A 230686-nucleotide genomic window follows, 5' to 3' on the forward strand; every position below is an offset into this window, starting at 1 on the left:
TGGATCTTGTGCGCTTTCATCAATGCCGGCAGCGCCTGCGGAATATCGTCCAGCACCGAGTGCAGCGCTTTTTCGGCGCGCTCGCCCGCCTTCAGCTGCTCCCAACGCGCCGCGACGGCTTCGCTGTCTCCGCCCTCGGCGTCGCCGAAGATATGCGGATGACGACGCTCCAGCTTATCGCTGATGGCTGTGCACACCTCATCGAAATCGAACAGCCCCTGTTCCTGCCCCATCTGGGCGTAGAACACCACCTGGAACAGCAAATCGCCCAGCTCGTCGCGCAGATCGGCGTAATCTTGCCGCTCAATAGCGTCCAGCACCTCGTAAGTTTCCTCCAGCGTGTAGGGCGCAATGGTAGCGAAGGTTTGCTTGCGGTCCCACGAGCAACCGACCTGTGGGTCGCGCAGCGTTTTCATGATGTTCAACAGACGCTGCAGCGGAGTGGATTGGGTCATAAAAAATCTCTGAGAAAAAAGGGCGTGCTGATATGCCCGCCGGAACTGATGGAGTTCGGGCCGCATCGACATCGGATGCGGCCCGAAAAGTGCCGTGGGCTTAGTTGCCGTGCAGACGCTTGGCGTCTATCACGTCCGGCAGCTGGTTCAGCTTCGCCAACACCCGCCCCAGCACCTGCTGGTTGTAGATTTCGATATCCATGTCGATGGTGGCCAGCTGTTTCTTGGTGTCGCTGCGGCTGGCGACGCCCAGCACGTTGACCTTTTCGTTGGCCAGAATAGTGGTGATATCGCGCAGCAAGCCGCTGCGGTCATTGGCCATCACACGCACCACCAGCGAATAACCGCTGGAGTAGCTTTCGCCCCATACCGCGTCGACAATGCGTTCCGGCGCGTGGGATTGCAAATCGACCAGCTGATCGCAATCCGCACGGTGGATCGAGATGCCGCGCCCCTGGGTGATAAAGCCGACGATGTCGTCGCCCGGGATCGGCTGGCAGCAGCGGGCGATGTGGTGCATCAGATTGCCCACACCCTCCACCACCACTCGGCCGTTGTCCTTGTTGCGGGTCGGCGGCGGCGCTTTTTGCTGCACCAGCTGGCGCAGCGCCTCGCGATCCTGCTCTTCGGCGCTCGGTTTGTTGAACTTGCCCTGCAGGTAATTCACCATCTGGTTCAGGCGAATGTCCCCGCCGCCGATCGCCGCCAACACCTCGTCCAGCGAGTTCATGTTGTAACGCGGGATCAGCAGCTTTTCGGCCTCTTTCAAGCTGATGCCGAGGTGTTCCAGTTCGTTGTCCAGCATCTGGCGGCCGGCAAGAATGTTCTTGTCGCGATCCTGCTTGCGGAACCAGTTGTGGATCTTCGAGCGCCCGCGGCTGGTGGTGACGTAGCCCAGGTTCGGGTTCAGCCAGTCGCGGCTCGGGTTCGGCTGCTTCTGGGTGATGATCTCAATCTGATCGCCCATCTTCAGCTGATAGGTAAACGGCACGATGCGGCCGCCGATCTTGGCACCGATGCAGCGGTGACCGACGTCGCTGTGAATATGGTAGGCGAAGTCGAGCGGCGTGGAGCCGGCCGGCAGATCCACCACGTCGCCTTTCGGGGTAAACACATAGACCCGATCGTCGAACACCTGGCTGCGCACTTCGTCGAGCATCTCGCCGGAGTCCGCCATCTCTTCCTGCCAGGCGATCAGCTTACGCAGCCAGGCGATGCGCTCTTCGTAGCCGGAGCGCACGGTAACCCCCGCACCCTCTTTGTACTTCCAGTGCGCGGCCACGCCCAGCTCGGCGTCTTCGTGCATTTGCCGAGTGCGGATCTGAATCTCGACGGTTTTGCCGCGCGGCCCCAGCACCACAGTATGGATCGACTGGTAGCCGTTGGGTTTCGGGTTGGCGACGTAGTCGTCGAACTCGTCCGGCAGATGGCGGAAGTGGGTATGCACGATGCCCAACGCCGCATAGCAATCCTGCAGACGCTCCGCCACGATGCGCACCGCGCGCACGTCGAACAGTTCGTCGAACGCCAGGTGTTTTTTCTGCATCTTGCGCCAGATGCTGTAGATGTGTTTCGGCCGGCCGTAGATCTCTACCCGAATGCCTTCGCTGGCCATCTCGGCGCGCAACCCGGCGACGAAATCGTCGATGAACTGTTCGCGATCGATGCGGCGCTCGTGCAACAGCTTGGCGATACGCTTGTATTCTTCCGGGTGCAGGTAGCGGAAGCAGAAATCTTCCAGCTCCCATTTCAGCTGACCGATGCCGAGCCGGTTAGCCAGCGGGGCATAGATATTGGAACACTCTTTCGCCGCCAGCACGCGCTCGTCTTCCGGCGCGTCTTTCACCTCGCGCAGATGGGCGATGCGCTCCGCCAGCTTGATGACCACGCAGCGGAAATCCTCCACCATCGCCAACAGCATGCGGCGCACGTTGTCGACCTGTTCGGAGGCCATCGAGTCGTTTTGGGTGGCTTTCAGTTGGCGAATGGCGTCCATGTCGCGCACGCCGTGCACCAGCGCGACGATGCCCTTGCCGAACGCTTCGGTCAGGATCTCTTCCTGCACGATGCCGGCGTCCACCAGCGGGAACAGCAGCGCGGCGCGCATGCTGTCGTTGTCCATGCTCAGCGTCGAGAGGATTTCCACCATCTCCAGGCCGCGCCACAGCAGCAGCGAGGCGTCGGGATGGTTTTGGGTCTGCTGCTCACAATAACGCCAGGTTGCGGCCAATCGCTCACATGACTGCGGGTTAGGTAGCCCCAAGCTGGCGATCCACTCATCGAGAGCGAACTCACCCGCCGTATTCAGATGTGCACTTCTTACCGCAACCATAACCTCTCCCTACTTTGCAGCGACCTCTGGCGCGCGCTCGTTGATAAACAGCGCCATTGATTCAAGATGCCCCGTGTGCGGAAACATATCCAACATCCGCACGCGCGCAAGACGATAACCGGCGCTCAACAGCACTTTGCTGTCGCGAGCCAGCGTGGTGGGGTTACAGGAAACATAAACCACCCGCACCGGCGCCAGTTTTACAATATGTGACATCACCCCGGCCGCACCGGCGCGGGCGGGATCCAGCATCACCTTATCAAACCCTTGTGCTGCCCAAGGTTGCCGCTCAACGTCGTCCTCCAGATTCTCATGGAAAAACGACGCATTATTCAGCTTATTCTTATGTGCATTATATTGCCCATTCGCTACCAGCGTGGCAACACCTTCGATGCCCACTACCGCAGCAGCGCGGCGCGCCAGCGGCAGAGTGAAGTTGCCCATGCCGCAGAACAGGTCCAGCACCCGATCATTGGGTTGAATGTCGAGCCATTCAAGGGCCTGCGCCACCATTTGTTGGTTTACGGCGTCATTGACCTGAATAAAGTCGCGCGGGCTGAAGTCTAAGCGTAGCCCGTCAACCTGATAATACGGCGCGTCACCGCACAGTTTTTCCAACCGATCGCTGTCCGGCGCCAGGTAAACGGCGACGTTTTCCCGCTCGCCAAACGCCAACAGTGCCTGCCGATCCGCGTCCTTCAGCGCATCGAGATGGCGCAGCACCAGCAGCGGGCCGTTATCCGCCAGCACCAGCTCCACATGCCCCAGCCGCCGCACCGCCTGCAGTCCGCTCAGGCAGGCGCGTACCGGCGCCAACAGCTGCTCCAGCTCCGGCCGCAACACCGGGCAGTGCGCCACCGCCACCAGCTCGCTGGAGGCCGCCTGGCGAAAACCCATCATCAGGCGCTGCTGCTTCGGCTGCCACGCCAGGCTCAGGCGGGCGCGGCGGCGATAGCCGTATTCCGGGCCGGCGATCACCGGTTCCTGCTGGGGAGTTACCCCGGTTTCGCGGGCGATCATGCGCACCAGCGCCGCCGCCTTGCTCTGCTGTTGCAGCGCCTCATCCGCGTGCTGCTGCTGGCAGCCGCCGCATACGCCGAAATGCGGACAGCGCGGTTCCACCCGCTGCGGGCTGCGGCTCAGCAGGCGCTTGAGCTTGCCTTTGGCGAACTGGCGCTTGTCTTCGGTCAGCTGAATTTCCGCCTGCTCGCCTGGCAGTACGCCCGGCACGAACACCGCTTTGCCGTCGTGGCGCGCCACGCCCTGGCCGAAAGGATCGAGATCGCTCACCGTCACGGTGAAGATTTGTGAGCTCTGCCGGGTCGTCACGCGGCGTTTGGGAGAGTAGAATTGCGCCATATTTGTCGATTGTGTGCTGGTTCATTAAGCTAGTGTCAGCTGTCAATTCTCCCACATTGGAATCCCATGACCAAATACAGCCTGCGTGCGCGCATGATGATCCTGATTCTGGCCCCGACCTTGCTGATTGGTTTGCTGCTCAGCACCTTCTTCGTGGTGCATCGCTACAACGAGCTGCAGGAGCAATTGGTCGACGCCGGCGCCAGCATCATCGAGCCGCTGGCGGTGGCCAGCGAGTACGGCATGACGTTCCGCAGCCGCGAGTCGGTCAGGCAGTTGGTCAGTCTGTTGCATCGCCGCCATTCGGACATCGTGCGTTCGATCACCGTGTTCGATGCGCAGAACAACCTGTTTGTCACCTCCAATTATCATCACAACTTCGCCCAGCTGCAGCTGCCGAAAGGCGTGCCGTTGCCCACCGATCTGATGCTCACCCGGCGCGGCGATTCGCTGATCCTGCGCACGCCGATCCTGTCGGAAAACCAATATCCGGATGAAAACGCCGACGGCGGCAGCCATCCCGACAACAACCTGGGCTATGTGGCGATCGAGCTGGATCTGCAGTCGGTGCGGCTGCAGCAATATAAAGAGGTCTTTGTCTCTACCCTGCTGTTGTTGCTGTGCATGTGCATCGCCATCCTGTTCGCCTACCGGCTGATGCGCGACGTGACCGGCCCGATCCGCAACATGGTGAACACCGTCGACCGCATCCGCCGCGGCCAGCTCGACAGCCGCGTGGAGGGCTACATGCTCGGCGAGCTGCACATGCTGAAGAACGGCATCAACTCGATGGCGATGTCGCTCACCGCCTACCACGAAGAGATGCAGCAGAATATCGATCAGGCCACCTCCGATCTGCGCGAAACGCTGGAGCAGATGGAGATCCAAAACGTCGAGCTGGATCTGGCGAAAAAGCGCGCGCAGGAAGCGGCGCGCATCAAGTCCGAATTCCTGGCCAACATGTCGCACGAGCTGCGCACCCCGCTCAACGGCGTGATCGGCTTCACCCGCCAGATGCTGAAAACCGATCTGAGCGCGACCCAGACCGATTATTTGCAGACCATCGAACGCTCGGCCAACAACCTGCTGACCATCATCAACGACGTGCTGGATTTCTCCAAGCTGGAAGCCGGCAAGCTGGTGCTGGAACACATTCCGTTCGCCCTGCGTGAAACGCTGGACGAAGTGGTGGTGCTGCTGGCGCCGAGCGCCCACGACAAGGGTCTTGAGCTGACGCTGGATGTGCACAACGACGTGCCGGAGCAGGTGATCGGCGACTCGCTGCGCCTGCAGCAGATCATCACCAACCTGCTGGGCAACGCCATCAAATTCACTGAAACCGGCAATATCGACATTCGCGTCGAGCTACGCAAACAGCTGGAGCGACGGGTAGAAGTGGAAGTGCAGATCCACGACACCGGCATCGGCATTTCCGAACGCCAGCAGTCGCAGCTGTTCCAGGCATTCCGTCAGGCGGACGCCAGCATCTCCCGCCGCCACGGCGGCACCGGGCTGGGGCTGGTGATCACGCAAAAACTGGTGAAGGAGATGGGAGGCGATATCTGCTTCCACAGCCAGCTGAATCGCGGCTCGACCTTCTGGTTCCACATCACGCTGGATCTGAACGAGGGCATGCTGTCGCTGGCACCGAGCCTGCCGGATCTGAACGGCAAAACGCTGGCCTATATCGAGTCCAACCCGACGGCGGCGCAGGCGACGCTCAACATGCTCAGCGTCACGCAGTTGGTGATCACCCACTCGCCGACGCTGGGCCAGTTGCCGCCAGGCCACTATGACTTCCTGCTGGCCGGCGTGCCCATCCCGTTCCGCGACAACATGGCGCAGCACGAAGACAAATTGCTGGCGTCGCTGAAGCTGGCCGATCGGGTGATTCTGGCGCTGCCGTGCCAGGCGCAGATCGACGCCGAGCTGCTTAAACAACAAGGCGCGCTCGGCTGCCTGATCAAGCCGATCACCAGCACCCGACTGTTCCCGCTGCTCCGGATGGAAGCGCCGGCACGCCTCACCGCGCAGCCTGAGCGTAAACGCCTGCCGCTGACGGTGATGGCGGTGGACGACAACCCGGCCAACCTGAAGCTGATCGGTACGCTGCTGGGGGAACAGGTAGAAAAAACCCTGCTGTGCGAAAGCGGTGAGGAAGCGCTGGCGCTGGCGCGCGACAACGTGCTGGATCTGATCCTGATGGACATTCAGATGCCGAAGATGGACGGCATTCACGCCAGCGAACTGATCCGCCAGCTGCCGCATCACAACTCCACGCCGATCGTCGCCGTTACCGCCCATGCCGCCAGCGGCGAGCGCGAGCACCTGCTGCAGGCCGGAATGGACGACTATCTGGCCAAACCGATCGACGAGAAAATGCTGACCCGCGTGCTGTCGCGCTACCACAGCGGCGACGTGGAAAACGCCATCGCCGACGACGCGCCGCTGTCGCTCGACTGGCCGCTGGCGCTGCGTCAGGCGGCCAACAAACCGGACCTGGCGCGCGATCTGCTGCAAATGCTGCTCGATTTCCTGCCGCAGGTGCGCGAACGGGTACAGGCGCTGCTCGACGGCCAGCATGACGACGAGATCCTCGATCTGGTCCATAAGCTGCACGGCAGCTGCAGCTACAGCGGCGTGCCGCGCCTCAAGCAGCTGTGTTTCTACCTCGAGCGGCAGCTGCGTCAGGGCATCACCAACGACGAACTGGAGCCGGAGTGGCTGGAGCTGTTGGATGAGATTGAACTGGTGATCCACGCGGCGCGCGCGCATCTGGCGCAACCCGCCTGAATCCTCAGGCCATAACGCAAAAAGGCACGCCGCAGCGTGCCTTTGTTTTTAACGCCTGACGCCTATCACTGCGCCAGCAGGTACAGCTGGCTCTCGCCGCGCTGAATATTCAACGCCAGTACCGACGGCTTGCTGTCGAGGATTTTACGCAGCTCACCCAGGTTCTGGATCGGCTGCTGGTTCACGCCCAGGATCACGTCGCCCTTTTTCAGGCCGATGCGCGCCGCGGCGCTGCCGGCTTTCACGCTATCGACCTTGACGCCCTTCACGTTGCCGACCTGGGTGTTGCTCAGCTCGGCGCCTTCAATACCGGTGTAGATATTGCCCGAGGCCACCTGGGTCTGCGCGCTTTGTTCCAGCGTAACGTCAATCGTTACCGGCTTGCCGTCGCGAATAATGCCCAGTGACATTTTGCTGCCGACCGGCAGCGTGCCGATCTCCGCCCGGAACGAGGCGAAGCTGGAGATGGCCTTGCCGTTCATGGTGACGATCACGTCGCCGGCCTTGATGCCCGCCTTCGCGGCGGAGGACTTCGGCATCACCTGGCTGACGAAGGCCCCGCGCTGCGCGTCGACCTTCATCGCCTTGGCCAGCTCGGAGTTCAGCTCGGTGCCCATGATGCCCAGCTCGCCGCGTTTCACCTGGCCATACTCAACCATTTGCGCCGTCAGGTTTTTCACCATGTTGCTCGGAATAGCGAAGCCGATGCCGATGTTGCCGCCGTCCGGCGCCAGGATCGCGGTATTGATGCCGATCAGTTCGCCGTTCAGGTTAACCAGCGCGCCGCCGGAGTTGCCGCGGTTGATCGCCGCATCGGTCTGGATGAAGTTCTCGTAGTTTTCGATGTTCAGGCCGCTGCGCCCCAGGGCGGAAACGATGCCCGAGGTGGCGGTCTCACCCAACCCGTACGGGTTGCCGATCGCCACGGTGTAATCGCCGACGCGCAGCTGATCGGAGTCGGCCATCTTGATCGCCGTCAGATTTTTGAAGTCTTTCAGCTGGATCAGCGCGATATCGGAACGCGGATCCTTGCCGATCACCTTGGCGTCGAAACGGCGGCCGTCGCTCAGCTGCACCTGGATCTTGTTGGCGTTGTCCACCACGTGGTTATTGGTCACCACGTAGCCCTTGGCGGCATCGATGACCACCCCGGCGCCCAGCGCCTGGAATTTCTGCTGCGTGCCCTGTGGCTGGCCATCCGGCCCAGGCTGTTCGCCGCCCTGACACATCGGCGAGCCCTGGAACGGCGAGCCGTCCTGGCAGAACGGCGAATCTTCGCCGAAGAACTGTTGGAACTGCTGCGGCATGCGCGGCGTATTGACCGTGGTGCTGCCCTCAACGTTAATGCTCACGACGGAAGGCATTACCTTTTCCAGCATCGGCGCCAGGCTCGGCAACTGCTGGGTGCTGGAAGAGGCGGTTTCAGCGGCGTTGGCCGTGACCGGGCCGATCGCCATACCGATGCTGAATGCCAGTGCGCTCAGAACTAATGCGGTTTTTTTCATCTGTGTGTCTCTTATAAAGTCGTTCAAAAAAGAATGGCCGTCTTGCGTGCTTATTCAGAGTTAATTAATAGCCTGAAGTTCCGGCACAGATGATTGGCAATAGTAAACAAATATTGTCCGTCTTTACAAAACTCGAGACAGCCAACCGGTTGGAATTGCTGACAATTATTCCTCAGCTTAATTATTCCGCCGCCATCAATCGACGATATTCATCATAGGCATACAGGTCGGTCATTCCGCTGATATAGTCCTGCAGTAAACGCGCGCGGAAATAATATTCCCTAATGGTTTGCTGCTCCGGCGATAAATGCTGCAGCCCTTCTACCGCCTCCACATACGCCAGCCGATGCTTGGTGGACAGCTTGTGGAACAGGCGCGTTTCGATCGGGTAAGCGCGATGACTGTCCTCGCGCACCAGTTGGCTGAAGTCCGCCAGCGGCATCGCCAACAGCGGGCTGTAAATGTCCAGCAGGCCGCTGATCACCCGGTAGCCTTGCAGCTCGAGCTGCTCGACCTCGGGGTGGTTGAACACGTGCTTGAACGCCACATTTTTAAATATTTTCAGCAGCCGATAGGCCGGGCTGGAATCCTCCAGCAGCGCCTGGTTGAAACTGCCCTGATAAACCGCGTCCAGATTGTCGATAAAGCGCTGCGCCGCGTGCGGCACCAGCCGCGCCACGGTAAACACCCGCAGATACATGAAGAACTGATCTTCTGCACTGCGCCGCGCGCCGCCGCGATCGATCTTGCGAAACGCGCTGGCGACGGTCTTGTCGAACAGGTCGCCCGGCGTCACCTCGCCCCACTCCTGAATCAGGTGCTGATACAGCTGCTCGACGGTGAAAATGCTCTTCTCCACCGCGTCTTCCAGATCGGCCACGCAGTAAGAGATATCATCGGCGGCCTCCATAATATAGGTCAGCGGGAAACGATCGAACTCGCCCATGTGCAGCTCTCGCCGCAGCCGATCGACAAAGGCCTCTTCCGCCAGATAGTAACCGGGCTTTTTCATCAGATAGCTGTGGCTGGCGGGAATATCGCCCGCCCAATAAGCCGGGCGGGTGTATTTCAAAATGCAGCCGACCTGAGCGTAGGTCAGGTTGAGCTTCAACAGGCTGTACACCATGCGGATCGCCTGGGCGTTACCCTCGAAGTGGCTGAGATCCTGACGGATCCGGCTGCGCAGCCGGTTCAGATCGCTCTCCCCTTCATGCAGGCGCAGCGCCGCCACCTGGCAGCGATCGTGGCTGCCAGGTTCGCTGCCGCAGCTGGCGGGATCGAGGCGCTGGGCAAACCAGTCGTTGATCGCCGACTCGCCGAAGTGACCGAATGGCGGGTTGCCGATATCGTGCATCAGACAGGCCATTTCCACGATGCTTTCAAACGGATCGAGCAGCCGAGCCAGGCCGAGTTCATCGATCTTCCCTGCCTGTTTGAAGCGGTTGAGGATCTCTTTGGCGATGTGGCGCCCGACCTGCTGCACCTCCATCGAGTGCGTCAGGCGGCTGCGTACCGCCGCGTTGCGCTCGAGCGGAAACACCTGGGTTTTTTGCTGCAGACGGCGAATGGCGGCCGAGTTGACGATGCGACCGCGATCGCTCTCGAACTGCCGCACGATGTCGTACTCTTCCTCAGCCTCGATCGGTTTGCTGAAAGGCCGTTGGAAACTGATTTTTTGCTTGAAGTCGATCCCGGACATCTGTTCCTCCGCCGTTGCGCCCTGCCCCGTGATAACAATTCCCGGCGGCGGATGCAACGCATTATCTCTCACACACAGCCATGATAGACTATGCCGCAATTCTCACGGCCAATCAGCGAGTGTTATTTATGAAAGTAGGCATCATCGGCGCAATGGAGCAGGAAGTCACCCTGCTGCGCGATCAAATCGAAAACCGTCAAACCATCCAACGTGCGGGCTGCGAAATCTACACCGGCCAGATCGGCGGCGTTGAAGTGGCCCTGCTGAAATCCGGCATCGGCAAAGTCTCTGCCGCCATGGGCACCACCTTGCTGCTGGAACACTGCAGCCCGGACGTGGTGATCAACACCGGCTCCGCCGGCGGCCTGGCCAGCACGCTGCGCGTGGGGGATATCGTGGTATCGGAAGAAGTGCGCTACCACGACGCCGACGTTACCGCTTTCGGTTACGAGCCGGGCCAGATGGCCGGCTGCCCGGCGGCGTTCGTCGCCGACGACGCGCTGATCGCACTGGCGGAAAGCTGCATCAAACAGCTGGATCTGCACGCGGTGCGCGGCCTGATTTGCAGCGGTGACGCCTTCATCAACGGCGCCGAGCCGCTGGCGCGCATTCGCGCTACCTTCCCGCGCGTCGCCGCGGTGGAAATGGAAGCCGCAGCGATCGCCCACGTCTGCCATCTGTTCGGCACGCCGTTCGTGGTGGTGCGCGCCATTTCCGACGTCGCCGACAGCGAGTCGCACATGAGCTTTGACGAGTTCCTGGTGGTGGCGGCCAAACAGTCTACGCTGATGGTCAACGCCATGCTGCAAACCCTGGCCAAGCGCGGTTGTTGATGTGAGGCTGCGCTTCACCTCGGCGTTCTGGCTGCTGGCGCTCTGGCTGGCCATGCCGGCCGGCGCCGCCCAGCGGGTGATCAGCCTGGCGCCCAACGCCACCGAACTCGCCTATGCCGCCGGCATGGGCGATGTCTTGGTGGCGGCGAGCGCCTATTCCGATTATCCGCCACAGGCCGCCAGGCTGGAGCAGGTGGCCTCCTGGCAGGGCATCAATCTGGAACGGGTGCTGGCGCTGAAGCCGGACCTGATCCTCGCCTGGCGCGGCGGCAATCCGCAGCGCGTGCTCGATCAGCTCGCCGCGTTCGGCATCCCGATCTTCTATGCGGACGCCGACAATCTCGAAGGGCTCTCCGGCCTGTTGGACAAGCTGGCGCGCTACAGTCCGCACCCGGACCAGGCGCATCAGGCGGCGGACGCCCTTCGCCGCCAGTTCACCGCTCTCAAGCAACAGTACGCTGCCAACCCGCCGCGGCGGGTGCTGCTACAGTTCGGCACCCAGCCGCTGTTCACCAGCTCCGGCGCCACACTGCAGAGCCAGGTGCTGGCGCTGTGCGGCGCGCAGAACGTCTTCGCCGACAGCCGCACCCCTTGGCCGCAGATCAGCCGCGAGCAGGTGCTGGCGCGTCAACCGCAGGCCATCGTCATCACCGGCGGCGCAAAAGAGGCCGCCAATGTGAAGGCCTTCTGGGCGCCGCAGCTGCAGGTGCCGGTGATCGCGCTGAACGAAGACTGGTTCAATCGCGGCGGGCCGCGCATCCTGTTGGCAGCGCAGCAGCTGTGCCGCCAGTTGGCGGAGATCCGCTGATGTTGGTGTTCTGGCTGGATATTCTCGGCACCGCGGTGTTCGCCGTCTCCGGCGTACTGCTGGCCGGCAAGCTGCGCATGGATCCGTTCGGCGTGCTGGTATTGGGCGTGGTCACCGCGGTCGGCGGCGGCACCATCCGCGATATGGCACTGGCCAACGGCCCGGTATTCTGGGTCAAGGATCCCACCGACCTGGTGGTGGCGATGATCACCTGCGTCTTGACGCTGCTGCTGGTACGCCAGCCGCGCCGCCTGCCGAAGTGGGTGCTGCCGGTGCTGGACGCCGTCGGGCTGGCGGTGTTCGTCGGCATCGGCGTCAACAAGGCCTTCGCGGCCGGCACCGGCCCGCTGGTGGCGATCTGCATGGGGGTGATCACCGGCGTCGGCGGCGGCATTATCCGCGACGTGCTGGCGCGCGAGATCCCGATGATCCTGCGCACCGAAATTTACGCCACCGCCTGCATCATCGGCGGCATCGTGCACGCCACGGCGTTTTATACCTTCGGTATGCCGCTGCAGCAGGCCATGATGCTGGGCATGCTCATCACCCTGGCCATTCGGCTGGCGGCCATTCGTTGGCATCTCAAACTGCCCGCCTTTATCCTCGAACGCTGAGCCGTCGTCCTTCGGGACGGCGGCCTGGTGATTTATTAGACTAAAAACGGGTTTGGTGGTATTATTTTCGCCCGAAAAATAGCGTAGTGACGATGTAAAATTCTGTAACCCTCAGGTTAATGCTTTCCCCGCGCTGTTAAAACTTTTTAACTTTTTGCCGATAAGTCATCACAAGATTGCTTACGGATGGCTATTCCCGCAATGATGAAAAAACTTCTGCTTGCCTGCTGTGGCGCCCTGCTGAGTGGCGCCGTCTATGCCGATGCCGTCAGCGGCCAGATCGGCGTTACCCTGACCATTGAACCGCAATGCGCCGTGCGCCTCGAAGCCGCTGCGCCACAGGCCGAATGCAGCCATGCGGCGGCGCAGCCCAAGGTCATCCGCACCCCACCGACGCAGGAGAACGACGCGGAAGTGATTCTGGTGGAATGGTAGACATAAAAAAACCCGCCGGCCGGCAGGCGAGCGGGTTGATATTCTGACAGGCGAACTCAGATGCTGAACGAAGAACCGCAACCGCAGGTGGTTTTGGCATTCGGGTTGGTCACCACGAAGCGCGACCCTTCCAGCCCTTCGGTGTAGTCCACCGAACCGCCCACCAGATACTGCAGGCTCATCGGATCGACCACCAGCGCTACGCCCTGCTTCTCGATGGTCATATCGCCATCGTTGACCTTGTCGTCAAAAGTGAAGCCGTACTGGAATCCGCTGCAGCCGCCACCGGTAATGTAAACCCGCAACTTCAGGTTCGGGTTTTCTTCGTCAGCAATCAGGAACTTCACCTTGTTTGCTGCTGCCTCGGTAAATTGCAGGGGCAGTGCCGTTTCATCACTCATAGTCTTTACTCCCAACATTGTTCAGCATCAGATCGCTACTATGGCCGCCTGATTAATATTAACGATTATCCGATACCTGAGTGTTGCGTTCAAGTATTCACCGCATTTGTTGTATTTTCCTTACCTGTTTTCTCCGCCGCTTCTCGCGCCAGCTGCGCCTCCTGTTTTTGCAACGTGCGGGCCAGGATCGACGAATACAGCGGCTTGCCGCCGAGCAGTTGCGCCACCACCGTGGCGCCGAGGCAGGTGATGATCATCGGTAAAATCAGCTGGTAGTTGTCGGTCATTTCCAGCACCAACACGATGCCGGTCAGCGGGGCGCGCACCGTCGCGGCGAACAATGCCCCCATGCCGGCGATGGCGAAGGTGCCCGCCTCGATGCCGTATTGCGGGAACAGGTGCGCCCCCGCCAGCCCGAAGGCGGTGCCGAACAGCGTGCCCAACGCCAGCATCGGCGCGAAGATGCCGCCCGGCGCGCCGGAACCGAAGCACAGCAGTGTGGTGAAGATACGGGTAATAAAGATAAACATCAGCATGCCGACGCTGTAATTGCCCGCCGCGGCGATCGGGATCAGCCCAAAGCCGCCGCCCGCCGCCTCCGGCTGAATCAGCCCCAGAATGCCGCACACGCCGCCGAGTAGCCCGCCCATCAGCAAGACATTGCGCATTCTGCCGCCGTGCAGGCGCGCAAACATGTCCTGGGTGCGGAAGATCAACGCGTTGAACCCCACGCCCACCGCGCCGAAGATCGCCCCCAGCACCAGATAGAGCCACAGGGTATTGATGGGCGCCGAAGAAAGCTTGCCGACTTCGATCACCGATCCCTGGCCGTTAAACAGCTGGAACACCACGCTCGACATGATAACGCCGATGAATACCGCTTTAATCGAGATCAGGTTGTAGCGAAACTGCGGCCGCATCTCTTCGATGATGAACAGAATGCCGGCCAGCGGCGCGTTGAACGCGGCGGACAAGCCGGCGGCGGCCCCGGTCGCCAGCAGCGAATGGCGCGCCTCGGCGCCGCGAATGCGCAGCACGTCCAATACCATGCGCCCGACGTTGCCGCCCATCTGCACCGTGGGCCCTTCGCGCCCCAGCACCATGCCCGCCCCCAGCGTGCCCATGCCGCCTATGAATTTCACCGGGATCACGCGCCACCAGCGCACCGGCCGCAGCTCCTCCAGCGCACCTTCGATCTCCGGAATGCCCGAGCCGCCCGCTTCCGGCGCAAAGCGGCGCACCAGGTAATAACCCAGCGCCGCCAGCGCGGCGGACAGGATAAACGCCAGCGGCCACACCAGGATCCAGGAGTCGGCGACCTGCGCCAGTGAAGCCAGCCGCTGCTGCTGCACCCACTCCACCGCTTTATCGAAGGCCACGCCGAGCAAGCCGGCCAGCGTTCCCACCAGCGCGGCCATCAACAGGATCGCCACCGGCGTTTTATCGCGGCGGATAAACTGGCGCACCGCATCGCTGCGGCTAAGACGCGGGCTCAATGCCCCTGCAGGCTGTGATTGTGATTCAGTCATCGCGAGTGATTCGTTAGGTAATTTGTAATACAAATAGGCAAGGCGGTTATTCTACCCCAACCCGGCGGCGGGCGCTGCCGTTAATGGTATCTGACTGTGATCGTTTCATAACGCGGCGCTCTCCTCTAGAATAGCGCGGTCAAATCATTCAAAAGAGAATCCAGGAGCCGATTTATGAGCCTACACAGCAAGTCCGAAAGTCTGTACGCCCAGGCGCAACAGTTGATCCCCGGCGGGGTGAACTCTCCGGTGCGTGCATTCACCGGCGTGGGCGGTGTGCCGCTGTTTATCGAGCGGGCAGACGGGGCTTACCTGTTCGATGCCGACGGCAAGGCCTATATCGACTATGTCGGTTCCTGGGGGCCGATGGTGTTGGGGCACAACCACCCGGCGATCCGCGACGCGGTAATCGAAGCGGCACAGCGCGGCCTGAGCTTTGGCGCGCCGACCGAGATGGAAGTCAAAATGGCGCAGTTGGTCACCGAACTGGTGCCGACCATGGATATGGTGCGCATGGTGAACTCGGGCACCGAAGCCACCATGAGCGCCATTCGTCTGGCGCGCGGCTACACCAACCGGGATAAAATCATCAAGTTCGAAGGCTGCTACCACGGCCACGCCGATTGCCTGCTGGTGAAAGCCGGTTCCGGCGCACTAACCCTCGGCCAGCCGAACTCACCGGGCGTGCCGGCCGATTTCGCCAAGCACACCCTGACCTGCACCTATAACGATCTGGACTCGGTGCGCGCTGCCTTCGAGCAATACCCATCCGAGATCGCCTGCATCATCGTCGAGCCGGTCGCCGGCAACATGAACTGCGTGCCGCCGCTGCCGGAATTCCTGCCGGGCCTGCGCGCCCTGTGCGACAAATACGGCGCGCTGCTGATCATCGACGAAGTGATGACCGGCTTCCGCGTGGCGCTGGCCGGCGCGCAATCCTATTACGGTGTCGAGCCTGATCTGACCTGCCTCGGCAAAATCATCGGCGGCGGCATGCCGGTGGGCGCCTTCGGCGGCCGTCGCGAGGTAATGGACGCGCTGGCGCCGACCGGCCCGGTCTACCAGGCGGGCACCCTGTCCGGCAACCCGATCGCCATGGCGGCGGGCTACGCTTGCCTGACCGAAGTGTCGCAGGTCGGCGTGCACCAGACGCTGACCGAACTGACCGAAATGCTGGCCGCGGGCCTGCTGCACGCGGCGCAGGAAGAGAACATCCCGTTGGTGGTCAACAACGTCGGCGGCATGTTCGGCCTGTTCTTCACCGACGCGCCGGCGGTCACCTGCTACCAGGACGTCATGCAGTGCGACGTGGAGCGCTTCAAGCGCTTCTTCCACCTGATGCTGGAAGAAGGGGTGTATCTGGCGCCGTCCGCCTTCGAAGCGGGCTTTATGTCCGTGGCGCACAGCAAGGAAGACATCCAGCGCACCATCGACGCCGCGCGTCGCTGTTTCGCCAAGCTGTAATCCCGGCCGAATGGCCAAAAAAACGGGCGCCTCGGCGCCCGTTTTGCTTTTCGCAGCGGCTTAAAGCAGCGTGCCGTAAATAGTCAGCAGCGCCACTACCACCACGATGATCATCGTCACCTTGCGCGCCAGCGTCACCGCCGCCCGTGGCGTTTGCACCGGATCCATATGCGGATCGCGCGCCAGCGAGAACTGCGCCAGCCGCGTTAACACCTGATACGACGACGAGTGCAGATCCCCCAACGAAGCGAACCAGGCCGGCAGCGCGCGCTCGCCGTGGCCGAACAGCGCATAGGCAGCCCCGGCTAAACGCACCGGGATCCAGTCTAGCCAGTTCAGCAGGTGATCGATGCCCGACTGCGAACGCTCCAGCGGTGTATTGTGGCGCGCCAACCAGGTTTGATAGGCGCGCAGGAAAGCATAACCCGCCAGCGCTATCGGCCCATAAGGCCCAAACACCACAAACCAGAACAGCGGTGCCAGGTAATAACGGAAGTTGATCCACAGCAGCGCATTTTGCAGCTCGCGCAGGCGCAGCTCTTCGCTGCAGTCCACCGGCAAGCCGTGGATCAACGCCAGCTCTTCCGCCATCTGATCGCTGGCGTGAGTATCCCCCTGCCGCGCCGCTTTCAGATAAGCCCGGTAGTGTTTACGCTTGATGCCGGCGCCGACGCACAGCAGATCGATAACGATCCACAGCAGCAGCGTCACCACGCCGAAGAATAACCCGTGCGACAACCACAGAATGCCCCAGACGATCACCATCCAGGCGGCCGTCATCGCCAGCGTCTGCGCCAGCGAAACCCGATGCAGCCGCTGAAACACCACTTCGAGACGGTGATCCAGCTGCCAGTGTTCACCCAGCTTAAACAGGCGCTCCCAGGCCAAAACCAGCAACAGCGTAAACAGCGTCATTAGCGATTCCTCTCCCTTTTTCTTGTCTCAAGCATAGCGTCGGCGGGCACGCCGCGTTGTTCCAGAGATGCCAGATAGCGATCCCAATCGAACGCCGGCCCGGGATCGGTCTTGCGGCCGGGGGCGATATCGCAATGCCCGGCGATATTTTCCGCCAGCGGCGGGTAATGTTCGGCCAGCAGCGCGGTGACCGCCTGCAGCGCGCGATATTGCGCCTCGGTGTAGGGCAGCCAATCGGTGCCTTCCAGCTCGATGCCGATGGAGAAATCGTTGCACCGATCGCGCCCCTGATACAGGGACACGCCCGCGTGCCAGGCGCGCTGGTCGAAGGGCACATACTGCACGATCGCCCCGTCGCGGCGGATCAGACAGTGCGCCGACACCCGCAGCTGATGGATTTCAGCGAAATAAGGATGCTGCGCGGGATCGAGCGTGCCGGTGAACAGCTGGTCGATATAGGGGCCGCCGAACTCACCGGGCGGCAGGCTGATATTGTGGATGACCAGCAGCGAGGGGAGCTCATCATCCGGGCGACGATCGCAGTGCGGCGAGACCACTCGCGTCGCCCCGACAATCCAGCCATTTTCCAACTGCATCAGACACCTCTCTGCGGTGGTACTTATTCCTGCAACAGAGTAGCATGTTCCCCTACGATCTAACCGTCCATTTCGGAGTTTTCCATGCCGACACGCCGCTACAGTGCCGACAGTCGCCGCACCGAGCTTCTTGAACGAATTGAAAGTGATATTCCCTATGCCGTCGCCCAGGCGCTGCGCGAAGACCTGGGGGGTGAAGTCGACGCCGGGCGCGATATTACCGCGCAATTGTTACCGGCTGACAAGCAGGCCGAAGCCACCGTCATCACCCGCGAAGCCGGCGTGTTCTGCGGCCGCCGTTGGCTGAATGAGGTCTTTATTCAACTGGGCAATCAGGTGCAGGTGGAGTGGCTGGTGGCGGACGGCGATCGTCTGGCACCGAACCAGCCGCTTTGCCGGCTGCGCGGCCCCGCGCGAGTGATGCTGACCGGCGAGCGCACCGCGCTGAACTTCGTGCAGACGCTCTCCGGCGTGGCGACCGAGGTCAGCCGCTATGTGGCCCTGCTGGAAGGCACCCGGACTCGCCTGCTCGATACCCGCAAGACCCTGCCCGGCCTGCGCACCGCGCTGAAATACGCCGTGCTGTGCGGTGGCGGCAGCAACCACCGGCTCGGGCTCTCCGACGCCTTCCTGATCAAGGAAAATCACATCATCGCCTCCGGTTCTATCAAGAACGCGGTGGAAAAAGCCTTCTGGCTGCACGCCGATGTGCCGGTGGAAGTGGAGGTCGAATCGCTCGATGAACTGCAGCAGGCGCTGGATGCCGGCGCCGACATCATCATGCTGGACAACTTCAGCGTCGAGATGATGCGCCAGGCGGTCGCCCAGACCCAGGGGCGCGCCCAGCTGGAAGTGTCCGGCAACGTCACCAGCGAGACGCTGCGCACCTTCGCCGAAACCGGTGTGGATTACATTTCGGTCGGCGCGCTGACCAAGCACATCACCGCACTCGATCTGTCGATGCGCTTCAAGTGATCCCCCTCGCCCCCGGCCGCTGCCGGGGGCGTTACCGTAAAATTGCGAACCTCCTCTCACCGTTTTTTTCACCGCTGCAAACAACATCATTACTGATGGAAGCGCGCCGAGAAACGCGCAAAAGCCCCTCGCCGCGCCCCCAAGCAAGCCGCTACCGTTGCCTTCCACACCCCAATGGAGGAAACAACGTATGGAAACGCAACGCGGCTTTACCCTGATAGAACTGATGGTGGTGATCGCCATCATCGCCATCCTCAGCGCCATCGGCATTCCCGCCTACCAGCGCTACATTCAGAAAGCGGCGATGACCGACATGTTGCAAACCATGGCGCCGTATAAGCTGGCGGTTGAGCTGTGCGTGCTGGATGAAGGCGCCCCCGCCGGCTGCGAAGCCGGCAGCAAAGGCATTCCCACCGGCGGCGCATCGCGTTACGTCAGCGGGGTGAAGGTCGTCAAAGGCGTGATCACGCTGACCGGCGCTCAGACGCTGCAGGGGCTGGCGGTGGCGTTAACCCCCACAGCGAACGCCGAAGGGCTGACCCGCTGGAGCCGGCTGTGCAGCAGCGAAAACGCCACGCTGGTTGAGGTGTGCCAGGAAGTCTTCCGCTTCGATAATGCAGCGGAGTAACGGCGATGAGCGCACAAATCAGCGAGGAGGTTCACGCCCTGTGCCGGCGCTATCAGGCGCTGGCGCTGAACGAAGACCCGACCACCCTGACGGTCGCGCTCAGCGAAGAAGCGCCGCAAGGATTGCTGGCGGCGCTGCGCTTCGCTACCGGCAAACGCATCCACCTGGAACAATGGCCGGCGGCCAGGCTTGAGCTGGCGCTGAACCAACGCCAGGAGCCGCTCCCGGCACCGCTGGCGGCCGAAGAGGACGCCGCCGACATCGCCTACGCCGACGACGGCGATGCGCCGGTAGTACAGTTCATCAACCAGACGCTGCGCCTGGCCATCCAACGCCGCGCTTCGGACATCCACTTCGAACCCTTTCGGCAGCATTTTCGCCTGCGCCTGCGCATCGACGGCGTGCTGCAAACCTTCGCCTCACCGCCGCCGCAGCTGACCGCGCGCCTTATCGCCCGGCTGAAGATCCTCGGCCAGTTGGATATCGCCGAACGCCGGCAGCCTCAGGACGGGCAGCTCAGCCTGACGCTGGACGGTGCGCGCTATGCCATGCGCATCGCCACCCTGCCGACGTTGCATGGCGAGAAGGTGGTGCTGCGCGTTCAACAGGGCGAGCAACAGGATCTGCCGCTGGATCAACTGGGCATGAGTCGGGCGGATCTGGCGCGCTACGCGGCGGCGTTAGCCTGCCCGCAAGGTTTGATCCTGGTGACCGGCCCAACCGGCAGCGGCAAGACGGTAACGCTGTACAGCGGGCTGCGCCAGTTGAACGATGCGCAAAGCAACCTGTGCAGCGTCGAAGATCCGGTCGAGATCACGCTGTTCGGCGTCAATCAGACCCAGATCAACGCCAAAACGGATCTGAGCTTCGCCAGGGTGCTGCGCGCCCTGCTGCGCCAGGATCCGGATGTCATCATGATCGGAGAGATCCGCGATGCGGAAACTGCCGAGATCGCAGTCAAGGCCGCACAAACCGGCCACCTGGTACTGTCGACGCTGCATACCAACTCCACGGCTGAAACCCTGACGCGGCTGATGCATATGGGGATCCCCGGCTACCTGCTCGCCGGCTGCCTGAAGCTGGTCGTCGCGCAGCGGCTGGTACGCAGGCTGTGTCGCCACTGTCGCTACCCACACAGCCAGCCGGCGCATTTTCCCGCCTCGATCTGGCCGGAACCGCTGACCGCCTGGCGCGCCGATGGCTGTGAGCACTGCTTCGGTGGTTACTATGGTCGCATCGGCGTGTATGAGCTGCTGGCCATTACGCCGGAAATACAGGCGGCCTTGCTGGCGAACGCCACCCCTCTTCTGCTGGCGGATATCGCCCGCGAGCAGGGGCAGCTTTCGCTGCTGCAGGCGGGTCTGGCGCTGGCCACCGAAGGCACGACTTCACTGGAAGAACTGTACCGCGTGATCGACGTCGTCCAGCCCGGCGCAATCGCGCCATGAAAGCGCGCCGGCTGTTCCTTTGGCAGGCTCTCGACGCTCAGGGCGCCTTACGCCGTGGCGAACTGATGAGTGATGAAAAACGCCAGGTGAGCCAGTGGCTGATCGAACAAGGCCTGCAACCCTGGCGGATTGGGCACGGCAAACGCGTCCCGCCCGGCCAGTGGCGCGGAGAGCCCTTAATCCACTTCACCCGCCAGCTCGCCACTCTGCTGCAGGCCGGGTTACCGCTGGTCGATGCGCTGCGGCTGCTGGCGGCAGAACATCCCTCGGCAGTCTGGCGTTGCCTGTTGCGCCAGTTGACGGAACAGGTGCGCGAAGGGCAACCGCTTTCCGAAACCCTCGCCGAACAACCGGGGATTTTTCCCCTGATCTATCGCCAGCTGATCGCCATCGGTGAACTGACCGGTAACCTCGATGGCTGCTGCCTGCAGCTGGCGCAACAACAGGAGGCCCAGCTGTTGCTGCGCCGTAAGGTGACCAAAGCGCTGCGTTATCCCCTGTTCATCTGCGCGGTGGCGCTGCTGGTCAGCGTGCTGATGCTGGTGATGGTGCTGCCGGAATTCGCCAAGGTTTATCAGTCGTTCGATGCGCCGCTGCCCTGGTTTACCCTGGGGCTATTGGCGTTGTCTGCGCAGTTGATCGCCACCGGCCCCTATCTGGTGCTGCTGCTGGGCGCGTTGCTGTTCGGCTATTGTCGCTGGCTGCATCCGCGCCCGCCGTGGCGCCGGCGTGAACAGGCGGCCTTGCTGAAGCTGCCGCTGCTCGCCCGGCTGGTGAGCGGCGGCGCACTGAGCCAAGCCTTTCGCATCCTGACCATGACCCAACGCGCAGGGCTGACGCTGGTAGAAGGCTTGAACGCGGCGGCACTGGCGGCAGACCACCTGCTGTACCGGCAGGCGTTGGAACAGGTGCAGCGCCAGATCGCCGAAGGCGAAGCGTTTCATCATGCCCTGGGCCTGCAACCGCTGTTTCCACCGCTGTGTCGGCAGTTGGTGCGAGTGGGCGAGGAGTCCGGTTCGCTGGACGCCTTGTTGGATAAACTGGCGCAGTGGTATGAACGGCAGACCCACGAGTTGGCCGATACGCTGGCGCAAACGCTGGAGCCGCTGCTGATGCTGGTGGTAGGCGGCATTGTCGGCGCTTTGGTGATCGCCATGTACCTGCCTATCTTTCAACTGGGCAGCGTGTTGGGATAAGGGAAAAAGGATAGCGGGCGCCGCGCTGTGCGACGCCCGAATGCAAGGTGCGGTTTATTTGCTGCCGAAGACGCGGTTTTCCTGCTCCGCCACGCGGATGAAGGTGGTGCGCTTGGTCAGCTCTTTCAGGCGCTCGGCGCCGACGTAGGTGCAGGCGGAACGCAGGCCGCCCAAGATATCGCGCACGGTAAACTCCACCTCGCCGCGCAGCGGCAGCTTGACGGTTTTGCCTTCGGCCGCGCGATACTCCGCGACACCGCCGACGTGGCGCTTCATCGCCGACTCGGAGCTCATGCCGTAGAACAGCATGAACTTCTCGCCGTTCTCTTCCACCACGGTGCCTTCGCACTCGTCGTGGCCGGCCAGCATGCCGCCCAGCATCACGAAGTCCGCGCCGCCGCCGAAGGCTTTGGCGACATCGCCCGGCACCGAGCAGCCGCCGTCGCTGACGATTTGGCCGCCCAGCCCATGGGCCGCGTCGGCGCATTCGATCACCGCCGACAGCTGTGGGTAACCCACGCCGGTTTTCACGCGAGTGGTGCATACTGAACCCGGGCCGATGCCGACCTTAACGATGTCGGCGCCGGAAAGGATAAGCTCCTCCACCATCTCGCCGGTCACCACGTTGCCGGCGCAGATTACGTGATTCGGACAGGCTTCGCGCGCTTTTTGCAGGAAGGCGACAAAATGCTCTGAATAGCCGTTGGCCACGTCGATACAGATGAATTTCAGCGCCGGAGACAGCGCCAGGATTTGCTGCATTTTGGCGAAATCGGCTTCGGAGGTGCCAGTGGACACCATCACGTGGCGCAGCACCGATTCCGGCATGCGCTGCACGAAGTCAGCCCATTGCTCGACGCTGTAATGTTTGTGTACGGCAGTGAGAACGTCGAAAGAAGCCAGGGCCTCGGCCATGCGGAAGGTGCCTACCGTGTCCATGTTGGCGGCGATAATCGGCACGCCGGACCAGCTGCAACCTGAATGCTTGAAGGTAAACTGGCGTTCCAGTTCAACTTCTGAACGGCTTTTCAGCGTGGAACGCTTAGGGCGGATCAGCACGTCTTTAAAGCCTAACTTCAAATCTTCTTCAATACGCATGACTCATGATTTCCTGGTTAATGGCGACGGATCGCAAGGAGGATATTCGCACCTCTGCCCGACGGCTTTCCAGTGGCGCGGAAAGACGGCGGCGAGATTAATGCCAGTTCCAGTGACGTTATAATACGCGCTAATAATCGCCGAACAAGACTGCGAATTCGCCTTTATTTACGCTACAATCCGACAAATTTACCTGCATAACCGCAGTGTGATTGTCCGCTCATTTTTGCTGTGCCGCTGCGCTTTTTCTCGCCGCCCTGGCAGGCCCGCCGCCTGTCGACTTGCACTTCTGCGCGATCGCTTTATGATTCGTCTATTATTTTTTTATGAACATCGGATGCACCTAACACCATGGCCTACATTGTTGCGTTGACCGGGGGCATAGGCAGCGGCAAAACGACCGTCGCAAACGCCTTCGCGCGCCACGGCGCAACCATCGTCGATGCCGACGTGATCGCCCGTCAGGTCGTCGAGCCGGGCACCCCTGCTTTGGCCGCGATCGCCGAACGATTTGGTAATGAAATGTTGCTGCCCGACGGCGCATTGAACCGCGCTGCGCTGCGCCAGCGCATTTTCAGCCACCCCGATGACAAAGCCTGGCTGAACCAACTGCTGCATCCGCTGATACACCGCGAAACCCAGCGCCAGCTGGCGCAGTCCGCCAGCCCTTACGCGCTGTGGGTGGTGCCGCTGCTGGTGGAAAACGGCCTGCAGGATCGCGCCGATCGCGTACTGGTGATCGACGTCGATGCCGAAACCCAGTTGGCTCGCACCATCGCGCGCGACGGCGTCAGCCGTGAGCAAGCGCAAAGCATTCTCGCCGCCCAGGCCACGCGCCAGCAGCGCCTCGCCGTGGCGGATGACATTATTGACAACAGCGGCGCCGCTCAGGGGATAGAGCCACGGGTCGCCGCACTGCATCGTCGCTACCTTGAACTGGCGGCAACAGCGCCCCAACAGGATTAAACTGCATGAGTGATGTTTCCCCAACCGTTCTCTTTGAACACCCGCTGAACGAGAAGATGCGCACCTGGCTGCGCATCGAATTTTTGCTGCAACAGCTGCACGGCCAACGTGCCCTGAGTGAAACCGCTATCGCCCTCACCTTTTTCCGTACCGTCTCCGATTTGCTGGACGTACTGGAGCGTGGCGAGGTGCGCACCGAACTGCTCAAGGAGCTGGAACGTCAGCAGCAGAAACTGTTGGCCTGGGCCGATGTGCCGGGCGTGGATATGGCGCTGATCGATCAGCTGCGCGGCCAGCTGAAGTCGCGTTCATCAGCGCTGATGGCGGCGCCTCGCCTCGGTCAGGCGCTGCGTGAAGATCGGCTGATCGCCCTGGTGCGCCAGCGGCTGAACATCCCTGGCGGCTGCTGCAGCTTCGATCTGCCGACCCTGCACATGTGGATGCACGCGCCGCAGCAGGATCGCGACGCCGACGTCGCCGCCTGGCTGCAATCGCTGGAGCCGCTGAATCAAGCGTTGATCATGGTGTTGGATCTGATCCGTCAATCCGGGCCGTTCCGCAATCAAATCAGCCTGAACGGCTTTTTCCAGGACAACGCCGAAGGGGCGGATCTGCTGCGTCTGCGTCTCCATCTGGCGCCGCAGCTTTATCCGCAGATTTCCGGCCACAAGACGCGTTACGCCATCCGTTTCCTGCCGCTCGACAGTGAAAACGGCGTGGTGCCTGAACGCCTGACGTTCGAACTGGCCTGTTGTTGAACCCGTGAAAGAAAGCCTTCTCAGCACTGTCAGAAGGCGTAAGGAACCGTTATGACGACCGTAGTGAAATGCCCAACCTGTGGCACCGGCGTGGTTTGGGGCGATGTCAGCCCGTTCCGGCCGTTTTGCAGCAAGCGCTGCCAGCTGATCGATCTTGGCGAATGGGCCGATGAAGAGAAGCGTATTCCGAGCAACAGCGATCTGTCGGAAAGCGAAGACTGGAGCGAACTCGACGACCGCTAGTCGCCGGTTGAAGGCCTGGCGCCCGCCAGGCCAATCTTGTTATTGCGCGGCGTTCGCCTGTGCCACCAGCAGTTGGATAATACCGGCGTTGGCTTCCGGGAACTCTTCTTCTTGCAGCTCCGCCTGTTTGACCCAGCGCATCGGTTGCCCCTCGCGGCCAAACGGCTCGCCCGCCCAACGCTCAACCAGATAAAAATTCAGCGTCACGATGCGATCGCTGAAGCGATGCTCCACCACCTCCAGCAGTTCGGCGCGCTCGGCTTCGATACCGGTCTCTTCACGCAGCTCACGGCTCAGCGCCTGTTCAGACGTTTCACCCTGTTCGATCTTGCCGCCGGGAAACTCCCAAAAACCGGCCATGTGCGCATTGGCGGCGCGGCGGGTAATAAAGATCTCCTGTTGAGCATTGCGGATAATGCCCACGGCGATATTCAGATGTTTCATCTCACCCTCCTGATGGGTGCCAAAAAACAGGGGCTCAGCAAGCTGAACCCCTGGGTGTTATCGGTTAACCGCAGCCGGCATTACTGCAGGCGGCCGTGGCACTGCTTGAACTTCTTGCCGGAGCCACATGGGCAAGGATCGTTGCGGCCCACTTTACGCTCGGCGATCGCCGGGGCATTCGGATCTTCGGTCACCAGCGCGTTTTCGTCGTGGTGGCTCAGCTGTTGGTGCTGCGCCAGGCGCTCAGCCTCTTCACGACGCTGCTGTTCCAGCGCCTCCACCTCTTCCGGCATCCGCACCTGTACCTTGCTCAGCACGCTGATCACTTCGTATTTCAGCGATTCCAGCATGGTGGCGAACATGTTGAAGGATTCACGCTTGTACTCCTGCTTCGGATCCTTCTGAGCATAGCCACGCAGGTGGATGCCCTGACGCAGGTAGTCCATCGCCGCCAGATGCTCTTTCCACAGGGAGTCCAGCGTCTGCAGCATCACGCCCTTCTCGAAGTTACGCATCATTTCGCTGCCGACCACTTCTTCCTTACGCTGGTACTGCTCTTTGGCGTTCTCCAGAATGCGTTCGCGCAGCGTTTCTTCGTGCAGCTCCGGCTCTTTGTCGAGCCATTGTGCGATCGGCATCTCCAGATCGAAGTCGTTCTTCAGGCGCTCTTCCAGCCCCTGAATGTCCCACTCTTCTTCCAGCGATTGCGGTGTGATGTAGTTGTCGATGGTGCTCTTGAACACGTCCTCGCGGATGCTGGCGATGGTTTCGCTCACATCGGACACGTCCAGCAATTCGTTACGCTGGCTGTAGATGGCGCGACGCTGATCGTTGGCGACGTCGTCGTACTCCAGCAGTTGCTTACGGATGTCGAAGTTGCGGCTCTCCACCTTGCGCTGGGCGTTGGCGATCGCCTTGGTCACCCACGGGTGCTCAATCGCTTCGCCTTCTTTCATACCCAGTTTACGCATCATGCCGGACACGCGATCCGAGGCGAAGATGCGCATCAGGGCATCTTCCATCGACAGGTAGAAGCGGGATGAACCGGCGTCGCCCTGACGACCGGAACGACCGCGCAGCTGGTTATCGATACGGCGCGATTCATGGCGCTCGGTACCGATGATATGCAGGCCGCCCGCCGCCAGCACCGCGTCATGGCGCACTTTCCAGGCGGCTTTGATGGCTTCGATCTGCTCTTCGGTCGGCGCTTCCAGCAGCGCCACTTCGGCCTGCCAGCTGCCGCCCAGCACGATATCGGTACCACGGCCCGCCATGTTGGTGGCGATGGTCACCGCGCCGCTCTGGCCGGCCTGGGCGACGATGTCCGCTTCCATGGCGTGGAATTTGGCGTTCAGCACCTTGTGCTCGATGCCCGCTTTGGTCAGCTCATGGGAAACCACTTCGGATTTCTCGATTGAGATGGTGCCCACCAGCACCGGCTGGCCTTTGGCGGTGCGCTCGCGGATGTCTTCGATGATGGCGCCGATCTTCTCTTTCTCGGTCATGTACACCAGATCCGGCATGTCCTTACGGATCATCGGACGGTTGGTGGGTACCACGATGGTGTCCAGCTTGTAGATCGAGCTGAATTCGAAGGCTTCGGTATCGGCGGTACCGGTCATGCCGGCCAGCTTCTCGTACAGACGGAAGTAGTTCTGGAAGGTGATCGAAGCCAGCGTCTGGTTCTCGTTCTGGATCTCCACGCCTTCTTTGGCTTCCACCGCCTGGTGCAGACCATCGGACCAACGGCGGCCCTGCATGGTACGGCCGGTGTGTTCGTCAACGATGATCACTTCGCCGTCTTTCACGATGTAATCGACGTCGCGGGTGAACAGCACGTGGGCGCGAAGCGCGGCGGTCACGTGGTGCATCAGCATGATGTTGGTCGGTGAGTACAGCGACTCGCCTTCATCCATGATGCCGGCTTCCACCAGCATCTCTTCGATCAGGATCAGGCCGCGTTCGGTCAGGTGTACCTGACGCGCCTTTTCATCCACCGAGAAGTGCCCTTCACCCTTGAAGGTGTCGGAGTCTTCTTTTTCCTGGCGGATCAGTTTAGGGATCAGCTTGTTGACCTTGATGTACATCTCGGAGCTGTCTTCGGCCGGGCCGGAGATGATCAGCGGCGTACGCGCTTCATCGATCAGGATGGAGTCCACCTCATCCACCAGCGCATAGTGCAGTTTGCGCTGCACGCGCTCTTCCGGGCTGAACGCCATGTTGTCGCGCAGGTAGTCGAAGCCGTATTCGTTGTTGGTGCCGTAGGTGATGTCGGCGGCGTAAGCTTCGCGCTTGGCCGGCGCCGGCATGCCCGGCAGGTTGATGCCGATGCTCAGGCCGAGGAACTCGAACAGCGGACGGTTGTTTTCGGCGTCGCGCTGCGCCAGGTAGTCGTTGACGGTCACGACGTGCACGCCGCGGCCGCTCAGGGCGTTCAGATAAGCCGGCAGCGTCGCGGTCAGGGTTTTACCTTCACCGGTGCGCATCTCGGCGATGCAGCGGTCGTTCAGCACCATGCCGCCCAGCAGCTGCACGTCGAAGTGGCGCATGCCGAACACGCGCTTGCTCGCCTCACGCACCACGGCGAAGGCTTCGGGGATCAGGCTTTCCAGCGACTCGCCCTTTTCCAGGCGCGCGCGGAACTCGTTGGTTTTCGCTTTCAGCTCGTCATCGGACAGTTTTTCCATGTCCGGTTCCATGCGGTTGATCTGCTCAACCACTTTGCGCATGCGGCGCAGGGTACGATCGTTACGGCTACCAAAAACTTTGGTTAATAATTTCACTAACATGATGTTTGATATCTCTGTCATGACGGCCGAATACGGCAGTCAACTTGCTATTATTTATGGTTTTTGTGCCCTAAGGGCGGAGTCAGACGAGCGCGGCAGGCCCGGCACGAATGCCCTGTACCTGCGCCACCCACAGGCCGGTCTGGTGCCGCGCCAGCGTTGGCAGCACCTCAAGGTGTGTGTGACGAATGATGGTCGGCGGCTTCGGCTCGTGCGTCAGCAGCGCGTTGAGAGTAGAAAGCAGCGCCAGTTGCGCCACCTGCAAAGGGGGTTCCGCTTCGGCTTCGCTCTCCTGCACCCGCGCATAAACCGCCTGCGGCGCCAGCGCGAAAGAGAGGTGACGAATGACGGTGCGCAGCGCATGCTGCTGCCAGTAATCTACGCTGAAGGTAGGGCGGCGGTGCGCGTCCTGCAGCAGGGCCAGGCTGTTGAAGGCGCCGTTGGCCGAATTTTGCCGGTTAAGGCTGGACGATGTGCTCGGCAGTGCGGCCTGATCGGGAGCGCCGGACAAATTGGAAGACGCGCCAAGCGTGGCCGCAACCATCCCTAACAGGAGATGGGGCCAGAAATAACGTCTGCCAAATTGTCGCCAACGATTTAGAATACCGATCACGAGTTTATAATCCGCCGGAGCCCATTATGCGCGATAGCCGTCCACAATTATTAGATGTCCTGTTCGACGACGCGTCTGCCGGCAGCAAAGGGCCGCTGCATAACGTCCAGCAACGCGCGGTGGCGCTGCTCAAGCTTAACCGTGCAGTGAAGGGCCTGTTGCCCGCTCCCCTGCATCCCTGGTGCCGCGTCGCGAATTTCCGACAGGGTATTTTAGTGCTCGAAACGGCAAATGCCAGTTGGATGATGCGCTTGCGCTACGAACAACCCGCTTTGCTGTCTGCACTACGAGCGCAAATTCTACCATCATTGTCGTCGATCGACATCAGGATTAATCCGGCCTTGATGGCGAAAGGCAGCAACCAGGTGCAAAGCGCCGAAAAAGCGCCGGAAAAAACCGTGCCGATGCGCCATTTGAGTCTGGAAAGTGCAGAAGAGCTGAGGGGATTGGCGAGCCGTAGCCCGGAGAAACTGCGCAAGATATTGGAACGGCTGGCTGCATTGGCCGGAGAGGGTACCAACACAACCAGTCGTGATAAGTAATCAGCGACACAACTGCAAAACATCGGGCAGCCGACATCACACCCTCGTGAGCCTGAATGCTCAGGCTCTCAGGGGATGCGCCTGCCGTTACTCGCAGGCGAGGAATTCAGACCTTACGCCAATACGGTAGACGGCGCCTTGAATGCCAATGGCATTTCGGCTTCGTCCTGGAAGGTCACGTATTCCCACGCTTCCTGCTTGGCCAGCACGGCCTGCAGCAGTTTGTTGTTCAACGCGTGGCCAGACTTGTACGCGGTGAACGCGCCAATGATGTTGTGGCCGCACATGAACAGGTCGCCGATGGCGTCCAGCATTTTGTGACGTACGAACTCGTCTTCGAAACGCAGACCGTCTTCGTTCAGCACGCGGTAATCATCCACCACGATGGCGCAATCGAAGCTGCCGCCCAGGGCCAGGCCGCGGGACTGCAGGTATTCGATGTCACGCATGAACCCGAAGGTACGCGCGCGGCTGATTTGACGCACGAACGACTCAGCCGAGAAATCGAGACGATAGCGCTGAGAGCTGGCGTCGATAGCCGGGTGGTTGAAGTCGATGGTGAAGTCCAGGCGGAACCCGTTATGCGGGGACAGCTCGGCCCACTTGTCGCCATCTTCAACGCGCACGGTCTCTTTCAGACGCAGGAATTTCTTCGCCGAGTTCAGTTCTTCGATGCCGGCATCCAGCAGCAAGAACACGAACGGACTGGCGCTGCCGTCCATGATTGGGATTTCAGCGGCGTCGACTTCAATGACGATGTTGTCGATGCCCAGCCCAGCCAGCGCGGCGTTGAGGTGCTCAACGGTCGAAATACGCACGTCATGCTCATTCACCAGGCAAGTACAGAGCATGGTATCACGCACGGATTTTGCATCAGCCGGAAAATCAACCGGTGGATTCAAGTCAGTGCGACGATAGATGACCCCGGTATTAGCCGGCGCTGGGCGCATTGTCAGCGTGACTTTCTTGCCGGTATGCAAACCGACACCAGTCGCCTGAACAATACGTTTTAATGTCCTTTGTTTGATCATCGTTTTATCTCGCAATGTTATCCATCCTACCAGCCAAGCATACAGCAAGGCTGGCGGGACAGTTTAGCACAAAGAGCGGAGATTCCAAATTCTCAGGATATTCTTAGTCTGCCTGTTTACGCAGGAAGGCTGGAATATCAAGATAGTCGGGCTCTTTATTCGGCTGCGCAGCTTGGTCGTTGACCACCTTGGCGGCAGGTTTCACTTCCTGCGGCAGAGGCGACATACCGTGCTGCTGGTAACGGTGATCCATCACCGGCTGGCTGGCCTGCTTATTGGTCACCAGGGTGATTTCAGGACGCTTGTCCATGCCGATACCGGTCGCCACCACGGTGACGCGCAGTTCGTCGTTCATTTCCGGATCCAGCGAGGTACCGATAACCACGGTCGCGTTGTCGGAGGCGAACGCGCGGATGGTGTTACCCACGGTTTCGAACTCATCCAGACGCAGGTCGAAGCCGGCGGTGATGTTGACCAGCACGCCGCGCGCGCCAGACAGATCGATGTCTTCCAGCAGCGGGCTGGAGATCGCCATTTCGGCCGCTTCTTCGGCGCGGTCTTCACCGCAAGCGACGCCGGAACCCATCATCGCGTAGCCCATTTCGGACATCACGGTGCGCACGTCGGCAAAGTCGACGTTCATCAGGCCCGGACGGGTGATCAGCTCGGCGATACCCTGCACCGCGCCTTTCAGCACGTCGTTGGCCGCGCCGAACGCGTCCAGCAGAGAGATGCCACGACCCAGAACCTTCAACAGCTTGTCGTTCGGGATGGTGATCAGCGAGTCCACGTGTTTGGACAGTTCAGCGATACCCTGCTCCGCGAATGCCATGCGCTTTTTGCCTTCGAAGTTGAAAGGCTTGGTCACCACGGCCACGGTCAGAATACCCAAATCTTTAGCCACTTCAGCCACCACTGGCGCCGCACCGGTACCGGTACCGCCGCCCATGCCGGCCGCGATGAAGACCATGTCTGCGCCGTCCAGCGCTGCGCGCAGGGCTTCGCGGTCTTCTTCCGCTGAATTGCGACCCACTTCAGGGTTCGCGCCCGCACCCAGACCTTTGGTAATACCGCTACCAATCTGGATGGTTTGGCCAACCGCCGTTTTGCGGAGCGCCTGGGCGTCCGTGTTCACAGCGAAGAATTCAACACCTTCGATGCGCTCGCGCACCATGTGTTCAACGGCGTTGCCACCGCCGCCGCCGACGCCGATGACTTTAATCACCGCGTCATTGGTTAGTTCCATTGGTTCAAACATAGTTTCTCTCCGTTTTGTGCCTGTCGCTGCGAGATCATAAAAAGATTACTCAGCATGATCTCTTTGTTGAAACATTAAAACTCTTTTCTCAGCCAGCTATTGATGCGTTTAAACCAATTGCCCACCGAGGCGCGTTTTTCTACTTCTGTCTCACCGCTCAGGTGAGACTCTTTTCCATAGTGCAGCAGACCTACCGCCGTTGAGTAGTAAGGCTCCTGCGCATAATCCGTCAGACCCGTGATGTTCAAGGGTTGGCCGATGCGTACCTGAGTGTGGAACACCCGTTGCGCACAGGCTGCCAGGCCATCAATCTGGGCGGCACCACCGGTCAGCACGATACCTGCCGCCAGATGATGCTTCACCCCTTGCTGACGCAGTTGCTCCTGCAATTGCAAAATTTCATCGTTAACCAGATTCAACAGTTCGGTGTAGCGTGGCTCAATGACTTCAGCCAGCGTCTGTCTTTGCAGACTGCGCGGAGGACGTCCCCCGACGCTAGGCACCTCTACATTCTCATCCTTGCTAACAATCGACCCAAGCGCACAGCCGTGTCGAACTTTAATCGCTTCCGCGTCGGTCGGCGGCGTGCCGAAGGCGTAAGCGATATCGCTGGTGACCACGTTCCCGGCGTAAGGGATCACTTTGGTGTGGCGCAGCGCACCGCCGGTGTACACCGCCATATCCATGGTGCCGCCGCCGATATCCACCACGCAAACGCCGAGTTCGCGTTCATCTTCGGTCAGCACCGCGTAACTCGCGGCCAGACCGGCAAAAATAAGTTGGTCAACTTTCAGGCCGCAACGTTCCACGGCCTTGACGATGTTCTTCGCCATATCGTTATGGCAGGTAATCAGATGCACCTTGGCCTGCATGCGCACGCCGGACAGCCCAACCGGGTTTTTGATGCCTTCCTGATAATCGATGGCGTATTCCTGAGGAATCACGTGCAGGATACGGTGTTCGTCGCGCACGCGCACCGATTTGGCGGTGTGCACCACGTTCTCCACGTCGTCCTGCGTCACTTCCTCTTCCGAAATAGGCACCATGCCGATTTCGTTCTGGCAGCTGATGTGTTTGCCCGACAGCGCCAGGTACACCGAAGAGATCTGGCAGTCCGCCATCAGCTCGGCCTGATCGATGGCGCGCTGCACGCACTTCACCACCGACTCCAGGTCGTTTACGCCGCCCTTATCCATGCCGCGAGACGGGCAGCTGCCCACCCCGATAATGTTGACCATGCCATCGGGCAGAACTTCCCCTACCAACGCGGAGACTTTTGCAGTACCGATCTCCAGTCCAACTACCAGTTTTCTGTCCGTCGACTTGATCATTGTTGTTTTGCCTGTGCCTGATTCTGTTGCTGATTACTGTTTTGCTGACCGCCAAGCGCCTGCGGATCGACCAACACCGGAGCCCACCCTACCGAAGCGCCGGACTCGTAGCGCAGATCGACATAGCTGACACGCTTGCTCTCCGCCTGGCCCTGCTGCTGCAATACCGGGTAAAGCTCGATAAACCGCTGCAAACGCCCGTTGCGGTCATCGCGCCCCAGCTCAAGCCGGACATCGTTGTCCAGCGCCAGCTGCCAGGAATGGCGCGCGGTCATCGCCGCCATTTTCAGCGTATATTTGCTGGCCGCCAACGTGGCGCTCATCGCCCGATAGCCGTCCAGCACATCCTGCTCGCTCCCTTCCGGCCCGTAGAGCAGCGGCAACTTCTGTTTGCCTGCCCGCTCCGCCGGCACGCTGAACGCTTTGCCCTCGGCGTCCACCATGTGCAAATCGTTCCAGCGCGCCACCGGGACGTACTCCACCAGATGGATCTTCAGCTCATCCGGCCATTGTTTGCGCACGCTGGCCTGCTTGATCCACGGCAGACGTTCGATCTGCTGCTGGATAACGTCCACATCCTGCGTCATGAAGGTGCCGGGCGCGCCCAGCGCCAGGATCGCCTGACGAATATCATCGTTGGTGGTGTAATGGCGTTCGCCGGTCACCACCAGCCTTGAGAGCGGCAGGCGACTGGCGTCTTTCATCCAGCCAAGCACCGCCCAACCGCTCCACACGACCGTTCCCAACACCATCAGCAGGAAAATCATCCCCGCCAACTGGGTTCCATTGCTGCGGCGCGGGCCGTTATCCACCTCGCGATCGCGCGCATTCAGGGCAGCTTGCGACATATCAGTCGGCCAACTCCAAAATTCTCGCCACCAACTGCGAGAAGCTTAATCCAAACTGGCGCGCCGCCATCGGCACCAGGCTATGACTGGTCATGCCCGGAGAGGTGTTCACCTCAAGCAGATAGAAGCGGCCATCGCTGTCTTGCATCACGTCCACGCGGCCCCAGCCGCTGCAGTCCAGACCGCGGTAGGCGCGCAGCGCCAACGCCGCCATCTCGGCTTCCTGCTCGGCGCTCAAACCGCTCGGGCAGAAGTACTGCGTGTCGTCCGATATGTACTTGGCCTGGTAGTCGTAAAACACGCCGGCCGGCTGGATGCGGATCGACGGCAGCACCTGGTCGCCCAGCATCGCTACGGTGTATTCCGGGCCGCTCAGCCACTTCTCCACCAGCACGTCGTCGTCATGGCGGAAGGCCTCTTCCAACGCGGCTTCCAACGCGGCGCTCTCGGTGACCTTGCTCATGCCGACGCTCGAGCCTTCGCGGCTCGGCTTGACGATCAGCGGCAGGCCGAGATCCGCCACGCGCGCCAGCAGCGCCGCTTTATCGGCGTCGAGGTACTGCTGGCGATTCAACGCCACGTAAGGCGCCACCGGTAAGCCCATCGACTGCCACACCATCTTGGTGCGCCATTTGTCCATGGTCAGCGCCGAGGCCATTACGCCGCTGCCGGTATAAGGCAGCTCGAGGAACTCCAGCAGCCCTTGCAGGGTGCCGTCCTCGCCGCCGCGACCGTGCAGCGCGATAAACACTTTGGTGAATTCCTGCTCTTTCAGCTGGGTCACCGGGAAATCGCGGGTATCGACGCCGTGCGCATCGATACCGGCTTCGCGCAACCCGGCTAGCACAGCGGCGCCGGATTGCAGGGAAACGTCACGCTCAGCGGAGGTGCCGCCCAGCAGAACTGCAACTTTATCAGCCATGGTGCTCCTCCTCTTTCTTCGGCGGCTGCAGCTTCAGCTCAGCCAGTTTACGCGCGATTTTGCCCACGTTGCCGGCGCCTTGCACCAGCACCAAATCGTCATCCTGCAGCAGCTGCGCCAGCGTTTCCGGCACGGTGTCAGCATCGGAAACCAGAATCGGATCCAGCTTGCCGCGGCTGCGGATGGTGCGGCACAGCGAACGGCTGTCCGCGCCAGGGATCGGCGCTTCGCCGGCGGCGTACACGTCGAGCATCAGCAGCACATCCACCTGCGACAGCACGTTGGCGAAATCGTCATACAGGTCGCGGGTACGCGTATAACGGTGCGGCTGGAAGATCATCACCAGACGCTTGTCCGGCCAACCGGCGCGCGCCGCTTTCAACGTGGCGTCCACCTCGGTCGGATGGTGGCCGTAATCGTCCACCAGCATCGCGCTGCCCGCTTTGCCGTTGACCGGCTCCAGCGGGAACTCGCCGAGGAAGTCGAAGCGGCGCCCAGTGCCCTGGAACCCCGCCAGCGCGCGCAGAATATCTGCGTCGTCGATGCCTTCTTCGGTCGCTACCGCCACCGCCGCCGCCGCGTTCAACGCATTGTGGCGGCCCGGCGCGTTCAGCGTTACCGTCAGCAACGGCTTGTCCTGACGGCTCAGGGTAAAGTGCCCCTGCGGCCCAATCTGCCGGTAGTCTTCGATGCGCACATCGGCATCTTCACTGAAGCCGTAGGTGGTGATATGGCGACCTACGCGCGGCAACAGCTCACGCACTACCGGATCGTCGATGCACATCACCGCGCGGCCGTAGAACGGCAGGTTGTGCAAGAAATTGATAAACGTCTGTTTCAGGTTCTCGAAGTCGCCCTGGTACGTGTCCATATGGTCGGCTTCGATGTTGGTGACCACGGCCACCATCGGCTGCAGATGCAGGAACGACGCATCGCTCTCATCCGCTTCCGCGATCAGATAACGGCTGGACCCCAGTCGCGCGTGGGTGCCCGCCGCCTTCACCAGCCCGCCGTTGACGAAGGTCGGGTCCAGGCGGGCTTCGGCATAAATGCTCGAGACCATCGCCGTGGTGGTGGTTTTGCCGTGCGTGCCGGCAATAGCGATGCCGTGACGAAAACGCATCAGCTCCGCCAGCATTTCAGCGCGGCGGATCACCGGGATGCGCGCTTCACGAGCGGCGACGATCTCCGGGTTGTCGGCGGAGATGGCGGTAGAAACCACCACCACGCTCGCATCCAGCACGTTTTCCGGGCGGTGATTGAAGTAAATCGTCGCCCCGAGCGCGCTCAGCTGCTGGGTCACCGGATTCGGCGCCAGGTCGGAGCCGCTGATCTGATACCCTTCGTTTGCCAACACTTCGGCGATACCACCCATGCCGGCGCCACCGATGCCGACAAAGTGAATGTGCCGGACGCGACGCATCTCGGGCACGATAGTACGTAGTTTCGCCAGTTGTTGTGTATTCATCACTCTCTCTAATCCGGACCCGGTATCCCGGCCCTACATCACATTGCTTTTATTCAGGTTCGGCGCACCGAACCCCTGCACTCGTTACTTGGCAAGCCGCACCAGCTCCGCCGCCACGCGCTCGGTGGCGTCAGGAATGGCGACCGCGCGCGCTTTCTCGGCCATGGCCAGCAGCGTCTTGCGATCCCAGCTCGCCAGCAGTTCGGCCACCACATCGGCGTTGAACTGCGGCTGTTCGATAATCTTCGCCGCGCCGGCTTGTTCCAGCGGACGCGCGTTCCAGTACTGCTGACGATCTTTATGCATGAACGGCACGAAGATCGCCGGCAGCCCCGCCGCCGCGATTTCGCTGACGGTCAACGCGCCGGAGCGGCAGACCACCACGTCGGCCCAGGCATAGGCGGCGGCCATATCGTCGATGAACTCGGTCACCTTGTGCTGCGTCTGTCCTACCCTTTCGTAGTCACGCTGCACCGTTTCCAGCGCGCCCTTGCCCACCTGATGCCAGAGCGTAATTCTATCGCCCAAACGCGCCGCGACTTCAGGAACTGTCTGATTCAGCACGCGCGCGCCCTGACTTCCGCCAATGACCAGCACGCGGATCGGGCCTTCGCGCCCTTGCAACCGCTCCGCCGGCAACGGCAGCGCCAGCACGTCGGTACGCACCGGGTTGCCCACCACCTCGGCGTTCGGGAACGCGCCGGGGAAGGCCTGCATCACTTTGGCGGCGATGCGCGCCAACCAGCGGTTGGTCAGGCCGGCAATGCCGTTCTGCTCGTGCAATACCACCGGGATACCACACTGCCAGGCCGCCAGGCCGCCGGGGCCGGAAACGTAACCGCCCATCCCCAGCACCACATCCGGCTGATAGCTGCGCATGATGGCTTTCGCCTGGCGCACCGCCTGCCAGATGCGCAATGGCGCAGTCAGCTGGGCCTTCAGGCCTTTGCCGCGCAGGCCGGAGATGCGGATAAAATCAATCTCGATCCCGTGCTTCGGCACCAGATCGGCTTCCATTCGGTCTGCGGTTCCGAGCCAGCGCACCTGCCAGCCCTGCGCCATCAGATGATGCGCGACCGCCAGCCCCGGGAACACGTGCCCGCCGGTACCGCCTGCCATCACCATTAAACGCTTAGGTTTCCCGCTCATCCCTTACCTCTTCACAAACGCCTGAGCCTTGGTCAGGCGCGTTTCATAATCAATTCGCAGCAACAGCACGATGGCCGTCGACATAATCAGCAGGCTCGAACCGCCGTAACTGATCAGCGGCAGCGTCAGACCTTTGGTCGGCAGCATACCCGCGGCGGCGCCGACGTTAACCAGCGCCTGGAAGCTGAACCATACGCCGATCGCACAGGCCAGGAAGCCGGAGAAGCGCTGGTCGATCTCCAACGCGCGGCGCCCGATGGACATCGCGCGAAAAGCGACGAAGAATACCATTAACAGGGCTAAAACCACACCGATATAGCCCAGTTCTTCCCCCAAAATGGAGAAGATGAAGTCGGTGTGCGCTTCCGGCAAATACTCCAGTTTCTGCACCGAGTTGCCGAGCCCCTGTCCCCAGAACTCGCCGCGGCCAAACGCCATCAGCGACTGGGTCAGCTGGTAGCCGCTGCCGAACGGGTCGGCCCACGGGTTCCAGAACGAGGTCACGCGGCGCATACGGTACGGTTCCGCGATGATCAGCAGCACCACGGCGAACACGCCGGAACCGATGATCGCCAGGAACTGCCACATTTTCGCGCCGGCCAGGAACAGCATCGCCAGCGTGGTGATGAACAGCACCACCACGGTGCCGAGATCCGGTTGCGCCAGCAGCAGCACCGCCAACACCACCATCACGCCCATCGGCTTACAGAAGCCCCAGAAGTTGCTGCGCACCTCTTCCACCTTGCGCACCAGGTAGCTTGCCAGGTAGCAGAACAGCGACAGCTTGGACAGCTCCGCCGGCTGAATACGCAACGGACCGAGCGCAATCCAGCGCGATGCCCCGTTCACCGAGCTCCCCACCACCAGTACGATCAGCAGCATCACTATCGACATCAGCAACATAATGTTGCTGTAGCGCTGCCAAACTTCCATCGGGACGCGCAGCGTCACCAGCGACAGGCCGAACGCCAGGCCGAGATACAGCGCATCACGTTTGGCGAACAGGAACGGATCGTCCGCCAGACGTTGGCCGATCGGCATCGACGCCGAGGTCACCATCACGAAGCCGATGATCGCCAACCCGAAGGTCAGCCACAGCAGGGTGCGGTCGTACAGCACCATGTTGACCGCGTCGTTGTCGCGCGCGCCGGTCACCCAGTCTTTCAGCCGTTCAGTCAGCCCGAAGTTCGGCAAGCGTAGTTTCATCCGCCAAGCTCCTGCGCCAGGCGGACGAACTCGTCGCCGCGCACTTCAAAATTACGGAACTGATCGAGGCTGGCGCAGGCCGGCGACAGCAACACCATATCGCCGGGCTGTACGCGGCCGGCGATGGCGCGCATCGCCTGCTCCATAGTCTCGGTCAGCGTCGCCACTTCCGGCCGCAGCTGCGCCAGCTGGGCGCCGTCGCGGCCAAAGCAATACAGACGCACGTTGTCGCCCTGCAGATAACGCGCCAGCGGCGAGAAATCGGCGGACTTGCCGTCGCCGCCCAGCAGCAGATGCAGCGTACCGTCCACCTGCAGGCCGTTCAGCGCCGCTTCGGTGCTGCCGACGTTGGTGGCTTTGGAATCGTTGATCCAACGCACGCCGTTGTGCTCCCAGGCCAGCTGGAAGCGGTGCGCCAGGCCGGTGAAGGTGGTCAGAGCCTTCAGGCTGGACGCGCGCGGAATGTTGACCGCATCCGCCAGCGCCAGCGCCGCCAGAGCGTTGGTGTAATTGTGGCGGCCGGTCAGCTTCATCTCGCGCGTATTCAACACCTTCTCACCGCGCACCCGCAGCCAGGTTTCCCCCTGCTGACGGTTCAGGTGATAGTCGCCCACATCCGCGCCGAAGCTCACGCAGCGCTCGTCGGCGCCGCGCACCGGCATGGTCAGCGCGTCGTCCGCGTTCACCACGCACACTGCGGCGTTTTCATAAACGCGCAGCTTGGCGCCGCGGTACTGCTGCAGGCCGAACGGATAGCGATCCATATGGTCTTCGGTCACGTTCAGAATGGTCGCCGCCGCCGCCCGCAGGCTATACGTCGTTTCCAGCTGGAAGCTGGACAGCTCCAGCACATACAGCTGGCATTCCTGGCGCAACAGGCTCAGCGCCGGCAGGCCGATATTGCCGCCCACGCCTACCGCCCAACCGGCGGCCTTCGCCATCTCGCCCACCAGGGTGGTGACGGTGCTTTTGCCGTTCGAGCCGGTGATCGCCACGATCGGCGCCTGCGCCTCACGGCAGAACAGCTCGACGTCGCCGACGATCTCCACGCCGGCATCCGCCGCAGCGCTCAATGCCGGAGTCGCCAACGCGACGCCCGGGCTGGCGACGATCAGATCCGCCGCCAGCAGCCAGTCCTGATTCAGATCGCCCAGATGGCGCTCCACGCTTTCAGGCAGTTTGTCCAACCCTGGCGGCGCGATACGGGTATCCATCACGCGCGGCGTCACGCCGCGCGCCATGAAGAAATCGACACAGGACAGGCCGGTGAGGCCCAACCCGATGATGACGACTTTTCTACCCTGATAGTCTGCCATGATTAACGCACCTTCAGCGTTGCCAGGCCAATCAGCACCAGCATCAGCGAAATGATCCAGAAGCGCACGATCACGCGCGGTTCCGGCCAGCCTTTCAATTCATAGTGGTGGTGAATCGGCGCCATGCGGAAAATGCGTTGCCCGCGCAGCTTGAACGATCCCACCTGCAGGATCACCGACAGCGTCTCTACCACGAACACGCCGCCCATGATCACCAACAAGAACTCCTGGCGCAGCAGCACCGCAATGGTGCCCAGCGCGCCGCCCAGCGCCAGCGAACCGACGTCGCCCATAAACACCTGGGCCGGGTAAGTGTTGAACCACAGGAACCCGAGGCCGGCGCCGACGATGGCGGTACACACGATCACCAATTCACCGGCATGACGCAGATACGGGATATGCAGGTAGTTGGCGAAGTTCATGTTGCCGGTCGCCCAGGCCACCAGCGCAAAACCGGCCGCCACGAATACCGTCGGCATGATCGCCAGGCCGTCCAGACCGTCGGTCAGGTTGACCGCATTGCTGGTGCCGACGATGACGAAATAGGCCAGCAGGATGTACAGCAGGCCCAGCTGCGGCATCACGTCCTTAAAGAACGGCACAACCAGCTCGGTGGCTGGCGTGTCTTTTCCTACGGCGTACATGGCGAATGCGACGATCAGCGCAATCACCGACTGCCAGAAATACTTCCAACGGGCGATCAGCCCCTTGGTGTCCTTACGTACCACCTTGCGGTAGTCGTCGACGAAACCGACGATACCGTAACCCACCAGCACGAACAGTACGCACCAGACATAGGGGTTGGACGGGTAAGCCCACATCAGCACCGAAATGGTGATGGAGGTCAGGATCATGATGCCGCCCATGGTCGGCGTGCCGCGCTTGCTGAAGTGCGACTCGGGGCCGTCGTTGCGCACCACCTGGCCGAAGGACATTTCTTGCAGACGCTTGATCACCCGCGGGCCCATCCACAGCGACAGGAACAGCGCGGTCAGCAGGCTGACAATGGCTCGGAACGTCAGGTAAGAAAAGACGTTGAAGCCTGAGTAATACTTGACCAAATGCTCGGCCAGCCAAACTAACATGGTGCTTTCTCCTGTAACGCGCGTACTACCTGCTCCATTGCGGCACTACGTGAACCTTTGATTAACACGGTGATGACCGCATGTTCCGACAGTAATTCCGCCACGCGCGCGATCACTGCTGTCTTGTCCTGATAATGTTCGCCGTTGCCGGAGGCTTCGCTCAGTACGCGGCTCAAACCGCCGACGCTGATGACTTTGTCGACTCCGGCCAGACGGGCGGCTTCGCCCACCTGACGGTGGCACTCTTCCGCTTCTGCGCCCAGCTCGGCCATATCGCCTACCACCATCACGCGGTAGCCCGGCATTTCCGCCAGCACCTGCGCCGCCGCGGTCATCGACCCGACGTTGGCGTTATAGCTGTCGTCCAGCAGCAGCTTGCCTTCGGCCAGCGCCACCGGGAACAAACGCCCCGGCACCGCCTGCAATTGTTTTAACCCCTGACGCACCGCTTCCAGAGTGGCGCCTACCGACATCGCCAGCGCCGTGGCCGCCAACGCGTTGGCCACGTTGTGGCGCCCCGGCAGCGGCAGTGCGATCTCGGCGCTGCCGAACGGGCTGTGCAGCGTGAACTGCGTGCCTGCGCCGTTCACCCGCACCTCGTCCGCGAAGAAGTCCACGCCTTCGGCGGCCTGTGGTGAGAAGCGCCAGACGGTTTTGCCGCCCAGCATGCTCTGCCAGTGCGGCCAGTCATTGTTATCGGCGTTGATGATCGCCACGCCGTCGGCCGGCAGGCCGGTAAAGATTTCACCTTTCGCCTGGGCGACGCCGGCCAGCGAGCCGAAGCCTTCCAGGTGCGCAGCCGCCAGGTTGTTCACCAAAGCGGTCTGCGGACGCGTCAATGCGGTGGTGTAAGCAATTTCGCCAATGTGGTTAGCGCCCAGCTCTATCACGGCAAAATCATGCTGCGGCTCCAGACGCAACAGCGTCAGCGGCACGCCGATATCGTTATTGAAGTTGCCGGCGGTATGCAGCACTTCGCCGCATTCACGCAGAATGGCGGCGGTCATTTCTTTCACCGACGTCTTGCCCGAGGAACCGGTCAGCGCTACCACGCGCGCCGGCACCTGCTGACGCACCCAGGCGCCAAGCTGCCCCAGCGCCAGACGGGTGTCTTGCACCACCAGCTGCGGCGCGTCCACTGATAAGCGCTTACTGACCAGCAGCGCCCCGGCGCCTGCGGCTACGGCATCCGCCGCAAAGTCGTGCGCGTCGAAGCGCTCGCCTTTCAGCGCCACAAACAGGCAACCGGCGGTCACCTTGCGGGTGTCTGTCGTCACCTCGACAATTTGGCAATCGGCGCCAATCAGTTCAGCGCTCAATACCTCAGCCAGTGTCTGAAGAGAGACAGGGATCATGCCAGCACCCCCAGCAGTCGGGCGACCGTCGTGCGGTCGGAGTAATCCAGGCGGCGGTTGCCCACCAGCTGATAATCTTCGTGGCCTTTGCCCGCCACCAACACCACATCCTGCTCCTGCGCCTGCATGATGGCGCTGGTCACCGCTTCGGCGCGGCCGTGGATCACCAACGCCTGCCCGGCGTCCAGCAATCCGGTCAGGATGTCGTTGATGATCGCGCGCGGCTCTTCGGTGCGCGGGTTGTCATCGGTGATCACCACGCGATCCGCGAACTGCTCGGCGATGCCGCCCATCAGCGGGCGCTTGCCCTTGTCGCGATCGCCGCCGCAACCGAAGACGCACCACAACTGCCCCTGACAGTGCAGGCGCGCGGCTTCCAACGCTTTCTCCAGCGCATCCGGCGTGTGGGCGTAATCCACCACTACCGTCGGTTTGCCCGGCGCGTTGAACACTTCCATGCGGCCGCAGACCGGCTGCAGACGGTTGCCGGCTTCCACCAGCGCCGCCAGCGAATAGCCCAGCGACAGCAACGTCGCCAGCGCCAACAGCAGGTTGCTGACGTTGAAAGCGCCCATCAGGCGGCTTTCAATCTCGCCGTCGCCCCAGCTGGAGCTGAAACGAATAGTCGCGCCGTTGTCGTGATAGTCGACCGCCGTGGTTTTCAGCCAGCGGCCGTGGCAGCCCGGCTGCAGGTTGTCCTGCATCGTCACCGCTACCGCATCCGGCAATTTGCCGAGCCAGCGCTGACCGACTTCATCGTCGGCGTTGATGATCGCCTGCCCCACGTTGTGGGCGGCGAACAGCGACCATTTGGCCGCTTCGTAATTGGCCATATCACCGTGGTAGTCCAGGTGATCGCGGCTCAGGTTGGTGAAGACCGCCGCAGCGAACGGCAGCGCCGCCACCCGGTGTTGCACCAAACCGTGGGAAGAAACTTCCATGGCGGCGAAGGTCGCGCCCTGTTCCGCCAAATCGTTTAATACGTGTTGAACATCCACCGCAGAACCGGTGGTATTCTCGGTCGGACACACCTGACCCAGCAGGCCGTTGCCGACGGTGCCCATCACCGCGCTGGTTTCGCCCAGCAGTTGGCTCCACTGCGCCAGCAGCTGCGTGGTGGTGGTTTTGCCGTTGGTGCCGGTCACGCCGACCAGGCGCAAGCGCTCGCCCGGCTGGTGGTAAAAACGCCCGGCCAGCGCGGAAAGACGCTGGTTCAATTGGCTCAGGTAGATCACCGGCACGCCGTGCATCTCAACGATGGCGCCGTCTTCGGCCTGACCGTCAGCCTCGGCGATCACAGCGGCGACGCCCTGCGCGATGGCCTGCGGAATATAGCGGCGCCCATCCGTTTGATGGCCGACAACGGCGACAAACAGATCCCCGGCAGCCGCCACACGGCTGTCTAATGTCATTTCCCGCAGCGCGCGCCCGGGTGCCGTCGGCACCCACGGGGCGAGTAAGTCGCGCAAATTACGATCTGCCACCTGAACCCTCTTTCTTGTTAATCACTAATTCGCTTTTGTCACCGGTAGGCAACGCGTCAGGCTCGACGTTCATGGTGCGCAATACGCCGCCCATGATCGCGCCGAACACCGGCGCGGAGATTGCGCCACCATAGTATTTCCCACCCTGCGGGTCGTTGATGACGACCACCAGGGCAAAACGGGGGTTACTTGCCGGCGCGACGCCGGCGGTATAAGCGATGTATCGGTTGACGTATTTGCCGTCCGGGCCCACTTTTTTCGCGGTACCGGTCTTGATGGCGATACGGTATCCCTTGATGGCGGCTTTCACGCCGCCGCCGCCCGGCAAGGCCACGCTTTCCATCATGTGCACCACGGTGCGCACCAGAGGTTCAGGGAAAACGCGTTCGCCGGCGACCGGAGGGTCAACCTTGGTGATCGACAATGGGCGATACACGCCCAGGCTGCCGATCGTTGCATAGACTCGCGCCAACTGTAACGGAGTTACCATCAGCCCGTAGCCGAAAGAGAAGGTGGCCCTCTCTATGTCAGACCACCGTTGTTTTTTTGGGTATATGCCACTGCTTTCTCCGACCAGCCCCAAATTGGTCGCTTTTCCCAGCCCAAAGCGAGAGTAAGTATCTACTAACGCTGAGGACGGCATCGCTAACGCCAGCTTTGAAACACCGACGTTACTCGACTTCTGCAAGATCCCGGTCAATGACAGCTCCGAGTACCGCGCCACGTCTTTGATTTCGTGGCCCTGAATGCGGTACGGGATGGTGTTCAGCACGCTGTTTTCTCGCACCACGCCGTTTTGCAGCGCGGTCATCACTACCATCGGCTTCACGGTTGAACCGGGTTCAAAAATATCGGTGATAGCGCGGTTACGCATGGTCTCTTTCGGCGTACCGGCCATGTTGTTCGGGTTGTAAGACGGGCTGTTGGCCATCGCCAGCACTTCGCCGGTGTTCACATCGATCAGCACTGCGGTGCCCGATTCGGCCTTGTTGAACGCCACGGCGTTGTTCAGCTCGCGATACACCAGCGCCTGCAGGCGCTCATCGACGCTCAGCACCAGGTTGTGCGCCGCCTGGCTGTCGACGGAGGAGATATCTTCGATCACGCGGCCGAAGCGGTCCTTGCGCACCGTTCTCTCGCCCGGTTGCCCGGTCAGCCAGCGGTCGAAGCTCTTCTCGACGCCTTCAATGCCTTGTCCGTCGATGTTGGTCACGCCGATGATGTGCGACGTCACCTGCCCCGCCGGGTAGTAACGGCGCGATTCCTGCCGCAGGTAGATGCCCGGCAGCTTGAGTTTGTGGATGTAGTCGCCGATCGCCGGGTTAACCTGGCGAGCCAGATAAACGAAGCGCCCTTTCGGGTTGGCGTTGATACGGTTGGAGAGTTGGTCCAGCGGGATGTTCAGCGCATCGGAAAGCGCTTTCCAACGGCTGTCCAGCGTGATGCCGCCGCGCTCGTTCAGCTCTTTCGGATCGGCCCACACCGCATTGACCGGCACGCTGACCGCCAACGGGCGGCCGGCGCGATCGCTGATCATGCCGCGCGCGGTTGGCACTTCCTGCACGCGCAGCGAACGCATGTCGCCTTCTTTCACCAAGCGATCGGGATTGATGACCTGCAGGTAAGCGACGCGCAGCATCAGACCGACCATCGCCAGCAAAATACAGCCGCACAGCAACGCAAAACGCCAGCTGACAAAGCTGGCCTGATCTTCCTGGCGTCTCATCTTACCGGGGCGCGCTGCTTTCATGCGTTTCCTTTCTACTCCGTGTCATTATTCCGGTTAAACCATTCATTGTTTAACGATGATATTTTCCTGCGATGGATCAACATGTTGCATCTGCAGTTTTTCTGTCGCGATACGTTCAACCCGGCTGTGATCGCCGAGGGCGTTCTCTTCTAAAATCAGGTTGCGCCACTCGATGTCCAACGCATCGCGCTCCAATACCAGCTGCTCGCGCTCGGCGGTCAGCAGGCGGGTGCGGTGCGCGGTGGTCACCACGAAAATCGCGGAGACCAGTGACGCAATCAGTAAAATCAGAGGGATCTTGGCGTTGCGCAGCAGATCGCCGCCAATGACCCCAACCAGACCGTGACGTTCGTTGCCGATCACGCGGGCATCCTCTCAGCAATACGCAGCACCGAGCTGCGCGCACGCGGGTTGTCCGCCACTTCCGCTTCCGACGGCATCATTTTGCCCAGCGCTTTCAGCGTCCGGCCGCCCATGCCGCGCAGCTGTTCTTCGGTCAACGGAATGCCGGCCGGCACCTGAGCGCCGCGGCTATGGTGACGCATAAAGCGTTTGACGATGCGGTCTTCCAGCGAGTGGAAGCTGATGATCGACAAACGGCCCTGTGGGGCCAGTACTTCCAGCGCGCCGTCGAGCGCACGCTCGATCTCTTCCAGCTCGCTGTTGATATAGATGCGGATCGCCTGGAAGCTGCGCGTCGCCGGGTGCTTATGCTTTTCCCGGAACGGACTGGCATCGGCGATCAGATCCGCCAGCTCTTTAGTGCGCGTCATCGGCTCCACGCGGTTTCTTTCCACGATGGCGCGCGCGATGCGCTTGGCGAAGCGCTCTTCGCCAAAGGTTTTCAGCACCCAGGCAATGTCGTCCGTTTCAGCCTTCATCAGCCATTCTGCGGCAGACAGGCCGGTGGACGGATCCATGCGCATGTCCAACGGACCGTCGCGCATAAAGGAGAACCCGCGCTCTGCGTCGTCAAGCTGCGGCGAGGAAACGCCCAGATCGAGCAGAACGCCGTCGATTTTGCCCACCAGTTCGCGCTCCCGCACATAGTGCGACAACTCGGAGAATGGGCCGTGTACGATAGTAAAACGAGGATCTTCAATAGATTTGGCGGCTGCAATCGCCTGAGGGTCACGGTCAATCGCCAGCAAGCGCCCTTCCGGCCCCAGCTGGGACAGAATCAGACGAGAATGGCCACCGCGACCAAAAGTACCGTCGATATATATGCCGTTGCTGCGGATATTGAGGCCGTTGACGGCTTCGTCCAGCAGGACGGTGGTGTGTTTATAGTTTTCCAACATGCTTATAGCGACAAGTCCTGTAGCCGCTCAGACAACGGTTCCTGAGTCGACTGTTCAGCGTCAATATCATCCTTGACTTGTTGATACCAGGTCTGTTCATCCCACAGTTCAAACTTGTTGAACTGACCGACCAGCATCACTTCTTTCGTGAGCCCGGCGTGTTGCCGCAGCGTATTGGCGAGCAGCAAACGACCGGCACTATCCATCTGACACTCACTGGCATGCCCCAGCAGCAGGCGCTGAACGCGGCGCTCGGCGGGATTCATGCTCGACAGACGTGATAATTTTTGTTCAATAATTTCCCATTCGGGCAAAGGATAAAGCAGCAGGCAGGGCTGATGGAGGTCAATGGTACAGACCATTTGGCCTTGCGATTCCTCGTTGAGCAATTCCCGATATCGGGTAGGTACGGCGAGCCGCCCTTTGCTGTCGAGGTTGACCATCGTCGCTCCACGGAACATTCCTGAGCTACCCCTTAGTGACCGTTTTCACCACTTTACCCCACAAATTCCCACACAATGGAGTTTACGGAGGGTATGAAAACCTTGTCAAGCCAGAGCGGCAGCGCTTTGGCAATATTTCTCTGGTCATTTTGGGAGCTGACTCGCGAAAGAAACTCTGATTATTCGACGATTAAAAATTAACACCATGATAAACGGAGAGAATTTTCTAAGCGGAAAGAATCTGATTAAAAACCTGACGAACTGGCGATTAATTAACTCATTACTTCCTTCTGCAAGCCATGTCTCATTTTTCAGCTCGGCAATCTCAGGGCTGTAACCGCTGGCGAGCCGCGCCCGCCAAGGCTCGGCGTTTGGCGAACCGTTCGCGGAATAAGGCCATAACTCCTTGAGTTAATAACGCTCAATCGTTATTCACCGTCAAACCGCGCGCTATTTTACTTCAATTCGTGCACCAATGATGAGGCCGCGACAAAAATAAATGGCTCGGATATTACGAGCAGAAGCAATTTCTATTTAAATCAATTTGGTAAGATTATTCCCAAAATACCTGTTTACAATTATGGTTTCATTTTCTTACACCTTTATTTCCACAATTTTTTCCGGAAAAAATCCCCACCCGGCCCGAAAAATCGCAACACTATGTTTTTAATGAATTTATTTAAAAACACCGATTTTAATCTCTCCGCCCCATCCTGCCCCCCGGTTCTGCGGGACAAAAACCGAACAAATGTTAAAAATAAAAATATAAAACTAGTTAAAAAACACAATGTAGATTAGTAAACTACTAAAAAAGCAAAAACTCAGAATTAACAACCAAAAAATAATAATTTAACGGTATTTTAACCATAAAAGGAGACACTCATGCTTTCGCCCGCCGCCCACTGGCGCAGCGCCGCCGCCGATACGTTCGCGTTGGTGGTGTACTGCTTTATCGCCGGCATGGCGATCGAGGTGTTGATCTCCGGCATGAGCTTCCAGCAATCCCTCTCTTCCCGCCTGCTGTCGATCCCGGTCAACATCCTGATCGCCTGGCCTTATGGCCGCTATCGCGATCTGTTTATTCGCACGGCGCGCCGCAGCCCGCGCGGCCAGTTCCTGCTGCGCAATCTCGCCGATTTGCTGGCCTATGTCAGCTTTCAGTCGCCGGTTTATGCCGCCATTCTGTGGAGCGTCGGTGCCGACGGCCAGCAAATGCTGGCGGCAGTAACCAGCAATGCGCTGGTCTCCATGGCGATGGGTGTGGTGTATGGCTACTTCCTGGAGTATTGCCGGCGGTTGTTTCGGGTGACGGGTTACGTCTAAGACAGGAGCCCGGTCATGCGGGCCCCTGCTCGACGGCGAACTATTTGCGGCTCAGGCTGCCGCGGCGGAACAGATTGCGACGAATACGCGTCAGCCCCGGTTTAGGTTTACGCGGTTCGTCCAGGCTGGCCAGCACCAGCTCCAGCACGCGCTCGGCCACGTCGCGATGGCGCTGCGCCACCGCAAGCACCGGGCACTCGAGGAAATCCAACAGTTCATGATCGCCGAAGGTGGCGATCGCCAGATCGGTCGGCAAACGGCCGCGTTGCTTCAACGTCACGTCCATCACGCCCTGCAGCAAAGAGAACGAGGTGGTGAACAACGCCTGCGGCATCGGGTGAGTTTTCAGCCATTCGGCAAACAGCGCCCCGGCGGCTTCACGCTCGTAGCTGTTGGCGTACAGATAATCGACGTGGCGGGGGTCCTCTTGCCAGGCCTGGCGGAAGCCCTGCTCACGCAGGAAGCTGACCGATAGCTCCGGCAAGGCGCCCAGATACAGCACCGATTCCGCCGGGAAGGTGCGCAGCTCTTGCGCCAGCGCAAAGGCGTCTTCCTGATCGGCGCCCACGACGCTGATGAAATGCTCGCGATCCAACGCGCGGTCCAGCGCGATGATCGGCAACGGATCGTTGGCCCAGCGTTGGTAGAAAGGGTGCTCCGGCGGTAACGCGGTGGAAACGATGATGGCGTCCACCTGGCGCTGCAGCAGGTGTTCAATGCAGCGCATTTCGTTGTCCGGCTGATCTTCGGAACAGGCGATCAGCAATTGGTAACCGCGCTGGCGCGCCTGACGCTCCAGGTAGTTGGCGATGCGGGTATAGCTGGTGTTTTCCAGATCCGGGATCACCAGACCGATAGAACGGGTACGCCCGGCGCGCAGCCCCGCCGCGACGGCATTCGGGTGATAGTTATGCTCCCTGACCACGGCCATCACTTTCTCGACGGTTTTATCGCTGACACGATACTGCTTCGCCTTGCCGTTGATGACGTAACTGGCCGTCGTGCGCGAAACGCCCGCGAGACGCGCGATTTCATCCAGTTTCACATTAACCCCTTAATGACGCTGAAAATAGAAGTGAAGGCTGTGCTCGGATTAACCATGACATCCCGTGCGGTTATTCAATCCAGCCTCTGCGATCTAACAGCAGAAAACACTGCCTAGCAACCGCTTTTGCCGAAAGGTGCCAGCAATCGGGCAAAAAATACCGAAAAACAAAGGGCGCAGCCACGCCGCGCCCCGATTATTCGCCAGCAGACCGCGCTCAGCGCATGATTTTGTCGCCGCGCGACACGCCGACCACGCCGGAGCGCGCCACTTCCACGATTTCCGCCACGTCACGCACCGCACTCAGGAAGGCGTCCAGTTTGTCGCTGGTGCCGGCCAATTGCACCGTGTACAGCGTTGCCGTCACATCGACGATCTGCCCGCGGAAGATGTCGGCGCAGCGTTTCACCTCTTCACGGCCATAGCCGCTGGCCTGCAGCTTCACCAGCATGATCTCGCGCTCGACGTGAGCGCCCTGCACCAGCTCGCTGACGCGCAGCACGTCCACCAGCTTGTGCAATTGCTTCTCGATCTGCTCCAGCACTTTCTCGTCGCCGACGGTCTGGATCGTCATGCGCGACAGCGTCGGATCGTCGGTCGGCGCCACCGTCAGGCTTTCGATGTTATAACCGCGCTGGGAGAACAGCCCGACCACGCGCGACAAGGCGCCGGATTCGTTTTCCAGCAAGACAGATAAAATACGGCGCATGATCAGGTCCTCTCCGTTTTGCTAAGCCACATTTCGTCCATGCTTCCGCCGCGGATCTGCATCGGGTAAACATGTTCGGTTTCATCGACGGTCACGTCGACGAACACCAGCCGCTCTTTTTCCGCCAGCGCCTGCGCCAGCTTGCTTTCCAGCTCATCCGGCGTGCGAATGGCGATGCCGACATGGCCATAGGCCTCGGCCAGCTTGACGAAGTCCGGCAGCGAATCCATGTAAGACTGCGAGTGGCGGCCGGAATAAATCATGTCCTGCCACTGCTTCACCATGCCCAGATAACGGTTGTTGAGGTTCACCACCACCACCGGCAGGTTATATTGCAGCGCGGTGGACAGCTCCTGAATGTTCATCTGGATGCTGCCGTCGCCGGTAACGCACACCACGGTTTCCTCCGGCAGCGCCAGCTTGACGCCCAATGCCGCCGGCAGGCCGAAGCCCATGGTGCCGAGGCCGCCGGAGTTGATCCAACGGCGCGGTTTATCGAACGGATAATAAAGCGCGGCGAACATCTGGTGCTGCCCCACGTCCGAGGTCACATAGGCGTCGCCTTTGGTCAGACGATGCAGGGTTTCGATCACCGCCTGCGGCTTGATGGTGCCGCTGTTTTTGTCGTACCCCAAACAGTCGCGGGCGCGCCACTGTTCGATAGACTGCCACCAGTCGCGCAGCGCATCGTGATCCTGCGCCTTGTCATCCTGTGCCAACAGCTCCAGCATCTGCACCAACACCTGTTTGGCGTCGCCAACGATCGGGATATCGGCATCCACCGTTTTGGAGATCGAGGTCGGATCGATATCGATATGCAGCACGGTGGCATCCGGGCAGTATTTGGCGAGATTATTGGTGGTGCGATCGTCGAAACGCACGCCGACGGCGAAGATCACATCGGCATGGTGCATGGTTTTATTGGCTTCATAGGTACCGTGCATGCCAAGCATGCCGATGCTCTGACGATGAGTGCCGGGGAAGGCCCCCAACCCCATCAGGCTGCTGGTCACCGGCAGATTCAATTGCTCCGCCAACGACAGCAGTTCGGCTTCGCAACCGGCGTTAATCGCGCCGCCGCCGACATACATCACCGGCTTTTTGGCCGCCAGAATGGTTTGCAACGCACGTTTGATCTGCCCGCGGTGGCCCTGCACCGTCGGGTTGTAGGAACGCATGCTCACGTCCTGCGGGTAGGCATAAGGCATCCGCACCGCCGGGCCGACGATGTCTTTCGGCAGATCGATCACCACCGGGCCGGGCCGGCCGCTGGAAGCCAGGTAAAATGCCTTCTTCAACACCGCCGGGATGTCTTCGGTGCGTTTCACCAGGAAGCTGTGTTTCACCACCGGCCGTGAAATGCCCACCATATCGCACTCCTGGAAGGCGTCGTAGCCAATCAGTGAGCTGGGCACCTGCCCTGACAGCACCACCATCGGGATAGAATCCATATAGGCGGTGGCGATGCCGGTAATGGCGTTGGTGGCACCCGGGCCGGACGTCACCAGCACCACGCCCACCTCGCCGGTGGCGCGCGCGTAGCCGTCGGCCATGTGCACCGCCCCTTGCTCGTGACGCACCAGAATATGATCGATTCCGCCGACCGTATGCAGGGCGTCGTAGATATCGAGCACCGCCCCGCCGGGGTAGCCGAATACATGTTTAACGCCCTGATCGATCAACGATCGGACGACCATCTCGGCTCCTGACAACATCTCCATGGGTTTGCCTCCAAGCTTGCTTATTCTTCTCTGGCGCTGGAACGTAGCGCCTGCTGCGGGGCAATGCCCCAAAATTTTTATGGGTTGTCGCTATCGAATTAACATAACGTCAGAATATGGGGCAGGCAAACGGCAAAATGGCTTAACCGCAGCGGGGTTATTGCCAAGCGGCTGGAGATCGCGGCTTTATAAAAACAATGCGCTAGCCCTGGGGTTGTCAGGCTAGGCATTGTTTCGAACAGAGGGGAAATTACAGAACTAAATCAGGCGAAGAATATGCCGATTTTTTCGCCGGGCTCGCGGCCTGGCATCGGCCTCAGGCCTGTTCCCGGTACATCGAGTCGATTTCGCTCTGATAGCGCTGCAGGATCACTTTGCGACGCAGCTTAAGCGTTGGCGTCAGCTCTCCCAGCTCCATGGAAAAGGCCGCCGGCAGCAAAGTGAACTTCTTCACCTGCTCGAAACGCGCCAGCTCCTTTTGCATCTCGCGCAGGCGCTTCTCGAACATCTCAAGGATCTCACCGTTGCGCAGCAGCTCCAGGCGATCCTGGTATTTCAGGTTGACTGACTTCGCGTACTCTTCCAGCGACTCAAAGCACGGTACAATCAGCGCGGAAACGAACTTGCGCGCATCGGCGATGATCGCCACCTGCTCGATAAAGCGATCTTGCGCCAGCGTGCCTTCCAGCATCTGCGGCGCGATATATTTGCCGCCGGAGGTTTTCATCAAATCCTTCAGGCGCTCGGTGATGAACAGGTTGCCCTCTTCATCGATCGCCCCGGCGTCGCCGGTTTTCAGCCAGCCGTCTTGGGTAAAGGTCGCGGCGGTTTCCAACGGCTTGTTGAAATAACCGCGCATCACGATCGGCCCGCGCACCTGGATTTCATTTTCCTCGCCGATGCGCACCTCAACCTCCGGCAGCGGCTTGCCGATAGAGCCGAAGCGAAAATGCCCCTCTTCCCAGCAAGACACGGTCGCACAGGTTTCGGTCATGCCGTAGCCGTACTTGATGTTGACGCCCATCGCCTGGAAAAACAGGATCACATTGTCATCCAACTTGGCACCCGCCGCCGGCAAGAAGCGCACCCGGCCGCCGAGAATGCCGCGCAGCTTGCTCAACACCAGCTTGTCGGCCCAGCGATGGGAGAGTTCGAACAGTTTGCCCAACGGTTTGCCGGCGCGCTCCTGCAGGAACTTGCGTTCGCCACAGACGATCGCCCAGTGGAACAGCGCGCGGCGCAGCCAAGGGGCGCGCACCACTTTCTCATGCACCGCGCTGAAAATCTTCTCGTAGAATCGCGGCACCGCACACATCAGCGTCGGGCGCACCTGGCCCATCGCTTCCCGCACCCAGTCGGTGTTCGGCAGGAAGACGTTCTGCGCGCCGGAATGCATGACAAAGAAACTCCAGGCTCGCTCGAATACGTGCGACAGCGGCAGGAAGCTGAGCGACACATCCTCTTCGCCGACCGTCAGTCGTTCATCATGCAGGTAGAGCTGCGCCGCCAGGTTGCGGTAGTCCAGCATGACCCCTTTCGGTTCGCCGGTGGTGCCCGAGGTATAGATCAGGGTAAAGAGATCCTGCAGGTCGCACTCTTCAATGCGCTGCTGACGTTGAGCGGTAAAAGCCGCCGGATCGACAGCGCGCTCGAAGGCGCTCAGGTGTTGTGCGATCTCGCAGCCGCGCAGATCGGCGCCCTCGTCGAACACGATGATATGACTCAGCTGCGGGCAGACGCCACGCAGTGCGATGGCGGCGTCCAGCTGCGCCTGCTCGCCGACGAACAGGATGCGGATGTCGGCGTCATTGATGACGAACGCCGCCTGCGCCGGCGTATTGGTGGAATAGAGCGGTACGCTGACGCCGCGCAGATGCAGGATCGCGAGATCGGCCAGCGACCAGGCCATGGTGTTGTTGGCGAAAATGCCGATGCGCTCTTGCACTTCGGCCCCCAGGGCCAGCAGCCCAGCGGCAATGCGATCAATACGGGCAGCGGCCTCTCCCCAGGTCAGTTGAAGCTCACCGTTGGGCGACCATTGGCGAAACGCTGTGCGATCCGCGCGGTGGGTAATTTGATGCTGTATACGATGGATCAAATGGTATTGCAGCAGATTATTGATCATAGTGCTCTAAGCCTGAAATGAATCAAACAGTTAAGCCAGAACGACGCCTTGCGGTTCTCATCTCAGCTTACACGTGTTTACTTTTTTCTGCGCAGTCTACCTACTCTCAGGCAGGGGGAAAAGCGATTTCAGCGTAGAAGTGTGAGCTAAAACACAGGCTAACTTCGTCGCTTTCATCGCCAGGACAAAACGGCGGGGAAAAGAGGGAGTGATGGCGATAAAATGCGGCCCATTCGGACCGCCGCATCAGATTAGTTTAAAATTCCAGTCGGAAAGACAAAATCAGAATATAAATTTATATTAATTATTTTTGGCAAACGAACCAACTCACCCTGAAAATAAGTTATTTAATCGCCGTAAAACCAAGAAACATCTTAATAAAAACACAGATAGTTCTTAGTTTTCATCATGAGAAAAATCGCTCGGTTAAATATTATCTTTATATAATCCCGGTTTTTTATCGCGTTACTTTTGGCTTCCCGCCTCAATCAGAACAGATTTCATCCACTGGTGCCCTTTATCCCGTTCGGAAGATTCATGCCAGGAAAGATAGCAAGTGGCTTTATTGTCATTGCCGCATAAAGGAACCGCCTTTATTTTCAACGTTTCCGTCTGTTGCCGCACCAACCAGGCGGGCGCAATCGCCACCATGTCCGTTTGCGACACCATATTCAGTACGCTATAGAGATCGGTGCACTGTTGCGTCACGGCGCGCAGCATCGGCTCCTCGGAATAAAAAGGTTTACTGAACGATCCAAAACTTTCCAGGGAAACCGCGGCATGCTGTTCGGCCAACATGAGTTCCGACGTCGTCTCTTCTCCCATTCTCGGGTGCGCCTGCGCGGCCACCAGCACTAATTCGTCGTCGAACATCGCCAGGCTGCGGAACTCCGCCGATTCGAAACGGCTGTAACCAATGACAAATTCAACATCCTGATAGCGTAATTGGTGCTCAATATTATTGTTAATATATGACTTTACTTGCAGATTAAGCTGCGGCGCGATCTGTTTGACGTGATTGATTATCCCGGCCCCCAGACGCAAATCGAGCGGACTGCACAAAGACAGCGAGAACGCCCGCGTGCTGGTCAACGGCTCAAACTCTGCACCCGGCAGCTCATTCTGCACCAGCTGCAGGGCTTGCCGCACCGGGCCAAACAGCTGCCTGGCCCGCATGGTGGGCTGGATCCCGCGCCCGCAGCGCACGAACAGCTCGTCGTTGAACATCACCTTCAGGCGCGCCACCGCGTTGCTCACCGCCGGCTGCGACATGCCTAACGAATTAGCGGCTCGCGTAATATTTTGCATTTGCATTACGGCGTCAAACACCGTCAGCAAATTAAGATCGACACTGCGCAAATGGATGTCCGCCGGCTCTTTGACCATGGCGATTTCTGAATCATATTCAGCCATATTTCACTCCACTAAATCCTGTGTAGATAATCTAATCCTTATGCTCGACAAACAATGAAACTCCGCATTGTCTTATCTTTGCACGAAAAATCCTGCCATTACCGCCATCAGCCGATAAAAAACCTCGTGTTACCGACACGATATAAGTCGTATATGGAATGCATGTCAGCAGCTTCTACCGCCAGAGGAAGAATGCTACCTGGGTGGTACTAATAATTAGGTATCAACAATGATTAATACAATTAAACAACGTAACCGTGCCGTGTGAGACAAACTATAAAAACACATCGCAAGCCATCAAACCATCTAAAAACATCGCTCACTTTGTGTGAAATCGCATTATTTTGTTATATTAAGACCAAAACAATCAATTAATCATATGAATTCAACGCAAACCATTTGTATTAAAAATGTTATTTTGTTGCCCTCCGTGATTAACCCCGCTTATTTTTTCATCATGAATTTTAACTCAACGAAATCCAGAAGCAATTAGCGCAGTATATATTCGATTCGTTTATGCTAAGCAACGCGCAAACTGCCCTTCGTTTTTTCTCTGGCGTACCGCTTTTTTGCCGAAGGATCCTCTGCCCGGCCGATTAACCGACGCATTGTCCCCGCATTCAATCAGGTGTTGACATCGCCAGACCAATCACGTATCAAATTAGGCAGACACCCAATTTAAGAGAAGCTGAACCATTATGATCCGTACTCACCGTCTACTAGGCCTACTACTCAACGCATCTTGCTTGCGCGGTATGCCTGTGGACGACGTTCGGAGCTGACTCAGCCGATCACCCATAAGAAACCCGCGCTACTGCGCGGGTTTTTTTTTGCCCGCTTAGCGTGAAATCAACACGATAAGGAATGCACCGATGAGCCAACAAGTCATTATTTTCGATACCACGCTGCGTGATGGCGAGCAGGCGCTGCAGGCCAGCCTGAGCGTAAAAGAGAAGATTCAGATTGCGCTGGCGCTGGAAAGAATGGGCGTAGACGTGATGGAAGTCGGCTTCCCGGTCTCTTCACCGGGCGACTTCGAATCGGTGCAAACCATCGCTCGCCAAATCAAAAACAGTCGTGTCTGCGGCCTGGCCCGCTGCGTGGACAAAGACATCGACGTGGCCGCCGAAGCGCTGCGCGTCGCCGAAGCTTTCCGTATCCACGTGTTCCTGGCGACCTCAACCCTGCACATCGAATCGAAGCTGAAACGCTCATTCGACGAAGTGCTGGAGATGGCGGTGCGCTCGGTAAAACGCGCCCGCAACTACACCGACGACGTGGAATTCTCCTGTGAAGACGCCGGTCGCACGCCGATCGACAATCTGTGTCGCGTGGTTGAAGCCGCCATCAACGCCGGCGCCACCACCATCAATATCCCGGACACCGTCGGTTACACCACCCCGAACCAGTTCGGCGGCATCATCACTACCCTGTATGACCGCGTGCCGAACATCGACAAAGCCATCATCTCCGTGCACTGTCACGACGATTTGGGCATGGCGGTCGGCAACTCCATCGCCGCAGTGCAGGCCGGTGCCCGCCAGGTGGAAGGCACCCTGAACGGCATTGGTGAACGCGCCGGCAACTGTTCGCTGGAAGAAGTGATCATGGCGATTAAAGTGCGCCAGGACATCATGAATGTGCACACCAACATCAATCACCAGGAAATTTTCCGCACCAGTCAGATCGTCAGCCAGCTGTGCAACATGCCGATCCCGGCCAACAAGGCGATCGTCGGCTCCAACGCCTTCGCCCACTCCTCCGGCATTCACCAGGACGGCGTGCTGAAGAATCGCGAAAACTACGAAATCATGACCCCGCAGTCGATCGGCCTGAAGGATGTGCAGTTGAACCTGACCTCCCGCTCCGGCCGCGCGGCGGTGAAGCACCGCATGGAAGAGATGGGCTACCAGGAGCAGGATTACAACCTGGATACCCTGTACGCCGCCTTCCTGAAGCTGGCCGACAAAAAGGGCCAGGTGTTCGACTACGATCTGGAGGCCTTGGCCTTCATCAACAAACAGCAGGAAGAGCCGGAGCACTTCAGCCTGGGCTACTTCAGCGTGCAGTCCGGCAGCAGCATCATGGCCACCGCCTCGGTGAAACTGATCTGCGGCGGCGAAGAGAAAGCCGAAGCCGCCACCGGCAACGGCCCGGTCGATGCGGTCTATCAGGCGATCAATCGCATCACCGATTACCCGATCGAGCTGGTGAAGTACCAGTTGACCGCCAAAGGCCATGGCCGCGATGCGCTGGGCCAGGTGGATATCGTGGTCTCTTACAATGGCCGCCGCTTCCACGGCGTGGGGTTGGCGACCGACATCGTCGAATCCTCCGCCAAGGCGATGGTGCACGTGTTGAACAATATTTGGCGCTCACAGCAGGTAGAAAAAGAAAAGCAGCGCCTGCAGCAAAACAAACATCAAAATAATCAGGAAACGGTGTGAACATGACGAAGACTTATCACATTGCCGTCTTGCCCGGAGACGGTATCGGCCCGGAAGTAATGGCTCAGGCGCGCAAAGTGTTGGACGCAGTGCGTCAACGCTTTGACATTCGCATCACCACCGCCGAGTACGACGTCGGCGGTATCGCCATCGATCGCCACGGCAACCCGTTACCGGCGGCGACCGTCGCCGGCTGCGAGCAGGCCGACGCCATCCTGTTCGGCTCGGTGGGCGGCCCGAAATGGGAACATCTGCCGCCGGCCGAGCAACCGGAACGCGGCGCGCTGTTGCCGCTGCGCAAACACTTCAAACTGTTCAGCAACCTGCGCCCGGCGCGCCTGTATCAAGGGCTGGAGGCGTTCTGTCCGCTGCGCGCCGACATCGCCGCCCGCGGCTTCGACATTCTGTGCGTGCGCGAATTGACCGGCGGCATCTACTTCGGCCAGCCGAAGGGCCGTGAAGGCCAGGGCATGCAGGAGCGCGCCTTCGACACCGAGGTGTACCACCGTTTCGAGATTGAGCGCATCGCGCGCATCGCCTTCGAATCCGCCCGCAAGCGCCGCCACAAGGTGACGTCGATCGATAAGGCCAACGTGCTGCAAAGCTCCATCCTGTGGCGTGAAGTGGTCAATCAGGTCGCCAAGGATTACCCGGACGTGTCGCTGTCGCACATGTATATCGACAACGCCACCATGCAGCTGATCAAAGATCCGTCCCAGTTCGACGTGCTGCTGTGCTCCAACCTGTTCGGCGACATCCTGTCCGACGAATGCGCGATGATCACCGGCTCGATGGGCATGCTGCCATCCGCCAGCCTGAACGAACAAGGTTTCGGCCTGTACGAACCGGCGGGCGGTTCCGCGCCGGATATTGCAGGCAAAGGCATCGCCAACCCGATTGCGCAAATCCTGTCCGCCACCCTGCTGCTGCGTTACAGCCTGGGCGCCGATGAAGCGGCCGACGCCGTAGAACGCGCCATCAACCAGGCGTTGGAACAGGGCTACCGCACCGCCGATCTGGCCGGTGACGGCAAAGCCGTCAGCACCGATGAAATGGGCGACATCATCGCTCGCTTTGTAGCTCAGGGGGCATAACATGGCCAAGACCTTATACCAGAAGCTGTACGACGCCCACGTGGTGCACGAAGCGCCGAACGAAACGCCGTTGCTGTATATCGACCGGCACCTGGTGCACGAAGTCACGTCGCCGCAGGCGTTCGACGGCCTGCGCGCCATGGGCCGCAAGGTACGCCAGCCCGGCAAAACCTTCGCCACCATGGATCACAACGTGTCGACCCAGACCAAAGACATCAACGCCAGCGGCGAAATGGCGCGTATCCAGATGCAGGAGCTGATCAAGAACTGCGCGGAATTCGGCGTTTCGCTGTATGACCTGAACCACCCGTTCCAGGGCATCGTGCACGTGATTGGGCCTGAACAAGGCATGACGCTGCCGGGCATGACCATCGTCTGCGGCGACTCGCACACCGCCACCCACGGCGCTTTCGGCTCTCTGGCGTTCGGCATCGGCACCTCGGAAGTGGAGCATGTGCTGGCGACCCAGACCCTGAAGCAGGGCCGCGCCAAAACCATGAAGATTGAAGTGACCGGCGACGCCGCCGAGGGCATTACCGCCAAAGACATCGTGCTGGCGGTGATCGGCAAAACCGGCAGCGCCGGCGGCACCGGCCACGTGGTGGAATTCTGCGGCAAGGCGATCGAAGCGTTGAGCATGGAAGGCCGCATGACCCTGTGCAACATGGCGATCGAAATGGGCGCCAAAGCCGGATTGGTGGCGCCGGACGACACCACCTTCGCCTACCTGAAGGGGCGCCAGTTTGCGCCAACCGGCGAAAACTGGGAGCAGGCGGTCGCTTACTGGCGTACGCTGAAGTCCGACGCCGACGCCCAATTCGATACCGTAGTGACGCTGCACGCCGAAGAGATCGCGCCGCAGGTCACCTGGGGCACCAACCCCGGCCAGGTGATCGCCGTCAATCAGGCGATCCCGGCGCCGGAATCGTTCAGCGATCCGGTCGAGCGCGCCTCCGCCGAGAAAGCGTTGGCCTACATGGATTTGAAACCGGGCATCAAATTGACCGAGGTGCCGATCGACAAAGTGTTCATCGGCTCCTGCACCAACTCACGCATCGAAGATCTGCGCGCGGCGGCGGCTATCGCCAAGGGGCGCAAGGTCGCCAGCGGCGTGCAGGCTATCGTAGTGCCTGGCTCCGGCCCGGTGAAGGCCCAGGCGGAAGCCGAAGGGTTGGACAAAATCTTTATCGAAGCCGGTTTCGAATGGCGTTTGCCGGGTTGCTCGATGTGCCTGGCGATGAACAACGACCGCCTGAATCCGGGCGAGCGCTGCGCATCCACCAGCAACCGTAACTTCGAAGGGCGTCAGGGCCGCGGTGGGCGCACCCACCTGGTCAGCCCGGCGATGGCCGCCGCGGCCGCCGTCGCCGGTCACTTCGCCGACATCCGTGATATTCACTAAGGGGCTAACGTGGCTAAATTTACTCAACATACCGGCTTAGTGGTGCCTTTGGATGCGGCCAACGTCGACACCGACGCCATTATTCCCAAGCAGTTTTTACAGAAGGTCACCCGCACCGGTTTCGGCCAGCACCTGTTCAACGACTGGCGCTTCCTCGACGACGCCGGCCAGCAACCGAACCCGGAGTTCGTGCTGAACAAACCGCGCTATAAAGGCGCCAGCATCCTGTTGGCGCGCGAAAACTTCGGCTGCGGCTCCTCGCGCGAACACGCCCCCTGGGCGCTGACCGATTACGGGTTCAAAGTGGTGATCGCGCCGAGCTTCGCCGATATCTTCTACGGCAACTCGTTCAACAACCAGCTGTTGCCGGTGACGCTGAGCGAGCAGCAGGTGGACGAGCTGTTCAAACTGGTGGACGCCAACGAGGGAACAGAGTTCGTGGTGGATCTGGAGAACCAGACGGTCAACGCCGGCGGCAAAAGCTATCCGTTCGAAATAGACAGCTTCCGCCGCCACTGCATGATCAACGGACTGGACAGCATCGGCCTGACGCTGCAGCACGAAGCGGACATCTCCCGCTACGAAGCGCAGCAGCCGGCATTTCTGAACTGATCCCTTTCACCCGCCGCCCGGCGGGTGAATTTTTTCCTCACCAGTAGCCCAGCAGCTTCCACCATGCCCCGCCGATCAGCATCCAGATCAGCAGGTTAACCACGCTCATCACCCATCCCGCTTTCCACCACTCCCCCAGCGTCACATAGCCGGAGCCGAAGATGATCGGCGCGGTGCCGGTGCCGTAATGGGTCAGCGACATCATCAGCGAAGAAGAGAACGCCAGGATCAGGCCCAGCAACGCCGGCGGCGCCCCGAGCGCGATGCCGGCGGCGAAGAAGGCGGCGAACATCGCCGTCACGTGCGCGGTGGTGCTGGCGAAGAAATAGTGAGAATACAAATAGATAATGGTCAGCAAGATCGTGCCGCCCACCCAACTCATGCCCATACGGTCGATGCCGTTGCCCACGGTTTGCGACAGCCAGCCTATTAGCCCCAGCTTGCCGAGGAAACTGGCCATCATCACCAGCGCCGAGAACCACACCACGGTATCCCAGGCGCCTTTATGTTTCAGCACGTCTTCCCAGCTCAGCACCCCGCTGGCCAGCAGCACCGCCAGGCCGATCAGCGCCGCCGTGGTGGGATTAACCGCCAACGCCGGGCCGAAGATCATCGCCGGGATGCCGGCCCATAGCACCAGCAGCAGCGCGAACACCCCGAGGGTGATTTTTTCCGGCAGCGTCACCGGCCCCAGCGCCTGCAGTTTTTCGCGCGCGAAGCGCGGCGCGTCCGGCGTACTTTTCACCTCGGGCGGATACAGCAGGTAAATAACCAGCGGCATCACGATCAGCGAACACAGCCCCGGCACCAGGGCGGCGACCGCCCACATCGACCAGGACAGCTCGAAGTTGCCGTGGGTGCCCTTGGCGATCAGGCTGACGATCAGTGGGTTAGGCGCCGTGGCGGTGATAAACATCGCCGAGGTGACCGGGTTGATGTTGTAGTTCACCAGCGACAGATAGCGGCCAATCTTGCCGGAGGTATTAAGTTCGGGTTTAGAGCCGAAGCTGTCGGCGATCGACTTCATGATCGGGTGAATGATGCCGCCGCCGCGCGCGGTATTGCTCGGCGTCACCGGCGCCAGCGTGGTTTCCGCCAGCGTCAGCGCGTAGGCGATGCCCAGCGTTTTCTTGCCGAACAGCGAGATGAAATAGTAGCCGATGCGCGCGCCCAGTCCGGTTTTGTTCAGGCTGAGGGAGATCATGATCGAAAAGCCGATCAGCCAAATCAGCTGGTTGGAGAAGCCGCTGAGGGCGTCGTCCAGCGCCGCGCCCGGCTTGCCGGGGTTGGTGACGCCGGTCACCGCCACCAGAGCGATGGCGATCACCGAGACCGCACCGATCGGCATCGCCTTGCCTATGATGGCGATGATGGTACCGATAAACAGCGCCAGCAGCTGCCAGGCGTTGGGCGCAACGCCTTCGGGGACGGGAATGAGGAACCAGATGATCAGCGTGGCGGCGAGCGCGCACAGGGAAGGAAGCGGTTTGAGCGGTGTGAGTTTATCCATAACGTTCCCACTGTTCTAAACAACGAGGCGGCGTCTCAATAGCGAGACGGGCGTGGACGCAACAATCGCGCTCCATATGCCTTCAGCTTGGGCGTCCGGTTTAGCATTCTCAATGACTTGCATCAAGAATGCCGCCGTTTGACCTCACACTTCACGCACTTTGGCGCTCATCCAGAGCGCCGCCAGCGCCAGCAGCGCCGCCAGCCAGTACACCGAGTAGTGACCGAGGTTCTCCACCAGTGCGCCCTGCAGCACCCCGGCCAGGATCACCCCGGTGGAGATGCTGTTGGTGAACAGCGTGGTGGCGACGCCCGGTCGGCCCGGCATCAAATCTTGAAAATAGAGCATGCCGATACCGGCGACAATGCCGATAAACACCGCGTTGAGCAGCTGCAGAGCGAGCAGCGCCGGCTTGGTCGCCAACATCGTCAGCCCAAGGTAGAACAGCACGCCCGCCGTCACCGCCAACAGCATCATATTGCGTTTGCCGAAGCGCTTGACGTAGTAACCGGCCAGCAGCATCGCCGGGATTTCCAACCCGGCGGCGGTGCCCATCAACACGCCGGCCAGCCCTTCCGGCAGCCCGAGATCGGCGGTGATATACAGCGGCATGTCGATGATGTACAGGGTGTTGCAGGTCCACATCAGCATCGAAGCGATGAACAGCAGCCGCACGTCGCGATTGCGCCAGGCGCCGGCGGGCGCGATCGGCGCAGAGGCACCGCCATGCAGCTCATTGCGCTCCGCCGCGCGCGGCACCGATGGCAACGTGAACCACACCAGCAGCGCGCAAATCACGAAGGTGGCGGCGGCGATCAGAAACATCACGGTGAACCCATAATTCAGCGCCAACGCAAACGACAGCGGCGGGCCAATCACCCACGCCAGCGAAAGCTGGGCACGCATGACCGAACTGAACATCGCCACTTCACGCGCCTCGCTGTCGGCGTATTCACGCGCCAACGCGAAAATCTGCGGCATGCCGGTGTTGGCGATCGCCGACAGCAACACCCCGGCGGTGATCAGCGTCAGATAATCGCGATTGAAAGCGAACAACAGACAGTTGCCGACCGCCATCAGGCAGCACAGCAGGATCAATCGGCGTCGATCGCCGCGGGTGTCGGAGCGCTTGGCCAGCAGGAAGCTGACCAGGATGCCGGCTACCGCATTGGCGGTATAAAACAGCCCGACCCACAACGGCCGCACTTTCACCTCGGTGGTCAGAAACAGGCTGAGCGTCGGCGTCAGCAACGCGCCGGCGATGCCGGAAAGAAAAGCGATCAGCAGGAATGCGGCAAAGATGGGGTTGATGCGCAGTGTCAGCCGGCTCAGGCGTTGCATATCGTCTTCCCTGACCTCAAAACGAAAGTGAAACCTTAGGCCACGGCGAGAAAAATGCAAGCGCATCGCCCTGACCACGCATAAAAAAACCAGTGGGTCGCCCCACTGGCTGGTGAAACAGCACCATTACTCAGAAACTTGTCGCCGCAGCCCCTACAGGTGCTCGCGGTACTGCTTGTCGGTCATCTCTTTGATGTCCCATTGCGTCAGGTGCGCCAGCATCGCCAGCCGCGCCTGTTCGGGCACCACGCTCAGCCAGTCGGCATGCTGACGGCGCACCGCGCGGAAATAGCGCTGATAGAACTGTTTGGATAAGAAAGCTTTCATCATTACGCCCTCCCCTTTCATTGATGAAAATTATCGGCGTAATATAGGGAAAGAAAAATTGACGACTTGAGGCGGGAGTGTTCCTCTTTTATGTCCACGTCCAGATTGCAGCAGCAGTTCATCCGTCTGTGGCAGCGCTGCCACGGTGAAACCACCGACACCACGCTGCAGGCGCTGGCGGAGGCGCTCAGCTGCTCGCGGCGGCATGTGCGCTCCCTGCTGAGTGCCATGCAACGGGAGGGTTGGCTCACCTGGCAGGCGGAATCGGGGCGCGGCAAGCGTTCGCGGCTCACCTTCCATTACACCGGCCTGGCGCTGCAGCAACAGCGGGCCGAGGAGCTGCTGGAACAGGATCGCATCGATCAGTTGGTGCAACTGGTAGGCGACAAAGACGTGGTACGCCAGATGCTGCTGTCGCAGCTGGGGCGCAGCTTCCGCCAGGGGAAACACATCCTGCGGGTGCTCTACTACCGGCAGCTGTACAACCTGCTGCCCGGCTCGGCGCTGCGGCGTTCGGAGACCCATTTGGCGCGCCAGATCTTCAACGGCCTGACGCGCATAAATGAGGAAAACGGGGAACTGGAGTCCGACCTGTCCCACCATTGGCAAATGCTGACGCCGCTGCACTGGCGGTTTTACCTGCGCCCGGCGATCCATTTTCATCACGGCCGCGAGCTGGAGATGGCGGACGTCATCAGTTCGCTTTCGCGTCTGACCTCGCAACCGCTGTTCTCGCATATTGAAAGCGTCACCTCGCCGACGCCGTTCGTTGTCGACGTGCATCTGCGCAGCGCCGATCACTGGCTGCCCTGGCTATTAGGCAGCGTACACGCCATGATCCTGCCGCGCGAATGGCGCGAGCTGCCGGACTTCGCCCGCCATCCGATCGGCACCGGCCCATACCGCGTGGTGCGCAATCTCCCCAGCCAGATGAAGATCCACGCCTTCGACGACTATTTCGGCTACCGGGCGCTGATCGATGAGGTGAATATCTGGGTGCTGCCGGAATTCTCCGAAGAGCTGGTGCACTCAGGCGTACAGCTGCAGGGCGATGAAACCGCCAACAATGAACTGGAAAGCCGGCTGGAAGAGGGCTGTTATTTCCTGCTGTTCGATCGGCGCTCCCCATTGGCGGCCGATCCCGCCATTCGCAGCTGGCTGTGCGAATTGATCAATCCCATTTCGCTGCTGAGCCACGCCGGGCCGCTCTATCAGCGCTACTGGTCGCCGGCGTACGGCCTGCTGCCGCGCTGGCACCACAACCGCGCGCTGGCGCAGCAGCCCAAGCCGCCGGGTCTGACCGAACTGACGATGACCCACTTCAATGAGCATTCGGAGTTTCACGCCATCCGTCAGGCGATCGAGCCGCTGCTGGCGCAGCACGGCATCCGCCTGATCGTGCAAAGCGTGGACTACGCCACCTGGCACCAGGGGGACGCGCGCAGCGATCTGTGGCTCGGCAGCGCCAACTTCTATCTGCCGCTGGAGTTTTCGCTGTTCGCCACACTGTATGAACTGCCGCTGATGCAGCACTGCATGAACGAGGATCTGGCGCAGGACGCCGCGCTGTGGCGAGCCAACCGCCTGCCGCTGGCGGAGTTTTGCCAACGTCTGGTCAGCGATCATCAACTGCATCCGCTGTTCCACCACTGGCTGCAGCTGCACGGCCAGCGCAGCATGCGCGGCGTGCGGATGAACACCCTCGGCTGGTTCGACTTCAAGTCCGCCTGGTTTGCCCCGCCGGAGGCATAAGCGCCTTTCGTCAAGGCCGGTTAATCTTTACAATAGCGCCGTCTCAACGGGGTGCGGAAATTCACTGCGTATCACACGCCCGATTTTCCGCTGAGAGCACACCCGTCGAACCTGATCCGGTCAATACCGGCGGAGGGATTTGAGCCCAGCGAACCGGCGACGCCGCCTCGCCCCCTCAGATGCCCTTGCCCCCTTATTTCTCAGGAGTGCAACGTGGTCAAAAAATATCTGCCCTGCTTATTGCTGCTGTGCGCCGCGCCGGTGTTCGCCAAGCCAACGCTGACGGTTTACACCTACGATTCCTTCGCCGCCGACTGGGGCCCTGGCCCGGCGGTGAAGAAAGCCTTCGAGGCCGAGTGCGACTGTGAACTGAAGTTCGTCGCGCTGGAGGACGGCGTTTCGCTGCTGAACCGCCTGCGCATGGAAGGCAAGAACAGCGCCGCCGACGTGGTGCTGGGGTTGGACAACAACCTGCTGCAGGCGGCGCAGCAAACCGGCCTGTTCGCGCCGAGCGGCGTCGACAGCGCCAAACTGACGGTGCCGGGCGGCTGGCAGGACGCGACCTTCGTGCCTTACGACTACGGGTACTTCGCCTTCGTCTACAACAAAGAAAAACTGAAGAACCCGCCAAAAAGCCTGCAGGAGCTGGTCAGCAGCGATCGCAACTGGAAAGTGATCTACGAAGATCCGCGCACCAGCACGCCGGGCCTCGGCCTGCTGCTGTGGATGCAGAAAGTGTATGGCGACAAGGCGCCGGCCGCCTGGCAGCAGTTGGCGAAGAAGACCGTCACCGTCACCAAAGGCTGGAGTGAAGCCTACGGCCTGTTCCTGAAAGGCGAAGGCGATCTGGTGCTCAGCTACACCACCTCTCCCGCCTATCACCTGATCGCAGAGAAAAAAGACCTCTACGCCGCCGCCATGTTCAGCGAAGGCCACTACCTGCAGGTGGAAGTGGCCGGCAAGCTGAAGGCCGCCAAACAGCCCGAACTGGCGGAACGTTTCATGCAGTTCATGGTGACGCCGGCATTCCAGAACACCATCCCGACCGGCAACTGGATGTACCCGGTGATCAACACTCCGCTGCCCGTCGGCTTTGAACAGATGAACGTACCGCATACCGCGCTGCAGTACAGCGCCGAAGAGGTGGCCACACAACGCGGCGGCTGGATCCGGGCATGGCAAACCGCCGTCAGCCGCTGATCCCCCGCTGGCTCTGGCCGGGGCTGCTGGCCGCCGGCGTGATCCTGCTGGTCGCCGCGCTGGCGATGGGTTCGCTGTGGCGTCACGCGCCGGACAGCGACTGGCGCAGCCTGTCGCAGGACAGCTATCTGTGGCACGTGGTGCGTTTCACCTTCTGGCAGGCGCTGCTATCGGCGCTGATCTCGGTGCTGCCCGCCATCCCGCTGGCGCGCGCGCTCTATCGCCGCCGTTTCCCTGGCCGGCAACTGCTGCTGCGGCTGTGCGCCATGACGCTGGTACTGCCGGTGTTGGTGGCGGTGTTCGGCCTGCTCAGCGTCTATGGGCGCCAGGGCTGGCTGGCGACGCTGTGCGGTTGGCTGGGCGTGGAGTATGGCTTCTCGCCTTACGGCCTGCAGGGCATTCTGCTGGCGCACCTGTTCTTTAACCTGCCGCTGGCGACCCGCCTGTTGCTGCAGGCGCTGGAGAATATTCCGGTGGAACAGCGCCAATTGGCCGCCCAACTGGGCATGAGCGGCTGGCAGCAGTTCCGCTTCGTCGAATGGCCGGCGCTGCGCCGCCAAATCCTGCCGAGCGGCGCGCTGATCTTCATGTTGTGCTTCGCCAGCTTCGCCACCGTGCTGTCGCTGGGCGGCGGGCCGCAGGCCACCACCATCGAACTGGCGATCTACCAGGCGCTGAGTTACGACTACGATCTGGGACGCGCCGCCATGCTGGCGCTGATCCAGCTGGGCTGTTGTCTCGGGCTGGTGTTGATCAGTCAGCGCCTGAGCCAGGCATTGCCGGTGGGGCATACCCACGCCCAGCGCTGGCGCAATCCGGAAGACAGCCTGTGGCGACGCATCGGCGATTCCCTGCTGATCGCCGCCGCGCTGTTGCTGTTGCTGCCGCCCTTGCTGGCGGTGATCGCCGATGGCGCCAACCAGGCTATCCTCAGCGTACTACGCCAGCCGGTGCTGTGGCAGGCCCTGTTCACGTCGCTGCGCATCGCCCTCGGCGCCGGGCTGCTGTGCGTGGCGCTCACCCTGATGCTGCTGTGGAGCAGCCGCGAGTTGAAGCTGCGGCAGCAGCTGCGCGGCGGCCAGGCGCTGGAGCTGAGCGGCATGGTGATCCTGGCGATGCCGGGCATCGTGCTGGCCACCGGCTTTTTCCTGCTGCTGAGCGATACCATCGGGTTGCCGCAGTCGCCCTATGCGCTGGTGATCCTCACCAATGCGCTGATGGCGGTGCCCTATGCGCTCAAGGTGTTGGAGAATCCGATGCGCGACCTCGCCGAACGTTACAACCCGCTGTGCCTATCGCTGGATATCCGCGGCTGGCAACGGCTGCGGCTGATTGAGCTGCGCGCCTTACGCCGCCCGCTGGCGCAGGCGCTGGCCTTCGCCTGCGTGCTGTCGATCGGCGATTTCGGCGTGGTCGCCTTGTTTGGCAACGAGCATTTCCGTACCCTGCCTTTTTATCTGTATCAGCAGATTGGCGCCTACCGCAGCCATGACGGCGCGGTGACCGCGCTGCTGTTGCTGCTGTTATGCTTCCTGCTGTTTACCCTGATCGAACGCTTACCGGGCCGCCATGCTGACGCTTGAAAAACTGACCTATCTGTATGACCACCTGCCGATGCGCTTTGACCTGCGCATCCAGCCGGGCGAGCGCGTCGCGGTGCTCGGCCCCAGCGGCGCCGGCAAAAGCACCTTGCTGAGCCTGATCGCCGGTTTTCTGCCGGCGGCCAGCGGCCGGCTGCTGCTGAACGGTGAGGATCACACCGCCACGCCGCCGGCCAAGCGGCCGGTGTCGATGCTGTTTCAGGAAAACAATCTGTTCGCGCACCTGACGGTGGCGCAGAACATCGGATTGGGGTTGGATCCCGGCCTGCGCTTGAACGCGCAGCAGCGCCAACAGCGGGCGCAAATCGCCCGGCAAGTCGGCCTGGAAGAGCATCTGGAACGCCTGCCGTCGCAACTTTCGGGCGGTCAGCGTCAGCGCGCCGCGCTGGCGCGCTGTTTGATTCGCCAGCGGCCGATCCTGCTGCTCGACGAACCCTTCTCGGCGCTCGACCCGGCGCTGCGCAACGAGATGCTGCAACTGCTGCGGACGGTGTGCGAACAGCGCAACCTGACGCTGCTGATGGTATCGCACAACCTCGACGACGCCGCGCGCATCGCGCCGCGCACGCTGCTGGTGGTCGACGGCCGCATCTACTACGACGGCCCGACGCAGGCCCTGCTGGACGGCAGCGCGCCCGAAGCGCGCGTGCTGGGCATTTCGGGCAAAGCGTGATCTGACGCGCGTTTTTTATGCTGCGCCAATAAACCTGTTGTGCGAATTTTGCGCCTGTGTTTTTATAAAAACCTGACTTTTTTTACTGATGATAAGGTTCCCTGTGATCGCATCCTCGCTGACTTCGACCCTACTAGTTACCGCGCTACCAGCCGCGGTGGTCGTCGTGCGTGTGGTGGTGGTCGTCGGCAATGCGCCGTAGGGTCCGAATCAACGCATCGATTCCCAAACCCCGCCGGCGCAAACCGGGCGGGGTTTCTTGTTTTAGCACCCTGCCCAGCAAAGCTCACCGGCCTTGAGAAAGGACAGGAACATGGCAACTTCGGGCACGCCTCAACCGGGCACCAGCTTTACCGGCGCACAATTGATCGTTCATCTGCTGGAGCGTCAGGGCATCACTACCGTCGCCGGCATTCCCGGCGGCGCCGCGCTGCCGCTGTATGACGCGCTGAGCCAAAGCACCCGCATTCACCACGTGCTGGCGCGCCACGAACAGGGCGCGGGCTTTATGGCGCAGGGTATGGCGCGCGCCAACGGCAAGGCGGCGGTGTGCATCGCCTCCAGCGGGCCGGGCGCCACCAACCTGGTCACCGCCATCGCCGATGCCAAGCTCGATTCCATTCCGCTGGTGTGCATCACCGGGCAGGTGCCCTCCTCGATGATCGGCACCGACGCTTTCCAGGAAGTGGACACCTACGGCATTTCCATCCCGATCACCAAGCACAACCATCTGGTGCGCGATATCCGCGAGCTGCCGCAGGTGATCGGCGACGCGTTCCGCATCGCCGAGTCAGGCCGCCCGGGCCCGGTCTGGATCGATGTGCCGAAAGACGTGCAAACCGCCACCATCACGCTGGAAGAGCTGCCGCCGATCGCCGTGCCGGACGCCGCCCCGAGCTTCGATCCGGCACTGGTTTCGCAGGCCGCCGCGATGATCAATCAGGCAAAACGCCCGATCCTCTACCTGGGCGGCGGCATCATCTGCGCCGACGCCCACCGGCAGGCGCTGGAACTGGCCGAGCGCGCCAGCCTGCCCACCACCATGACGCTGATGGCGCTGGGTGCGATGCCGGTGGAACACCCGCTGTCGCTGGGCATGCTGGGCATGCATGCGGCGCGCAGCACCAACTTCATTCTGCAGGAGGCCGATCTGCTGATCGTGCTGGGCGCGCGTTTCGACGACCGGGCAATCGGCAAAACCGAGCAGTTCTGCCCTAACGCCGCCATCATTCACGTGGATATCGATCGCGCCGAGCTGGGCAAGGTCAAACAGGCCAACGTGGCGATCCATGCCGACGTCGGCCAGGTGCTGCAACAGTTGCTGCCGCAGATCGACACGCAGCCGCGCAGCGCGTGGCTGAACACCGTCAATGACCTGAAGCGCGAATTCCCGTTCAACATGCCGAACGCCGACGATCCGCTGAGCCATTACGGCCTGGTGCTGGCCGCCGCGCGCTGTGTGGACGACAGCGCCATCATCACCACCGACGTGGGCCAGCATCAGATGTGGGTGGCGCAGGCCTATCCGCTGAGCCGGCCGCGCCAGTGGCTGACTTCAGGCGGCCTGGGCACCATGGGCTTCGGCCTGCCGGCGGCGATCGGCGCGGCGTTGGCGGAGCCCGAGCGCAAAGTGCTGTGCTTCTCCGGCGACGGCAGCCTGATGATGAACATTCAGGAAATGGCCACCGCGGTCGAGCACGATCTGGACGTGAAAATCATTTTGATGAACAACCAGGCGCTGGGGCTGGTGCACCAGCAGCAAACCCTGTTCTACCAGCAGCGCATCTTCGCCGCCGCCTATCCGAAGCGCACCGACTTCCTGAAAATCGCCGCCGGATTCGGGTTGGATACCTGCGATCTGAATGCTGCGGAAGATCCGCAGGCGGCGCTGGCCGAGGCGATCCAACGACCGGGCCCCTGTCTGATCCACGCGCTGATAGATATTAATGAAAAAGTGTTCCCGATGGTGCCGCCGGGCGCCGCCAACATCGACATGATTGGAGAATAAGCCATGCTGCAACCACAAGATAAACCCCAGGTGATCCTGGAGCTGGCGGTGCGCAACCATCCCGGCGTGATGTCGCACGTTTGCGGGCTGTTCGCTCGCCGCGCGTTCAACGTCGAAGGCATTTTGTGTTTGCCGTTGAAAGACGGCCAGCAAAGCCGCATTTGGCTACTGGTCGCCGACGATCAGCGGCTGGAGCAGATGATAAGCCAGGTGGAAAAGCTGGAGGATGTGCTGCAGGTGAAGCGCCACAGCGAAGACGTGCGGGTATTTGAACAGCTGGAAGCGTTCTTCCAGTAAGGCGAACGGGGGCTTTCGCCCCCCTTTGTCATTGACCCGACAACACCTTCCACAGCAGGTGGCGATACACCGGCATCAGCGGCTGCTGGCTCAGCGCATAACCGGCCGCCAATGCCACCAGCCAACTCAATCCGCACACCACGCGCAGCCGCAGCGGCGTCAGCCAACGGCTCAGCCGATCGGCGTTGCGCTTGCCCTCACGCCACCAGCGCCAGCTCAACCATACCGCCAGCCAGACAAGCAGCGCCGCCGCAAGCAGCAGCCACTTGAACATCGCGCTGTCGGCACCGGCGGGAATATCGATCGCCACGCCCGCCAGAATGCCGGGGAAGAAATAAACCGGCGGCCAGGTCAGGCAACCGATGATGTTCGGCAGCGCGAACTTGTACGGCGGCAGATCGAGCATGCCGGCCACCATCGGCACCAGCGGGCGCGTCGGGCCGACGAAACGGCCGATCAGAATGGTCGCCATGCTGTGCTGGTGCAAGGCGTGCTCGGTTTTATCGAGCAGCGCCTTGTTCTTCTTCAGGAAAGACCAACGGTGTAAAGGCCCCTTGAACGCGCGGCCGACGAAATAAGAGATCCAGTCGCCGAGCAGGCAGCCGACGATGCCCGCCGCCCAGGCGTAGTAAAAGTCCACCTTGCCGCTGCCGATCAACGCGCCGATGCTGGCCATCATCACCGTGCCGGGCAGCAGCAGCCCCACCAGCGCCAGCGACTCCAGAAAAGCGACCAGCAGGACGACCATCAGGGTGAAAGCCAGTGACTGGGTGATCAAATCTTGTAAATAGGCTTCCATTACACCTCTGTGGATTATTCGGGCCAAACGGGCGGAGGATTTTCCAGTGCCGCCGCAGACGAGTCAATCGATGAATTGTATGCGTATTTGGCAACGCCGCGCGGCAATGGACAATCACTGTATAAAAACCCATACTATAATTTATCTATATTAGCGCCAAAACCGACATCTCGCTGAATGTCGCGCACGCCACCCGGCGGAAGACGAAGGGGTTATGACAGCACTGCAACAGGGTTTCCTGCTCACTCGCCACTGGCGCGACACGCCCACCGGCACCGAGGTCGAATTTTGGCTGGCGACCGACGCGGGCCCGCGTCAGCTGCGTCTGCCGCCGCAAACCTCGGTGGCGTTTATCCCCGCCGAACACCGGCAGCGCGCGGAACTGCTGCTGCGGGAAGAGCGGCAAGTCGAACTGAAACCGCTGGCACTGACGGATTTTCACCACCGCCCGATGCTGGGGCTTTACTGCCGCCAGCACCGTCAGCTCATCAAGCTGGAAAAACTGCTGCGGGAAGGCGGCGTTGCGGTCTACGAGGCCGACATTCGCCCACCGGAGCGCTACCTGATGGAGCGCTTCATCACCGCGCCGGTGTGGTTCAACGGCAACCCCAACGGCGGCGGCCTGTTGCTCAACGGCCAGATGAAGCCGGCGCCGGAGTACCGCCCAACGCTCAAGCTGGTATCGCTGGATATCGAGACCACCGCCCACGGCGAACTTTACTCCATCGCGCTGGAAGGCTGCGGCCAGCGGCAGGTGTACATGCTGGGGCCGGCCAACGGCGGCGATGAGCCGCTGGATTTCGATCTGGAATATTGCGCCAGCCGCCCCCAGCTGCTGGAACGGTTGAACGCCTGGCTGGAACGCCACGATCCCGACGCCATCATCGGCTGGAACCTGGTGCAGTTCGATCTGCGGGTGCTGCAAAAGCATGCCGAGCGCTACCAGATCCCGCTGCGGCTGGGGCGCGGCGGCAACCTGCTGGAGTGGCGCGAGCACGGCTTCAAACAGAACCACTTTTTCGCCGCCGCCGCCGGCCGGCTGATCATCGACGGCATCGAAGCGCTGAAATCCGCCACCTGGAACTTTCCCTCCTTCAGCCTGGAATACGTTTCACAGGAACTGTTGGGTGAAGGCAAGGCGATCGACAACCCTTATCAGCGCATGGCGGAGATCGACCGGCGCTTCGCTGAAGACAAGCCGGCGCTGGCCCGCTACAACCTGAAGGACTGCGAGCTGGTGACGCGCATCTTCGCCAAGGCCGATCTGCTGAACTTCCTGCTGGAGCGCGCCACCGTCACCGGGCTGGCGGCCGATCGCAGCGGCGGCTCGGTGGCAGCCTTCAGCCACCTCTATATGCCGCGCATGCACCGCCTGGGCTTTGTCGCCCCCAACCTCGGCGAACAGCCGGAGGAGCACAGCCCCGGCGGCTTCGTAATGGACTCGCGGCCCGGCCTGTACGACTCGGTGCTGGTGCTGGACTATAAAAGCCTGTACCCGTCGATCATCCGCACCTTCCTGATCGATCCGGTCGGGCTGGTGGAGGGCATGCGCCATCCGGGCGACGCCGACTCGGTGCCCGGCTTTCGCAACGCCCGCTTCTCGCGCAGCAAACACTGCCTGCCGGCGATCGTCGAGCAGATCTGGCAGGGCCGCGAGGCCGCCAAACGCCAGCACAACAAGCCCCTGTCGCAGGCGCTGAAAATCATCATGAACGCGCTGTACGGCGTGCTGGGATCGAGCGGCTGCCGCTTCTTCGATCCGCGGCTGGCGTCGTCGATCACCCTGCGTGGCCACGAGATCATGCGGCAAACCCGCGAGCTGATCGAAGCCGAAGGCTACCAGGTAATTTACGGCGATACCGACTCCACCTTCGTGTGGCTGAAACAGCCGCATGACGAGCAACAGGCGGCGCAGATCGGCCGGGCGCTGGTGCAACGGGTCAACGCCTGGTGGCGGCAGCAGCTGCAGCAGCAGTTCGGGCTGGAGAACGCGCTGGAGCTGGAGTTCGAAACCCACTACTCCCGTTTCCTGATGCCGACCATTCGCGGCGCCGAACAGGGCAGCAAAAAACGCTACGCCGGCCTGATCGCACGCGCCGACGGCGAGGAAGAGATGGTGTACAAAGGGCTGGAAACGGTGCGCACCGACTGGACGCCGCTGGCGCAGCAGTTCCAGCAACAGCTCTATCAGCGCATCTTCAAACGGCAGCCCTATCAGGACTATGTGCGCGACTACGTCGGCAAAACCCTGAACGGCGACTTCGACGATCAGCTGGTGTACCGCAAACGCCTGCGCAGAAAGCTCGACGACTATCAGCGCAACGTGCCGCCACATGCCCGCGCCGCGCGCATCGCCGACGACTACAACCGCCAACAGGGGCGGCCGCTGCAGTATCAGAACGGCGGCTGGATCAGCTACGTGATGACCGTGGCCGGGCCGGAACCGCTGGAAACCCGCCATTCGCCCATCGACTATCAGCATTACCTCGAACGCCAGCTGCAACCGGTGGCAGACGCTATACTCCCTTTCTTGCACGACGATTTCACCACGCTGGTCACCGGGCAAATGGGGCTGTTTTGAGATTGCGCCAGGTTAAGAAAAATCATCGGGTTTTGCAGGTGACGAACGCGCCGCCTTCCATTACCATAGCGCCCTTCCCAAAACTGAACCACGCTTAGCCCTGCCGTCTCGCGACGTCTGCATGGCGTGAACGGCTATTGCCCGCCAAATTTAAAACAAACCGGGATTAGCTGACGTTCAGTACAGGTGCCGCGGCCCTTCCCGCCCGGTAACAAGACTTACTTACAAAGAATCGAGCCGACAATATATGCCTTTTACTCTTGGTCAACGCTGGATCAGCGACACGGAAAGCGAATTAGGATTGGGAACCGTCGTGGCGCTGGATGCGCGCATGATTACCCTGCTTTTCCCCGCCACCGGTGAAAACCGCCTCTATGCCAGAAACGATTCGCCGATCACCCGCGTGATGTTCAACCCGGGCGATACCGTCAGCAGCCACGAGGGCTGGCAGCTGCAGGTGGAAGAGGTGAAAGAGGAAAACGGTCTGTTGACCTATATCGGCACCCGTCTGGACACCCAGGAAAGCGGCGTGGCGATGCGCGAAGTGCTGCTGGACAGCAAACTGACCTTCAGCAAACCGCAGGATCGTCTGTTCGCCGGCCAGATCGACCGCATGGACCGTTTCGCGCTGCGTTTTCGCGCGCGCAAATACCAGAGCGAGCAGTATCGCCTGCCGTTCGCCGGCCTGCGCGGCATGCGCGCCAGTCTGATCCCGCACCAGCTGCACATCGCCCATGAAGTCGGCCAGCGCCATGCGCCGCGCGTTCTGCTCGCGGACGAAGTCGGCCTCGGCAAAACCATCGAAGCCGGCATGATCATCCACCAGCAGCTGCTGGCGGGCCGCGCCGAGCGCGTGCTGATCGTGGTGCCGGAAACGCTGCAGCACCAGTGGCTGGTGGAGATGATGCGCCGCTTCAACCTCTACTTCTCGCTGTTTGACGACAGCCGCTACGCCGAAGCCAAGCTCGACAGCAGCAACCCGTTCGAGACCGAACAGCTGGTGATCTGCTCGCTGGACTTCGTGCGCCGCAACAAGCAGCGTCTGGAAGAGCTGGCGGACGCCCAGTGGGACCTGCTGGTGGTCGATGAAGCGCACCACCTGGCCTGGAGCGAAGAAGCGCCGAGCCGCGAATATCAGGTGATCGAACAGCTGGCCGAGCATATCCCCGGCGTGTTGCTGCTGACCGCCACCCCGGAACAGCTCGGCCAACAGAGCCACTTTGCGCGCCTGCGCCTGCTCGATCCAAACCGTTTCCACGACTACGGCGAGTTCGTCGCCGAGCAGCAGAAATACCGTCCGGTGGCCGACGCCGTCACCCTGTTGCTGAGCGGTGAGCGCCTGGCTGACGACAAGCTGAACCTGCTGGGCGAGCTGATCGACGAGCAGGACATCGAGCCGCTGCTCAAAGCCGCCAACAGCGAAGGCGACAACGCCGAGCAGGCGCGCCAGGAGCTGGTTTCGATGCTGATGGATCGCCACGGCACCAGCCGTGTGCTGTTCCGCAACACCCGTAACGGCGTGAAGGGCTTCCCGCACCGCAACCTGCACCAGATCAAGCTGCCGTTGCCGACCCAGTATCAGACCGCGATCAAAGTCTCCGGCATCATGGGCGCTAAAAAGTCCGTCGAAGCCCGTGCGCGCGACATGCTGTACCCGGAGCAAATCTACCAGGAATTCGAAGGCGAAAACGCCACCTGGTGGAACTTCGACCCGCGCGTCGAATGGCTGCTGGATTACCTGCTGGCCAACCGCAACGAAAAAGTGCTGGTGATCTGCGCCAAGGCCGACACTGCGCTGCAGCTGGAGCAGGTGCTGCGCGAACGTGAAGCGATCCGCGCCGCGGTGTTCCACGAAGGGCTGTCGATCATCGAGCGCGACCGCGCCGCCGCCTACTTCGCCTCCGAAGAGGAAGGCGCGCAGGTGCTGCTGTGTTCCGAGATCGGTTCCGAAGGCCGCAACTTCCAGTTCGCCAGCCAGTTGGTGATGTTCGATCTGCCGTTCAACCCGGACCTGCTGGAGCAACGTATCGGCCGTCTGGACCGTATAGGCCAGATGCACGACATCCAGATCATGGTGCCTTACCTGGAGCACACCGCGCAGGCGGTGCTGGGCCGCTGGTTCCACGAAGGGCTGGACGCCTTCGAGCACACCTGCCCGACCGGCCGCACCATCTACGACAGCTGCTATGAGCAGTTGATCGGTTTTCTGGCCGCGCCGACCGAGCAGGAAGGGCTGGACGAATTCATCCACGCCTGCCGCCAACAGCACGATCAATTGAAAGCGCAGTTGGAACAGGGGCGCGACCGCCTGCTGGAGATGCACTCCAACGGCGGCGATAAAGCCCAGGCGCTGGCCGCCGCCATCGCCGAGCAGGATAACGACGTCAACCTGGTGGGCTTTGCGCTCAACCTGTTCGACATCGTCGGCATCAATCAGGAAGACCGAAGCGACAACCTGATCGTGCTGACGCCATCCGACCATATGCTGGTGCCGGACTTCCCGGGCCTGCCGCAGGACGGCTGTACCGTCACCTTCGACCGCGATCAGGCGCTGTCGCGCGAAGACGCGCAGTTCGTCAGTTGGGAACACCCGATCATCCGCAACGGCCTGGATCTGATCCTGTCCGGCGATACCGGCAGCTGTGCGGTGTCCCTGTTGAAAAACAAAGCGTTGCCGGTCGGCACCCTGCTGGTTGAGCTGGTGTACGTGGTGGAAGCCCAGGCGCCGAAGCACCTGCAGCTGACCCGCTTCCTGCCGCCGACGCCGATCCGCATGCTGATGGATCGCAAGGGCACCAACCTGGCGGCGCAGGTCGAGTTCGAAAGCTTCAACCGCCAGTTGAACGCAGTCAACCGCCACACCTCCAGCAAGCTGGTCAACGCCGTGCAGCAAGACGTGCACGCCATGCTGCAGCAGGCGGAAAGCCTGGTCGAAGCACAGGCGCGCACGCTTATCGAGCAAGCCAAACAAGAGGCGGACGACAAGCTGAGCGCCGAGCTGGCGCGTCTGGAAGCGCTGAAAGCGGTCAACCCGAACATTCGCGACGACGAAGTCGAAACGCTGGAGTTCAACCGCCGTCAGGTGCTGGCCAACCTCAATGAAGCCGGCTGGCGCCTGGATGCCATTCGTCTGGTGGTGGTCACCCACCAGTAACCGGCGCGACGCGGGGAGGCAGCCGCCTCCCCGTTCGGCCCTTTTCGCGGAGCCAAGATGGAACCCTATAATCCCCCGCAGGACCCGCTGCACATCCTGTATCAGGATGAACACATCATGGTGGTCAACAAGCCCAGCGGCTTGCTGTCGGTGCCCGGCCGCGCGCCGGAAAACAAAGACAGCCTGATGACCCGCATTCAGGCCGATCATCCGGCCGCCGAATCGGTGCACCGGCTCGACATGGCCACCAGCGGGGTGATCGTGGTGGCGCTCAACAAGGCCGCCGAGCGTGAGCTGAAGCGGCAGTTCCGCGAACGCGAACCGAAGAAATCCTATATCGCCCGCGTTTGGGGGCATATGGAACATGACGAGGGGTTGGTGGATTTGCCGCTGATCTGCGACTGGCCGAATCGGCCGCTGCAAAAGGTGTGTTTTGACACCGGCAAAGCGGCGCAAACCGAGTATCTGGTGCTGTCGCGCGACGCCGATGGCAGCACGCGCGTGAAGCTGACGCCGATCACCGGCCGCTCACATCAGCTGCGGGTGCACATGCTGGCGCTGGGGCACCCGATACTCGGCGACGGTTTCTACGCCCCGCCGGAAGCCAAGGCGATGGCGCCGCGATTGCAGCTGCATGCGCAAGAGTTGCGCATCACCCATCCCGCCTTCCAGACGCCGATGCACTTTCGCGCCGAGCCGGATTTCTGAATCATATGTTAAACGGGCTCGGCATGCCGGGCCCGCTTTCATCGCCTATTTAAAACCTTTCTCGCGTTTGATCAGGTCGTACGCCGCCTGAATCTCCTGCGCTTTTTGCTTGGCCATTTCCATCATCTGCGGCGGCAAGCCTTTCGCCACCAGCTTATCCGGATGGTGTTCGCTCATCAGCTTACGGTAGGCGCGCTTGATGGTGGCGGCATCGTCGCTGCTGTTCACGCCGAGCACCTTGCACGCATCGTCGAGCGTCGGGCCGCGCTGAGCCTGCTGATAGCCGCCCTGCGAATACCCGCCCTGTTGACCGCCGCCGAATTGGCGCCCCCCCTCCATCATGCTGAGGAACTGATCGAACTGCGCGCGCGAAATGCCCAGCTCTTCGGCGATGACGTACAGTACCTGACGTTCATTCGGATGCAGCGAGCCGTCGGCGAACGCCGCCTGAATCTGAATTTCCAGAAACATCCGAATCAAATCAAAGCGGCCAAAGCAGATGCTGCGGAACTGCTGCAGCGTCTCACGCAGCGGGAACTGGCTCTGTTTGCCCTCGCGGAACGCCTGCTGCGCCGCGGTGCGCGCTTCGCCGTGCAGCTGCAGGCGATCCATGAACAGGCTGGCAATCTGGATATCCGCCTCGGTGACGCGTCCTTTGGATTTGGTCAGGTGGCCCATCACCTGAAAAGTGGTGCGGAAAAACAGCGTTTGCCGCGTTTGCTGGTCGGTGAAAAAACCCCGGCTGCGCTTGTTGCTGCGCGCCGTATCGATCATATGACCGATAATCAGCCCCAGAACTACACCCCAGAATCCCGCGCCAGACCAGATGGCGACGATGACGCCGAGCAGTTTTCCCCAATACTGCATATACTCCTCAATTATCATGCCGAAAGCCGCCCGCTCTCCTCCGTTTCAGGAAAGGGCGCAGGCGATTTTTCCCAGAATTTGGATTATCATACCTGTCATTTATCTTTGCGCCTAACGACGACGCAAGTAAACGGCTGGATTTAGCACTAGCGCAACGCAGATGAGTAATATAGTCTCTGACCGTTTGCCGGACACGACGCCTCTGATGACGGAACACCAAAACCGCGTATGAAAAAAAGTTTCCCAACCCTGCTGGCCACGATGATTTGGACGGCACTCTACAGTCAGCATGCGCTGGCTGATCTGGCCGAGCAATGCATGCTTGGCGTTCCCGTTTACGACAAGCCTTTGGTCAGCGGCGATCCAAACAGCCAGCCTGTGACCATCAATGCCGACGACTCGCGCGCCGACTACCCGAAAAGCGCCCTGTTCAGCGGCAACGTGCGTGTCGAGCAGGGCAACAGCACCCTGACCGCCAAAGAAGTTGAGCTGAACCAGACGCAAAACCCGGGTCAGACGGAGCCCGTGCGCACCGTCACGGCCACCGGTGACGTGCACTACAGCGACAATCAGATCAAACTGAAAGGCCCGAAGGCCTGGTCGAACCTGAACACCAAAGATACCGACGTCTATGAAGGCGACTACCAGATGGTAGGCCGTCAGGGGCGTGGCGATGCCGACAAGATGAAAATGCGCGGCGCCAACCGTTACACCATTCTGGAAAACGGCACCTTTACCTCCTGTCTGCCGGGCGACGACAGCTGGAGCGTAGTCGGCTCCGAAGTGATCCACGACCGCGAAGAGCAGGTGGCTGAAGTGTGGAACGCCCGCTTCCGCATCGGCGGCGTGCCGGTGTTCTACAGCCCGTACCTGCAGCTGCCGGTCGGCGACAAGCGCCGTTCAGGCTTCCTGATCCCGAACGCCAAATACGGCAGCAACAACGGCTTCGAGTTCATGTTGCCGTACTACTGGAACATCGCGCCGAACTACGACGCCACCATCACGCCGCATTATATGTCCAAGCGCGGCCTGCAGTGGCAGACCGAATTCCGCTACCTGGTGCAACCGGGCCTTGGCCTGATGGAATTAGACTGGCTGCCGAACGACCGGGAATACGGCAAAGATCATGACGACAGCAAGCGCTGGCTGTTCTATTGGAACCACAACGGCGTGATGGACCAGGTGTGGCGCTTCAACGTCGACTACACCAAGGTCAGCGATTCCAAATACTTCACCGATCTGGACTCCAAGTACGGTTCCACCACCGACGGCTACGCCACGCAGAAATTCAGCCTCGGCTACGCCAACGAGAACTGGAACGCCACGCTGAGCTCCAAGCAATTCCAGATTTACGACGATACCAACCGCACCCTGTCTGACACCTACAAGGTGCAGCCGCAGCTGGATCTGAACTACTACAAGAACGACCTCGGCCCGTTCGATTTCCATATCTACGGCCAGGCGGCCAAGTTCACCAGCGTCAACCCATACAGCCCGGACGCCACCCGTCTGCATATGGAACCGACGCTCAACCTGCCGCTGACCAACGGCTGGGCCAGCCTGAACACCGAAGCCAAGCTGATGGCGACCCACTACCAGCAGGATATTCCTGACGGTTTCGCCGCCAACTACCAGAGCCGCAAAGGCGCCGCCGCGCCGGATCTTGACGATTCGGTCAACCGCGTATTGCCGCAGTTCAAGGTCGACGGCAAGCTGGTGTTCGAGCGGCCGATGATCTGGGCAGAAGGCGCTACCCAGACCCTGGAGCCGCGCGTGCAGTACCTGTACGTGCCGTATCGCGATCAGAGCAACATCTACACCTACGACACTACGCTGCTGCAGACCGATTACTCCGGCCTGTTCCGCGACCGCACCTACAGCGGCCTGGATCGCATCGCTTCGCAGAACCGTGTCTCCACCGGTTTGACCACCCGTATTTATGATGACGCGCTGGTTGAACGTTTTAACGCTTCCGTGGGTCAAATCTACTACTTCAGCCGTTCGCGTACCGGCGACCAGATGACGAGTTTCGATAACAACGATAATACCGGCAGCGTGGCCTGGGCCGGCGATACCTATTGGAAGATCGACGATCGTTGGGGTCTGCGCGGCGGCCTGCAGTACGACACCCGCCTGAGCAGCGTCTCGCTGGGCAACGGCGTGGTGGAATACCGCCAGGACGCCGAGCGCGTGGTGCAGCTGAACTACCGTTACGCCACGCCGGAATACATCCAGACGGCGTTGAACACCAAGACGGTTCCGGCCTTCCAGGACGGCATCTCGCAGGTGGGCATTACCGGCAGCTGGCCGATCGCCGATCGTTGGGCGGTCGTCGGGGCGTATTACTACGACACCCGCGCCAAACAATCCGCCGATCAGCTGGTGGGGCTGAAGTACAACACCTGCTGCTGGGCAGTGACCCTGGGCTATGAGCGCAAGATCACCGACTGGAACACCAGCAACAATACCAGCGTTTACGACAACAGAGTTTCGTTCAACGTCGAACTGCGTGGCCTGAGCAGCGATCATAGTCTCGGCTCCGCGGAAATGCTGCGCTCCGGCATTCTGCCGTATCAGCGCGCATTCTGACGCTTTGCAACACTTTGAAAACGAGAACTTTCACCCGCATTTGCGGATTACATAATGGGAAATGTATGAAGAACTGGAGAACGCTTATTCTCGGATTGGTGGTTTGCGCCAATGCCGCGTTCGCAGCACCCCAAGAAGTGGATAAAGTCGCCGCCGTCGTGGATAACGGCGTGGTACTCGAAAGCGACGTCAACGGACTGTTGCAGTCGGTGAAACTCAACGCCCAGCAGGCCGGCCAACAGCTGCCGGACGACAAGACGCTGCGCCATCAGATCATCGAACGTCTGATCATGGATAACATCCAGCTGCAGATGGCCAAGAAAATGGGCATCACCGTGTCCGACGCCGATCTGGACAAGGCGATCGCCAACATCGCCGCGCAAAACCGCATGAGCGTCGATCAGCTGCGCAGCCGCCTGTCGTATGAAGGGCTGAACTACAACACCTATCGCGCGCAGATCCGCAAAGAGATGCTGATCTCCGAAGTGCGTAACAACGAAGTGCGTCGCCGCGTCACCATCCTGCCGCAGGAAGTGGACTCGCTGGCCAAACAGGTGGGCGCGCAGAACGGCAGCGACACCGAAATGAACATCAGTCACATCCTGATCCCGCTGCCTGAGAACCCGTCGCAGCAGCAGGTCGACAAAGCCGAAGAGCTGGCCAAACGTCTGGTGGGCGAGATCAACAGCGGCGCCGACTTCGGCAAGCTGGCGATCACCTACTCCGCCGACTCTCAGGCGCTGAAAGGCGGCAACATGGGCTGGGGCAAGCTGCAAGAGATCCCGACCCTGTTCGCGGAACGTCTGGTGAGCGCCAAGAAAGGCGACATCGTCGGGCCAATCCGTTCCGGCGTCGGTTTCCATATCCTGAAAGTGAACGACATCCGCGGCGCCAGCCAGTCGGTCTCGGTCACCGAAGTGCACGCCCGTCACATCCTGCTGAAGCCTTCCGTGGTGTTGACTGACGATCAGGCGCGCGCCAAGCTGCAATCCGTGGCGGAAGCCATCAAGAGCGGCCGCGCCAAATTCGCCGACGAAGCCAAACAGCTGTCGCAAGATCCGGGTTCCGCCATGCAGGGCGGCGATCTGGGCTGGGCTTCTCCGGACATCTACGATCCGGCCTTCCGCGATGCGCTGCTGAAGCTGAGCAAGGGTGAAATCAGCGCGCCGGTACACTCTTCCTTCGGTTGGCACCTGATTCAGCTGCTGGATACCCGTCAGGTGGATAAAACCGACGCCGCGCAGAAAGATCGCGCTTACCGCATGCTGTTCAACCGCAAGTTCGCCGAAGAAGCGCAGACCTGGATGCAGGAACAGCGCGCCCAGGCCTACGTGAAGATCCTCGATGGCAGCGATGCACAGCAATAAACGCGTCGTCATTACCCCCGGCGAACCCGCCGGGGTGGGGCCGGATTTGGTAGCCGCCCTGGCGCAACAGGATTGGCCTGTTGAGCTGGTGGTGTGCGCCGATCCGGCCTTGTTGCTTGAACGCGCCGAACGCCTGGGCCTGCCGCTGACGCTGCGCGACTACCAACCGCAGCAACCGGCCGAAGCGCAACGCGCCGGCACGCTGACCGTGCTGCCGGTGCCGCTCGCTCACCCGGTTACCGCCGGTGAGTTGAACGTCGGCAACAGCGCCTACGTGGTGGAAACCCTGGCGCGCGCCTGCGACGGCTGCCTGAACGGCGAGTTTTCCGCACTGATCACCGGCCCGGTGAACAAGGGCGTGATCAACGACGCCGGCGTGCCGTTTATCGGCCATACCGAATTCTTTGCCGATCGCAGCCGCTGCGATCGCGTGGTGATGATGCTCGCGACCGAAGAGCTGCGCGTGGCGCTGGCGACCACCCACCTGCCGCTGCTGGCGGTGCCGGGCGCCATCACGCAGCAGAGCCTGTTCGAAGTCATCCGCATTCTCGACCACGATCTGAAAACCAAATTTGGCATCGCCCAGCCGCACATTTACGTCTGCGGTCTGAATCCCCACGCCGGGGAAGGCGGCCATATGGGGCGCGAAGAGATAGACACCATCATCCCGGCGCTCGATGCGCTGCGCGCTGACGGCATCCATCTTGTCGGCCCGCTGCCGGCGGACACCCTGTTCCAGCCCAAATATCTGCAAGATGCCGATGCGGTGCTGGCGATGTATCACGATCAGGGGCTGCCGGTGCTAAAATACCAAGGGTTCGGCCGCGCGGTGAATATCACCCTCGGTTTGCCTTTCATACGCACCTCGGTCGACCACGGCACCGCTCTGGAACTGGCCGGCACCGGCACCGCCGATGTCGGCAGTTTCCAAACGGCCCTGAATCTCGCCATTAAAATGATAATTAATTGTAATGAATAACAGAGTCCACCAAGGGCACTTTGCCCGCAAACGCTTTGGACAAAACTTTTTAACCGATCAGTTTGTCATCGATAGCATTGTCTCCGCCATTCACCCGCAGCCGGGCGAAGCGGTGGTTGAGATCGGCCCCGGTCTCGGCGCCTTGACCGAGCCGGTCGGCGCGCGCATGGACCGCATGACGGTGATCGAACTGGACCGCGATCTGGCCACCCGGCTGGAGAATCATCCGCAGCTGAAAGACAAGCTGACCATCCGCCAGCAGGACGCCATGACGGTGAATTTCGCCGAACTGGCCGAGGAAGCTGGCCAACCGCTGCGCGTATTTGGTAACCTGCCGTACAATATTTCGACGCCGCTGATGTTCCACCTTTTCAGCTATACTCAGGCAATCCGCGACATGCACTTTATGTTGCAGAAAGAGGTGGTCAACCGTCTGGTGGCCGGCCCTGACAGCAAGGCCTACGGGCGTTTGACCGTGATGGCGCAGTACTACTGCAACGTCATTCCGGTGCTGGAAGTGCCGCCGACCGCGTTCGCGCCGCCGCCGAAGGTCGATTCCGCCGTGGTGCGCCTGGTGCCGCACCGCGTGCTGCCAAACCCGGTGGGCGACGTGCGTATGCTGAGCCGCATCACCACGCAGGCGTTCAACCAGCGGCGGAAAACCATCCGCAATAGCCTGGGCGACCTGTTCACGCCGGAGCAGCTGACGGAACTGGGTGTCGATCCTTCGCTCAGAGCAGAGAATATTTCTGTGGCGCAGTACTGCAAGCTGGCGAACTGGCTGTCAGCCAATCCGGCGCCGCAGCAATAAGGAGTTGTTGTCATGATTGATTCGCCCCGCGTGTGTATTCAGGTTCAGAGCATCTATGTGGAATCACAGTCGATCCCTGAAGAAGAGCGTTACGTCTTCGCCTATACCATCACTATCCGCAATCTGGGGCGGAGCGACGTGCAACTGCTGGGCCGTTACTGGCTGATCACCAACAGCAACGGCCGCCAAACCGAAGTCCAGGGCGAAGGCGTGATCGGCGAACAGCCCGTCATTCCGCCCGGCGGAGAGTTTCAGTATACCAGCGGCGCCATTCTGGAAACGCCGCTGGGCACCATGGAAGGCCATTACGAAATGGTTGATCATCAGGGTCAGCCGTTCCGCACCGCTATTCCCGTGTTCCGCTTAGCCATTCCAACGCTGATCCATTAATTATGTCGACATACCTTATCGGCGACGTTCACGGCTGTTTTGATGAACTGAAGTCGCTGCTGGCTCAGGCTGCTTTCGATCCCGAGCGCGATCAACTGTGGCTGACCGGCGATCTGGTGGCGCGCGGCCCCGCCTCGCTGGACGTGCTGCGCTACGTGCGCTCGCTCGGCCCGGCGGTGCGCATGGTGCTGGGCAACCACGATCTGCACCTGCTGGCGGTTTACGCCGGCATCAGCCGCAACAAACCCAAAGATCGCATCACACCGCTGCTGGAAGCGCCTGACGCCGACGAGCTGATCAACTGGCTGCGCCGCCAACCGGTGCTGCAGGTGGATGATGAGCAAAAGCTGGTGATGGCGCACGCCGGCATCACCCCGCAGTGGGATATCGACACCGCGAAAATGTGTGCGCGCGAAGTGGAGGCGGTATTGAGCAGCGACAGCTACCCGCTGTTCCTCGACGCCATGTACGGTGATATGCCGAACAACTGGGCGCCGGAGTTGAGCGGCCTTGCGCGCCTGCGTTTCAGCACCAATGCGTTCACGCGCATGCGCTACTGCTTCCCCAACGGCCAGCTCGACATGATCTGCAAAGATGCGCCGGGCAGCGCACCTGCGCCGCTGAAACCGTGGTTCGAACTGCCGCGCCTGATCGACCCCGAATACACCATCATCTTCGGCCATTGGGCCTCGCTCGAAGGCAAGGGCACGCCGGAAGGCGTGATCGGGCTGGATACCGGCTGCTGCTGGGGCGGCGATCTGACGATGCTGCGCTGGGAAGACCGTCGTTATTTCACCCAGCCAGCTAATCGCAGCGAAGCGCCTGACGCCGGCAGATTAGCCGCATCCTGAAAATACAAAGGCGGCCCCGTGGCCGCCTTTGTTTTCTATATTATCGCCTTACGCCCCAATCACCCCGCCATCTTCACGCGTGATCATCAATACCGATGAACGCGGGCGCGGGCTGTTGTTTGGGAAGTGCGAATCGCCCTCTTCTCCCGGATGCTGCACGTTGACGAACATCGTCCTGTAGTCCGGAGTGAAGGTGATGCCGGTCAGTTCGCAGGACTTCGGCCCCACCATAAAGCGGCGAATTTCGCCGCTGACCGGATCGCCCACCAGCATCTGGTTGTTGCCCTGCCCGACGTAGTCGCCCTTGTTGCTGTACTTGCCGTCGGTGAGGATCCACAGGCGGCCGGCGCGATCGAATCCCAGCCCGTCCGGGCTGTTGAAGGTGTTATCCGCCGTGATGTTCGGCGTGCCGCGGTTAACGCCTTCCGGGTGGGCGATCGGGTTGCCGCACAGCGCATAGATATCCCAGGCGAAAGCGTCGGCGGTGGCGTCGCCGCCCTCGTCCCAGCGAATAATCTGGCCATAGACATTGTTCGGCCGCGGATTAGCGGCGTTCAACGGCATCCCCTCCTCGCCGCGCTTGCTGTTGTTGGTCAGCGTGCAGTACGCGCGGCCATCATGCGGGTTCACCGCGATCCACTCCGGGCGATCCATTTTAGTGGCGCCGACCTGCTGCGCCGCCTTACGGGCGAAGATCAGCACTTCAGCCTCATCGCGGAAACCGTTCTCCGGCGTCAGGCCGTTCTTGCCGAACTCGAGCGCAATCCAGCGCCCTTTGCCCTTCAGCGGGGTGCCGGCTTCGTCGCCGTCGAACTGCGCCACATACAGCGTCCCTTCGTCCAGCAGCGTGCGATTGTTGGCCGGATTGGCGATGTCGACCACGCCTTTGGAGACGTACTTATAGATATGCTCACCGCGCTCGTCGTCCCCCATATACACCACCAGACGGCCGTCTTTGGCGACGGTCACCGCCGCGTTCTCATGTTTGAAGCGGCCCAGCGCAGTGTGCTTAATCGGCGTCGAGGTTGGATCCAGCGGATCGATCTCCACGATCCAGCCGTGGCGGTTGAATTCGTTGGGGTTCTTCGCCACGTCGAAGCGTTCGTCGTAGTCCGGCCAGTTGCGCTCCGGCTCGTTGGCCTTCAGCGTGTAGCGTTTCTGTTCCGGGGTGGTTGGGTAATCGGCCTGGTGAGTCCCGAAGTAGGTATCGAAATTTTCTTCACAGGTCAGGTAAGTGCCCCACGGCGTCTTGCCGTTGGCGCAGTTGCCGAAGGTGCCCAACACCTTGCGGCCGCTCGGATCGGCGGCGGTCTGCAGCAGCGGATGCCCGGCAGCCGGGCCGCTGAACTGCATGTCGCTGTTGGCGGTAATGCGGCGGTTATAGCGCGACGGGCGCTCGACTTCCCAGCGCTGGCCATCGCCGACGCGTTTGACCGCCACGATAGAGACGCCGTGCGCCGCCTGCGACTTGCGCACTTCTTCCAGGCTAGTGGCCTTGGTGCCGCCGTGGGCGAACAGGTACTGCTCGTTGACGTATTCGTTGTTGATGGCCATCACGCCGTGATTGTCATCGATCGGGAAAAAGCTCATGCCGTCGTTGTTGTCGCCAAACTGCTTTTCCTGATCGGCGGCGCTGTTATTGCCCTGCGGATCGAAGGCCGGCGCGCCGTCCACCAGCGGCTCGCCCCAGGAGATCAGCACCTCGGCCCGGTAGCCCGGCGTGATGGTCACCTCATCGGCGGTCGACGCGGCGATGCCCTGAAAGCCCAGCAGCCTGTTCGGCGGCAGATCCTCGGCCAACGCCTCGGCGGAGACCGACCAGATGCCGCCGCCGAGAAAACCGGCCAGACCGACGGCGCCGGCGCTGCCGAGCAGCAGTTTGCGGCGAGTGGGATCGATCAGGCGATCGGCGTCTAATTGCTCAATTTGCTTGGTCATAGCGTGGTTACCTTTTTAGTTATGGCGCCGCGATCAAGATTCACCAGAGTTGCCGAGGCGCTCGGAGTTGGGCTTCATACTAATCAGGTAATGTGACGGAAAGGTTACGCATGACGGACGCAAAAAGACCGGGGGCGCAATTGCTTGCGCCCCCGGGGATAGCCTGGCTAACGCGCTGAAATCAGCGGCGCTGCAGGATCTCGAAGCAGTAGCTGTGCGAGTTCAGATCGTCGGCGTCGTGGAACTCGCTGAAGGTGGTTTCCCACTCGTCCGGCTCGTAGTCCGGGAAGTGGGTATCGCCGCCGACTTCGGCGTCGATGTGCGTCAGGTACAGGCGATCGGCGCGCGGCAGCAGCTGGGTATAGATGCGCCCGCCGCCGATCACCATCACTTCTTCCACGTCGCCGGCGGCGGCCAGCGCCTCATCCAGCGAAGTCGCCCAGGTCACCCCGGCTTCGCTGCCCGGGCGGCTGCTCAAAACGATATTGTGCCGGCCCGGCAGCGGGCGGCCGATGGACTCGAAGGTCTTGCGGCCCATAATAACCGGCTTATTCAACGTGTTGCGTTTAAACCACGCAAGGTCCGCCGGCAGGTGCCACGGCATGGCGTTTTCCATGCCAATAACGCGATCCGCCGCCAAGGCAGCGATCAGGCTGATAATCATTGTTTAACCCTGTGTAGGCAGCAAAATTGGTGACACTATACGTAAAGGCCTGAGTGCCGTCGATAGGCTAATCAAGCAAGATGAATATATAAGATAGCTCTTATCAGCATATCTAATAACCAACGTTCTTCCGCCGGGAAATTTCACACGCCGGGGCGTTTGCGGTACAGCCACAGACCCGGTAACGACAGGCCGATCGACAAGGCGCCGACGATGAAACTGGCCTTGAGGAAGTTGGTGATCATGGTCTCCATCAAGGCCTCGCTGTAGCCCAGATGCGAGATCTCTACCACAGTTATCATCGCGGTATAGGCGGAAATGCCGGGGAACATCGGGATCACCGCCGCCACAGTGAATACCTTCGGGTGCGCCAGCAGCCAGCGCGACCAATAGATGCCGATGATGCCGATCAGGATCGCCGCCAGCAACGAGGCCCACTCGATGTTCATGCCGCCGTGCATCATCAGCATGCGCGAACCGCGCCCGATAGCCCCGAGCAACGCACAATAGCGCAGCGCACGCAGCGGCACGTTGAACACCATGGCGAAGCCCAGCGCCGGCACCGCCGCCAACAGCATCTCCTGCAACAAGGCCCACAGCAGATTCATGACCACCCCCGCAGATCCCACAGCGACATCGCCATCACCACGCCGATACAGGTCGCCAACGTCAACAGGCTGGCCATCGCCCAGCGTGCCAGCCCGGTATTCACATGCCCTTTGAACATGTCGGCCACCGCGTTGATCAACGGAAAGCCCGGCACCAGCAGCAGCACGCTGGCGGCCATCGCCACGCTCGAGGTATCTTTAAACGCCGGCAGGCGCAGCAGCAATCCGGAGATCGACGTAGCGACAAACGCCGTCAGGCAGAAATTGATCAACGGATTCATATGCCGGGCGGTGAGGATTTGGCGCACCAACATCGCCGTGCCGCTGGCGATAAAGGTCACCAGGAAGGCGTCGCCACCGCCGCCGTTGAGCATGCTGAAGCACCCGCAGGACAACCCCACCATCAGCACCACCAGCCAGCGCGGATAGCGCAGCGGCCGGATCCTTTCAAAGCGGCGCGCCACGTCGTGCGCATCCGCCAGGTGGTGCTCGGCGAGGATCACGATATGCTGCACTTCGGTCACCACCTGCATATTGATGCCGCGATCGACGTTCTTGCGGGTGGTGGTCAGGCAGGCGCCGTGGCTGAGGGTGGTCAGCACCACCGCATTGGCGGAGATCGAGCTTTCCACGCTGTCCATCCCCAGCGCCAACCCCAGGCGGGTCGACAGCTGTTCCACCACCGTGCTCTCGGCGCCGTGCTGCAACAGCAGCAACGCGCATTGAATGCACAGGCGGGTGATTTCACGCTGTTGCCGATGCGGTTCCGGCATGTCTGTGGCGGTAGTCTGCTGCATGGTGCTCCGTCGCGGGTGGTAGATGAATTATTATCATAGAGCCTAACAATACCTCATTGGGTTGATGCGCATCAGAGGAAGCGGCGTTATTATCGCCAGAATTCTGCCTTTTGCGCGAGACGCTCCCATGCTTGAAACTTCGCTGTTCGTCGCCGGCATCGCCACCCTTGGCATGCTCTCCCCCGGCCCGGATTTTTTCCTGGTGATTAAAAACGCCGCCCGCTACCCGCGCCTGGCCGCCATGATGACCGCCTTCGGCGTGATCTGCGGCGTCGCCACCCACATGTCCTACTGCGTCGCCGGGCTGGCGGTGGTGATCACCACTACGCCGTGGCTGTTCAACCTGCTGAAATACGCCGGGGCGGTGTATCTGGTGTGGATCGGCATCCAGGCGCTGCTGTCGCGCGGCGGCGGCAAAATGAACGTCAGCAATCTGCCGCAGCAGCAGGTCAGCCTGAAGAGCGCCTTTGCGCAAGGCTACCTGTGCAATCTGCTGAACCCAAAGGCCACCCTGTTCTTCCTGGCGGTGTTCACCCAGGTGCTGCAGATCGATTCTGGCCTGGGCGACAAACTGTGGTACGCGGGGATTATTCTCGGCCTGTCGGTCATCTGGTGGCCGCTGCTGGTATTCCTGATCCAAAGCGGACCGGTACGCCGCGGGCTGGAGAAGGCACAGAAGGTCGTCGACAAATTGCTGGGCGGCATGCTGATCGCCTTAGGCATCAAGGTCGCGCTGAGCTGAACAAAAAAACGGGGCGCCATCGCGGCGCCCCTGTTGTTATCCTTTGGCTTCTTTGGCTTCCACCACTTCGTCTTCCGGCGCCTTGCCGTCGATACTGCCGCGCCAACCGGTCTGCTGCACCCGCGCCAACCGATTCTGATCCTGCTCGATGGCCGCGCTGAGCATCTCCTTGGCCCGTTGCAGGCTGGCGATACGGAATTCAGTGTCCTGATAATTCTCCAGCGTATCTTCCAGCATCTTCAGGTTATAGCGACGGAAAGTGTCCGCTTTCTCGCGCGCTTCATAGGCGTCCAGTCCCAGCAATTCCAGCGTTTCACGGCCGATGCGCAGCGAGCTTTCGAAGGTTTCGCGCTCCGGTTTTTCCACCCCCAGCTGCCGCAGCTGATACCAGTGGTCGACGTCGCGCGCCCGCGCCACCACCTTCAGATGCGGGAAGTGCTGCCTGGCCAGCTCGGTTAACGCCAGGCTGTCCTCCACATCGTCGATGGCGTTGATCAGCACCTTGGCGTGGGCGGCGCCGGCGGCCTCCAGCAGATCGGCCCGCGTGGCGTCGCCGTAGAACACCTTGGTGTCGAATTTGCGCAGCGTTTCGATATGATCCGGATCGTGATCCAGTACCACGGTGTGCACGCCGTTGGCCAACAGCAGACGACCGGCGATCTGACCGAAACGGCCGAAACCGGCGATGATCACGCTGGCATTTTCGTCGTCAATAACGTCAGCCGGGCGCTCCTCTTTCGGCGCATTTTTCTCCAGCTGCGCGGCGATCACCAACAGCAGCGGCGTGGCCGCCATCGACAGCGCCACCGCCAGCGTCAGCGACTTGGCCCACTCGACCGGCAAAACGCCGGCCAGCTGCGCCGCGCTGAAGATAACGAAAGCGAACTCACTGCCCTGGCCCAGCAAAATGGCGAACAGGCCGCGCTGGCGTTTCGGCACCCCAAGCAGCGGCCCGATCAGCCACAGCAGCGCCGCTTTGATCAGCATAAAGCCCAGCAGCAGCGAGGCGATCAGCAGCGGATGATGGAACAGGGTGCCGAAATCGATCGACATGCCGACGCCGATGAAGAACAGCCCCAGCAGCAGCCCTTTGAATGGCTGAATATCGCTCTCCAGCGCGTGGCGGTATTCCGAGCTCGCCAGCAGTACCCCGGCGAGAAACGCCCCCATCGCCATCGACAGCCCGGCCATCTCCAGCAGGATGCCGAAGCCGAACACCAGGAACAGCGCCACGGCGCTGAATACCTCGCGCATGCCCGAGCGGGCGACGAAATGCAGCAGCGGGCGGGTGACGTAGCGGCCGAGCAGCACCACCATCACCAGCGCGCCCACCACCTTGGCCGCCGACAGCACGAATGCGCCCAGCGTGGTGCTGGCGCCGCTGCTGGCCAGCAGTGGGATCATCGCCACCAGCGGGATCGCCGCGATGTCCTGGAACAGCAGCACCGCAAACGCGCTGCGGCCGATCGGAGACGGCGTCAAATTGCGTTCGCTCATCGCCTGCATGGCGATGGCGGTGGATGAGAGCGCCAGCGTCAAACCGATCAGCAGCGCCACCTTCCAGTTGAGGCCAAGGAAGTAACAGAAAGCGCTCAGCGCCAGGCCGCAGCCTACCATCTGAATGCTGCCGCCGCCGAACACCGAGGCGCGCAGCGTCCACAGCCGCTTGGGATCCAGCTCCAGACCGATGATAAACAGCATCAGCACCACGCCGATCTCGGCGAAGGTGAGGATCGACTCGGCGTCCGACACCAGTTTCAGCCCCCAGGGGCCGATGATGCAGCCGGCGATCAGGTAACCGAGCACCGAGCCCAGCCCCAGCCGCACCGCGATCGGTACAAATAACGCGGCGGAGCCGAGATAGATCAGCCCCTCGATCATCATATGGTGATTATCCATGGCTGGCCTCCCCGGTTTCCGCTTCGGCGTGTTCCATCAGGTAGTCGACCAACCGCTGCCGGTAGGCTTCACCGGCAGCGAGCAACGCCGGTTCGTTGCAGGTAAAGGTGTTGTGCAGGGCGAAATACGGCTGCCAGTTCATGCCGCAATAGATCGCCGTGGCCTGCAGCGGCTGCGCCAGCGCGGCGAAGTTGGGAAAATCGCCCAGTTCGAAATGGTGCTCGTCACCGCCGCTGGTTACCGCCCACAGGCAGTCTTTGCCCACCAGCGCATTGCCGTCGTGGCCATAGGCCCAGCCGTGCTCCAGCACTTTATCGATCCACAGCTTCAACAGCGGCGGAAAGCTGTACCACTGCATCGGATGCTGCAACACCACCATGTCGGCGCGCTCCAGCGCCTGCTGTTCGGCATTGATGTCGATATTGAAATCGGGATACAGCTCATACAGCGAGCGCACCTCTACCTCGGGGAGATCCTTCACCGCCTGCAGCAGGCGCTGATTGGCATGCGAATGCCGGGGATACGGGTGAGCATAAATTATCAAAATCATTGTTATCGTCGTTCCTTCGTTCCTTGCCAATACACCAAGCATATACCAATCACACAGAGTGACAGTTTGCCCACTGATTGATAGCGGAAATTTTTAACGCCAGCCGACAAATTTGCTGAATAAAAAAGGGGCGCTGCATTGCAGCGCCCCTGACATAGCGTTATCGCACGGTTACTTGCCGATGCGCGCGTGCATTTCCTGCACCGAAGTGACCTGCTCGGTCGGATCCGCTTTCAGCGCCATCGCGGTGGCGAAGCCGCCGTTCAGCGTAGTGTCGTAGTGCACCTTGTACTGCAGGGCGCTGCGGCGAATCAGCTTGGAGTCTTCAATCGCCTGACGGCCGGCCGTGGTGTTGACGATGTAAGTGTACTCGCCGTTCTTGATACGGTCCTGAATGTGCGGACGCCCTTCGTGCACCTTGTTGACCAGGCGCGGGTTGATGCCTGCTTCGCCCAGCACCACCGCGGTGCCGTGGGTTGCGTCCAGCTCGAAGCCCTGCTTCAGCAGGCTGGCGGCCAGGTCGACCACGCGGGCTTTATCGCCTTCGCGCACCGACAGCAGCGCGCGGCCCTGTTTCTTCATGCCCGAGTTGCTGCCCAGCATCGCTTTGGAGAAGGCTTCCGCGAAGGTGCGGCCCACGCCCATCACTTCCCCGGTAGAGCGCATTTCCGGCCCCAGAATCGGGTCGACGCCCGGGAATTTGTTGAACGGCAGCACCACTTCTTTCACCGAGTAGTACGGCGGGATGATCTCTTCGGTCACACCCTGCTCAACCAGCGTTTTGCCCGCCATCACGCGCGCGGCCACCTTGGCCAGCGGCACGCCGGTGGCTTTGGACACGAACGGCACGGTACGCGCGGCGCGCGGATTGACTTCAATCAGGTAGACTTCGTTGTCTTTCACCGCGAACTGCACGTTCATCAAGCCGCGCACCTGCAGCTCGAACGCCAGTTTTTCCACCTGGCGACGCATCACGTCCTGAATTTCCTGGCTCAGGGTGTATGCCGGCAGCGAACACGCGGAGTCGCCGGAGTGCACGCCCGCCTGTTCGATGTGCTCCATGATGCCGCCGATCAGCACGCGCTCGCCGTCGCAGATGGCGTCGACGTCCACTTCTACCGCATCGTCCAGGAAGCGGTCCAGCAGCACCGGCGCATCGTTGGACACGCTGACCGCGGTCTGGAAGTAACGGCGCAGGTCGGTTTCGTCATAGACGATTTCCATCGCCCGGCCGCCCAGCACGTAGGAAGGGCGCACCACCAGCGGATAGCCGATGCCCGCCGCCTTCTCCACTGCCTGCTCGATGGCGGTGACGGTGGCGTTGGCCGGCTGCTTCAGGCCCAGGCGGTTTACCGCCTGCTGGAAGCGTTCGCGGTCTTCGGCGCGGTCGATGGCGTCCGGGCTGGTGCCGATGATCGGCACGCCTGCGGCTTCCAGCTCGCGCGCCAGCTTCAGCGGAGTCTGGCCGCCGTACTGTACGATAACGCCTTTCGGCTTCTCGATGCGCACGATTTCCAGCACGTCTTCCAGCGTTACCGGCTCAAAGTACAGACGGTCGGAGGTGTCGTAGTCGGTGGAGACGGTTTCCGGGTTACAGTTGACCATGATGGTCTCGTAGCCGTCTTCGCGCAGCGCCAGCGAGGCGTGCACGCAGCAGTAGTCGAACTCGATGCCCTGGCCGATACGGTTCGGCCCGCCGCCCAGCACCATCACTTTCGGCCGGTCGTTGGTCGGATTGGACTCGCACTCTTCTTCATAAGTGGAGTACATGTAGGCGGTGTCGGTGGCGAATTCCGCCGCACAGGTGTCCACGCGCTTGTACACCGGGTGCAAACCGTGGCTGTGGCGCAGCTTGCGAATTTCGCTCTCGGCGACGCCGGCCAGCTTGGCCAGGCGCGCATCGGCGAAGCCTTTGCGCTTCAGGGTGCGCAGGAACTCTTTGTTCAGGCCGTTGATGCCCGCGTCGGCCACCTGCTCTTCCAGGCGCACCAGCTCTTCAATCTGCACCAGGAACCAGCGGTCGACGTTGGTCAGGTTGAAGACGCCGTCGACCGACAGACCGGCGCGGAAGGCGTCGGCGATGTACCAGATGCGGTCGGAACCGGCGTCTTTCAGCTCGCGGCGAATTTTGGTCAGCGCTTCCGGATCGTCCAGGCTCACTTTCGGGTCGAAACCGGTGGCGCCCACTTCCAGGCCGCGCAGCGCTTTCTGCAGCGACTCCTGTTGGGTGCGGCCGATGGCCATCACTTCACCGACCGACTTCATCTGGGTGGTCAGGCGATCGTTGGCGCCGGCGAACTTCTCGAAGTTGAAGCGCGGGATCTTGGTGACGACGTAGTCGATGGACGGCTCGAACGACGCCGGGGTGCGGCCGCCGGTGATGTCGTTCATCAGTTCATCGAGGGTGTAACCCACCGCCAGCTTGGCGGCGATCTTGGCGATTGGGAAGCCGGTGGCTTTCGACGCCAGCGCCGAAGAGCGCGATACGCGCGGGTTCATTTCGATGACGATCAGGCGGCCGGTTTTCGGGTTGACCGAGAACTGCACGTTGGAGCCGCCGGTTTCGACGCCGATCTCACGCAGCACCGCCATCGAGGCGTTGCGCATGATTTGGTATTCCTTGTCGGTCAGGGTCTGGGCCGGCGCGACGGTGATCGAGTCGCCGGTGTGGATGCCCATGGCGTCGAAGTTTTCGATGGAGCAAACAATGATGCAGTTGTCGTTCTTATCACGCACCACTTCCATCTCGTACTCTTTCCAACCGATCAGCGATTCGTCGATCAGCAGCTCGTTGGTCGGCGACAGATCCAGACCGCGTTCGCAGATTTCTTCGAACTCTTCACGGTTGTAAGCGATGCCGCCGCCGGTACCGCCCATGGTAAAGGAAGGACGGATGATGCACGGGAAGCCGACGTCAGCGGCAACCGCCAGCGCTTCTTCCATGGTGTGCGCGATGCCGGAGCGCGCGGTATCCAGACCGATCTTCTTCATCGCCACGTCGAAACGGCGACGGTCTTCGGCCTTGTCGATCGCATCGGCGGTGGCGCCGATCATGGTGACGCCGAACTCGGCCAGTACGCCCTGACGCTCCAGCTCCAGCGCGCAGTTCAGCGCCGTCTGGCCGCCCATGGTCGGCAGCACCGCATCCGGGCGCTCTTTTTCGATGATCTTGCGTACCACTTCCCAGTGGATCGGCTCAATGTAGGTAGCGTCGGCCATTTCCGGGTCGGTCATGATAGTCGCCGGGTTGGAGTTGACCAAAATGACGCGGTAGCCCTCTTCGCGCAGCGCTTTACACGCCTGGGCGCCAGAGTAGTCGAACTCACACGCCTGACCGATAACGATCGGGCCCGCGCCGAGGATCAGGATGCTTTTTATGTCTGTACGTTTTGGCATTTTTTACTGCTCCTGATTATTTGGCGTTAGAACGGTAAGTCTCAATCAGTTCGATAAAGTGATCGAACAGCGGCGCGGCGTCGTGCGGGCCAGGGCTGGCTTCCGGGTGCCCCTGGAAACTGAACGCCGCCTTGTCGGTGCGGTGAATGCCCTGCACCGTGTGGTCGAACAGCGATTTGTGCGTCACGCGCAGGTTCGCCGGCAGGTTATTCTCGTCTACCGCAAAGCCGTGGTTCTGCGCGGTGATCATCACGGTATTGTTGTCCAGATCCTTCACCGGGTGGTTGCCGCCGTGGTGGCCGAGCTTCATCTTCATGGTTTTCGCCCCGCTGGCCAGTGCCAGCAGCTGGTGGCCCAGACAGATGCCGAACACCGGAATGTCGGTTTCCAGGAACTGTTTGATGGCGGCGATGGCGTAGTCGCACGGCTCCGGGTCACCCGGGCCGTTGGACAGGAAGATGCCGTCCGGATTCATTTTCAGCACCTCGTCGGCCGGGGTCTGCGCCGGCACCACGGTCAGGCGGCAGCCGCGATCCACCAGCATGCGCAGGATGTTGCGCTTGGCGCCGTAGTCGTAAGCCACCACGTGGAAAGGCAGTTCCGCGGCGGTTTTGGCTTCAGGCAGGTCGCCTTCAAGCGTCCAGCTGCCTTGCTGCCAGCTGTAGGCCTCTTGGGTCGTGACTTCTTTCGCCAGATCCATGCCCTTCAACCCCGGGAAACCTTGCGCCTTGGCCAGGGCCAGCGCGGCGTCCGGCGTATCGGCGGCGACGATGCAGCCGTTCTGGGCGCCCTTCTCGCGCAGCAGGCGGGTCAATTTACGGGTATCGATATCGGCGATCGCCACGATGTTGTGACGCTTGAGGTAGTCGGACAGGCTTTCTTCGTTGCGGTAGTTGCTGGCGATCAGCGGGAGGTCACGAATGACGAGGCCTTGGGCGTGTACTGCGGAGGATTCTTCGTCGGAAGCATTGGTGCCGACATTGCCGATATGAGGATAAGTAAGAGTAACGATCTGGCGGGAATAGGAAGGATCAGTGAGGATTTCTTGATAACCGGTCATCGACGTATTGAAGACCACTTCCCCCACTGCCGTTCCCTCTGCCCCGATGGCCCGACCGTGGAATTGGGTTCCGTCTTCCAGAACCAATAGCGCTGACTTAATCAAAACATCCTCCGAGGAATAATCAATCACAATATTTGCATATTAATTCAGATATCGCGATCTAAATCAATGCAAAAACCGTCCGCGAGGCCAATTTTTGGCAAATTGGGCGCATTTTAATGATGAGTGTTCGGCTTGTCTACCCAAACTGCCATTTTTTGTTTTATTTTTGCAGTTTTCGGTGCTCAAGCGGCTTGAGCGGCGATAAAAACACAGAAAACCGGGGCTGGAAAACGGTTGCGAGGCCGAATGACGGAAAACGGCGCCGGAACGGGCTAAAACAGACGCTAAAATAGCCTCTGGCGGAGAAAAACGAGATAATTAGCAAGATAAACAACAACAAATAAAACCTTTAAAACAAAAAATCAACCAAAGCCATATTTATCATGTTAAAAAAAAGGACAATAAAATTATTGTCCGATTATCATAGTATTACGATCAATACACCCACATCACGATGGTATGCAAATCAATTATAACTGCTCGAGATTCAGCACATCTCGCATATCAAACAGGCCTTTATCTCGATTATACAGCCAGACTGCCGCACGCACCGCGCCGCTGGCAAAAGTCATGCGGCTGGAAGCTTTATGGGTGATCTCCACCCGCTCACCGATGTCGGCAAACATCGCGGTGTGCTCGCCGACGATGTCGCCGGCGCGAATGGTGGCAAAGCCGATGCTTTTCGGATCGCGCTCGCCGGTATGGCCTTCGCGCGCATAGACCGCGCAGCTTTTCAGGTCGCGCCCCAGCGCGCCGGCGATCGCTTCGCCCATCGCCAATGCCGTGCCCGATGGCGCATCCACTTTGTGGCGGTGGTGCGCCTCAACGATTTCGATGTCGGTATAGTCGCCCATCACCTGCGCGGCCTTCTCCAGCAGTTTCAACACCAGGTTGACGCCGACGCTGAAGTTGGCGGCAAACACGATGCCGATATGCTGCGCCGCATCGCGGATCGCCTGCTTGCCGGCGTCATCGAAGCCGGTGGTGCCAATCACCATCGCCTTGTGGTGCGCCACGCAAAAATCCAGGTAGCTCCGCGTGCTTTCCGGACGGGTGAAGTCGATCAGAATGTCGAACTCGCTCGCCACTTTCTCCAGGCTGTCGCTTACCTTGACACCCAGCGCGCCGATGCCCGCCAGCTCACCGGCGTCGACGCCGATCAGGCTGGAGCCCGGTCGCGACAGCGCCGCGCCCAACACTACGCCTTCCGCCTGCTGCACCGCCTGGATCAATTGACGACCCATCCGGCCGCCGGCGCCCGCAATCGCAATGCGGATTTGTGAATCTTTCATGCTTGCTCTCTTCTTGATTTAACGCGTATCCCATTAATCCATCGATTCAGGGTAACTGCCCCGCTTGCGCGCCGCCAGAGGATTCATGACATCATTAGAAAATGATGATATTCCCCCGCTTCCATCAGCGGCGCTGTCATAAGATTAACATTCAACCGATTTGGCGGCCTGCGGCGATTGTACATAATCATGCAGTTTCCATTGAGAAAAAATGCAGAAAAAAGGCGCCGAAAACGGCGCCTGGGAAGGAGGTGCAGCGAGATCAGGCGGTAATAGCCGCCACTTCGTTGGCTATCGCCGTTAGCGCATCGTGGCGGGCATAATCTTCACGCACCAGCGCCGCGCGTTGGCGGTAGATCGGCTGCTGCAGAATACGCGACGCCGCCGCCAGGATCTGTTCTGCGCTCGGCGTGCTGGTGTGCAGGCTGATGCCGCAACCGGCAGCGACCACGCGCGCCGCCGCCTCCAGCTTATCCTCGCCGGTGCCGGCGACGATCAGCGGCACGCCGCTGTCCAGCGCATAGTTGATCGAGCCGTAACCGCCGTTGGTGATCAGCAGCGACGCCCGCGGCAGCCAGCGTTCGAAGGAGATAAACTCCCGCACTCTGGCGTTGTCCGGCAACGCGTCCATCAGCCCTGCCGTCGCCCGCCCGCCGGTGGTGGCCAACACCCGCACCGGCAGATGCGCCAGCGCCTGCAGCGTCGGCACGATCAGCTGATGCAGATCGACGTTGGCCAACGTGCCCTGAGACACGATCACCAGCGGCCGATCATCGTCCGCCTCCCACAGCGTCTCTTCCGCCGCCGGTTGACCGCCGCTGCGCAGCGGACCGACGAAGCGCACGCCGCTCGGCAGATCGTCGCGCTCATATTCCAGCGCCGTGGTGGCCAACTGCAGGAAACGCTCGCAGCCGCCGATCAGCGCATCGGTAAACGGGCGAGTCAGCGCCCGCCCGCCGGCCTGCACCAGCGCCGCATCGAAGCTCCGCTGCACCTCATCAAGCAACACGCGCGTCTCTTCATCCACCAATTGCTCGCGGGTCAGCGCCTGCGGCAACAGCGCCGGCGGGATGCGCGGGCCATAAAAAATGGCGTCACGCGAAGAATACGACAGCGGCGTAACGCCGATACCGAAGACCGGCGGCCGTTCGGCGGACTGCAGCAGCGGCAATACGCCGTAGAAGCAGTTCTCCACCATCAGCAAATCGGTCTTTTCGGCGGCAATGGCCGCACGCAGCTGCCGATCCAGCAGCGGGATCGGCGCGGCGAAGAAATCCTTCAGCGCCAGCGCCATCTGCGCATTGCCCGGCGGCAGCGCGGCGCGCTGCGGAAAGTGCTCTTCCAGGTGGCGATAATCGAAGTCCACCTGCGCGTCGAACGGTACGAAGTTCGCCCCAGCCGCTTCGGCGCGTTCGCGAAACAGCGCGCCGGTCATCACCCGCACCTGATGCCCTTGGGCGATCAGGTGACGAGCGATAGCTAACATCGGGTAGACGTGCCCCGGAGTGGCGACCGCCGCCATCAGTATCCTTGCCATAATGCTCCTTTACGCTTCTGCGTTGGCCGGCTTCAGCGCCAGATTGGCGCACACCGGGTTGCTCTGAATATGCACGCGCTGCAAATGACGCGCGGAACGGGCGGTAAAGCCCTCACGGCCGTGCAGCAGCGAGAAGTTGTCCGCCACTACCACGTCGCCCTGCTGCCACTGGTGGGCATAATAGTGACGCGGATCGTACAGGTGCTGCTGCAGGGTGTGGTGGAACTGTTCCTGCTGTTGCTCCGGCACACCGTGATATTCCAGCGCATGCTGGTTGAGGAATTTTTTGCCTTCCGTCGGCGGTTCATTGTAGCGCATGATCAATCCCCTGCCGTTCGGGTGCTGCACCACCAGCGGCGAACAGACTTCACCGCCGTAGTGCACCACCTGCTTAATGCGGTAAGTGATCGACACCGACAGCCACTGATCCAGCAGCGCTTCGTCCGCGTTGGCCAACAGTCGCGTGGTATCGACGAAGGTGGTGCATCCGCCTTCATCCTGCGATGGCGCCGCCACGCAGTGGAACAGCTGGAACTCGGGGATGGTCGGCTTATACATGCCATCCCAATGCAGCGGAACGTAGCTGCTGTCGAAGATATGATCCTTGGCGTCCGGATGTTCTTTCACGTCCAGCACCGCGCCGAACGGCCACATCATGATCTCGCCCCAGCGTTCGGCATAGCGAGTCAGGACATCCGCGTCGCTGAAACCGGAGTCGAATCCGCGCAGCACCAGCAAGTGGTGCTCCTGCGCCAGCGCCCGCAGTGCCGCCACCGGCAGTTCGCCGATCTTTTGCCCCGGGTGCTGCGGCGTCAGGATCGCGCCGAACGGGGTATTCAGTTGAATGTGGCAATCAAGCGGTTGGTTGTTCATCGGTGATTCTCCTTGCATCGAATGTGCTGCTCACACGGCAACGTGCCGTCAAAAACGCGCCCGCCAGGATTTCGGGCGCAAGGCCTGCAGAGGCTCAGGCCATCTGCGGCTGTTCGATCAGGTAATGGCTCGGCGTGCCGCGGATTTCCACCAGTTCGCCGTCCAGGCTCTGCGCGTCTTTGCGCTTCATCAGCACGAACTGGCCGTTCACGTTGGCCGCCACGCCGTGCCACGGCGTCAACCAATCGTCTTTGGTCGGCATCATGTGGATACCCATCTTCAGGCTGTCGACCGGCTGCGGGTGAATCGACAGGCGGATCGCCGCCGGGAAGTGCTGCGCCAGCAGGTTGCCCCAGGCCCAGCTGCGCTGAATAACCCCGCAGGCGCGCTGTTTGGCGTCTTTCTGCAGTGCGGCGTTGGAACCGCTGTAACCCGGCAGTTGGCTATCTTCATACAGGAAGCGCGTGATGGCGCGATAAAGCAGTAAGCCCTGTTCGTCCTGCATCAGCTGTTGCTTGATCGCCTCCTCCGGTTCGGCATAGCCTTCCACCAACAGTTGGCGCAGCAGATCGTAATCATCGGTATGTTCGGCCAGGCCTTTGACATCCCCGAGGTTGAATACGCTGAGATGCGTCGCGCCCACTTCATGCAGCAGGTTTTCAATTTCGCGCTGGTAGTGGTTGATCGCTTCGTCACTGACGCGGATCAGATCGCCGAACACGTGGCCGTCGGAGCAGATAACGATATGCGCGCCCGGCGGGTAGTAGAGTTGAATGCGCTGGCACAGCGAATTGAGGAAGATCAGCGACAGACGCTCCGCCATGTCCGGCACCGCGCCGATCACCTTGTTGGCATTAGGCGATTTGGTCGGAAAGGCGGGCAGCACGAACTCGATGCGCTGTTCGTTTTCAATGAATGCCCGAATGCGCGGCAATTGCACCTGGGTGACCCGCCGCTCTTCATCGGCAATCGAGGTGCCATCACCGCCGGGGAAGCGGCGACGGTATTGCAATAATTCACGTAGTATCTTTAACGATATTTCTTCTTTCTGAGCGCTGTCCACAATGAGCTCCTGTTGCGATGTGGCGCGGGTGTATTATTGATAAGCGCAATAAGATTTATCAAAAAGAGAAAAATCCCTGCGGAATAATAACCAGCCCGGCGTTTATATGCTTCAGGCAATATAGAAGAGATGGTGCTATATTATTAGCCCGTATAACTCACAATCTTGGTTAAGTTGTGCTTAACAAACTATGAGCAATATTTTAAGACGTATGGCCATTTTCTCAAAAGTGGTCGATTGCGGCGCATTCAGCATGGCGGCAAAAGAATTGGGCATGACGACTTCCGCCGTTAGCCAGCATATTCGCCAGTTGGAAGAACATCTGGGCATTCAATTACTGCTGCGCTCGACGCGCTCATTGAGTCTGACCGAAGCCGGGCTGTGCTTTTATGAAGATTGCCTGTTGATGATCCACGCCGCCGAACGAGGCCAACAACGGATCGCCGCGCTGCGCGGCGAACTGGTCGGCGAGCTGCGCGTCGCCACCTCCACCGAATTCGCCACTCACTACCTGGTGCCGGCGCTGCAAAGTTTTCTCGACGAACATCCCCGCCTCACGCTGCGGTTGGAAATCCATGATGAGAAGATAGATCTCATCACGCAGCGCATCGATCTGGCGATACGCGGCGGCGTGCTGGCGGACTCCAGCTACGTTTCCACGCGGCTGGCGCGCTGCCGCGAAGTGCTGTGCGCCTCGCCGGCTTACCTGGCGCATCACGGCGTGCCGGATTCGCCACAGGCGCTGACGCACCACCAATGGGTCACCTTTACACCGCTCGGCAACCCGCAGTTTGTTCGTCTGATCCACCGCGACGGCGGCGAGCACCGCATGCGCATGACCGGTCGCTTGTTCACCAACAGCGGCATGGCGATGAAGGAACTGGCGCTGACCGGCAAAGGCATCATTCGCAATTTCTTCGCCAACGTTGAGCGAGAATTGCGCAGCGGCGAACTGATAGAAATATTGCCCGACTGGCGATTACCGGAAATTAATTGCTATGCCATAATGCCGCGCAGGGAGATCCAGCCATTAAAAGTGCGACGATTACTGGAGCATATGAAGATCTATTTACAGAAGAAAGGATTAAACGACATAGAACAGATTCGCCAAGAATAAAATAAGAAACATCTGCAACATCACTATTGTAATTATTGTAATCACGCTGCCAACACCAGGCTCATTTAGATTGCAGACTAATGATATTCTGATTAATGACTTTATTGTCAGACCATATAATTAATTACGCAGAAGCTATTTCAAATGCTCAGAATGAATTTGACTTTAGTTAGCAGAAAATTTGAATATTCGCAGGATTTTATTTTTAACGCCGCAGCCAGCCAAAAAAAACGGGAAGCCTGAGCTCCCCGTGGTTATCGTTATTCACGCACCTTAATCGATCTGACGCACATCCACGCGCAACTCTTTCGGCACTTCAAACACGATATTCTCTTCACGCCCGCTGATCTCATGCACGTCCAGGCCACCCAGCGCTTTCAGGCGAGAGATCACCTCCTGCACCAGCACGTCCGGCGCTGAAGCACCGGCGGTGACGCCGATGTTGCGCGCTTCGCTCAGCCAGCTTTCCTGAATATCCGCCGCCGAGTCGATAAGATAAGCCGGTTTGCCGACGCGCTGCGCCAGCTCCGCCAGACGGTTGGAGTTGGAGGAGTTTTTCGACCCCACTACCAGCACCACGTCCGCATCGCCGGCCAGATTGCGCACCGCTTCCTGACGGTTGGTGGTGGCGTAACAGATATCATCCTTGCGCGGGCCGATAATGCTCGGGAAACGCTGCCGCAGCGCGTCGATCACGTCCGAGGTATCATCTACCGACAGCGTGGTCTGCGTCATGAAGCACAGGTTATTTTCGTCCTTCACCTGCAGCTTCCACACGTCATCCGGCGACTCGACCAGGTACATGCCGCCCTGCGGGTTGCTGTACTGGCCCATGGTGCCTTCCACCTCCGGGTGCCCGGCGTGACCGATCAGAATAGCTTCGGTGCCGCGGCGGCTGGCGCGCGCCACTTCCATATGCACCTTGGTCACCAGCGGACAGGTGGCGTCGAACAGCATGGTCAGATCGCGCGCCTTGGCTTCGGCGCGCACCGCCTGAGAAACGCCGTGCGCCGAGAAGATCAGGATAGAACCGTCCGGCACTTCGGCGATCTCTTCGATAAACACCGCGCCGCGCTCACGCAGGCTGTCGACCACGTAGCGGTTGTGCACCACTTCATGCCGCACGTAGATCGGCGCGCCATACAGCTCCAGCGCGCGTTCCACGATGCTGATCGCACGATCGACCCCGGCGCAGAAGCCGCGCGGGTTAGCCAGCAATATTTGCATGCGTCTCCTCCTGCTGCGGATCGATCTCCAGCACTTCGATATCGAAGGTCACTGGATGACCCGCCAGCGGATGGTTGAAATCGACGGTGATCGAGTCTTCCGCCACCGCGCGCACCACGCCCGGCATTTCGCTGCCGTCGATGGCGGTAAACAGCATGATGGTGCCCACGTCCGGCACGCCGGTTTCCGCGAAGTCGCGGCGCGAGAAGAACTGGACCAGATCCGGGTTCTCCGCGCCGAACGCCGCTTCCGGCTGCAGGGTAAAGGCGCATTTGTCGCCCGCGCGCAGGCCGAGCAAATGCGCTTCCAGCGGCGCCGACAGGCTGCCGTCCCCCAGACGGAACAGCGCCGGTTTGCCGCTGCTGCGGGTGGATTCGGCGGTCGAACCGTCTTCCAGTTTCAGCGTAAAGTGAACCAGCACCGCGCTGTCACTGATAACCTGAGCCGTCATATTACTCACCTTTACTCTTTGCGCCTTTGCTCGCCGGCGACAGGAAACCTTCCAGCACGATCATCGCCGCACCCACGCAGATAAAGCTGTCCGCCAGATTGAAGGTCGGGTAGTGCCAATCACCGACGTAGAAGTCGATGAAGTCGACCACGAAACCGTGCCACAGGCGATCAAACAGATTGCCCAACGCCCCGCCGATAATAAAGGCGTAGGCGATGTTGTTCAGCTTCTGCTGCGCAGTGCTGCGGTACATCATCACCAGCAGCACCGCGACGATGGCGATGGCGATGCCGGCGAAGAACCAGCGCTGCCAGCCGCCATGGTCGGCCAGGAAGCTGAACGCAGCGCCGTAGTTGCGCGCGTAAAACAGGTTGAACGACGGGATCAACGGCTGGGACTGGCCCAGCGCAAAGTTAGCGAGGATCCACTGTTTGCTGCCGAAATCCAGCACCAGCACCGCCACCACAACCCACAGCCAACGCAGGCCGGTCGAACAAATTGGTTTACTCATCAGGCGCGAATTCTCAGGCAAAGTTACGTTTCTCGCCGTCACCGGCGACGTTGCTTACACAGCGGCCGCAGATGTCTGCATGTTCCGCCACCAGACCGATATCGGTGGTGTAATGCCAGCAGCGCGGGCACTTCTCACCCGGCGCCGTGCTGAAGGCGATCTTCAGCCCTTTCAGCAGCTCGGAAGCCTGTGCGTCGGCCGGCGCATCCGCCAATGGCGCAACGCTTGCCGCAGAGGTCAGCAGCACAAAGCGCAGCTCATCCTGCAGGCTGTTCAGACGCGCCGCCAACTCGCTATCGGCATACAGCGTCACCGCCGCTTCCAGCGAACCGCCGAGGCGTTTGTCGGCACGCGCCTGCTCCAGCACCTTGTTCACTTCGCCGCGCACTTTCAGCAACTCGGCCCAGAAAGCGTCGTTCATCGGCTCGCCTTCCGCCAGCCCGAACAGGCCGTCGTACCACTCTTCGGTGAACACGTACTGCGCGCGTTTGCCCGGCATGAAGCCCCAGATCTCGTCCGCAGTGAACGACATGATCGGCGCCATCCAGCGCACCAGCGCTTCCACGATGTGATACAGCGCGGTCTGGCAGCTGCGGCGGGCGACGCTGTCGCTCTTGGCGGTGTACTGGCGATCCTTGATGATATCCAGATAGAACGAGCCCATCTCGACCGAACAGAACTGCATCAGACGCTGCACCACTTCGTGGAAATCGTAGTTGGCGTAAGCCTGCTCGATATCCCGCTGCGCCGCCAGCGCACGGCCGACCGCCCAACGATCCAGCACCACCATGTCTTCCGGCGCCACGCAATCGGTGCTCGGCTCGAACCCGTTCAGGTTGGCCAGCAGGAAGCGCGCGGTGTTGCGGATGCGGCGATAAGAGTCGGCGGAACGCTTGAGGATCTCGTCGGACACCGCGATCTCGCCGGTGTAGTCGGTCGACGCCACCCACAGACGCAGAATGTCGCCGCCCAGCTTGTTCATCACGTCCTGCGGGCTGACGGTGTTGCCGATCGACTTGGACATCTTGCGGCCCTGGCCGTCGACGGTGAAGCCGTGGGTCAGCACTTCCTTGTAAGGCGCTTTGCCCTTCATCGCGGTGGAGATCATCAGCGATGACATGAACCAGCCGCGATGCTGGTCGGAGCCTTCCAGATACATGTCGGCGCCGTGACCGTTAAACTCAGGGCGCACGTCAACCACCGAGGCGTGAGTGGAGCCGGAGTCGAACCACACGTCCAGCGTATCCGGCACTTTCACGTAGTCGGCGGCTTCCGCGCCGAGGATGTCGGCCGCGTCCAGATCCCACCAGGCCTGAATGCCGTCTTGCTCGACGCGCTTGGCCACTTCTTCCATCAGCTCGACGCTGCGCGGGTGCAGCTGCTCGGTCTCTTTATGCACGAACAGCGACATCGGCACGCCCCAGGTGCGCTGACGCGAGATGCACCAGTCCGGGCGGTTGGCGACCATCATTTCGATGCGCGCCTGGCCCCAATCCGGGATCCACTGCACGCCCTTGATCTCTTCCAGCGACTGCTGACGCAGGCCTTTCTGATCCATGCTGATGAACCACTGCGGCGTGGCGCGGAAGATGATCGGCGTCTTGTGGCGCCAGCAGCACGGATAGCTGTGCAGGAACTTCTCGACGTGCAGCAGCGCGCCTTTCTCACGCAACAGGTCGACGATCAGATCGTTGGCCTTGAAGACGAATTTGCCGTCCAGCAGTGGATAGGTGCCGGTCAGGTAGCAGCCGTTCGGCCCCACCGGGTTGGCCACTTCCAGACCGTATTTCTGACCGATCACGAAGTCGTCCGGGCCGTGGCCTGGCGCGGTGTGCACCGCACCGGTACCGGCGTCCAGCGTCACGTGCTCGCCGAGGATCGCCGGCACGTCGAAGTCCATGAACGGGTGTTTGAAGCGCAGCAGCTCCAGATCGGCGCCTTTGCAGCTGCCCAGCACCGTCCACTCGGTGATGCCGGCGCGTTTCATCACGCTTTCCACCAGCTCGGCCGCCAGGATCAGGCACTGGCCGTCAACCTGCACCAGCTGATAGGTGAAGTCCGGGTGCAGCGAGATCGCGCGGTTGGCCGGCAGGGTCCACGGGGTGGTGGTCCAGATAACCAGGGAGATGGAGCCGCTGAAGTTGCTCACGCCGAACTTGGCCGCCACGGCAGCCGCATCGGCCGCATGGAAGCTCACGTCGATCGACGGCGAAGTCTTGTCGTAGTACTCCACTTCCGCTTCCGCCAGCGACGATCCGCAGTCGGTGCACCAGTGAACCGGCTTGGCGCCTTTCAACAGGTGGCCGTTGCTGATGATCTTGCCCAGCGCGCGGATGATGTTGGCTTCTGTTTTGAAGTCCATGGTCAGGTAAGGACGATCCCAATCGCCCAGCACGCCCAGACGGATGAAGTCCTTCTTCTGGCCCTCAACCTGCTCGGCCGCGTATTCGCGGCACTTCTGGCGGAACTCGGCCGCCGTCAGCTTCTCGCCCGGCTTGCCATACAGCTGTTCAACCTTCAGTTCGATCGGCAGGCCGTGGCAGTCCCAACCCGGCACATAAGGCGAGTCGAAGCCGGCCATCCCTTTCGACTTGATGATAATGTCTTTGAGAATCTTGTTAACCGAGTGACCAATGTGAATGCTGCCGTTCGCATACGGAGGGCCGTCATGCAAAATGAAGGTTTTTTTGCCCTTTTTGGCAGTACGAATAATCCCGTACAGATCCTGTTCATACCAACGTTGCAGCATGCCAGGTTCACGCTTGGCGAGGTCGCCGCGCATCGGGAACCCTGTTTCCGGCAAGTTCAGGGTATTCTTGTAGTCACTCATTAGATTCTCGGTTCCGTTTTCGGCTATAGAGATTAAACCGGTGTCTGTAGCCCGAAGAACTTCCGGGCCGTCACCACATCATTGGCGATCTGCTGCTTCAGGGCATCGAGCGAAGCAAACCGCTGTTCATTGCGCAATTTTGCGCGGAGCACCACCTCAATATGGCGCCCGTAAAGATCCATTGTGACATCCAGCAGATGCACTTCCAGCTGCTGGCGCACGCCGGCGACGGTCGGGCGCGTGCCGATGTTGGCCACGCCCGGCAGCGGCTGCGGCCCCAGGCCGTACACCTCCACCGCATATACCCCTTTCACCGGCGCCACCAGGCGCTTGAGCGGCAGGTTGGCGGTCGGGAAGCCGATGGTGCGCCCCAGCTCGTCGCCATGCACCACCCGCCCTGAAATACTGTAAGGGTGGCCCAGCAGGGTCTCCGCCAGCGGCAGATCGTCCTCGCTCAGCGCGGTGCGGATCGCGGTGCTGCTGATGCGCCGCTCGCCCTCGCGGAAGGTCGGGGTGCTGACCACCTCGAAGCCGTACTCTTTTCCGGCCTGCTGCAATAGCGGGAAATCGCCCTGACGCCCGGCGCCAAAGCGAAAATCATCCCCCACCATCAGGAATTTGACGCCCAGTTTTTCCACCAGCAGCTCGGCGACGAACGCCTGCGCGGTGTTGGCGGCAAAACGCGGATCGAATTTGACGCACAGCAGGTAATCGACACCCGCCTGCGCCAGGTAGTTGGCCTTGTCGCGCAGGCGCGTCAAACGGGCCGGCGCCTTGTCTGCGGCGAACATCTCCAGCGGCTGCGGCTCAAAGATCATGACCATCACCGGCAGCCCGAGGCGTTTCCCCTGTTGCTTCAACTGTTCCAGCAACGCCTGATGGCCGCGATGCACGCCGTCAAAGTTGCCGATGGTGAGCACGCAACCATGGTGGCGCGCCCGGATATTGTGAATGCCGCGAATTAGCTCCATAGCTGGCTCAAAACAGTGGAAATCGGCGGATTATACCTTGTACAGCCGGTAAGGTTAACCCGCGATTGGTGCCTTTATGTAATAGACATACCATACCGGAGATAATCTGCGCGTGAAACGGCTTCGCCGCAGTTTATCCGGCGCCGCCGGGCCGATTCTCGACCGCGGCCAACGGCTTGCGCCCGGTGCGGCAAAACATTGGCGAATTTTCTCGCGAAACACTGTATTCCCAAGAGCGAAGCTGGTAAAATCCTGCGCCATCACAACGTAGCGAGTGCCGCCTGTACAAACGGCGCTTATTTGCACAAATCCATTGACAAACGAAGGCTAAAAGGGCATATTCCTCGGCCTTTGAATTGTCCTCAATAGAATATATTTGGGAGTTGGACCTTGGCTAATATCAAATCAGCTAAGAAACGCGCCGTACAGTCTGAGAAACGCCGCAAGCATAACGCAAGCCGTCGCTCAATGGTGCGTACCTTCATCAAGAAGGTAGACGCAGCTATCGCAGCTGGCGACAAAGAAGCAGCACAAAATGCATTCCTGGTAATGCAGCCACTGGTGGACCGTCAGGCAGCTAAAGGCCTGATCCACAAAAACAAAGCAGCGCGTCATAAGTCAAACCTGACTGCACGCATCAACGCAATGCAATAAGCATTTCGTTATCTGCTTGATAAAAAAACCGGCTCAGGCCGGTTTTTTTACGCCCTGCGTTCAGCGAACCGCTAGCAGGAAAACAGCGCCGAGAAATCTTTGTTGCACACGCGCTGCACCGCCGGGTGCTGGATCATGCGCTCGGCGAAGATGATGTAATACTCCTCCTGCACGCTGTCGATGCGTCCGATCTCCACCACGTTGTCATCGTTGTAGGTATCCTGCGCATACAGCGTCGGCGCCACGAAAATCGCATTGTGGTACATGCCGAAGGCCTTCATCAGCGCCGCATCGTCGAACTCGCCCAGAATCTCCACCTGGATGCCCTGCGTATTGAACCAGTTGAGCAGCTTGCGCCCCAGCATCGAACGGCGGCCGGGGATCAGCAGCTTGCGCTGTTCCAGGCAGGCCGGGAACGGCAGCTCCGGCGCCGGCTGGCGGCAGAAGAAACTGATGCCGCACTCGCCCAGCTTCAGCGAAAACAGCCCTTCCTGCTGGCTGGAGTCCACCGGGCAATCCGACAGGATCATATCCAGCTTGTGCTGGCTGAGTTGCTCCAGCAGCATCTCGTGCGTCGATTCAAAACAGCGCAGGTGGATCTGCTCGTTGTCCACCACCACCGCCGCCTCCAATACCTGGCTGACCAGCCGCTTCGACAGCGCATCCGCCACGCCGACGTCGAACAGCAGGTTGGACTCTTTGCGGTAGTTGACGATATCCAGCATTTCCTGGCTGAGCATAAACATCTTGTCGGCATAGCGGAACACCAGTTGCCCCAGTTCCGAAGGCACCAAGCCGCGCCCCTGGCGCTTGAACAACTTGCCGTCCAGCCGCTCTTCCAGCGCTTTGATCTGGCCGGTGATGGTCTGCGGCGTCAGGAACAACGCTTCGGCGGCGCCGACCACGGAGCCGGCCTTGCAGACCTGCCAGAAATAGTAAAGGTGATTAAAGTTGATATGCGACATCCTCACGAGCGGCTCTCCTTAACAACGTTTCGCAGCGGCAACGCCAAGCGCAGTAATCCGTACCCGACTACCGCCGCAGCGGTGGAGCCCAACAGGATCCCCAGACGGGAATAGGTGCTGAGCGCCGCATCCGCATCGCCGAAAGCCAGCGAGGCGATGAAAATCGACATGGTGAAACCAATACCACAGAGCACCGAAACGGCAAACACCTGTTTGAAGCCGATGCCCTCAGGCAAGCGGGCGATACCCATCTTCACCGCCAGCAGGCTGAAGAGGAAAATACCCAGCGGCTTGCCGATAAACAGGCCGGCCGCAATCCCTACCGGCAGCAGCGACGTCAGCCCTTCCAGCGATACGCCCTGCAGAGAAACCCCGGCGTTGGCGAAGGCGAACAGCGGCAGGATCATAAACGCCACCCACGGGTGCAGCTCATGCTCCAGCGTCTCCGACGGCGATGGCCCCTTCTTCACGTTCAGCGGGATCATAAAGCCGACAATCACCCCGGCCAGCGTCGCATGCACCCCGGACTTGAGGATCGCCACCCACAGCACCAGGCCGACCATCATGTACAGCGAGGTCTTGCCGACGCCGCGCCAGTTCATCACCGCCAGCAGCGCGGTCGCCGCCGCCGCCACGCCCAGCGCCACCATCGACACTTCGTGGGTATAGAACAGCGCGATGATGATAATCACGCCCAGGTCATCGATGATCGCCAATGCCAGCAGGAACACTTTCAGGCTGGTCGGGACGCGATTGCCCAGCAATGCCATCACGCCCAAGGCGAAGGCGATGTCGGTCGCGGCCGGGATCGCCCAGCCCTGGCGGGTGACTTCGTCCGCGCCGTTGAACAGCAAGTAAATCAGCGCCGGCGCCAGCATGCCGCCCAGCGCGGCGATCGCCGGAAACACCGCCTTGTCGCGCCCGGACAGCGAACCTTGCATCAGCTCGCGCTTGACCTCAAGCCCCACCACCAGGAAGAAGATGGCCATCAGCCCGTCGTTGATCCACAGCAGCAGCGGCTTGGCGATCTCCAGCGAAGCGATCTTCACCATCACCGGCAGATTAAGAAAGGCCTGATAGATCCCTTGCGCCGGGGTGTTGGCCATGATCAGGGCGACGATCGCCGCCGCGATCAGGATGATGCCGCCCGCGGCTTCCTGACGTAAAAATTGACGAATAATGTTGGTCACAATACGTCTCTCCAAATCTGTGCAAGGCGCAGCGCCCTGCGAACCACAGTCATGAAGTGAGTATAGATGGCGTTTTAGTTCGAAAAAATAAGTTTATAAATGCTAAATAACTCGAAAAAACCGATCAAAAGCACGAATAAGTCACATTTATATTGGGGAATTAGCGGTTTGGCGCACAAATAAAAACCCCGGGACAAAAGCCCGGGGTTCGCACATAAGCCAACAGAAACAGAAGGTTAGCGAGTCAGATCGTCAAAGAACTTTTTCACCCCGTCGAAGAAGCTCTTCGAACGCGGGCTGTTCTTGTCACCGGACGGGCCACCCAGGCTCTCTTCCAGCTCACGCAGCAGTTGCTTTTGCTTGTCGTTCAGATTGACCGGGGTTTCCACCACTACGCGGCACAGCAGGTCGCCCTGGCTGCCGCCACGCACCGATTTCACGCCCTTGCCGCGCATGCGGAACAGCTTGCCGGTTTGGGTCTCCGAAGGCACCTTCAGTTTCACCCGGCCATCCAGCGTCGGCACTTCTATCTCGCCGCCCAACGCCGCCATGGCGAAGTTGATCGGCACTTCACAGTACAGGTTGTTGCCTTCACGCTCGAAGATCGGGTGCGCTTTCACCTGCACCTGAACGTACAGATCGCCCGCCGGTGCGCCGTGCTCGCCGGCTTCGCCTTCACCCGCCAGGCGGATGCGGTCACCGGTATCCACGCCGGCCGGAATTTTCACCGACAGCGTTTTGGATTTCTCTACCCGGCCATGACCGTGGCACTTGTTGCACGGATCTTTGATGATCTGACCGCGACCATGACAGTGCGGACACGCCTGCTGCACGGTGAAGAAGCCTTGGCGCATCTGCACCTGCCCCTGACCATGACAGGTTGGGCAGGTAACCGGTGAGCTGCCCGGCTTGGCGCCGCTGCCGTGGCAGACGTCGCACTCTTCGAGCGTCGGGATGCGGATCTCTTTGGTGACGCCACGTACCGCTTCCTCGAGGGTCAGCTCCATGTTATAGCGCAGATCGGAACCGCGGCTGGCGCGCTGACGGCGGCCTCCGCCGAAGATGTCGCCAAACACGTCGCCAAAGATATCGCTGAAGTCGGCACCGCCGCCAAAGCCGCCGCCGCCCATGCCGCCCTGTTCAAAGGCCGCGTGCCCATACTGGTCGTAGGCCGCGCGTTTCTGATCGTCGGTCAGGACTTCGTAAGCTTCTTTAACTTCTTTAAACTTGGTTTCGGCGTCTTGTTCCTGGTTGCGGTCAGGATGGTATTTCATCGCCAGGCGCTTGTACGCCTTTTTGATCTCACGTTCATCCGCCGTCTTACTGACGCCGAGAATCTCGTAATAGTCTTTCTTCGCCATTCTTTCGCTTACCCTTAACATGCGTGCACGGGCGCAGAGTTGCCTCGACGCCCGTGCTGGTTTCCGGGAGCGGCATCTCGCCGCCCCGTGCCCGCTTAAGGGCGATTATTTTTTGTCTTTAACTTCTTCGAACTCGGCGTCAACCACGTCGTCGTCTTTCTGCGCCGCGTTGTCCGCGCCGGCGTCAGCACCCTGCTGAGCCTGCTGCGCCTGAGCCATTTCCAGCAGTTTGCCGGAAACCTGCACCAGCGCCTGAGTCTTCGCTTCGATCTCGGCTTTGTCTTCGCCTTTCACCGCCGCTTCCAGATCTTTCAGCGCTGCTTCGATCGCCGTTTTGTCTTCCGCCGGCAGTTTGTCGCCCGCTTCTTCCAGTTGCTTGCGAGTGCCGTGGATCAGGTGATCCGCCTGGTTACGAGTCTGCACCAGCTCTTCGAACTTGCGGTCCGCTTCAGCGTTCAGCTCGGCGTCGCGCACCATTTTCTGGATTTCGTCTTCGTTCAGGCCAGAAGATGCCTTGATGGTGATCTTCTGCTCACGGCCGGTGTTCTTGTCTTTGGCAGACACGTGCAGGATGCCGTCGGCATCGATATCGAAGGTCACTTCGATCTGCGCCATGCCGCGCGGTGCCGCCTGGATGCCGTCCAGGTTGAACTGGCCCAGAGATTTGTTATCGCTGGCGCGCTTACGCTCACCCTGCAGCACGTGGATGGTTACCGCAGACTGGTTGTCTTCAGCGGTAGAGAACACCTGGCTGTGCTTGGTCGGGATAGTGGTGTTTTTGGTGATCAGCGGTGTCATCACGCTGCCCATGGTTTCGATACCCAGCGACAGCGGGGTAACGTCCAGCAGCAGAACGTCCTTCACATCACCGGCCAACACGCCGCCCTGTACCGCAGCGCCCACGGCAACCGCTTCGTCCGGGTTCACGTCTTTACGCGGCTCTTTGCCGAAGAAGTCTGCAACTTTCTTCTGCACCATTGGCATACGGGTCTGGCCGCCCACCAGGATCACGTCCTGAATGTCGGAAACCGACAGGCCTGCGTCTTTCAGCGCCACTTTCAGCGGCTCGATGGAGCGCGCCACCAGATCTTCAACCAGCGACTCGAGTTTGGCGCGAGTCACTTTGATGTTCATGTGTTTTGGACCGGTCGCGTCTGCAGTGATGTACGGCAGGTTAACGTCGGTCTGCTGCGCGGAAGACAGCTCGATCTTCGCTTTCTCAGCGGCTTCTTTCAGACGCTGCATCGCCAGCGGATCGTTGCGCAGATCGATGCCCTGATCTTTCTTGAACTCTTCCACCAGATAGTTGATCAGACGGCTGTCAAAGTCTTCGCCGCCCAGGTGGGTGTCACCGTTGGTCGCCAGCACTTCGAAGGTTTTTTCGCCGTCAACGTCGTCGATTTCGATGATGGAGATATCGAAAGTACCGCCGCCCAAGTCATAAACCGCGATGGTGCGGTTGCCGACTTCTTTGTCCAGACCGTAGGCCAGGGCCGCAGCGGTCGGTTCGTTGATGATGCGTTTTACTTCCAGACCCGCGATGCGGCCGGCGTCTTTAGTCGCCTGACGCTGGGCGTCGTTGAAGTAAGCCGGTACGGTGATAACCGCTTCAGTTACCGGTTCGCCCAGGTAATCTTCCGCCGTTTTCTTCATTTTCTTCAGCACTTCCGCAGAGATCTGCGGCGGAGCCATTTTCTGGCCTTTCACTTCCAGCCAGGCGTCGCCGTTGTCGGCTTCGACGATTTTGTACGGCATGATCGCTTTGTCGCGCTGCGCTTCTTCATCCTGGAAGCGGCGACCGATCAGGCGCTTGATGGCGAACAGGGTGTTTTCAGGGTTGGTCACTGCCTGACGCTTAGCCGGCTGGCCAACCAGAGTTTCACCGTCCTGGGTATATGCGATAATAGAAGGAGTAGTGCGGTCGCCCTCGGCGTTTTCCAGCACGCGTGCCTTGGCACCATCCATAATTGCTACGCAAGAGTTGGTAGTACCCAGGTCGATACCAATAATTTTGCCCATCTAAACGTCTCCACTAAAAAATTCATAATCAGTCAGGTTGCTAACCTATATGCGGGCGATTTTTTACTTTTCAACTGCCCGATATCTCAGTGCGACCCGCGGTTAGCAACTGCGGTTGCAAATAAGATGGGGCCATCCAATCCGGCATCAAGGGGCAAGGCGAAAAAAATTTCTTTTTTTATCGTCATTCAGATCATTGTTTCCGGCTGCGGGGATCATTATGATGCGCGCGCTCTGATGGAAAACTTCGATTTTTTGGCCATTCAGACCATTTATTATTTTACTTCGCTGTTTCCGTTAATTTTCTGTTATCGCAGAGGACTTATGCACACCAACAAGTTGGCGAATCCCGGCCCTCTCGGCCTGATAGGCTTCGGGATGACCACCGTCTTGCTGAACCTGCACAACGCGGGCTTTTTCCCACTGAACTCCGCCATCATCAGCATGGGAATTTTCTTCGGCGGCCTGGCCCAGATCCTGGCCGGTCTGCTGGAATACAAGAAGGGCAACACCTTCGGCATGACCGCGTTTACCGCCTACGGCAGCTTCTGGCTGAGCCTGGTCGGCCTGCTGCTGCTGCCGCGCCTGGGCCTGGCTGAAGCCACCGAGGCGCACGTGCTGGGCATCTACCTGGCGCTGTGGGGCGTCTTCACCCTGTTCATGTTCTTCGGTACTCTCGGCGCCAACCGCGTGCTGCAGTTCGTGTTCGCCAGCCTGACGCTGCTGTTCGCCCTGCTGGCCGTCGGCAACATCACCGGCAACCACGCGCTGCTGACCTTCGCCGGCTATGAAGGCATCATCTGCGGTGCCAGCGCCATCTACCTGGCGATGGCAGAAGTGCTCAACGAGCAGTATGGCCGCACCGTGCTGCCGATTGGCGAACCGGCTCCGGCTCGCGTCGCGGCATCGCCGGTCACGGCGTAATCGCCCCCCTTAACGAAAAGCCCTGCGATGCAGGGCTTTTTTTTAGCTGTAAGAATCGGCTTGCCGCTCTCCGGCTTCGCTGTTGAGGTCGCGATGCAGGTAGACACCGAGCAGCAGCCCGATCAGCGACAGCGCCAGTACGTAGTAAGCGGGCGCTAACGGAGTTAATTTCATGATAAGCGTCACAAAAATAGGGGTTAAACCGCCGAAAATAGCGTACGAGACGTTATATGAGAACGAGATGCCGGTAAACCGCACTTCCGCCGGGAATGCCCGCACCATCACGTACGGCACAGCCCCCACCACGCCTACGCTGAACCCCACCAGGGCATAGCAGGCGAACAGCATTTCCGGGCGTACGCCCACCGTTTGATAAAACAGCCAGCTGCAGCCGGCCAGCAGCAAACTGCCGACCACCAGCGTTTTGCTGGCGCCGAAACGATCGGCCGACACGCCGGCGACGATGCAGCCGGCGATCAGCATGATGGTGGCGATGCTGTTAGCCTGCAGCGTCAACGCCGGCGCGATGCCGAACTGTTTTTGCAGATAGGTCGGGGTCATCAGGATCACCACCACGATGCCGGCGGAGAGCAGCCAGGTCAGCAGCATCGATACCGCCACTTCCCGTTTGTAGTTGAGCACCACCGATTTCAACGGCAGTTCTTCGGCCAGCGCTTTACGCGCCTGCATCTCGATGAAGATCGGCGTTTCCTGCAGCCAGCGGCGCAGGTACATCGCCACCAGGCCGAACATGCCGCCCAGCAGGAAAGGAATGCGCCAGCCGCCGCCGGCGATGCTCTGCGGGCTGAGCGTGGTGTTGATCACCGTCGCTACCACCGAACCCAGCAGGATGCCGACCGTCAGCCCGGCGGTCAGCGTGCCACAGGCGAAGCCGATGCGCCGGCGCGGCACGTGTTCGGCGACGAAGACCCAGGCGCCCGGCACTTCCCCGCCGATCGCCGCCCCTTGCAGCACGCGCATCAACAGCAGCAGCAGCGGCGCGGCGATGCCGATGCTGGCGTAGGTCGGCAGCAGGCCCATCGCCAGCGTCGGCAACGCCATCAGCAGAATGCTCAGGGTAAACATCTTCTTGCGGCCGACCAGATCGCCGAAGTGCGCCATCACGATGCCGCCCAGCGGGCGGGCCAGATAGCCGGCGGCGAAAATGCCGAAAGTCTGCACCAACCGCAGCCACTCCGGCATGTCCGCCGGGAAGAACAGATCGCCGACCACGGCAGCGAAGAACACGAAGATGATGAAGTCGTAAAACTCCAGCGCGCCGCCCAACGCGGCCAACGTCAGCGTTTTGTAGTCTTGCCGGTTCAGCCGGCGATTAGTGTCGTGAGGCATAGGGCACCGTCGGTAAAGGCTGTAAAAATAAAAGCCGCAGGCTTTCTGTAAAAGAATCCTTACTATAGCGGCAAATTATTTTCACACCAGACGGACTGAAGCCGATGTCGCAGAACGCTGAAATTTAGAGGTTTATCTCGCGGCGCGCGCTCTTTGGCCGAAATGCTGCTACCACCGCGGCGTGCGTTTCGACGTAAGGCCCGTCGAGCAGTTGAATGCAATAAGGCACGCTGGCGAAGATGCCGTGTACCACCGCATTGCCCTGCTCATCCTTCACCCCTTCCAGCGTCTCCTTGATCGACTTCGGCTGACCGGGCAGGTTGATGATCAGCGCCTGTTTACGGATCGCGCCCACCTGACGAGAAAGAATTGCCGTTGGCACATAGTGTAGGCTGATCTGACGCATTTGCTCGCCGAAGCCGGGCATCACGCGATCGGCGATCGCCAGCGTGGCGTCGGGGGTGACGTCGCGGCGCGCCGGCCCGGTGCCGCCGGTAGTCAGCACCAGATGGCAGCCCATTTCATCCACCAGCTCACACAGCGTTTGTTCAATCTGCGTCTGCTCATCGGGGATCAGTCGGGTTTCCAGCTTGAACGGCGTTGCCAGCGCGCCGCTCAGCCACTCTTCCAGCGCCGGGATGCCTTTATCCTGGTAAACGCCGCCGGAAGCGCGGTCGGAAACGGAAACCAAACCAATACGTAAAATATCCATGCGTAACCTCTACTGCCTGATGGGGTCCGAACGGGTTCGTCCCCCGCTCTGTTGTCATTGCCGAGAGTATAAGGGCTTCCCCCGCCGGCGGGAGCGCCGGGCATAAAAAAAGGTGGCCTGAGCCACCTTTTTACTGTGCGATCTGCGGCGATTACAGCAGGTCGGCGATCATTTTTTCCAGTTTGCCCTGGTCTACGGCGAACTTGCGGATGCCGTCGGTCAGTTTTTCAACCGCCATCGGATCCTGGTTGTGCTGCCAGTAGAACTCAGGTTCAGTCAGTGCGGCAGGACGCGCCTTCACTTCACCGGTGTAAGACAGTTTGCGCTCCAGCGCGCCTTCGCTCTCCGCCAGCTCTTTCAGCAGCGCAGGGGCGATAGTCAGGCGGTCGCAGCCGGCCAGCTCGATGATTTCGCCGACGTTACGGAAGCTGGCGCCCATCACCACGGTGTTGTAACCGTGCTGTTTGTAGTACTGGTAAATCTCGGTCACGGAGATCACGCCCGGATCTTCATGCGGCGCAAACTCTTTCTTGTCGCCGTTGGCTTTGTACCAGTCGAGGATACGGCCGACGAACGGCGAGATCAGGTAAACGCCGGCTTCGGCGCAGGCGCGAGCCTGAGCGAAGGAGAACAGCAGGGTCAGGTTACAGTTGATGCCTTCTTTCTCCAGCTGCTCCGCCGCGCGGATGCCCTGCCAGGTCGAAGCCAGTTTGATCAGGATGCGATCGTTGCTGATGCCGGCTTCGTTGTACAGCTTGATCAGGCGCTTGGCCTTGGCCACGCTGGCCACGGTGTCGTAAGACAGACGCGCGTCCACCTCGGTGGAGATGCGGCCCGGAACCAGTTTGAGGATCTCCAGACCGATGTTGACCGCCAGCTTGTCGGCGGCGTCGGCGATCTGCTGCTCGCGATCGCTGCTCTGGCCGCGCGCCCAGGCGATGGCTTCGTCAATCAGTTTGCGGTATTCAGGAATTTGGGCTGCATTGAGGATCAGCGAAGGGTTGGTTGTGGCGTCCTGCGGTTGATACAGCTTCATTGCCGCGATATCACCCGTATCTGCAACCACCGTAGTCAGCTGGCGCAGGGAAGTTAATTTGTCGGTCATGTTGGCATTATCTCATCGTTTGTGCATGAACTTTTGGCATTGTTCAACCATGCCCTGCCCTGATAATAACATGCGCCAAGCCCGGTGCAAGGCTGGAAAACCGCGGCGCGCAAGCATCTGTTTTATCCTTGGGCGAGCAACCGTTTACGCCGATATCTTTCGCCATTACCGAGCGGATGAAAAGGCAATAACGTGCTATCACCCGAATAAATTATGTTAAATTCGAAAAAATTGATGCAATTCGTCCGCTAATCTGCGAAAAATCTTAATCGACTGACGCCGGACCGATTCCAGCTAAGCTCTTGTAAAAAATAGGCCAATGTTTTTCACCTGCGGTGGATGCTGCCAGGTGCGCATTAAATTTCGATAAGAGGAGGGATCCCTTGACGGACCTGATGAATTTTATAAACAACATTTTGTGGGGGTCGGTGCTGATTTATCTGCTGCTTGGCACCGGCATTTACTTCACGTTGCGCACCCGCTTTATTCAGCTCCGCCACTTCAGCCACATGTTCTCGGTGTTGAAAAACAGCAATAAAAGCGACAGCGCCGGCATCTCCTCTTTCCAGGCGCTGTGCACCACGCTGGCCGCGCGCGTCGGCACCGGCAATCTGACCGGCGTCGCCATCGCCCTGACCGCCGGCGGCCCCGGCGCCATCTTCTGGATGTGGGTGGTAGCGTTTATCGGCATGGCCACCTCATTTGTGGAAAGCTCGCTGGCGCAGCTCTACAAAACCAAGGACGATAACGGCAACTACCGCGGCGGCCCGGCCTACTACATGGAAAAAGGCCTTGGCATGCGCTGGATGGGCGTGTTGTTTTCCATTTTCCTGATCATCGCTTTCGGTCTGGTGTTCAACGCCGTACAGGCCAACTCCATCGCGCAGGCCTCCGCCGTCGCCTTCCACTTACAGCCGCTGCATGTCGGCATCGGCCTGGTGGTGCTGAGCGGCGTGGTGATCTTCGGCGGCATCCGCTCCATCGCCAAAGTGGCCGAGCTGGTGGTGCCGCTGATGGCCGGCGCCTACCTGCTGCTGGCCCTCTGGGTGATTGGCCATAACATCGAACACATGCCGGCGATCCTGACGCTGATCTTCAAAAGTGCCTTCGGCCTGCAGGAAGCCGCGGCAGGCGCGGTCGGTTACGGCATTTCTCAAGCGATGACCCAGGGCGTGCAGCGCGGCCTGTTCTCCAACGAAGCCGGCATGGGATCGGCGCCAAACGCCGCGGCGTCCGCCTCGCCTTATCCGCCGCATCCCGCCTCACAGGGCTACGTGCAGATGCTCGGGGTGTTTATCGATACCATCGTCATCTGCAGCGCCACCGCGGCGATCATCCTCTCCTCCGGCATTCTCGATCAGCCGACCGACAGCATCAGCGGCATCGATCTGACCCAGCGCGCGCTGTCGACCGCCGTCGGCAGTTGGGGCGCGCCGTTCGTCGCCATCGCCATCTTCTTCTTCGCCTTTACCTCGATCATCGCCAACTACGCCTATGCCGAGAGCAACCTGGTGTTCCTCGAGCACAACCACCCGGGCGGCCTGCTGATCTTCCGCTGCGTGGCGCTGGGCATGGTGATGTTCGGCGCGCTGGCGGAGCTGCCGCTGGTGTGGAAAATGGCGGATACCTCCATGGCATTGATGGCGATCACCAACCTGACGGCGATCCTGCTACTGTCGCGGGTGGCGCTGAAGCTGGCCGACGATTACCACCGCCAGCGCCGCCTGGGCAAACTGCCGACCTTCGATGCCAACCGCTATCCGGAGCTGAAGTCGCAGCTGGAGCCGGGCGTGTGGGACGATCAACAGCCGCCGCGCTGAATTTTCCGGGGCGTGTGCGATGCGCGCCCCGCCTATTGGACCGATTGCCCCTTTTTTCCGCGCTTTTTGCTACAGTATGCGCACTTGGATAAACAGGATCTGGCCATGCTCGTTATTATTTCCCCTGCAAAAACGCTCGATTACGAAAGCCCGCTGGCGACACAACGCTTCACGCAGCCCGAACTGCTGGACAAGTCTCAGCGGCTTATCAAAATTTGCCGCGAGCTGACGCCGGCGCAAATCGCCAGCCTGATGAGCATCAGCGACAAGCTGGCCGGGCTCAACGCCGCGCGCTTTAGCGAATGGCAGCCGAAATTTACCCCGGACAACGCCCGCCAGGCGCTGCTGGCCTTCAAGGGCGATGTTTATACCGGCCTGCAGGCGCAGGATTTCAACGAAGCCGATTTCGACTTCGCCCAACAGCATTTGCGCATGCTGTCCGGCCTGTATGGCGTGCTGCGCCCGCTCGATCTGATGATGCCGTACCGGCTGGAGATGGGCATCAAGCTGGAAAACCCGAAAGGCAAAGACCTGTACAGCTTCTGGGGCGATCAGATCACCCAAAAACTCAACGAAGCGCTGGAGCAGCAGGGCGACGACGTGGTGGTCAACCTGGCGTCCGACGAGTATTTCAAGGCGGTGAAGCCGGCCAAACTGCATGGCGCGCTGATCAAGCCGGTGTTCCTCGACGAGAAGAACGGCAAGTACAAGGTCATCAGCTTCTACGCCAAAAAAGCGCGCGGGTTGATGAGCCGCTTTATCATCAAAAACCGCCTGACGCGCAGCGAGCAGCTGGTGGACTTCAATCTGGAAGGCTACGCCTTCGACGAAGCCGCCTCGCAGGGCAACGAGCTGGTGTTCAAACGCCCGGAACAGGCATAAAAAAAGCCGTCGCAAGACGGCTTTTCGCATTTTAGCCGGCCGAACGTCAGGCCGGCAGCCCCATCAGGAATTTGCGCAGCTCGCCGAAATTGGCCGGCAGCGTGTGCGACAGCAGCGGCAGATCGGCCCGCAGCGCCAGCGCTTTCGGCAACGGCAGTTCCTGGCCGAGGATCGCTTCCACGCTCTCTTTAAACTTGGCCGGATGCGCGGTGCCGAGGAACAGCCCGAACTCCCCTTCCTGCAGCTGATCGCGCAGCGCGCGGTAAGCGATGGCCGCATGCGGTTCGGAGATATAGCCCAGCTCAGCCAGTTCACGCATGGTGTCTTGGGTGGTCTCATCGCTGACCGCCGCGTGCCCCAGCTCTTTCAGTTGCCAGACCTTACGACGGAACAGCTCCTCCACGCGCGGCCAGTTGTTTGGCTGGCTCACGTCCATGGCGTTGGACAACGTCGCTACCGTGGCGTGCGGCTGCCACTGGCCGCTGGTCAGGAAGCGCGGTACGGTGTCGTTGGCGTTGGTCGCGGCGATGAAGCGCTTCACCGGCAGGCCCAGCGATTTGGCCAGCAACCCGGCGGTCAGATCGCCGAAGTTGCCGCTCGGCACCGAAATCACCAGCTGATTGCGCGCTTCCTGCGGCAACTGCGCCACCGCTTCGAAGTAGTAGCAGATCTGCGCCAGCAAGCGGCTGATGTTGATCGAGTTGGCCGAGTTCAGGTGCAGCGCCTCTTTCAACTCCTGATCGTCGAACGCCTGCTTCACCAGCGCCTGGCAGGCGTCGAAATCGCCGTCGATCGCCACGGTGTGAATATTGCCGCCCAGGGTGCAGAACAGCTTTTCCTGCAGCGGGCTGATTTTGCCCTGCGGGTAGAGGATCACCACCCGAACGTTCTTCAGGCCATAGAAGGCGTGCGCCACGGCGGCGCCGGTGTCGCCGGAGGTGGCGGTCAAAATGGTCACCGGCTGATCGCCGGCCACTTCCGCCAGCATCTGCGCCATAAAGCGGCCGCCGAAGTCTTTGAACGCCAGCGTCGGGCCGTGGAACAGCTCCAGGCAAGAGACATCCTCGGTCACTTTCGCTACCGGTGCCGGAAACTCAAAGGCGGCCTGCACGCGTTTCTTCAGCGCCGCCTCCGGCACTTCTTCGCCGATAAAGGCCGACAGAATGCGGCTGCTGCGGGTGACAAAGTCCTGCTCCAGCAGCTGGTCAATCTCGGTCAGTTCGAACTCCGGCAGCTCCAGCGGGAAGAACAGCCCCTGCTGCTTGCCCAGGCCTTGTTTGATCGCCTGCGCGAAGCTGACCTGCTCGTTGTGATCCTTAAGGTTGTACAGTTTCATGCGTTATCCCAGTAGTCGAGCGCCTGCGGTATCCAGACGGCAAATATGAACAAAACCTTCGTCGTTTTGCAGATAGTGTTGTTGCAGCCAGGCGGCCATGCGTTGCGCGGTGGCGCCGTCGTTGCAGACGGCGAACAGCGTCGGGCCGGAGCCGGAGATGCCGCAGGTCAGCGCGCCGATCTCCTGCGCCGCCTTGCGCGCTTCGGCGAAGCCCGGCAGCAGCCGGGTGCGGTACGGTTCGGCGATCACGTCCTTCATCAATTTGGCGGCCAGCTGCGGCTGCCGGGTGTGGCAGGCGTGAATAAAGCCGGCCAGATAACGGCCATGGCTGATGCAATCCTGGCGGCGGTACTGCGCGGGTAAAATGGCGCGCGCTTCGGCGGTGGAGACCTTGATGCCCGGATAGGCCATCACCCACAGCCAATCGTCGAAGCACGGCACTTCCTGGCTGATAATGCCGTCTTCTTCCAGCATCAGCTGCAGACCGCCCAGGTAGCAAGGCGCTACGTTGTCGTAATGCACGCTGCCGGAAATGCGCCCTTCCAGCTCGCCCATCAACCCGAGCATCGTGTTTTTGTCCAGCGGGCGATCGCAGTATTCGTTCATCGCCATCAGCCCGGCGACCACCGAACAGGCGCTGGAACCCAGCCCCGAACCGATCGGCATATTCTTTTCCAAACGCATCGCCACCGGTACTTCGCGGCCGATCTCCTGGCAGAAACGCTCCCAGCATTGATAGACGATGTTCTCTTTCGGATCGGCCGGCAGCTTGCTGACGAAGCGCCCGGCGTTTTGCAGACTGAACGTCTCGGCGGCTTCCACGCTGACGCAGTCGCCCAGCAGCGTGCCGTCGATCGGCGAAACCGCCGCGCCCAGCACATCAAAACCGACGCTGACGTTACCGATCGAGGCCGGTGCATACACCTTAACCATATTAAACTCCCAACTTCCATGACAGTGTGCGCAGCAGATCGGCGAACACGCCCGCTGCGGTCACATCGTTACCGGCGCCGTAGCCGCGCAGCACCAGCGGCAGCGGCTGATAGTAGCGGCTGTAGAAGGCCAGCGCGTTCTCGCCGTTCTTCACTTTATACAACGGATCGTTGCCGTCCACCGCCTCAATGCGCACCTTGCAGCGCCCTTCGTCGATCAGGCCGACATAGCGCAGCACCTTGCCTTGCTCGGCGGCGTTGGCCACGTTGCGCGCAAACTCTTTATCCAGTTCCGGCAACCGCGCCAGGAACTGATCCACGTCGCCCGAGGCGTCGAAGGACGGCGGCAGCACTGGCTCGACCTCGATATCGCTCAGCTCCAGTTTGTAACCGGCCTCGCGCGCCAGGATCAGCAGCTTGCGCGCCACGTCCATACCGGACAGATCGTCGCGCGGATCCGGCTCCGTGTAACCGTTGGCCCGGGCCTGCAGAGTCGCCGCCGACAGCGACAACCCTTCGTCCAGCTTGCCGAAGATAAAGGACAGCGAACCGGACAGGATGCCGGAGAAACGCACCAGCTCATCGCCGGCGTTCAGCAGGTTTTGCAGGTTCTCGATCACCGGCAGACCGGCGCCGACGTTGGTATCGTACAGGAACTTGCGATGCGAACCGGCGGCGGCCGCGCGCAGTTGCTGATAATAGTTCATCGACGAGGTGTTGGCCTTTTTGTTCGGCGTCACCACGTGGAAGCCGTCCGCCAGGAAGTCCGCGTATTGATCGGCCACCGCCTGGCTGGAGGTGCAGTCGACGATCACCGGGTTCAGCAGGTGATATTCTTTCACCAGCCGGATCAGGCGGCCGAGATTGAACGGCTCCTGCGCGCCGGCCAGCTCGTCGCGCCAGCTGTCCAGCGCGATGCCGTGCACGTTGGTCAGCATCACGCGCGAGTTGGCGATGCCGCACACCCGCAGATCGATATGCTTTTGCTTCAGCCACGGCTGCTGGCGGTAGATCTGCTCGATCAACGCCCCGCCGACGCCGCCGACGCCGATGACGAACACTTCGATCACCTGATCGGTATTGAACAGCATCTGGTGGCTGACGCGCACGCCGGTGGTGGCGGAGTCATTGCTGACCACCACCGAGATTGAGCGCTCGGAAGACCCCTGGGCGATGGCGACGATATTGATGTTGGCGCGCGCCAGCGCGGAGAAGAAGCGCGCGGAGATGCCGCGCAGGGTGCGCATGCCGTCGCCGACCACCGAGATGATCGCCAGGCGTTCCATCACATCCAGCGGATCCAGCACGCCGTCTTTCAACTCCAGATAAAACTCCTCTTCCAGCGCGCGACGGGCGCGCTGCAGCTCGCCTTGCGGCACGCAGAAGCTGATGCTGTATTCGGAAGAGGACTGGGTGATCAGCACCACCGAAATGCCGGCGCGCGACATCACGGCGAACACTCGGGCGGCCATGCCGACCATGCCTTTCATGCCCGGCCCGGAGACGTTGATCATCGCCATGTTGTTCAGGTTGGTGATGCCTTTCACCGGCATCGCGTCATCGGTGCCGTCCTGACCGATCAGCGTGCCGGGGGCCTGCGGGTTGGAGGTGTTTTTAATCAGGCAAGGGATTTGGAACTGGGCAATCGGCGTGATGGTGCGGGGGTGCAATACTTTGGCGCCGAAATAGGAGAGCTCCATCGCCTCTTGGTACGACATCGATTTCAGCAACCTGGCGTCTGGCACGGTGCGCGGATCGCAGGTATAAACGCCGTCGACGTCGGTCCAGATCTCGCAACAGTCGGCGCGCAGGCAGGCGGCCAACACCGCGGCGGAATAGTCGGAGCCGTTGCGGCCCAGCACCACCAGCTCGCCCTTGTCGTTACCGGCAGTGAAACCGGCCATCAGCACGATGTGGTCAGCCGGGATCGCCGCAGCAGCGATGCGCAGCGTGGATTCGGCGATGTCCACGGTGGACTCCAGGTAGTGGCCCTGCGCCAGCAGTTTCTCCACCGGATTGATTACCGTGACCGGGTAGCCCTTGGCGCGGAACACCCCTTCCATGATGGCGATGGAGAGCTTTTCGCCGCGGCAGATGATCGCCGCATTGACGCTATCCGGGCACTGCCTCAGCAGCGAGACGCCGTGCAGCACTTGCTTGAGCTGCGCGAATTCCTGCTCGACCATGCCTTTCAGGCGATCGTACTCAAAGCCCGGCAGCGCCTGCGCCAGGCCGCTCAGCAGGTCGGCAAAGATCCGCTCTGCGTCGCTGATATTCGGCAGAATGTCCTGACCCGCCACCGTTTTTTCGATCATCGCCACCAGATGGTTGGTGATCTTTGCGGGGGCGGACAAGACCGTGGCTACCTGTCCCTGACGCGCGTTACTCTCCATGATGTCGGCGACGCGCAGAAAACGTTCTGCATTCGCTACCGAGGTTCCGCCAAATTTCAGCACTCGCATTTGTGATCTCTCCGAATTTAAGCCGAAAAAAAAGCCCGCACTGATTAGGTGCGGGCTTTTTTCTGTGTTTCCTGTGCGCGTCAGCCCGCCCCGTTACCTGTGGTATCGGTGGTGGTAATAATTGTGGTATTCAGGCTGATGTTGCGCATGTTGTCTGTCTGTCTCATGAAATGTTCTGTCCCCTCTATTGGTTAAAGCAATCGCTATCCCAAGTCAAACGATTTCTTTTTTTTGCTTATTTTCCGTTCAACGGCATCGTTGCGCGATATCGCAGGTAAAAAGCAAGATGACAGAACAAAAACACGACTTAGCGGCAATTTACCAGTAGATCACACTGAGTAACCACCTGATGGAGCCGCTATCACTTGGCGAGTTTTTTTTCGATGTCGTGCAGCAGCGTATGCAACATCGCCGTATCTCGCTGTTGCAGCGCACCGAGGCGCTGATGCAGCCAGTCGCGCAATTTTTGATCGTCGCCGACATCCAGGGTATTCAACAAAGCATCGGCGCGGCGGCGCAGCGCCTTGAGTTGCCCTTCCGACGCCGTGGTTTCCGGCGCCGTGCTGACGCCCATCAGGCTCGCCAGTTGGTAGCAGTACACCATCACCGCCTGCCCCAGGTTAAGCGACGGGTAATCCGCCTGCATCGGCACGCCGGTCAGCAAATCCGCCAGCGCCAGCTCTTCGTTGGTCAAGCCGGAATCCTCACGGCCAAACACCAACGCGGCCTGGCCGACCCATTGCCGGCGCTCGCTCAGCTGTTCCAGCAGTTCAGGCGGCGTGCAGTAGTAGTGAAAACGCGCGCGGCTGCGGGCGGTGGTGGCGACGGTGAAATCCACGTCCGCCAGCGCCTGTTCCAGCGTGGCGAACGTTTGCACGCCGTCGAGGATCTCGCCGGCCCCGTGTGCCACCCAGCGCGCCGCCGGCTGCAGATGTGCCTCGCTGTCGACGATGCGCAACGAAGCGAAGCCCATGGTTTTCATCGCGCGCGCCGCCGCGCCGACGTTTTCCGGCCGCGCCGGAGCCACTAAAACAATATGAAGCTGCATCACTCATCCACCGAAGGCGAGCCTGCGTTTTTGACGATGGCGCAGCGCCCGCTTATATTTACAATTGCGTAACAATAAACGCGTTAATAGCAACAAACAAGGTTAAACGGCTCGTTGAGCTAATAAACCCGTCGTAATAGTCATTATTCGTGCTTATGTTTTACCTCATTTATTTATCAATGAGTTAAAACAACACGATGATCAATAAGCGAATAATTGTATCCTATCGCACGAGATAATGCTGAATCGTTCACAGAATTTGAGGTTCTGTGACTTAAACTGGCATTTCTGTAAGTGTTTTTCACAAATCTGTTAACGTGCTACAATTGAATTTGATATATGTCAACAAAGCGTAGTTTTGTTGGGTGATGAATTCGGCACGCGCTGTTATATTGCTGTTAATGGGGTTAGGATATGCGCCGTTTTGGCACCTCAGGGGTTGTAGGGAACGGCATCCCCACCAAGCTAGCGATCTTGTTGACATGAGATGGAAAGTGCATCAAGAACGAGTTTACGTACTTTAGTCATTTGCTGAGAGGGAACGTGGCGCTATCTCTGCCCTCCTCTAAGAAAACAGAGACTTCTGTACTTCCGATTTTCTATTTTGTTGGCAATTTTAGGTAGCAAATATGCAGACCCCGCACATTCTGATTGTCGAAGACGAGTTAGTCACTCGTAACACCCTGAAGAGCATTTTCGAGGCGGAAGGCTACATTGTTCATGAAGCCAATGATGGTGCAGAGATGCACAATATCCTGTCCGAAAATGATATCAATCTGGTCATCATGGACATCAACCTGCCGGGCAAAAACGGCCTGCTGTTGGCGCGCGAACTGCGCGAACAGGCCAGCGTTGCCCTGATGTTCCTGACCGGTCGCGATAACGAAGTGGACAAAATCCTCGGCCTGGAAATCGGCGCCGACGATTACATCACTAAACCGTTCAACCCGCGTGAGCTGACTATCCGCGCGCGCAACCTGCTGTCGCGCACCATGAATCTGGGCAGCCTCGGTGAAGAGCGTCGCCTGGTCGAGAGCTACAAGTTCAACGGCTGGGAGCTGGACATCAACAGCCGCTCGCTGATCAGCCCGGCCGGCGAACAGTATAAGCTGCCGCGCAGCGAATTCCGCGCCATGCTGCACTTCTGCGAAAACCCGGGCAAGATCCAATCCCGTGGCGAACTGCTGAAGAAGATGACCGGTCGCGAGCTGAAGCCGCATGACCGCACCGTAGACGTCACCATCCGCCGCATTCGCAAGCACTTCGAATCGACGCCGGACACGCCGGAGATCATCGCCACCATTCACGGCGAAGGCTACCGCTTCTGCGGCGATCTGGAAGAGTAACTCCAGCCTGCCGTCATGAAAACGGGGTTCAGCATGCTGAACCCCGTTTTTTTATTTCGTCTCAGCCCACGGCATGATCGGCACCGCGCTCAGCGCGTTCTTCGGCGAACCGTCGATCACCTTGTCGGAGTAGCTCAGGTAAATCAGCGAATTGCGCTTGGCGTCGTAGAAACGCACCACCTGCAGCTTTTTGAATACCAGCGAAGTGCGTTTCTGGAATACCACATCGCCTTCCGCCTTGCCGTTTTTGATCTTGTCGCTCAGCTCGATAGGCCCCACCTGCTGGCAGGAAATGGCCGCGTCGGCGGTATCTTCCGCCAGCCCCAGGCCGCCTTTGATGCCACCGGTTTTGGCGCGGCTGATATAACAAGTTACATTTTTAACATCAGGATCGTCGAACGCCTCCACCACGATTTTGTGGTCCGGCCCCAATAATTTAAACACCGTATCAACGGAACCGACCTGCTCCGCCTGTGCGCTACCCAGGGTTGCGCAAACCAAACCGAATAATAATATCCAGCTTTTTTTCATTTACTTAACTCCGATATAACCATGCCGCGAAAATAGGCTCGGCGATCACCATTATTTATGTCTAAGCTCACGGAATCGGGTTTTTACGGGTCCGCACCGTCCGTTTTAGCACAGAGCGTGACAAAAATCTTTGAGAGTCGCGGAGGAAAAAAATTGCTATGATGCGGCGTCGTTATTTCTTTGCGCCCACTACGGTGTACCCCAATCCAACTCTGGCGCGGCATGCGCAGCAGAGGCAAAGAGTGCAACGCATAATGGCTCATGGATCGGTCTGATAGCGCAGCACCAGCGTGACGAATCAACAGTTCGGGTTCCTACCCCCAAGCTTTACGAGGAAGATCTATGGATCAAGCCGGTATCATTCGTGATCTGCTTAGCTGGCTGGAAAGCCATTTGGACCAACCCTTGTCGCTGGATAACGTTGCGGCCAAGGCCGGCTACTCCAAATGGCACCTGCAACGGATGTTCAAAGATATTACCGGTAATGCCATCGGTGCTTACATCCGGGCAAGGAGGCTGTCCAAAGCCGCCGTCGCGCTGCGTCTGACCGGCCGGCCGATTTTGGATATCGCCCTGCAATATCGCTTCGACTCACAGCAGACCTTCACCCGCGCCTTCAAAAAACAGTTTGCGCAAACGCCGGCACTCTACCGCCGTGCCGAGGACTGGAACGCGTTCGGCATCTGCCCGCCGATCCGTCTGGGAGCCTTCACCCTGCCGCAGCCGGAGTTCGTCTCGTTGCCGGATAAGCAGCTGGTCGGCCTGACCCAAAGCTACTCCTGTACGCTGGAACAGATCACCACCGTGCGCACCGAATTGCGCTCGCAGTTCTGGCGCCAGTTCCTCGGGGACGTAGAAACCCTGCCGCCGGTGCTGTACGGGCTGCATCACTCACGCCCGAGCCAGGAGAAGGACGACGAGCAGGAAGTGCTGTACACCACGGCGCTGGAGCCGGATCAGGTGCCGGAAAAGGTACAGGACGGCCAGCCACTGGTGCTGCCGGGCGGCGAGTTTGCCATGTTCAGCTATGAAGGGCCTACCGAGGGTCTGCAAGATTTTATTCTGACGGTCTACGGCACCTGCCTGCCGGCGCTCAAACTGACGCGCCGCAAAGGGCACGACATCGAACGTTTCTATCCGAAAGGCGAGCGCCGTCCACATCAGGCGCCTATCGAGATCAAGTGCGATTACCTGATCCCGATTCGGCGTTAACGCTGCAGTTCGTCCAACGCGGGCATGTCCAGATGCGTGACATCGCCCGCCGTTTCAACGATCCAGCCGGAAGCCAGCCACGGGCTTTGCTGGTGGTCGACGCGCGACAGTGAGCAGTTGCGCAAGCGCAAACGGCGTTCCGCATAGGCCGGCAGCCCCAACACCGTACTGATCAAACACCCCAACGCGATGCCATGGCTGACGAGCAGCGGCTTGCTGCCTTCCGGCAACATCAGGCAGCTCTCCAGCGCGGCGCGCATGCGCTCGCCCAGCTCCTCCATGGATTCGCCTTGAGGGATGCGGCCGTCAGGAGTACCATCGACCATCTGTTTGCGCCACTGTTCTTCCTGCGGCGTCAAACTGTCGATCAGGCGTTCTTCCAGAACCCCCATGTGCAGCTCACGCAAACGCGGATCGCAAATCACTTCGCAGCCGCAGGCTTCGGCGATGATCTGCGCGGTGCGGCGCGTGCGCCCCAGATCGCTGGTAATGACGTGCGTGATGCCTTCCTTGCTGACGCGCCTGGCGACCAGGCGAGCCTGGTGCTCACCCATGGCGGTTAACGGGCTGTCGGACTGACCCTGGATGCGGCGAGCCGCGTTCCATTCCGTTTCGCCATGGCGAACGAGGTATACCTGTAACATTTTTGTTTTCCGTTATACTGCGTGAAATTTGCGTTTATCCCCGGCCCGGCGGCGCTGTTGCCGCTGCCCGGCGTATCGGCCAGAAGGATATCAAACCCGTTATGTACCATGTTGTCGCTGCAACTACCAACCCGGCAAAGATCAAGGCTATTCAGTTGGCCTTCGATGACGTCTTTGGCGCGGACCAGTACCGCATTGAATCCGTCGACGTCGCCAGCGGCGTCTCGCTGCAGCCGATAGGCAATCACGAAACCCGCACCGGCTCGCGTCAACGCGTGATGGAAGCGCGCCAGGTCAGGCCCGAGGCCGATTTTTGGGTCGGCGTGGAAGCAGGGATTGAAGAGAATATGACCTTCGCCTGGATGACCGTCGAGAACCCGCACATCCGCGGCGAATCCCGCTCGGCGAGCCTGATGCTGCCGGAAGTCATCTTACAGGGTATTCGTGACGGCCGCGAATTAGGCAGCGAAATGGCGGCGATCACCGGTAACGCCGAGGTGAAGCGTCAGGGCGGTGCCATCGGCGTCTTCACCGACGGCCGGCTGAGCCGCACCAGCGTTTACCATCAAGCGTTGCTGCTGGCGCTGGTGCCGTTCCACAACGCCATCTATCAGCAATAGCGCAGAGCCTGCTAGGGCGCATCGTGCAGCAGCTGCTGCTCAAGCCACTGTTTCAGCGCGGGCGACGCCGCTTTCAGGCTGTTCGAACCGCGGGTGATGGTGGCGATCCCCGCGCCCAGTTCATTTTTCAGCTCGCGTTGGCTCATCTCGCCGCGCATCAATTCCTGAATGATCCGTACCCGGGTGCCCAGCGCGGTGCGTTCGTCCGGCGTCAGCATCAGCTGCAACAGCGGTTGATGCAGTTCTTGCGCAAACGAATTCTGCAGCAGCGCGACGAAGCGCAGCCAATCCTCATTGCCTTGTTCTGAAAGAGCGGGGTCGTTTAACGATAATTGCGTCATGGCAGCCACCATACTATTTAACTAGTACAGCAGCATACCATAGGGCCGTCAAAATCAATAACGTCTCTGCCACTCGGCGTCGGTCAGCACCTTGGCCGGCCGATGCGTCAGGTAGCGGTAAAACGCGTCATAAGCCAGCACGTTCTTGACGTAGCCGCGGGTCTCCGAGAACGGGATGCTTTCGATGAACGCCACCGGATCGATCCGCCCCGCGCTGTTGCCCAGCCAGGTGTTCACCCGCGACGGGCCGGCGTTATAGGCGGCGCTCGACAGAATGCGGTTGCGACCGAACTGCTGATAGACCGACTCCAGATAGCTGGTGCCGATGGTGATGTTGGTCTGCGGGTCGAACAGCTGGCTCGGACCGACATAGCCGGGAATATTGAACATCTGCACCGTATGCTGCGCGGTACGCGGCATGACCTGCATCAGGCCGGAAGCGCCGACCGGCGACTGCGCCTTCGGATTCCAGGCGCTCTCCTGGCGCGCGATCGCCATTGCATAGCTGCTGGTGATCCCCTTGTCATCGGTGGCGCGGCGGAACTCCTGCGGCCAGGCAACCGGGAAACGTTCCTCCAGGTGGTCCCACAGCTTGCCGACGATGGTCGCCTGCACACTCAGATCGGCCCATTTCTGCTCAAAGGCGTAACGCGCCAGCGCCTCTTGTTCAGGCCGGCTGCGGCTGGCGACGTAGGAGCCCCACTCGCTGCGGGCCAGGTTGTCCATGTTCCAGTACATCAGCTCGCGCACCCGGGCAACTTCAGGCCCGTCGGTCAGCGACGCGCGCGGCTTGGCCGCCACCGCCACCATCACCGGGTAAGTGGCGTTCAGCTTCTGCGCCGCCACCATCGGATAGAAGCCGCGTTCGGTCATCAGGTTGCGCAACATCTCCTCGCCTTCGGCGCGTTTGCCTTCGTCCATCAGCTGACTGGCGCGCCAGTAGCGCCACTCATCCTTGTTGCGCGACTCTTCCGGCAAGCGTGCCAGCCAGGTCGCCACCCCCTGCCGATCGCCGTTACCCAGCGCCATGCGCACCCGGCGCTCCAGCAGCGAAGGCGAACGGCTGCGCAGGATCACCTGATCGCGCCATTGCGCCTGCTCGTAGGTGGCATCGCTGCCCATCAGGCGCCAGGCCACCGCCTCTTCCAGCCCCAGCCGCTCGTCGTCGCTCATTTTCTGCAGCCGCGCGAGCGTCGGGATCATCGCCCGCGCGTTTTCCACATCCTGCCGCGCCAGGCGTTCAAAGGCGATGCCGGTGGCGGCGCGGGTAAAGTCGGTCGGCCCCACGCTGCGGGCGAAGGCTTCCACGATGGTCGGATCGTTTTGCAAGCGCACCAGGGCGTTGCCCATGGTCTGATAATCGGCCGGCAGCTGGCTATAGAGGTTGCTGACCAGCGAGCTGTTGCCCTCTTTCAGCGCCAGCTTCATGCGCGCCAGAATATCCAGCGGGGTCTGCTTGCCTGCGCCGCGCCAGACGCTGAACAGCCGATCGCAGGCACCCGGCAGCGTTTTGCCGTTCAGCCACAGCTCGTCGGCACCGCTCCAGGCCGCCTGCTGATCGCCGGTGGCCCATTTGGCGTAGTAATAGTTGCAGCGTGCCGCCACCGGTTTGGGCGGCTGCGGGCTGAAAGCCAACAGGGTGCGCCAGTCTTCGCGACGCGCCAGTTCATTGACGAAGCGCGGCGCCAGTGATTTAGCCGGTGGCAGCGTCGGATTGCGCTTGATGAAGTCGTTCACCTCGGAGAATCCCGCCTGGCTCAAATCCTGAGTCAGCTCGCGGTATTCCAGATAAGGATAAAGCGGGTAATCGCGTAGCGTCGGCATCAACTGCGCCACCACGTCCATCTGATTGCCGTCCCACGCCTGCTTGATCTGCTGGTAGCGCTGACGCTGCGCATCCAGAGAATCCGCCAGCGCCGCGCCAGAAAACGCCGTCAGGCACAGCCCCATCGCCAACAGCCGTCGCTTGTCCACCTTGACCATCCTCGCTCTTTCCTCACAGGTTGTGCCGCAGGAGCCGCCCAGCTCCCCGGTGACCGCCGCGCCACGGCGCCGCGGGACAAAATAAAACCGGGCGCACGGCCCGGACGCAGATATCTACCATAGACAGCGCGATCGCCCATCCATTCAATACTGTAGAAGAAGAAGTGTATCGCCATGGCGGGAGCCAGGTAAAAAACGTTTACTTAGGCTGACAAATCAGGACGCCCGGCTATTTTCGTCAGCCGGATTTTTATTAGCCGACCTCGCAGCTCAGAGACAAGTAAAATACTTTTTAATTATTAGCTATCACATTATTGCATTTACAGGATGGCGCAACCGTTGCGCAAATCGCCTGACAGCTGGCCAAACGCACCAACTTTGCAGAAAAGCGGTGGCAAACCCGAGTGGGCATTTTTATACTATCAAAAATAAGTAGGATAATTCCGAGAAAACAGCACATAAAGCGCCCAACGAAGACATCTTATAATACAATCCGCGCCAATTATGGGTTAGATAGTGTTCATTAGGCAGTGCAACTGACAGCTTTCAGCAAAACGATTGTCCCTGCAAGCGGGCCGGATTTTCCCTTGTCGGGCCACGGCCTGCGGGCGGTGGATCAGACCGGAATGGCGGGTGAAGATGGCGAATAACACCGCGATAGTGATGCGTTGCGCAAAAAGCCCCGTGCCGGGCTTCCTTGCCGCACGTCTGCATATCGGCCGCCTGTTGCTGATCGTCCTGTTGGTTCTGCTGACGTTGCCCGGACCTGCGCACGCCGCCGATGATCCCTATCAAAAGCGCACGCACGCCGTGACGACCGTGGTGGTAGGCATCATCAGCTACGCCCGCTGGTCGCGTGAACCCAATCCTATCCGGTTGTGCGTGACCGCACCCACCCAGTATGCCGAGGGGCTGTTCGATCCGATTCTGCTGAGCGCGCCGCGTCCGATTAAAACTGAACGTGTGCCGTTCGACAGCCCAACGCTGAGTACCGGCTGTGATGTCATCTATCTAGGGAACATCAACGCCGCGCAGAGACAAAATTTCATGCAGCGCATTTCCGGCAACTCCATTCTCAGCATCAGCGAGAACGATAGCGAATGCTCCGCCGGCAGCGCATTCTGCCTGCAGATCGATGGGGATCAGGCCAGCTTCAAGGTCAACCTGGACGCCCTGGCGCGCAGCGGCGTGCGCGTTCACCCCAACGTGCTGCAGCTGGCACGCAAACAGGTGCCGCCGCTATGAGGCTGTTGCGTAAAAACCGTTCCGGCAATGCGCGCCCGACGCTGGGGCGGGTGCTGCAGCGGGTGCATCTTGGGCTGGCGCTGATCGCCGTCGGCACCGCCGGCATCTTTTTGACGCTGGTGGCGCTGTTTGCGCTGCGCGCCTACGCCAACCACAACCTGCACCTGATCGCGCGCTCCATCAGCTATACGGTTGAAGCGGCAGTGGTATTTGGCGATCGCCCCTACATTCGCGAGGCGATGGTGCTGATCGCCTCCAAAGAAGAGGTGTCAGAGGCCAAAATTCTCAACAACGGCGGTGACGTGCTGGCCAGTTGGTCTCGCCCCAAAGATGGCCCGCTGCACGGCATGGAGCAGATTATCGCTCACTGGGCGCTGCCCGAGCCGGTCATCCTGCCGATCTCTCACGAGGGTAAACAGGTCGGCCAGGTCTGGCTGAGCGGCAACGGCGGCAGCCTGCTGCGTTTCCTGCTGCGCGGCCTGGTCGGCATGATCGCCTGCATGGTGCTCAGTACCCTGTGCGCCCTGGTGCTGTCGCGCCGTATGCTGGTCGGCATCGTCAGTTCGTTGGACGACATCGCCAACGTGGCGCATGCGGTGCGCCGCGATCGCACCTTCGGCCTGCGGGTGCCGTCGGCGCCGATCGCCGAACTGCACGAGCTCAGCAACGACTTCAACGGCTTGCTCGACGAGCTGGAGGCCTGGCAGGCCCACCTGAAACAGGAGAACGACTCGCTGGCCCACCGGGCAACGCACGACAGCCTGACCGGCTTGCCGAACCGCGCCTTCTTCGAAGGACGGCTGAGCCGCGCCCTGGGCGATATCGAGCCGTCGGCAAAATTGGCGGTGCTATTTATCGATGGCGATCGCTTCAAGGAAGTGAACGACAGTTACGGCCACGCCGCAGGCGATGCGGTGCTGACCACCATCGCCGGGCGCATTCGCGCGCAGCTGCGTGAAACCGATCTGGTCGCGCGCCTGGGAGGGGATGAGTTCGCCGTGCTGCTGGCGCCGGTGCACAGCACGGAAGATGTCCTGCAGATCGCCGATAATATTATCGACTGCATGACGCAGCCGGTCATTTTGCCGAACGACGAGACGATCATCACCTCTCTGAGTATCGGTATTGCGCTGTACCCTGATCACGCGGCGACGCCTCAGGGTCTTTTGCACGAAGCTGACGATGCAATGTATCAGGCAAAGCATCGTTATCACGGAGGCTGGCGGCTGGCGATACACAAATAAGAGCCGCAGCTATAACACTTGAACTAGGGATTTTGACTATGATACAGCAACTGTTTAAAGGCCGTTTTTCACTGTTGACGATGGTGTTCGTCGCCCTGCTGGCGCTCGCCGGCTGCCAGAGCAAACCGCAGGGGCTGACGCCCGAGCAGGTCGCGCTGCTGCAGTCGCAGGGCTTCAAACTGACCGACAACGGCTGGGAGTTCGGCCTGTCGGATAAAGTGCTGTTCGGCAACAACATCGGCAAGCTGAACCCGGAAAGCACCGAGACGGTGCAGAAGATGGGGCGCGCGCTGCTGAGCGTCGGCATCACCAAATTCCGTCTGGACGGCCATACCGACAACTACGGCGAAGACAGCTATAACGACCAGCTCTCCCTGCGCCGCGCCGATGCGGTGGCCGATCTGCTGGCCAGCGTCGGCATTCCGCGCGCCAATATCGAAACCCGCGGCATGGGCAAACGCGATCCCGTCGCCGACAACCGCACCTCCAGCGGCCGCGCGGAAAACCGCCGCGTCGCGATCGTCGTCACGCCATAAGCCACCAATATGCGCCTTTATCGGCGCATAAACGGTTATACTTAGCGATCGCTGAGCGATGTCTGGGATCCGAGATCGAAACGGGCTACACTCATGCCGCCAGACATCCTATAAATACTGATATAGAGAGGCTTAGAGCAACGTGGCTCAATACGTCTATACCATGCACCGCGTCGGCAAGGTGGTACCGCCGAAGCGTCATATTTTGAAAAACATCTCCCTGAGCTTCTTCCCTGGGGCAAAAATCGGCGTACTGGGCCTGAACGGCGCCGGTAAGTCCACCCTGCTGCGCATCATGGCCGGCATCGATACCGATATCGAAGGGGAAGCGCGCCCGCAGCCGGGCATCAAGATCGGTTACCTGCCGCAGGAGCCGCAGCTTAACCTCGAACACACCGTGCGTGAGTCGGTGGAAGAAGCGCTGGCGGAAGTGGTCGGCGCGCTGAAACGCCTGGACGAAGTGTACGCGCTGTACGCGGAAGAAGGCGCAGACTTCGACAAGCTGGCCGCCGAACAGGGCCGCCTGGAAGAGATCATTCAGGCGCACGACGGCCACAACCTCAACGCACAGCTGGAGCGCGCCGCCGATGCGCTGCGCCTGCCGGACTGGGACGCCAAAATCGCCCACCTGTCCGGCGGTGAACGCCGCCGCGTGGCGCTGTGCCGCCTGCTGCTGGAAAAACCGGACATGCTGCTGCTGGACGAACCGACCAACCACCTGGACGCCGAGTCCGTGGCCTGGCTGGAACGCTTCCTGCACGACTTCGAAGGCACCGTCGTCGCGATCACCCACGACCGTTACTTCCTGGACAACGTCGCCGGCTGGATCCTCGAGCTGGACCGTGGCGAGGGTATTCCTTGGGAAGGCAACTACTCGTCCTGGCTGGAGCAGAAAGACGCGCGTCTGGCGCAGGAAGCATCCGCCGAAGCCGCTCGCCGCAAGTCGATCGAGAAAGAGCTGGAGTGGGTGCGTCAGGGTGCCAAAGGCCGTCAGTCCAAAGGCAAGGCCCGTCTGGCCCGCTTTGAAGAGCTGAACAACACCGAATACCAAAAACGTAACGAAACCAACGAACTGTTCATTCCGCCTGGCGCACGCCTGGGCGATAAAGTGGTCGAAGTCAGCAACCTGCGTAAGTCCTATGGCGACCGCCTGTTGATCGACGACCTGTCGTTCTCGGTGCCGAAAGGCGCGATCGTCGGCATCATCGGCCCGAACGGCGCGGGTAAATCCACGCTGTTCCGCATGATGTCCGGCCAGGAGCAGCCTGATTCCGGCAGCATCGTGCTGGGCGACACCGTCAAGCTGGCGTCCGTCGATCAGTTCCGCGACAGCATGGACGGTTCGAAAACCGTCTGGGAAGAAGTCTCCGGCGGGCAGGACATCATGCGCATCGGCAACACCGAGATGCCAAGCCGCGCCTATGTCGGCCGCTTCAACTTCAAGGGCGTCGATCAGGGCAAACGCGTGGGCGAGCTGTCCGGCGGTGAGCGTGGCCGTCTGCACCTGGCCAAGCTGCTGCAGGTTGGCGGCAACGTACTGCTGCTCGATGAACCGACCAACGACCTGGATATCGAAACCCTGCGCGCGCTGGAAAACGCCCTGCTGGAATTCCCTGGCTGCGCCATGGTGATCTCGCACGACCGTTGGTTCCTCGACCGTATCGCCACCCATATCCTGGACTACCAGGACGAAGGCAAGGTGGAATTCTTCGAAGGTAACTTCACCGAGTACGAAGAGTACAAGAAGCGTACGCTGGGCGCCGACGCGCTCGAGCCGCACCGCATCAAGTACAAAAAGATCGCCAAGTGATCCGAAAGGCGCCGCATGCGGCGCCTTTTTTTATGCCCGTGTCCGGCGATACTCGCGCGGCGAGCACGCCATCATTCTCTTAAAGGCGTGGCTGAACGCGCTGTCTGAATCGTATCCCAAGCGCTGCGCGATGGCGGACACCGGTTCGCTGCCGGTACGCAAAGCCCGTGCAGCCAACAGCATGCGCCAGCGCGACACATACTCTAACGGCGCCATGCCAGCCTTCTGCTTAAAGCGCAACGCCAACGTCGAGCGGGAAACGCTCGCAGCGGCGGCCAGCGACGCCACCGTCCAGCGCCGGCCAGGATCTGCATGCACCGCCTGCATCGCGGCGCCGATGCGCGGATCGAACAAGGCGGGCAGCCAACCGGACGCCACGCTCTCTTCTCCCATCAGGTACATCCGCAGCGCCTGAGTCAACATGATCTGCCCCAGATGGTGTACCATCGAGGCACTGCCCGGTGAAGGCTTCAGCAGCTCGCCCGCCAGCCGCTGCAACGCCCATTGCAACACCGCGGCCTCTTCAGTGCCGCCTCGAATCACCATCAGCGCCGGCAAAGTACCCAATAACCGCTCCACCTCCTCGCCGAAGGTAAAACGCCCGCCGATAAACAGACAATCCTCCGCCTCGCCACAGCTCGCCACGCCGTTTTTTGCCTGCAGATAAAGTGCGTCAGCATCGAGTGCTGGCAGCGACAGATCGCTGCCAACGGTGACCGGCAAGCTGCGGGTCAGCAACAAACAGTCGCCGGCCGCCAGCCACAGCGGTTCGGCCAGCCCTTCCGCCGCCAGCCAACAGCCGCCACGCACCACAGCGTTGAACTTCCCGCTCTGCGGCGCAGGAAAATGAACGGCCCAGTCGCCGCCGGCCTTCAGGCCGCCGAAAAACGCATTCTGGCTGTTCAACGGCGCAAGCACTTCCGATAAAGGATCCATACCCTCTCCCCCTAAAGCCCTTTCAAGAGCATAGCCCGTGCGATGCTCCAGCCAAAGATTTTAGGACGATGGCGACAGAAATTAGGTTCTTGTTGCATTCAGCCGCCGATAACGCCGACTTACACTCCCAGTGTCACAGTCAACTGCAGCGAGGAATTCCCAATGAACAGACAAGTGCCCCTCAACTCCGGCTTCAACGCTACCACCACCGCCGCCGACGTGCTCAAAGACCGTCAACTGGCCGGCATGACAGCGCTGGTGACCGGCGGTCATTCCGGCCTGGGGTTGGAAACGACTCGCGCTTTGACGCAGGCGGGGGCGAAGGTGATCGTCGCCGCCCGCGACCCCGTTATCGCCCACACGCGTCTGGCCATCGCCGGCATCAGCAACGCTGAGGTTTATGAGCTTGATTTGGCCGATCTGAGCAACATCAAAGGGTTCACGCAACAACTTCTGGCGACAGACGTCCACCTCGATATGTTGATCTGCGGCGCCGGCATCATGGCCTGTCCTGAAACCCGTATCGGCCCAGGCTGGGAGGCTCAATTCGCGATCAACCACCTGGGGCATTACGCTTTGGTGAACCACCTCTGGCCGGCGTTGATGGGCGACGCCCGCGTTGTCGTCATCTCCTCTTCCGGTCACCATGCCAGTGCCATACGCTGGAATGACGTCCAATTTCACAGCGGCTATGACAAGTGGCTGGCCTATGGCCAATCGAAAACCGCTAACGCGCTCTTCGCCCTGCAGCTTGACAAGCTGGGGAAAAATGCTGGCGTGCGCGCCTTCTCGCTGCATCCCGGCATGATCCCAACGCCGCTGCAGCGCTATCTCTCTCAGGAAGAGATGCTCGCGTTGGACTGGATCGACGCCGACGGCAAACCCGCCCACCCGGAAATGCTGAAAACCCCGCAACAAGGCGCGGCAACCCAGGTTTGGGCGGCGACATCGCCTCAACTCAATGGCCTTGGCGGATTGTATTGCGAAGATTGCGATGTCGCCCGGCGCAACGATGACAACGGCTTTTCCTTCAGCGGCGTAAAAAGCTACGCCGTCGATCCTGAACAAGCCCAACGCCTGTGGAAACTGTCGGCGCAACTCACCGGTGTCGATGCCTTCGGCAAGATTTAAACAGGGGACCTTCTATGCAGAATCGTCAAATCATCCTCGCTAAACTCCCGCAAGGAAAGCTGACCCTCGATTGTTTTCAGACTCGAGAGGCCCCCATGCCGCTCCCCGGCCCCGAAGAGGTGCTGTTGCGCACGCTTTACGTGCCACTGGATGCGGCCAGCAGAGCCTGGATGCAGGGCGTCACCTATCGTTCCGGATTGCAGGCGGGAGACGTCATGGCCGCAACCGCGCTGGCCGAAGTCGTCGAGTCGCGCTCTCCCCTGCTGGCCGCCGGAGATTTAGTGCTGGCGGAAACCGGCTGGCAAACCTTTGCGGCCGTACCGGCGGCTGGCGCGCTCAAGCAGTCGGACATCGTTCCGCATACGCACTTGCTCAGCGTTTACGGCGTGCCTGGACTCACCGCTTACTTCGGTCTGCTGGAATGCGGACGCCCAGAGGCCGGTGAAACCGTCGTCGTATCCGCCGCCGCGGGGGCGGTAGGCATGTTCGCCGGACAAATCGCCCGGCTTCGCGGCTGCCGCACGGTGGGCATTGCCGGCGGCGGCGCCAAAACGGCTCTGCTGACGGACAGACTGGGTTTCGACGCGGCGATAAATTATAAGAAGGAAAATCTGCATGACGCCCTGCGCCGCTCGTGTCCCAACGGCATCGATGTGCTGTTCGATAACGTCGGCGGCGATATTTTGGCGGCCAGCCTGCCGCATATGGCGAAGCATGGACGCATCGTTTGCTGCGGTGCGGTGTCGCAGTACGATACGGCCTTCCCGCCGGCAGCGCCTGCCGGGATACCCGGTTTGCTGATCGTCAACAGTTTGACGATGCGGGGATTCCTGTTGGCCGATTTCCTTCATCGGCAAGAACAGGCGCTGGCGGCACTCGCGGCCTGGGTCGCTGAGGAAAAACTCGCAATTATCGAAGACCTGATCACCGGTTTCGAGCTGCTGCCCGCCGCACTGATCGGCCTGCTGGCGGGTGAAAATAGAGGGAAACGCATCGTTCAGGTGGCGCGGCGCGCCGCCTGAACCTAAACGCGCCCGCCGTCACTCCCGCGCCAGCTCGCGCGCGTAGTCGTCGAACGCCGGGTGCTGCAGCACCACATCAATGAAACAGGCCAGCGCCGGGGAGTTCAGCTTGCGGCTCGGGTAGACCAGATACAGCTCGTTGCCCTCCGCACGCCACGCCGGCAGCACTTCCACCAACAGCTTCTGCGCCACCACCTCACGGCTGAGAAACGCCGGCAGCAGCGTAATGCCGGCGCCGGCGATAGCGCATTCGCGCGCATACAGCAGGTTGTCGGTGGTGTGCGCCAGCGGCAACTGCCAGCGGTAGTAATCGTCGCCGCAACGCAGGTTCCAGGCCGTCCAGGCGCGATGGGCGATGCAGCGGTGCTGCTGCAGCTGTTGCGGATGTTCGATCGGCGGGTGCTGCGCCAGATAGGACGGCGCAGCCAGCAGATAGCGCGGCGCATAGCCGAGGCGGCGGCCGATCAGCGAAGAATCCTGCGGCTTGCCGGTGCGCAGCGCGGCGTCGAAACCTTCCTGCACCAGATCCACCATCGCGTCGGACACCGACACCTCCAGCGAAACGTCCGGGTACTGGCGTTGAAAATCCGCCGCCAGCCGCGCCACCAGGGTCGCGCCCAGCCCGGCCGGCGTCGAGATGCGCAGGCGCCCGCTCGGGTTATCGCGCAGCCGCTGCAGCGCCAGATCGGCCCGCTCGGCGGCGGACATCATCGCCTGACAATGCTCCAGATAGCGCTCGCCGGCGAAGGTGAGATTTAACTGGCGCGTGGTGCGATTGAGCAGCCGTAGCCCCAGCGTCTGCTCAAGCTGGCTGATACGCTGGCTGACGCTGGATTTCGGCAGCCCGACGCGCTGCGCGGCGGCGGTGAAGCTGCCGCATTCCGCCACCAGCGCGAACAGCGCCATGTCCTGCAGCTGTTTGAATTCCATTGTTCACCTTAAACGAACACTCAGTTAGATATTGTCCATCTTATCACTCCACTATCGCGGGTCTACACTGTGGGCATCATTTGAAAGGAGTACAACCATGTCGATAAAAGCCATTGCCGTAGACCCGCAGAACCCTGCCGGTTTCATCGAAATCTCACCGGAGATGCCGATTCCCGGTCAGTACGATCTGCTGGTGGAAGTGAAAGCGGTGTCGGTTAACCCGGTGGATACTAAAGTGCACGCCGGCCTGCAGAAAAGCGGCCTGCAGCAGCCGCGCATTCTCGGCTGGGACGCCAGCGGCGTCGTGGTGAGCGCAGGCAGCAGCGTCAGCGGCTTCAAGCCCGGCGATGAAGTGTGGTACGCCGGCGACATCACCCGCCCCGGCAGCAACAGCAGCCACCAACTGATCGACTCACGCATCGCCGCGCACAAACCGCGCAGCCTGAACTGGGCCGAGTCCGCCGCCATGCCGCTGACCGCCCTCACCGCCTGGGAGGCGCTGTTCGAACACCTGAATATTCAGGACGCGCCGGAGCACAAGACGCTGCTGATCATCGGCGGCGCCGGCGGCGTAGGCTCGTTGGCGATCCCGCTGGCCGCGCTGCGCAGCAAGGTGAAAGTGATCGCCACCGCCTCAAGGCCTGAATCCGCCGCCTGGTGCCTCGAACGCGGCGCCGATCTGGTGGTGGATTACCGCGATTTGAAGGGCAACCTGGCGCAGCACGGCATCGAGCAGGTGGATTACATCCTGTGTCTGAACGATACCGACGGCCATTGGCCGGCGATGGCCGAGCTGGTCGCGCCGCTGGGCCATATCTGCACCATCGTCGAGAACGCGCAGCCGCTGGACCAAAACGCGCTGAAGCTGAAGAGCGCCGCGCTGCACTGGGAGTTCATGTTCACCCGCAGCATGTTCAGCACCCCGGACATCGCCCAGCAGGGCAAGATCCTGCAGCAGGTGGCGCAGCTGCTGGACGACGGCAAGCTGAGCACCACGCTGAGCGAAACCCTGCACGGGCTGACGGTGGAAACGCTGACCGCCGCGCATCAACAACTGCTCGGCGGCCATATGCAAGGCAAGCTGGTTATCGCGTACTGAGCCAACTCGCGGCGGCGCACAGCGCCGCCGTTACTGCGGCCGCACGAACCCGACGCATAGCCGTTGCTCATCGGCGTACGGATCGGAACGGAACGTCATATTCTGCTGCCAGTCGAGGCGCATCTTCGGCCAGTGGGCCAGCTCCCCGCCGAAATCGCTGTGCGCGCAATCGTCACCCAACCGGCCGAACAGGGCGACGCCATGCTGGGCAATCTGCGGATAGCTGATGTTGGCGTTGTAGATATTTGGCCGCGCATGATTGGACCAGCGCGTAATGGTTTGTGGCCGGGAATCGGCATACACCGTCATCCATTGCGACAGATACTCACCGCCGACGTAGCGCAGATCGACGCCGTAGCGCTCTCGCCAATGCTGTTCCACTTCACTGCTGAAGGCCTTGATGCCCACCATCTTCTGGCCGGCGTTGCGCACGTTGCCCACCATCACTGCGGCATACCCCAGATAGACCGCCAGCGCCGCGCACATCAGCCCAATGGTCGCCGCGTGCAGCGAACGCACCGGCGGTTGACGCACGCAGCCGACCAGCAGCGCGGGCGCCAGCATGAAGAACGGCTGCAGCCACTCGGTCAGCCGGCCGCCGACGTTGAAGGAAAACCAGAAGGTGATGATGCCGAGCGGCAGCAGATAGATCCACAGCAGCACCCGCATCGGCAACGCCTTCGGCCAGGCCAGCACCGCCCCGCTACGGCGCAGGATCCACCACAGCACCAGCGACGGATAGAACACCAGCAGCAGCGACTGCAGCATGTCGAGATTGAGCTGCATCTTGATCTGCGAATCGACCCACTTGAAGGCGGCGAAGTCGTGATTCCACAGCCATACCACGTTCGGCAGCACCAGCGCCAACCAGATCGCCACCGCCAGATAGAACTGCGGCTGGCGATAGCAGCGGCGAACCTGCGGCACGAACAACGTCGACAGCGCCGCGAAGTAAACGAAGGCGAAGGTCGAGTACTTGGCCATCATCGCCAGACCGGCGACCAACGCGAAGGCCGGCCACCAATTGGCCGAACGGGAGATCGCCATATGGAAGAACAGCGCCATCCACGGCCACAGCATCACCAACAGGTAATTGTCGTTATAGGGAATGATGTCGAAATTGATGATGCCGGACAGGTTGAGCGTCAGCAGCGCCATCCAAGCCAGCGAGGTGCTGCCGCTCAGGCGTCGCGCCAACAGCCAGACGCCCAACATGCCGATGGCGATGGCGATGAAGTGCCCGCCATACCAGTAAACGTTCAGCGGCAGCCACGACAGCCAAATCGCCGGATGCATCGCCGCACCGACCAGCCACGGGTTTTTCGGTGAGCCCCACTCGCCGTTGAGGCCCCAGTTGAGCGCCTCGACGGCGTCGTAAGGCAGGGTAGGATCAAGATGAACCGTCAGCAGCGTCCAGGCTGCGGCATAGCAGACCAACCAGAGAGCAAGTAAGCGATAAGACATGTCTTCTTCTAAGCGTTATTGTAAAGAAAATCTTAACTTAGTCGCTGTCGAATGAACCATGTTTAAACAAGCCGTTAAATGTGCGCCCGGGTGGCGTTTCTACCGCCGCGATCGCACATTCAGCTAATTCTGCTCAGCCTGCGGCGTGGCGAGAAGCGGGCGCGCTCAACCGGCCGGCGTCCGCCGCCAGCAGCTGTTGCACCAGCTCGACGCAGCGCAGGAAACGCTCCTCGTAATCGCTGGATTCAACGTGCACATACTCGATATTGTTGGCGCGCAGCATCTCCTCCAGCAGGCGCTGGAACGCCAGCCGATCGGCGGTGCTGCCGAGGCTGCGCAGGCCGTCCGCCACCCACGGCGTATTGTTTTCCAGCAGGATCACCAGATCGAAACGGTATTCGTCGATCAGCGCCTGCACGAAGGGGTGTTCACGCCCTTCGTACTTTTTGCAAAACGCCTGGGTGGTGACGAAATCGGTATCGATAAACGCCACCTTGTTGGCGTACTTGACCGCAAAATCCACGTATTGCGCCTGCCCGAGGGCGATTTTGTCATAGTCGGAGTACTGCAGCGCCATCTCGTCGCCGCCCAGATGCGAAAACACATAGTCGCGGCCATATTCCCAGGCGCTGGTGGTGTTGAAGATGTTGGCCAGTTTGTTGACCAGCGTCGACTTGCCGCTCGACTCGCCGCCGAGGATCGCCACGGTACGCACGAAGAACGGCTTCACCTCGGTCGGGATGTAATCCCAATAGCGGAACGGATCCTGGCGGATCTGATTGCCGCTGATGTTCATGAATGAACGCTCGGGGTCGACCAGAATGGTTTCGATGCCCAGATGCTCGCGGTAACGCGGCGCATCCTGCGCTTCGCTGGAATAGATGAAGCTCGGCACGATGCCCTTCTGTTCCATAAAGGCCTTCATGCCGTCGCTCCATACGTTCCAGCCCTGCGGGTAGGGTTCGATGCCCTGCTCGTCGAATGAGTGGATATGGATGTTTTTCTGGTACTTGAAGGTCTGCAGCAGCCAGCGCAGGCGATCGCTGACCGTCGGCTGTTGCGACATCGAACTGTTCTCGAACAGTTCGCGGTCGCGCGGCTCGTCATGGCACAAAATGACGTGCAGCTCATCCACCTGGCTGCAGGCGCGCTGGATCAGATAGATGTGGCCGGTGTGCAGCGGGTAAAATTTACCAAACACCACACCGACTTTGACCTCTTTGCGCGGGAACTCAAGCCCGAGAAAACGGTGCAGCGCCTCCAGCTTTTGCGCGCTCGGGCTTTTGATCTTGTCGTTCAACAGCTGGCTGAGATAGCCTTTGGTCATGCCGCTGGCATCCGCCACCTGCTGCAAAGTACAGCCTTTTTGCTTGATGGACGTCTTCAGGTAATCAAATTGCGGCATGGCCACCTCCGTTTAGTATGCTAAACAAAATAGCATATCTCTCTCGCCGCCGGCGACATTAATAAAACTCTTCCAGCACGTCCAGTGCGTCCGCCAGCTTCTTGACCCCGAACACCTGCATGTTGGCCGGCGGCTTTTTCGGCATATTGCCGTGCGGCACGATGGCGCGCTTAAAGCCGTGCTTGGCCGCTTCGGAGATGCGTTCCTGACCGCTCGGCACCGGACGAATCTCTCCCGCCAGCCCCACTTCGCCGAACACCACCAGATCGTTCGGCAATGGCCGATCGCGCAGGCTTGAAACCAACGACATCAGCAACGCCAGATCGGCGCTGGTCTCGCTGACCTTCACCCCGCCGACCACGTTGACGAACACGTCTTGATCCGACATCTGCAGCCCGCCGTGTCGATGCAGCACCGCCAGCAGGATCGCCAGGCGGTTCTGTTCCAGGCCCACCGCCACGCGGCGCGGGTTGGACATCATCGAGTGATCCACCAGCGCCTGGATCTCCACCAGCAGCGGCCGGGTGCCTTCCCACACCACCATCACCGAGCTGCCGGAGGTGACTTCATCGCCGCGGCTGAGGAAAATCGCCGAAGGGTTGCTGACTTCGCGCAGCCCCTGCTCGGTCATGGCGAACACCCCCAGCTCGTTGACCGCGCCAAAGCGGTTTTTGTGGCTGCGCAGGGTGCGGAAACGGGAATCGGCGTCGCCGTCCAGCAATACCGAACAGTCGATACAGTGTTCCAGCACTTTCGGCCCGGCCAGCGAGCCGTCTTTGGTGACGTGCCCGACCATCACGATCGCCACGCCGCGCGTCTTGGCGAAGCGCGTCAGGTAGGCGGCGGTTTCACGCACCTGCGCCACGCTGCCCGGCGAGGACTGAATGTCCGCCATATGCATCACCTGAATCGAGTCGATCACCATCAGCTTCGGCTGCTCCTGCTCGGCGATCAGGCAGATCTGCTCGATGCTGGTTTCCGACAGCATGTTCAGGCCGCCGGTCGGCAGCCCCAGACGGTGAGCGCGCATCGCCACCTGCTGCAGCGACTCCTCGCCGGTGACATACAGGGTTTTCATCTGTTCAGACAGCTTGCACAGCACCTGCAGCAACAGGGTACTCTTGCCGGCGCCGGGGTTACCGCCGATCAGAATCGCGCTGCCGGGCACCACACCGCCGCCCAGCACGCGGTCGAACTCGAGAAAGCCGGTGGTGAAGCGCGGCAGCGCCTCAAGGCTGATTTCCGACAGCTTCTGCACCTTGCTGACGCCGGCGTCGCCGGCATAGCCGCTGAGGCGATCGTTGCGCGCCGCTGCGGGCGACGCGGCCAAACGCACTTCCGTGATGGTGTTCCAGGCATGGCAGGCGCTGCACTGCCCCTGCCAACGCGGATAGTCCGCCCCGCACTCATTGCACACAAATGCCCGTTTTGCCGCTTTTGCCACGTCTTACCTCAATCTTTCGTTATCGCACTTCGTGTTTCAGGCTGCCGGTGAGAATGCACAGCACGCCCATCAGATCCGCATGCCGGATCGCCACCTGCGCTTTTTCATATACTTTCGGTTTGGCGTGGTAGGCGATGCCCAACCCCGCCGCCTGCATCATTTTCAAATCATTGGCGCCGTCGCCGATGGCCACGGTTTGCGCCAGCGGGATCTCCAGCTTCTCCGCCAGCCGCAGCAGCGTATCGGCTTTGAACTGCGCGTCCACCACCGGCCCCAGCACTTCGCCGGTCAACTTGCCGTCGCGGATCTCCAGCTCATTGGCCGCCGCCGCCACCAGCCGCAGCCGGTTGCGCAGATGTTCGGCGTAGTAGGTGAAGCCGCCGGAGGCGATCGCCACATGCCAGCCCATCGCCTGCAGTTTACCCACCAGGCTGGTCAGCCCCGGCATCAGCGGCAGCTCGTCGCGCACCTGTTTGAGGATGTTGGCGTCGGCCCCTTTCAGCGTGCCGACGCGCTGACGCAGACTGGCGGTAAAGTCCAGCTCGCCGCGCATCGCGCGTTCGGTGACTTCCGCCACCTGCTCGCCGACGCCCGCCAACTTGGCGATCTCATCGATGCATTCGATCTCGATCGCCGTCGAATCCATGTCCATCACCAGCAGCCCCGGCGTGCGCAGGTGCGGGATCTTGCCGAGCGGCGCCACGTCCAGCCCGTTCTCCGCCGCCAGCAGCTTGGCGCGCGGCGTCAGGGTGCCCGCCAGCCGCACCACCTGGTAGTCGTCCACGCCCCAGGCGGTGACGATCACCATCGCCGCGCCCAGCTTGCGTTGAAATTGGGTAATGCGCGCCTTGTCCAGTTTTCTGCCGTACAACAGCCACCCGGTATTGCCCGCCCGGTAATCGAGCGGCATCACTTCGTCGCCGCTGAGCGAAAGGGGAAGACCCGGCCATTGAGAGATCTCCGCCGGAAGATCGCAATAGGTCAGACTGTTTGACATCATTGACTCCTGAATGGACAAAAACGCTGCATGATAAAACGACGCATCAAGCTATCCTATCGCCAGCGGTTCTGGCAACATAAAGTGTCCCCGATGCCCAAGGAACCTGCATGGCCCGCGCTAAACTGAAATTTCGCCTGCACCGCACCGCTATTATCCTGATTTGCCTGGCTTTGCTGGTGTTGCTGATGCAGGGCGCCTCTTATTTTAGCCTGAGTCACCAAATGGCGCGATCCGAGCAGGTTGAAGAGCTGGCCCAGACGCTGACCAAACAGGTCGCCTACAGCCTGGCACCGCTGCTGGACGACGACGGCAACAACCCGCGCATCGACGCCATCCTCAAGCAGCTCACCGATCACAGCCGCATTCTCGACGTCAGCGTTTATCAGCTGGACGGCACACTGGTCTCCCACGCCGGGGAACAGATAAGTATACGCGATCGCCTGTCGCTCGACGGCAAACGCGCCGGCAGCTACTTCAACCACCAGTTGGTCGAATCCATTCAGGGCAAAGACGGCCCGATCGGCTTTATCCGCATCACCCTCGACACCCACGTGCTGGCGACCGAATCCAAACAGGTGGACAACACCACCAACCTGCTGCGTCTGATGATCCTGCTGGCGCTGGCGATCGGCATCATTCTGGCGCGCACCCTGCTGCAGCACCGCCGCAGCCGCTGGCAGCAGTCGCCGTACCTGTTGACCGCCAACACGCCGTTGGCAGAAGGCAATACCGTGGAAGACGACGAAGAGGATGCGCCGGAGAACAAGCAGGAAGCGCCGAAGAAAGAGTGACTCAGGCCAGGTGAAGTGAATAGATTGACAGGCGGGCGCCATAACGACGCCCGCCGGGGTATTAGGCTTTGTCGCCCAGCAGTACGGATTCCAGCGCGATAACGATCATTTCGTTAAAGGTGGTCTGGCGTTCCGCTGCAGTGGTCGCTTCGTGACGCAGGATGTGGTCAGACACGGTGCAGATGGTCAGCGCTTTACAGCCGAACTCTTCATACAGCTCCGCCGCCACGCCGTAGATGCCGGCCGCTTCCATTTCCACGCCCAGGATGCCGTACTTCTTCATCACCTGGAACATGTCCGGATCCGGGGTATAGAACAGATCGGCGGAGAAGATGTTGCCCACGCGCGCCGGAATGCCCTGCGCCGCCGCGGCGTCGACCGCGTTGCGCACCATGTCGAAGTCGGCGATCGCTGCGTAGTCGTTGTCCTTAAAGCGCAGACGGTTAACCTTGGAATCGGTGCATGCGCCCATGCCGATCACCACGTCGCGCAGTTTGATATCGTCACGCACTGCGCCGCAGGAACCCACGCGAATGATTTTCTTCACACCGAACTCGGCGATCAGCTCGCGCGCATAGATGGAGCAGGACGGGATGCCCATGCCGTGGCCCATTACGGAGATGCGGCGGCCTTTATAGGTGCCGGTGAAGCCCAACATGCCGCGCACGTTGTTCACTTCCACCGCGCCTTCCAGGAAGGTTTCGGCGATGTATTTTGCGCGCAGCGGATCGCCCGGCATCAGTACTACGTCAGCGAAATCACCCATCTCAGCATTAATGTGCGGCGTAGCCATAATTCTCTTCCTTTAAATCGTATTAAATAGCGTTAAACGTATAAACCGTGGCATGTCAGACGGCGGCCAGCTGCGCCGCCGTCTGAGACTCACGAATTAAAACATGCTCTTACCGTAATCCATCGGCGACAGGCCAAAATAATTGGCGACGGTCTGGCCGATGTCGGCGAAGGTCTCGCGGTGGCCCAACGAGCCCGGTTTCACTTTCGGGCCGTAGACCAGCACCGGGATATGTTCACGGGTGTGGTCGGTGCCTGGCCAGGTCGGATCGCAGCCGTGGTCGGCGGTGAAAATGATGATGTCTTCATCTTTCACCAGCTTCAGCAGCTCCGGCAGGCGGCGGTCGAACAGCTCCAGCGCGGCGGCGTAGCCCGCCACGTCGCGGCGGTGGCCGTAGGAAGAGTCAAAGTCCACGAAGTTGGTGAACACGATGGTGTTGTCGCCGGCCTTTTCCATTTCCGTCAGGGTCGCGTCGAACAGCGCATCGATGCCGGTCGCTTTCACCTTCTTGGTGATGCCGACGTTGGCGTAGATGTCGGCGATTTTACCGATCGACACCACTTCACCGCCCTTCTCGTCCACCAGCTTTTTCAGCACGGTCGGCGCCGGCGGCTCTACCGCCAGATCGTGACGGTTGCCGGTGCGCTGGAAGTGACCCGCTTTGTCGCCGACGAACGGACGCGCGATCACGCGGCCAATGTTGTAACCGCCTTCGGTCAATTCTTCACGCGCGATTTCGCACAGCTCGTACAGGCGCTCCAGGCCGAAGGTTTCTTCATGGCAGGCGATCTGGAACACCGAGTCGGCGGAGGTGTAGAAAATCGGCTTGCCGGTTTTCATGTGCTCTTCGCCCAGTTGATCGAGGATCACGGTGCCGGATGAGTGGCAGTTGCCCAGGTAGCCCGGCAGGTTGGCGCGCTCCACCAGCTTATCCAGCAGCTCCTGCGGGAAGCTGTTGTGCTCGTCCTTGAAGTAGCCCCAGTCGAACAGTACCGGCACGCCGGCGATTTCCCAGTGGCCCGACGGCGTGTCTTTACCGGAAGAGAGCTCGCTGGCGTAAGCATAAGCGCCGATGATATCGGCATTGCGATCCAGCCCCTGCGGGAAGTTGCCGGTGGACTCTTCCGCCGCTTTGCCGAGACCCAAACGGCTCAGGTTAGGCAGCGTCAGCGGGCCCTGACGGCCCACGTTGGCTTCACCGCGCGCGCAAACCTCGGCGATGTGGCCCAGAGTGTCGGAACCCTGGTCGCCAAAACGTTCGGCGTCTTCGCTGGCGCCGATGCCGAAGGAGTCCAATACCATAATAAATGTGCGTTTCATCTGTGCTCTCCTGCGTGTTCTCACGCTTTGGACGGCCGCGAAAAAGCCGCGGCCATTCCTGATTCTTGGGTTATTCCGTGATGCGCTTATACACCACCGGCGTCGCTTCCGGCGCCTTATCGCTCAGCGTCATCGCGCTGCGCACCGCATCGGCCGCCTGCTGCCAGCTCTCTTCATCATTGGCGTGGATCATCGCCAGCGGCTGCTGGGCATCCACCTTATCGCCCAGGCGCGCCACCTCGGTCAGACCGACGCTGTAATCGATGGCGTCGCTCGCCCGGCGGCGGCCGCCACCCAGCGAAACCACCGCCATGCCCAGCGCGCGGGTATCCATAGCGCTGATGATGCCTGGCTTTTCAGCATACACCGGCTTGCTCAGCGTCGCCGCCGGCAGATAGCTATCATAGCGTTCGACGAAGTCTATCGGCCCCTGCTGCGCCGCCACCATGCGGCCAAACACCTCCGCCGCCTTGCCGTTGTCCAGCACCGCCTGCAGTTTGGCGCGCGCGTCGGCCTCATCTTGCGCCAGGCCGCCGGACAGCAGCATCTCGACGCACAGCGCCAGCGTCACTTCCAGCAGACGCGGATTGCGGTATTCGCCGGTCAGGAAGCGCACCGCTTCGCGCACTTCCACCGCGTTACCGGCGCTGGAGGCCAGCACCTGGTTCATGTCGGTCAGCAGCGCGGTGGTCTTGCAGCCCGCGCCGTTGGCCACGCCGACGATCGCCTGCGCCAGATCTTGCGACAGGGCGTAGGTCGGCATAAAGGCGCCGGAACCGACCTTCACGTCCATCACCAGCGCATCCAGCCCTTCCGCCAGCTTCTTGGCCAGAATGGAGGCGGTGATCAGCGGGATCGAATCCACGGTGGCGGTGATGTCGCGGGTGGCGTAAAAACGTTTGTCCGCCGGCGCCAGCGAGCTGGTCTGGCCGATGATCGCCACGCCGACGTCCTGAATGATTTTACGGAAGGCGTTATCGTCCGGGAAAATATTGAAGCCCGGAATGGCTTCCAGTTTGTCCAGCGTGCCGCCGGTATGCCCCAGGCCGCGGCCGGAGATCATCGGCACATAGCCGCCGCAGGCCGCCACCATCGGGCCGAGCATCAGCGACGTCACGTCGCCCACGCCGCCGGTCGAATGCTTGTCGACGATCGGGCCATTCAGCGCCAGGCTCTTCCAGTCCAGCACGGTGCCGGAATCGCGCATCGCCATGGTGAGCGCCACGCGCTCCGGCATGCTCATGTCGTGGAAATAAATGGTCATCGCCAGCGCGGCGATCTGCCCTTCCGACACCACGTTGTCGCGAATGCCGTTGATGAAAAAGCGGATTTCCGCTTCGCTTAACGGCTGGCCGTCGCGTTTTTTACGAATAATTTCTTGAGCCAGGAACAAGGCATCCCCCTGTGTCGCCGAGAGTCGGTGCAGACGGGCGCGCCTGGCGCCCGCCAACGAAATCGATCAGTAGCCGCCACCGGCGGTCTGGGTCTGGTGGCCCAGCGCGGTCAGCAAGCTGGCCAGCAGGCTGGAAGCGCCAAAGCGGAAATGCCGCGCGTCGGCCCAGCCCTCGCCCAGAATACGATCGGCAAGTTGCAGATAATGCAGCGCGTCTTCCGCGGTGCGCACGCCGCCGGCCGGCTTGAAGCCCACCGTCTTCGCCACGCCCATATCGCGGATCACCGACATCATCAGCTCGGCGCTCTCCAGTGTGGCGTTAACCGGCACCTTGCCGGTGGAGGTCTTGATAAAGTCAGCCCCGGCCTTGATGGCGATCTCGGACGCCTTGCGGATCAAATCGGCCTGTTTCAGTTCGCCGGTTTCGATGATCACTTTCAGCAGCACGTTGGCCGCCTGGCAAGCCTGTTTGCACTGTTTCACCAGCTCGAAGCCAACCTGCTCGTTGCCGGCAATCAGCGCACGGTAAGGGAACACCACGTCCACTTCATCCGCACCATAGGCGATCGCCGCGCGAGTTTCCGCCAGCGCGATGTCGATATCGTCATTGCCATGCGGGAAGTTGGTCACGGTGGCGATACGAATGTCCGGCGTGCCTTGCTCGCGCAGCGCCTTACGCGCCACCGGGATAAAACGCGGGTAAATGCAGATGGCCGCCGTGTGGCCGGCCGGGCTGTTGGCCTGACGACAGAGCGCGATCACTTTCTCATCGGTGTCGTCATCATTCAGCGTGGTTAAATCCATCAGGTTCAGCGCACGTTGCGCTGCTGCGGTTAATTCGGTCATAAAACTCTCCAACTGAGTACCTGGGTGTTGGCGAGCGGACTTGGTTCCATGAAGATAGCGCTGGGGAACGGCGTTCCCGCGGCGGCAACTGAGATCCTTCTCACCGCACATGGCCACCCGCCTTGCGGCCGGCCAGTAATAGCTATTTGAACACGAATGCCGGGGGCGATTCGCGTTCAGCGTCACACTATATGAAATAGCACTGTAACAGACCGGAATTATATGTGAAGAACATCACAAAATAACGCGATATCGTTCACAAATTCGCTAAAGAAGCGGCTGAAGATCGCGGGTGCGGCAAGCACCCGCGTTGCTTAGAGTATAGGCGGAGTCCCGCGATCGGTCGCACCGTCGCGGGCTCAGGGATGGCTTACAGCGCCAGGAAGAAGCCGGCGATGGTGGCGCTCATCAGGTTGGACAGCGTGCCCGCCGCCACGGCCTTCAGACCGAAGCGCGCAATGTCATGGCGTCGGTTAGGCGCCATGCTGCCCAAACCGCCCAGCAGGATCGCCACCGAGGAGAGGTTGGCGAAACCGCACAGCGCAAAGGAGATGATCGCCTTGGTGTGGGCCGACAGCACTTGCAGGCCTTCCGCCGCCACCACGTCGTCCGGACGCAGATAGGCGCCGAAGTTCATGTAGGCGACGAACTCGTTGACGATGATCTTCTGGCCGATAAACGAACCGGCGGTCATCGCCTCGCTCCACGGCACGCCGATCAGGAAGGCGATCGGCGAGAACACCCAGCCGAGGATCAGTTCGAGCGACAGCTGCGGATAATCGAACCAGCCGCCGATACCGCCGAGAATGCCGTTAAGCAAGGCGATCAGCGCGATAAACGCCAGCAGCATCGCACCGACGTTCAGCGCCAGCTGCATGCCGGAAGCCGCACCGGAAGCCGCCGCGTCGATCACGTTGGCCGGACGATCTTCTTCGGCGATCAGCTTCATCGCATCGTCTTTATCGTGGGTCTGCTCAGTTTCCGGCACCATCAGCTTGGCGAACAACAGCCCGCCCGGCGCCGCCATGAAGGACGCGGCGATCAGGTATTCCAGCGGCACGCCCATCTGCGCGTACCCCGCCAACACCGAACCGGCCACCGAGGCCAGGCCGCCGCACATCACGGCGAACAGTTCCGATTGGCTCATGGTGGCGATATACGGACGCACCACCAGCGGCGCTTCGGTCTGGCCGACGAAAATGTTGGCGGTCGCCGACAGCGATTCGGTGCGCGAAGTGCCCAGCAGCTTATGCAGGCCGCCGCCCAGAACGCGGATCACCAACTGCATGATGCCGAGGTAGTACAGCACCGCAATCAGCGAGGAGAAGAACACGATCACCGGCAGGACGCGCAGCGCGAACACGAAGCCACCGCCGCCGAACACCTCGAACATCTTGTCGGACACCAGCCCGCCGAAGATGAACGAAATGCCCTGATTGCCGTAGGCGATAACGTTTGCCACACCGTTAGACATACTGCCGAGGATGCTGCGGCCCAGCGGCACGTACAGCACCAGCGCACCGATGCCGACCTGAATGATGAACGCCCACACGACGGTGCGCAGTTTGATGGCCCGGCGGTTGCTGGAGAGCAGCACCGCAATGGCGATCAGCACCGCCATGCCAACCAGACTCATGATGAGTTGCATGCAAAGTTTCCCTGTTGCAAAAAATAAAATACATCCCTGCTCATGAAGAGAGGTCTGCTATTGGAGAGTTTCGGGGGGGATTATACTGAGCGAGGTCACCCTCGCACCGATTTATGTCACAAATGTATACAACGAGACGCAAATGAAAATCTTATAACGTGACGCAGGTCACGTTATGGTCATCTCAGTTCGGCATGGCGAACAGCGCCTGAGTATTGCGTTGCAGGTGGGCGGCGATCTCGTCGGCCGGTTCCGGCCGCAGCGCGCACAGCGTTTGAAACACCTCGGCGGCGCGTTCGGGGCGATTCGGCTGCCCCTGATAGCCGGCCAGCGGCATATCCGGCGCATCGGTCTCCAGCAGCAGCGCCTCGAGCGGCAGCTGCGCCATCACGCCGCGCGTTTTCTGCGCCCGCTCATAGGTGATAGTGCCGCCCACGCCGATATAATAGCCAAGGCGAATAAACGCCTGTGCCTGCGACAGGCTGCCGGCGAAGCCGTGCACCACGCCGCGACGCGGCAGCTGTATGCGCCGCAGCGCCGCGGCCAGCTGATCGTGAGTGCGGCGCGAGTGCAGGATCACCGGCAGGTCATGCTGTTTCGCCAGCCTCAGTTGGGCCAGCAGCACGCTTTGCTGCCGCTCGAACTGCGGGTTGTCCATATACAGATCGAGCCCGATTTCCCCCACCGCCACCAGCTTGTGCGGCCGTTCGGCCAGCAACGCCGCCAGCTGTTCCAACTGCGGTTCATGATGCTGCGCGATATACAGCGGGTGCAGCCCCAGCGCGGCGAACAGCGGCGCGTGCTCCTGCGCCAGCCGCAGCACCCGCGCGAAGCGATCGGCGGTAACCGTCGGCACGATGATGCGCTGCACGCCGGCGTCGGCTGCCCGCGCCAGGCTCTCGGCCTCATGCCCGGTAAAGGGTGGGAAATCGAAATGGCAGTGGGTATCGGTAAAGGCGTAACTCACAGCGCGCCCCCTTCACCCGGCGGCAGATCGCCCGGCAGGATAATTTTCGGCGCCGCCACCGCGGCCTCCGGCTGCGCGCCTAGATCGGACGGCATGGCGATATCGGTCACGATCGGCGAAGGCATTCTGACGTTCTCCGGCTGGATCAGACGGCGCGACAGCGATTTCTTCACCTTCATGCCGTCCGGCTCCGGCTGCGCCATCCACTGGCCGACGGTGGCCAGGAAGTAACGGCCGCAGCGGCGCCCCAGATGATAATCCTGATTGAGCGAACCCAGTCGGCTGCCCAGCGCATTGCTGGCCAGCGGCTTCGGTGGAAAGATTTCGAAGATGCGCAGCTTGCCCGGCGGCTTCTCGATAAAGCGCTGGATGCGGTGGTAGCTTTGCTCGTGGTGCTGCAGGATGCGCACCATCTGCTGCAGACTGCTGTCGCTCAGCCAGTGCTCCATGCGCTTCATCCACTGCGGGGTGTAGTACATCTGCGAAGGGACGGTGCGGATCACCACGATGGTGTCGGCGCCGCGACGGTAGGCCTCTTCCACCGGGATCGCATCGCTGATGCCGCCGTCCTGATAGCTGACGCCATCCAGCTCCACGCCCTGACGATAAAAGCCGGGAATGGCACTGGACGCCTTGATGGCCGGCAGCCAGCGTTCACGCTGCGCCGGCAGATAGGTCGGTTCAAAATCATCGCTGCGGCAGGCGCACAGCAGGAACTCGCGCCCATCGGTGAGGTGTTGTTCCGCCACGTCCATCGCCAGCGGCATCTGTGCCGCCGCCGTGTCGACCAACCAATCGAGATCGATCAGATGCCCGCCGCGTACGAAACGCAGCGGATTGAAAAATTGCGCCGACGTAGTGTAACGGGTGATCACTCGACGCGCGTAGCCCATCTGGCCGCAGATGTAGGCGGACAGATTTTGCGCGCCGGCAGACGTGCCGATCAACAAATCGAAAGGGTTAAAGCCCGCGCGCTGAAACTCGTCCAACACGCCGGCGGTGAAAATGCCGCGCTGGCCGCCGCCTTCGCAGACCAACGCCATTTTTCCTGGCCGAAAGGGTTTAGACGCCAGCGGTTCTATATTGCCGAGCGTGATGGGTATTCTGTATCCCAACTTGGCATCCTCAGTGAGACGTTTTTTCCGAGGATACCGCGTCTCGCTCTCTTCCGTAATCCTCTTGCAGCACGCCGGCGAGGAAATCATTGCTGCCGACCAGCCAGGCGCAATCGCTGCCGGACCATTCGGCCCACGCCTGCCATACCTGGCCTTTCAGCTGTTTCCAGCGTCCGACGACGATATCGCTGTTCATGGCCGGCCCTCCCGACGTGAGAAAAGGAATTAAGCTTTGTTACAGTTTACAGGAAAATGCCGGCCGGCTAAGGGCGCCGGCGGCCGGTGAACAGGCTGACCAGGAACAGGATGATGCCGACGACGAACACCACCTTGGCGGCCCAGGCGGCGGTACCCGCCAGCGAACCGAACCCCAGCGCCGCAGCGATAAGCGCGATGACTAAAAAGATAATGCCCCAACGAAACATAAGCTTCTCCTTACCATTGTGAAAAAATCGCTGCTGTCTCCCGCCCCGACAACGGGGCATCGACGGCAAATCAGTTTCTTTTTTTGGTGGTACACGTCGGGCCGCCTTCACGGCCCGACAGATGCGGCTTGTTGTGACTTGTTACGGGCGCCTGGCGGGATTACTGCTTGACCACCAGGTCATTTTTCACGCTTTTCACGCCGTCGATGGCCTTGGCGATGCTTTCCGCACGCTCAGACTGCGCCTGCGTTTTCACTTCGCCGGAAAGCTGCACCACACCGTCGGTGGTTTCCACTTTCACATTGCGCGACGGCACGATGTCGTCGGCCAGCAACTTGGCTTTCAGCTCGCTGGTGGTGGCGGTGTCGCCGGCATACGATTTGATCGACTGGTTGGCTTCATCTTTCACGTGCAGCTTGTCGCTGACGGTCTTGACGCCTTCCACCTTACCGGCAACCGCGACCGCATGTTCCGCCTGCGCCTGGCTGCCGACGAACCCGCTCAGGGTCACCGTGCCTTTTTCGGTTTTCACCGAAATGTCAGAACTTTTGATGGTCTTATCTTCCACCAACGCACTTTTAACTTTAGCCGTTATCGCGCTGTCATCCATGTAACCGTCAACTTTTTTCATGGAGCTATCGATTTTGGCACCGGCACTATCCGCGGCGTTAGACGCCTTGTTGAGCAGACTGTCTTCGGCCAGCGCACTGCCGCTCACCAAAACAGAACCCAATACGACAGCCATCAGCGAGTGTGCAAATTTGGTCTTTTTCATCGATCTCTTCCTTTTGTTGGGGGCCCTCAGCGCCAGAGCGCCGGAACCCTGCGGCCGCCTTCACGCGGCCTGCTCGGTAAATACTTCATCATCGCTATACGATTAAGCGTTCACGACAGGAGTACTGCAACCGTCGTGCCAACCCAATAAATACATTTAAAATCAAATATATAAATCATTGCGTCGGATTTTTAATCAAAAAACTGTCGCCTATTGACGACAGACTAAGTGACACAAAACGGTAAAACAGCCATCTCATTGATATTCAAGGAAACACACTGTCTCCTATCGGCAACACATTGGAATAAGTCACCAAATAACCAACACATTACAGTGATTTACTCTCAAGCAATGTGTGGGCATCTTGTTAAACATAGACCATCAGACGAAAAACGCAGGCCAAACGAACGCTGCCTGGCGACATCGGTTTGCGGCATAAAAGGTGAGGAAGTTTTATTAATTAGCGGAGTGAGGATGAGGGAGGTTGGCAGGGCGCACCGGGCGCCCTGCCGATTTATCAGTGTTCGCGCGTCTTGCGGAAGGTCACGTCAGGATAGCGTTCCTGCGTCAGGTTGAGGTTCACCATGGTCGGCGCGATGTAGGACAGGTTGTCCCCACCGTCCAGCGCCAGGTTGATCTCGTTCTTGCGCTTGAACTCTTCGAACTTTTTCACGTCGTCGCACTCGACCCAGCGCGCGGTCGACACGTTGACCGACTCATACAGCGCTTCCACGTTGTACTCGCTCTTCAAGCGCGCCACCACCACGTCGAACTGCAGCACACCGACCGCGCCGACGATCAGATCGTTGTTGGCGATCGGACGGAATACCTGCACCGCGCCCTCTTCGGACAGCTGCACCAGCCCTTTCAGCAGCTGTTTCTGCTTCAGCGGATCGCGCAGGCGAATGCGGCGGAACAGTTCAGGCGCGAAGTTCGGAATACCGGTGAACTTCATGTCTTCACCCTGGGTGAAGGTATCGCCGATCTGAATGGTGCCGTGGTTGTGCAGACCAATGATGTCGCCCGGGTAGGCTTCTTCCACGTGCGAGCGGTCACCGGCCATAAAGGTCAGCGCGTCGGAGATCACCACGTCTTTGCCGGTGCGTACCTGGCGCAGCTTCATGCCCTTCTCATAACGGCCGGACACGACGCGCATAAAGGCCACGCGGTCACGGTGCTTCGGATCCATGTTGGCCTGGATCTTGAACACGAAGCCGGTGAATTTCTCTTCCGCCGCCGTCACTTCGCGGGTATCGGTTTTGCGCGGCATCGGCGCCGGCGCCCAGGCCACCAGGCCGTCCAGCATGTGATCCACGCCGAAGTTGCCGAGTGCGGTACCGAAGAACACCGGGGTCAGTTCGCCGCTCAGGAAAGCCTCCTGATCGAACTCATGGGAAGCACCCTGCACCAGTTCCAGCTCATCGCGCAGCTGCGCCGCCAGATCTTCGCCCACGGCGACATCCAGTTCCGGGTTATTCAGGCCTTTGACGATGCGCACTTCCTGAATGGTGTGGCCTTTACCGGTCTGATACAGGTAGGTTTCATCCTTGTACAGGTGGTAAACGCCTTTGAACAGCTTGCCGCAGCCGATCGGCCAGGTGATGGGCGAGCAGGCGATCTTCAGTTCACGCTCAACTTCGTCCATCACTTCCATCGGATCGCGGATGTCGCGGTCCAGTTTGTTCATGAAGGTCAGGATCGGCGTGTCGCGCAAACGGGTGACTTCCATCAGTTTGCGGGTGCGATCCTCAACGCCCTTGGCGGCGTCGATCACCATCAGACAGCAGTCGACGGCGGTCAGGGTACGGTAAGTATCTTCGGAGAAGTCTTCGTGCCCCGGGGTGTCCAGCAGGTTGACCAGGCTGTCGCGATACGGGAACTGCATCACCGAGGTGGTGATCGAGATCCCACGCTGCTTTTCCATTTCCATCCAGTCGGATTTGGCGTGCTGGCTGGAGCCGCGGCCTTTTACCGTACCGGCGGTCTGGATCGCCTGTCCGAACAGCAGCACTTTTTCGGTAATGGTGGTCTTACCGGCATCGGGGTGCGAGATGATGGCGAAAGTTCTTCTTTTGGAGACTTCGCGGGCAAATTCACTAGGAGACATGGTTTTCAGGTTCTACGGTTAGTCCGCCCTGCGACATCATCAGAACGCGCCGATCGCGGCGCCGGGCAAAGCGGTGAATAAAAGATAACAGCCGGGCATTTTCGCCGATTTGCCAACCGGTGACAATCAATGGATCCGATTTCCCGCTAACGCAGGCGGAAATCGGGGGACAAGGCGGCCCAATGCCGACGCAATACCGATTTGTGATCGTCCGCCATCGGCAGGTTTTCCAACAATGCCGGCCACAAAGCTCGCGCCTTGTCGATGGCATCCAAGAGATGCACCCGTATTGCAGGCCAGGGAATATCGACTCGATCAGACCAGCGCTCGAAGGTTCGCATTGAGATCCTATCCCAGCGTTTTTCCTTCGCCATATTGAGCGCAACCTCAGACTCACCAGGGATATAAGCCAATGTAGTGACGATGTCATAAGCGGGGGCAAGCCGCACATCGGCCTGGTTTGGATAGATCATGGACCAATTTTTTACGTGAGCATCGCCATTGGCGAGCAGAATATTCGCCAACAGACGGCGCGCCATTTGCTGCGTATCCGCTAAAGATTCACTGCCAAACTCATAGAGATAAGCCGCTATCTGATCGTAATTTTTGCCGCGGTATTTGTCGTGTGGATAGATCTCGAATATCTGGGCAAAATCTTCTGTATGCACTCGCCCACTTTCACTGCGGTCAAAACGACGAATGGCATAAGCATAGGGTTCATCCGCCAAGCGAATATCAGGCAAGTGTTCAAGCCGTGTCAGCTCAACCAGCTCAATATCGGGAATATCCACGCCGATGGCTTGCGCCAAGCGCATTGCCGTATATTCATTTTCGGGGAGATGACGATGAACGGTTGAAGGCGTTTTAATGATCCAGCTATCAGCGCCCACCTGAGAAGAAATGTTGAAGCGGCCATCTTTGCGCACAGAGGAAAATTTCATTTGTACCCCTGCCAGAGAAAATTTCTGCGCCACCACTCCAACATCAATTTGCACGGCTTCCAGCTCTCCGCGCGACATTAACGCCCAAGCGGGAATATCACTTGCGGCCAGCGGCCGTGCTTCAAGCGCTCCCGGCAAGTTTTCCCCCGCCCAGGCAATTAAAGGAAACTCCTCATTCACATGGGTTTTCAACGACTGGGCCAACCAACTGCGCAGTGCGCCTTCGGGCAATAAATTGGATAAGACGGGCGGAAGGCGCTGCGATGACTGTAAAACTTGCTCAAGATACCCTGCGTGCGCCTTCTGCCTTAGCGTAAACAGGGGACGAACAGGCTCCGGCAAAGCGAGGTAGTGCGGATCAAACGTCAGGATGTTTCTGCCGCCGCTGTAGTGCGCCAGCACGCCCACCCGCACACCATGCAATATCAAGGCTAACGCCTGCACCGATTCAACCTGTCGCCGCCCTTTCATTCGCTAGTCCTCGAGATCTTTCAGTTTTTCTTCGAAATTCTGTAAGTTACTCACTTCTGGTGCATGACTCACTGTCTGTTGCAGCAAGCACTCCACATCACGGACAGACCTTTTCGGCACGATAACATATTCCAAATCCATCGCCGCCAATATCCGTAGCAGCGTGCTCATCCGCATATCGCTGCCCGATTCAACACGCTGATATTGCTGTTGAGTCATGCCAATCTTCATCAAAAAGTCTTTTTGGCTCCAGCCCAACTCAATGCGCTTTTCTTTCAGCAACGCTGATATTTCTGATAATTTTCTCATCCCCACCTCCAAACAACGCATTGATTGTTTCCTCAACAATAAACAACAAATTAGTTGTCGTCACAGCGAAAAACAACTTGTTTGATGTAAATTAATCAGGAAACAACTTTTAAGTTGTTAAAGGGAAGAAAACAATCAATAGGATATTTTTAGATTACGCCAACGGCAGCGCCATCACGATCGCGTCTTCGCGGCCGTGGGCGCTCGGGTAATAATTGCGGCGCACGGTGACTTCGTTGAAGCCGAGATCTTCATACAGCGCGATCGCCGCCTGGTTGGAGGCGCGCACCTCCAGCCACAGCGTGACCACGCCGCGACTCTCCAGCTGTTCGATCAACGCGTTGAGCAGCAGGCGGCCAAAACCCCGGCGCTGCCACTGCGGATGGATGGCGATGTTGAACAGCGTGGCTTCATCCAGCACGATTTGCGTGATGGCGAATCCCGCCATCTCCCCGTCGGCGCTCAGCTTCAGGTTAAGGTAGCGATCGCCCTGATTGCTGGCGAAGGTGGTTTCCGTCCAGGGAAAGGCGTGGCTGGCTTGCTCAATGGTGAAGGCTGTGGCCAGGTCGGCCGCCGTCAGGGTAGAAATCGTGTTCATGATGACAAATCTGCTGCCAGAGGGCGCGTTTGGCCCCCGCGTCTTGGGAAAGCTCGGCCAGCGCCGGGCTGTGTAGCTGCGCGCCGGCAACCGCGAGCGGTTCCGCCACGCCCAGCCGCCAACTGTTGCATGTGGTCTCTTCAGGCAGCATCGCCGCCTGTTCCGGCGTCAGGCTGTAGGTTTGCGCCGGCGTCAGCCCCAGGCTGCGCAGCACGTCGCAAAACAGCGGATCGTCGGGCGCGGGCAGCGTCTGCGCGACCACCAGCAGGCGCGCCTCGGGTGGCAGACTGACCGCCACTTCGCCCTGCAACACGCCCGGGCGGCGCAATGTCCACTGCGTAATACCCAGTTGTTGTAACAGCCAGTCGCGTTTTGATGCCATGCCGATTCCTACCCGTTGTGGTGCGCCATGCCTGCCATGCGCCGCGCTATGCTAACAAACCCGCGCAGCCCGCGCCAACAAACCCGTCGAACATATCGCCACAAAGCTCTATAATCCCCGGTCTCATTTCCAGGAGCCAATATCTGATGTCTGCATTAACCCCCGCCAGTGAAGTCATGCTGCGCCACAGTGATGAATTTATCGAACGCCGCGTGCTGTTTGCCGGCGACCTGCAGGACAGCCTGCCGGCCCAATTCGAGGCCGCGGACGTGCGCGTCCACACTCAGCATTACCATCACTGGCAGTTACTGAACCGGACGATGGGCGATAACGTGCAGTTCGGTTTGACCGTCGATCCCGCTTTCGTCGCCGACTGCGACACGCTGGTTTACTACTGGCCGAAGAGCAAGCAGGAGGCGCAATTCCAACTGTGCAACCTCCTGGCGCTGTTGCCGGTAGGCGTGGACGTGTTCGTGGTCGGTGAAAACCGCAGCGGCGTGCGCAGCGCCGAGCCAACGCTGGAAGGCCACGTTGCGCTGGTGAAAATCGACAGCGCACGGCGCTGCGGCCTGTATCACGGCCGCCTGGACGCGCAGACCGAGTTCGATCTGAACGACTGGTGGGACAGCTATCAGCTGCACGATCTGGAAGTGAAAACGCTGCCGGGCGTGTTCAGCCGCGATGGCCTGGACGTCGGCAGCTCGCTGCTGCTGTCGACGCTGGAAAAACACATGAAAGGCAAGGTGCTGGACATCGGCTGCGGCGCCGGCGTGATGGCCTCGGTGATGGCCAAGCTGTCGCCGAAGGTGAAACTGACCCTCAGCGACGTCAACGCCGCCGCGGTGGAATCCAGCCGTGCGACGCTGGCCGCCAACGGCATCGAAGGCGAAGTGATCGTCAGCAACGTTTACTCCGACATCACCGGCCGTTTCGACATGATCATCTCCAACCCGCCGTTCCACGACGGGCTGCAGACCAGCCTGACCGCCGCGGAAACCCTGATCCGCGGCGCGGTGAAGCATTTGCCGATCGGCGGCCAGCTGCGCATCGTCGCCAACGCCTTCCTGCCGTACCCGGACATTCTGGACGCCACCTTCGGCAGCCACGAAGTGCTGGCGCAGAACGGCCGTTTCAAGGTGTACCAGGCTACCGTCGGCCGCCCGCCGCGCGCGCCGAAGAAGAAATAAGTTCCCGTTGGCGGAAAACGATAGAGCGCGGCCCGAGGCCGCGCTTTTTTTTAGCCGTTGATATAGGTCATCGACTCCGCGCCGTAGCGATCGCCGGCCGCCGCGCTCAGCGGAAACACCGCTTCTATCGCCGCCAGTTCAGCCGCGCTCAGCGTTATCTCCGCCGCGGCGACGTTCTCTTCCAGATAGCGCCGACGTTTGGTACCGGGGATCGGCACGATGTGCTCGCCCTGCGCCAACACCCAGGCCAGCGCCAGCTGTGAAGGCTTGACGCCCTTCTGCGCCGCCAGCTCGCCCACCTTCTCCACCAGCGCCAGGTTGCGGGCGAAGTTTTCCCCCTGGAAGCGCGGGTTACTGCGGCGGAAATCGTCCTCGGCCAGATCCTCCGGCCGCCGAATAGCGCCGGTGAGAAAACCGCGCCCTAACGGGCTGTATGGCACAAAGCCGATGCCCAGACGCTCACAGGCCGCCAGCACGCCCTGTTCGGCGTCGCGCGTCCACAGCGAATACTCGGTCTGCAGCGCAGTGATCGGATGCACCTTGTGCGCCCGCTCCAGCGTGGCGACCGACGCCTCGCTCAGGCCGATATGGCGGATCTTGCCTTCGCGGATCAGATCCGCCATCGTGCCCACGACATCTTCGATCGGCACCTGCGGATCGACCCGGTGCTGATAATAGAGATCGATCTCCTCCACGCCCAAGCGCCGCAGGCTGCCTTCAACCGAGCGCCGGATATACTCGGGCCGGCTGCTGACGCCGCGCGCCGACGGATCCGCCGGATCGCGCAGAATGCCGAACTTGGTGGCCAGGAATACCTGCCGCCGCTTGCCCTTGATCGCCTCCCCCACCAGCTGTTCGTTGGTGTGCGGCCCGTACATGTCGGCGGTGTCGAGCAGCGTGACGCCCAACTCCAGCGCCCGGTGCAGCGTGGCGATGGCTTCTTGCCGATCGGCGCCGGTGGAATAGAAGTCGCTCATGCCCATGCACCCCAGCCCCAGAGCGGAGACGACGGGACCGTTGGAACCGAGTTTACGTTGTTGCATTGTGCTGCCCTCATGCGGTGAATGGATAACGCAGCAAAGTCTGGTTGTTTACGCGGCAAAGATAAATAATGCAGATTGCACATCACTGTTTAAAAATCGCCAACAATCCGGAGTGAACATGGATCAGGTTCAAGCCATGCGCATTTTTACCCGCATCGTCGAACTGGGCAGCTTCAGCCGGGCGGCCGAACGCCTGCAGCTGCCGCGCGCCACGGTCAGCAACGCACTGAAACGGCTGGAACAGCGGCTGGGCGTGCGCCTGCTGATCCGCACTACCCGCCAGGTGCAGGTGACCAGCGAAGGCAGCCTCTATTACCAGCGCTGCGTGCAGTTGCTGGGGGCGCTGGAAGAGGCGGACACGCTGTTCAGCCAGCATAAGCTGCAGCCGTCCGGCAAGGTGCGCATCGATATGCCCCATTCGCTGGCGCGCGAGGTGGTGATTCCGGCGCTGGACGACTTTTATCGGCGGTATCCCGACATCACGCTGGCGCTGGGCGCCAACGACACCCACGTCGATCTATTGCGCGAAGGCGTAGACTGCGTGCTGCGCGCCTGGGAAACCGAAGACGACGGCCTCGCGGCGCGGCGCATCGCCCAGCTGCCGCAGGTGACCTGCGCGTCCCCCGCTTATCTGCAGGCTCACGGCACGCCGCTCGACATCGATAGCCTGGCGCCGCATCGCGCGGTGGGCTATTTTTCCCTGGCCAGCAACCGCGATTACCCGCTGGAATTCTGCCGCGGCGGCAAGCTGGAACTGCGCGAGCTGCCCGCGCGGCTCAGCGTCAGCGGCGCCGATGCCTACATCGCCGGCGCGCGCGCCGGCATGGGATTGATTCAGGCGGCGCGCTATTCGCTGGCACCCTGGCTGAAACAGGGGGAACTGGTGGAAGTGTTGGCGGAAACGCCGCCTCCGCCGATGCCGATTTACATCATGTATCCACCCGGCCGTTTCCTGGCGCCGCGGGTCAGAGTGTTGATTGATTGGCTGATTTGGCTGTTTGACCAGCAGAAAAGCGGCGATATGGCTGTTTTTCCAGCAAACGCCCGCAAAGCGGGGAAATAACTATTGACGTGTCCGCCAAAATCTCTAGAATTCGCCTCCGTGGTAACGTTACTCCGGTAATGTTTCTGGTACGCGAAGGTGGCGGAATTGGTAGACGCGCTAGCTTCAGGTGTTAGTGTCCTTACGGACGTGAGGGTTCAAGTCCCTCTCTTCGCACCAATTGATGATCTCTCCGGCAGTTCCCTCGAAAAAATCCCAACGCATTGATGATAAACACGCATAAGCGTGGTTTTGCCGTTTCCGGCGTTTAGCCGACGCTGAAGTTCAGACTGATGGCCGCCAGGCCGCCCGCCAACGCCATACAGGAAGGCAGCAGCAGATAGTGACGCAGTCGGCTGTTAAACAACATCACCAGCGTCGCCAACATCGCTATCACGATCAGGGTGCGCAACTGCATCATATCCAGGTCGATCAAGGCCAGCAGCGGCATCAGCGCGCACGGCAGCAAAACGCCCCAGGCGCTGGCCAGACGATCGCCGAGGCACCAACTGACGCCCCACAGCCCGCATGCGGCAATCATGGCAGTAAGCATGACAACCCCCCTTCAAGTGATAATGATAACCAATATCATATAACACTTTTTTGGCCGCCGCATCATTTTCGCTACGGTGACCAAACCCAGATGACACCAGCATGAAAAAATGATAATTTGACATAAGAAAATTCCTAGTCCTGTTTGCATGATAATAATCACAACGGTCAACCATGCAATTCAAGTGGATATTTCGCGCCGAGGGAATGCTTCTCAACCTTAATTATTCGACAGTACGACTTTGCAAAGAGTGACCTCCGTATGAACGCCCGTTCTTATCAGGAATTACTGAACAGCAAGCAGCGCCTGGCATTATTTATTTTTCTAATGATGAATGCCGCCTCTTCCATATTTACGTTATTGTTCCCTTTTAGGGATGTCCCTTCTTTTACTCTGCCTTTATTATGCATACCGTTATTTTGTCTGGCGGCGGCGCTATTTTCGTTGTACACACCGCGGCAATACCAGTGCAAACTCAACCTGTTCGCCAGCGTGCTCGGCCTGCTGTGGGCCGCACATATCTATGTCAAAAGTCAGTATTGCCTACCGAATAACCAAGATTTTTTATTAATTAGTTTGTTCAGTATCTTTTTTATCAGCGCTATTTCTCTGACGGATAACTTCACCGCCTTTTGTTTGCACGCCGTGCCCTCTGCAATGATGATCCTGGCCCTGGACGGCATGCATAATACCCTGCGGATATTATTCACTACGGTATTACCTATTATTGCTTTCTCGCTACATCATCTGATGTTGAAACGCAGCGAAATCTTCACCCATGCGTTGGTGGCCAATCTGTATAACGAAAGGGACAGATTCAATAATTTGAGCATGATCGATCCCCTGACCGGTCTTTATAACCGACGTGGGCTGGAGAATAAGATCAATATGCTGCTGGAGCCGCAAACCGGCCGCCACTACGTATTGCTGCTGGATATCGACCACTTTAAGGTCTACAACGACAGCTACGGCCATGCGATGGGCGATCGGGCGCTGGTGCAAGTGGCGGTCGCCATCCGCGATGCGGTGCGTTCGCGCGATATCGTGGTGCGCTACGGCGGGGAAGAGTTTTTGGTGCTGCTGACCAACGTGCACGAAGGCTACGCGGCGCAGCTGGCAGAACGGGTACGCCAGCGGGTGGCGGAACTGAACATCCCGCACGGTGCCAGCCCACAGCACAGCGGCACGCTGACGCTCAGCGCCGGCATCTCGGCATTGGAAAAGCTGGACGTCGAATCGGCGATCGGTGCAGCCGACGCTGCGCTCTACCTGGCGAAACACAGCGGCCGCAACAATATCCAGCTGGCGCAAAACGTCCAGCCCGCTCCCCTTCACTCCTAAGCCGCCGCCGCAACGCGCGGTGGCCGGCTTCAACATTTAAGCGACGGGAAAACGCAGTCCGTTCAGCAACAGGTTCAGACCGGCTAACGCCTGTTCCAACGCCGTTTCTTTTTCCGGCTGATGTGCGACCCACAGCGCAGCATCCATCAGGCCGCCATTGATTAAATGCGCCAGCGCTTCCGGTTCGGCGATAGCGATACGCCGCTGCGCCATCAACGCCTGTAAGGCCCCCGTCATCCAGGTGATGCAACCCAACTTGCTGGCCTGCAGATAGTCGGCTCCCAGCACCGAAGGCGAATCGCGTAACAGAATGCGCTGCGCATGCGGCTCCGTCATCATGATCAGGTAACCGCGGCAACGCCCCGCGAAGGCCTCCCAGTCATCCGGCGTGCTCGCGGTAATGTCGGCCAGGCGCGCATCCATTTCGGCGTCGATTTCCTGCACGACGGCCAAAAACAATCCCTTCTTGTCGCCAAAATGGTGATAGAGCGCACCACGCGTCATACCGGCTTGCGCGGTAAGCTCATCCATCACCGTTTCGGCATACCCCACGCCGCCGAACTGCTGACGGGCGGCCGCCACCAGCTTACGCCGGGTTTCTTCAATCATTTCTGTGCGCGCTTTACGTGCCATGGATTCACTCCCGTCTCGCCATTGATGACGTTATAATTGACATACGCCATGTATGTCAATTAACGTAACATACGTGGCGTATGTCAATGATGGGCATTGCGCGAATACCGAGCCGCCAACATTCAGGAGCCCTTTTCATGGCAAATCCTTATTTCACACTGTTCAGCGCACCGGGCAGCAAGGCGTTTTCCTCTGCCGGGTTGATCGCACGCCTGCCGATCTCAATGACCGGTATCGGCATCATCACCATGCTTTCGCAGGTACGCGGCTCCTATTGGCTGGCGGGTGCGGTGGCGGCGACATTCGCCTTTTCCATGGCGCTGCTCGCGCCGCAAATCGCACGCGCGGCGGACCGCCACGGCCAAAACCGCGTGCTGCCCTACGCCACCGGGGTCAGCGCACTCGCCCTGTTGCTGCTGCTGATCTGCACCCACTATCGGGCGCCGGACTGGACGCTGTTCGTCTTCGCCGCGCTCGCGGGCGGCATGCCCAGCATCTCCGCGATGGTCAGAGCCCGCTGGAGCGAAATTTATCGCGGCACGCCGCAGCTGCACACGGCGTTTTCATTCGAGTCCGTACTGGATGAGGTCGCCTTTATCATCGGCCCGCCGATCGCCGTGGGGCTCAGCGTTTCACTCTTCCCTGAGGCCGGCCCTTTGGCGGCCGCGCTGCTGCTGGTGACGGGCGTCACGGCGTTCGCCTGGCAAAAAAGCACTCAGCCTCCGGTTTACCCCCGCACTCGCCAGCGGCAGCGCGCCATCCTGGCGATGCCGTCAATGCAGATCCTGGTGCTGGCGCTGATCGCGCTGGGCACCATCGTCGGCACCGTGGACGTCATCAGCGTGGCCTTCGCCGAGCAGCAAGGGCAGCCGGCCGCCGCCAGCATCGTGCTGTCTGTTTATGCAGGCGGCTCCTGCCTCGCCGGGCTGATTTTCGGCGCAATAAAGCTGCCGTATCCCTTGCCCCGGCAGTTCTTATACGCCGCCTTCGCCACCGCACTCACCACGCTGCCGCTGCTGTGGGTGCACAATGTCTTAACGCTGGCGGCGGCGATGTTTGTCGCCGGACTGTTTTTCGCGCCGACCATGATCGTCGCCATGGGGTTGGTTGAACGCCTCGTGCCGCCTTCACGCTTGACGGAAGGATTGACCTGGATGGTGACCGGCCTGGGGATTGGCGTGGCGCTCGGCGCCGCCCTGGCGGGGCTGGCGATCGATGCGGTGGGGATCAAGGCCGGCTTCGGCGTCACACTCATTGCCGGCCTGGTGGTTATGGCGGTGGCGGCCGGCGGCTATCGCTTAATGCGGCGAACGCTGGCTCTGCAAGCGGCGTGAGCCGCCCGCGCTAAGCGGTTTCCCAAATCGCCTTGCCCTGCCAGCGCTGTTCGATCGCCGCGAGGAACAGCTTCACCTTGGGGGAGAGGTGGCGCCGGCTGGGATAGACGGCGCAGATCGGCGGCCCTGGGCGACAATAGCGCTCCAGCACCGGTACCAGCGTGCCGGCCGCAATCTGTTCGCCGACCAGAAACGCCCCCACCTGGCACAGGCCGGCCCCGGCGACGGCCGCATCCCGCAAGGCCTCGACGTTGTTGAAACGCATCCGGCCGCGCACCGGCTGTTCGTGCAGTTGACCGTTGACCCGATAGCGCCAGGGCGCCGGCAGCCCCTGATGGCTGAAGACCAGCGTCTGGTGATCGCCCAACGCCTCCGGTTTCGCAGGCGTACCGTGCCGCACCAGATAGTCCGGCGCAGCGCAGGTGATCAGACGATGCGGCGCGAGCACCCGCCGCACCAGCCGGCTGTCGTCGCTGCCGCCGACGCGGACAGCCACGTCGATGCCGTCGCGCACCAGATCGCTGTAATCATCGGAAAAGCTGACGTCGGCGTCCACCTCCGGCCACTGCGCCAAAAACTCCCGCAAAATCGGCAGAATATGCAACCGCCCCAACGCGACCGGCAAATCCAGCCGCAGCCGCCCGCGCGGGGTTTGCCGCCGCGTATTGAGCGCCGTTTCCGCCTCTTCGGCCTGCGACAGGATGCGCTGCGCATACTCGTAAAACACCGCGCCGTCTTCGGTCAGGCTGACGCTGCGCGTGGTGCGCTGCAGCAGCCGGGTGGCCAATCGCTCCTCCAACCGGTTCACGCATTTGCCCGCCGCCGATCGGGAGATGCCCAGCCTCTCGGCCGCCAGCGTGAAGCTGCAGGCGTCGGCGACGCGAATGAACACCAGCAGATCGGTCAGGTTATCCAACGGCATAGACGGTAAATTAGCCACGTTTTGTCCCCAATATTGCGCATCAAGGCCAGTTTATCAGCCATTTTGGCGCGGATACACTGAGGTTATTCATCTGCTGGGAGGATCCTTATGAATGCCTTACACGCCGACGGCGGCGCAAAACCCTGGCTGGCGACCTTCGCCATCGGCCTGTCCACCTTCACCGTCGTTACCGCAGAAATGCTACCCGTCGGGCTGCTGACCCCGATCGTCAGCACGCTGAACGCGACGGTCGGCCGCGCGGGGCTGCTGATTTCTCTGCCAGCCCTGTTCGCCGCGCTGTTCGCCCCGCTGGTGGTGCTGGGCGCCCGGCGCACAGATCGCCGCCGCCTGTTGGTGGGCTTTCTGCTGCTGCTGATCGCCGCCAACCTGCTGGCCGCCGCCGCCACCTCCATGGCCCTGCTGTTCGCCGCTCGCATCCTGCTGGGCTTTTGCATCGGCGGTATCTGGGTCATCGCCGGCGGGCTGGCGGAACGTCTGGTGCCGCCGGCCTCCGTCGGATTGGCGCTGTCGATCATCTTCGGTGGCGTGGCGGCGGCCTCGGTGTTCGGCGTGCCGTTCGGGGTGTTCCTCGGCGAGGCGCTGGGCTGGCGTATGGCGTTTCTGGCCGTCGCCGTCCTGGCGGCGCTGACCCTGCTGCTGCTGCTGTGCGTGCTGCCGCCGCTGCCGGTCACGCAGGCGGTGAGCTGGCGGTCGTTCACCGCGCAGCGCGCGAATCGCCGGCTGCTGACCGGGCTGCTGCTGACGTTTCTGCTGGTCGCCGGCCACTTTATGGCTTACACCTTTGTCCGCCCGCTGCTGCAGACGGTCGCCGGCATCGAGGGCCGCTGGATGGGGCCGTTGCTGTTCGCCTACGGCGTCGCCGGCATCATCGGGAATTTCATCGCCGGCCAGGCCGCCGCCAAACGGCTGCGCCGCACCCTGGCGCTGATCGCCCTCGGGCTGGCGCTCGCCGTCCTGCTGCTGCCGCTGCTGGGGCACGCGCCGATGAGCGGCGGCGCCTTCCTCCTGCTGTGGGGCATCGCCTACGGCGGCGTTTCCGTTTCGCTGATGGCGTGGATGCTCAAGGCGGCGCCCGACGCGGTCGAGGTCGCCTCTTCGCTGTATATCGCGCTATTTAACCTGGCGATTTCCTGCGGTTCGCTGGCGGGCGGACTGGTGGTGGACGCCGGAGGCTTGACGATAAACGGTGCGCTGTCCGGCATGGTGCTGCTGCTGGCGTTGGCGATCCTGATGCGAACGCGCCCACAGACGCTGACAACGGCGGCGAAGGCCGATTCGCCGCCGGGTTGAATCAGGCGCGGCGCTGCCGCAGGCCGTAAACCAGCACCACCGCGAAGCACAGTAGCGGCAGCAGATAAGAGAGCGCGGTGCTGTAGCGATCGGCCAGCGCCCCCATAAAGTACGGCATGATGGCGCCGCCGACGATCGCCATGATCATGAAGGAACTGGCGCGTTTGGTGTGCTTGCCCAGATTTTTCACCCCCAGGGCGAAAATGGTTGGGAACATGATCGACATAAAGAAGAACACCGCGATGAGCGCCACTACCGACACCCCGTCGACGCTCAGCATCACCACGCCGCATAGCGCGATGTTGATCAGCGCATAGGCCGCCAGCAGCGTCGCCGGCTTGACCCGCCCCATCAGCCAGGTGCTGAAGAAGCGCCCGACCATAAAGCAGATCATGGCGATCGACAGCAGGTAAGAAGCGCTCTGGTTGGACACCTCGCGCCAGTGCTCGGTGGCGTAGTTGATAAAGAATGCCCCCACGCCCACCTGCGCCGCCACGTAAAAGAACTGCGTGATGACCCCGCCGACGAAATGCGGATGCTGCCACAATCCCTGCGCTATCACGCCGTGCACCGGTTTCTCCTCCTCGCGGATCGCCGGCAGCCGGGTGCGGCTGAACAACAGCGCGATCAGCAGTACCAGCGCGGCGATCGCCACGTAGGTCATCTTCACCGCGCTCTGATCGCCGCCGCCGGCGGATTGGCTGGCGGAGAAGAACAGCGTGCCGCCGATCAGCGGGCCGATAAACTGCCCGAGGCCGTTGAACGACTGGGCCAGGTTCAGCCGCCGTTCGGCGCCCTGCGCGTCGCCCAGCACCGTGGCGTAAGGGTTGGCCGCCGTTTCCAGGCAGCCCAGGCCGCTGGCGATAACGAACAACGCGAACAGGAACACGCCGAAGCTGTTGGCCGACGCCGCCGGCACGAACAGCAGCGCCCCCAGCGCATACAGGCACAGCCCGACCAGAATGCCCGCCTTATAGCCCTTGCGGTCCATGAAATAGCCGGCGGGCAGCGCCACCAGGAAATAGGCGCCGAAATAGGCCGCCTGCAGCAGCCCCGACTGCGCCTTGGTGACGTGCAGCGTCTCCTGAAAATGTTTGTTTAATACGTCCAGCAGGCCATAGGACAGCCCCCACATGAAGAACAGGCTGGTGACCAGGATAAAGGCCCAGCGCAGGTTGGCGGTCACGGGGACGCCCGGCTGCGCGGAGGCCGCGCTTTTTTCAGCAAGCATGGTGATATCCTCGTATCGGCTAGCGATGTTGATGTCGGCGTTATTGCTGTTGCAGAGAGAAAATCCGCGTCATTTCCACCCATTTTTCGCCCTGCGGCGTCCAGGGGGTGGCGGCCTGGTAGTGCCACATCAGCGCTTCCCATCGCTGTACTTCGGGGTTATTCAGGCTGGCGGCGTCAAAGCGCGCGGCGTCGAAGTCGGCGCTGACCTCCACGATCATGAACAGCCGGGTGCCCAACCGGTAAATCTCCATCTCCAGAATGCCGTGCTCGCGCAAATGCGCGGCGATGCCCGGCCAGATGCGTTGATGATGACGCTGGTACTCCGCGATCAGCGTCGGTGAGTCGATCAGATCGAGCGCCTGGCAGAAACGGCGCCGCCCAGCCGCCGCGCCGCTCACGTCAGCGCCCGATCGAGATGCAGGTAACCGCCGTCCACCGACAGCCACTGCCCGGTGGTGTGCGATGACCGCGACGACAGCAGAAACGCCACGGTATCGGCGATCTCCTGCGGCGTGGTCATGCGCTGTCCGAGCGGAATGCGCGCGGTGATTTTCTCCATCTGCCGCTGCGGCTCGGCGAAGGTGTTGAGCCAGCGCTGGTACTGTGGGGTAATCACCTCCGCCGGCACCACCGCGTTCACCCGCACCCCGTCATGGCGCAGCGACACCGCCCATTCGCGCGTCAGCGCCAGCACCGCGCCCTTGGCTGCGGTATAACCGCTGGTGCCCCCCTGCCCGCTGAGCGCGGTCTTGGAGGCGATGTTGACGATGGCGCCTCGGCTCTCCCGCAGCGCCGCCTGGCACAGGTGCGCCATCAGGTAGTAGTGCACCAGATTCTTTTCCAGCGAGCCGACGAACGCTTCGCGCCCCGCCTCCAGCCCGACGCCATCGTTGACCCCGGCGTTATTCACCAGCCCGTCGATGCGGCCGAAGGTCGCCAGCGTCTGGCTAACCGCGCAGCGGCAGGCCGCCTCGTCGCACAATTCGGTGAGGATCACCTCGGTGCGCGGCTGCAGCCGCTGCAAATCGGCCAGCAGCGCCGCCTCCGGCGCGACGTTGGTGACCAGCACCGGAATCGCTCCCTCTTCGGCCAGCACATGAGAAATCGCCGCGCCGATGCCGGAACCGCCGCCGGTAACCAACACCACCTTATCTTGCAGATACAGATCCATAACCAGACTCCGTTAAACCGTAAATTCGCCAGGCGGTGCAGCCCCAAATCGCCGCCTGTTCGGCGGCCCCCAGCGTCGACAGCGCCTGTTCGCACAGTTGCACCACCTGACGGTAGTCGCCGGCCAACAGGCACACCGGCCAGTCGGAGCCGAACATCAGCCGCTGCGGGCCGAAAGCCTCCAGCGCGGCGGCGAAGAACGGCAGTAGCTCCTCCGCCCGCCACCGGCCGCCCGGTACCTCGGTGATCAGCCCCGAGAGCTTGCAGGCCACGTGCGGCAATGCCGCCAGCGGCCGGATTTGCTGCGCCCAGTGCCGCGCACCGCGCGCCACGTCCGGCTTACCGAGATGATCCAACACCAGCCAGTGTTGGTCGTGGCGGGCGGCGAACGCCGCCGCGGCCGCCAGATCCCGGTGCGTCACCAGGATCTCGTATACATACCCAGCGCGCTGCAGCGTCTGCATGCCGCGCTCCACCTCTGGCCGCGCCAGCCAGGCTGCCGGCTCCGCCTCGTCCTGCACCTGATGGCGCACCCCGCGCAGCGCGCGATAAGGCTGCAAGGCCTCCAGACGCTGCGCCAGCTGTGGCGAAGCGATATCCAGCCACCCCACCACGCCGCATACGCCCTCGCTCTGCTCAGCCAGCGCCAGCAGGGCCAGCGTCTCTTCCTCGCTGGGACGCGCCTGCACAGCCAGCGCGCCGTCGAAGCCGTGCGCCTGCAACAGCGGCCGCAGCTGGGTCGGCCCAAAATCCTGCCGCAGCACGCGCATCTGCTCGTCGATCCACGGGTAGTGCTGCGGGTGGTAGCGCCAGTAGTGCTGGTGAGCGTCGATGCGCAGCATGGGATCCCCCTGCCTCACCCGCGGAACCGATACTGCTCGATCGACGCCGGATGCATCTCGATCGAATAGCCGGGCCGGCTCGGCGGCATGTAGGCCGCGCCCTTGATTACGCAAGGATCGACAAAGTGCTCATGCAGATGATCGACATACTCGATCACCCGGCCCTCGTGGGTGCCGGCGATGCACAGATAGTCGATCATCGACAGGTGCTGCACGTATTCGCACAGCCCGACGCCGCCGGCGTGCGGACAGACCGGCAACTGGTATTTGGCCGCCATCAGCATCACCGCCAACACTTCGTTGACGCCGCCGAGGCGACAGGCGTCGATCTGCACCACGTCCACCGCGCCGCGCATGATGAACTGCTTGAACATGATGCGGTTCTGGCACATCTCGCCGGTGGCCACCTTGACCGGCGCCACCCCTTCGCGGATGCTGCGATGCCCTTCCACGTCGTCCGGGCTGGTCGGCTCTTCGATAAACCAGGGCTTAGCGAACGCCAGATGCTTCACCCACGGAATGGCTTCATCGACTTCCCACACCTGGTTGGCGTCGATCATCAGCCGGCGATCCGGGCCGATCACCTCGCGGGCGATGCGCACCCGGCGGATGTCGTCTTCCAGATCGCGCCCGACCTTCAGTTTCAGGTAGGAGAAACCGGCGTCGACCGCCTCCTGGCACAGGCGGCGCAGCTTGTCGTCCGGATAACCCAACCACCCTGCCGAAGTGGTGTAGCAGGGATACCCTTCCTGCAGCAGCCGTTCCAGGCGGCGTTCTTTGCCCTCGGCCCGCTGCTTGAGCAGCGCCAGCGCTTCCTGCGGCGTGATGCAGTCGGTGATGTAACGGAAGTCGATGCAGCGCACCAGCTCCTCCGGCGTCATCTCCGCCACCAACCGCCACACCGGTTTGCCGACCGATTTGGCCCACAGATCCCACACCGCGTTGACCACCGCGCCGGTCGCCAGGTGAATAGCGCCTTTGTCCGGCCCGATCCAGCGCAGCTGGCTGTCGCTGGTGAAGCGCCGCCAGAAGGCGCCCATGTCGGCGGCGATCGTCTCCAGCCGTTCGCCGACGATCTGATGCTCCAGCGCGCGGATCGCCGCGCAGCAGATCTCGTTGCCGCGGCCGATGGTGAACGTCAGCCCGTGGCCGCTGAGATCCGCGCGATCGGTCTCCAGGATCACGTAAGCGGCAGAATAGTCGGGATCCGGATTCATGGCGTCGGATCCGTCCAGCCCCAGCGACGTGGGGAAACGAATGTCTTCAACCCGCAGTGCGGTAATGGTGGTCATGGCGGCGCTCCCGGTTAAGCCTGTACGGTTTGCTGGCGCTGTTCGCCCAGCCCTTCAATACCCAGACGCATCGTCTGGCCCGCCCGCAGATAGATAGGCTGCGGTTTCTGCCCCATGCCGACGCCCGGCGGCGTGCCGGTGGAGATCACGTCGCCCGGCTGCAGGCTCATGAAGCGGCTGAGGTAACTGACGATCTGCGGAATGCGGAAGATCATGGTGCTGGTGTTGCCGTCCTGATAGCGCTTGCCGTCCACCTCCAGCCACAGATTCAGGCTGTGCGGATCGGCGATTTCGTCGGCGGTGACCAACCAGGGGCCGATCGGCCCGAAGGTGTCGCAGCCTTTGCCCTTGTCCCAGGTGCCGCCGCGCTCAATTTGATATTCGCGTTCAGAGACGTCGTTGATCACGCAGTAGCCGGCGACGTGGCGCATCGCGTCCGCTTCACTGATGTAGCGCCCGCCCAGGCCGATCACCACGCCCAGCTCCACTTCCCAGTCGGTTTTCTGCGAACCGCGCGGGATCTCCACCCGATCGTTGGGGCCGACCACCGCGCTGGTCCATTTGTTGAACACCACCGGCTCTTCAGGGATAGCCGCGCCGGTTTCCGCTGCGTGATCGGCGTAGTTCAGGCCAATACAGATAAACTTGCCGATGCCGCCGACACAGGCGCCGAGGCGCGGCTGCCCTTCGACCAGCGGCAGTGCGGCGCTGTCCAGCGCGCGCAGTTTGGCCAGCGACGACGACAATAACGCGGCGCCGCCCACGTCGGCGATATGCTGTGACAGATCGCGCAGGCGGCCTTGCGCATCCAACATGCCGGGGCGTTCTTGCCCGGGTTGCCCGTAACGTAAAAGTTTCATGCCTTCCTCTCTCAAAAATGACGGTTCAGTTACTCCAGCCGCCGTCGATGATCTGCACCGTGCCGGTGGTGTATGAACTGGCGTCAGAGGCCAGATACAGCGCCAATTGGGCGATCTCCTCGGTGGTGCCGATGCGCCCGATCGGCTGGCGGGCGACGAACGCCTGATACACCTCTTGCTCGCTGCGCCCCTGCTCGCGCGCCTGCTCGGCGATACGCTGGCGCAGCGACGGCGATTCCACCGTGCCGGGGCAGATGGCGTTGCAGCGGATGCCCTGGGTGACGTAATCCGCCGCCACCGAGCGCGTCAGGCCGATCACCGCCGCCTTGCTGGCGCCGTAGGCGAAGCGGTTCGGCACCCCTTTCACGCTTGAGGCCACCGAGGACATGTTGATGATCGAGCCTTTGCCGCGCGCCAACATGCCCGGCAGGAAGGCGCGGATCATGCGGAACATCGCAGTCACGTTGAGATCGAGCGCGAACGCCCACTGATCTTCGCTGCAATCGAGGATCGATCCGCTGTGCACCACGCCGGCGCAGTTGAACAGCACGTCGATCGGGCCGATCGCTTCCGCCGCCGCCGCGATGGCGACCGGATCGGTGACGTTCAGCGTCAGCGCGCGGATCCCGGCGCAGCCCTGCAGGCGCTCGAGGTTGATATCGCTGGCGATCACTTCGGCGCCGGCGGCGGCGAACAGCCTGGCGGTGGTGAATCCGATCCCTTGCCCGGCGGCGGTGATCAGTACGCGTTTCCCGGTTAAATCCATCTTGACTCCTCGGCCTAAAGGTCTAATGGTCAGGCCACTAAAGGCGATTAAAGGTCAGGCCTCTAACATGACAAAAGACGCTTTACGCGTTATCGTTGGGGGAAGAAGTTAATAAAACAGCCTTGAAACCGCATTTCAATTAACCATTTTTTTACACTTGAATAACGATTACTCAAGCGCCTTGTCGCATAATTGTGCGCCAAATCACTGAACGCCGAATCGTCAAAGGTCAAAAATGCCGATTACCCGACTGGAAAACCCACGAATTTACAGACAGATAGCTGATCAGCTCAAACGTCTTATCGAAAACAACGAATTTCCGCCGGGCAGCCGCCTGCCCTCGGAGCGCGATCTTGCCCAGCAGTTGCAGGTCAGCCGCGCGTCGGTGCGCGAGGCGCTGATCGCGCTGGAAGTGATCGGCCTGGTGGACGTTAAGGTCGGCAACGGGGTGATCGTGCGTTCACCAACGCCGCTGGCGACGTCGCAGGAGCCGGTGATGGCCCAGGCCGGCCGCAACCAGTGGGCGGAGATCGACGACGAGTTGAACATCGAGCTGGATTTCAACGCCGAGCTGCCGCCGTTTTCTCTGCTGCAAACCCGCCTGCTGATCGAACCGGAAACCGCCGCGCTGGCCGCGCGCTACGCCACCGACGAAGAACTGGCGGGCATCCGCGCCGCCTATGAGCAGAACTGCCGCGATAACCGGGCCGGTTCCGCCACCCACCCCGGCGATCGGCTGTTCCACATCCGCATCGCCCAGGCCAGCGGCAACCCGGCCTATGCGTTCATCATCGGCCACCTGCTCGGCCACCGCTACGGCAGCATGTTCCGCGTGCTGCAGCGCCACTATACGCCGGACGATATGCCGCACCGCTCCGAACTGGAACACCGGGCGATCCTGGCAGCGATCGAAGCGCGCGACGTGCGCGGCGCCCGCAAGGCGATGAAGGCGCACCTGGACGAAGTGATCGCCATTTTCGCCCGCGCGCAGTAGGCCGCCGGCGGTTAAAAAATTTTATCGTCACCGCTCTTTTTTCTACATGCAGCCGGGGCCTGGGCGCATTACACTGGGCGACGAATGACGCTCTTTCCCGCTGCATTGTTAAATGGATAACGACCGTTGAAGAACTCTGTCTCCGCTTTATTGCTGGCGCTGGGCCTGTGCGCCGCGCCGCTGGCCGTGCAGGCCACGCCCCCGCAGCTGGCTTCGCAAATCGTCGACCAGTATGCCGAACATATTTTCTACAACAGCGGCGCCACCGGCATGGCGCTGGTGGTGATCGACGGCAATCAGGTGGTTAACCGCAGCTTTGGCGACACCAAACCCGGCAACAACCTGCGCCCGCGCCCGGATTCCCTGATCCGCATCGCCTCGATCACCAAACTGATGACCAGCGAAGTGATGGTGAAAATGGCGGCGGATGGCCAGGTCAAGCTGACCGACCCGCTGCGCAAGTACGCCCCCAAAGGCGCCTATGTGCCGGCTTACAACGCCGGCCAACCGATCACCCTGCTGAACCTGGCGACCCACACCAGTTCGCTGCCGCGCGAGCAGCCGGGCAAGAAGCCGCCGAAAACGCCGGTGTTCACCTGGCCGACCAAGGCCCAGCGCTGGCAGTGGCTGGCGCACGCCAACGTCACGGTGCCGCCGGGGGTGCACGCCGCCTACTCCAACCTGGCGTATGACCTGCTGGCCGATGCGCTGTCGCGCGCCGCGGGCAAGCCTTACAACGCGCTGCTGAAAGAGAAAATCACCGCGCCGCTCGGCATGGTCGACACCACGCTGACGCCAAGCCCCGAACAGTGCTCTCGCCTGATGGTGGCGGCGGCCGGCCCAAGCGCCTGCCGCGACACCACCGCCGCAGCCGGCAGCGGCGGCGTCTACTCGACCCCGCGCGACATGCAGCGCTGGATGCAGCAGTTCCTCTCTTCCAGCGCCAGCGGCCCGCGCAAAGCCACCGCCGCCAGCGAGCAAACCATGTACTTCCAGCGCCACGATCTGGTGTCGCTGAAGGGCATGGACGTGCCGGGGCAAGCGGATGCGCTGGGATTGGGTTGGGTGTATATGGCACCGAAAGACGGGCTGCCGGGCATCATTCAGAAGACCGGCGGCGGCGGCGGATTCATTACCTACATGGCAATGATTCCGGCGAAAAACGTCGGGGTGTTCGTGGTGGTGACGCGCTCAGAGCTGAGCAAGTTCACCAACATGAGCGATCCGGTCAACCGCCTGGTGAGCGATCTGGCAGCCAACAAGAGTTGAAACGCGGGGCGCAGGCTGCTGCGCCCCAACGCCTCAGGCCGGCACCGCCATCTGGTGGATCACCGAATGGAAGTTGCGCTTGAAGTAGATCAGACCGTTGCCGGCTTCGCTCAGCGCGATCTGCTTGATCTGCACCAGGTACATCTGGTGGGTGCCGATGCTCTGGATCTGTTCGATCTCCCCTTCCAGGCTGGCCAGGGTATTGCGCAGCACCGGCTGCCCCAGCGCGCCAAGCTGCCACTCTTCCAGCCGGAAACGCTCCTCCATGCTGACGCCGGTCATGCCGGCGAAGTGGCGCGCCATCAGCTCCTGCTCGTGGTTGAGCACGTTGACGCACAGCCTGCCGTTTTCCTGAAACACCGGGTTCATCGCGCTGTTGCGATTGATGCACACCAGCAGCGTCGGCGGCGTATCGGTTACCGAGCACACCGCCGTGGCGGTGATGCCGCAGCGCCCCGCCGGGCCATCGGTAGTGACGATATTCACCGCCGCCGACAGGCTGGCCATGGCATCGCGAAAGCGCAACCGCTGTTCATTTTCCTGAGACATACAACCTCCTCCTGAATTACTTCAGCAGATTATCCAACTGATTAATATCGTCATTGTTCCGCAGGTGCGGTACCTTCCAGCCGTGCTGATCGTAATCGGCCAGGCATTTGTCGACCATCTGCATCATGCGATCCATGTTGCCGGATCCCTGCGCGTGGCGCAGGCACTGCAGGCGGATCTCATCCTGGCTGCCGGCGTAGTTGATCTCATACAGCTCGTGACGGCCGCCGAATTCGCTGCCGATCGCATCCCACATCAGCTTAAGGATCTTGATGCGCTCGACGTGATCCATGCCGTCCGATCCGCGCACGTAGCGCGCCAGGTACTTGTCGATCTCCGGATTGTTCATGTCGCGCACGCTGGACGGCAGGTAGATCAGGCCGCTGGTGACGTTCTTCTCGATGATGTGTTTCACCTTGGTGTAGGCCATCGGCGCCATCACCCGGTAGGTTTGCAGCGCGGCGGAATCCGGCAGGTAGGCGCCGTTTTCCCATTTAGTGGCTTCGGCGCACATCGCGTCGCTCAGCGACCAGAACAGGTTGCGCCAGGCCACCACTTCGCCCAGATCGGCCTGCACGCCGCGGAACTCCAGCACGCCGGTGCACGAAAGGCTCTTTTGCAGCAGCGCGGTGATGAAATCCATCTTCACCGCCAGGCGCACGCAGGCCTGCAGCGGGAACAGCCGGGCGAAACCGCCCTGGGTGCTCCAGCGGCGGCAGCGGTCAAAATCGCGGTAGATCAGCACGTTTTCCCACGGGATCAACACATGATCCATGATCAGGATCGCGTCGTTCTCGTCAAAGCGGCTGGTGAGCGGGTAGTCGAACGGCGATCCGGTGGCGCCGGCCACCAGCTCGTAGGAGGCGCGCGAAATCAGCTTCACCCCTTCGGCGTCCATCGGCGCCACGAACATCAGCGCGAAGTCCGGGTTATCGCCCATCACCTGCGCCGAACCGAAGCCGATGAAGTTGTAGTGGGTCAACGCCGAGTTGGTGGCCACCACTTTGGCACCGCTGACGATGATGCCGGCGTCGGTCTCTTTCTCCACCTGAATGTAGACGTCTTTCACCTCGTTGACCGGCTTATGGCGGTCGATCGGCGGGTTGACGATGGCGTGGTTGAAATAGAGCCCGGTTTCCTGAATGCGTTTGTACCAGTGGCGCGCGTTATCGGCGAACTGGCCGTAGAACTCCGGATAAGCGCCCAGCGCGCAGCCGAAGGCCGCCTTGTAGTCCGGCGTGCGCCCCATCCAGCCATAGCTTTGGCGCGACCAGTCGGCGATGGCGTCGCGCTGTTGGCGCATCTCTTCCGGGCTGCGGGCATAGCGGAAGAATTTGTGGGTGTAACCGCCGTTGCCGGTGTCGGTGTTCCAGCACAGGCGATCCTGGCTGGCCGGATCGTGCAACGCGTCGTACAGCTGGCCGACAGACGCCGCGGCGTTGCGGAACGCAGGGTGCGTAGTGACGTCTTTCACGCGCTCGCCGTAAATGTAGATTTCGCGGCTGTCCTGCAAACTTTTCAGGTATTCGGCGCCGGTGAACGGGCGTTTGCTGTCGGCACGAAAGTCTTCTGGTTTCATCGGGTCTTCCTCGTCATCGGCATTTTTCAGGCCGTGGAGCTGGCCATTTGTTAAAATAATGTTTTCTTTTGGTTGCTTAATTGAAGCTGCCAAAGCCGGTTTCGAGAAGAGACTTTTGCGGCAATCGCCGGTACTTTTCAGGTCAGTTTGCCGCTTTCGCGGCAAACTGTGATCGCGGTTACGAAAGGGCGTGCTGCGCCGCGCGGTAGGTCGAAGGGGAACAGCCTTCCAGCCGATTGAAAAACCGGGCGAAATAGGCCGGATCCTTGAAGCCGAGGCTGTAGGCGGTTTCATGCACCGTGCAGGCGCTGAACAGCAGCATGCGCTTGGCCTCGCGCAGCAGCCGATCGAAGATCAGCCGCTTGGGCGGCCGATTGGCGAAGCGTCGGCACAGGTCGTTGAGCCGCGATTCGGTCACCCCCAGCGCCTGCGCATACTCCGGCACCGGCAGGTGCTCGCGAAAACGCTCGTCCACCATCTTGTTAAATCGTTGAAATAGTTTCAATTCCCCGCGCACGCCGCTGTTGGCGCTGTCTTCCAGCGCGGTGTTGCGCAGCAGCAGCGTGAACACCGCCTGCGCCAGCAGCGCCAGCGTCTGTTCGCGCCCGGCCAGGTTCTGCGCGAACTCGCGGCGGATCAGCGCCCAATAGTGGCTGAGCGCCGTCAGCTCCTGCGGCGCGTCGGCCAGCGACAGGCAGATGCCCGGCATGTCCAACGCCAGATTGCTGCCGGGATAGAGGCGCTCCAGCAGCGGCCAAATCAGCTCCTGGCGCACCGTCAGCACGTGGCCGTCGCTGTCCGGTTCGGTGAAGAACGCATGCGGCACCGACGGCGGCGTGAGGATGAACAGCGGCGCCTGCACCGAATAGTGCTGATCGTCGAGCTGCAGCTCTATCTTGCCGGTCTCCAGGAAATGCACCTGGAAAAAGCAGTCGTGCCAATGCACCTGCATGTCGCGGCCGAAGAACGCCGCCAGCCCGGCGAAGGTTTCGTAATGCACCTCGTCGGCGGCGTAGCGCGCGTCATACTCTTTGCAAATATCGATGTTGGCGATAAAGCCGGTACTTTTCCGCACCTCATGACCTCCTGCAATCCTGCCTATCTGCACATCAAGGCGTCGCTCTCGGGCGCGAATCCTTCATCGGGATGCGCCACACCAACACGGCGCCGACGATCAACAGCGCCGAGACGAAATACAGCCCGGAGTTGAAGCTGCCGGTCATGTCCTTGAACCAACCGATCAACAGCGGGCTGAGCGCCGATCCGATGTTGCCGGTGGCGTTGATCACGGCGATCCCCACCGCCCGCGCTTCCAGGCTGATCGACTGATCCGGCGTGGTCCAGAAGATCGCCATGGCGGTGAAGGAGCCGACCGAGGCCATCACGATCCCCAGCAGTTGGATCAGGCTGTGATCGGTGGCCGACGCCAATAGCCAGCCGGCGGCGGCGAACAGGTACGGCAGCGCGGTGTGATGCTTGCGCTCCTGCAGCCGATCGGATCGTTTGCTCCACCACACCATGCCGGCGATGGTGCAGATCTGCGGGATCGCCGCCAGGATGCCGATCGTCACGTTGCTGCTGCCCTGGTTAAAGCTCTGCAGGATCTGCGGCGTCCAGATATTGATCGCGCTCAGGGTGTTGGTCAGGCAGAAATAGGCCAGCGTGTACATCAGCACGATCGGCGTGCAGATCTCGCGCCACAGGCTGCGCTGCTGCAGCGCGCGGTGGCTGCTCGGCCCGTTGGGTTGCACCAGCTGCAGCTTGTCGGCCTCCATCATCGCCTTCAGGCTGGCTTTCTCCTCGTCGGTCAGCCACTTGGCCTTGGCCGGCGTATCGTCGAGATAGAACCACACCACCACGCCCAGCAGCACCGACGGAATGCCTTCCAGCAGGAACAGCCACTGCCAACCCTTCAGGTTCATCACCCCGTCCAGCGCCAGAATATAGCCGGAGACCAGCGAGCCGATCGCCATGGTCACCGGCATGGCGATCATGAACAAGGCGTTGGCGCGGGCGCGGTAGAACGCCGGGAACCAGTAGGTGAGGTACACCAGAATGCCCGGCAGGAAGCCGGCCTCGGTGATGCCGACGATCATGCGCAGCACGTACAGGCTGGTGGGTCCGGTGGCGAACATGGTGCAGGTGGAGGCGATGCCCCACAGCACCATGATGGTGGCGATCCAGCGCCGCGCGCCGACCCGGCTCAGCATCATGTTGCTGGGAATGCCGAAGATCACGTAGGTGACATAGAACAACGTCGCCGCCAGCCCGAACATGGTCGAGCTGAGGCCGAGATCTTTGCCCATCGTCAACCCGGCGAAGCCGATGTTGATGCGGTCGAGGAAAGAGAAAACAAACAGCACGAACAGGAAAATGATCAGGCGCCGAAACAACTTTTTAATCACCGATTGCTCGGCGGCGGTTAACGCTTTATGTTGCTGCGCCGGGTTGGCCGGCTGCAGCGAATCGACGTGGTTCATGGTTCAGTAGACTCCCGATGAAGGTGCTGACGCCCCGCCCTGTTTGAACTCGTCCGCCAGGGCTTCCGCCGCCCGCGCCAACAGAGTGGTATCCACCCCTACCGCGACGAACAGCGCGCCGGCTTCCAGATAGCGCTGCGCCAGCGCCTTGTTGGCCATCAGAATGCCCGGCGCTTTGCCGGCGGCGCGGATGCGCGCGATGGCGTCGTCGATGGTGCGCTGCACCTCCGGGTGCTGCGGGTTGCCGGCGAAGCCCATGTCGGCGCTGAGATCCGCCGGGCCGATAAACACGCCGTCCACCCCTTCCACCTGTAAAATGGCGTCGAGGTTTTTCACCGCCTCGCGGGTTTCAATCTGCACCAGCACGCACATCTGCTCGTCGGCCTGCTGCAGGTAATCGGGCACCCGGTTCCAGCGTGAAGCGCGCGCCAGGGCGCTGCCGACGCCGCGCACCCCGTGCGGTGGATAGCGCGTCGCGCGCACCGCGTCACGCGCCTGTTCGGCGTTTTGAATCATCGGGATAAGCAAGGTTTGCGCGCCGACGTCCAGCAGCTGCTTGATGATCACCGCGTCGTTCCACGGCGGACGCACCACCGGCTGGCTGGGGTAAGGCGCGACCGCCTGCAGCTGCCCCAGCACCGTTTGCACGTTGTTGGGCGCATGTTCGCCGTCGATCAGCAGCCAGTCGAAACCGGCGCCGGCCAGCAGCTCGGCGCTGTAGCTGCTGCACAGCCCGAGCCACAGCCCGATCTGCGGGCGTTTTTCCTGCAGCGCACGTTTGAAGTGGTTGGTTAACATCGCATTCTCCCTGACAAGCGGGCGCGGCGCATGGCCCCCGCCCGGTTTAGTGCGGCCCGGTTCGCCGAGCCTGCTTATTAGACGAAGCGGCAGCTGATGCAGCCCATCGGGCCGTAGTCGACGTGGAAGGTATCGCCGCGCCGCGCCGGCACCGGCCGGGTGAAGGAGCCGCCGAGGATCACCTGCCCTGCTTCCAGCTCCACCTCATACGGCGCCAGCTTGTTGGCCAGCCAGGCCACACCGTTGGCCGGGTGGTTGAGCACCGCCGCCGCCACGCCGGACTCTTCAATCACGCCGTTGCGGTACAGCAGCGCAGAGATCCAGCGCAGATCCAGCGCATCCGGCTTGATCGGCCGCCCGCCCATCACCACCCCGGCGTTGGCGGCATTGTCGGAGATGGTGTCGAACACCTTGCGCGGCCGCTGAGTCTCGGGATCGACGTTATGGCTGCGCGCGTCGATAATCTCCAGCGCCGGAATGATGTAATCGGTGGCGTTGTAGACGTCGAACAGCGTACAGTTCGGCCCGCGCAGCGGCTTGGCCAGTATGAACGCCAGCTCCACCTCCACCCGCGGCACGATAAAGCGATCGATCGGAATGTCGCTGCCGTCGTTGAAGAACATATCGTCCAGCAGCGCGCCGTAATCCGGTTCGGTGATCTGCGAGCTCACCTGCATGGCGCGCGAGGTCAGGCCGATCTTGTGGCCTTTGAGCGTGCGCCCTTCGGCGATCTTCAACTCCACCCACTGCCGCTGAATGGTGTAAGCGTCTTCGATGGTGATCTCGGGATGATCGAGCGACAGCGCGCGGATCTGCTCACGGCTCTTTTCCGCCTGATGCAGACGCTGCACGGCGCGGTTAACCTGCTCTTTATCCAGCATTTACGACCCCTTATTCACGCTTTGTTGAACAGCGCGTGGACATTGTTCTGTTTGTAATTCAGTACCGGATCCAGCTCTTCCATAGTGAAAGAGAGCGCCAGGTAACGCTGCGCCATCAGCGCGGCGAAGTGTTCCTTGATCAGCGCAAACAGCATCTCGCCCACCTGTTGCCGGCTTTCCAGACTGCGGCCGTGGCCGATCTTCAGCGTCATGTGCACGAAGGCGTAATCCTGCTTGCCGTCGGCCATCTGCCAGGTGTCGAGCCAGATGGCGCGGCTGCGCACGCCGGCCAACGGGAAGATGCCGGTCGCCGCCAGCGCTTCGTTGACCTTGGCGAACAGAGTCGGCAAATCCGCCTCGCGGCGGATGTTGTCGGTACATTCAGCGTAAAAATGGGGCATAGCGTTCTCCAGACGGCGAATATGCGCGGGCCAGGCCCGCGCAACGGCATTTACAGCGTATTGCCAAGTTTGAAACCTTTTTCCGTATCGCCCTCGCGGGTATAGGAAAAACCGTCTGCGCCGATGGTGACGGCCATTTCGCTGGGCGCGCTGCGTTCGATGACCGGCTGCGGCTGCCCATCGAGATCCAGCACCAGCGATCCTTCGGTGTACCAGCTCGGCACCACCGGATTGCCCCACCAGTCGCGGCGCTGGTTGTCATGCACGTCCCAGGTCACGGTCGGGTTGTCCGGATCGCCGGTGTAGTAATCCTGCGTGTAGATTTCCACACGGTGGCCATCGGGATCGCGCAGGTAGAGATAGAACGCGTTGGAGACGCCGTGACGGCCAGGGCCGCGTTCGATCAAATCGGATTTGCGCAGCGCGCCGAGTTTGTCGCAGATGGCCAAAATGTTGTGTTTTTCATGGGTGGCGAAGGCGATGTGGTGCATGCGCGGCCCGGCGCCGCCGGTCATCGCGGTATCGTGCACCGTCGCCTTGCGGCGCATCCAGGCGGCGTAAACCACGCCGTCTTCATCGCGGATGTCTTCCGTTACGCGGAAGCCCAGCCCCTGGATATATTCCACGGCGCGCGGCACGTCTGGGGTGATTTGGTTAAAGTGATCGAGGCGCACCAGCGCGCCCGGCGTATACAGATCGTAACGCCAGGCCAGACGCTCGACGTGCTGCACGTCGTAGAAAAATTCGTACGGGAAACCGAGCGGATCTTCTACCCGCACCGCATCGCCGATGCCTTTGGCGAACCCGTTCACCCGCCGCTCGGTGCGGCAGCCAAGCGCCTTGAAATACGCTTCGGCGCGATCGACGTCTTCCGGCGTGCGCACGCGGAAAGCAAACGCCGCCACGGCGGCCACCGGCCCTTCGCGCAGCACCAGGTTATGGTGAATGAACTCCTCCATCGAACGCAGGTAGAGGGTTTTGTCATCTTCGGCGGTCACGACCAGGCCGAGGATATCGACGTAAAATTCGCGTGCGGCTTTAAGGTTCGTGACCTGAATTTCCATGTAGGCACAGCGCACGACGTCGGGAGCAGGGACAGCATTAGTGGTCAGTTTTGTCGTCATTGTTCTCATCTCTCTCGTTATTATTGTGCTCTGAGGCTCAGACGCCCCATTTCGGGATCGGGTGGTCGCCCATGGAAATGCACACGTTCTTCATTTCGGCGAACACTTCGAAGCTGTATTCGCCGCCTTCGCGGCCGGTGCCGGAGGCTTTCACGCCGCCGAACGGTTGGCGCAGATCGCGCACGTTTTGGGTGTTGACGAAAACCATGCCGGCTTCGATGCCGCGGGCCAGGCGCAGAACCTTGCTCACATCCTGCGTCCAGATGTACGACGCCAGGCCGTACTCCACGTCGTTGGCCATGCGCAGGCCGTCTTCTTCCGACTTGAACGGCAGCAGGCAGGCCACCGGCCCGAAGATCTCCTCCTGCGCCACGCGCATCCGGTTATCGACATCCGCCAGCACCGTCGGGCGCAGGAAGTTGCCGTGGCTCAAACCAGCCGGTTTGTCCGGGCCGCCGGCCAGCAGGGTCGCCCCTTCTTCCACCCCGAGGCGGATATAGCCGGAGACTTTTTCCCAGTGCTGCGGGCTGATCAGCGCCCCCACCTGGGTGTTGGGATCTTGCGGATCGCCCACGCGCAGACGGTTGGCGCGCTCGGCGAAGCGTTTGACGAATTCCGGGTAGATGCTCTCCTGAATGAAGATGCGCGAACCGGCGGTGCAGCGTTCGCCGTTGATCGAGAAGATGGTGAACAGCGCGGCGTCGAGCGCCCGCTCGATGTCGGCGTCTTCAAAGATCAGCACCGGCGACTTGCCGCCGAGCTCCATGGAGAATTTCTTCAGCCCGGCGCTTTCGATAATGCGGCGGCCGGTGGCGGTGCCGCCGGTGAACGAAACCGCGCGCACGTCTTTATGGCGCACCAGCGCGTCGCCGGCGGTGGCGCCGTAACCCTGCACCACGTTCAGCACCCCGGCGGGAATACCGGCCTCCAGCGCCAGCTCGCCCAGGCGATCGGCGCTCAGCGGCGACAGTTCGGACATCTTCAACACCGCAGTGTTACCCAACGCCAGGCAAGGTGCGGTTTTCCAGGTGGCGGTCATGAACGGCACGTTCCACGGCGACACCAGCGCGCAGACCCCCACCGGCTGCACCAGCGTGTAGTTGAGCATCTTGTCGTCCACCGGGTAGGTCTTGCCGTTCATCTGCTGGCACACCTCGGCGAAGAACTCGAAGTTGTGCGAGGCGCGCGGGATCAGCACGTTTTTGGTCTGATGGATCGGCAGGCCGGTATCGGCAGTTTCCATTTCGGCGATCTGCGGCACGTTCTGGTCGATCAGCTCACCCAGACGGCGCATCAGGCGCGCGCGCTCTTTCATCGGCGTGTTGGCCCATTTGGGGAAAGCCTCTTTCGCGGCCGCCACCGCCTGGTCGATCTCCAGCTGGCCGCCGGAGGCCACTTCCGCCAGCACCTCGCCGTTCGCCGGGTTGGTGGTGGTGAAATACTCTTTGCTGGCGACGTTCTTGCCGTTGATCCAGTGGTTGATGGTTTTCATCGCAGGCTCTCCTCGTAATCTTTTTCACTGATAATGTGGTTAACCAGACGGCCGATGCCCTCGATCTCCACCACCACTTCGTCGCCCGGCCGCACGTCGGCCAGCCCTTTCGGCGTGCCGGTGGCGATCATGTCGCCCGGCTGCAGCGTCATGAATTCGCTCAGGTAGGCGATCAGGAACGGAATGTCGAAAATCATGTCGGCGGTACTGCCGCGCTGGCGCAGCTCGCCGTTGACGTAGGTGCTGAGCGCCAGCCGGTGCGGATCGGCGACGTCGTCGCGATCGACGATGTACGGCCCGATCGGCGTCAGGGTATCGCGGCTCTTCACCCGCAGATTCGGCCGGTAGTAGTTTTCCAGGTAGTCGCGGATGGCGTAGTCGTTGCACAGGGTGTAGCCCGCCACATACTCCATGGCGCGCTCGCGGCTGACGTTACGCGCGGTCTTGCCGATCACCGCCACCAGCTCGGCTTCGTAATGCATGTACTCCACGTCGGCCGGACGCACCGATACCTGACGATGGCCGGTCAGGGTGTTCGGTGCCTTGAGGAACACCAGCGGCTCTTCCGGCGCCTTGAATTCCAGTTCGCTGGCGTGGTCGGCATAGTTCAGCCCCAGGGCAAACACCGTGCCCTGCGCCGGCGGCAGCCATTCCACTTCGCGCTCCTGCAGCACCTCGCCGTTCGGCAGCGTGACGCGCAGTTGGTCGTCCACCTGAACGTTGACGATCTGGCCATGATGGCGAATACGGGCATGTTTCATGATGCGGCTCCTGCCTGGGTGACGCGGTTGCTCAGAGTGGGCAGGCCGGCGGCGCGCACCGTCACCTCATCCCCCGGTTTGATCTCCACCCGCTGGTGCGGGGTGCCGATCAGCACCGCATCGCCCGGCTGCAGGGTGATGAAATCGCTGATGGCGGCGATCAGTTCCGGCACCGAGCGCACCAGATCGGCGGTGGACCAGCGATCCTGCTCCACGCCGTTGATCTCGGTGACGATCTCCAGCCGATCGGCATTCTCCAGCTGGCCTATCTCTCCCAGCGGGCAGAACCCGTCGCGGCATTTGGCCTTGATCGCCGGGCGATAGAAGCTGCTCTCCGGCAGGCTGACGTCGTTGGCCAACGCGTAACCGGCCAGATAACGGCTCACCTGCGCCGCCGGCACCTTGCGCGCGGTGTCGCCGATGATCACCGCCAGCGTGCCGCCGCTCTGCACGGTTTCACCGGCCGGAAACGGGATCGCCCCGCCATTGGCGAGGTGGGTATTGCGCGGTTTGATAAACCACACCGGGGTTTTGGGTGGGGTCTGATACGGCGGCTGGTGAAACGCCTGATCCCAGGCGTCCAGTTGGCTGCGGTGGTTCAGCGCAACGGAAAATACGGTGCCTTTCATGCGAACTCCTCCAATGGCAAAACATGACAACCGGCATTCATTAATATATTAATGATTACTTTTATACGCTGTGCAGCTTTTACGCAACGCGCTTGGAGTGATTTGTGATCGCGATAACAAAATATTCACAAACCAAGAACATTAGCGTGATTACTCAACGTATTAACCCTTTTTCACACCATTTTTCGCTGCGCCTTGCATTTTTGCTTTATCCCTACGGGTAACTTTGGCTACTATTAAGTTATTAACAAAATCGGGCTTTGTGGGGCAGGCGCCCCCATAACGAGCGCCGTAATAACGAACACCTTGATAGCTAAGGCCAAACTTATGCATGAATCGTTAACCATCGCCCTGCTGCAGGCGCGTGAAACCGCCATGGGGTTCTTCCGCCCGATCCTGAAAAGCCACAATCTCACCGAGCAGCAGTGGCGCATCATCCGCGTGCTGGCCAACAGCCGTTCGATCGAATTCCACGAGCTGGCGGCGGAAACCTGTATCCTGCGCCCCAGCCTGACCGGCATTCTGTCGCGCATGGAGCGCGACAAGCTGATCTTCCGCCTGAAACCCGTCAACGATCAGCGCAAGCTGTACGTGTCGCTGACCCAACAGGGTCAGGATCTGTATGAAGTGGCGCGCCACCAGGTGGAACAGGGCTACGCCGAGATTGAAGCCGCCTTTTCGCGGCAGAAAATGGACCAGTTGATGACGTTGCTGGACGAGCTGATCACCCTGGGCGACAGCCTGCCCGCCAACGTCACCGCGCATCCCGCCAAGCAGTGATTTAACCCACCGGAATTCTCAAATTAATTGGCGTCTGCAGCCAACAACGCTGCAGCGTCAAGCAAGCGGAGAATTCGTTTCCGGCAACAGCGCGCCGCCGTCCACCACCAGCGTCTGGCCGGTGATATAGGCCGCCGCCGGCGAGGCGAGAAACACCATCGCCGCGGCGATGTCTTCCGGTTCACCCAGCCGCCCGAGCGGCACCGCAGCGGCGATCGCCTGATTCACCTGCGCGTCGCCCAGGTTGGCCATCGCCGGCGTGCGGATCATCCCCGGCTCCACGCCGTTGACGCGAATTTTCTCCGCCGCCAGCTCCAGCGCCGCCGCGCGAATAAACCCGTTCACCCCGGCCTTGGAAGCGGCGTAGTGCGCCAGCCCCGGGTAGGCCACCCGCGGGCCGGTCACCGACGAGGTCACCAGCAGACTGCCGCCGCCGGAGCGGCGCATCCACGGCAGCGCCGCCTGCGCCAGAAAGAACGGCGCCATCAGATTGACGCTCAGCGTGCGTTGCAGCAGGGCCGCGTCGATGGCGGCGAACGGCGTCAGCGGAAAGTAAGCGGCGTTGTGAATCACCACATCCAGCCGTTGATGCCGCTCGCCCACCGCCGCCACCCCCTCGGCAATCTGCCCCGGCTCGGCCAGATCGCAGGCCAGCGCCTGCACGCTCAACCCTTCGTCCCGCAGCGTTTGCGCCGCCGCCTGTGCCTGCGGCAGCTGCACGTCCGCGATCGTCACCTCGGCGCCCAACCGGGCGAAGGCGCTGACGATCGCCAGCCCAATGCCCTGAGCGCCGCCGGTCACCAGCACCGCCTGCCCCACGAAGGCGTCGGCCGCATAGGTTGCGTTCATCGGCCTATCCTCGCGGGTGGCGCGTGGTGTTCAGCACCTGCGCGTGGGCGCCGACCGCAAAGTTGCTCAGCGCGCTGAAATCGCTGCCCTGATAGCCGAGGATCTTGCCGTCGGTGCGCATGCCTTGCAGATCGATCATCACCACGCCCAGCGTCGGAATGATCTTCTCGCGCCAGACGAACAGATAAAGCTGCTCCGCCACCTTCACGTAGTGACAGCGATCGACGTCCGCCAGCCCTTTCTCCACCCCGTCCAGACACTGCCAGGCGTAGAAGTTGTCGTTCAGGTAGATATGCTCGTAGCGTTCGGTCGGGCTGTAGGTGTACATATTGCGCATGCCGATCAGCTCATCGGTAAAACCCGGCGGCGCCACGTCGGCGTCATCCAGCGTGCCGAAGCGGAATTCGGCCTCGACCGCGGTCAGCGGCAGCCCCTGTTCCACCCGGCTGAAGGCGTCGAGCCGCGCCTGCGCTTCGTCCGGCAGTTGGCCGTACACCGCGGTGAAGTTGCCCTGATTGCGGTCGCACACCAGCGTAATGCTGGCGTTGGCGCGTGCGGGGTCGAGAAAATCGATGAACAGCACGCCGGGGCGAATGCTGGTGGCGCGATAGGCGACGCCGCGCCGCTCTCCCCACTCCAGCGTCTGCTCGTCGGTGAACCGGCAGCGCTGGGTCGCACCGTCGCGAAAGCGCAGCGTCAGCGTGGTGCCCGCCAGGCCGTGCTGGCGTTCCAGCGTATTGCTGTGCGGCGCAAAGCCTTCCGCCAGCGCGCCAACCTGAATGAATACCGCTTCTGAACTCATGGAAATGCTCCTTACAGGGAAGTGAAAGCCAATGTCGGCACATCGACGATGGTGGAGCCGCCGTCGGCCACCAGCGCCGCGCCGGTAATGATTGAAGCCTCGCTGGAACAGAGGAAACGGCAGACGCGGGCGATCTCCTCGGCGCTGGCCGGCCGGCGCAGCGGCACATCGCGGCAGACCATCTGGTAAGCCTGCTCCAGCGAAATCTGATGGGCGTCCATCAGCAGCTGCATCTCTTCGTCCGCCATCGGCGTGGTCACCCAGCCGGGGCACACCGCGTTGGCGCGCACGCCCAGCGGGCCATAGTCGCGGGCGATGGAGCGCATCAGTCCGATCAGCGCGTGCTTGGCGGTGACGTAACCGCAGACCTCCGGCCCGGCGGCCAGCGAGGCGATCGAGGCGACAAACAGCAGGTTGCCGCCGCTCTTGATCAGCTCCGGCAAGCAGGCGCGCGCGCTGGCGAAAGCGCTGTTGAGGTTGCTGTCCATCGCCCCTTGCCACTGCTCGTCGGTCATCTCGGTAATGCGCTTGAAGCCCATGCCACCGGCGCTGCCGATCAGGCAGTCGATGCGCCCGGCGTCGCGCAGAATGGCCGGCAGCAGCGTGTGGTTCCAGCTCTCGCCGCTGGCGGCGTCGCCCACCAGCGCCTGCGCGCCGATCTCATGCGCCAGCGCCGCCAGCGGTTCCGGGCGGCGGCCGATGATGAACACCCGATCGCCCTGCGCCGCCAGCAGACGGGCGCAGGCGGCGCCGACGCCGGTGCCGCCGCCGGTAATCACAACCACTCTATTCATGATTCAGCTTCTCCATCAGTTGGCCGATCATCAGCAGGCTGCTCAACAGCAGCCGCCGCTGTTCGGCGTCCAGCCGCAGATAGCGGCGGCCGGCCGGCAAACGGCTGACCACCTCCGATGCGGCGAAATGCTCGATATCCACCTGCCAGCGCCCGTCTTTGACCGTCAGCCGCACGCGGCGAAAATCCAGCTGCGCCAGCGTCTCGCCGATCTGCGGGTAGCGCAGCAGGCCATCCAGCACCCGCTGCGCGGCCGCATGGCGCTGACGCAGCAGATAGCGCACGCCGTGCCGCCGCAGCCAACCGCCGGTCAGCACGTCCAGCGTCAGCGGGGGCTGCGCCGCGCACGCACCCTGCAACCGAAAGCGATGGCTGACGATATGCGCCATAAACAGCCCCTGCACCTGTTCGCTGACCTCGATCTGCGGCCCCTGCGGCAGCGTCAGCCGCAGCAGGCCCGGCGCCAGACGTTCGCACGCGTAGGGTTCCAGGTTGCGGGCCAGGCGATCCAGCGCGGCGCCCGGACGATAGCCCGACGGCGCTCGCCGCCAGGCGCGATTAAGTGAGGGAAGTAAGCCGATCAAACTGCGCCTCCTCGTTTTCGCCCTTGGCGAAGGCATTTTCCAGCACCTGCTCGACCGGCACCGGCTTGAACGGATTCACTTTCTGCACGCACAGCGTCCAGAACAATGCATAGGCGGCGGTCAGGCCGATCATCCAGCCGAAGGGAATGTAAACGTCGCTCGGGTTCATCCCCGGCGGCGTGATGTAGACGATGGCCAGCACGATGCCGACGCTGGAGACGATTTGCGGCAGCGGGAACCACGGCGATTTATAGGCGCGCGGCAGATCGGGGCGACGCAGGCGCAGGATGACCACCGAGCAGGTCACCAGCAGGTAGGCCACGCCCCAGGCGCACACCGCCGCCAGCACCAACGGAATGATCTTGTCGAGGTTGCCCTGAATGGCGAAGGCGTGCACGCAGGGGATCAGAACCGCCACCAGAATGCCGACCACCGGCGTTTTAAAGCGCGGGTGCAGATAAGCGAACATGCGCGGCAACGCGCCGTCCAGCGCCATGCCGTAAAGGATGCGCGGCACCGCCGCCATCAGCGTATTGATGGTCGCCGCGCCCGCCAGCAGCAGGCCGACGCCCAGCCAGTATTTGCCGAACTGGCCCATCACCTGGCCGGCGAAGGCCGGGATGGCCATCGGCGTTTCCAGCAGGCGCGTGCCGCTGGCGGCATCGACCACCACGTTTTCCACCTGGTGGCTGAGCGCCGCGCCGTACAGCGCCATGCACACCGCCACGCCGCACAGCCCGAGCGCCATGGCGCGCGGGATCACCCGATCGCAGCGTTTGATCTCCGGCGCCATCGGCGTCACCAGCTCACAGCCGACGAACATGAACATCGCCATGCCGATCAGGCTGAATACCGCGAAGGGATCGTTCAGGCTCAGCGTGCTGCCGAACCAACCCTCGAGCGGCACCGCATGCGGCGACAGCAGCCCGACGATGCCGAAGATCACCAGCGTGCTCCACATGGCGAAGGTCAGCACGATCTCCGCCTTGCCGAAGGCCTCGATGCCGAACGCATTGAGCAGGCCGAACACCACAACCAACCCGACGCCGACCATCCAGGAGGCGTTGTGGCTTTCCATCAGGGTGTTGAGGTGCTCGAAGTTCACCAGCGCCATGATGCCGGAGAGAATGGTCTCGGCGGTGCCGGCGAAGATATGCACGATCAGGTAGGCCGACAGCGCGCCGGTGATGGCGAAAAAGCGCCCCATGCCGCAGGAGATGTAGTCGTAAACGGAACCGGAGGTCGGCAGCAGCGCCGCCGCTTCGGAGAAGGTGGTGAGCTGCGCCTGCATCATGATGAAGGCGATCAGCATCGCCAGCGCGAAGGTGTCGCCGCCGATGCCGAAGCCGCTGGTGACCGTCAGGATCACCGGGCTGGCCATGATCACCCCGACCGAACTGGCCAGGGTGGTGGGAAAGCCGACCTTGCCTCGAGCCAGGTGGGCGTGCAACCGCGACGACAGGTTCATGGTTATTTCCTCTTATAGTTTTGGCCTGATGCATGCAGGTGCTTGCAGGTTTTTCACCGCCAGTGGCGGTCATCTCACTATAGAGAGGAAAGGAAAATGCTGACTATCGTCCTTAAGGACGAGGGCTTAGTGATGAGCAAGTGAGAGAGATGGATGGCGGTGGCGGTGAAGGCAAACGGGAAATTATTCGACAAGTCTCAATCCGATAAGATGTCAACTTCATCTATTTTGCAGTGCAGTCAAAAAACGGATAGCTATATCTAAAACTACATTCGCATTTTCACTGAAAACTCAACGCTGCAGAAAAAAAGAAAATAGTCCATGTCAAGGGTCTATTATTCCTGCCACCTGTAGTCAATATCGTGCAATTAAAAACCAATACCACATTATTAAAAAACAACACTTTTCGTGAAAGCCTCGCAGAAACATTTTCTAAAGAATACTCGCCACGTACTCTTTCGAACGACAATCAAGGATTCTTCCTTTTAAAATACAAGTAAGGATTGAATGTTTTAATATGCACCCTTGCTATAACCCCTTGATTAAATAAGTAGTTCAACACTGTCAATGAAATAAACTCCGTTATTAACATGCTATATGCAGCTCCCAAAACGCTATAATGAGAAATTAGAATAATACTTAATGGAAGATTAATAATAAAAACGATAAATGTTTTGCACGATATAAATTTATACCCAGATTCCTTAATTATATAACGATAAGCCACTGGCCCCATAGCTGAAAATGCGGTAGCGACGGCCAATATAATCATAATCGGGTAGGCATCCTCATATTGGTCACCATAGAGCACACTTATGACAAGTCGGCCAAAAATGATAATTAATGTAACCGTAACAAGACAAAACAACAGCACGATACCATTTAACTTTGCCGCTTCATTAATGGATTTTTCTCTGTCACTCTCTTTATAAATGATGGTAAACGAGGAGGTAATAAACGCTAGACTAATGAATGTCCAAGAGGATGCTAACGTATTGGCCGCCGCGAACAGTCCCAATTCAGCCGTTGACCCGTACTTAGCCAGCAATACCTGTGACAGGCGAGTATATATCGAAATTGATACTCCTGATATCGCCAATGGCAGTCCAGCAAATAGTATATATATAATGTAGCGCCTATCCCCAAACCTGTTCTTATTGATTACTTTATGCCGTGCTTTAAAAAACAATAGCCTGATATAGTAAGGAATAATGGCCGTCGTAACAATAGGAATTGCCAGATACTTTATATCAAGATTGGCATTCACTATAGCTAACCTAAGCAACAGGCTAACACCCAACCCAATAACGTTCGCAAAAGCATTAAACTTAGAATTCAAAGCGGCATCGTTATAAATGGCAATAACATCCTGAGAAAAAAAATAGGCCGCAATACTCGCTGCCAGGCAAAAAATAAACGTCAGTGTGTCTGTCATGAAATAAAAATAGATGATTAATACCGTTGCTAACACAAAGAAGATGCTTCGCCTCAATTTTTTTGCCGACAGCATGAGCCGAATACCTGAGCGCTCATTTCTACTCACGCGTTTAAAAATTATCGTCTCAGAACCGAATAAGGACACGGCTTGAACAATTCCAAAAACTGAGATAGCAAAAGCCATTGTACCAAAAGCGGATGGACCAATATACTTAGCGACATAAGACGTAACAAAAATCAGCCCAAAAACTGACACGATCTTTTCAATTACCATCCAAGAGAAATTTTTCAACACGTTAATATTCACAATCTAACTCTTTACATTGTTTAATTTCAAGTTTTCATCTAAACGGCCTACAGGTTAATTTAAATAGTTATACTGTCAGCCATCGCTTCGTAAACATGATTCAGTCTTAAAAATCATAGAAACATAGAAAAATCTCGCAATTAAAATGAATGCTCTCTGACACAGATAAAACGGTGTGCTACCGACTCCAGTAAAACCAATCCAGTACACTGATTTTTATCATAAAAAACAAGTATCACATAAGCACCTTGCCATTTCTTAACCCATATATGACTTCATTTCACTCAAAACAATCAATATGAAACTATAGAACATTTTTATCATAAGCGGATAACCAACATCAGAATAAATGCTTTGAGAATCCCATTGAATGCCAGCTTTTCTCCTATTCGTTTCCTCTTTTCAACACCATCATTGGGTTCCATTGACCGCGACGCCGCCCCTCAATGTGCCATCATGCCCATTCATGACAAGTGATACATCAAATGCAATTGCAATCGTTCCTAGGAACGAGACACTCCCTTCCCTAGCATTAGGACATCCCAAGGAAAATGATAGAACAGCGACTGGCTGCAAGAAAAAAATCTTTAAGTTCAACAGGAAAGTATTCGCAGATAGTTAATACATTAACAAATCGATCTTTTTGAAACCGATAAACCATCTAAAAAAAATGACTTCTTGTTTGTTATTTATGCACTTTATTGCAACCCACCTCACGTTGTTAACATGTTTTTATTGTGTTGCTAAATTGCTACAACTATGCTTGTATCGTTCATATATTGACCGCCAACATTCTCCAGATTGAACGATAAAGGGAGGAACACGAATCATGCACAGCACCGCATCCGATGCCTTTATCAACAGCTGTTTGGCGACCATTACACACCTGATCCCGGTCTCCGCCGGGGTGTTTTATCTGGTCGATCGCAACCTGCGGCCGGATCACTACATCCTGCACGGCATGCCCGATAAAACGCATCAGCAGTACCTGAACCACTTCCAGCAAATTGACCCGCTGCAGCCGGCCAATTTCCATCGCCAGGACATCACCATGGTCGGCATGAGCCCGGCGGCGATCGCCGGCAACCGCCGCTATTACCACGACTTTATGCTGCCGAACGACATGCGCGACATGACGGAGATTTTCATCCGCCAGCGTAAGCGCATCGTCGCCGGGGTGTCGTTGATCCGCGATACGCCGTTCACCGAAGTGGAGCGCGGCCGCCTGCGCGCGGTGCTGCCGCTGATCGAGCTGGCGACGCGCGATCTGCTGCCCGACAGCGAGGCGCAGATGCTGACCGCCAAAGAGCAAGAGATCGTCAATATGGTGCGCGAAGGCGCCAGCAATAAGCGCATCGCCCTGAAACTGGGCATTTCGCTGTCTACGGTGAAAACCCATATGCGCAATATTTTCGCCAAAACCGACGTGGTGAATCGCACCGAACTGGTCGCCAGCGGCTTTCTCGCCCACGGTTAACGCCCGATAACGGCCGCCGTCGCCGGCGTCCGGAAAATAACGTCAGAACGTATTCGCCATCTATGGCGCGGCCTCCCCCTGCCCGCAATCGGGCCTGGCGGGATATTTCATCGTCACTCAACGCTTGGGGAATAAGCTTTATGTCCAGTGATTCGGTTTCCGCGCCCGCCGTCGGCGCGGCGCTCCCCTGCCCGCCGCGGCTGTTGACCGCCATTATCGTCTTCGCCGCCATCGCGCCGGGCATTCTGATGACCGCCCCCGCCGTGGCCGCCCAGCTCGCCGCACAGTGGCAGCTCGGCCCGGCGCAGATTGGCCACCTGTTTTCCACCGAACTCGGCGCCATGAGCCTGGCCACGCTGCCGGCGTGGTGGTGGATCGGGCGCATCAACTGGCGACGAGTCGCTACGCTGTCGGCGCTGGTGTTTATCGCCGGCAACCTGGCTTCGGCGCTGGTGCAGGACTTCACCCTGCTGCTGCCACTGCGCTTTATCGCCTCGCTGGCGGGCGGCACCCTGATGATCCTGTGCATCACCTGCGCCGCCGGCACCGCCAATCCCAGCCGGGTGTATGCCTTCTGGGTGCTCGGCCAGCTGGTGCTGGGCGCGGTTGGGCTGCTGGTGCTGCCGCCGCTGTTCGCGCACTTCGGCCTGATGGCGGTCTACCTGATTTTGGCGGCCATCATGCTGTGCTGCCTGCCGCTCATCCCGGCGTTTCCCAGCGGCTTCACCGCCGCCCGCGCCGCCCGCAGCGGCCCCGCTGCTTCGCTGGCGCGCAAGCTGTGCGCCGTACTGGCGGTGCTGACCTTTTACATCAGCCTGAGCGCTGTCTGGACCTTCATCGGCGGCATCGCCGCCGGCGCCGGGCTGTCGCCGGCTCACAGTGGCCAGGTGCTGGCCGTCGCCACCTTGCTCGGCATCGTCGGCGCGGGGGCCGCGGCGATGATCGGCGCGCGCTTCGGCGGCGGACGCCTGATCGTGCTCGGTTACGCCCTGCTGCTGGCCAGCGTGGCGCTGCTGACTGGCCAGCCCCTGCTGTTGCGCTTCGCCCTGGCGGCCCTGCTGTTCAAATTCACCTGGACCTTCGTGCTGCCATTCATTCTGGCGCGGGTCGCCGGGTTGGATAACGACGGCAAGCTGATGAACGGCATCAACCTGGTGATCGGCGGCGGCATGGCTATCGGCCCGACGCTGGCCGGCTATCTGATCGAATCTTCCGGCGGTTTCAACGCCTTGCTGTTCGGCGCGCTGGGCTGCGCGCTGCTGTCGCTGCTGTTGATTTCGCTGGCTTCACCGCGCACACCGCGCCGTATAACAGGAGGAGAAAGGTGAAAAGAACAACCGGTTTCTTGTTTGATGAACGCTGTTTCTGGCACAGCACCGGCCTGCACGCCACCACCCTGCCGGTCGGCGGCTGGGTGCAACCGCCTTCGGGCGCCGGCCACGCCGAATCGCCGGAAACCAAACGGCGCATGAAGAACCTGATGGACGTGTCCGGCCTGTCGCGCCAGCTCACCCTGCTGAGCGCCGAACCGGCGACGGAAGAAGACCTGCTGCGCATCCACCCCGCCCACTATCTGCAGCGCTTCAAACAGGTGAGCGACAGCGGCGGCGGCCTGCTGGGGGAAGAGGCGCCGCTGGGGCCGGGCAGCTATGAAATCGCCAAACTCTCCGCCGGGCTGGCCTGCGCGGCGGTGGAAGCGGTGCTGCAGGGCGAGCTGGATAACGCCTATGCGCTGTCGCGCCCGCCGGGCCACCACTGCCTGCCGGATCAATCGATGGGCTTCTGCTTCCTGGCCAATATTCCCATCGCCATCGAGCGCGCCAAGGCCCGCTACGGCCTGGGCAAGGTGGCGGTGCTCGACTGGGACGTGCACCACGGCAACGGCACCCAGCACATCTATTGGCAGCGCGGCGACGTGCTGACGCTGTCGCTGCATCAGGACGGCTGCTTCCCGGCGGGCTATTCCGGCGAACAGGATCGCGGTGAAGGCGCCGGGGCAGGCTGCAACGTCAACGTGCCGATGCTGGCCGGCGCCGGCGACGACGGCTACCTGCACGCCATGCGGCGCATCGTCATCCCGGCGCTGGAAAAATTCGAGCCGGAGCTGATCATCGTCGCCTGCGGCTACGACGCCAACGCGCTCGATCCGCTGGCGCGCATGCAGCTGCACAGCGACAGCTTCCGCGCCATGACCGCGCTGGTGCAAGACGCCGCCGACCGGCTGTGCGGCGGCAAACTGGTGATGGTGCATGAAGGCGGCTACGCCGAATCCTACGTGCCGTTCTGTGGGCTGGCGGTGATGGAGCAGCTGAGCGGCGTGCGCACTGAAGTGCAGGATCCGCTGCTGGCGTTCATCCAGCAACAGCAGCCGCGCGACGCCTTCAATCGCTTCCAGCGCGAAGCGCTCGACGAACTGGCGCGCCAGTTCGGTCTGTAATGTCCTCTCTGCGGGCGCCGCATCCGGCGCCCCTGACAACCTCGCCGCCAGCCGCTACGCTGAAGGGCAACCCTACCACCATGAGAACAATAACATGCCCGAACAAACCGTCAACTTTATCAAAGGCCGCCACGGCGACATCGCCTTGCATGACTGGGGAAACGACAAGCCGCGCTATCTGGCGCTGCTGGTGCACGGCTACGGCGAGCATCTCGGCCGCTATCAATACGTGGCGCGCACGCTGCAGGCGCAGGGGGCGCGGGTATTCGGCCCCGATCATCTGGGTCACGGCCTGTCGCAGGGCGAGCGCGTGCTGATCGAGGATTATGACGCCGTCGTCGACGACGTTCAGCGCGTGGTCGAGCATCTTCGCCAACAGTATCCGACGCTGCCGTTGGTGGTGATCGGCCACTCGATGGGCGGCATGATCGCCACCCGCTATGCGCAGCGCCACGCCGAGGAGGTGAGCGCGCTGGTGCTGTCCGGCCCACTGCTCGGCGACAGAACGGCCATCTCCGATCTGGCCAAGTTGCCGACGATCCCCGACGCGCCGCTGGATACCGCCACCCTGGCGCGCGATCCGGCGGTTGGCGCGGCGTATCAGGAAGATCCGCTGGTGTGGCACGGGCCGTTCAAACGCCCCACCCTACGCGCCATGCAACGGATCCTCGCCGCCATCAGCGCCGGGCCGGGGTTCGGCGCGCTGCCTACGCTATGGATCCACGGCGACGACGATCGGCTGGTGCTGATGAGCGAAACGCAAACCGCGCTCGATCGCCTGCGGGGCGACGATTTCGAACGGATGATCAATGCGGGCGGGCGGCACGAGAGCTTTAACGAAACCAATAAGGATCAGATCCTCAAGCGGGTAAGCGACTTTATTGCGCGGGCGTTAGGTTAAGGCGCTCCCCCTCAGCGGGCCGAGGGGGGCATGGCGGTATCAGCCCTCGACGATGGCGAGGTAGTGTTTGACGAAGCGATCCGAGGTGATGTCCCAGCGCACCGGGGTGCCCTTCTCGACGAACCAGGAGTCGCCGGCCTGATACTGCACCGATTCGCCGGTGCGTTCGTTGGTCAGGGTGGCGCTGCCTTCCCACACCGTGGCGTGCTCGGCGAACGGATATTCCATCACGAAGCTGCCGCGGGTGCAGCTGAACACGCCACAGTTCAGATTGTCGGTCGGTTCGCCGAAGATGCTGGCCACGCCGACGGTCGGCGTGCCGGCGATCACCGTGGCGCCGAGGTTGCTGACGCTGCCGATCTCCAGCAGTTCCGGCAGCGGTTGTTTAAGCAGTAACGGTTTCATGTCATTCTCCTCTGAGGATTAACGGCGGCCTTTCCAATAGCCGGATGTCTGGTGCCAAACCTTACCGGCGGTGGTCATCACTCGCCGCAGCTTGTCCTTGCCGAAGATGTTGACGTGCGGGATCGAGCTCATCAGATCGTAACGATCGGATCCTTCACTCATGCCCTCCGCCAGCACCTTGCACACGATGTGGCTCGGCGTCACGCCGAAGCCGGAGTAGCCCTGCACGTAAAACACGTTGTCGCGATCCGGCAGCGTGCCTATCTGCGGGAACAGGTTGGCACTGCAGCACAGCGGGCCGCCCCAGGCCAGATCGATCTTCACGTCTTTCAGGTACGGGAACACCTTCAGCATCAGGTTGCGGTTCCAGGCCTTGAGATCCGACGGGAAATATTCGATCAGGCGAGTGGCGCTGCCGAACAGCAGCCGGTTTTCGTTGGTCACCCGGTAATAGTCGATCACCGGGCGAATGTCGCTGTAGGCGCCGCGGATCGGGCTGATCTGACGGATCAGATCGTCAGACAGCGGCTCGGTGGCCAGCTGGAAGGCGTAGGTGTTGATAGTCTTGCGGTAGATCTGCGGTTCCATGCCGTTGAGGAAGCCGTTGCAGGCCCACAGCATCTTGTTGGCGCGCACCGAACCCATGGCGGTGCGCACCGTGATGCGCGGCCCGTATTCCACGTTGAGCACGCTGCTGTTTTCGAAGATTTTCACCCCGTAGCCGCTCAGCGCCTTGGCCTCGCCCAGCAACAGGTTGAGCGAATGCACATGGCCACCGCCCATGTGTTTCAGCGCGCAGGTATAGGCGTCGGAGCCCACCACCTGCTTCACCTCCGCGCCGGTGTAGAGCTCGATCTCTTCGTCCGGCGCCACCGCCCTGAACTCCTTCAGCCATCCGCGCAGGGTCTTCTCCTGGCGCGCGTTGCTGCCGAGATAGCCGTAGCCGAAGCAGAAGTCGGCGTCGATGTCATATTTATTGATGCGCTCGCGGATAATGCCGGCGCCGAGGTTGCTGATCTTGAAGATGGTTTCCAGCCCAGACGGGCCGACGTGGCGTTTGATCTTCTCCAGATCGTGGCCGATGCCGGCCATCACCTGGCCGCCGTTGCGTCCGGTGCCGCCGTAGCCCAGATAGCGGCCTTCGAGGATGGCGATGTTGGTGATGCCCTTCTCCGCCAGCTCCAGTGCGGTGTTGATACCGGAGAAGCCGCCGCCGATGATCACCACGTCGACGTCCAGATCCTCTTCCAGCGTCGGGAAGCGCAGATCGTATTTTTTGGTCGCCGCGTAGTAGGTTAAGGACTCGATTTCGTTGTTCACTGCCGCACTCCCGATTGCCTATGCCATGACATCGGATTATCGGGAGGCAGCAGCCGTGCCGCTATGTCCCCTTAGGGACATTCGCTACAAAAAATTAACATTCACGCGCTGCGCCGCTGCGGTGCGGTCAGCAGCAGGCTGAACAGTTCGGCCTGCGAGCCGATGTTCAGCTTGCCGTAGATGTTCTTGCGGTGATTTTTTACCGTGCCGAGGCTGATGAACAGCCGGTCGGCGATCTGCTGCGAACCGCAGCCGGCGAGGATCAGATCGACGATCTCGCGCTCGCGCGGCGTCAGCAGATAGCGCGCCTGCGCGCCGCCGTCGTTCACCGTCGCGGCCTCGGCCGGCGCCGCCACCACCTCACCGTGCAGCCGCGCCACGCTTTTCACCAGCGTCAGCGCGCTGCGCAGATCCGCCCGCTGCGGGTAACGCACCGCCACCGTGCGGCGCGCCGAGCCAAAGAACACACCCAGCCCGCGCTCCGGCGTCAATTGCAGCAGCACCCCGGCCTCGTCGTGCCAGCCGGTCTTGCGATAAAAGTTACGGTAATAGTCGCTGTGATAAAACCCGCAGGGTGCCAGCTGACGCAGCGTCAGCACCTCGCCTTCGCCGCCGTCGTTCAGCGCGCGGTAAAACGGATCCTGCAGATAGGCGCCCTGCTGGTAGATCTGGTTGACCGCGTCGCTGTTTTCCCGCTCGGTTTTGATCAGGCAGCGCGGCGGCCGGCCGCGTTCGAAGGCATAGACGATGGCGTTGTCGAAGGCGAAAAACCCTTCCAGCCAGTTCAGCAGGCTGGGATAAAAACGCGGGCTGGCCACCGCATCGATCACCGCAGACAAGCGTTCAACCTGAATATCCATACCCGCCTCGCCATTATTAATACATTAACAATCTACCGATTTCGGATGGTGTTGGCCGCATGACGGCCGGTACTGTTAAAAAAAGCATCCGGCGCGCCGAAATGCAAGAACGAGATCGTTTACATGTTAAACAACTCACAGGTTGCCACGGCGGGGAAAGCGGTGGCCGCTCCGCGCCCGCTGGCTTATGCTGTGGCATCGCGCCCCGCAACGCCGTCAAGGAGACCTCATGTCCGTCAGCCACATCATCGCCAACCGCCAGACCTGGTTCGGCCACGGCAGCATCCAACAGCTGCCGCCGCTGCTGCTGGCCGATCCGCAGCCGACGCTGCTGTTCAGCTGCCGCTCTTTTCTCAACGGCCCGGTGTACGCCGGCCTGCGCGAGTCGCTGACGCCGCTGTTCATCGGCACTGAGATCGTCAGCCACGAGGCGTCGCCGCAGGAAATAGACGCCTGGGTGGCGCGCTGGCGCGGCCAGGTGCGGCGCGTGGTGGCCATCGGCGGCGGCAGCGTGCTGGACGCCGCCAAGGCGTTCTCCGCGCTGGTGGAGCACCCGCTGCCGACGCTGCGCTATATGGAAAAGGTGGGCGACAGTAAAATCAGCGGCGCCACCCTGCCGCTGATCGCCATTCCTACCACCGCCGGCACCGGCAGCGAGGTGACGCAGAACGCGGTGATCACCGACACCCAGGTCAGCAAAGTGAAGGCCTCGCTGCGCCATAACAACTTCGTGCCGCATACCGCTATTCTCGATCCGCAGTTGCTGGCGGGCGCCCCGGACAAGGTGCTGGCCTACTGCGCCATCGACGCCTTCACCCACCTGTTCGAGGCCTATCTGTCGAAAACCGCCGGTGCCATGACGCGCGACATGTCGTTAAGCGGCATCCGCCACTTCCTTGCGGCCTGGCCGGCGCTCAACCGCAGCGACGCGGCGCGCGAAGCGATTATGCAAGCTTCGTACCTCGGGGGGCTGACGCTGAGCGCCGCCGGGCTGGGGGTCATTCACGGCATCGCCGGCGAGATCGGCGCACTGCGCGACTACCATCACGGCCAGGTCTGCGGCCGCCTGCTGCTGCCGTTCCTCGCCCTGCTGGAAAGCAGCGAACAGCCGCAGCAGCGCGCGCTGATGGCCGAGCTGGCCGCGCGCTTGTATCCGCACTGGCAGGGCAGCCCGGAGAGCTACCTGACCGATTTCATCACCCGTCACGCCATCGCGCCGTTCTGGCAGGACGATTTGCCGATTTCCGGCCAGGAATTGGCGGTAGCGCTGGAGAAATCCAACAGCAAGAATTCCTGGATCGACTATGCGCCGGCGCAGCGGCAACGGATGATCGAAGAGGCGTTTCGCGTCGAATGATTATATAATCAGATCAACGCACTAGCAGGAGTTAAGGAAATGGGCATCATCGGCTGGATCTTCGCCGGCATCGCGGTCGGCATCCTGGTCGGCGCGCTGATCAGAATCTTCGGCAAGAAGAAAGAGCAGTAAGCGTCACGCTGTTCCGTGGGCCGCCAGCAGGCACTCATGGAACAGCTTCACCACCCGCTGCGGCACCGGCGAGCGGCGCAGCACGCTGGAGTATTCGCAGTGATAGCGGAACAGCGCCGGTTTGATCGCCCGCATCAGGTTCTGCGCCACAAAAAACGCCGCGTAGTGATCGGGCAAAAAGCCGACGTATTTGCCGGACAGAATTAACGTCGCTATCGATTCCTGCGCAAATCCCGTCGCCTTGCGATGCAAATGTTGCTGTAGGCTCAGTTCCATATTCGGTGAATGATAGCCTAATCCGGCGAAGGCATAATTGTGCAGCAGATCCCAATTTAATGTTTCATGGCGGGCGGAAAATAATTCATGCTGCGCGCCGCAATATAAGAACATCCTCTCACTGAATAACGAATGATAAGATAAACTTTCCGCGCTGCGGTGCATGGGAATAACCCCAACCTGAAATTGCCCGTCAATAACGCCGCGTTCAATGGTATTAATCGGCTCCACATACATTTGCAAAGAAACCTCCGGCGCGCGCTCGCTGAATAACGCGATGGCCCGGCCGATCTGCGCCTGCGGATTACTGACCGTATGGTCGAATATCGCCACGTGCAGCTGCCCGCCCATGCGCTGATGCACCTCGTCCACCCCGCGACGGAAGGCCTCGGTGGCCGCCAGCAGGTTGACCGTTTCCTGGTAGATCAACAGCCCCTCGTCGGTGACCGCAAAGCCCTCGCGCCCGCGCTGGCACAGCGTCAGGCCCAGCCGCTGCTCCAGATCCTTGATGTGCTTGCTGATGGTCGACAGGCTGATGTTCAGCTCCAGTTCGGCGGCGCTCATGCCGCCGCAGTCGACCACGGCCTTGAATACCCGCAGCAAACGCAGATCCATATCCGACAATTGGCCTAACAACGCGCGCTTTTTTACTTGCATAAAACCTTAAGTAAGTTTCGACATATGATTATTCACAGTAGAGAACAAGCGGTACATAGTCAATTTCGCACAACAATTCGTTAACAACTCGTTTTATTTAATTAATCGCACTTATTTTCCTGTCCGGAGGAAAACATGGCCGCTGAAAATTACCCGCTGAATCGTCTCGATGCCGAAGGATTAGAGGCCCATTGGATGCCTTTTACCGGCAACCGCAATTTTAAAGCGCAGCCGCGCATCATTACTCAGGCCGCAGGGGCGTATTACACCAGCCACGACGGCAGAAAGATTTTCGATGGCCTGTCCGGATTGTGGTGCTGCGGATTGGGGCACGGCCGGCAGGAAATCACCGCCGCCGCCCAGCGCCAACTGGCGACGTTGGATTACTCGCCGGCGTTTCAGTTCGGCCATCCGCTGTCGTTCGAACTGGCCAACAAGATCAAGGCACTGACGCCGGCGGGGCTGGATTACGTGTTCTTCACCGGCTCCGGCTCGGAAGCGGCGGACACCTCGCTGAAAATGGCACGCGCTTACTGGCGCGCCAAGGGCCAAGCGGGCAAAACCTGCTTTATCGGCCGGGAAAAGGGCTACCACGGCGTTAACTTCGGCGGCATCTCGGTCGGCGGCATCGCCGGCAACCGCAAGGCGTTCGGCGCCGGCGCCGAGGCGGATCACCTGCCGCACACCCTGCTGGCCGGCAACGCCTTTTCGCGCGGCATGCCGCAACAGGGGGCGGAGCTGGCGGATGAGCTCAGCCGCATCATCGCGCTGCGCGACGCCTCGACGATCGCCGCGGTGATCGTCGAACCTTTCTCCGGTTCCGCCGGGGTGATCGTGCCGCCGGTCGGCTACCTGCAGCGCCTGCGCGAGATCTGTACCCAACATGACATTCTGCTGATCTTCGACGAAGTGATCACCGCCTTCGGCCGCTGCGGCGCGATGACCGGCGCCGAGGCGTTCGGCGTCACGCCGGACATCATGAACATCGCCAAACAGGTGACCAACGGCGCGCAGCCGATGGGCGCGGTGGTGGTGCGGCCGGAGATCTACCGCACCTTCATGGACAGCGGCGAACCGGACTACCAGCTCGAATTCCCGCACGGCTACACCTACTCCGCCCATCCGGTCAGCTGCGCGGTCGCGCTGGCGACGCTGGACATCCTGCAGCGCGAACAGATGGTGGAGCGCGTGCAAGCGCTGGCGCCCTATTTCGAGCGCGCGGTGCATAGCCTGCAGGGGGCCAAACACGTCGCCGACATTCGCAATATCGGCCTGGCGGCCGGCATCACGCTGGCGGCGCGGCCCGGCGAACCGGCGCGGCGCCCCTTCGAGGCGGCGATGCGCTGCTGGGAAAGCGGATTTTACGTGCGCTACGGCGGCGACACTCTGCAGCTGGCGCCGCCGTTCATCAGCAGCGAAGCGCAGATCGACGCGTTGATCAACGCCGTGGGCGACGCCCTCAACGCCACCGAATAAGGAGAGAACCATGACCATTACCCATTGGATCAACGGCGAGCCCGCCGCCGGCGGCGAACGCAGCCAGCCGGTTTACGACCCGGCCACCGGCCAATCGGCGCAGGAGGTGCAGCTGGCCGACCGCGCCACGGTGGAGCGCGCCATCGCCGCCGCCGAACAGGCCTATCCCGCCTGGCGCGACACCCCGCCGCTGAAACGCGCGCGCATCATGATGAAGCTCAAGGATCTGCTGGAGCAGCACGCCGACGCCGTCTGCCAGTTGATCACCGCCGAGCACGGCAAGGTGCTCAGCGACGCCCTGGGCGAACTGCAGCGCGGCATCGAGAATATCGAATACGCCAGCTATGTGCCGGAGCTGCTGAAGGGTGAACACAGCAAAGAGGCGGGGCCGGGCATCGACAGCTGGAGCGAGTTTCAACCGTTGGGGGTGGTGGCGGGCATCACGCCGTTCAACTTCCCGGCGATGGTGCCGCTGTGGATGTGGCCGATGGCGGTGGCATGCGGCAACACCTTCGTGCTGAAGCCGTCCGAGCGCGTGCCCTCCGCCGCGCTGTATATCGCGCGGCTGGCAGCGGAGGCCGGACTGCCGCCGGGGGTGCTCAACGTGGTCAACGGCGATCGCGAAGCGGTGGAGACGCTGCTGCATGACGGGCGCGTCAAAGCGATCAGCTTCGTCGGTTCGACGCCGGTGGCGGAACACATTTATCACACCGGCTGCGCGCAGAACAAACGGGTACAGGCGCTGGGCGGTGCCAAGAACCACGCGGTGGTGCTGCCGGACGCCGATATCCCCGGCGCGGTCGGCGCGCTGATGGGCGCCGCCTTCGGCTCGTGCGGCCAGCGCTGCATGGCCATTCCGCTGGTAGTGGCGGTGGGTGAAGGCACCGCCGAGGCGCTGGTCGCCGGGCTGCGGCAACAGATGGCCGCCATGCGCGTCGGCCCCGGCAGCGATAATCGCAACGACATGGGGCCGCTGGTGACCCGGCAGCATTATCAGAAGGTGAAAGGCTATATCGATCAGGGCGTGGCCGAAGGTGCCGAGCTGCTGGTGGATGGCCGCGAGCTGAGCGTGACGGACGCCGACGGCCGCCCCAGCCAGGGGTACTTCCTCGGCCCAACGCTGTTCGACCGCGTGACGCCCGGCATGCGCATCTATCAGGAGGAGATCTTCGGCCCGGTGCTCGGCGTGGTGCGCGCGGCTTCGCTGCAGGAGGCGATGGCCTTGATCGACGCCCACGAATACGGCAACGGCACCTGCCTGTTCACCCGCGACGGCGAAGCGGCGCGCTACTTCTCCAGCCGCATTCAGGTCGGCATGGTGGGGATCAACGTGGCGCTGCCGGTGCCGGTGGCCTACCACTCGTTCGGCGGCTGGAAGCGCTCGCTGTTCGGCGATCTGCACGCCTACGGCCCGGACGCGGTCAGGTTCTACACCAAACGCAAGACCGTGACCCAGCGCTGGCCGGCTTCCGGCGACGCCCGGCGCGCCAGCTTCAGCTTCCCGTCGGGGCAGGGGTAACACATAAGAATAATAAACTTCCGGGGAGCAAAGCTCCCCGGCATTTCGCGCGCTCCATTTGATTCCTGCGTACAGCCTGTGCAGCAAAACAATAACTCACTCACACGTTAATGGAGTCGTTAACCATGCAAGAGTCCGCCCCTGAACACACCTTCAAAGGCAATCTCAGCGTCCTCGACGTGGTGATGATCACCGCGTCCGGCGTGACGCCGGCCAGTTCGATCTTCGTCATCGCCCCGCTGGCGATCGCCAGCGCCGGCAGTGGCGCCTTTCTGTCGTTCCTGATCGCCGCCTGCGTCGCCGCCACCATCGCGCTGTGCTATGCCGAGCTCGGCGCCGCACACCCCAGCGCCGGCGGTGAATACAGCATCATCAAACGCCTGTTCGGCACCCTGTGCGGGCTGCAGACCTACCTGTTTATCCTCAGCGCCTCGCTGTTCGTGCCGGCGGTGCTGGCCACCGGCGCGGTGCCCTACCTGAACACCGCGCTGGGCACCCAATTCGACGCCTCGACCGCCGGCATGCTCACCGTGCTGGTCGGCGGCATCTGCGCCATTTTCAACATCAAGGCCAACGCCCTGCTGACCGGCGCTTTCCTGGTGGTGGAAGTAGCGGTGCTGGCGCTGATCGCCTGGCTCGGCTTCAGCCACCCGCATCAGAGCACGGAGATCCTCACCGCGCCGGTGATGCTGGACGCGCAGGGCAGCCTGGCGCCGGTGTCGCTGCCGCTGATCGTCGCGATGGTCGGGGTCGCGCTGTTCTCCTACAACGGCTACGGCGCGGCGGTGTACATGGCGGAGGACATGCGCGAACAGGGCAGACCGATGGCGATGGCGATCATGCTGACGCTGGTCATCGTGGTGCTGGTGGAACTGGTGCCGTTCACCGCCCTGCTGATCGGCTCGCCGTCGCTGACGGAGATGGCCAAACAGGCCGATCCGGTCGGCTATGTGGTCACCCAGCTCGGCGGCCCGACGCTGGCGCGGGTAGTGAGTGGCGCGATTTACTTGTCGGTGTTCAACGCCATCATCGCCATCGTGGCGCAATTCAGCCGCATGATGTTCGCCAGCGGGCGCGACGGCTTCTGGCTGCCAGCGTTCAACCGGGCGCTGAAAATCATCCATCCGCGCTTCGGTACCCCCTGGATCGCCACCCTGCTGTTCGGCGTGCCGTCGGCGCTGCTGGCGTTTTGCTCCGATCTCGAATCGCTGACCTCCTTCACCGTGATCCTGCTGCTGCTGGTGTACATCATCATGGCGATCGCGGCGCTGATCAGCCGCCGCCGCCGCCACTTCCACCATCCTTACCTGATGCCGCTGTGGCCGCTGCCGGTGCTGGCGGCGCTGCTGTGCTGCCTGTACGTGCTGTGGACGATTTTGATCGCCAGCAGCCTGAAAGACTTTATTATCATTGCCGGCATCGTCGGCTTCGGGCTGGCGCTGAACCATCTGCGCGGCCGCCAGACGGCGCCCCTCGCCGCCCCCTCAATAGAAGGAGAATAACCATGACGCAGCGCGCTCAGGATCTGGGCATCACCATCGGCCAGGGCACGCCCGGCCCGCTGAACGCCATCACCGACGTGCCCGGCGTGCGCGTCGGCCATGCCAGCATTCATGCCGATTTGGCGGACGGGCGCAGCGTGCGCACCGGCGTGACGGTGATCGAACCGCGCCCCGGCTCCGCCCGCCACGCGCCCTGCTTCGCCGGCGTGCACGTGTTGAACGGCAACGGCGACGCCACCGGCCTGGAATGGGTGCGCGAAGCGGGCCTGCTGACCAGCCCGATCGCCTTCACCAACACCCACAGCGTGGGCGTGGTGCGCGATGCGCTGATCGCGCTGGAACGCGAAACGCTGCCCGCGGGCGACAACGCGGTGTACTGGAATATGCCGGTGGTGATGGAAACCTTCGATGGCCTGCTCAACGACATCAACGGCTTTCACGTCAAGGCCGAGCACGTGCGCCAGGCGCAGCAGGCGGCCCGGGGTGGCTTGCCGCAGGAAGGCGCGGTCGGCGGCGGCAGCGGCATGATCTGCCATGAATTCAAAGGCGGCAGCGGCACCGCGTCGCGCCGCCTGCCCGCCGATCAGGGCGGCTGGACGGTGGGCGCCATCGTGCAGGCCAACCACGGCAAGCGCGAGTCGCTGCTGGTGGGCGGTTACCCGGTGGGCCGCCATCTGGGGCATATCCCCTCGCCGTTCACGCCGCAGCTGCCGCATCCCGGCATGGGCTCCATCGTCGTGGCGCTGGCGACCGACGCGCCGCTGTTGCCGCACCAGTGCGCGCGCCTGGCGCAGCGCGCCAGCATCGGCATCGCCCGTACCGGCGGCGGCACCGAAGATTCGAGCGGCGATATCTTTATCGCCTTCGCCACCGGCAACGACGGCCTGCCGCCCGCCGACTACGCCAATAAAGGCGCTTTCACCACGCCGCTGCGCATGGTGAACAACGACTATATTTCGGCGCTGTTCGCCGCGGCGGCGGAAGCGGTAGAGGAAGCGATCGTCAATGCGCTGCTGGCGGCCAATAGCGTCAGCGGCAACGGCCATCGGGCGGAAGGGCTGAGCGCCGAACAGCTGGTGACGGCGCTGGAGAAGGCCGGCTGGCGGCGGTAAAAATGCTTGCGGGAAGATATAATCTACCCGCAACATTTCATCATTGCTATGTAACTAACTAATTTTTATAGCCATAAAAAAAAGTTGATTCCAATACATCTTGTTGTAAGGATGGCGTATCACTAAGAGCAATGCATTTTTTAGTTTCTTTTTCTAAATCCACATGCATACCTTTCTTTATATAATTAATAATTAGCATTCTCTCCTGCAAGAATGCCTTCACAACCTTAGGGTAATTAGGTGGACAAACAAGAATCCTTCCTCCAGAACGAAAGCCGATCGCCCCCGCAATCAAACTCCCCCCCTTATAGTCAAACCCATTTTTCATACAACTAAAGCCGCTATCTAAACTCCAATCAACCTTATCAATCAAACGGTTGTCGAAATCATTTTTATTTATATGAAAGATGTGAGTATCAACATCAATGATTCCAAAAAACTTCAGAGAGCCATACTGAGCATATAAAAAAGCACCGGGGATAGCAATGAGCATTATATACACACCAAAAACCACCGACAGAACAAAGTCATCTTTTTTATTTCTTTTACTATTTTTTTTGCCAGGTAAGAACAAGACTAAGCCAGGAAGTAGCTGAATCATCAGCAAGGTAAACATTGCGAGTAACTGACTCCATGATTCAGAACTACCCATATCACTAAGACTCATGATAATTACCATGAAAAACAATGAATAGATAGACAACCCCATGGCAATCGATGTACTTTTTAATTTACTCCCCTCAAAACCAAACATAAACCTTGTAATTATAAAGAACATCAAAAAAATTAAGATGATTGTCATACCAATAATCAATAACACCCCCTTAATTTCACTAAAAAGGATGGAGAGCAAGAAAATGATAAAAACCGAAAAGAAAAATGACATAAGAAGGCAAAAACAAGGCTCCAAATCTCTACGACCAACCTTTTCATATCGAATTAAGAAAATCAATAAAGAAGGTGCATAGAGAAAGAAAGCCAATGCCATTGTGCTCAAAGTTACCGATATTGAAAAAATAATAAATGTATTGAACCCTCCCAGAGAGTCCCAAATAAAGTCACGTCTACCGATGGAGTAAAGATATATCCAATAATTTAAGAAACCTATCGTGAACGCAGTAATAGTAACTAACTTCCACTGTTCATTAAAGATGGAGAATAGCTGCTTTACTCCACCATTTCTTTTTTTATTATTCTTTTTTATTCGTTCAAGTAGCAGATTTTTTTTATGAGCATGTTCCATTGCCTAACCTATATCATTGCATTGAATATAGGAATCGTACATCCTAAACACACCTCAAACAACCTAATGAGGTATGAATACCAGAATTCATACCTCATTAGTCATAGCCAATACTCTAAATAATATTCACTTAACGCCGCCCGGCTTGGGCGTCGGATAATCGTAATCCAGCTTCAACGGCTCGGCGTAGACGCTGTTCCACAGCTGTTGATACAGCTGGTCCAACCGCCCGCTCATCGTCGCATTGTGCAACACCAGCTCCAGATTGCGCGAGTTGTCCAGATAGCCGCCGGTCCAGTTGCTGGTGCCCACCCAGGCAATCTCATCGTCGATGGTCATCAGCTTGCTGTGGATCACCCGGGCAAACGGAATGAAACCGCTGCTGGCCGGGGGAATGGTCACCACTTTGATCTGCACGTTCGGCACCAGCGCCAGGCTCTTGAGCCAGGCGATGTCCGGCTTTTTGGTGTTCCAGTTGGCCACCATCAGCTCGATCTGCACCCCGCGCGCCGCCGCGCCGCGCAACGCGTTGTCGATCACCGCATAAAAGGGACGACTGCGCTCCGGACCGAAAGACAGCGGCGCGTAATCCATCACCTGCACCCGCACCCGCCGCTTGGCGCCGGCCAGCAGGCGCGGCAGCTCAGCCTGCGAGTCGATCACCCCTGCCGGGTTGTAGGCGCGCGGGCTGGCCACCAGATAGTCGCCCTGCGGGGGCGCGGTCGGCGGCGCATCGGGCAGCGCCGGCACCGGTTTATCCTGCGCCAGCAGCGCCTGCGCCTGCCAGTCCTGTTCAAAGATCGCCTGAATTTGCCCCACCACCTTGGCGTCGCTGATGCGCAGCCCGGTTTCGTGAATATGCTCCAGCGCGCGCCAGTCGAAGTTCTGGCTGCCGACAAACGCCTGTTCGCCGTCCACCAGCAGATACTTGGCGTGCAGGATGCCGCCACTCAGCTTCTGGTAAGGAATGATGCGCAGCTCCAGATTGGGGATCGCCTTCAGCTGTTCCAGCGTCTCGGCGGTGGAGTTGCGGATGCCTTTCTCCTCCATCAGGAAACGGATTTTCACCCCGCGCTCACCGGCCGCCTTCAGGCGCTGCAGCACGCCGTCCAGCAAGGAGCCGTCCTGATTCGCCACGTAAAACTGCCCCAGATCGATGCGGGTTTTCGCCGCGTCGAACATCTCGCGCCACACCTCGGCGGTGTTGCGCAGGTCGTCGGCCTGCAGCGCAGTTTCTACCGGTGCGGTATACACCAGCTCATAACCGGGAATCGCAAAACGCGCCGCAGCGCTCTGGCTCAACATCAACAAACAACCGCCCCACAATGCCGTATAAAGGCGGCCGAACGGCCGCCGTGTTGGATGGCCATTAGGCATAGCGCGGCGCCCCGCTGTCAACCCATTGTTCACCGCTGCCGCTCTCCGGGCGGCTGGCCGGTTGACCGGCGCGGATCAGCAGCACCTTCAGCAGCTCGTTGATGCGCTCCATGCGGCTCTGCAGGAAGTTGTTGGCCACCAGGCACAGCAGCGCGATGGCGATACCGAGACCAGTGGCGTACAGCGCGGTGCCCATCCCGGCCGACACCAGGCTCGGCTCGGAGACGCCCGAGGCGGCCAGGGCCTTGAAGGTTTCGATGATCCCCATCACCGTGCCCAGCAGCCCCAGCAACGGCGCGGCGGTGACCACGGTTTCCAGCAGCCACAGGCCGCGCGCCATCGGCGGCTTGCTCAGCAGATACTGGGCGTCGATCAGATCGCCGATCGCCTCGCGATCGCCGGCGCGGTGTTTCTGCGCCAGCACCGGCGCGATCACCGCCATCGGCAGGCTGTTGCGCTGGGTCAGCTCGTCCGGCAGATCGGCCGCGCGGCGCACGTCCGGCGTCAGCGCCTGCTCCAGCCGGCGCGCCTGGCGCTGGGTATAGGCGAAGTACAGCGTGCGTTCGATGATGATCACCAGCGCGATCGCCAGCGCGGCGTACATCACGTAGAAAATAATGTCGTGCAACAGATTGGCGTCCATACAGGGCTCCTCTGCCCCGCCGCCCGGCAGGCGGCAGGGCGTTCAGTTAAAAGGTGGCTTCCAGCGAGACGCTGAAGGTGCGTTCTTCGCCGACGTTGTAATACGGGGTGCTGGCCTTCACGCCGCCGTAAGGCGCCGCGTTGAAGGTGGTGGTGCGCACCGAGGTCAGGTATTCCTTGTCAAACAGGTTGCTGATGCCAAAGCGCAGCGCGGCGCTTTTGACGATTTTTTTGTCCACCGGCAGATGCACCCCCGCCGCCAGATCGAACACCGTGCGGCCGCCGATCTTCTCGTCGTTGGTCAAGTCGCCGTAGAACGCGCTGACGTACTTGCCGCTGACGCTGCCGTAATACAGCCCGTCGTCATAACCCAACGTCATATTCAGCAGGTTTTTCGGCACGTTCGGCACCTCTTTGCCGGAGGTCGGCAGCGGCAACCCGTTGCTGACAATGTCGCTCTTCTGCTTCGACTCGGTGTAGGTATAAGAGGTGTAGTAGTTGAAGTTATGCGGCAACTGGCCGCTCCACTCCAGCTCCAGCCCTTTGTTCTCCACGTTGCCGATGTTCATCATCTCGTAGTCGCCCGACGAGTTGGTGGTGGAGATCTGGCGATCGCTGTAGCGCATGTAGAACAGCGTGGCGCTCAGCAGCATGTCTTCCTGCTGGAAACGCCAGCCCAATTCATGGTTCCAGCTCAGTTCCGGCTTGGTGCTGAGCGAGTCGCCGGCGTTGTACAGCACGTAGTTCGGCGGCGTGCGCATGTTGCGCGTCAGGTTGTAGAACACCTGATTTTCCTGGTTCACCTTATAACTGGCGCTGAAGTTCGGCAGGAACTCATGGTACTTGGCGTTTTTGCTGTCCGGCCGCTCGGTCAGGCTGCCATACCGCTGTCCCTTGCGTTCAACGTATTGATAGGCCAACCCACCGACAAAGGTCCAGTCCGGCGTGGCGAACCAGGTGTCCTGCAGCCACACCTTCTGCGCCGGGGTGATGGTGTACTGATTGCGCCCCTGTACCGTCTTACCGTTGGCGTCCTTCACCTGATCGGAACCGCCCGGTTTGCCTGAGATTTGCGCCGGATTGCCATCATCTTTGATGCTGATGAACGGTTGGGTCTGCAGCTGGCGCGCGCGCTCGTACCAGTAGCCGACGTCCAGGCTGTGTTGATCGTTGATGTCCCACTTCAGCTTGGTGGTGATGCCCGGCCGCCAGGTTTGGGTCCACGACGGGCGGTAATAGGTATTGGACTGCAGATTGCTGAGGTCATACTGACCGGCCTTGCTAGAGGTGCTGGACAGCACCGACGCCGTCTGGCCGTTGAAACTGCCGCCGTTGCCCCAGTAGTAATAGGGTTGCAGAGTCAACGACAGGTTGTCGCGCAGCTGCAGCTTCTGGCTGAACGACAGGGTGAAGGTTTCGAACGGGTTGCGCTCGATCTTGTAGTACTTGTTCAACTGCCCTTTGTTGTTGTACTCCGGCGTGGTGACGTAGTCGGTGTCACGTCCGTCGTTTTGGAACTGCGCCTTGCTCAGGGTATTGTAGTTGGTGTTGTTCTGACGGTTATACTTCATGATCAGGTTGCTGCTGTTGCCGTTGCCGTCTTCATACAGCGAGTTCATCTCGAACTTGTCGGAGTACAGCCGGCCCTCGCCGCGCCACTTCTTCGCCTCGGTGTGCGAATAGGAGAGCCAGTTGCTGAAGCCGTTGTACTCTCCGGTCTCGAGGCGGGCGAAGGTTTTGCTCAGGCTGTTGCTGCCCAGCGTCTGCTTGAGGAAACCGCCGAAGTCTTTCGCCGGGCGGCGCGTCACCAGGCCGATGTTGCCACCGCTGGAGCCGATGTGCGGGCCGTCCGCTTCGGAAGATCCCTGGGTGACGAACACCTCCTCCAGGTTTTCCGCGTCGCCCAGCAGGTTCGGGTACACCGCGTAGTTGCCGGAGTCGTTGATCGGAATGCCGTCCATCGACAGGCCGATCTGATCCGAGTTCATGCCGCGCATGGTGTAGTCCACGCCGCTCAGGCCGCTGGCGTCGTTGCTGTTGACGTTCAGGCCCGGCGTGTATTTCAGCTTATCGATGGCGTTCCCCGCCGCCGGCATTTTGTCCATCGCTTCTTTGGTGACGGTGGAGCGCGCCTTGGCGCTGTCGTCCTGCACCATCATACCGCCGCCGAGCGACTGCCCCTTGACGCTGATGGTGCCGACATCGGTGGCGTCGGCCGCCAGCGCGGCGCCCGGCAGCATCGCCGACATCACCGCCAGATAGATCCCAGAACGATTAAACGATTTCATGGTGTGCATCCCTTAAAAATCAAACGATTAACCCTTGCGCTAAGGCGCCTGATAATTGAACGTTGCGGTAAATCTTTTGGTTGTTTGCCCGGCGAACGCCTCGCTCGGGAACGGCTTCACTGAACTGATGCTTTGCAGGCTGCTCATCGCCGCGCGGTTCAGCAGCATGCTGGCGGCTTTGTTGGCGATGCCGGAAGAGAGCACCCGCCCGCTGCGATCGACCTCCAGCCACACTTCGACGTTGCCCTGCGGGCGTTCGAGCGAGGCCTGGCGCCCGCTCGGGTAGCGCTTGCGCTGTTCCAGCTCGCGGCGTAAGGCCTGCAGATAGCCGTTTTCAATCGCCTGCGCGTTCACCTTCGCCGCCGCGGGGGCGGCCGGCGCGGGCTGCGCCGCCGGTTTGCTGACCAGCGCGCGCGGCGCGGCTGGCGCCGGCGTCGGTTTAGGCTTTTCCACCGGTTTGGCTTTCTCTTTTACCGGTTTCGGTTTGGGTTTCGGCTGCGGTTTCGGCACCGGCTTGGCTTCCACGATCGGTTCCGGCGCCGGCACCACCGGCTCGGGAATCGGCTCCGGCTCGGGCGGCGGCGGTTCGGGCTGGGGCTCCGGCGGCGTTTCCGGTTGAGGTTCAGGCGCCGGTTCAGGCTCCACCAGCGCCAGTTCGATGGCGGTTTCGTCGTAGCGCGGCTGGATCTTCAGCGCCGCCTGCTGGCTGGCGAACAGCAGGCAACCGGCGACAATCAGCGCCGGCAACCAGCTGAAAAGATGACGTGAGCGATAGAGCAGATACATGTCACAGCTTCCGTGTCGCGATGGAGACGGAGAAGAAACCGCCCTGGCGCAGGTTGTCCATGACCGCCACCAGCCGCTCGACCGCCACGCCTTTATCGCTGTTGACGATGATGGTGGTGGTCTGGTTGGCCTGCTGCTGTTGCTTCAGCGTGTTGACCAACGCGTCGAGCGCGATCGGCTGGCCATCCAGCTGCAGCTGCTCATCTGCCCCCAGCGTAATGATCGCCTTCTTCTGCGGTTTCAGCTGCTGCGCACTGCCGGCGGACGGCAGCTGCGTTTTCAACCCGAGCGCCGGAATGACGTTCAGGCTGATCAAGACGAAAAACACCAATAAAAACATCATCACGTCGATCATCGGGATCAGTTCGATGTGCGCTTTATTCTTTTTCGGTTCGTTCCAGTTACGCATGACACTCCCTCCCAAAAGCGAAGCAGCCAATATAGGAGGGCTTTGTTTACCTTTTGTTACGCTTGTGTGATCTTATTTTCACAGTGTGGATTTTTTGCGAGAATTTTTTCAATGGTAGGAGATAACGGAAGAGATATAACTTATTAATTAGTTATAGTTTTTAATGGAATAATCACAATGCGGACGTACTCCCTGACCGGTAGCAGAGCCTGAAATGTGAAAATAGTGACAGCCACAGCGGGCCGCGCGGCAAAGGCGTAAAAAAAGCCCCCCTTAGAGAAATCGCCTCAGCCCATCCACAATAAGGGCATGATGAGTTTTCCAGCGGCGTTTCCAGTGATATCGCCTTTTTTAACCAAGAATATTCTCAACATCTGTCATAAAAATATCGACAGAAAATAAATGTTCGCATATATAACCAAACAATATTCTTCATTGGATATATTATTGCCAACAGATTATCAGCTGTTATATTTTTAAAGTGGAGTAGCGCCACAGCGTTATTCTCGGTGTTAATTAAACCCACTAAGTCACCCTTTTATTTATAAGGAATGTATATGAAAGTACTTAGTCAATATGAAGAGCAGTACGTCAGCGGTGGCGATCTGAACGCGGCCTGGGATGGGTTGCTGGATGGCGCGATGACCGGCGCGCTGATTGCAGGCAAATCCGCAGGTGCAGGCGGCTTCATTGCCGGCGCCGTCGGCCAATTGGTCGGCACCATCATCGGCGGCGTTGCAGGCGGCGTGGGGCTGGGTCTTTATGGTCTGACGCATACGCAGCAGGAAGTGGCCGACTACGCCAAACATTTCCGCGAAACTATCGGCTCCACCTCGACCTCGGTCGGCGGCAGCCTGTAAGCATTAATAAATAGTCACCCTTGCGGTGGCTATTTATTTTATTGCCGCCCTTGCCCTACGTCGCCCGCTGAACGCTTTGTCACGATCGCATCCCGATATTCTTGCAAACCTGAAATTATCGCGTCGGTATTCAATTGCGAAACCATCCACGGGCTGAAACCGAAAGGCGTTAATTTTACCGCCGCCATTAAATGGTTGAGCTCGACCCACGCATAATCCGCCACTTCATTCGGATTAGCATAGAGAGCGCCTTTACTATACGCGGCAAATACCGGGCAGACCTCATTCTCCATCACGCCGGACGCGTCGGTCGCCTGATAACTGAAGGCGTCGCTCAGCAACGTTATCTGCTCGGCTTTCGTGCCCAACTCAAGCTGGGCACGGCGCATCACCGCCTGCTCCAGCGCTTCTTGCGGCAAAGGGTGGCCGCAAAAGGAATTGGTCCAGACTCCCGGCCAGGCGGTTTTGCTCAAGGCGCGTCTTGTGACCAACACGTTGCCCTCTGGGGTGAACAGATAGCAGGAAAAGGCCAAATGCAGCGGCGTATGGCGCGTGTGGACCTGGTTTTTGGGCATCGTCCCGCAAGGCTGCCAGGCGGCATCAAGCAAAACGACGTCTTCATTTTTCATCATTGCCATATCCATGTACAGGCGGGCCTTTCCCCGCCTGCGGTTTCATTTCGTCAAAAGAGGAGGAATGGTCGGCACTTCCGGCGCATTATCGATATCCTGCTGAATCATACGAAACTCGGGCGGATAATGCTCCCGTTCCGTTCTGCGAGCGGGTTCGGTACTCCGCCAGGTATAAAGGCAGTGTTGACACTGGTATACCGTCCACACGCCCTTGACCGGAGAATGCGCCATGGCATCTATCTGTTTATCGGCACAACGAGGACAAATCATAGGAGCTCCTTAAGGACGGTTAGCCAACATGGCGGTTAATTTATCCACCCACAGGGCGGTTTCGGGTAAATCCTTGACCGGCTGGCTGTAGTGGCCACGCGTATCCGGAGCCACCGGCGTTGTCGCATCGATGATTAATTTGTCCGTGATCCCCGCCGGGCTCGAGCCGGGATCCAGCTCGAGCACCGACATGTTCGGCAACTGCACCAGATCGCCGGCCGGGTTGACCTTGGCGGACAGCGCCCACATAACCTGCGGCAGGTTGAAGGGATCGACATCCTCATCGACCATGATCACCATTTTCACATAGCCCAGCCCATGCGGCGTGGTCATGGCCCGCATTCCCACCGCGCGCGCGAAGCCGCCGTAACGCTTTTTGGTGGAGATGATGACGAGCAACCCGTGGGTATACATCGCATTGACCGCCTGCACTTCCGGAAACTCGGCTTTCAACTGCTGATACAGCGGCACGCAGGTGGCCGGCCCCATCAGATAGTCGATTTCTGTCCAGGGCATGCCCAGATAAAGGGATTCAAAAATTGGGCGTGTTCGGTAAGAAACCTTATCGATACGCACCACCGTCATGTTGCGGCCGCCGGAATAATGGCCCGTAAACTCGCCGAACGGGCCTTCAATCTCGCGCTTGCGGCCCTCAATCACCCCTTCGATGATCACTTCGGAACCCCACGGCACATCAAAGCCGGTCAAAGGAGCCGTTGCTATCGGATACGGGCTTTCGCGCAGGGCGCCGGCCATCTCATACTCCGACTGATCGTATTTCAGCGGCGTCGCCCCCATCAGCGTAATGATCGGGTCATTACCCAACGTAATGGCAATAGGCAAATCCTCACCGCGCTCTTCCGCTTTATGCAGATGCAGCGCGATGTCGTGCATCGGTACCGGTTGCAGACCCAGCTTGCGCTTGCCCTTCACCTCCATACGATAGATGCCGACGTTTTGCTTGCCGAAATGGGTCGGATCTTCAGGATCACGGGAAACGACACAGGCTTTATCCAGGTAGAATCCACCGTCGCCGTCGTTTAGGCGAAACAGCGGCAGGATCTCAAACAGATTAATCTCCTCGCCGTTGACCTCATTCTCGGCCCAGGGCGGATTATCGCGGCGTTCCGCAGAGACAGGGAAATGATCCCAGCGGCGAATATACTCATCGATTTGCTGTTTCACCGGCGTGGTCGGCGGAAGCCCCAGGGCTATGGCGTGATTCTGCCATGACCCAAGGGTGTTCATGACCACATGCGCATGTTCAAAGCCTTTAATGTTCCTGAATGCAATGGCGGGGGCGCCTTCACCGATTCTGCCGGTGGCGTTGGCCGCCGCGGCAATATCCGGTTCCGCCTGAACTTCCTCGGTGATATCGAGTAATTGTCCGGCCTTATCCAGCGCCGCTAAATAACTTCGCAGATCGTCATAAGCCATATTTAATCCTCCTCGGTGTCAGTGGTTTTTTGGCCATTCTTTTTTAATCCGGCCCAGCGCTTTGCCCGGCCGTAATCAATGCCAAATTGATCCAGAACCCGTGCGACAATATGAGCGGTGACGTCATCGATATGAGTAGGATGGTTATAATAAGCGGGCATTGGCGGCACCAATGACACTCCTAATTTCGAGAGCGCGAGCATATTTTCCAAGTGAATGGTGCTCAGTGGCGTTTCTCTGGGAACCAGCACCAATTTCCGCCCTTCTTTGATAATCACATCCGCCGCTCGGCCAATAAGACCCTCGGCATAACCAGCTCGAATACCCGCCAACGTTTTCATGCTGCAGGGAATAATGATCATGCCGTCCGTATGAAAAGAACCTGAAGATATCGTGGCGGCCTGATCGGCAGAACTGTGTGTCACATCAGCCATCGCCATCACCTCATGCACGGTGAAGTTTGTTTCGAGTTCAATGGTCGTTTTGGCCCACTTACTCAAGATCAAATGCGTCTCTATCCCCTCGATGGCCTTCAGCGCCTGAAGCAGCGCCGTGCCTAGCGGCGCCCCGGTCGCCCCCGTCATCGCGATCACCAGTCTCATGCAACACCCCACAAAGTTCGTATACGAACGATATGTCAAATCTAGTCCCGAGATGGCGATAAAACAAGTGGGCGAGATGTAACCGTTCGTAAGCGAACGACCTATCAAGGCAAGTATCTCTTACCGGCCGGTTTTGTTATATTGATATTATTACTCGCTTTTTTCTCGCTGGGATAAACGTATGAACAGAACGCTGGCCAATACTTTTTTCCATCTCATCCGTGAGCTGCTTCAGGATCATAGTGCTCAATGGCAAAAATCGCTTCCTGAACTCAGCAAACAGCAATATTCCATTCTGGCCACCGTTTCAGAAACTCCGGGCATTGAACAAGTCGAATTAATGGAAGCGGCGATCAGCAGTAAAGCCGCGCTGGCCGAATTGCTCAGCCGCATGGAAGGGAAAGGTCTGTTAAAACGGGAAGCCGGCGAACATGATAAGCGCCGCCGATTTATTTACCTGACGCCAGCAGGGCAGGCGCTGTTCGAATCCAGCCGCCCCATTGCCGACGCGATTGATAATAGATATCTCGAACGGGTCAATAAAGACCAACATGAATCGGCGCTTTTCGTTTTAAAGACGATGATAGGGAAGCAATAAATTCGCCGCGCCAACAGCGTGCGGCTGGAAGCATAAAAAAAGACGCCCGCGGGCGTCTTTTTTATCTCGTTCACTGCAGCCTGAGGGCGATCAGTTCACTTTCACCGGCATGCCGGAACGGGCCTTGATCGCCGCGTCCACTTCGCTCTGATTGACGCCGGCGTCCATCAGCACTTTGCCGACCGGGGCGGAGATAGTCAGCGGCACCGGATCTTTGGATTGCAGCTGCTCTTCGTTGGCCGACAGCGGGTTGTGCACTTCCACGTAGCGCGAGCCGTCCGGTTCCACGGTGGCTTTCATCGGTTCGTTGATGAACTGCACGCGGGTGCCGACCGGCACGTTCTGGAACAGGTACTTGATATCGTCGGCGCGCAGGCGCACGCAGCCGTGGCTCACGCGCAGACCGATGCCGAAGTTGGCGTTGGTGCCGTGAATAGCGTACAGACGGCCGACATACAGCGCGTACAGCCCCATCGGGTTATCCGGGCCTGCCGGGAACACCGCCGGCAGGATTTCGCCTTCTGCCGCATATTCGGCGCGCATTTTGGCGGTCGGCGTCCAGGTCGGGCCATCTTTCTTGCGCTGAACGGTGGTGGTCCAGTTCAGCGGGGTGTCTTTACCCAGCTGGCCGATGCCGATCGGCAGCACCACCACGGTGTTGGAGCCTTTCGGGTAGTAGTACAGACGCATCTCGGCGCTGTTGATGATGATGCCGTCACGCGGCGCGTCCGGCAGGATCAGCTGCTGCGGGATGGTCAGGGTGCTGCCGGCCTTCGGCAGGAACGGATCCACGCCCGGGTTGGCTTCCAGCATGTTGCTCAGCCCCATCTGATACTGGGCGGCGAAGCTTTCCAGCGGCAGTTTGCTGTCTTCCGGTACGGTGATTTGGATATTCTCGCCCACCAAGCGGCTGTCTTTAGGCGGCAGCGGGTAAACGACGGCGAAGGCAGCCTGGCTGAATGCAACCAGTGCCGTAAACAGGGTTAATAACGCGCGAATGCTCATTTTCATCTTCGTGTTGGTCAAGGCCACTGGCGATTATGGGTATCGGTTTCTACGGCCACCTTGCCCCGATGAATTTCAGCCGGCAGCCAAGCGCGCTGCGGCCTGAAAGACCAGGGGGGATTTGACCGGATGCGCATTATATGTGCACATCAATCAAAGTGTGAACCATTACCGATGTAATATCGCAATTTTTTGTAACCTGACGCGCCACGAAGGCGATTTTTTGCGAGAACCGCCGCCTAACTGGCGGCAGCCAGCGCCTCCACCCGCCGGATCGGGATCAGATACTCACAGCGGATCGCCGCGCCGCCGAGCGGGCTGCTGCCCTCCTGCGCCGGGTAGAAACGCTCGATATCCTGCCCTGGCCGGCGAATGGCATTCATCTGCGGCATCGCGGTGTCATAAAGCCGGACGATAAAGTTTTGTAACCCTTCGACCTGCCCCTGATAGGTAAAGCGAGCGTACTCCCCCTGTTCGATGAGCACCCGCTCCCCCACAGCCCCTTCGTCCGGCAACGCGGCGGTGTAGGCCATGCGCGGATTGCCGCGCCGCTGCCTGTCGATCTCCAGGCTGGTGAGGCCATACATCACCTCCGGCAACGCCTGCGGCCGCAGCAGTTGCCGCCAGGCGTGGCGGCGCAGCTCGCACTTGGAGGCCGCCAGCTGCCCCAGCGTGCAGTGGCGGCGTTGAGTGTGCCCCACCAGCTGCATCGCGGGCAGCGTCACGATTTCCGCCTGCGGCAACGGCGCTTCGGTCAGCCGCAGCGGCGGCTGCAGGCCATAGCTCGACCAATCCTGACTGCGGCGATAGCTGGCCGGCGGCAGGCCGAACTGCTTGCGAAAACAACGGGTGAAGGTCTGCTGCGAATCGAACTGGTAAGTATCGGCGATGCAGGCCACGCTGGTGCCGGTCAGGCGCAGTTCGCGCGCGGCGGCGGTCAACCTTCTGCGGCGCGCATAGGTGCCGAGGATATGGCCGGTTTGCTGTTTGAACATCCGCTGCAAATGCCACTTCGAGTAGCCTGAGCGGGCGGCGATATCGTCCAGCGTCAGCGGCTGATCCAGGCTCTGCTCGATCCAGGCCAGCAGTTGTTCAATCACCTGTTGCTGATGCATGGTATTCCCCTTATTTGATCAATAACGTCTGCGCCAGCACCCGGCCAGCGGCTTCGTCGGCGGCCACCAGCACCGGATAGCCCCAAAACTTGGCGCCATATTCGGCGAACTCTTCCGCCGCCGTGCGTTTGGCGTCGTCCGGCTCCAGCATGATCATGCCTTTCACCCATAGCTTCAGCGCCTCGCGGT

Annotated in this window: 208 protein-coding genes, 1 tRNA gene, 2 pseudogenes, 1 riboswitch and 1 other annotated feature (2 of these 213 only partly in view); of the genes and pseudogenes, 72 read left to right on the top strand and 139 right to left on the bottom strand. The window is 60.6% G+C overall.

What is annotated here, in order from left to right:
* From mazG to rlmD, 3 genes are all read right to left on the bottom strand, one after another.
* Positions 1-455, bottom strand: the 5' portion of a protein-coding gene (gene mazG / locus AAIE04_RS16040; protein ID WP_498577331.1) for a nucleoside triphosphate pyrophosphohydrolase. The gene continues 340 nt to the left of window position 1, outside the view; only the first 455 of its 795 coding nucleotides appear in the window; the start codon lies at positions 453-455; its stop codon lies beyond the left edge, outside the window.
* 100 nt (positions 456-555) lie between these two features.
* A complete protein-coding gene (relA, locus tag AAIE04_RS16045; RefSeq protein ID WP_025159647.1) occupies positions 556-2787 on the bottom strand; it encodes a GTP diphosphokinase in 2232 nt (743 codons plus the stop codon).
* A 9-nt stretch (positions 2788-2796) separates the two neighbouring features.
* A complete protein-coding gene (gene rlmD / locus AAIE04_RS16050; RefSeq protein WP_498577332.1) occupies positions 2797-4146 on the bottom strand; it encodes a 23S rRNA (uracil(1939)-C(5))-methyltransferase RlmD in 1350 nt (449 codons plus the stop codon).
* A 66-nt stretch (positions 4147-4212) separates the two neighbouring features.
* On the opposite strand from rlmD, the gene barA reads away from it, so the two are divergent.
* Positions 4213-6939 carry a two-component sensor histidine kinase BarA gene (gene barA / locus AAIE04_RS16055; RefSeq protein ID WP_498577333.1) on the top strand — a complete coding sequence of 909 codons (2727 nt, stop codon included), beginning with the start codon at positions 4213-4215 and terminating at the stop codon, positions 6937-6939.
* Between the two features lie 65 nt (positions 6940-7004).
* Here barA and degP read toward each other — a convergent pair whose 3' ends face one another.
* Positions 7005-8444 (bottom strand): serine endoprotease DegP, encoded by a 1440-nt coding sequence (gene degP / locus AAIE04_RS16060; protein WP_498577334.1) that lies wholly within the window; start codon positions 8442-8444, stop codon positions 7005-7007.
* 181 nt (positions 8445-8625) lie between these two features.
* Positions 8626-10143 carry a dGTPase gene (gene dgt, locus AAIE04_RS16065; RefSeq protein ID WP_498577335.1) on the bottom strand — a complete coding sequence of 506 codons (1518 nt, stop codon included), beginning with the start codon at positions 10141-10143 and terminating at the stop codon, positions 8626-8628.
* A gap of 128 nt (positions 10144-10271) precedes the next feature.
* On the opposite strand from dgt, the gene mtnN reads away from it, so the two are divergent.
* The 4 genes from mtnN (at position 10272) to AAIE04_RS16085 (ending at position 12833) form a co-directional block, all read left to right on the top strand.
* Complete coding sequence (gene mtnN, locus AAIE04_RS16070) at positions 10272-10976, top strand: 5'-methylthioadenosine/S-adenosylhomocysteine nucleosidase (protein WP_498577336.1); 705 nt, start codon at positions 10272-10274, stop codon at positions 10974-10976.
* 52 nt (positions 10977-11028) lie between these two features.
* On the top strand, positions 11029-11784 hold the full coding sequence (btuF, locus tag AAIE04_RS16075; protein WP_232807479.1) for a vitamin B12 ABC transporter substrate-binding protein BtuF: 756 nt from the start codon (positions 11029-11031) through the stop codon (positions 11782-11784).
* A complete protein-coding gene (locus tag AAIE04_RS16080) occupies positions 11784-12398 on the top strand; it encodes a TRIC cation channel family protein (RefSeq protein ID WP_019455092.1) in 615 nt (204 codons plus the stop codon). The genes btuF and AAIE04_RS16080 overlap by 1 nt, the downstream gene beginning before the upstream one ends.
* Positions 12399-12599: 201 nt before the next feature.
* A complete protein-coding gene (locus AAIE04_RS16085) occupies positions 12600-12833 on the top strand; it encodes a hypothetical protein (RefSeq protein ID WP_498577337.1) in 234 nt (77 codons plus the stop codon).
* 56 nt (positions 12834-12889) lie between these two features.
* On the opposite strand, the gene erpA is transcribed toward AAIE04_RS16085, so the two are convergent.
* Together erpA and clcA are read right to left on the bottom strand one after the other, a co-directional pair.
* Complete coding sequence (erpA, locus tag AAIE04_RS16090; protein WP_019455090.1) at positions 12890-13234, bottom strand: iron-sulfur cluster insertion protein ErpA; 345 nt, start codon at positions 13232-13234, stop codon at positions 12890-12892.
* An 89-nt stretch (positions 13235-13323) separates the two neighbouring features.
* The gene (gene clcA, locus AAIE04_RS16095; protein ID WP_025159646.1) at positions 13324-14763 is read right to left on the bottom strand and encodes a H(+)/Cl(-) exchange transporter ClcA; all 1440 of its coding nucleotides are present in this window, start codon (positions 14761-14763) and stop codon (positions 13324-13326) included.
* A gap of 174 nt (positions 14764-14937) precedes the next feature.
* On the opposite strand from clcA, the gene hemL reads away from it, so the two are divergent.
* Positions 14938-16227, top strand: coding sequence for a glutamate-1-semialdehyde 2,1-aminomutase (hemL, locus tag AAIE04_RS16100; protein ID WP_015376661.1), 1290 nt, complete (start codon positions 14938-14940; stop codon positions 16225-16227).
* 60 nt (positions 16228-16287) lie between these two features.
* On the opposite strand, the gene ampE is transcribed toward hemL, so the two are convergent.
* Together ampE and ampD are read right to left on the bottom strand one after the other, a co-directional pair.
* Entirely contained in the window at positions 16288-17142 is an 855-nt protein-coding gene (gene ampE, locus AAIE04_RS16105) for a beta-lactamase regulator AmpE (RefSeq protein ID WP_063918164.1), read from the bottom strand.
* Entirely contained in the window at positions 17142-17738 is a 597-nt protein-coding gene (gene ampD / locus AAIE04_RS16110) for a 1,6-anhydro-N-acetylmuramyl-L-alanine amidase AmpD (protein ID WP_498577338.1), read from the bottom strand. The genes ampE and ampD overlap by 1 nt, the downstream gene beginning before the upstream one ends.
* A gap of 84 nt (positions 17739-17822) precedes the next feature.
* Between ampD and nadC the strand changes: the two genes are divergently transcribed.
* The 4 genes from nadC to hofC all read left to right on the top strand — a co-directional run bounded on the left by nadC (position 17823) and on the right by hofC (position 21985).
* Positions 17823-18713 carry a carboxylating nicotinate-nucleotide diphosphorylase gene (gene nadC, locus AAIE04_RS16115; RefSeq protein WP_330113277.1) on the top strand — a complete coding sequence of 297 codons (891 nt, stop codon included), beginning with the start codon at positions 17823-17825 and terminating at the stop codon, positions 18711-18713.
* A gap of 190 nt (positions 18714-18903) precedes the next feature.
* Complete coding sequence (ppdD, locus tag AAIE04_RS16120; protein ID WP_154747104.1) at positions 18904-19341, top strand: prepilin peptidase-dependent pilin; 438 nt, start codon at positions 18904-18906, stop codon at positions 19339-19341.
* A gap of 5 nt (positions 19342-19346) precedes the next feature.
* Positions 19347-20789, top strand: a complete 1443-nt coding sequence (gene gspE, locus AAIE04_RS16125) for a type II secretion system protein GspE (RefSeq protein WP_498577339.1) — start codon at positions 19347-19349, stop codon at positions 20787-20789.
* Positions 20786-21985, top strand: coding sequence for a protein transport protein HofC (gene hofC, locus AAIE04_RS16130; protein WP_498577340.1), 1200 nt, complete (start codon positions 20786-20788; stop codon positions 21983-21985). The genes gspE and hofC overlap by 4 nt, the downstream gene beginning before the upstream one ends.
* Before the next feature lie 54 nt (positions 21986-22039).
* Here the strand turns inward: hofC and AAIE04_RS16135 are convergent, their stop codons facing one another.
* On the bottom strand, positions 22040-23083 hold the full coding sequence (locus AAIE04_RS16135) for a GMP reductase (RefSeq protein ID WP_015376656.1): 1044 nt from the start codon (positions 23081-23083) through the stop codon (positions 22040-22042).
* A gap of 351 nt (positions 23084-23434) precedes the next feature.
* Here AAIE04_RS16135 and coaE point away from each other — a divergent pair, with 351 nt between their 5' ends.
* Complete coding sequence (gene coaE, locus AAIE04_RS16140) at positions 23435-24049, top strand: dephospho-CoA kinase (RefSeq protein WP_498057225.1); 615 nt, start codon at positions 23435-23437, stop codon at positions 24047-24049.
* On the opposite strand, the gene AAIE04_RS16145 is transcribed toward coaE, so the two are convergent.
* Positions 23949-24179, bottom strand: coding sequence for a hypothetical protein (locus AAIE04_RS16145; RefSeq protein WP_227414610.1), 231 nt, complete (start codon positions 24177-24179; stop codon positions 23949-23951). The genes coaE and AAIE04_RS16145 overlap by 101 nt on opposite strands.
* Here AAIE04_RS16145 and zapD point away from each other — a divergent pair.
* Together zapD and yacG are read left to right on the top strand one after the other, a co-directional pair.
* A pseudogene (gene zapD / locus AAIE04_RS16150) lies at positions 24067-24807 on the top strand (cell division protein ZapD); the annotation flags it as partial. The gene AAIE04_RS16145 and the pseudogene zapD overlap by 113 nt on opposite strands.
* A gap of 51 nt (positions 24808-24858) precedes the next feature.
* The gene (yacG, locus tag AAIE04_RS16155; protein WP_019455080.1) at positions 24859-25050 is read left to right on the top strand and encodes a DNA gyrase inhibitor YacG; all 192 of its coding nucleotides are present in this window, start codon (positions 24859-24861) and stop codon (positions 25048-25050) included.
* 39 nt (positions 25051-25089) lie between these two features.
* On the opposite strand, the gene mutT is transcribed toward yacG, so the two are convergent.
* The 3 genes from mutT to secM all read right to left on the bottom strand — a co-directional run bounded on the left by mutT (position 25090) and on the right by secM (position 28896).
* Positions 25090-25494, bottom strand: a complete 405-nt coding sequence (gene mutT / locus AAIE04_RS16160; protein ID WP_498577341.1) for an 8-oxo-dGTP diphosphatase MutT — start codon at positions 25492-25494, stop codon at positions 25090-25092.
* An 80-nt stretch (positions 25495-25574) separates the two neighbouring features.
* A complete protein-coding gene (gene secA, locus AAIE04_RS16165; protein WP_025159645.1) occupies positions 25575-28283 on the bottom strand; it encodes a preprotein translocase subunit SecA in 2709 nt (902 codons plus the stop codon).
* 82 nt (positions 28284-28365) lie between these two features.
* Complete coding sequence (secM, locus tag AAIE04_RS16170) at positions 28366-28896, bottom strand: secA translation cis-regulator SecM (RefSeq protein ID WP_043128869.1); 531 nt, start codon at positions 28894-28896, stop codon at positions 28366-28368.
* A gap of 26 nt (positions 28897-28922) precedes the next feature.
* Here secM and AAIE04_RS16175 point away from each other — a divergent pair, with 26 nt between their 5' ends.
* Entirely contained in the window at positions 28923-29438 is a 516-nt protein-coding gene (locus tag AAIE04_RS16175) for a DUF721 domain-containing protein (RefSeq protein ID WP_498577342.1), read from the top strand.
* 113 nt (positions 29439-29551) lie between these two features.
* Here AAIE04_RS16175 and lpxC read toward each other — a convergent pair whose 3' ends face one another.
* From lpxC to mraZ, 16 genes are all read right to left on the bottom strand, one after another.
* Positions 29552-30469: a UDP-3-O-acyl-N-acetylglucosamine deacetylase gene (gene lpxC, locus AAIE04_RS16180; protein ID WP_025159644.1), complete on the bottom strand. Its 918-nt coding sequence runs from the start codon at positions 30467-30469 to the stop codon at positions 29552-29554.
* A 103-nt stretch (positions 30470-30572) separates the two neighbouring features.
* Positions 30573-31727 carry a cell division protein FtsZ gene (gene ftsZ / locus AAIE04_RS16185; RefSeq protein ID WP_004932757.1) on the bottom strand — a complete coding sequence of 385 codons (1155 nt, stop codon included), beginning with the start codon at positions 31725-31727 and terminating at the stop codon, positions 30573-30575.
* A gap of 74 nt (positions 31728-31801) precedes the next feature.
* Entirely contained in the window at positions 31802-33058 is a 1257-nt protein-coding gene (ftsA, locus tag AAIE04_RS16190; RefSeq protein WP_004932758.1) for a cell division protein FtsA, read from the bottom strand.
* Positions 33055-33906, bottom strand: a complete 852-nt coding sequence (ftsQ, locus tag AAIE04_RS16195; protein WP_019455074.1) for a cell division protein FtsQ — start codon at positions 33904-33906, stop codon at positions 33055-33057. Before ftsQ ends, ftsA begins: the two co-directional genes overlap by 4 nt.
* A 1-nt stretch (position 33907) precedes the next feature.
* Positions 33908-34828 carry a D-alanine--D-alanine ligase gene (locus AAIE04_RS16200; protein ID WP_498577343.1) on the bottom strand — a complete coding sequence of 307 codons (921 nt, stop codon included), beginning with the start codon at positions 34826-34828 and terminating at the stop codon, positions 33908-33910.
* Entirely contained in the window at positions 34821-36296 is a 1476-nt protein-coding gene (murC, locus tag AAIE04_RS16205) for a UDP-N-acetylmuramate--L-alanine ligase (protein WP_498577344.1), read from the bottom strand. The genes AAIE04_RS16200 and murC overlap by 8 nt, the downstream gene beginning before the upstream one ends.
* 84 nt (positions 36297-36380) lie before the next feature.
* The gene (gene murG / locus AAIE04_RS16210; RefSeq protein WP_025159642.1) at positions 36381-37445 is read right to left on the bottom strand and encodes an undecaprenyldiphospho-muramoylpentapeptide beta-N-acetylglucosaminyltransferase; all 1065 of its coding nucleotides are present in this window, start codon (positions 37443-37445) and stop codon (positions 36381-36383) included.
* Positions 37446-37448: 3 nt separating this feature from the next.
* Entirely contained in the window at positions 37449-38651 is a 1203-nt protein-coding gene (gene ftsW, locus AAIE04_RS16215; RefSeq protein WP_063918156.1) for a cell division protein FtsW, read from the bottom strand.
* A complete protein-coding gene (gene murD / locus AAIE04_RS16220) occupies positions 38648-39967 on the bottom strand; it encodes a UDP-N-acetylmuramoyl-L-alanine--D-glutamate ligase (RefSeq protein ID WP_498577345.1) in 1320 nt (439 codons plus the stop codon). The genes ftsW and murD overlap by 4 nt, the downstream gene beginning before the upstream one ends.
* 2 nt (positions 39968-39969) lie before the next feature.
* Positions 39970-41052 carry a phospho-N-acetylmuramoyl-pentapeptide-transferase gene (gene mraY, locus AAIE04_RS16225; protein WP_004932782.1) on the bottom strand — a complete coding sequence of 361 codons (1083 nt, stop codon included), beginning with the start codon at positions 41050-41052 and terminating at the stop codon, positions 39970-39972.
* A complete protein-coding gene (gene murF / locus AAIE04_RS16230; RefSeq protein ID WP_498057229.1) occupies positions 41046-42407 on the bottom strand; it encodes a UDP-N-acetylmuramoyl-tripeptide--D-alanyl-D-alanine ligase in 1362 nt (453 codons plus the stop codon). Before murF ends, mraY begins: the two co-directional genes overlap by 7 nt.
* Positions 42404-43891 (bottom strand): UDP-N-acetylmuramoyl-L-alanyl-D-glutamate--2,6-diaminopimelate ligase, encoded by a 1488-nt coding sequence (gene murE / locus AAIE04_RS16235; RefSeq protein WP_498577346.1) that lies wholly within the window; start codon positions 43889-43891, stop codon positions 42404-42406. The genes murF and murE overlap by 4 nt, the downstream gene beginning before the upstream one ends.
* Positions 43878-45641 carry a peptidoglycan glycosyltransferase FtsI gene (locus AAIE04_RS16240; RefSeq protein ID WP_019455066.1) on the bottom strand — a complete coding sequence of 588 codons (1764 nt, stop codon included), beginning with the start codon at positions 45639-45641 and terminating at the stop codon, positions 43878-43880. Before AAIE04_RS16240 ends, murE begins: the two co-directional genes overlap by 14 nt.
* Before the next feature lie 42 nt (positions 45642-45683).
* Positions 45684-46004 (bottom strand): cell division protein FtsL, encoded by a 321-nt coding sequence (gene ftsL, locus AAIE04_RS16245; RefSeq protein ID WP_015376645.1) that lies wholly within the window; start codon positions 46002-46004, stop codon positions 45684-45686.
* The gene (gene rsmH / locus AAIE04_RS16250) at positions 46001-46942 is read right to left on the bottom strand and encodes a 16S rRNA (cytosine(1402)-N(4))-methyltransferase RsmH (protein ID WP_498577347.1); all 942 of its coding nucleotides are present in this window, start codon (positions 46940-46942) and stop codon (positions 46001-46003) included. Before rsmH ends, ftsL begins: the two co-directional genes overlap by 4 nt.
* 2 nt (positions 46943-46944) lie before the next feature.
* Positions 46945-47403 (bottom strand): division/cell wall cluster transcriptional repressor MraZ, encoded by a 459-nt coding sequence (mraZ, locus tag AAIE04_RS16255; protein ID WP_025159638.1) that lies wholly within the window; start codon positions 47401-47403, stop codon positions 46945-46947.
* A gap of 864 nt (positions 47404-48267) precedes the next feature.
* Here mraZ and AAIE04_RS16260 point away from each other — a divergent pair.
* A complete protein-coding gene (locus AAIE04_RS16260; RefSeq protein WP_019455064.1) occupies positions 48268-48708 on the top strand; it encodes an L-alanine exporter AlaE in 441 nt (146 codons plus the stop codon).
* Between the two features lie 40 nt (positions 48709-48748).
* On the opposite strand, the gene cra is transcribed toward AAIE04_RS16260, so the two are convergent.
* The 5 genes from cra to leuO form a co-directional block, all read right to left on the bottom strand.
* Positions 48749-49753, bottom strand: a complete 1005-nt coding sequence (gene cra, locus AAIE04_RS16265) for a catabolite repressor/activator (RefSeq protein WP_004932801.1) — start codon at positions 49751-49753, stop codon at positions 48749-48751.
* A gap of 217 nt (positions 49754-49970) precedes the next feature.
* Positions 49971-50462 carry an acetolactate synthase small subunit gene (gene ilvN, locus AAIE04_RS16270; protein ID WP_025159637.1) on the bottom strand — a complete coding sequence of 164 codons (492 nt, stop codon included), beginning with the start codon at positions 50460-50462 and terminating at the stop codon, positions 49971-49973.
* A 2-nt stretch (positions 50463-50464) separates the two neighbouring features.
* The gene (gene ilvI / locus AAIE04_RS16275) at positions 50465-52183 is read right to left on the bottom strand and encodes an acetolactate synthase 3 large subunit (RefSeq protein WP_025159636.1); all 1719 of its coding nucleotides are present in this window, start codon (positions 52181-52183) and stop codon (positions 50465-50467) included.
* Between the two features lie 316 nt (positions 52184-52499).
* Complete coding sequence (locus AAIE04_RS16280; protein WP_498577348.1) at positions 52500-54308, bottom strand: AMP-dependent synthetase/ligase; 1809 nt, start codon at positions 54306-54308, stop codon at positions 52500-52502.
* Positions 54309-54773: 465 nt separating this feature from the next.
* A complete protein-coding gene (gene leuO / locus AAIE04_RS16285) occupies positions 54774-55721 on the bottom strand; it encodes a transcriptional regulator LeuO (RefSeq protein WP_154747112.1) in 948 nt (315 codons plus the stop codon).
* Positions 55722-56593: 872 nt separating this feature from the next.
* Here leuO and leuA point away from each other — a divergent pair.
* The 4 genes from leuA to leuD are packed head-to-tail and all read left to right on the top strand — an operon-like array spanning position 56594 to position 61276.
* Complete coding sequence (gene leuA / locus AAIE04_RS16290; RefSeq protein ID WP_004932820.1) at positions 56594-58168, top strand: 2-isopropylmalate synthase; 1575 nt, start codon at positions 56594-56596, stop codon at positions 58166-58168.
* A gap of 2 nt (positions 58169-58170) precedes the next feature.
* Positions 58171-59262 carry a 3-isopropylmalate dehydrogenase gene (gene leuB, locus AAIE04_RS16295; RefSeq protein ID WP_440528785.1) on the top strand — a complete coding sequence of 364 codons (1092 nt, stop codon included), beginning with the start codon at positions 58171-58173 and terminating at the stop codon, positions 59260-59262.
* A 1-nt stretch (position 59263) separates the two neighbouring features.
* The gene (gene leuC / locus AAIE04_RS16300; RefSeq protein WP_044029698.1) at positions 59264-60664 is read left to right on the top strand and encodes a 3-isopropylmalate dehydratase large subunit; all 1401 of its coding nucleotides are present in this window, start codon (positions 59264-59266) and stop codon (positions 60662-60664) included.
* A 9-nt stretch (positions 60665-60673) separates the two neighbouring features.
* The gene (gene leuD / locus AAIE04_RS16305) at positions 60674-61276 is read left to right on the top strand and encodes a 3-isopropylmalate dehydratase small subunit (RefSeq protein WP_025159634.1); all 603 of its coding nucleotides are present in this window, start codon (positions 60674-60676) and stop codon (positions 61274-61276) included.
* Positions 61277-61313: 37 nt separating this feature from the next.
* On the opposite strand, the gene AAIE04_RS16310 is transcribed toward leuD, so the two are convergent.
* From AAIE04_RS16310 to sgrT, 3 genes are all read right to left on the bottom strand, one after another.
* Positions 61314-62786: a DASS family sodium-coupled anion symporter gene (locus tag AAIE04_RS16310; protein WP_498577349.1), complete on the bottom strand. Its 1473-nt coding sequence runs from the start codon at positions 62784-62786 to the stop codon at positions 61314-61316.
* A gap of 144 nt (positions 62787-62930) precedes the next feature.
* The gene (locus tag AAIE04_RS16315) at positions 62931-64127 is read right to left on the bottom strand and encodes a sugar efflux transporter (RefSeq protein ID WP_019455055.1); all 1197 of its coding nucleotides are present in this window, start codon (positions 64125-64127) and stop codon (positions 62931-62933) included.
* Between the two features lie 153 nt (positions 64128-64280).
* Entirely contained in the window at positions 64281-64457 is a 177-nt protein-coding gene (sgrT, locus tag AAIE04_RS16320) for a glucose uptake inhibitor SgrT (protein WP_019455054.1), read from the bottom strand.
* Positions 64458-64544: 87 nt separating this feature from the next.
* Between sgrT and sgrR the strand changes: the two genes are divergently transcribed.
* The 7 genes from sgrR (at position 64545) to ilvN (AAIE04_RS16355) (ending at position 71985) form a co-directional block, all read left to right on the top strand.
* Positions 64545-66206 (top strand): HTH-type transcriptional regulator SgrR, encoded by a 1662-nt coding sequence (sgrR, locus tag AAIE04_RS16325; protein WP_063918150.1) that lies wholly within the window; start codon positions 64545-64547, stop codon positions 66204-66206.
* Between the two features lie 37 nt (positions 66207-66243).
* Positions 66244-66362, top strand: a riboswitch (TPP riboswitch).
* A gap of 57 nt (positions 66363-66419) precedes the next feature.
* Positions 66420-67406, top strand: a complete 987-nt coding sequence (gene thiB / locus AAIE04_RS16330) for a thiamine ABC transporter substrate binding subunit (protein WP_197667720.1) — start codon at positions 66420-66422, stop codon at positions 67404-67406.
* On the top strand, positions 67382-68989 hold the full coding sequence (gene thiP, locus AAIE04_RS16335; protein ID WP_498577350.1) for a thiamine/thiamine pyrophosphate ABC transporter permease ThiP: 1608 nt from the start codon (positions 67382-67384) through the stop codon (positions 68987-68989). Before thiB ends, thiP begins: the two co-directional genes overlap by 25 nt.
* The gene (thiQ, locus tag AAIE04_RS16340; protein WP_063918147.1) at positions 68976-69680 is read left to right on the top strand and encodes a thiamine ABC transporter ATP-binding protein ThiQ; all 705 of its coding nucleotides are present in this window, start codon (positions 68976-68978) and stop codon (positions 69678-69680) included. Before thiP ends, thiQ begins: the two co-directional genes overlap by 14 nt.
* Positions 69681-69768: 88 nt before the next feature.
* Positions 69769-69882: an ilvB operon leader peptide IvbL gene (gene ivbL / locus AAIE04_RS16345; RefSeq protein ID WP_154747116.1), complete on the top strand. Its 114-nt coding sequence runs from the start codon at positions 69769-69771 to the stop codon at positions 69880-69882.
* 111 nt (positions 69883-69993) lie between these two features.
* Positions 69994-71688: an acetolactate synthase large subunit gene (gene ilvB, locus AAIE04_RS16350; protein WP_498057235.1), complete on the top strand. Its 1695-nt coding sequence runs from the start codon at positions 69994-69996 to the stop codon at positions 71686-71688.
* Between the two features lie 3 nt (positions 71689-71691).
* Entirely contained in the window at positions 71692-71985 is a 294-nt protein-coding gene (gene ilvN / locus AAIE04_RS16355; protein WP_016929110.1) for an acetolactate synthase small subunit, read from the top strand.
* A 28-nt stretch (positions 71986-72013) separates the two neighbouring features.
* Here ilvN (AAIE04_RS16355) and AAIE04_RS16360 read toward each other — a convergent pair whose 3' ends face one another.
* Positions 72014-72784 (bottom strand): DedA family protein, encoded by a 771-nt coding sequence (locus AAIE04_RS16360; protein WP_211130380.1) that lies wholly within the window; start codon positions 72782-72784, stop codon positions 72014-72016.
* A 214-nt stretch (positions 72785-72998) separates the two neighbouring features.
* Here AAIE04_RS16360 and AAIE04_RS16365 point away from each other — a divergent pair, with 214 nt between their 5' ends.
* The 3 genes from AAIE04_RS16365 (at position 72999) to rluA (ending at position 79227) form a co-directional block, all read left to right on the top strand.
* Positions 72999-75365, top strand: a complete 2367-nt coding sequence (locus AAIE04_RS16365) for a DNA polymerase II (RefSeq protein WP_019455047.1) — start codon at positions 72999-73001, stop codon at positions 75363-75365.
* A 247-nt stretch (positions 75366-75612) separates the two neighbouring features.
* Positions 75613-78519, top strand: coding sequence for an RNA polymerase-associated protein RapA (rapA, locus tag AAIE04_RS16370; RefSeq protein WP_025159632.1), 2907 nt, complete (start codon positions 75613-75615; stop codon positions 78517-78519).
* Between the two features lie 57 nt (positions 78520-78576).
* On the top strand, positions 78577-79227 hold the full coding sequence (gene rluA / locus AAIE04_RS16375) for a bifunctional tRNA pseudouridine(32) synthase/23S rRNA pseudouridine(746) synthase RluA (RefSeq protein WP_004932866.1): 651 nt from the start codon (positions 78577-78579) through the stop codon (positions 79225-79227).
* A 45-nt stretch (positions 79228-79272) separates the two neighbouring features.
* On the opposite strand, the gene djlA is transcribed toward rluA, so the two are convergent.
* Positions 79273-80094, bottom strand: a complete 822-nt coding sequence (gene djlA / locus AAIE04_RS16380; RefSeq protein ID WP_019455045.1) for a co-chaperone DjlA — start codon at positions 80092-80094, stop codon at positions 79273-79275.
* 228 nt (positions 80095-80322) lie between these two features.
* Between djlA and lptD the strand changes: the two genes are divergently transcribed.
* From lptD to apaH, 6 genes are all read left to right on the top strand, one after another.
* On the top strand, positions 80323-82683 hold the full coding sequence (gene lptD, locus AAIE04_RS16385; protein ID WP_498577351.1) for an LPS assembly protein LptD: 2361 nt from the start codon (positions 80323-80325) through the stop codon (positions 82681-82683).
* A gap of 65 nt (positions 82684-82748) precedes the next feature.
* Positions 82749-84050: a peptidylprolyl isomerase SurA gene (gene surA, locus AAIE04_RS16390; RefSeq protein ID WP_025159631.1), complete on the top strand. Its 1302-nt coding sequence runs from the start codon at positions 82749-82751 to the stop codon at positions 84048-84050.
* The gene (pdxA, locus tag AAIE04_RS16395) at positions 84037-85029 is read left to right on the top strand and encodes a 4-hydroxythreonine-4-phosphate dehydrogenase PdxA (protein ID WP_025159630.1); all 993 of its coding nucleotides are present in this window, start codon (positions 84037-84039) and stop codon (positions 85027-85029) included. The genes surA and pdxA overlap by 14 nt, the downstream gene beginning before the upstream one ends.
* Positions 85022-85840, top strand: a complete 819-nt coding sequence (gene rsmA / locus AAIE04_RS16400) for a 16S rRNA (adenine(1518)-N(6)/adenine(1519)-N(6))-dimethyltransferase RsmA (protein ID WP_063918142.1) — start codon at positions 85022-85024, stop codon at positions 85838-85840. The genes pdxA and rsmA overlap by 8 nt, the downstream gene beginning before the upstream one ends.
* 12 nt (positions 85841-85852) lie before the next feature.
* The gene (gene apaG / locus AAIE04_RS16405; protein WP_019455040.1) at positions 85853-86230 is read left to right on the top strand and encodes a Co2+/Mg2+ efflux facilitator ApaG/CorD; all 378 of its coding nucleotides are present in this window, start codon (positions 85853-85855) and stop codon (positions 86228-86230) included.
* A 2-nt stretch (positions 86231-86232) separates the two neighbouring features.
* Complete coding sequence (apaH, locus tag AAIE04_RS16410) at positions 86233-87081, top strand: bis(5'-nucleosyl)-tetraphosphatase (symmetrical) ApaH (protein WP_019455039.1); 849 nt, start codon at positions 86233-86235, stop codon at positions 87079-87081.
* A gap of 48 nt (positions 87082-87129) precedes the next feature.
* Here the strand turns inward: apaH and AAIE04_RS16415 are convergent, their stop codons facing one another.
* The 4 genes from AAIE04_RS16415 to AAIE04_RS16430 form a co-directional block, all read right to left on the bottom strand.
* A complete protein-coding gene (locus AAIE04_RS16415) occupies positions 87130-89019 on the bottom strand; it encodes a PhoX family protein (RefSeq protein WP_019455038.1) in 1890 nt (629 codons plus the stop codon).
* Positions 89020-89200: 181 nt separating this feature from the next.
* A complete protein-coding gene (gene folA, locus AAIE04_RS16420; protein WP_074055967.1) occupies positions 89201-89683 on the bottom strand; it encodes a type 3 dihydrofolate reductase in 483 nt (160 codons plus the stop codon).
* Between the two features lie 143 nt (positions 89684-89826).
* Positions 89827-90291 carry a threonine/serine exporter gene (locus AAIE04_RS16425; RefSeq protein WP_019455036.1) on the bottom strand — a complete coding sequence of 155 codons (465 nt, stop codon included), beginning with the start codon at positions 90289-90291 and terminating at the stop codon, positions 89827-89829.
* The gene (locus AAIE04_RS16430) at positions 90288-91088 is read right to left on the bottom strand and encodes a threonine/serine exporter family protein (protein WP_019455035.1); all 801 of its coding nucleotides are present in this window, start codon (positions 91086-91088) and stop codon (positions 90288-90290) included. The genes AAIE04_RS16425 and AAIE04_RS16430 overlap by 4 nt, the downstream gene beginning before the upstream one ends.
* A 127-nt stretch (positions 91089-91215) precedes the next feature.
* Between AAIE04_RS16430 and AAIE04_RS16435 the strand changes: the two genes are divergently transcribed.
* A complete protein-coding gene (locus tag AAIE04_RS16435; protein WP_019455034.1) occupies positions 91216-91830 on the top strand; it encodes a LysE family translocator in 615 nt (204 codons plus the stop codon).
* 36 nt (positions 91831-91866) lie between these two features.
* Here the strand turns inward: AAIE04_RS16435 and kefC are convergent, their stop codons facing one another.
* The 8 genes from kefC to pvcA all read right to left on the bottom strand — a co-directional run bounded on the left by kefC (position 91867) and on the right by pvcA (position 103605).
* Positions 91867-93729, bottom strand: coding sequence for a glutathione-regulated potassium-efflux system protein KefC (gene kefC / locus AAIE04_RS16440; protein ID WP_019455033.1), 1863 nt, complete (start codon positions 93727-93729; stop codon positions 91867-91869).
* Positions 93722-94279 (bottom strand): glutathione-regulated potassium-efflux system oxidoreductase KefF, encoded by a 558-nt coding sequence (gene kefF / locus AAIE04_RS16445; protein WP_063918140.1) that lies wholly within the window; start codon positions 94277-94279, stop codon positions 93722-93724. The genes kefC and kefF overlap by 8 nt, the downstream gene beginning before the upstream one ends.
* 171 nt (positions 94280-94450) lie before the next feature.
* The gene (gene carB, locus AAIE04_RS16450; RefSeq protein ID WP_019455031.1) at positions 94451-97675 is read right to left on the bottom strand and encodes a carbamoyl-phosphate synthase large subunit; all 3225 of its coding nucleotides are present in this window, start codon (positions 97673-97675) and stop codon (positions 94451-94453) included.
* A 16-nt stretch (positions 97676-97691) separates the two neighbouring features.
* Positions 97692-98840, bottom strand: coding sequence for a glutamine-hydrolyzing carbamoyl-phosphate synthase small subunit (carA, locus tag AAIE04_RS16455; protein WP_071532848.1), 1149 nt, complete (start codon positions 98838-98840; stop codon positions 97692-97694).
* A gap of 470 nt (positions 98841-99310) precedes the next feature.
* Complete coding sequence (gene dapB, locus AAIE04_RS16460) at positions 99311-100132, bottom strand: 4-hydroxy-tetrahydrodipicolinate reductase (RefSeq protein WP_019455029.1); 822 nt, start codon at positions 100130-100132, stop codon at positions 99311-99313.
* Between the two features lie 262 nt (positions 100133-100394).
* Positions 100395-101654: a glycosyltransferase gene (locus AAIE04_RS16465; RefSeq protein WP_432525831.1), complete on the bottom strand. Its 1260-nt coding sequence runs from the start codon at positions 101652-101654 to the stop codon at positions 100395-100397.
* 24 nt (positions 101655-101678) lie between these two features.
* Positions 101679-102542 carry a TauD/TfdA dioxygenase family protein gene (locus tag AAIE04_RS16470; protein WP_019455027.1) on the bottom strand — a complete coding sequence of 288 codons (864 nt, stop codon included), beginning with the start codon at positions 102540-102542 and terminating at the stop codon, positions 101679-101681.
* Positions 102543-102636: 94 nt separating this feature from the next.
* On the bottom strand, positions 102637-103605 hold the full coding sequence (gene pvcA / locus AAIE04_RS16475) for an L-tyrosine isonitrile synthase (RefSeq protein ID WP_063918138.1): 969 nt from the start codon (positions 103603-103605) through the stop codon (positions 102637-102639).
* Between the two features lie 211 nt (positions 103606-103816).
* Between pvcA and AAIE04_RS16480 the strand changes: the two genes are divergently transcribed.
* Entirely contained in the window at positions 103817-104722 is a 906-nt protein-coding gene (locus AAIE04_RS16480; protein WP_498577352.1) for a LysR family transcriptional regulator, read from the top strand.
* Positions 104723-104995: 273 nt separating this feature from the next.
* Here the strand turns inward: AAIE04_RS16480 and ispH are convergent, their stop codons facing one another.
* Genes ispH through ribF form a run of 5 tightly spaced genes read right to left on the bottom strand, consistent with a single transcriptional unit; the run spans position 104996 to position 110712 of the window.
* Positions 104996-105949, bottom strand: coding sequence for a 4-hydroxy-3-methylbut-2-enyl diphosphate reductase (ispH, locus tag AAIE04_RS16485; protein ID WP_004932946.1), 954 nt, complete (start codon positions 105947-105949; stop codon positions 104996-104998).
* Positions 105930-106400, bottom strand: a complete 471-nt coding sequence (fkpB, locus tag AAIE04_RS16490) for an FKBP-type peptidyl-prolyl cis-trans isomerase (RefSeq protein WP_019455024.1) — start codon at positions 106398-106400, stop codon at positions 105930-105932. Before fkpB ends, ispH begins: the two co-directional genes overlap by 20 nt.
* Before the next feature lies 1 nt (position 106401).
* Positions 106402-106911 carry a signal peptidase II gene (gene lspA / locus AAIE04_RS16495; RefSeq protein ID WP_019455023.1) on the bottom strand — a complete coding sequence of 170 codons (510 nt, stop codon included), beginning with the start codon at positions 106909-106911 and terminating at the stop codon, positions 106402-106404.
* A 13-nt stretch (positions 106912-106924) separates the two neighbouring features.
* Positions 106925-109741 carry an isoleucine--tRNA ligase gene (gene ileS / locus AAIE04_RS16500; RefSeq protein ID WP_019455022.1) on the bottom strand — a complete coding sequence of 939 codons (2817 nt, stop codon included), beginning with the start codon at positions 109739-109741 and terminating at the stop codon, positions 106925-106927.
* 32 nt (positions 109742-109773) lie between these two features.
* Positions 109774-110712, bottom strand: coding sequence for a bifunctional riboflavin kinase/FAD synthetase (gene ribF / locus AAIE04_RS16505; RefSeq protein ID WP_019455021.1), 939 nt, complete (start codon positions 110710-110712; stop codon positions 109774-109776).
* A gap of 390 nt (positions 110713-111102) precedes the next feature.
* On the opposite strand from ribF, the gene rpsT reads away from it, so the two are divergent.
* Entirely contained in the window at positions 111103-111366 is a 264-nt protein-coding gene (rpsT, locus tag AAIE04_RS16510; RefSeq protein WP_004932960.1) for a 30S ribosomal protein S20, read from the top strand.
* A gap of 71 nt (positions 111367-111437) precedes the next feature.
* Here the strand turns inward: rpsT and nhaR are convergent, their stop codons facing one another.
* The 4 genes from nhaR to dnaK all read right to left on the bottom strand — a co-directional run bounded on the left by nhaR (position 111438) and on the right by dnaK (position 116901).
* Positions 111438-112337, bottom strand: coding sequence for a transcriptional activator NhaR (nhaR, locus tag AAIE04_RS16515; RefSeq protein ID WP_025159627.1), 900 nt, complete (start codon positions 112335-112337; stop codon positions 111438-111440).
* Positions 112334-113521 (bottom strand): Na+/H+ antiporter NhaA, encoded by a 1188-nt coding sequence (nhaA, locus tag AAIE04_RS16520; protein ID WP_498577353.1) that lies wholly within the window; start codon positions 113519-113521, stop codon positions 112334-112336. Before nhaA ends, nhaR begins: the two co-directional genes overlap by 4 nt.
* A gap of 236 nt (positions 113522-113757) precedes the next feature.
* Positions 113758-114882, bottom strand: a complete 1125-nt coding sequence (dnaJ, locus tag AAIE04_RS16525; protein WP_004932969.1) for a molecular chaperone DnaJ — start codon at positions 114880-114882, stop codon at positions 113758-113760.
* A 105-nt stretch (positions 114883-114987) separates the two neighbouring features.
* Complete coding sequence (dnaK, locus tag AAIE04_RS16530) at positions 114988-116901, bottom strand: molecular chaperone DnaK (RefSeq protein WP_004932972.1); 1914 nt, start codon at positions 116899-116901, stop codon at positions 114988-114990.
* A 324-nt stretch (positions 116902-117225) separates the two neighbouring features.
* Here dnaK and satP point away from each other — a divergent pair, with 324 nt between their 5' ends.
* Entirely contained in the window at positions 117226-117825 is a 600-nt protein-coding gene (satP, locus tag AAIE04_RS16535; RefSeq protein WP_498577354.1) for an acetate uptake transporter, read from the top strand.
* A 42-nt stretch (positions 117826-117867) separates the two neighbouring features.
* On the opposite strand, the gene AAIE04_RS16540 is transcribed toward satP, so the two are convergent.
* The 3 genes from AAIE04_RS16540 to tal form a co-directional block, all read right to left on the bottom strand.
* Positions 117868-119175, bottom strand: coding sequence for an MFS transporter (locus AAIE04_RS16540; protein WP_019455017.1), 1308 nt, complete (start codon positions 119173-119175; stop codon positions 117868-117870).
* Positions 119176-119299: 124 nt separating this feature from the next.
* Positions 119300-119887, bottom strand: a complete 588-nt coding sequence (mog, locus tag AAIE04_RS16545) for a molybdopterin adenylyltransferase (protein ID WP_004932980.1) — start codon at positions 119885-119887, stop codon at positions 119300-119302.
* Positions 119888-120038: 151 nt separating this feature from the next.
* On the bottom strand, positions 120039-120992 hold the full coding sequence (tal, locus tag AAIE04_RS16550; protein ID WP_004932982.1) for a transaldolase: 954 nt from the start codon (positions 120990-120992) through the stop codon (positions 120039-120041).
* Positions 120993-121375: 383 nt separating this feature from the next.
* On the opposite strand from tal, the gene AAIE04_RS16555 reads away from it, so the two are divergent.
* Both AAIE04_RS16555 and yaaA read left to right on the top strand, forming a co-directional pair.
* Complete coding sequence (locus AAIE04_RS16555; protein WP_063918135.1) at positions 121376-122812, top strand: alanine/glycine:cation symporter family protein; 1437 nt, start codon at positions 121376-121378, stop codon at positions 122810-122812.
* Positions 122813-122917: 105 nt separating this feature from the next.
* Entirely contained in the window at positions 122918-123694 is a 777-nt protein-coding gene (gene yaaA / locus AAIE04_RS16560) for a peroxide stress protein YaaA (RefSeq protein WP_025159625.1), read from the top strand.
* 46 nt (positions 123695-123740) lie between these two features.
* Here the strand turns inward: yaaA and thrC are convergent, their stop codons facing one another.
* The 5 genes from thrC to AAIE04_RS16585 all read right to left on the bottom strand — a co-directional run bounded on the left by thrC (position 123741) and on the right by AAIE04_RS16585 (position 129472).
* Complete coding sequence (thrC, locus tag AAIE04_RS16565; protein ID WP_063918134.1) at positions 123741-125030, bottom strand: threonine synthase; 1290 nt, start codon at positions 125028-125030, stop codon at positions 123741-123743.
* A gap of 3 nt (positions 125031-125033) precedes the next feature.
* Positions 125034-125963, bottom strand: a complete 930-nt coding sequence (gene thrB / locus AAIE04_RS16570; protein ID WP_498577355.1) for a homoserine kinase — start codon at positions 125961-125963, stop codon at positions 125034-125036.
* Between the two features lies 1 nt (position 125964).
* Positions 125965-128424, bottom strand: a complete 2460-nt coding sequence (gene thrA, locus AAIE04_RS16575; protein ID WP_498577356.1) for a bifunctional aspartate kinase/homoserine dehydrogenase I — start codon at positions 128422-128424, stop codon at positions 125965-125967.
* Between the two features lie 24 nt (positions 128425-128448).
* Positions 128449-128566: a sequence feature (Thr leader region), on the bottom strand.
* Positions 128505-128591 (bottom strand): thr operon leader peptide, encoded by an 87-nt coding sequence (gene thrL, locus AAIE04_RS16580; protein WP_071532847.1) that lies wholly within the window; start codon positions 128589-128591, stop codon positions 128505-128507. Its footprint overlaps the feature before it by 62 nt.
* Positions 128592-128785: 194 nt before the next feature.
* Positions 128786-129472, bottom strand: a complete 687-nt coding sequence (locus tag AAIE04_RS16585; RefSeq protein WP_019455011.1) for a tRNA/rRNA methyltransferase — start codon at positions 129470-129472, stop codon at positions 128786-128788.
* Positions 129473-130101: 629 nt separating this feature from the next.
* Between AAIE04_RS16585 and arcA the strand changes: the two genes are divergently transcribed.
* On the top strand, positions 130102-130818 hold the full coding sequence (gene arcA / locus AAIE04_RS16590) for a two-component system response regulator ArcA (RefSeq protein ID WP_004933003.1): 717 nt from the start codon (positions 130102-130104) through the stop codon (positions 130816-130818).
* Between the two features lie 51 nt (positions 130819-130869).
* Here the strand turns inward: arcA and creA are convergent, their stop codons facing one another.
* Entirely contained in the window at positions 130870-131349 is a 480-nt protein-coding gene (gene creA / locus AAIE04_RS16595; RefSeq protein WP_019455010.1) for a protein CreA, read from the bottom strand.
* A 342-nt stretch (positions 131350-131691) separates the two neighbouring features.
* On the opposite strand from creA, the gene robA reads away from it, so the two are divergent.
* The gene (gene robA, locus AAIE04_RS16600; RefSeq protein ID WP_019455009.1) at positions 131692-132561 is read left to right on the top strand and encodes an MDR efflux pump AcrAB transcriptional activator RobA; all 870 of its coding nucleotides are present in this window, start codon (positions 131692-131694) and stop codon (positions 132559-132561) included.
* Here robA and gpmB read toward each other — a convergent pair.
* The gene (gene gpmB, locus AAIE04_RS16605) at positions 132558-133205 is read right to left on the bottom strand and encodes a 2,3-diphosphoglycerate-dependent phosphoglycerate mutase GpmB (RefSeq protein ID WP_019455008.1); all 648 of its coding nucleotides are present in this window, start codon (positions 133203-133205) and stop codon (positions 132558-132560) included. The two genes, robA and gpmB, sit on opposite strands and share 4 nt — an antisense overlap.
* Positions 133206-133306: 101 nt before the next feature.
* On the opposite strand from gpmB, the gene yjjX reads away from it, so the two are divergent.
* Entirely contained in the window at positions 133307-133825 is a 519-nt protein-coding gene (gene yjjX / locus AAIE04_RS16610) for an inosine/xanthosine triphosphatase (RefSeq protein WP_025159624.1), read from the top strand.
* An 11-nt stretch (positions 133826-133836) separates the two neighbouring features.
* Here the strand turns inward: yjjX and trpR are convergent, their stop codons facing one another.
* Positions 133837-134166, bottom strand: coding sequence for a trp operon repressor (trpR, locus tag AAIE04_RS16615; protein ID WP_016929152.1), 330 nt, complete (start codon positions 134164-134166; stop codon positions 133837-133839).
* Positions 134167-134220: 54 nt separating this feature from the next.
* Positions 134221-136149: a murein transglycosylase gene (gene sltY, locus AAIE04_RS16620; protein WP_498577357.1), complete on the bottom strand. Its 1929-nt coding sequence runs from the start codon at positions 136147-136149 to the stop codon at positions 134221-134223.
* Between the two features lie 633 nt (positions 136150-136782).
* On the opposite strand from sltY, the gene yfiR reads away from it, so the two are divergent.
* From yfiR to ettA, 4 genes are all read left to right on the top strand, one after another.
* Complete coding sequence (yfiR, locus tag AAIE04_RS16625; RefSeq protein ID WP_498577358.1) at positions 136783-137394, top strand: regulatory sequestration protein YfiR; 612 nt, start codon at positions 136783-136785, stop codon at positions 137392-137394.
* A complete protein-coding gene (gene dgcN, locus AAIE04_RS16630) occupies positions 137391-138638 on the top strand; it encodes a diguanylate cyclase DgcN/YfiN (RefSeq protein ID WP_498577359.1) in 1248 nt (415 codons plus the stop codon). The genes yfiR and dgcN overlap by 4 nt, the downstream gene beginning before the upstream one ends.
* A gap of 38 nt (positions 138639-138676) precedes the next feature.
* On the top strand, positions 138677-139174 hold the full coding sequence (gene yfiB, locus AAIE04_RS16635) for an outer membrane lipoprotein YfiB (RefSeq protein WP_019455003.1): 498 nt from the start codon (positions 138677-138679) through the stop codon (positions 139172-139174).
* Between the two features lie 142 nt (positions 139175-139316).
* Positions 139317-140984, top strand: a complete 1668-nt coding sequence (ettA, locus tag AAIE04_RS16640; RefSeq protein WP_025159620.1) for an energy-dependent translational throttle protein EttA — start codon at positions 139317-139319, stop codon at positions 140982-140984.
* Positions 140985-141014: 30 nt separating this feature from the next.
* On the opposite strand, the gene AAIE04_RS16645 is transcribed toward ettA, so the two are convergent.
* Positions 141015-141920 (bottom strand): AraC family transcriptional regulator, encoded by a 906-nt coding sequence (locus AAIE04_RS16645; RefSeq protein WP_063918126.1) that lies wholly within the window; start codon positions 141918-141920, stop codon positions 141015-141017.
* Positions 141921-142082: 162 nt separating this feature from the next.
* Between AAIE04_RS16645 and AAIE04_RS16650 the strand changes: the two genes are divergently transcribed.
* Together AAIE04_RS16650 and AAIE04_RS16655 are read left to right on the top strand one after the other, a co-directional pair.
* Positions 142083-143051 (top strand): SDR family NAD(P)-dependent oxidoreductase, encoded by a 969-nt coding sequence (locus tag AAIE04_RS16650; RefSeq protein ID WP_019455001.1) that lies wholly within the window; start codon positions 142083-142085, stop codon positions 143049-143051.
* 14 nt (positions 143052-143065) lie between these two features.
* On the top strand, positions 143066-144073 hold the full coding sequence (locus AAIE04_RS16655) for an NADP-dependent oxidoreductase (RefSeq protein ID WP_498577360.1): 1008 nt from the start codon (positions 143066-143068) through the stop codon (positions 144071-144073).
* A gap of 18 nt (positions 144074-144091) precedes the next feature.
* On the opposite strand, the gene AAIE04_RS16660 is transcribed toward AAIE04_RS16655, so the two are convergent.
* Positions 144092-145003: a LysR family transcriptional regulator gene (locus tag AAIE04_RS16660; protein WP_038878520.1), complete on the bottom strand. Its 912-nt coding sequence runs from the start codon at positions 145001-145003 to the stop codon at positions 144092-144094.
* 97 nt (positions 145004-145100) lie between these two features.
* Here AAIE04_RS16660 and AAIE04_RS16665 point away from each other — a divergent pair, with 97 nt between their 5' ends.
* Positions 145101-146102, top strand: coding sequence for a zinc-binding alcohol dehydrogenase family protein (locus AAIE04_RS16665; protein ID WP_432525788.1), 1002 nt, complete (start codon positions 145101-145103; stop codon positions 146100-146102).
* 30 nt (positions 146103-146132) lie between these two features.
* Here the strand turns inward: AAIE04_RS16665 and AAIE04_RS16670 are convergent, their stop codons facing one another.
* The 4 genes from AAIE04_RS16670 to serB form a co-directional block, all read right to left on the bottom strand.
* On the bottom strand, positions 146133-147566 hold the full coding sequence (locus AAIE04_RS16670; RefSeq protein WP_498577361.1) for a glycosyltransferase family 39 protein: 1434 nt from the start codon (positions 147564-147566) through the stop codon (positions 146133-146135).
* A gap of 133 nt (positions 147567-147699) precedes the next feature.
* The gene (nadR, locus tag AAIE04_RS16675; RefSeq protein WP_498577362.1) at positions 147700-148971 is read right to left on the bottom strand and encodes a multifunctional transcriptional regulator/nicotinamide-nucleotide adenylyltransferase/ribosylnicotinamide kinase NadR; all 1272 of its coding nucleotides are present in this window, start codon (positions 148969-148971) and stop codon (positions 147700-147702) included.
* A gap of 58 nt (positions 148972-149029) precedes the next feature.
* Complete coding sequence (gene radA, locus AAIE04_RS16680) at positions 149030-150415, bottom strand: DNA repair protein RadA (protein WP_025159617.1); 1386 nt, start codon at positions 150413-150415, stop codon at positions 149030-149032.
* Positions 150416-150434: 19 nt separating this feature from the next.
* Positions 150435-151412, bottom strand: a complete 978-nt coding sequence (serB, locus tag AAIE04_RS16685) for a phosphoserine phosphatase (RefSeq protein WP_025159616.1) — start codon at positions 151410-151412, stop codon at positions 150435-150437.
* A gap of 110 nt (positions 151413-151522) precedes the next feature.
* Between serB and AAIE04_RS16690 the strand changes: the two genes are divergently transcribed.
* Positions 151523-152206 carry a YtjB family periplasmic protein gene (locus tag AAIE04_RS16690; RefSeq protein ID WP_019454993.1) on the top strand — a complete coding sequence of 228 codons (684 nt, stop codon included), beginning with the start codon at positions 151523-151525 and terminating at the stop codon, positions 152204-152206.
* Between the two features lie 61 nt (positions 152207-152267).
* Here the strand turns inward: AAIE04_RS16690 and deoD are convergent, their stop codons facing one another.
* The 15 genes from deoD to AAIE04_RS16765 all read right to left on the bottom strand — a co-directional run bounded on the left by deoD (position 152268) and on the right by AAIE04_RS16765 (position 166296).
* Positions 152268-152999 carry a purine-nucleoside phosphorylase gene (deoD, locus tag AAIE04_RS16695; RefSeq protein ID WP_004933059.1) on the bottom strand — a complete coding sequence of 244 codons (732 nt, stop codon included), beginning with the start codon at positions 152997-152999 and terminating at the stop codon, positions 152268-152270.
* Between the two features lie 96 nt (positions 153000-153095).
* A complete protein-coding gene (deoB, locus tag AAIE04_RS16700) occupies positions 153096-154319 on the bottom strand; it encodes a phosphopentomutase (protein ID WP_197667708.1) in 1224 nt (407 codons plus the stop codon).
* Between the two features lie 70 nt (positions 154320-154389).
* The gene (gene deoA / locus AAIE04_RS16705) at positions 154390-155712 is read right to left on the bottom strand and encodes a thymidine phosphorylase (protein WP_019454991.1); all 1323 of its coding nucleotides are present in this window, start codon (positions 155710-155712) and stop codon (positions 154390-154392) included.
* A gap of 66 nt (positions 155713-155778) precedes the next feature.
* Positions 155779-156558: a deoxyribose-phosphate aldolase gene (gene deoC, locus AAIE04_RS16710; RefSeq protein WP_016929165.1), complete on the bottom strand. Its 780-nt coding sequence runs from the start codon at positions 156556-156558 to the stop codon at positions 155779-155781.
* A 370-nt stretch (positions 156559-156928) separates the two neighbouring features.
* Positions 156929-158206, bottom strand: coding sequence for a NupC/NupG family nucleoside CNT transporter (locus AAIE04_RS16715; RefSeq protein ID WP_019454990.1), 1278 nt, complete (start codon positions 158204-158206; stop codon positions 156929-156931).
* Positions 158207-158390: 184 nt separating this feature from the next.
* The gene (locus AAIE04_RS16720) at positions 158391-159173 is read right to left on the bottom strand and encodes a TatD family hydrolase (protein ID WP_421079899.1); all 783 of its coding nucleotides are present in this window, start codon (positions 159171-159173) and stop codon (positions 158391-158393) included.
* On the bottom strand, positions 159170-160288 hold the full coding sequence (locus AAIE04_RS16725; RefSeq protein WP_074055303.1) for a patatin-like phospholipase family protein: 1119 nt from the start codon (positions 160286-160288) through the stop codon (positions 159170-159172). The genes AAIE04_RS16720 and AAIE04_RS16725 overlap by 4 nt, the downstream gene beginning before the upstream one ends.
* A 10-nt stretch (positions 160289-160298) precedes the next feature.
* On the bottom strand, positions 160299-160484 hold the full coding sequence (locus tag AAIE04_RS16730) for a CsbD family protein (protein ID WP_498057244.1): 186 nt from the start codon (positions 160482-160484) through the stop codon (positions 160299-160301).
* A gap of 67 nt (positions 160485-160551) precedes the next feature.
* Complete coding sequence (locus AAIE04_RS16735; protein WP_004933089.1) at positions 160552-160713, bottom strand: DUF1328 domain-containing protein; 162 nt, start codon at positions 160711-160713, stop codon at positions 160552-160554.
* A 160-nt stretch (positions 160714-160873) separates the two neighbouring features.
* The gene (gene osmY, locus AAIE04_RS16740) at positions 160874-161488 is read right to left on the bottom strand and encodes a molecular chaperone OsmY (RefSeq protein ID WP_063918121.1); all 615 of its coding nucleotides are present in this window, start codon (positions 161486-161488) and stop codon (positions 160874-160876) included.
* Positions 161489-162005: 517 nt separating this feature from the next.
* Positions 162006-163595, bottom strand: a complete 1590-nt coding sequence (gene prfC, locus AAIE04_RS16745) for a peptide chain release factor 3 (protein WP_049241937.1) — start codon at positions 163593-163595, stop codon at positions 162006-162008.
* 146 nt (positions 163596-163741) lie between these two features.
* Positions 163742-165007 (bottom strand): type II toxin-antitoxin system HipA family toxin, encoded by a 1266-nt coding sequence (locus tag AAIE04_RS16750; RefSeq protein ID WP_063918120.1) that lies wholly within the window; start codon positions 165005-165007, stop codon positions 163742-163744.
* A gap of 3 nt (positions 165008-165010) precedes the next feature.
* Positions 165011-165316 carry a helix-turn-helix domain-containing protein gene (locus tag AAIE04_RS16755; RefSeq protein WP_019454983.1) on the bottom strand — a complete coding sequence of 102 codons (306 nt, stop codon included), beginning with the start codon at positions 165314-165316 and terminating at the stop codon, positions 165011-165013.
* Positions 165317-165470: 154 nt separating this feature from the next.
* Entirely contained in the window at positions 165471-165914 is a 444-nt protein-coding gene (gene rimI / locus AAIE04_RS16760; protein ID WP_019454982.1) for a ribosomal protein S18-alanine N-acetyltransferase, read from the bottom strand.
* Entirely contained in the window at positions 165859-166296 is a 438-nt protein-coding gene (locus tag AAIE04_RS16765) for a DNA polymerase III subunit psi (protein WP_019454981.1), read from the bottom strand. The genes rimI and AAIE04_RS16765 overlap by 56 nt, the downstream gene beginning before the upstream one ends.
* Before the next feature lie 146 nt (positions 166297-166442).
* On the opposite strand from AAIE04_RS16765, the gene rsmC reads away from it, so the two are divergent.
* On the top strand, positions 166443-167483 hold the full coding sequence (gene rsmC, locus AAIE04_RS16770) for a 16S rRNA (guanine(1207)-N(2))-methyltransferase RsmC (protein WP_049241930.1): 1041 nt from the start codon (positions 166443-166445) through the stop codon (positions 167481-167483).
* A gap of 50 nt (positions 167484-167533) precedes the next feature.
* Here the strand turns inward: rsmC and AAIE04_RS16775 are convergent, their stop codons facing one another.
* A complete protein-coding gene (locus tag AAIE04_RS16775) occupies positions 167534-168526 on the bottom strand; it encodes an aldo/keto reductase (protein WP_019454979.1) in 993 nt (330 codons plus the stop codon).
* Between the two features lie 118 nt (positions 168527-168644).
* Between AAIE04_RS16775 and AAIE04_RS16780 the strand changes: the two genes are divergently transcribed.
* Positions 168645-169589 (top strand): LysR family transcriptional regulator, encoded by a 945-nt coding sequence (locus tag AAIE04_RS16780; RefSeq protein ID WP_019454978.1) that lies wholly within the window; start codon positions 168645-168647, stop codon positions 169587-169589.
* Between the two features lie 72 nt (positions 169590-169661).
* Positions 169662-169748: transfer RNA gene (locus AAIE04_RS16785), tRNA-Leu, on the top strand.
* Between the two features lie 88 nt (positions 169749-169836).
* On the opposite strand, the gene AAIE04_RS16790 is transcribed toward AAIE04_RS16785, so the two are convergent.
* The gene (locus AAIE04_RS16790) at positions 169837-170121 is read right to left on the bottom strand and encodes a DUF1435 domain-containing protein (protein ID WP_025159611.1); all 285 of its coding nucleotides are present in this window, start codon (positions 170119-170121) and stop codon (positions 169837-169839) included.
* Between the two features lie 261 nt (positions 170122-170382).
* Between AAIE04_RS16790 and AAIE04_RS16795 the strand changes: the two genes are divergently transcribed.
* Positions 170383-171462 (top strand): GGDEF domain-containing protein, encoded by a 1080-nt coding sequence (locus tag AAIE04_RS16795; RefSeq protein WP_154747232.1) that lies wholly within the window; start codon positions 170383-170385, stop codon positions 171460-171462.
* Positions 171463-171498: 36 nt separating this feature from the next.
* On the opposite strand, the gene AAIE04_RS16800 is transcribed toward AAIE04_RS16795, so the two are convergent.
* The gene (locus AAIE04_RS16800) at positions 171499-172095 is read right to left on the bottom strand and encodes a TetR/AcrR family transcriptional regulator (protein WP_498577363.1); all 597 of its coding nucleotides are present in this window, start codon (positions 172093-172095) and stop codon (positions 171499-171501) included.
* 137 nt (positions 172096-172232) lie between these two features.
* Here AAIE04_RS16800 and AAIE04_RS16805 point away from each other — a divergent pair, with 137 nt between their 5' ends.
* On the top strand, positions 172233-173429 hold the full coding sequence (locus AAIE04_RS16805; RefSeq protein WP_498577364.1) for an MFS transporter: 1197 nt from the start codon (positions 172233-172235) through the stop codon (positions 173427-173429).
* Positions 173430-173439: 10 nt separating this feature from the next.
* Here the strand turns inward: AAIE04_RS16805 and AAIE04_RS16810 are convergent, their stop codons facing one another.
* Complete coding sequence (locus tag AAIE04_RS16810) at positions 173440-174351, bottom strand: LysR family transcriptional regulator (protein ID WP_063918116.1); 912 nt, start codon at positions 174349-174351, stop codon at positions 173440-173442.
* A gap of 108 nt (positions 174352-174459) precedes the next feature.
* On the opposite strand from AAIE04_RS16810, the gene AAIE04_RS16815 reads away from it, so the two are divergent.
* Complete coding sequence (locus AAIE04_RS16815; RefSeq protein WP_498577365.1) at positions 174460-175662, top strand: MFS transporter; 1203 nt, start codon at positions 174460-174462, stop codon at positions 175660-175662.
* Position 175663: 1 nt separating this feature from the next.
* Here AAIE04_RS16815 and fucP read toward each other — a convergent pair whose 3' ends face one another.
* Genes fucP through AAIE04_RS16850 form a run of 7 tightly spaced genes read right to left on the bottom strand, consistent with a single transcriptional unit; the run spans position 175664 to position 181825 of the window.
* Positions 175664-176893 carry an L-fucose:H+ symporter permease gene (gene fucP, locus AAIE04_RS16820; protein ID WP_197770875.1) on the bottom strand — a complete coding sequence of 410 codons (1230 nt, stop codon included), beginning with the start codon at positions 176891-176893 and terminating at the stop codon, positions 175664-175666.
* Positions 176894-176933: 40 nt separating this feature from the next.
* Positions 176934-177293 (bottom strand): L-rhamnose mutarotase, encoded by a 360-nt coding sequence (locus AAIE04_RS16825; RefSeq protein ID WP_498577366.1) that lies wholly within the window; start codon positions 177291-177293, stop codon positions 176934-176936.
* Positions 177290-178066 (bottom strand): L-fucose dehydrogenase, encoded by a 777-nt coding sequence (locus AAIE04_RS16830; protein WP_498577367.1) that lies wholly within the window; start codon positions 178064-178066, stop codon positions 177290-177292. The genes AAIE04_RS16825 and AAIE04_RS16830 overlap by 4 nt, the downstream gene beginning before the upstream one ends.
* Positions 178044-178907, bottom strand: coding sequence for an amidohydrolase family protein (locus tag AAIE04_RS16835; protein ID WP_498577368.1), 864 nt, complete (start codon positions 178905-178907; stop codon positions 178044-178046). Before AAIE04_RS16835 ends, AAIE04_RS16830 begins: the two co-directional genes overlap by 23 nt.
* Positions 178908-178921: 14 nt before the next feature.
* Positions 178922-180199, bottom strand: coding sequence for an L-fuconate dehydratase (locus AAIE04_RS16840; RefSeq protein WP_498577369.1), 1278 nt, complete (start codon positions 180197-180199; stop codon positions 178922-178924).
* Between the two features lie 14 nt (positions 180200-180213).
* A complete protein-coding gene (locus tag AAIE04_RS16845; protein WP_498577370.1) occupies positions 180214-181059 on the bottom strand; it encodes a fumarylacetoacetate hydrolase family protein in 846 nt (281 codons plus the stop codon).
* 25 nt (positions 181060-181084) lie between these two features.
* Positions 181085-181825 (bottom strand): SDR family oxidoreductase, encoded by a 741-nt coding sequence (locus AAIE04_RS16850; RefSeq protein WP_498577371.1) that lies wholly within the window; start codon positions 181823-181825, stop codon positions 181085-181087.
* 235 nt (positions 181826-182060) lie between these two features.
* Here AAIE04_RS16850 and AAIE04_RS16855 point away from each other — a divergent pair, with 235 nt between their 5' ends.
* Positions 182061-182819 (top strand): FadR/GntR family transcriptional regulator, encoded by a 759-nt coding sequence (locus AAIE04_RS16855; protein WP_498577372.1) that lies wholly within the window; start codon positions 182061-182063, stop codon positions 182817-182819.
* A 126-nt stretch (positions 182820-182945) separates the two neighbouring features.
* Positions 182946-184088 carry a D-alanyl-D-alanine-carboxypeptidase/endopeptidase AmpH gene (gene ampH / locus AAIE04_RS16860; protein WP_154747138.1) on the top strand — a complete coding sequence of 381 codons (1143 nt, stop codon included), beginning with the start codon at positions 182946-182948 and terminating at the stop codon, positions 184086-184088.
* Positions 184089-184121: 33 nt separating this feature from the next.
* On the opposite strand, the gene hpaC is transcribed toward ampH, so the two are convergent.
* From hpaC to AAIE04_RS16915, 11 genes are all read right to left on the bottom strand, one after another.
* On the bottom strand, positions 184122-184637 hold the full coding sequence (gene hpaC / locus AAIE04_RS16865) for a 4-hydroxyphenylacetate 3-monooxygenase, reductase component (RefSeq protein ID WP_019454962.1): 516 nt from the start codon (positions 184635-184637) through the stop codon (positions 184122-184124).
* 16 nt (positions 184638-184653) lie between these two features.
* On the bottom strand, positions 184654-186216 hold the full coding sequence (gene hpaB / locus AAIE04_RS16870; protein ID WP_019454961.1) for a 4-hydroxyphenylacetate 3-monooxygenase, oxygenase component: 1563 nt from the start codon (positions 186214-186216) through the stop codon (positions 184654-184656).
* A 178-nt stretch (positions 186217-186394) separates the two neighbouring features.
* Positions 186395-187291: a 4-hydroxyphenylacetate catabolism regulatory protein HpaA gene (gene hpaA / locus AAIE04_RS16875; RefSeq protein WP_019454960.1), complete on the bottom strand. Its 897-nt coding sequence runs from the start codon at positions 187289-187291 to the stop codon at positions 186395-186397.
* 34 nt (positions 187292-187325) lie between these two features.
* On the bottom strand, positions 187326-188696 hold the full coding sequence (gene hpaX / locus AAIE04_RS16880) for a 4-hydroxyphenylacetate permease (protein WP_154747140.1): 1371 nt from the start codon (positions 188694-188696) through the stop codon (positions 187326-187328).
* A 3-nt stretch (positions 188697-188699) separates the two neighbouring features.
* Positions 188700-189494: a 4-hydroxy-2-oxoheptanedioate aldolase gene (gene hpaI / locus AAIE04_RS16885; RefSeq protein WP_019454958.1), complete on the bottom strand. Its 795-nt coding sequence runs from the start codon at positions 189492-189494 to the stop codon at positions 188700-188702.
* Between the two features lie 77 nt (positions 189495-189571).
* Entirely contained in the window at positions 189572-190375 is an 804-nt protein-coding gene (gene hpaH, locus AAIE04_RS16890) for a 2-oxo-hept-4-ene-1,7-dioate hydratase (RefSeq protein ID WP_019454957.1), read from the bottom strand.
* A gap of 14 nt (positions 190376-190389) precedes the next feature.
* Positions 190390-190776, bottom strand: a complete 387-nt coding sequence (locus tag AAIE04_RS16895) for a 5-carboxymethyl-2-hydroxymuconate Delta-isomerase (protein WP_004933172.1) — start codon at positions 190774-190776, stop codon at positions 190390-190392.
* Between the two features lie 50 nt (positions 190777-190826).
* Positions 190827-191900, bottom strand: coding sequence for a 3,4-dihydroxyphenylacetate 2,3-dioxygenase (gene hpaD, locus AAIE04_RS16900; protein ID WP_004933173.1), 1074 nt, complete (start codon positions 191898-191900; stop codon positions 190827-190829).
* A gap of 37 nt (positions 191901-191937) precedes the next feature.
* The gene (gene hpaE / locus AAIE04_RS16905) at positions 191938-193392 is read right to left on the bottom strand and encodes a 5-carboxymethyl-2-hydroxymuconate semialdehyde dehydrogenase (RefSeq protein WP_033631722.1); all 1455 of its coding nucleotides are present in this window, start codon (positions 193390-193392) and stop codon (positions 191938-191940) included.
* Positions 193389-194153 (bottom strand): fumarylacetoacetate hydrolase family protein, encoded by a 765-nt coding sequence (locus AAIE04_RS16910; protein WP_004933177.1) that lies wholly within the window; start codon positions 194151-194153, stop codon positions 193389-193391. The genes hpaE and AAIE04_RS16910 overlap by 4 nt, the downstream gene beginning before the upstream one ends.
* Positions 194150-194782, bottom strand: a complete 633-nt coding sequence (locus AAIE04_RS16915; RefSeq protein WP_074055323.1) for a fumarylacetoacetate hydrolase family protein — start codon at positions 194780-194782, stop codon at positions 194150-194152. Before AAIE04_RS16915 ends, AAIE04_RS16910 begins: the two co-directional genes overlap by 4 nt.
* Positions 194783-195109: 327 nt before the next feature.
* Between AAIE04_RS16915 and hpaR the strand changes: the two genes are divergently transcribed.
* Positions 195110-195562 carry a homoprotocatechuate degradation operon regulator HpaR gene (gene hpaR, locus AAIE04_RS16920; RefSeq protein WP_004933183.1) on the top strand — a complete coding sequence of 151 codons (453 nt, stop codon included), beginning with the start codon at positions 195110-195112 and terminating at the stop codon, positions 195560-195562.
* A gap of 57 nt (positions 195563-195619) precedes the next feature.
* Here hpaR and AAIE04_RS16925 read toward each other — a convergent pair whose 3' ends face one another.
* The 6 genes from AAIE04_RS16925 to AAIE04_RS16950 form a co-directional block, all read right to left on the bottom strand.
* A complete protein-coding gene (locus tag AAIE04_RS16925) occupies positions 195620-196411 on the bottom strand; it encodes an SDR family oxidoreductase (protein ID WP_019454951.1) in 792 nt (263 codons plus the stop codon).
* Between the two features lie 4 nt (positions 196412-196415).
* Positions 196416-197213: a molybdenum cofactor biosynthesis F family protein gene (locus tag AAIE04_RS16930; protein WP_049300740.1), complete on the bottom strand. Its 798-nt coding sequence runs from the start codon at positions 197211-197213 to the stop codon at positions 196416-196418.
* Between the two features lie 11 nt (positions 197214-197224).
* On the bottom strand, positions 197225-198007 hold the full coding sequence (locus tag AAIE04_RS16935) for an SDR family NAD(P)-dependent oxidoreductase (RefSeq protein ID WP_025159608.1): 783 nt from the start codon (positions 198005-198007) through the stop codon (positions 197225-197227).
* A complete protein-coding gene (locus tag AAIE04_RS16940; RefSeq protein WP_498577373.1) occupies positions 198000-198590 on the bottom strand; it encodes a DUF3156 family protein in 591 nt (196 codons plus the stop codon). Before AAIE04_RS16940 ends, AAIE04_RS16935 begins: the two co-directional genes overlap by 8 nt.
* Positions 198565-200058, bottom strand: a complete 1494-nt coding sequence (locus AAIE04_RS16945; RefSeq protein WP_019454948.1) for an APC family permease — start codon at positions 200056-200058, stop codon at positions 198565-198567. The genes AAIE04_RS16940 and AAIE04_RS16945 overlap by 26 nt, the downstream gene beginning before the upstream one ends.
* A 469-nt stretch (positions 200059-200527) precedes the next feature.
* Complete coding sequence (locus tag AAIE04_RS16950) at positions 200528-201802, bottom strand: oligosaccharide flippase family protein (RefSeq protein ID WP_498577374.1); 1275 nt, start codon at positions 201800-201802, stop codon at positions 200528-200530.
* Between the two features lie 829 nt (positions 201803-202631).
* On the opposite strand from AAIE04_RS16950, the gene AAIE04_RS16955 reads away from it, so the two are divergent.
* The 4 genes from AAIE04_RS16955 (at position 202632) to AAIE04_RS16970 (ending at position 206617) form a co-directional block, all read left to right on the top strand.
* The gene (locus tag AAIE04_RS16955) at positions 202632-203279 is read left to right on the top strand and encodes a helix-turn-helix transcriptional regulator (RefSeq protein WP_019454945.1); all 648 of its coding nucleotides are present in this window, start codon (positions 202632-202634) and stop codon (positions 203277-203279) included.
* A 140-nt stretch (positions 203280-203419) separates the two neighbouring features.
* Entirely contained in the window at positions 203420-204607 is a 1188-nt protein-coding gene (locus tag AAIE04_RS16960; protein WP_197667693.1) for an MFS transporter, read from the top strand.
* Positions 204604-205716: a class II histone deacetylase gene (locus AAIE04_RS16965; protein ID WP_019454943.1), complete on the top strand. Its 1113-nt coding sequence runs from the start codon at positions 204604-204606 to the stop codon at positions 205714-205716. Before AAIE04_RS16960 ends, AAIE04_RS16965 begins: the two co-directional genes overlap by 4 nt.
* 94 nt (positions 205717-205810) lie before the next feature.
* The gene (locus AAIE04_RS16970; RefSeq protein ID WP_498577375.1) at positions 205811-206617 is read left to right on the top strand and encodes an alpha/beta hydrolase; all 807 of its coding nucleotides are present in this window, start codon (positions 205811-205813) and stop codon (positions 206615-206617) included.
* A gap of 39 nt (positions 206618-206656) precedes the next feature.
* Here AAIE04_RS16970 and AAIE04_RS16975 read toward each other — a convergent pair whose 3' ends face one another.
* The 3 genes from AAIE04_RS16975 to AAIE04_RS16985 all read right to left on the bottom strand — a co-directional run bounded on the left by AAIE04_RS16975 (position 206657) and on the right by AAIE04_RS16985 (position 209202).
* Positions 206657-207022, bottom strand: a complete 366-nt coding sequence (locus AAIE04_RS16975) for a cupin domain-containing protein (protein ID WP_019454941.1) — start codon at positions 207020-207022, stop codon at positions 206657-206659.
* 18 nt (positions 207023-207040) lie between these two features.
* A complete protein-coding gene (locus AAIE04_RS16980; RefSeq protein ID WP_498577376.1) occupies positions 207041-208342 on the bottom strand; it encodes an NAD(P)/FAD-dependent oxidoreductase in 1302 nt (433 codons plus the stop codon).
* 101 nt (positions 208343-208443) lie between these two features.
* On the bottom strand, positions 208444-209202 hold the full coding sequence (locus tag AAIE04_RS16985) for a helix-turn-helix transcriptional regulator (RefSeq protein WP_309530868.1): 759 nt from the start codon (positions 209200-209202) through the stop codon (positions 208444-208446).
* 229 nt (positions 209203-209431) lie between these two features.
* On the opposite strand from AAIE04_RS16985, the gene AAIE04_RS16990 reads away from it, so the two are divergent.
* On the top strand, positions 209432-210559 hold the full coding sequence (locus AAIE04_RS16990) for an iron-containing alcohol dehydrogenase (protein ID WP_074055333.1): 1128 nt from the start codon (positions 209432-209434) through the stop codon (positions 210557-210559).
* 135 nt (positions 210560-210694) lie between these two features.
* Here AAIE04_RS16990 and AAIE04_RS16995 read toward each other — a convergent pair whose 3' ends face one another.
* Positions 210695-211624 carry a LysR family transcriptional regulator gene (locus tag AAIE04_RS16995; protein WP_025159607.1) on the bottom strand — a complete coding sequence of 310 codons (930 nt, stop codon included), beginning with the start codon at positions 211622-211624 and terminating at the stop codon, positions 210695-210697.
* Positions 211625-211759: 135 nt separating this feature from the next.
* Here AAIE04_RS16995 and aptA point away from each other — a divergent pair, with 135 nt between their 5' ends.
* The 4 genes from aptA to AAIE04_RS17015 all read left to right on the top strand — a co-directional run bounded on the left by aptA (position 211760) and on the right by AAIE04_RS17015 (position 217233).
* Positions 211760-213100: an omega-aminotransferase AptA gene (gene aptA / locus AAIE04_RS17000; protein ID WP_063918093.1), complete on the top strand. Its 1341-nt coding sequence runs from the start codon at positions 211760-211762 to the stop codon at positions 213098-213100.
* A 10-nt stretch (positions 213101-213110) separates the two neighbouring features.
* Positions 213111-214619, top strand: coding sequence for a CoA-acylating methylmalonate-semialdehyde dehydrogenase (locus AAIE04_RS17005; protein ID WP_019454935.1), 1509 nt, complete (start codon positions 213111-213113; stop codon positions 214617-214619).
* Positions 214620-214744: 125 nt separating this feature from the next.
* Positions 214745-216121, top strand: coding sequence for an APC family permease (locus AAIE04_RS17010; protein ID WP_193843248.1), 1377 nt, complete (start codon positions 214745-214747; stop codon positions 216119-216121).
* Between the two features lie 2 nt (positions 216122-216123).
* Complete coding sequence (locus AAIE04_RS17015; protein ID WP_019454933.1) at positions 216124-217233, top strand: DmpA family aminopeptidase; 1110 nt, start codon at positions 216124-216126, stop codon at positions 217231-217233.
* A 58-nt stretch (positions 217234-217291) separates the two neighbouring features.
* On the opposite strand, the gene AAIE04_RS17020 is transcribed toward AAIE04_RS17015, so the two are convergent.
* The 6 genes from AAIE04_RS17020 to AAIE04_RS17045 form a co-directional block, all read right to left on the bottom strand.
* Positions 217292-218476, bottom strand: coding sequence for a hypothetical protein (locus AAIE04_RS17020; protein WP_160125720.1), 1185 nt, complete (start codon positions 218474-218476; stop codon positions 217292-217294).
* 126 nt (positions 218477-218602) lie between these two features.
* Complete coding sequence (locus AAIE04_RS17025; RefSeq protein ID WP_498577377.1) at positions 218603-219853, bottom strand: phospholipase D-like domain-containing protein; 1251 nt, start codon at positions 219851-219853, stop codon at positions 218603-218605.
* Positions 219846-220496: a MotA/TolQ/ExbB proton channel family protein gene (locus AAIE04_RS17030; RefSeq protein ID WP_019454931.1), complete on the bottom strand. Its 651-nt coding sequence runs from the start codon at positions 220494-220496 to the stop codon at positions 219846-219848. The genes AAIE04_RS17025 and AAIE04_RS17030 overlap by 8 nt, the downstream gene beginning before the upstream one ends.
* 46 nt (positions 220497-220542) lie before the next feature.
* On the bottom strand, positions 220543-222783 hold the full coding sequence (locus AAIE04_RS17035; RefSeq protein ID WP_198635781.1) for a TonB-dependent receptor family protein: 2241 nt from the start codon (positions 222781-222783) through the stop codon (positions 220543-220545).
* Positions 222784-222822: 39 nt separating this feature from the next.
* Complete coding sequence (locus AAIE04_RS17040) at positions 222823-223569, bottom strand: energy transducer TonB family protein (RefSeq protein ID WP_498577378.1); 747 nt, start codon at positions 223567-223569, stop codon at positions 222823-222825.
* A 1-nt stretch (position 223570) separates the two neighbouring features.
* On the bottom strand, positions 223571-223978 hold the full coding sequence (locus AAIE04_RS17045) for an ExbD/TolR family protein (protein ID WP_004933244.1): 408 nt from the start codon (positions 223976-223978) through the stop codon (positions 223571-223573).
* 557 nt (positions 223979-224535) lie between these two features.
* Here AAIE04_RS17045 and AAIE04_RS17050 point away from each other — a divergent pair.
* On the top strand, positions 224536-224838 hold the full coding sequence (locus tag AAIE04_RS17050; protein WP_004933246.1) for a DUF5862 family protein: 303 nt from the start codon (positions 224536-224538) through the stop codon (positions 224836-224838).
* Positions 224839-224876: 38 nt separating this feature from the next.
* On the opposite strand, the gene idi is transcribed toward AAIE04_RS17050, so the two are convergent.
* Genes idi through AAIE04_RS17070 form a run of 4 tightly spaced genes read right to left on the bottom strand, consistent with a single transcriptional unit; the run spans position 224877 to position 227779 of the window.
* Positions 224877-225470 (bottom strand): isopentenyl-diphosphate Delta-isomerase, encoded by a 594-nt coding sequence (gene idi / locus AAIE04_RS17055; protein ID WP_498577379.1) that lies wholly within the window; start codon positions 225468-225470, stop codon positions 224877-224879.
* Positions 225471-225512: 42 nt separating this feature from the next.
* A complete protein-coding gene (locus AAIE04_RS17060) occupies positions 225513-225740 on the bottom strand; it encodes a non-oxidative hydroxyarylic acid decarboxylases subunit D (RefSeq protein ID WP_071532813.1) in 228 nt (75 codons plus the stop codon).
* Positions 225741-225749: 9 nt separating this feature from the next.
* Positions 225750-227177 carry a non-oxidative hydroxyarylic acid decarboxylases subunit C gene (locus AAIE04_RS17065; protein ID WP_440529758.1) on the bottom strand — a complete coding sequence of 476 codons (1428 nt, stop codon included), beginning with the start codon at positions 227175-227177 and terminating at the stop codon, positions 225750-225752.
* A 2-nt stretch (positions 227178-227179) separates the two neighbouring features.
* Positions 227180-227779 (bottom strand): non-oxidative hydroxyarylic acid decarboxylases subunit B, encoded by a 600-nt coding sequence (locus AAIE04_RS17070; RefSeq protein ID WP_074055338.1) that lies wholly within the window; start codon positions 227777-227779, stop codon positions 227180-227182.
* A 181-nt stretch (positions 227780-227960) separates the two neighbouring features.
* On the opposite strand from AAIE04_RS17070, the gene AAIE04_RS17075 reads away from it, so the two are divergent.
* A complete protein-coding gene (locus AAIE04_RS17075) occupies positions 227961-228377 on the top strand; it encodes a MarR family winged helix-turn-helix transcriptional regulator (protein ID WP_019453258.1) in 417 nt (138 codons plus the stop codon).
* A gap of 93 nt (positions 228378-228470) precedes the next feature.
* On the opposite strand, the pseudogene AAIE04_RS17080 reads toward AAIE04_RS17075, so the two are convergent.
* From AAIE04_RS17080 to AAIE04_RS17090, 3 genes and pseudogenes are all read right to left on the bottom strand, one after another.
* Positions 228471-229388 (bottom strand): annotated as a pseudogene (locus AAIE04_RS17080) (L,D-transpeptidase family protein); the annotation flags it as partial.
* A gap of 233 nt (positions 229389-229621) precedes the next feature.
* Complete coding sequence (locus AAIE04_RS17085; RefSeq protein WP_074055339.1) at positions 229622-230497, bottom strand: helix-turn-helix domain-containing protein; 876 nt, start codon at positions 230495-230497, stop codon at positions 229622-229624.
* A gap of 10 nt (positions 230498-230507) precedes the next feature.
* Positions 230508-230686, bottom strand: partial view of a hypothetical protein gene (locus AAIE04_RS17090; protein WP_019453261.1) — the 3' portion only. Its footprint extends 202 nt past the window's final position; the window shows 179 of its 381 coding nt (coding positions 203-381); the start codon falls outside the window, past its right edge; the stop codon is at positions 230508-230510.

It is taken from the genome of Serratia sp. Ae19-1 (assembly GCF_059801225.1).

What these genes read in the sequence shown, in the direction of transcription:
- relA (WP_025159647.1), bottom strand. Translation starts at nt 2,787, where the DNA reads ATGGTTGCGGTAAGAAGTGCACATCTGAATACGGCGGGTGAGTTCGCT.
- rlmD (WP_498577332.1), bottom strand. Translation starts at nt 4,146, where the DNA reads ATGGCGCAATTCTACTCTCCCAAACGCCGCGTGACGACCCGGCAGAGC.
- barA (WP_498577333.1), top strand. Translation starts at nt 4,213, where the DNA reads ATGACCAAATACAGCCTGCGTGCGCGCATGATGATCCTGATTCTGGCC.
- degP (WP_498577334.1), bottom strand. Translation starts at nt 8,444, where the DNA reads ATGAAAAAAACCGCATTAGTTCTGAGCGCACTGGCATTCAGCATCGGT.
- dgt (WP_498577335.1), bottom strand. Translation starts at nt 10,143, where the DNA reads ATGTCCGGGATCGACTTCAAGCAAAAAATCAGTTTCCAACGGCCTTTC.
- mtnN (WP_498577336.1), top strand. Translation starts at nt 10,272, where the DNA reads ATGAAAGTAGGCATCATCGGCGCAATGGAGCAGGAAGTCACCCTGCTG.
- btuF (WP_232807479.1), top strand. Translation starts at nt 11,029, where the DNA reads ATGCCGGCCGGCGCCGCCCAGCGGGTGATCAGCCTGGCGCCCAACGCC.
- AAIE04_RS16080 (WP_019455092.1), top strand. Translation starts at nt 11,784, where the DNA reads ATGTTGGTGTTCTGGCTGGATATTCTCGGCACCGCGGTGTTCGCCGTC.
- AAIE04_RS16085 (WP_498577337.1), top strand. Translation starts at nt 12,600, where the DNA reads ATGATGAAAAAACTTCTGCTTGCCTGCTGTGGCGCCCTGCTGAGTGGC.
- erpA (WP_019455090.1), bottom strand. Translation starts at nt 13,234, where the DNA reads ATGAGTGATGAAACGGCACTGCCCCTGCAATTTACCGAGGCAGCAGCA.
- clcA (WP_025159646.1), bottom strand. Translation starts at nt 14,763, where the DNA reads ATGACTGAATCACAATCACAGCCTGCAGGGGCATTGAGCCCGCGTCTT.
- hemL (WP_015376661.1), top strand. Translation starts at nt 14,938, where the DNA reads ATGAGCCTACACAGCAAGTCCGAAAGTCTGTACGCCCAGGCGCAACAG.
- ampE (WP_063918164.1), bottom strand. Translation starts at nt 17,142, where the DNA reads ATGACGCTGTTTACGCTGTTGCTGGTTTTGGCCTGGGAGCGCCTGTTT.
- ampD (WP_498577338.1), bottom strand. Translation starts at nt 17,738, where the DNA reads ATGCAGTTGGAAAATGGCTGGATTGTCGGGGCGACGCGAGTGGTCTCG.
- nadC (WP_330113277.1), top strand. Translation starts at nt 17,823, where the DNA reads ATGCCGACACGCCGCTACAGTGCCGACAGTCGCCGCACCGAGCTTCTT.
- ppdD (WP_154747104.1), top strand. Translation starts at nt 18,904, where the DNA reads ATGGAAACGCAACGCGGCTTTACCCTGATAGAACTGATGGTGGTGATC.
- gspE (WP_498577339.1), top strand. Translation starts at nt 19,347, where the DNA reads ATGAGCGCACAAATCAGCGAGGAGGTTCACGCCCTGTGCCGGCGCTAT.
- hofC (WP_498577340.1), top strand. Translation starts at nt 20,786, where the DNA reads ATGAAAGCGCGCCGGCTGTTCCTTTGGCAGGCTCTCGACGCTCAGGGC.
- AAIE04_RS16135 (WP_015376656.1), bottom strand. Translation starts at nt 23,083, where the DNA reads ATGCGTATTGAAGAAGATTTGAAGTTAGGCTTTAAAGACGTGCTGATC.
- coaE (WP_498057225.1), top strand. Translation starts at nt 23,435, where the DNA reads ATGGCCTACATTGTTGCGTTGACCGGGGGCATAGGCAGCGGCAAAACG.
- yacG (WP_019455080.1), top strand. Translation starts at nt 24,859, where the DNA reads ATGACGACCGTAGTGAAATGCCCAACCTGTGGCACCGGCGTGGTTTGG.
- mutT (WP_498577341.1), bottom strand. Translation starts at nt 25,494, where the DNA reads ATGAAACATCTGAATATCGCCGTGGGCATTATCCGCAATGCTCAACAG.
- secA (WP_025159645.1), bottom strand. Translation starts at nt 28,283, where the DNA reads ATGTTAGTGAAATTATTAACCAAAGTTTTTGGTAGCCGTAACGATCGT.
- AAIE04_RS16175 (WP_498577342.1), top strand. Translation starts at nt 28,923, where the DNA reads ATGCGCGATAGCCGTCCACAATTATTAGATGTCCTGTTCGACGACGCG.
- lpxC (WP_025159644.1), bottom strand. Translation starts at nt 30,469, where the DNA reads ATGATCAAACAAAGGACATTAAAACGTATTGTTCAGGCGACTGGTGTC.
- ftsZ (WP_004932757.1), bottom strand. Translation starts at nt 31,727, where the DNA reads ATGTTTGAACCAATGGAACTAACCAATGACGCGGTGATTAAAGTCATC.
- ftsA (WP_004932758.1), bottom strand. Translation starts at nt 33,058, where the DNA reads ATGATCAAGTCGACGGACAGAAAACTGGTAGTTGGACTGGAGATCGGT.
- ftsQ (WP_019455074.1), bottom strand. Translation starts at nt 33,906, where the DNA reads ATGTCGCAAGCTGCCCTGAATGCGCGCGATCGCGAGGTGGATAACGGC.
- AAIE04_RS16200 (WP_498577343.1), bottom strand. Translation starts at nt 34,828, where the DNA reads ATGGCTGATAAAGTTGCAGTTCTGCTGGGCGGCACCTCCGCTGAGCGT.
- murC (WP_498577344.1), bottom strand. Translation starts at nt 36,296, where the DNA reads ATGAATACACAACAACTGGCGAAACTACGTACTATCGTGCCCGAGATG.
- murG (WP_025159642.1), bottom strand. Translation starts at nt 37,445, where the DNA reads ATGAGCGGGAAACCTAAGCGTTTAATGGTGATGGCAGGCGGTACCGGC.
- ftsW (WP_063918156.1), bottom strand. Translation starts at nt 38,651, where the DNA reads ATGAAACTACGCTTGCCGAACTTCGGGCTGACTGAACGGCTGAAAGAC.
- murD (WP_498577345.1), bottom strand. Translation starts at nt 39,967, where the DNA reads ATGGCAGACTATCAGGGTAGAAAAGTCGTCATCATCGGGTTGGGCCTC.
- mraY (WP_004932782.1), bottom strand. Translation starts at nt 41,052, where the DNA reads ATGTTAGTTTGGCTGGCCGAGCATTTGGTCAAGTATTACTCAGGCTTC.
- murF (WP_498057229.1), bottom strand. Translation starts at nt 42,407, where the DNA reads ATGATCCCTGTCTCTCTTCAGACACTGGCTGAGGTATTGAGCGCTGAA.
- AAIE04_RS16240 (WP_019455066.1), bottom strand. Translation starts at nt 45,641, where the DNA reads ATGAAAGCAGCGCGCCCCGGTAAGATGAGACGCCAGGAAGATCAGGCC.
- rsmH (WP_498577347.1), bottom strand. Translation starts at nt 46,942, where the DNA reads ATGTTGGAAAACTATAAACACACCACCGTCCTGCTGGACGAAGCCGTC.
- mraZ (WP_025159638.1), bottom strand. Translation starts at nt 47,403, where the DNA reads ATGTTCCGTGGAGCGACGATGGTCAACCTCGACAGCAAAGGGCGGCTC.
- AAIE04_RS16260 (WP_019455064.1), top strand. Translation starts at nt 48,268, where the DNA reads ATGCTTTCGCCCGCCGCCCACTGGCGCAGCGCCGCCGCCGATACGTTC.
- ilvN (WP_025159637.1), bottom strand. Translation starts at nt 50,462, where the DNA reads ATGCGCCGTATTTTATCTGTCTTGCTGGAAAACGAATCCGGCGCCTTG.
- ilvI (WP_025159636.1), bottom strand. Translation starts at nt 52,183, where the DNA reads ATGGAGATGTTGTCAGGAGCCGAGATGGTCGTCCGATCGTTGATCGAT.
- AAIE04_RS16280 (WP_498577348.1), bottom strand. Translation starts at nt 54,308, where the DNA reads ATGATCAATAATCTGCTGCAATACCATTTGATCCATCGTATACAGCAT.
- leuO (WP_154747112.1), bottom strand. Translation starts at nt 55,721, where the DNA reads ATGGCTGAATATGATTCAGAAATCGCCATGGTCAAAGAGCCGGCGGAC.
- leuA (WP_004932820.1), top strand. Translation starts at nt 56,594, where the DNA reads ATGAGCCAACAAGTCATTATTTTCGATACCACGCTGCGTGATGGCGAG.
- leuB (WP_440528785.1), top strand. Translation starts at nt 58,171, where the DNA reads ATGACGAAGACTTATCACATTGCCGTCTTGCCCGGAGACGGTATCGGC.
- leuC (WP_044029698.1), top strand. Translation starts at nt 59,264, where the DNA reads ATGGCCAAGACCTTATACCAGAAGCTGTACGACGCCCACGTGGTGCAC.
- AAIE04_RS16310 (WP_498577349.1), bottom strand. Translation starts at nt 62,786, where the DNA reads ATGGATAAACTCACACCGCTCAAACCGCTTCCTTCCCTGTGCGCGCTC.
- AAIE04_RS16315 (WP_019455055.1), bottom strand. Translation starts at nt 64,127, where the DNA reads ATGCAACGCCTGAGCCGGCTGACACTGCGCATCAACCCCATCTTTGCC.
- sgrT (WP_019455054.1), bottom strand. Translation starts at nt 64,457, where the DNA reads ATGATGAAAGCTTTCTTATCCAAACAGTTCTATCAGCGCTATTTCCGC.
- sgrR (WP_063918150.1), top strand. Translation starts at nt 64,545, where the DNA reads ATGTCCACGTCCAGATTGCAGCAGCAGTTCATCCGTCTGTGGCAGCGC.
- thiP (WP_498577350.1), top strand. Translation starts at nt 67,382, where the DNA reads ATGGCAAACCGCCGTCAGCCGCTGATCCCCCGCTGGCTCTGGCCGGGG.
- thiQ (WP_063918147.1), top strand. Translation starts at nt 68,976, where the DNA reads ATGCTGACGCTTGAAAAACTGACCTATCTGTATGACCACCTGCCGATG.
- ivbL (WP_154747116.1), top strand. Translation starts at nt 69,769, where the DNA reads ATGATAAGGTTCCCTGTGATCGCATCCTCGCTGACTTCGACCCTACTA.
- ilvB (WP_498057235.1), top strand. Translation starts at nt 69,994, where the DNA reads ATGGCAACTTCGGGCACGCCTCAACCGGGCACCAGCTTTACCGGCGCA.
- ilvN (WP_016929110.1), top strand. Translation starts at nt 71,692, where the DNA reads ATGCTGCAACCACAAGATAAACCCCAGGTGATCCTGGAGCTGGCGGTG.
- AAIE04_RS16360 (WP_211130380.1), bottom strand. Translation starts at nt 72,784, where the DNA reads ATGGAAGCCTATTTACAAGATTTGATCACCCAGTCACTGGCTTTCACC.
- AAIE04_RS16365 (WP_019455047.1), top strand. Translation starts at nt 72,999, where the DNA reads ATGACAGCACTGCAACAGGGTTTCCTGCTCACTCGCCACTGGCGCGAC.
- rapA (WP_025159632.1), top strand. Translation starts at nt 75,613, where the DNA reads ATGCCTTTTACTCTTGGTCAACGCTGGATCAGCGACACGGAAAGCGAA.
- rluA (WP_004932866.1), top strand. Translation starts at nt 78,577, where the DNA reads ATGGAACCCTATAATCCCCCGCAGGACCCGCTGCACATCCTGTATCAG.
- djlA (WP_019455045.1), bottom strand. Translation starts at nt 80,094, where the DNA reads ATGCAGTATTGGGGAAAACTGCTCGGCGTCATCGTCGCCATCTGGTCT.
- lptD (WP_498577351.1), top strand. Translation starts at nt 80,323, where the DNA reads ATGAAAAAAAGTTTCCCAACCCTGCTGGCCACGATGATTTGGACGGCA.
- surA (WP_025159631.1), top strand. Translation starts at nt 82,749, where the DNA reads ATGAAGAACTGGAGAACGCTTATTCTCGGATTGGTGGTTTGCGCCAAT.
- pdxA (WP_025159630.1), top strand. Translation starts at nt 84,037, where the DNA reads ATGCACAGCAATAAACGCGTCGTCATTACCCCCGGCGAACCCGCCGGG.
- rsmA (WP_063918142.1), top strand. Translation starts at nt 85,022, where the DNA reads ATGAATAACAGAGTCCACCAAGGGCACTTTGCCCGCAAACGCTTTGGA.
- apaG (WP_019455040.1), top strand. Translation starts at nt 85,853, where the DNA reads ATGATTGATTCGCCCCGCGTGTGTATTCAGGTTCAGAGCATCTATGTG.
- apaH (WP_019455039.1), top strand. Translation starts at nt 86,233, where the DNA reads ATGTCGACATACCTTATCGGCGACGTTCACGGCTGTTTTGATGAACTG.
- AAIE04_RS16415 (WP_019455038.1), bottom strand. Translation starts at nt 89,019, where the DNA reads ATGACCAAGCAAATTGAGCAATTAGACGCCGATCGCCTGATCGATCCC.
- folA (WP_074055967.1), bottom strand. Translation starts at nt 89,683, where the DNA reads ATGATTATCAGCCTGATCGCTGCCTTGGCGGCGGATCGCGTTATTGGC.
- AAIE04_RS16425 (WP_019455036.1), bottom strand. Translation starts at nt 90,291, where the DNA reads ATGAATCTGCTGTGGGCCTTGTTGCAGGAGATGCTGTTGGCGGCGGTG.
- AAIE04_RS16430 (WP_019455035.1), bottom strand. Translation starts at nt 91,088, where the DNA reads ATGCAGCAGACTACCGCCACAGACATGCCGGAACCGCATCGGCAACAG.
- AAIE04_RS16435 (WP_019455034.1), top strand. Translation starts at nt 91,216, where the DNA reads ATGCTTGAAACTTCGCTGTTCGTCGCCGGCATCGCCACCCTTGGCATG.
- kefC (WP_019455033.1), bottom strand. Translation starts at nt 93,729, where the DNA reads ATGGATAATCACCATATGATGATCGAGGGGCTGATCTATCTCGGCTCC.
- kefF (WP_063918140.1), bottom strand. Translation starts at nt 94,279, where the DNA reads ATGATTTTGATAATTTATGCTCACCCGTATCCCCGGCATTCGCATGCC.
- carB (WP_019455031.1), bottom strand. Translation starts at nt 97,675, where the DNA reads ATGCCAAAACGTACAGACATAAAAAGCATCCTGATCCTCGGCGCGGGC.
- dapB (WP_019455029.1), bottom strand. Translation starts at nt 100,132, where the DNA reads ATGAAAGATTCACAAATCCGCATTGCGATTGCGGGCGCCGGCGGCCGG.
- AAIE04_RS16465 (WP_432525831.1), bottom strand. Translation starts at nt 101,654, where the DNA reads ATGGCGGCGGTCGCCACTCCGGGGCACGTCTACCCGATGTTAGCTATC.
- AAIE04_RS16470 (WP_019455027.1), bottom strand. Translation starts at nt 102,542, where the DNA reads ATGAACAACCAACCGCTTGATTGCCACATTCAACTGAATACCCCGTTC.
- AAIE04_RS16480 (WP_498577352.1), top strand. Translation starts at nt 103,817, where the DNA reads ATGGCCATTTTCTCAAAAGTGGTCGATTGCGGCGCATTCAGCATGGCG.
- ispH (WP_004932946.1), bottom strand. Translation starts at nt 105,949, where the DNA reads ATGCAAATATTGCTGGCTAACCCGCGCGGCTTCTGCGCCGGGGTCGAT.
- fkpB (WP_019455024.1), bottom strand. Translation starts at nt 106,400, where the DNA reads ATGACGGCTCAGGTTATCAGTGACAGCGCGGTGCTGGTTCACTTTACG.
- lspA (WP_019455023.1), bottom strand. Translation starts at nt 106,911, where the DNA reads ATGAGTAAACCAATTTGTTCGACCGGCCTGCGTTGGCTGTGGGTTGTG.
- ileS (WP_019455022.1), bottom strand. Translation starts at nt 109,741, where the DNA reads ATGAGTGACTACAAGAATACCCTGAACTTGCCGGAAACAGGGTTCCCG.
- ribF (WP_019455021.1), bottom strand. Translation starts at nt 110,712, where the DNA reads ATGGAGCTAATTCGCGGCATTCACAATATCCGGGCGCGCCACCATGGT.
- dnaJ (WP_004932969.1), bottom strand. Translation starts at nt 114,882, where the DNA reads ATGGCGAAGAAAGACTATTACGAGATTCTCGGCGTCAGTAAGACGGCG.
- dnaK (WP_004932972.1), bottom strand. Translation starts at nt 116,901, where the DNA reads ATGGGCAAAATTATTGGTATCGACCTGGGTACTACCAACTCTTGCGTA.
- satP (WP_498577354.1), top strand. Translation starts at nt 117,226, where the DNA reads ATGCACACCAACAAGTTGGCGAATCCCGGCCCTCTCGGCCTGATAGGC.
- AAIE04_RS16540 (WP_019455017.1), bottom strand. Translation starts at nt 119,175, where the DNA reads ATGCCTCACGACACTAATCGCCGGCTGAACCGGCAAGACTACAAAACG.
- mog (WP_004932980.1), bottom strand. Translation starts at nt 119,887, where the DNA reads ATGGATATTTTACGTATTGGTTTGGTTTCCGTTTCCGACCGCGCTTCC.
- tal (WP_004932982.1), bottom strand. Translation starts at nt 120,992, where the DNA reads ATGACCGACAAATTAACTTCCCTGCGCCAGCTGACTACGGTGGTTGCA.
- yaaA (WP_025159625.1), top strand. Translation starts at nt 122,918, where the DNA reads ATGCTCGTTATTATTTCCCCTGCAAAAACGCTCGATTACGAAAGCCCG.
- thrC (WP_063918134.1), bottom strand. Translation starts at nt 125,030, where the DNA reads ATGAAACTGTACAACCTTAAGGATCACAACGAGCAGGTCAGCTTCGCG.
- thrB (WP_498577355.1), bottom strand. Translation starts at nt 125,963, where the DNA reads ATGGTTAAGGTGTATGCACCGGCCTCGATCGGTAACGTCAGCGTCGGT.
- thrA (WP_498577356.1), bottom strand. Translation starts at nt 128,424, where the DNA reads ATGCGAGTGCTGAAATTTGGCGGAACCTCGGTAGCGAATGCAGAACGT.
- thrL (WP_071532847.1), bottom strand. Translation starts at nt 128,591, where the DNA reads ATGAGACAGACAGACAACATGCGCAACATCAGCCTGAATACCACAATT.
- AAIE04_RS16585 (WP_019455011.1), bottom strand. Translation starts at nt 129,472, where the DNA reads ATGCAGCTTCATATTGTTTTAGTGGCTCCGGCGCGGCCGGAAAACGTC.
- arcA (WP_004933003.1), top strand. Translation starts at nt 130,102, where the DNA reads ATGCAGACCCCGCACATTCTGATTGTCGAAGACGAGTTAGTCACTCGT.
- creA (WP_019455010.1), bottom strand. Translation starts at nt 131,349, where the DNA reads ATGAAAAAAAGCTGGATATTATTATTCGGTTTGGTTTGCGCAACCCTG.
- robA (WP_019455009.1), top strand. Translation starts at nt 131,692, where the DNA reads ATGGATCAAGCCGGTATCATTCGTGATCTGCTTAGCTGGCTGGAAAGC.
- gpmB (WP_019455008.1), bottom strand. Translation starts at nt 133,205, where the DNA reads ATGTTACAGGTATACCTCGTTCGCCATGGCGAAACGGAATGGAACGCG.
- yjjX (WP_025159624.1), top strand. Translation starts at nt 133,307, where the DNA reads ATGTACCATGTTGTCGCTGCAACTACCAACCCGGCAAAGATCAAGGCT.
- trpR (WP_016929152.1), bottom strand. Translation starts at nt 134,166, where the DNA reads ATGACGCAATTATCGTTAAACGACCCCGCTCTTTCAGAACAAGGCAAT.
- sltY (WP_498577357.1), bottom strand. Translation starts at nt 136,149, where the DNA reads ATGGTCAAGGTGGACAAGCGACGGCTGTTGGCGATGGGGCTGTGCCTG.
- dgcN (WP_498577359.1), top strand. Translation starts at nt 137,391, where the DNA reads ATGAGGCTGTTGCGTAAAAACCGTTCCGGCAATGCGCGCCCGACGCTG.
- yfiB (WP_019455003.1), top strand. Translation starts at nt 138,677, where the DNA reads ATGATACAGCAACTGTTTAAAGGCCGTTTTTCACTGTTGACGATGGTG.
- AAIE04_RS16645 (WP_063918126.1), bottom strand. Translation starts at nt 141,920, where the DNA reads ATGGATCCTTTATCGGAAGTGCTTGCGCCGTTGAACAGCCAGAATGCG.
- AAIE04_RS16650 (WP_019455001.1), top strand. Translation starts at nt 142,083, where the DNA reads ATGAACAGACAAGTGCCCCTCAACTCCGGCTTCAACGCTACCACCACC.
- AAIE04_RS16655 (WP_498577360.1), top strand. Translation starts at nt 143,066, where the DNA reads ATGCAGAATCGTCAAATCATCCTCGCTAAACTCCCGCAAGGAAAGCTG.
- AAIE04_RS16660 (WP_038878520.1), bottom strand. Translation starts at nt 145,003, where the DNA reads ATGGAATTCAAACAGCTGCAGGACATGGCGCTGTTCGCGCTGGTGGCG.
- AAIE04_RS16665 (WP_432525788.1), top strand. Translation starts at nt 145,101, where the DNA reads ATGTCGATAAAAGCCATTGCCGTAGACCCGCAGAACCCTGCCGGTTTC.
- AAIE04_RS16670 (WP_498577361.1), bottom strand. Translation starts at nt 147,566, where the DNA reads ATGTCTTATCGCTTACTTGCTCTCTGGTTGGTCTGCTATGCCGCAGCC.
- nadR (WP_498577362.1), bottom strand. Translation starts at nt 148,971, where the DNA reads ATGCCGCAATTTGATTACCTGAAGACGTCCATCAAGCAAAAAGGCTGT.
- serB (WP_025159616.1), bottom strand. Translation starts at nt 151,412, where the DNA reads ATGTCAAACAGTCTGACCTATTGCGATCTTCCGGCGGAGATCTCTCAA.
- AAIE04_RS16690 (WP_019454993.1), top strand. Translation starts at nt 151,523, where the DNA reads ATGGCCCGCGCTAAACTGAAATTTCGCCTGCACCGCACCGCTATTATC.
- deoD (WP_004933059.1), bottom strand. Translation starts at nt 152,999, where the DNA reads ATGGCTACGCCGCACATTAATGCTGAGATGGGTGATTTCGCTGACGTA.
- deoB (WP_197667708.1), bottom strand. Translation starts at nt 154,319, where the DNA reads ATGAAACGCACATTTATTATGGTATTGGACTCCTTCGGCATCGGCGCC.
- deoC (WP_016929165.1), bottom strand. Translation starts at nt 156,558, where the DNA reads ATGACCGAATTAACCGCAGCAGCGCAACGTGCGCTGAACCTGATGGAT.
- AAIE04_RS16715 (WP_019454990.1), bottom strand. Translation starts at nt 158,206, where the DNA reads ATGCAACTCATCATGAGTCTGGTTGGCATGGCGGTGCTGATCGCCATT.
- AAIE04_RS16730 (WP_498057244.1), bottom strand. Translation starts at nt 160,484, where the DNA reads ATGAACAGCGATATCGTCGTCGGACGCTGGAAACAGCTGAAAGGCCAG.
- AAIE04_RS16735 (WP_004933089.1), bottom strand. Translation starts at nt 160,713, where the DNA reads ATGTTTCGTTGGGGCATTATCTTTTTAGTCATCGCGCTTATCGCTGCG.
- osmY (WP_063918121.1), bottom strand. Translation starts at nt 161,488, where the DNA reads ATGAAAAAGACCAAATTTGCACACTCGCTGATGGCTGTCGTATTGGGT.
- prfC (WP_049241937.1), bottom strand. Translation starts at nt 163,595, where the DNA reads ATGTCTCCTAGTGAATTTGCCCGCGAAGTCTCCAAAAGAAGAACTTTC.
- AAIE04_RS16750 (WP_063918120.1), bottom strand. Translation starts at nt 165,007, where the DNA reads ATGAAAGGGCGGCGACAGGTTGAATCGGTGCAGGCGTTAGCCTTGATA.
- AAIE04_RS16755 (WP_019454983.1), bottom strand. Translation starts at nt 165,316, where the DNA reads ATGAGAAAATTATCAGAAATATCAGCGTTGCTGAAAGAAAAGCGCATT.
- rimI (WP_019454982.1), bottom strand. Translation starts at nt 165,914, where the DNA reads ATGAACACGATTTCTACCCTGACGGCGGCCGACCTGGCCACAGCCTTC.
- AAIE04_RS16765 (WP_019454981.1), bottom strand. Translation starts at nt 166,296, where the DNA reads ATGGCATCAAAACGCGACTGGCTGTTACAACAACTGGGTATTACGCAG.
- rsmC (WP_049241930.1), top strand. Translation starts at nt 166,443, where the DNA reads ATGTCTGCATTAACCCCCGCCAGTGAAGTCATGCTGCGCCACAGTGAT.
- AAIE04_RS16775 (WP_019454979.1), bottom strand. Translation starts at nt 168,526, where the DNA reads ATGCAACAACGTAAACTCGGTTCCAACGGTCCCGTCGTCTCCGCTCTG.
- AAIE04_RS16780 (WP_019454978.1), top strand. Translation starts at nt 168,645, where the DNA reads ATGGATCAGGTTCAAGCCATGCGCATTTTTACCCGCATCGTCGAACTG.
- AAIE04_RS16790 (WP_025159611.1), bottom strand. Translation starts at nt 170,121, where the DNA reads ATGCTTACTGCCATGATTGCCGCATGCGGGCTGTGGGGCGTCAGTTGG.
- AAIE04_RS16795 (WP_154747232.1), top strand. Translation starts at nt 170,383, where the DNA reads ATGAACGCCCGTTCTTATCAGGAATTACTGAACAGCAAGCAGCGCCTG.
- AAIE04_RS16800 (WP_498577363.1), bottom strand. Translation starts at nt 172,095, where the DNA reads ATGGCACGTAAAGCGCGCACAGAAATGATTGAAGAAACCCGGCGTAAG.
- AAIE04_RS16805 (WP_498577364.1), top strand. Translation starts at nt 172,233, where the DNA reads ATGGCAAATCCTTATTTCACACTGTTCAGCGCACCGGGCAGCAAGGCG.
- AAIE04_RS16810 (WP_063918116.1), bottom strand. Translation starts at nt 174,351, where the DNA reads ATGCCGTTGGATAACCTGACCGATCTGCTGGTGTTCATTCGCGTCGCC.
- AAIE04_RS16815 (WP_498577365.1), top strand. Translation starts at nt 174,460, where the DNA reads ATGAATGCCTTACACGCCGACGGCGGCGCAAAACCCTGGCTGGCGACC.
- fucP (WP_197770875.1), bottom strand. Translation starts at nt 176,893, where the DNA reads ATGCTTGCTGAAAAAAGCGCGGCCTCCGCGCAGCCGGGCGTCCCCGTG.
- AAIE04_RS16830 (WP_498577367.1), bottom strand. Translation starts at nt 178,066, where the DNA reads ATGGATCTGTATCTGCAAGATAAGGTGGTGTTGGTTACCGGCGGCGGT.
- AAIE04_RS16835 (WP_498577368.1), bottom strand. Translation starts at nt 178,907, where the DNA reads ATGCTGCGCATCGACGCTCACCAGCACTACTGGCGCTACCACCCGCAG.
- AAIE04_RS16840 (WP_498577369.1), bottom strand. Translation starts at nt 180,199, where the DNA reads ATGACCACCATTACCGCACTGCGGGTTGAAGACATTCGTTTCCCCACG.
- AAIE04_RS16845 (WP_498577370.1), bottom strand. Translation starts at nt 181,059, where the DNA reads ATGAAACTTTTACGTTACGGGCAACCCGGGCAAGAACGCCCCGGCATG.
- AAIE04_RS16850 (WP_498577371.1), bottom strand. Translation starts at nt 181,825, where the DNA reads ATGGATTTAACCGGGAAACGCGTACTGATCACCGCCGCCGGGCAAGGG.
- AAIE04_RS16855 (WP_498577372.1), top strand. Translation starts at nt 182,061, where the DNA reads ATGCCGATTACCCGACTGGAAAACCCACGAATTTACAGACAGATAGCT.
- hpaC (WP_019454962.1), bottom strand. Translation starts at nt 184,637, where the DNA reads ATGTCTCAGGAAAATGAACAGCGGTTGCGCTTTCGCGATGCCATGGCC.
- hpaB (WP_019454961.1), bottom strand. Translation starts at nt 186,216, where the DNA reads ATGAAACCAGAAGACTTTCGTGCCGACAGCAAACGCCCGTTCACCGGC.
- hpaX (WP_154747140.1), bottom strand. Translation starts at nt 188,696, where the DNA reads ATGAACCACGTCGATTCGCTGCAGCCGGCCAACCCGGCGCAGCAACAT.
- hpaI (WP_019454958.1), bottom strand. Translation starts at nt 189,494, where the DNA reads ATGTTAACCAACCACTTCAAACGTGCGCTGCAGGAAAAACGCCCGCAG.
- hpaH (WP_019454957.1), bottom strand. Translation starts at nt 190,375, where the DNA reads ATGCTGGATAAAGAGCAGGTTAACCGCGCCGTGCAGCGTCTGCATCAG.
- AAIE04_RS16895 (WP_004933172.1), bottom strand. Translation starts at nt 190,776, where the DNA reads ATGCCCCATTTTTACGCTGAATGTACCGACAACATCCGCCGCGAGGCG.
- hpaD (WP_004933173.1), bottom strand. Translation starts at nt 191,900, where the DNA reads ATGACGACAAAACTGACCACTAATGCTGTCCCTGCTCCCGACGTCGTG.
- hpaE (WP_033631722.1), bottom strand. Translation starts at nt 193,392, where the DNA reads ATGAAAACCATCAACCACTGGATCAACGGCAAGAACGTCGCCAGCAAA.
- AAIE04_RS16910 (WP_004933177.1), bottom strand. Translation starts at nt 194,153, where the DNA reads ATGAAACATGCCCGTATTCGCCATCATGGCCAGATCGTCAACGTTCAG.
- AAIE04_RS16915 (WP_074055323.1), bottom strand. Translation starts at nt 194,782, where the DNA reads ATGAAAGGCACCGTATTTTCCGTTGCGCTGAACCACCGCAGCCAACTG.
- hpaR (WP_004933183.1), top strand. Translation starts at nt 195,110, where the DNA reads ATGCATGAATCGTTAACCATCGCCCTGCTGCAGGCGCGTGAAACCGCC.
- AAIE04_RS16925 (WP_019454951.1), bottom strand. Translation starts at nt 196,411, where the DNA reads ATGAACGCAACCTATGCGGCCGACGCCTTCGTGGGGCAGGCGGTGCTG.
- AAIE04_RS16930 (WP_049300740.1), bottom strand. Translation starts at nt 197,213, where the DNA reads ATGAGTTCAGAAGCGGTATTCATTCAGGTTGGCGCGCTGGCGGAAGGC.
- AAIE04_RS16935 (WP_025159608.1), bottom strand. Translation starts at nt 198,007, where the DNA reads ATGAATAGAGTGGTTGTGATTACCGGCGGCGGCACCGGCGTCGGCGCC.
- AAIE04_RS16945 (WP_019454948.1), bottom strand. Translation starts at nt 200,058, where the DNA reads ATGAACCTGTCGTCGCGGTTGCACGCCCACCTGGCTCGAGGCAAGGTC.
- AAIE04_RS16955 (WP_019454945.1), top strand. Translation starts at nt 202,632, where the DNA reads ATGCACAGCACCGCATCCGATGCCTTTATCAACAGCTGTTTGGCGACC.
- AAIE04_RS16960 (WP_197667693.1), top strand. Translation starts at nt 203,420, where the DNA reads ATGTCCAGTGATTCGGTTTCCGCGCCCGCCGTCGGCGCGGCGCTCCCC.
- AAIE04_RS16970 (WP_498577375.1), top strand. Translation starts at nt 205,811, where the DNA reads ATGCCCGAACAAACCGTCAACTTTATCAAAGGCCGCCACGGCGACATC.
- AAIE04_RS16975 (WP_019454941.1), bottom strand. Translation starts at nt 207,022, where the DNA reads ATGAAACCGTTACTGCTTAAACAACCGCTGCCGGAACTGCTGGAGATC.
- AAIE04_RS16985 (WP_309530868.1), bottom strand. Translation starts at nt 209,202, where the DNA reads ATGGATATTCAGGTTGAACGCTTGTCTGCGGTGATCGATGCGGTGGCC.
- AAIE04_RS16990 (WP_074055333.1), top strand. Translation starts at nt 209,432, where the DNA reads ATGTCCGTCAGCCACATCATCGCCAACCGCCAGACCTGGTTCGGCCAC.
- AAIE04_RS16995 (WP_025159607.1), bottom strand. Translation starts at nt 211,624, where the DNA reads ATGCAAGTAAAAAAGCGCGCGTTGTTAGGCCAATTGTCGGATATGGAT.
- aptA (WP_063918093.1), top strand. Translation starts at nt 211,760, where the DNA reads ATGGCCGCTGAAAATTACCCGCTGAATCGTCTCGATGCCGAAGGATTA.
- AAIE04_RS17005 (WP_019454935.1), top strand. Translation starts at nt 213,111, where the DNA reads ATGACCATTACCCATTGGATCAACGGCGAGCCCGCCGCCGGCGGCGAA.
- AAIE04_RS17010 (WP_193843248.1), top strand. Translation starts at nt 214,745, where the DNA reads ATGCAAGAGTCCGCCCCTGAACACACCTTCAAAGGCAATCTCAGCGTC.
- AAIE04_RS17015 (WP_019454933.1), top strand. Translation starts at nt 216,124, where the DNA reads ATGACGCAGCGCGCTCAGGATCTGGGCATCACCATCGGCCAGGGCACG.
- AAIE04_RS17020 (WP_160125720.1), bottom strand. Translation starts at nt 218,476, where the DNA reads ATGGAACATGCTCATAAAAAAAATCTGCTACTTGAACGAATAAAAAAG.
- AAIE04_RS17025 (WP_498577377.1), bottom strand. Translation starts at nt 219,853, where the DNA reads ATGCCTAATGGCCATCCAACACGGCGGCCGTTCGGCCGCCTTTATACG.
- AAIE04_RS17030 (WP_019454931.1), bottom strand. Translation starts at nt 220,496, where the DNA reads ATGGACGCCAATCTGTTGCACGACATTATTTTCTACGTGATGTACGCC.
- AAIE04_RS17035 (WP_198635781.1), bottom strand. Translation starts at nt 222,783, where the DNA reads ATGAAATCGTTTAATCGTTCTGGGATCTATCTGGCGGTGATGTCGGCG.
- AAIE04_RS17040 (WP_498577378.1), bottom strand. Translation starts at nt 223,569, where the DNA reads ATGTATCTGCTCTATCGCTCACGTCATCTTTTCAGCTGGTTGCCGGCG.
- AAIE04_RS17045 (WP_004933244.1), bottom strand. Translation starts at nt 223,978, where the DNA reads ATGCGTAACTGGAACGAACCGAAAAAGAATAAAGCGCACATCGAACTG.
- AAIE04_RS17050 (WP_004933246.1), top strand. Translation starts at nt 224,536, where the DNA reads ATGAAAGTACTTAGTCAATATGAAGAGCAGTACGTCAGCGGTGGCGAT.
- idi (WP_498577379.1), bottom strand. Translation starts at nt 225,470, where the DNA reads ATGATGAAAAATGAAGACGTCGTTTTGCTTGATGCCGCCTGGCAGCCT.
- AAIE04_RS17060 (WP_071532813.1), bottom strand. Translation starts at nt 225,740, where the DNA reads ATGATTTGTCCTCGTTGTGCCGATAAACAGATAGATGCCATGGCGCAT.
- AAIE04_RS17065 (WP_440529758.1), bottom strand. Translation starts at nt 227,177, where the DNA reads ATGGCTTATGACGATCTGCGAAGTTATTTAGCGGCGCTGGATAAGGCC.
- AAIE04_RS17070 (WP_074055338.1), bottom strand. Translation starts at nt 227,779, where the DNA reads ATGAGACTGGTGATCGCGATGACGGGGGCGACCGGGGCGCCGCTAGGC.
- AAIE04_RS17075 (WP_019453258.1), top strand. Translation starts at nt 227,961, where the DNA reads ATGAACAGAACGCTGGCCAATACTTTTTTCCATCTCATCCGTGAGCTG.
- AAIE04_RS17085 (WP_074055339.1), bottom strand. Translation starts at nt 230,497, where the DNA reads ATGCATCAGCAACAGGTGATTGAACAACTGCTGGCCTGGATCGAGCAG.